General features: G+C 60.1%; 193 protein-coding genes, 3 tRNA genes, 4 rRNA genes and 4 pseudogenes (1 of these 204 only partly in view). 86 read left to right on the top strand and 118 right to left on the bottom strand.

Annotation, left to right across the window (positions count from 1 at the left end):
- Positions 1-112 precede the first annotated feature (112 nt).
- The 6 genes from QF039_RS30385 to dibA all read right to left on the bottom strand — a co-directional run bounded on the left by QF039_RS30385 (position 113) and on the right by dibA (position 6,467).
- Positions 113-1,093, bottom strand: coding sequence for a sulfate/molybdate ABC transporter ATP-binding protein (locus QF039_RS30385; protein WP_003218138.1), 981 nt, complete (start codon positions 1,091-1,093; stop codon positions 113-115).
- 3 nt (positions 1,094-1,096) lie between these two features.
- Positions 1,097-1,969, bottom strand: a complete 873-nt coding sequence (cysW, locus tag QF039_RS30380) for a sulfate ABC transporter permease subunit CysW (protein ID WP_003218139.1) — start codon at positions 1,967-1,969, stop codon at positions 1,097-1,099.
- A gap of 13 nt (positions 1,970-1,982) precedes the next feature.
- A complete protein-coding gene (gene cysT, locus QF039_RS30375; protein ID WP_003218141.1) occupies positions 1,983-2,801 on the bottom strand; it encodes a sulfate ABC transporter permease subunit CysT in 819 nt (272 codons plus the stop codon).
- Positions 2,802-2,964: 163 nt separating this feature from the next.
- The gene (locus QF039_RS30370) at positions 2,965-3,975 is read right to left on the bottom strand and encodes a sulfate ABC transporter substrate-binding protein (protein ID WP_003218143.1); all 1,011 of its coding nucleotides are present in this window, start codon (positions 3,973-3,975) and stop codon (positions 2,965-2,967) included.
- A 76-nt stretch (positions 3,976-4,051) separates the two neighbouring features.
- Complete coding sequence (oscA, locus tag QF039_RS30365) at positions 4,052-4,234, bottom strand: sulfur starvation response protein OscA (protein ID WP_003170956.1); 183 nt, start codon at positions 4,232-4,234, stop codon at positions 4,052-4,054.
- Between the two features lie 322 nt (positions 4,235-4,556).
- Positions 4,557-6,467: a phosphodiesterase DibA gene (gene dibA / locus QF039_RS30360; protein WP_307522216.1), complete on the bottom strand. Its 1,911-nt coding sequence runs from the start codon at positions 6,465-6,467 to the stop codon at positions 4,557-4,559.
- Positions 6,468-6,633: 166 nt separating this feature from the next.
- Between dibA and desA the strand changes: the two genes are divergently transcribed.
- Together desA and QF039_RS30350 are read left to right on the top strand one after the other, a co-directional pair.
- Positions 6,634-7,818, top strand: a complete 1,185-nt coding sequence (gene desA, locus QF039_RS30355; RefSeq protein WP_087693634.1) for a delta-9 fatty acid desaturase DesA — start codon at positions 6,634-6,636, stop codon at positions 7,816-7,818.
- A 372-nt stretch (positions 7,819-8,190) separates the two neighbouring features.
- Positions 8,191-9,189: a sensor domain-containing diguanylate cyclase gene (locus QF039_RS30350; protein ID WP_177020608.1), complete on the top strand. Its 999-nt coding sequence runs from the start codon at positions 8,191-8,193 to the stop codon at positions 9,187-9,189.
- A 120-nt stretch (positions 9,190-9,309) separates the two neighbouring features.
- On the opposite strand, the gene QF039_RS30345 is transcribed toward QF039_RS30350, so the two are convergent.
- The 3 genes from QF039_RS30345 to gabD form a co-directional block, all read right to left on the bottom strand.
- On the bottom strand, positions 9,310-10,518 hold the full coding sequence (locus QF039_RS30345; protein ID WP_177040710.1) for an HDOD domain-containing protein: 1,209 nt from the start codon (positions 10,516-10,518) through the stop codon (positions 9,310-9,312).
- Positions 10,519-10,655: 137 nt separating this feature from the next.
- Positions 10,656-11,933 carry a 4-aminobutyrate--2-oxoglutarate transaminase gene (gene gabT / locus QF039_RS30340; RefSeq protein WP_307522212.1) on the bottom strand — a complete coding sequence of 426 codons (1,278 nt, stop codon included), beginning with the start codon at positions 11,931-11,933 and terminating at the stop codon, positions 10,656-10,658.
- A gap of 181 nt (positions 11,934-12,114) precedes the next feature.
- Positions 12,115-13,557, bottom strand: coding sequence for an NADP-dependent succinate-semialdehyde dehydrogenase (gene gabD / locus QF039_RS30335; protein WP_003218155.1), 1,443 nt, complete (start codon positions 13,555-13,557; stop codon positions 12,115-12,117).
- A 395-nt stretch (positions 13,558-13,952) separates the two neighbouring features.
- Between gabD and QF039_RS30330 the strand changes: the two genes are divergently transcribed.
- From QF039_RS30330 to QF039_RS30320, 3 genes are all read left to right on the top strand, one after another.
- Positions 13,953-14,029: transfer RNA gene (locus QF039_RS30330), tRNA-Arg, on the top strand.
- Positions 14,030-14,074: 45 nt separating this feature from the next.
- Positions 14,075-15,328, top strand: a complete 1,254-nt coding sequence (locus tag QF039_RS30325) for an AAA family ATPase (RefSeq protein ID WP_307522209.1) — start codon at positions 14,075-14,077, stop codon at positions 15,326-15,328.
- The gene (locus tag QF039_RS30320) at positions 15,322-15,885 is read left to right on the top strand and encodes a DUF4276 family protein (RefSeq protein ID WP_307522207.1); all 564 of its coding nucleotides are present in this window, start codon (positions 15,322-15,324) and stop codon (positions 15,883-15,885) included. The genes QF039_RS30325 and QF039_RS30320 overlap by 7 nt, the downstream gene beginning before the upstream one ends.
- 38 nt (positions 15,886-15,923) lie before the next feature.
- Here the strand turns inward: QF039_RS30320 and QF039_RS30315 are convergent, their stop codons facing one another.
- The 10 genes from QF039_RS30315 to QF039_RS30270 all read right to left on the bottom strand — a co-directional run bounded on the left by QF039_RS30315 (position 15,924) and on the right by QF039_RS30270 (position 29,993).
- Positions 15,924-17,129: a Wadjet anti-phage system protein JetD domain-containing protein gene (locus tag QF039_RS30315; RefSeq protein ID WP_307522205.1), complete on the bottom strand. Its 1,206-nt coding sequence runs from the start codon at positions 17,127-17,129 to the stop codon at positions 15,924-15,926.
- On the bottom strand, positions 17,126-20,488 hold the full coding sequence (locus tag QF039_RS30310) for an ATP-binding protein (protein WP_307522203.1): 3,363 nt from the start codon (positions 20,486-20,488) through the stop codon (positions 17,126-17,128). Before QF039_RS30310 ends, QF039_RS30315 begins: the two co-directional genes overlap by 4 nt.
- Positions 20,485-21,150: a DUF4194 domain-containing protein gene (locus tag QF039_RS30305; protein WP_307522201.1), complete on the bottom strand. Its 666-nt coding sequence runs from the start codon at positions 21,148-21,150 to the stop codon at positions 20,485-20,487. The genes QF039_RS30310 and QF039_RS30305 overlap by 4 nt, the downstream gene beginning before the upstream one ends.
- A complete protein-coding gene (locus QF039_RS30300) occupies positions 21,147-22,601 on the bottom strand; it encodes a DUF3375 domain-containing protein (protein ID WP_307522199.1) in 1,455 nt (484 codons plus the stop codon). The genes QF039_RS30305 and QF039_RS30300 overlap by 4 nt, the downstream gene beginning before the upstream one ends.
- A 157-nt stretch (positions 22,602-22,758) precedes the next feature.
- Positions 22,759-23,361, bottom strand: a complete 603-nt coding sequence (locus QF039_RS30295) for a hypothetical protein (protein WP_307522197.1) — start codon at positions 23,359-23,361, stop codon at positions 22,759-22,761.
- The gene (locus QF039_RS30290; protein ID WP_003218160.1) at positions 23,358-23,918 is read right to left on the bottom strand and encodes an RNA polymerase sigma factor; all 561 of its coding nucleotides are present in this window, start codon (positions 23,916-23,918) and stop codon (positions 23,358-23,360) included. Before QF039_RS30290 ends, QF039_RS30295 begins: the two co-directional genes overlap by 4 nt.
- 26 nt (positions 23,919-23,944) lie before the next feature.
- Positions 23,945-25,606, bottom strand: coding sequence for a VWA domain-containing protein (locus tag QF039_RS30285; RefSeq protein ID WP_307522194.1), 1,662 nt, complete (start codon positions 25,604-25,606; stop codon positions 23,945-23,947).
- 74 nt (positions 25,607-25,680) lie between these two features.
- Positions 25,681-26,274, bottom strand: a complete 594-nt coding sequence (locus QF039_RS30280) for a hypothetical protein (RefSeq protein ID WP_177020615.1) — start codon at positions 26,272-26,274, stop codon at positions 25,681-25,683.
- A gap of 88 nt (positions 26,275-26,362) precedes the next feature.
- Positions 26,363-28,951, bottom strand: coding sequence for an autotransporter outer membrane beta-barrel domain-containing protein (locus QF039_RS30275; protein ID WP_307522191.1), 2,589 nt, complete (start codon positions 28,949-28,951; stop codon positions 26,363-26,365).
- A gap of 349 nt (positions 28,952-29,300) precedes the next feature.
- Positions 29,301-29,993 carry a hypothetical protein gene (locus QF039_RS30270; RefSeq protein WP_003218168.1) on the bottom strand — a complete coding sequence of 231 codons (693 nt, stop codon included), beginning with the start codon at positions 29,991-29,993 and terminating at the stop codon, positions 29,301-29,303.
- 390 nt (positions 29,994-30,383) lie between these two features.
- On the opposite strand from QF039_RS30270, the gene QF039_RS30265 reads away from it, so the two are divergent.
- Positions 30,384-30,641: a hypothetical protein gene (locus tag QF039_RS30265; RefSeq protein WP_017478047.1), complete on the top strand. Its 258-nt coding sequence runs from the start codon at positions 30,384-30,386 to the stop codon at positions 30,639-30,641.
- 286 nt (positions 30,642-30,927) lie between these two features.
- Here the strand turns inward: QF039_RS30265 and QF039_RS30260 are convergent, their stop codons facing one another.
- The 16 genes and pseudogenes from QF039_RS30260 to QF039_RS30185 form a co-directional block, all read right to left on the bottom strand.
- Positions 30,928-31,158 (bottom strand): hypothetical protein, encoded by a 231-nt coding sequence (locus QF039_RS30260; protein ID WP_307522187.1) that lies wholly within the window; start codon positions 31,156-31,158, stop codon positions 30,928-30,930.
- Between the two features lie 316 nt (positions 31,159-31,474).
- Positions 31,475-32,071, bottom strand: coding sequence for a hypothetical protein (locus QF039_RS30255; RefSeq protein ID WP_023659327.1), 597 nt, complete (start codon positions 32,069-32,071; stop codon positions 31,475-31,477).
- Positions 32,072-32,228: 157 nt separating this feature from the next.
- Positions 32,229-32,717 carry an Imm6 family immunity protein gene (locus tag QF039_RS30250; RefSeq protein WP_003218174.1) on the bottom strand — a complete coding sequence of 163 codons (489 nt, stop codon included), beginning with the start codon at positions 32,715-32,717 and terminating at the stop codon, positions 32,229-32,231.
- Complete coding sequence (locus QF039_RS30245; protein WP_307522183.1) at positions 32,707-41,439, bottom strand: filamentous hemagglutinin N-terminal domain-containing protein; 8,733 nt, start codon at positions 41,437-41,439, stop codon at positions 32,707-32,709. Before QF039_RS30245 ends, QF039_RS30250 begins: the two co-directional genes overlap by 11 nt.
- Before the next feature lie 31 nt (positions 41,440-41,470).
- Entirely contained in the window at positions 41,471-43,192 is a 1,722-nt protein-coding gene (locus tag QF039_RS30240) for a ShlB/FhaC/HecB family hemolysin secretion/activation protein (protein WP_307522180.1), read from the bottom strand.
- A gap of 321 nt (positions 43,193-43,513) precedes the next feature.
- Positions 43,514-43,997, bottom strand: a pseudogene (gene pgaD, locus QF039_RS30235) (poly-beta-1,6-N-acetyl-D-glucosamine biosynthesis protein PgaD).
- Entirely contained in the window at positions 43,994-45,340 is a 1,347-nt protein-coding gene (pgaC, locus tag QF039_RS30230) for a poly-beta-1,6-N-acetyl-D-glucosamine synthase (protein ID WP_003218180.1), read from the bottom strand. Before pgaC ends, pgaD begins: the two are co-directional and overlap by 4 nt.
- A 3-nt stretch (positions 45,341-45,343) precedes the next feature.
- Positions 45,344-47,341, bottom strand: coding sequence for a poly-beta-1,6-N-acetyl-D-glucosamine N-deacetylase PgaB (gene pgaB, locus QF039_RS30225; protein WP_177051516.1), 1,998 nt, complete (start codon positions 47,339-47,341; stop codon positions 45,344-45,346).
- Between the two features lie 12 nt (positions 47,342-47,353).
- Positions 47,354-49,807, bottom strand: coding sequence for a poly-beta-1,6 N-acetyl-D-glucosamine export porin PgaA (gene pgaA / locus QF039_RS30220; protein WP_307522176.1), 2,454 nt, complete (start codon positions 49,805-49,807; stop codon positions 47,354-47,356).
- A gap of 181 nt (positions 49,808-49,988) precedes the next feature.
- Complete coding sequence (locus tag QF039_RS30215; RefSeq protein ID WP_023659325.1) at positions 49,989-51,485, bottom strand: YdgA family protein; 1,497 nt, start codon at positions 51,483-51,485, stop codon at positions 49,989-49,991.
- Between the two features lie 266 nt (positions 51,486-51,751).
- Positions 51,752-52,384 (bottom strand): hypothetical protein, encoded by a 633-nt coding sequence (locus tag QF039_RS30210; RefSeq protein ID WP_003218188.1) that lies wholly within the window; start codon positions 52,382-52,384, stop codon positions 51,752-51,754.
- Between the two features lie 81 nt (positions 52,385-52,465).
- On the bottom strand, positions 52,466-53,908 hold the full coding sequence (locus QF039_RS30205) for an efflux transporter outer membrane subunit (RefSeq protein ID WP_008433656.1): 1,443 nt from the start codon (positions 53,906-53,908) through the stop codon (positions 52,466-52,468).
- Entirely contained in the window at positions 53,905-54,795 is an 891-nt protein-coding gene (locus tag QF039_RS30200) for an efflux RND transporter periplasmic adaptor subunit (RefSeq protein ID WP_003218191.1), read from the bottom strand. The genes QF039_RS30205 and QF039_RS30200 overlap by 4 nt, the downstream gene beginning before the upstream one ends.
- Entirely contained in the window at positions 54,792-55,001 is a 210-nt protein-coding gene (locus QF039_RS30195; RefSeq protein ID WP_003218193.1) for a DUF1656 domain-containing protein, read from the bottom strand. Before QF039_RS30195 ends, QF039_RS30200 begins: the two co-directional genes overlap by 4 nt.
- Positions 54,998-57,076 (bottom strand): FUSC family protein, encoded by a 2,079-nt coding sequence (locus tag QF039_RS30190; RefSeq protein WP_307522172.1) that lies wholly within the window; start codon positions 57,074-57,076, stop codon positions 54,998-55,000. The genes QF039_RS30195 and QF039_RS30190 overlap by 4 nt, the downstream gene beginning before the upstream one ends.
- Positions 57,073-57,504, bottom strand: a complete 432-nt coding sequence (locus QF039_RS30185) for a MarR family winged helix-turn-helix transcriptional regulator (RefSeq protein WP_177009336.1) — start codon at positions 57,502-57,504, stop codon at positions 57,073-57,075. The genes QF039_RS30190 and QF039_RS30185 overlap by 4 nt, the downstream gene beginning before the upstream one ends.
- A 260-nt stretch (positions 57,505-57,764) precedes the next feature.
- Here QF039_RS30185 and QF039_RS30180 point away from each other — a divergent pair, with 260 nt between their 5' ends.
- Together QF039_RS30180 and QF039_RS30175 are read left to right on the top strand one after the other, a co-directional pair.
- On the top strand, positions 57,765-58,043 hold the full coding sequence (locus QF039_RS30180) for an antitoxin of toxin-antitoxin stability system (protein ID WP_134325519.1): 279 nt from the start codon (positions 57,765-57,767) through the stop codon (positions 58,041-58,043).
- Complete coding sequence (locus QF039_RS30175; RefSeq protein ID WP_134325518.1) at positions 58,040-58,333, top strand: type II toxin-antitoxin system RelE/ParE family toxin; 294 nt, start codon at positions 58,040-58,042, stop codon at positions 58,331-58,333. The genes QF039_RS30180 and QF039_RS30175 overlap by 4 nt, the downstream gene beginning before the upstream one ends.
- 4 nt (positions 58,334-58,337) lie before the next feature.
- Here the strand turns inward: QF039_RS30175 and QF039_RS30170 are convergent, their stop codons facing one another.
- Positions 58,338-58,583 (bottom strand): DUF2789 domain-containing protein, encoded by a 246-nt coding sequence (locus QF039_RS30170; protein WP_003218203.1) that lies wholly within the window; start codon positions 58,581-58,583, stop codon positions 58,338-58,340.
- Positions 58,584-58,658: 75 nt separating this feature from the next.
- The gene (locus QF039_RS30165) at positions 58,659-60,254 is read right to left on the bottom strand and encodes a glycosyltransferase family 39 protein (RefSeq protein ID WP_307522168.1); all 1,596 of its coding nucleotides are present in this window, start codon (positions 60,252-60,254) and stop codon (positions 58,659-58,661) included.
- 222 nt (positions 60,255-60,476) lie between these two features.
- Between QF039_RS30165 and QF039_RS30160 the strand changes: the two genes are divergently transcribed.
- Positions 60,477-62,639: an outer membrane assembly lipoprotein YfiO gene (locus QF039_RS30160; RefSeq protein WP_307522166.1), complete on the top strand. Its 2,163-nt coding sequence runs from the start codon at positions 60,477-60,479 to the stop codon at positions 62,637-62,639.
- A gap of 3 nt (positions 62,640-62,642) precedes the next feature.
- Entirely contained in the window at positions 62,643-63,347 is a 705-nt protein-coding gene (locus tag QF039_RS30155) for a DUF3142 domain-containing protein (protein WP_008433644.1), read from the top strand.
- 62 nt (positions 63,348-63,409) lie between these two features.
- Here the strand turns inward: QF039_RS30155 and QF039_RS30150 are convergent, their stop codons facing one another.
- From QF039_RS30150 to QF039_RS30100, 11 genes are all read right to left on the bottom strand, one after another.
- The gene (locus QF039_RS30150; protein ID WP_307522164.1) at positions 63,410-65,863 is read right to left on the bottom strand and encodes a TonB-dependent siderophore receptor; all 2,454 of its coding nucleotides are present in this window, start codon (positions 65,861-65,863) and stop codon (positions 63,410-63,412) included.
- Positions 65,864-65,957: 94 nt separating this feature from the next.
- Positions 65,958-66,914, bottom strand: a complete 957-nt coding sequence (locus QF039_RS30145) for a FecR domain-containing protein (RefSeq protein ID WP_003218213.1) — start codon at positions 66,912-66,914, stop codon at positions 65,958-65,960.
- Positions 66,911-67,420 (bottom strand): sigma-70 family RNA polymerase sigma factor, encoded by a 510-nt coding sequence (locus QF039_RS30140; RefSeq protein WP_008433639.1) that lies wholly within the window; start codon positions 67,418-67,420, stop codon positions 66,911-66,913. Before QF039_RS30140 ends, QF039_RS30145 begins: the two co-directional genes overlap by 4 nt.
- A gap of 73 nt (positions 67,421-67,493) precedes the next feature.
- Complete coding sequence (locus tag QF039_RS30135) at positions 67,494-68,936, bottom strand: efflux transporter outer membrane subunit (RefSeq protein WP_307522161.1); 1,443 nt, start codon at positions 68,934-68,936, stop codon at positions 67,494-67,496.
- Positions 68,933-69,991: an HlyD family secretion protein gene (locus QF039_RS30130; protein ID WP_177020631.1), complete on the bottom strand. Its 1,059-nt coding sequence runs from the start codon at positions 69,989-69,991 to the stop codon at positions 68,933-68,935. The genes QF039_RS30135 and QF039_RS30130 overlap by 4 nt, the downstream gene beginning before the upstream one ends.
- Positions 69,992-70,017: 26 nt before the next feature.
- Positions 70,018-71,553, bottom strand: coding sequence for an MFS transporter (locus QF039_RS30125; protein ID WP_307522159.1), 1,536 nt, complete (start codon positions 71,551-71,553; stop codon positions 70,018-70,020).
- A gap of 229 nt (positions 71,554-71,782) precedes the next feature.
- A complete protein-coding gene (locus QF039_RS30120; protein WP_307522157.1) occupies positions 71,783-72,703 on the bottom strand; it encodes a LysR family transcriptional regulator in 921 nt (306 codons plus the stop codon).
- A 198-nt stretch (positions 72,704-72,901) separates the two neighbouring features.
- Entirely contained in the window at positions 72,902-73,750 is an 849-nt protein-coding gene (locus QF039_RS30115) for an ABC transporter permease (RefSeq protein ID WP_003218225.1), read from the bottom strand.
- Positions 73,751-73,762: 12 nt separating this feature from the next.
- Positions 73,763-74,614, bottom strand: coding sequence for an ABC transporter ATP-binding protein (locus QF039_RS30110; protein ID WP_177037325.1), 852 nt, complete (start codon positions 74,612-74,614; stop codon positions 73,763-73,765).
- A gap of 1 nt (position 74,615) precedes the next feature.
- Positions 74,616-75,641: an ABC transporter substrate-binding protein gene (locus QF039_RS30105; RefSeq protein ID WP_003218229.1), complete on the bottom strand. Its 1,026-nt coding sequence runs from the start codon at positions 75,639-75,641 to the stop codon at positions 74,616-74,618.
- 14 nt (positions 75,642-75,655) lie between these two features.
- On the bottom strand, positions 75,656-76,549 hold the full coding sequence (locus QF039_RS30100) for a TauD/TfdA family dioxygenase (RefSeq protein ID WP_134325513.1): 894 nt from the start codon (positions 76,547-76,549) through the stop codon (positions 75,656-75,658).
- Positions 76,550-76,847: 298 nt separating this feature from the next.
- Here QF039_RS30100 and QF039_RS30095 point away from each other — a divergent pair, with 298 nt between their 5' ends.
- The 5 genes and pseudogenes from QF039_RS30095 to QF039_RS30075 all read left to right on the top strand — a co-directional run bounded on the left by QF039_RS30095 (position 76,848) and on the right by QF039_RS30075 (position 83,573).
- Positions 76,848-77,558: a GntR family transcriptional regulator gene (locus QF039_RS30095; protein ID WP_134325512.1), complete on the top strand. Its 711-nt coding sequence runs from the start codon at positions 76,848-76,850 to the stop codon at positions 77,556-77,558.
- Positions 77,559-78,009: 451 nt separating this feature from the next.
- Positions 78,010-78,774, top strand: coding sequence for a DUF3050 domain-containing protein (locus QF039_RS30090; RefSeq protein WP_307522151.1), 765 nt, complete (start codon positions 78,010-78,012; stop codon positions 78,772-78,774).
- Positions 78,771-79,719, top strand: a pseudogene (locus QF039_RS30085) (diiron oxygenase). The gene QF039_RS30090 and the pseudogene QF039_RS30085 overlap by 4 nt, the downstream one beginning before the upstream one ends.
- Positions 79,716-83,096: an amino acid adenylation domain-containing protein gene (locus QF039_RS30080; protein ID WP_307522149.1), complete on the top strand. Its 3,381-nt coding sequence runs from the start codon at positions 79,716-79,718 to the stop codon at positions 83,094-83,096. The pseudogene QF039_RS30085 and the gene QF039_RS30080 overlap by 4 nt, the downstream one beginning before the upstream one ends.
- A gap of 27 nt (positions 83,097-83,123) precedes the next feature.
- The gene (locus QF039_RS30075) at positions 83,124-83,573 is read left to right on the top strand and encodes an SRPBCC family protein (RefSeq protein WP_177067541.1); all 450 of its coding nucleotides are present in this window, start codon (positions 83,124-83,126) and stop codon (positions 83,571-83,573) included.
- A 42-nt stretch (positions 83,574-83,615) separates the two neighbouring features.
- Here QF039_RS30075 and QF039_RS30070 read toward each other — a convergent pair whose 3' ends face one another.
- Positions 83,616-85,496: a methyl-accepting chemotaxis protein gene (locus tag QF039_RS30070; RefSeq protein WP_003218243.1), complete on the bottom strand. Its 1,881-nt coding sequence runs from the start codon at positions 85,494-85,496 to the stop codon at positions 83,616-83,618.
- A 279-nt stretch (positions 85,497-85,775) separates the two neighbouring features.
- On the opposite strand from QF039_RS30070, the gene QF039_RS30065 reads away from it, so the two are divergent.
- The 4 genes and pseudogenes from QF039_RS30065 (at position 85,776) to QF039_RS30050 (ending at position 91,101) form a co-directional block, all read left to right on the top strand.
- Positions 85,776-86,276 carry a sigma-70 family RNA polymerase sigma factor gene (locus QF039_RS30065; protein WP_008433614.1) on the top strand — a complete coding sequence of 167 codons (501 nt, stop codon included), beginning with the start codon at positions 85,776-85,778 and terminating at the stop codon, positions 86,274-86,276.
- Entirely contained in the window at positions 86,273-87,256 is a 984-nt protein-coding gene (locus QF039_RS30060) for a FecR domain-containing protein (protein ID WP_307522146.1), read from the top strand. The genes QF039_RS30065 and QF039_RS30060 overlap by 4 nt, the downstream gene beginning before the upstream one ends.
- 105 nt (positions 87,257-87,361) lie before the next feature.
- Positions 87,362-89,854 (top strand): annotated as a pseudogene (locus QF039_RS30055) (TonB-dependent siderophore receptor).
- Positions 89,855-89,925: 71 nt separating this feature from the next.
- Positions 89,926-91,101, top strand: coding sequence for a PepSY domain-containing protein (locus QF039_RS30050; protein ID WP_307522143.1), 1,176 nt, complete (start codon positions 89,926-89,928; stop codon positions 91,099-91,101).
- Positions 91,102-91,179: 78 nt separating this feature from the next.
- Here QF039_RS30050 and rrf (QF039_RS30045) read toward each other — a convergent pair.
- The 8 genes from rrf (QF039_RS30045) to QF039_RS30010 all read right to left on the bottom strand — a co-directional run bounded on the left by rrf (QF039_RS30045) (position 91,180) and on the right by QF039_RS30010 (position 99,658).
- Positions 91,180-91,295, bottom strand: a 5S ribosomal RNA gene (gene rrf / locus QF039_RS30045).
- A gap of 109 nt (positions 91,296-91,404) precedes the next feature.
- Positions 91,405-91,520, bottom strand: a 5S ribosomal RNA gene (gene rrf / locus QF039_RS30040).
- A 153-nt stretch (positions 91,521-91,673) separates the two neighbouring features.
- Positions 91,674-94,567, bottom strand: a 23S ribosomal RNA gene (locus tag QF039_RS30035).
- A gap of 232 nt (positions 94,568-94,799) precedes the next feature.
- Positions 94,800-94,875: transfer RNA gene (locus tag QF039_RS30030), tRNA-Ala, on the bottom strand.
- 30 nt (positions 94,876-94,905) lie between these two features.
- Positions 94,906-94,982, bottom strand: a tRNA-Ile gene (locus QF039_RS30025).
- Between the two features lie 83 nt (positions 94,983-95,065).
- A 16S ribosomal RNA gene (locus QF039_RS30020) occupies positions 95,066-96,602 on the bottom strand.
- The 16S, 23S and 5S rRNA genes sit together here with 2 tRNA genes alongside, the layout of an rRNA operon.
- A 640-nt stretch (positions 96,603-97,242) precedes the next feature.
- On the bottom strand, positions 97,243-98,463 hold the full coding sequence (locus tag QF039_RS30015) for a CaiB/BaiF CoA-transferase family protein (RefSeq protein ID WP_003214741.1): 1,221 nt from the start codon (positions 98,461-98,463) through the stop codon (positions 97,243-97,245).
- Between the two features lie 13 nt (positions 98,464-98,476).
- Positions 98,477-99,658 (bottom strand): acyl-CoA dehydrogenase, encoded by a 1,182-nt coding sequence (locus tag QF039_RS30010; protein WP_010168706.1) that lies wholly within the window; start codon positions 99,656-99,658, stop codon positions 98,477-98,479.
- Between the two features lie 157 nt (positions 99,659-99,815).
- Between QF039_RS30010 and QF039_RS30005 the strand changes: the two genes are divergently transcribed.
- The 11 genes from QF039_RS30005 (at position 99,816) to QF039_RS29955 (ending at position 109,912) form a co-directional block, all read left to right on the top strand.
- Complete coding sequence (locus QF039_RS30005) at positions 99,816-100,715, top strand: LysR family transcriptional regulator (protein WP_003214745.1); 900 nt, start codon at positions 99,816-99,818, stop codon at positions 100,713-100,715.
- A gap of 447 nt (positions 100,716-101,162) precedes the next feature.
- On the top strand, positions 101,163-102,284 hold the full coding sequence (locus QF039_RS30000; protein WP_003214747.1) for a Re/Si-specific NAD(P)(+) transhydrogenase subunit alpha: 1,122 nt from the start codon (positions 101,163-101,165) through the stop codon (positions 102,282-102,284).
- Between the two features lie 15 nt (positions 102,285-102,299).
- Positions 102,300-102,623, top strand: coding sequence for an NAD(P) transhydrogenase subunit alpha (locus tag QF039_RS29995; protein ID WP_008439664.1), 324 nt, complete (start codon positions 102,300-102,302; stop codon positions 102,621-102,623).
- Entirely contained in the window at positions 102,620-104,056 is a 1,437-nt protein-coding gene (locus tag QF039_RS29990) for an NAD(P)(+) transhydrogenase (Re/Si-specific) subunit beta (RefSeq protein WP_307522139.1), read from the top strand. The genes QF039_RS29995 and QF039_RS29990 overlap by 4 nt, the downstream gene beginning before the upstream one ends.
- A 179-nt stretch (positions 104,057-104,235) precedes the next feature.
- Complete coding sequence (locus QF039_RS29985; protein WP_087694539.1) at positions 104,236-105,729, top strand: acetyl-CoA hydrolase/transferase family protein; 1,494 nt, start codon at positions 104,236-104,238, stop codon at positions 105,727-105,729.
- Between the two features lie 318 nt (positions 105,730-106,047).
- The gene (locus QF039_RS29980) at positions 106,048-106,263 is read left to right on the top strand and encodes a DUF1127 domain-containing protein (protein ID WP_003214752.1); all 216 of its coding nucleotides are present in this window, start codon (positions 106,048-106,050) and stop codon (positions 106,261-106,263) included.
- 262 nt (positions 106,264-106,525) lie between these two features.
- Positions 106,526-106,720, top strand: coding sequence for a DUF1127 domain-containing protein (locus QF039_RS29975; RefSeq protein ID WP_307522138.1), 195 nt, complete (start codon positions 106,526-106,528; stop codon positions 106,718-106,720).
- A 151-nt stretch (positions 106,721-106,871) separates the two neighbouring features.
- Positions 106,872-107,192 (top strand): DUF2388 domain-containing protein, encoded by a 321-nt coding sequence (locus tag QF039_RS29970; RefSeq protein ID WP_008439660.1) that lies wholly within the window; start codon positions 106,872-106,874, stop codon positions 107,190-107,192.
- A 106-nt stretch (positions 107,193-107,298) separates the two neighbouring features.
- Positions 107,299-107,607, top strand: a complete 309-nt coding sequence (locus tag QF039_RS29965) for a DUF2388 domain-containing protein (RefSeq protein WP_008439654.1) — start codon at positions 107,299-107,301, stop codon at positions 107,605-107,607.
- A gap of 26 nt (positions 107,608-107,633) precedes the next feature.
- Entirely contained in the window at positions 107,634-107,954 is a 321-nt protein-coding gene (locus QF039_RS29960) for a DUF2388 domain-containing protein (protein ID WP_003214760.1), read from the top strand.
- Entirely contained in the window at positions 107,951-109,912 is a 1,962-nt protein-coding gene (locus QF039_RS29955; RefSeq protein ID WP_307522133.1) for a DUF4105 domain-containing protein, read from the top strand. Before QF039_RS29960 ends, QF039_RS29955 begins: the two co-directional genes overlap by 4 nt.
- Here QF039_RS29955 and QF039_RS29950 read toward each other — a convergent pair.
- Positions 109,909-110,310, bottom strand: coding sequence for a GFA family protein (locus tag QF039_RS29950; protein WP_008439652.1), 402 nt, complete (start codon positions 110,308-110,310; stop codon positions 109,909-109,911). The two genes, QF039_RS29955 and QF039_RS29950, sit on opposite strands and share 4 nt — an antisense overlap.
- A gap of 272 nt (positions 110,311-110,582) precedes the next feature.
- Between QF039_RS29950 and QF039_RS29945 the strand changes: the two genes are divergently transcribed.
- From QF039_RS29945 to QF039_RS29905, 9 genes are all read left to right on the top strand, one after another.
- Positions 110,583-111,890 (top strand): CitMHS family transporter, encoded by a 1,308-nt coding sequence (locus tag QF039_RS29945; protein ID WP_003214766.1) that lies wholly within the window; start codon positions 110,583-110,585, stop codon positions 111,888-111,890.
- A 65-nt stretch (positions 111,891-111,955) separates the two neighbouring features.
- Positions 111,956-112,723 (top strand): TerC family protein, encoded by a 768-nt coding sequence (locus QF039_RS29940; RefSeq protein ID WP_003214768.1) that lies wholly within the window; start codon positions 111,956-111,958, stop codon positions 112,721-112,723.
- Between the two features lie 214 nt (positions 112,724-112,937).
- Positions 112,938-114,596, top strand: coding sequence for a Na/Pi cotransporter family protein (locus QF039_RS29935; protein ID WP_003214770.1), 1,659 nt, complete (start codon positions 112,938-112,940; stop codon positions 114,594-114,596).
- Between the two features lie 58 nt (positions 114,597-114,654).
- Positions 114,655-116,037, top strand: coding sequence for a pitrilysin family protein (locus QF039_RS29930; RefSeq protein WP_003214772.1), 1,383 nt, complete (start codon positions 114,655-114,657; stop codon positions 116,035-116,037).
- 71 nt (positions 116,038-116,108) lie between these two features.
- Positions 116,109-117,152 (top strand): DUF5924 family protein, encoded by a 1,044-nt coding sequence (locus QF039_RS29925; RefSeq protein ID WP_003214774.1) that lies wholly within the window; start codon positions 116,109-116,111, stop codon positions 117,150-117,152.
- Between the two features lie 55 nt (positions 117,153-117,207).
- Positions 117,208-118,356, top strand: coding sequence for an ABC transporter permease (locus QF039_RS29920; protein WP_307522128.1), 1,149 nt, complete (start codon positions 117,208-117,210; stop codon positions 118,354-118,356).
- A complete protein-coding gene (locus tag QF039_RS29915) occupies positions 118,353-119,183 on the top strand; it encodes an ABC transporter ATP-binding protein (protein ID WP_307522125.1) in 831 nt (276 codons plus the stop codon). Before QF039_RS29920 ends, QF039_RS29915 begins: the two co-directional genes overlap by 4 nt.
- Entirely contained in the window at positions 119,159-120,097 is a 939-nt protein-coding gene (locus QF039_RS29910) for an MlaD family protein (RefSeq protein ID WP_008439646.1), read from the top strand. The genes QF039_RS29915 and QF039_RS29910 overlap by 25 nt, the downstream gene beginning before the upstream one ends.
- Complete coding sequence (locus QF039_RS29905) at positions 120,094-120,753, top strand: ABC-type transport auxiliary lipoprotein family protein (protein ID WP_003214782.1); 660 nt, start codon at positions 120,094-120,096, stop codon at positions 120,751-120,753. Before QF039_RS29910 ends, QF039_RS29905 begins: the two co-directional genes overlap by 4 nt.
- Positions 120,754-120,839: 86 nt before the next feature.
- Here the strand turns inward: QF039_RS29905 and QF039_RS29900 are convergent, their stop codons facing one another.
- From QF039_RS29900 to QF039_RS29880, 5 genes are all read right to left on the bottom strand, one after another.
- Positions 120,840-122,069, bottom strand: a complete 1,230-nt coding sequence (locus QF039_RS29900; protein WP_177022441.1) for a nucleoside recognition domain-containing protein — start codon at positions 122,067-122,069, stop codon at positions 120,840-120,842.
- 99 nt (positions 122,070-122,168) lie between these two features.
- Positions 122,169-123,500 carry a glutamate/aspartate:proton symporter GltP gene (gltP, locus tag QF039_RS29895; RefSeq protein WP_017477988.1) on the bottom strand — a complete coding sequence of 444 codons (1,332 nt, stop codon included), beginning with the start codon at positions 123,498-123,500 and terminating at the stop codon, positions 122,169-122,171.
- 729 nt (positions 123,501-124,229) lie between these two features.
- Positions 124,230-124,697, bottom strand: a complete 468-nt coding sequence (locus QF039_RS29890; RefSeq protein WP_102604421.1) for an inhibitor of vertebrate lysozyme family protein — start codon at positions 124,695-124,697, stop codon at positions 124,230-124,232.
- A gap of 2 nt (positions 124,698-124,699) precedes the next feature.
- Positions 124,700-124,864 (bottom strand): DUF1328 domain-containing protein, encoded by a 165-nt coding sequence (locus tag QF039_RS29885; RefSeq protein ID WP_003170804.1) that lies wholly within the window; start codon positions 124,862-124,864, stop codon positions 124,700-124,702.
- A gap of 77 nt (positions 124,865-124,941) precedes the next feature.
- Entirely contained in the window at positions 124,942-125,226 is a 285-nt protein-coding gene (locus QF039_RS29880) for a hypothetical protein (RefSeq protein ID WP_087694545.1), read from the bottom strand.
- Between the two features lie 392 nt (positions 125,227-125,618).
- Here QF039_RS29880 and algB point away from each other — a divergent pair, with 392 nt between their 5' ends.
- Together algB and QF039_RS29870 are read left to right on the top strand one after the other, a co-directional pair.
- Positions 125,619-126,965 (top strand): sigma-54-dependent response regulator transcription factor AlgB, encoded by a 1,347-nt coding sequence (gene algB, locus QF039_RS29875; protein ID WP_003214793.1) that lies wholly within the window; start codon positions 125,619-125,621, stop codon positions 126,963-126,965.
- Between the two features lie 10 nt (positions 126,966-126,975).
- On the top strand, positions 126,976-128,763 hold the full coding sequence (locus QF039_RS29870) for a KinB sensor domain-containing domain (RefSeq protein WP_008439641.1): 1,788 nt from the start codon (positions 126,976-126,978) through the stop codon (positions 128,761-128,763).
- 17 nt (positions 128,764-128,780) lie between these two features.
- Here the strand turns inward: QF039_RS29870 and QF039_RS29865 are convergent, their stop codons facing one another.
- From QF039_RS29865 to QF039_RS29840, 6 genes are all read right to left on the bottom strand, one after another.
- Positions 128,781-129,557 carry an N-acetylmuramoyl-L-alanine amidase gene (locus QF039_RS29865; RefSeq protein WP_003214798.1) on the bottom strand — a complete coding sequence of 259 codons (777 nt, stop codon included), beginning with the start codon at positions 129,555-129,557 and terminating at the stop codon, positions 128,781-128,783.
- Positions 129,558-129,659: 102 nt separating this feature from the next.
- The gene (locus QF039_RS29860; protein WP_307522118.1) at positions 129,660-131,765 is read right to left on the bottom strand and encodes a GGDEF domain-containing protein; all 2,106 of its coding nucleotides are present in this window, start codon (positions 131,763-131,765) and stop codon (positions 129,660-129,662) included.
- Positions 131,762-132,640 carry an endonuclease/exonuclease/phosphatase family protein gene (locus QF039_RS29855; protein WP_087694547.1) on the bottom strand — a complete coding sequence of 293 codons (879 nt, stop codon included), beginning with the start codon at positions 132,638-132,640 and terminating at the stop codon, positions 131,762-131,764. Before QF039_RS29855 ends, QF039_RS29860 begins: the two co-directional genes overlap by 4 nt.
- Positions 132,641-132,650: 10 nt before the next feature.
- Complete coding sequence (locus tag QF039_RS29850) at positions 132,651-133,289, bottom strand: thiol:disulfide interchange protein DsbA/DsbL (RefSeq protein ID WP_063033700.1); 639 nt, start codon at positions 133,287-133,289, stop codon at positions 132,651-132,653.
- A 169-nt stretch (positions 133,290-133,458) separates the two neighbouring features.
- On the bottom strand, positions 133,459-134,064 hold the full coding sequence (locus QF039_RS29845) for a cytochrome c4 (RefSeq protein WP_102604423.1): 606 nt from the start codon (positions 134,062-134,064) through the stop codon (positions 133,459-133,461).
- Positions 134,065-134,097: 33 nt separating this feature from the next.
- Positions 134,098-134,400 carry a cytochrome c5 family protein gene (locus QF039_RS29840; RefSeq protein ID WP_003214809.1) on the bottom strand — a complete coding sequence of 101 codons (303 nt, stop codon included), beginning with the start codon at positions 134,398-134,400 and terminating at the stop codon, positions 134,098-134,100.
- 192 nt (positions 134,401-134,592) lie between these two features.
- Between QF039_RS29840 and yihA the strand changes: the two genes are divergently transcribed.
- The gene (yihA, locus tag QF039_RS29835) at positions 134,593-135,234 is read left to right on the top strand and encodes a ribosome biogenesis GTP-binding protein YihA/YsxC (RefSeq protein WP_003214811.1); all 642 of its coding nucleotides are present in this window, start codon (positions 134,593-134,595) and stop codon (positions 135,232-135,234) included.
- A gap of 266 nt (positions 135,235-135,500) precedes the next feature.
- Here the strand turns inward: yihA and polA are convergent, their stop codons facing one another.
- Positions 135,501-138,293 (bottom strand): DNA polymerase I, encoded by a 2,793-nt coding sequence (polA, locus tag QF039_RS29830; RefSeq protein ID WP_307522113.1) that lies wholly within the window; start codon positions 138,291-138,293, stop codon positions 135,501-135,503.
- A gap of 74 nt (positions 138,294-138,367) precedes the next feature.
- Between polA and QF039_RS29825 the strand changes: the two genes are divergently transcribed.
- Both QF039_RS29825 and QF039_RS29820 read left to right on the top strand, forming a co-directional pair.
- Positions 138,368-138,658 carry a DUF2782 domain-containing protein gene (locus QF039_RS29825; RefSeq protein WP_307522111.1) on the top strand — a complete coding sequence of 97 codons (291 nt, stop codon included), beginning with the start codon at positions 138,368-138,370 and terminating at the stop codon, positions 138,656-138,658.
- 56 nt (positions 138,659-138,714) lie between these two features.
- Positions 138,715-139,668, top strand: coding sequence for a homoserine kinase (locus QF039_RS29820; RefSeq protein ID WP_102367835.1), 954 nt, complete (start codon positions 138,715-138,717; stop codon positions 139,666-139,668).
- A gap of 127 nt (positions 139,669-139,795) precedes the next feature.
- Here QF039_RS29820 and QF039_RS29815 read toward each other — a convergent pair whose 3' ends face one another.
- Complete coding sequence (locus tag QF039_RS29815) at positions 139,796-140,725, bottom strand: zinc ABC transporter substrate-binding protein (protein WP_008439631.1); 930 nt, start codon at positions 140,723-140,725, stop codon at positions 139,796-139,798.
- 58 nt (positions 140,726-140,783) lie between these two features.
- Between QF039_RS29815 and QF039_RS29810 the strand changes: the two genes are divergently transcribed.
- The 4 genes from QF039_RS29810 to QF039_RS29795 are packed head-to-tail and all read left to right on the top strand — an operon-like array spanning position 140,784 to position 143,589.
- Entirely contained in the window at positions 140,784-141,266 is a 483-nt protein-coding gene (locus QF039_RS29810) for a Fur family transcriptional regulator (protein ID WP_003214819.1), read from the top strand.
- A complete protein-coding gene (gene znuC / locus QF039_RS29805; RefSeq protein ID WP_307522108.1) occupies positions 141,266-142,051 on the top strand; it encodes a zinc ABC transporter ATP-binding protein ZnuC in 786 nt (261 codons plus the stop codon). The genes QF039_RS29810 and znuC overlap by 1 nt, the downstream gene beginning before the upstream one ends.
- Positions 142,044-142,832: a zinc ABC transporter permease subunit ZnuB gene (gene znuB, locus QF039_RS29800; protein ID WP_003214823.1), complete on the top strand. Its 789-nt coding sequence runs from the start codon at positions 142,044-142,046 to the stop codon at positions 142,830-142,832. The genes znuC and znuB overlap by 8 nt, the downstream gene beginning before the upstream one ends.
- A 37-nt stretch (positions 142,833-142,869) precedes the next feature.
- A complete protein-coding gene (locus QF039_RS29795; protein ID WP_307522105.1) occupies positions 142,870-143,589 on the top strand; it encodes a PA5502 family lipoprotein in 720 nt (239 codons plus the stop codon).
- A gap of 100 nt (positions 143,590-143,689) precedes the next feature.
- On the opposite strand, the gene katE is transcribed toward QF039_RS29795, so the two are convergent.
- Positions 143,690-145,831, bottom strand: coding sequence for a catalase HPII (gene katE / locus QF039_RS29790; RefSeq protein WP_003214827.1), 2,142 nt, complete (start codon positions 145,829-145,831; stop codon positions 143,690-143,692).
- 268 nt (positions 145,832-146,099) lie between these two features.
- On the opposite strand from katE, the gene QF039_RS29785 reads away from it, so the two are divergent.
- Genes QF039_RS29785 through QF039_RS29775 form a run of 3 tightly spaced genes read left to right on the top strand, consistent with a single transcriptional unit; the run spans position 146,100 to position 148,606 of the window.
- Entirely contained in the window at positions 146,100-147,107 is a 1,008-nt protein-coding gene (locus QF039_RS29785) for a methionine ABC transporter ATP-binding protein (protein ID WP_003214829.1), read from the top strand.
- On the top strand, positions 147,107-147,781 hold the full coding sequence (locus QF039_RS29780; protein ID WP_003214831.1) for a methionine ABC transporter permease: 675 nt from the start codon (positions 147,107-147,109) through the stop codon (positions 147,779-147,781). Before QF039_RS29785 ends, QF039_RS29780 begins: the two co-directional genes overlap by 1 nt.
- Positions 147,782-147,832: 51 nt before the next feature.
- Positions 147,833-148,606: a MetQ/NlpA family ABC transporter substrate-binding protein gene (locus tag QF039_RS29775; RefSeq protein ID WP_177066926.1), complete on the top strand. Its 774-nt coding sequence runs from the start codon at positions 147,833-147,835 to the stop codon at positions 148,604-148,606.
- A 212-nt stretch (positions 148,607-148,818) separates the two neighbouring features.
- Here the strand turns inward: QF039_RS29775 and QF039_RS29770 are convergent, their stop codons facing one another.
- Genes QF039_RS29770 through QF039_RS29750 form a run of 5 tightly spaced genes read right to left on the bottom strand, consistent with a single transcriptional unit; the run spans position 148,819 to position 152,736 of the window.
- On the bottom strand, positions 148,819-149,454 hold the full coding sequence (locus tag QF039_RS29770) for an SCO family protein (protein ID WP_003214837.1): 636 nt from the start codon (positions 149,452-149,454) through the stop codon (positions 148,819-148,821).
- Entirely contained in the window at positions 149,451-150,350 is a 900-nt protein-coding gene (gene cyoE, locus QF039_RS29765; protein WP_008439626.1) for a heme o synthase, read from the bottom strand. The genes QF039_RS29770 and cyoE overlap by 4 nt, the downstream gene beginning before the upstream one ends.
- Positions 150,338-151,417 carry a heme A synthase gene (locus QF039_RS29760; protein WP_087694554.1) on the bottom strand — a complete coding sequence of 360 codons (1,080 nt, stop codon included), beginning with the start codon at positions 151,415-151,417 and terminating at the stop codon, positions 150,338-150,340. Before QF039_RS29760 ends, cyoE begins: the two co-directional genes overlap by 13 nt.
- Before the next feature lie 10 nt (positions 151,418-151,427).
- Positions 151,428-152,027 (bottom strand): hypothetical protein, encoded by a 600-nt coding sequence (locus tag QF039_RS29755; protein WP_023659276.1) that lies wholly within the window; start codon positions 152,025-152,027, stop codon positions 151,428-151,430.
- Entirely contained in the window at positions 151,993-152,736 is a 744-nt protein-coding gene (locus tag QF039_RS29750; RefSeq protein ID WP_177022435.1) for an SURF1 family protein, read from the bottom strand. The genes QF039_RS29755 and QF039_RS29750 overlap by 35 nt, the downstream gene beginning before the upstream one ends.
- An 84-nt stretch (positions 152,737-152,820) precedes the next feature.
- On the opposite strand from QF039_RS29750, the gene QF039_RS29745 reads away from it, so the two are divergent.
- Entirely contained in the window at positions 152,821-153,024 is a 204-nt protein-coding gene (locus tag QF039_RS29745; RefSeq protein ID WP_003214847.1) for a twin transmembrane helix small protein, read from the top strand.
- 6 nt (positions 153,025-153,030) lie between these two features.
- Here QF039_RS29745 and QF039_RS29740 read toward each other — a convergent pair whose 3' ends face one another.
- From QF039_RS29740 to coxB, 4 genes are all read right to left on the bottom strand, one after another.
- Positions 153,031-153,918, bottom strand: a complete 888-nt coding sequence (locus QF039_RS29740; RefSeq protein ID WP_003214849.1) for a cytochrome c oxidase subunit 3 — start codon at positions 153,916-153,918, stop codon at positions 153,031-153,033.
- Between the two features lie 35 nt (positions 153,919-153,953).
- Complete coding sequence (locus QF039_RS29735; RefSeq protein WP_102367829.1) at positions 153,954-154,505, bottom strand: cytochrome c oxidase assembly protein; 552 nt, start codon at positions 154,503-154,505, stop codon at positions 153,954-153,956.
- 141 nt (positions 154,506-154,646) lie between these two features.
- Positions 154,647-156,236: a cytochrome c oxidase subunit I gene (ctaD, locus tag QF039_RS29730; RefSeq protein WP_307522100.1), complete on the bottom strand. Its 1,590-nt coding sequence runs from the start codon at positions 156,234-156,236 to the stop codon at positions 154,647-154,649.
- A 58-nt stretch (positions 156,237-156,294) separates the two neighbouring features.
- Complete coding sequence (coxB, locus tag QF039_RS29725) at positions 156,295-157,422, bottom strand: cytochrome c oxidase subunit II (RefSeq protein WP_003214854.1); 1,128 nt, start codon at positions 157,420-157,422, stop codon at positions 156,295-156,297.
- 368 nt (positions 157,423-157,790) lie between these two features.
- On the opposite strand from coxB, the gene QF039_RS29720 reads away from it, so the two are divergent.
- The gene (locus QF039_RS29720) at positions 157,791-158,438 is read left to right on the top strand and encodes a hypothetical protein (RefSeq protein WP_307522098.1); all 648 of its coding nucleotides are present in this window, start codon (positions 157,791-157,793) and stop codon (positions 158,436-158,438) included.
- Positions 158,439-158,567: 129 nt separating this feature from the next.
- Here QF039_RS29720 and QF039_RS29715 read toward each other — a convergent pair whose 3' ends face one another.
- The 3 genes from QF039_RS29715 to QF039_RS29705 form a co-directional block, all read right to left on the bottom strand.
- Positions 158,568-160,115, bottom strand: coding sequence for a SulP family inorganic anion transporter (locus tag QF039_RS29715; protein WP_008439613.1), 1,548 nt, complete (start codon positions 160,113-160,115; stop codon positions 158,568-158,570).
- An 85-nt stretch (positions 160,116-160,200) separates the two neighbouring features.
- Complete coding sequence (locus QF039_RS29710) at positions 160,201-160,932, bottom strand: carbonic anhydrase (RefSeq protein ID WP_003214859.1); 732 nt, start codon at positions 160,930-160,932, stop codon at positions 160,201-160,203.
- A 196-nt stretch (positions 160,933-161,128) separates the two neighbouring features.
- The gene (locus QF039_RS29705; protein WP_003214861.1) at positions 161,129-162,187 is read right to left on the bottom strand and encodes a PA0069 family radical SAM protein; all 1,059 of its coding nucleotides are present in this window, start codon (positions 162,185-162,187) and stop codon (positions 161,129-161,131) included.
- A gap of 287 nt (positions 162,188-162,474) precedes the next feature.
- On the opposite strand from QF039_RS29705, the gene QF039_RS29700 reads away from it, so the two are divergent.
- Positions 162,475-162,660 (top strand): hypothetical protein, encoded by a 186-nt coding sequence (locus QF039_RS29700; RefSeq protein WP_177040934.1) that lies wholly within the window; start codon positions 162,475-162,477, stop codon positions 162,658-162,660.
- 54 nt (positions 162,661-162,714) lie between these two features.
- Here the strand turns inward: QF039_RS29700 and QF039_RS29695 are convergent, their stop codons facing one another.
- The 3 genes from QF039_RS29695 to QF039_RS29685 are packed head-to-tail and all read right to left on the bottom strand — an operon-like array spanning position 162,715 to position 166,538.
- The gene (locus QF039_RS29695; protein WP_307522092.1) at positions 162,715-163,998 is read right to left on the bottom strand and encodes a cytochrome c; all 1,284 of its coding nucleotides are present in this window, start codon (positions 163,996-163,998) and stop codon (positions 162,715-162,717) included.
- Between the two features lie 12 nt (positions 163,999-164,010).
- A complete protein-coding gene (locus QF039_RS29690) occupies positions 164,011-165,795 on the bottom strand; it encodes a GMC family oxidoreductase (protein ID WP_087694558.1) in 1,785 nt (594 codons plus the stop codon).
- A 2-nt stretch (positions 165,796-165,797) separates the two neighbouring features.
- Positions 165,798-166,538, bottom strand: coding sequence for a gluconate 2-dehydrogenase subunit 3 family protein (locus tag QF039_RS29685; RefSeq protein ID WP_003214869.1), 741 nt, complete (start codon positions 166,536-166,538; stop codon positions 165,798-165,800).
- A gap of 284 nt (positions 166,539-166,822) precedes the next feature.
- Between QF039_RS29685 and QF039_RS29680 the strand changes: the two genes are divergently transcribed.
- Entirely contained in the window at positions 166,823-167,509 is a 687-nt protein-coding gene (locus QF039_RS29680) for a tyrosine-protein phosphatase (RefSeq protein WP_307522089.1), read from the top strand.
- Between the two features lie 27 nt (positions 167,510-167,536).
- Here the strand turns inward: QF039_RS29680 and QF039_RS29675 are convergent, their stop codons facing one another.
- Positions 167,537-167,809: a YheV family putative zinc ribbon protein gene (locus QF039_RS29675; protein ID WP_003214872.1), complete on the bottom strand. Its 273-nt coding sequence runs from the start codon at positions 167,807-167,809 to the stop codon at positions 167,537-167,539.
- Positions 167,806-169,905: an oligopeptidase A gene (gene prlC / locus QF039_RS29670; RefSeq protein WP_307522086.1), complete on the bottom strand. Its 2,100-nt coding sequence runs from the start codon at positions 169,903-169,905 to the stop codon at positions 167,806-167,808. Before prlC ends, QF039_RS29675 begins: the two co-directional genes overlap by 4 nt.
- A gap of 54 nt (positions 169,906-169,959) precedes the next feature.
- On the opposite strand from prlC, the gene QF039_RS29665 reads away from it, so the two are divergent.
- On the top strand, positions 169,960-170,502 hold the full coding sequence (locus QF039_RS29665) for a gamma carbonic anhydrase family protein (RefSeq protein WP_003214876.1): 543 nt from the start codon (positions 169,960-169,962) through the stop codon (positions 170,500-170,502).
- Positions 170,503-170,513: 11 nt separating this feature from the next.
- Positions 170,514-171,167: an HAD family hydrolase gene (locus QF039_RS29660; RefSeq protein ID WP_307522083.1), complete on the top strand. Its 654-nt coding sequence runs from the start codon at positions 170,514-170,516 to the stop codon at positions 171,165-171,167.
- Between the two features lie 96 nt (positions 171,168-171,263).
- Here QF039_RS29660 and QF039_RS29655 read toward each other — a convergent pair whose 3' ends face one another.
- Entirely contained in the window at positions 171,264-172,319 is a 1,056-nt protein-coding gene (locus tag QF039_RS29655; RefSeq protein ID WP_307522081.1) for an aminopeptidase, read from the bottom strand.
- Between the two features lie 142 nt (positions 172,320-172,461).
- Here QF039_RS29655 and QF039_RS29650 point away from each other — a divergent pair, with 142 nt between their 5' ends.
- Entirely contained in the window at positions 172,462-172,884 is a 423-nt protein-coding gene (locus QF039_RS29650) for a hypothetical protein (protein WP_307522079.1), read from the top strand.
- Here the strand turns inward: QF039_RS29650 and QF039_RS29645 are convergent, their stop codons facing one another.
- A complete protein-coding gene (locus QF039_RS29645) occupies positions 172,885-173,124 on the bottom strand; it encodes a DUF1161 domain-containing protein (RefSeq protein WP_003214887.1) in 240 nt (79 codons plus the stop codon).
- Between the two features lie 113 nt (positions 173,125-173,237).
- Positions 173,238-173,669, bottom strand: a complete 432-nt coding sequence (locus QF039_RS29640; protein ID WP_008439587.1) for an OsmC family protein — start codon at positions 173,667-173,669, stop codon at positions 173,238-173,240.
- A 217-nt stretch (positions 173,670-173,886) separates the two neighbouring features.
- Here QF039_RS29640 and QF039_RS29635 point away from each other — a divergent pair, with 217 nt between their 5' ends.
- On the top strand, positions 173,887-174,888 hold the full coding sequence (locus QF039_RS29635) for an LLM class flavin-dependent oxidoreductase (RefSeq protein ID WP_087694564.1): 1,002 nt from the start codon (positions 173,887-173,889) through the stop codon (positions 174,886-174,888).
- Positions 174,889-175,003: 115 nt separating this feature from the next.
- Here QF039_RS29635 and QF039_RS29630 read toward each other — a convergent pair whose 3' ends face one another.
- Together QF039_RS29630 and QF039_RS29625 are read right to left on the bottom strand one after the other, a co-directional pair.
- Complete coding sequence (locus tag QF039_RS29630; RefSeq protein ID WP_003214893.1) at positions 175,004-175,231, bottom strand: DUF1161 domain-containing protein; 228 nt, start codon at positions 175,229-175,231, stop codon at positions 175,004-175,006.
- A 117-nt stretch (positions 175,232-175,348) separates the two neighbouring features.
- On the bottom strand, positions 175,349-175,564 hold the full coding sequence (locus QF039_RS29625; protein WP_008439585.1) for a dodecin: 216 nt from the start codon (positions 175,562-175,564) through the stop codon (positions 175,349-175,351).
- Positions 175,565-175,720: 156 nt separating this feature from the next.
- On the opposite strand from QF039_RS29625, the gene QF039_RS29620 reads away from it, so the two are divergent.
- Positions 175,721-176,047, top strand: coding sequence for a YqjD family protein (locus QF039_RS29620; protein ID WP_003170746.1), 327 nt, complete (start codon positions 175,721-175,723; stop codon positions 176,045-176,047).
- Here the strand turns inward: QF039_RS29620 and QF039_RS29615 are convergent.
- Positions 176,044-176,940, bottom strand: a complete 897-nt coding sequence (locus tag QF039_RS29615; protein WP_177048242.1) for a LysR family transcriptional regulator — start codon at positions 176,938-176,940, stop codon at positions 176,044-176,046. The genes QF039_RS29620 and QF039_RS29615 overlap by 4 nt on opposite strands.
- A gap of 109 nt (positions 176,941-177,049) precedes the next feature.
- Between QF039_RS29615 and trpB the strand changes: the two genes are divergently transcribed.
- The 3 genes from trpB (at position 177,050) to QF039_RS29600 (ending at position 179,670) form a co-directional block, all read left to right on the top strand.
- Positions 177,050-178,276: a tryptophan synthase subunit beta gene (gene trpB / locus QF039_RS29610; RefSeq protein ID WP_003214899.1), complete on the top strand. Its 1,227-nt coding sequence runs from the start codon at positions 177,050-177,052 to the stop codon at positions 178,274-178,276.
- Entirely contained in the window at positions 178,277-179,086 is an 810-nt protein-coding gene (trpA, locus tag QF039_RS29605; RefSeq protein ID WP_003214901.1) for a tryptophan synthase subunit alpha, read from the top strand.
- A 140-nt stretch (positions 179,087-179,226) separates the two neighbouring features.
- Positions 179,227-179,670, top strand: a complete 444-nt coding sequence (locus tag QF039_RS29600; RefSeq protein ID WP_003214903.1) for an anti-virulence regulator CigR family protein — start codon at positions 179,227-179,229, stop codon at positions 179,668-179,670.
- 168 nt (positions 179,671-179,838) lie between these two features.
- On the opposite strand, the gene QF039_RS29595 is transcribed toward QF039_RS29600, so the two are convergent.
- From QF039_RS29595 to QF039_RS29570, 6 genes are all read right to left on the bottom strand, one after another.
- The gene (locus QF039_RS29595; protein ID WP_003213647.1) at positions 179,839-181,143 is read right to left on the bottom strand and encodes an MFS transporter; all 1,305 of its coding nucleotides are present in this window, start codon (positions 181,141-181,143) and stop codon (positions 179,839-179,841) included.
- Between the two features lie 172 nt (positions 181,144-181,315).
- Positions 181,316-182,464: a galactonate dehydratase gene (gene dgoD, locus QF039_RS29590; protein ID WP_003213645.1), complete on the bottom strand. Its 1,149-nt coding sequence runs from the start codon at positions 182,462-182,464 to the stop codon at positions 181,316-181,318.
- Positions 182,465-182,497: 33 nt separating this feature from the next.
- Entirely contained in the window at positions 182,498-183,118 is a 621-nt protein-coding gene (locus QF039_RS29585; RefSeq protein ID WP_003213643.1) for a 2-dehydro-3-deoxy-6-phosphogalactonate aldolase, read from the bottom strand.
- A gap of 13 nt (positions 183,119-183,131) precedes the next feature.
- The gene (locus QF039_RS29580; RefSeq protein ID WP_003213641.1) at positions 183,132-184,100 is read right to left on the bottom strand and encodes a 2-dehydro-3-deoxygalactonokinase; all 969 of its coding nucleotides are present in this window, start codon (positions 184,098-184,100) and stop codon (positions 183,132-183,134) included.
- Between the two features lie 102 nt (positions 184,101-184,202).
- Positions 184,203-184,529, bottom strand: a complete 327-nt coding sequence (locus QF039_RS29575; RefSeq protein ID WP_003213639.1) for a DOPA 4,5-dioxygenase family protein — start codon at positions 184,527-184,529, stop codon at positions 184,203-184,205.
- 31 nt (positions 184,530-184,560) lie between these two features.
- Positions 184,561-185,511, bottom strand: coding sequence for a LysR family transcriptional regulator (locus QF039_RS29570; RefSeq protein WP_177020344.1), 951 nt, complete (start codon positions 185,509-185,511; stop codon positions 184,561-184,563).
- Between the two features lie 103 nt (positions 185,512-185,614).
- Here QF039_RS29570 and betC point away from each other — a divergent pair, with 103 nt between their 5' ends.
- From betC to QF039_RS29555, 3 genes are all read left to right on the top strand, one after another.
- On the top strand, positions 185,615-187,129 hold the full coding sequence (gene betC / locus QF039_RS29565) for a choline-sulfatase (RefSeq protein ID WP_307522062.1): 1,515 nt from the start codon (positions 185,615-185,617) through the stop codon (positions 187,127-187,129).
- Positions 187,130-187,145: 16 nt separating this feature from the next.
- Entirely contained in the window at positions 187,146-188,066 is a 921-nt protein-coding gene (choX, locus tag QF039_RS29560; RefSeq protein WP_003213633.1) for a choline ABC transporter substrate-binding protein, read from the top strand.
- A gap of 165 nt (positions 188,067-188,231) precedes the next feature.
- Positions 188,232-189,800, top strand: coding sequence for a SulP family inorganic anion transporter (locus QF039_RS29555; protein WP_307522059.1), 1,569 nt, complete (start codon positions 188,232-188,234; stop codon positions 189,798-189,800).
- 114 nt (positions 189,801-189,914) lie between these two features.
- Here QF039_RS29555 and aroE read toward each other — a convergent pair whose 3' ends face one another.
- Both aroE and hemF read right to left on the bottom strand, forming a co-directional pair.
- On the bottom strand, positions 189,915-190,733 hold the full coding sequence (aroE, locus tag QF039_RS29550; RefSeq protein ID WP_102367811.1) for a shikimate dehydrogenase: 819 nt from the start codon (positions 190,731-190,733) through the stop codon (positions 189,915-189,917).
- Entirely contained in the window at positions 190,733-191,662 is a 930-nt protein-coding gene (gene hemF, locus QF039_RS29545; protein WP_003213625.1) for an oxygen-dependent coproporphyrinogen oxidase, read from the bottom strand. Before hemF ends, aroE begins: the two co-directional genes overlap by 1 nt.
- Before the next feature lie 158 nt (positions 191,663-191,820).
- Between hemF and QF039_RS29540 the strand changes: the two genes are divergently transcribed.
- Positions 191,821-192,798, top strand: a complete 978-nt coding sequence (locus QF039_RS29540) for an NADPH:quinone reductase (RefSeq protein ID WP_008439566.1) — start codon at positions 191,821-191,823, stop codon at positions 192,796-192,798.
- 139 nt (positions 192,799-192,937) lie between these two features.
- On the opposite strand, the gene QF039_RS29535 is transcribed toward QF039_RS29540, so the two are convergent.
- From QF039_RS29535 to QF039_RS29525, 3 genes are all read right to left on the bottom strand, one after another.
- Entirely contained in the window at positions 192,938-193,495 is a 558-nt protein-coding gene (locus QF039_RS29535) for an L-threonylcarbamoyladenylate synthase (protein ID WP_003213622.1), read from the bottom strand.
- Between the two features lie 54 nt (positions 193,496-193,549).
- A complete protein-coding gene (gene dprA / locus QF039_RS29530; RefSeq protein ID WP_003213620.1) occupies positions 193,550-194,644 on the bottom strand; it encodes a DNA-processing protein DprA in 1,095 nt (364 codons plus the stop codon).
- A 63-nt stretch (positions 194,645-194,707) separates the two neighbouring features.
- Entirely contained in the window at positions 194,708-195,496 is a 789-nt protein-coding gene (locus QF039_RS29525; protein ID WP_307522052.1) for a peptidoglycan-binding protein, read from the bottom strand.
- 150 nt (positions 195,497-195,646) lie between these two features.
- On the opposite strand from QF039_RS29525, the gene def reads away from it, so the two are divergent.
- The 5 genes from def to QF039_RS29500 are packed head-to-tail and all read left to right on the top strand — an operon-like array spanning position 195,647 to position 200,203.
- Positions 195,647-196,153: a peptide deformylase gene (def, locus tag QF039_RS29520; RefSeq protein ID WP_003213617.1), complete on the top strand. Its 507-nt coding sequence runs from the start codon at positions 195,647-195,649 to the stop codon at positions 196,151-196,153.
- Between the two features lie 57 nt (positions 196,154-196,210).
- The gene (gene fmt, locus QF039_RS29515; protein ID WP_003213615.1) at positions 196,211-197,170 is read left to right on the top strand and encodes a methionyl-tRNA formyltransferase; all 960 of its coding nucleotides are present in this window, start codon (positions 196,211-196,213) and stop codon (positions 197,168-197,170) included.
- Positions 197,167-198,477 carry a 16S rRNA (cytosine(967)-C(5))-methyltransferase RsmB gene (gene rsmB, locus QF039_RS29510; protein WP_102604438.1) on the top strand — a complete coding sequence of 437 codons (1,311 nt, stop codon included), beginning with the start codon at positions 197,167-197,169 and terminating at the stop codon, positions 198,475-198,477. The genes fmt and rsmB overlap by 4 nt, the downstream gene beginning before the upstream one ends.
- Before the next feature lie 22 nt (positions 198,478-198,499).
- Positions 198,500-199,873, top strand: coding sequence for a Trk system potassium transporter TrkA (gene trkA, locus QF039_RS29505; protein ID WP_003213611.1), 1,374 nt, complete (start codon positions 198,500-198,502; stop codon positions 199,871-199,873).
- 18 nt (positions 199,874-199,891) lie between these two features.
- A complete protein-coding gene (locus QF039_RS29500; protein WP_307522047.1) occupies positions 199,892-200,203 on the top strand; it encodes a lipopolysaccharide assembly protein LapB in 312 nt (103 codons plus the stop codon).
- 130 nt (positions 200,204-200,333) lie between these two features.
- Here the strand turns inward: QF039_RS29500 and QF039_RS29495 are convergent, their stop codons facing one another.
- Both QF039_RS29495 and QF039_RS29490 read right to left on the bottom strand, forming a co-directional pair.
- Positions 200,334-201,221: a lysophospholipid acyltransferase gene (locus QF039_RS29495; RefSeq protein WP_003213605.1), complete on the bottom strand. Its 888-nt coding sequence runs from the start codon at positions 201,219-201,221 to the stop codon at positions 200,334-200,336.
- Between the two features lie 40 nt (positions 201,222-201,261).
- The gene (locus tag QF039_RS29490; RefSeq protein WP_087694571.1) at positions 201,262-201,819 is read right to left on the bottom strand and encodes a DNA-3-methyladenine glycosylase I; all 558 of its coding nucleotides are present in this window, start codon (positions 201,817-201,819) and stop codon (positions 201,262-201,264) included.
- Between the two features lie 81 nt (positions 201,820-201,900).
- Between QF039_RS29490 and glyQ the strand changes: the two genes are divergently transcribed.
- From glyQ to QF039_RS29470, 4 genes are all read left to right on the top strand, one after another.
- Positions 201,901-202,854 (top strand): glycine--tRNA ligase subunit alpha, encoded by a 954-nt coding sequence (gene glyQ / locus QF039_RS29485; protein WP_003213601.1) that lies wholly within the window; start codon positions 201,901-201,903, stop codon positions 202,852-202,854.
- Positions 202,851-204,905 (top strand): glycine--tRNA ligase subunit beta, encoded by a 2,055-nt coding sequence (glyS, locus tag QF039_RS29480; protein WP_307522045.1) that lies wholly within the window; start codon positions 202,851-202,853, stop codon positions 204,903-204,905. The genes glyQ and glyS overlap by 4 nt, the downstream gene beginning before the upstream one ends.
- Positions 204,906-204,907: 2 nt before the next feature.
- On the top strand, positions 204,908-205,444 hold the full coding sequence (gmhB, locus tag QF039_RS29475) for a D-glycero-beta-D-manno-heptose 1,7-bisphosphate 7-phosphatase (RefSeq protein WP_307522043.1): 537 nt from the start codon (positions 204,908-204,910) through the stop codon (positions 205,442-205,444).
- 84 nt (positions 205,445-205,528) lie between these two features.
- On the top strand, positions 205,529-206,299 hold the full coding sequence (locus QF039_RS29470; protein ID WP_177009015.1) for a 1-acyl-sn-glycerol-3-phosphate acyltransferase: 771 nt from the start codon (positions 205,529-205,531) through the stop codon (positions 206,297-206,299).
- 180 nt (positions 206,300-206,479) lie between these two features.
- On the opposite strand, the gene QF039_RS29465 is transcribed toward QF039_RS29470, so the two are convergent.
- The 3 genes from QF039_RS29465 to QF039_RS29455 all read right to left on the bottom strand — a co-directional run bounded on the left by QF039_RS29465 (position 206,480) and on the right by QF039_RS29455 (position 210,306).
- The gene (locus tag QF039_RS29465) at positions 206,480-208,771 is read right to left on the bottom strand and encodes a CHASE2 domain-containing protein (protein ID WP_307522039.1); all 2,292 of its coding nucleotides are present in this window, start codon (positions 208,769-208,771) and stop codon (positions 206,480-206,482) included.
- 18 nt (positions 208,772-208,789) lie between these two features.
- Positions 208,790-209,785, bottom strand: a complete 996-nt coding sequence (locus tag QF039_RS29460) for a FecR domain-containing protein (protein WP_307522036.1) — start codon at positions 209,783-209,785, stop codon at positions 208,790-208,792.
- A 269-nt stretch (positions 209,786-210,054) separates the two neighbouring features.
- Complete coding sequence (locus QF039_RS29455) at positions 210,055-210,306, bottom strand: hypothetical protein (RefSeq protein WP_307522034.1); 252 nt, start codon at positions 210,304-210,306, stop codon at positions 210,055-210,057.
- A 173-nt stretch (positions 210,307-210,479) separates the two neighbouring features.
- On the opposite strand from QF039_RS29455, the pseudogene QF039_RS29450 reads away from it, so the two are divergent.
- Positions 210,480-211,203 (top strand): annotated as a pseudogene (locus QF039_RS29450) (response regulator transcription factor).
- A gap of 98 nt (positions 211,204-211,301) precedes the next feature.
- On the opposite strand, the gene gyrB reads toward QF039_RS29450, so the two are convergent.
- From gyrB to dnaA, 4 genes are read right to left on the bottom strand one after another with little or no spacing between them, the layout of a single operon-like run.
- Positions 211,302-213,725 (bottom strand): DNA topoisomerase (ATP-hydrolyzing) subunit B, encoded by a 2,424-nt coding sequence (gyrB, locus tag QF039_RS29445; RefSeq protein WP_003213587.1) that lies wholly within the window; start codon positions 213,723-213,725, stop codon positions 211,302-211,304.
- A 4-nt stretch (positions 213,726-213,729) separates the two neighbouring features.
- Positions 213,730-214,833: a DNA replication/repair protein RecF gene (recF, locus tag QF039_RS29440; protein WP_307522033.1), complete on the bottom strand. Its 1,104-nt coding sequence runs from the start codon at positions 214,831-214,833 to the stop codon at positions 213,730-213,732.
- 20 nt (positions 214,834-214,853) lie between these two features.
- Positions 214,854-215,957 (bottom strand): DNA polymerase III subunit beta, encoded by a 1,104-nt coding sequence (gene dnaN, locus QF039_RS29435; protein WP_003213582.1) that lies wholly within the window; start codon positions 215,955-215,957, stop codon positions 214,854-214,856.
- 39 nt (positions 215,958-215,996) lie between these two features.
- On the bottom strand, positions 215,997-217,517 hold the full coding sequence (dnaA, locus tag QF039_RS29430) for a chromosomal replication initiator protein DnaA (RefSeq protein ID WP_032868695.1): 1,521 nt from the start codon (positions 217,515-217,517) through the stop codon (positions 215,997-215,999).
- Positions 217,518-218,102: 585 nt separating this feature from the next.
- Here dnaA and rpmH point away from each other — a divergent pair.
- The 5 genes from rpmH (at position 218,103) to mnmE (ending at position 222,032) form a co-directional block, all read left to right on the top strand.
- Positions 218,103-218,237: a 50S ribosomal protein L34 gene (rpmH, locus tag QF039_RS29425; RefSeq protein WP_003213577.1), complete on the top strand. Its 135-nt coding sequence runs from the start codon at positions 218,103-218,105 to the stop codon at positions 218,235-218,237.
- A 16-nt stretch (positions 218,238-218,253) separates the two neighbouring features.
- Positions 218,254-218,658, top strand: a complete 405-nt coding sequence (gene rnpA, locus QF039_RS29420; RefSeq protein WP_010168490.1) for a ribonuclease P protein component — start codon at positions 218,254-218,256, stop codon at positions 218,656-218,658.
- On the top strand, positions 218,651-218,896 hold the full coding sequence (gene yidD, locus QF039_RS29415; protein ID WP_003213574.1) for a membrane protein insertion efficiency factor YidD: 246 nt from the start codon (positions 218,651-218,653) through the stop codon (positions 218,894-218,896). The genes rnpA and yidD overlap by 8 nt, the downstream gene beginning before the upstream one ends.
- 2 nt (positions 218,897-218,898) lie before the next feature.
- Entirely contained in the window at positions 218,899-220,581 is a 1,683-nt protein-coding gene (yidC, locus tag QF039_RS29410) for a membrane protein insertase YidC (RefSeq protein WP_003213572.1), read from the top strand.
- Between the two features lie 80 nt (positions 220,582-220,661).
- Positions 220,662-222,032: a tRNA uridine-5-carboxymethylaminomethyl(34) synthesis GTPase MnmE gene (mnmE, locus tag QF039_RS29405; RefSeq protein ID WP_307522030.1), complete on the top strand. Its 1,371-nt coding sequence runs from the start codon at positions 220,662-220,664 to the stop codon at positions 222,030-222,032.
- A gap of 22 nt (positions 222,033-222,054) precedes the next feature.
- Here the strand turns inward: mnmE and QF039_RS29400 are convergent, their stop codons facing one another.
- From QF039_RS29400 to QF039_RS29390, 3 genes are all read right to left on the bottom strand, one after another.
- Positions 222,055-224,496, bottom strand: coding sequence for a TonB-dependent siderophore receptor (locus QF039_RS29400; RefSeq protein ID WP_307522028.1), 2,442 nt, complete (start codon positions 224,494-224,496; stop codon positions 222,055-222,057).
- Between the two features lie 93 nt (positions 224,497-224,589).
- Positions 224,590-225,534 (bottom strand): FecR domain-containing protein, encoded by a 945-nt coding sequence (locus QF039_RS29395; RefSeq protein WP_177020335.1) that lies wholly within the window; start codon positions 225,532-225,534, stop codon positions 224,590-224,592.
- Positions 225,534-226,040: a sigma-70 family RNA polymerase sigma factor gene (locus QF039_RS29390; RefSeq protein ID WP_008439546.1), complete on the bottom strand. Its 507-nt coding sequence runs from the start codon at positions 226,038-226,040 to the stop codon at positions 225,534-225,536. Before QF039_RS29390 ends, QF039_RS29395 begins: the two co-directional genes overlap by 1 nt.
- 586 nt (positions 226,041-226,626) lie before the next feature.
- On the opposite strand from QF039_RS29390, the gene mnmG reads away from it, so the two are divergent.
- The 4 genes in view from mnmG to QF039_RS29370 are tightly spaced (at most 18 nt apart) and all read left to right on the top strand, a layout consistent with a single transcriptional unit that may run on beyond the window.
- The gene (mnmG, locus tag QF039_RS29385) at positions 226,627-228,519 is read left to right on the top strand and encodes a tRNA uridine-5-carboxymethylaminomethyl(34) synthesis enzyme MnmG (protein WP_003213563.1); all 1,893 of its coding nucleotides are present in this window, start codon (positions 226,627-226,629) and stop codon (positions 228,517-228,519) included.
- Positions 228,516-229,160: a 16S rRNA (guanine(527)-N(7))-methyltransferase RsmG gene (gene rsmG / locus QF039_RS29380; protein WP_003213561.1), complete on the top strand. Its 645-nt coding sequence runs from the start codon at positions 228,516-228,518 to the stop codon at positions 229,158-229,160. Before mnmG ends, rsmG begins: the two co-directional genes overlap by 4 nt.
- Positions 229,161-229,178: 18 nt before the next feature.
- Positions 229,179-229,976, top strand: coding sequence for a ParA family protein (locus tag QF039_RS29375; protein ID WP_003213559.1), 798 nt, complete (start codon positions 229,179-229,181; stop codon positions 229,974-229,976).
- A gap of 9 nt (positions 229,977-229,985) precedes the next feature.
- Positions 229,986-230,686 carry the 5' portion of a ParB/RepB/Spo0J family partition protein gene (locus tag QF039_RS29370; protein ID WP_003213558.1) on the top strand. Its footprint extends 172 nt past the window's final position, so only the first 701 of its 873 coding nucleotides appear in the window; it begins with the start codon at positions 229,986-229,988; its stop codon lies beyond the right edge, outside the window.

Genomic DNA, 230,686 nt, shown 5'->3' with positions numbered 1-230,686 from the left:
ATCGTTCCCACGCTCTGCGTGGGAATGCAGCCCGGGACGCTCCGCGTCCTGAAGCGTGACGCAGAGCGTCACAAGAGGCGTTCCCACGCGGAGCGTGGGAACGATCAACGTCTTAAGCTTTTTGCCAGACCTTGGGCTTGAAGAACAACGTCTCGCCCCGCGCCAAACCCGTCAGGCTGTCGTGGTCTTTCACCACTTCAGCCTCGATCAACTCGCTCTGGCCTTCGACCTTCAGGGTCACCCGGGTGGTCGCGCCAAGCGGGCGAATATCACGCACTTCAGCCGCGTGGTGGTCTTCCAGTTCATGGCGCGACAGCGACACTTCATGCGGGCGGAACAGCACGTGCTTGTCTTCACCCAAATGCAGGCGGTTGGAGTCGCCGAGGAAGTGATAAACAAAATCACTGGCCGGGTTTTCGTAGACTTCGCCCGGTGAGCCAATCTGCTCGATCACGCCCTTGTTCATCACCACGATGCGGTCCGCCACTTCCATGGCTTCTTCCTGGTCGTGGGTCACGAACACCGAGGTCAGGTTGATGTCTTCGTGCAGGCGCGCCAGCCAGCGGCGCAGTTCTTTACGGACCTTGGCATCCAGGGCGCCGAAGGGTTCATCCAGCAGCAGCACTTTCGGCTCTACCGCCAGCGCGCGGGCCAGGGCGATACGCTGGCGCTGGCCGCCGGAGAGTTGTTCCGGGTAGCGATCCGACAGCCAATCGAGCTGCACCATGTTCAGCAGCTCGTGGACTTTCACGGCGATCTGGCTTTCGGTGGGGCGCTGGTTTTTCGGTTTCATGCGCAGGCCGAACGCGACGTTGTCGAACACGGTCATGTGGCGGAACAGCGCGTAGTGCTGGAACACAAAGCCGACGTTGCGATCACGCACGTCGTGGCCGGAGACGTCTTCACCATGGAACACGATGTTGCCGGCATCCGGGGTTTCGAGACCGGCGATGATCCGCAGCAGGGTGGTCTTGCCGCAGCCGGACGGGCCCAGCAACGCCACCAGCTCGCCACTCTGGATGTCCAGATTGATGCTGTTCAGGGCCTTGAAGGCGTTGAAATTCTTGCTGACATTACGGACTTCGATCGACATGACTTATTCCTCACCAGCACTTTTGCGCAGGCGGTTGATACGGTTCTCGCTCCACTGCTTGAGCAGCAGGATGAAGAGCGCCAGGATCAGCAACAGGCTCGCGACGGCAAACGCGGCGACGTGGTTGTATTCGTTGTAGAGGATCTCGACGTGCAGCGGCAAGGTGTTGGTCACGCCGCGAATGTGGCCGGACACCACCGACACCGCACCGAACTCACCCATGGCCCGCGCGGTACACAGCACCACGCCGTAGATCAGGCCCCACTTGATGTTCGGCACGGTGACATGCCAGAACATCTGCCAGCCGTTGGCGCCCAGCAGGCGCGCGGCCTCTTCTTCCTGGGTGCCCTGCTCCTGCATCAGCGGGATCAGCTCACGGGCCACGAACGGCACGGTGACGAAGATGGTCGCCAGCACGATGCCCGGCAAGGCGAACACGATCTGGATGTCATGGTCTTGCAGCCACGGGCCAAAGAAGCCCTGGGCGCCGAACATCAACACGTAGACCAGGCCGGCGATCACCGGCGATACCGAGAACGGCAGGTCGATCAGGGTCACCAGGATACTTTTGCCACGGAACGAGTACTTGCTCACGCACCAGGCGGCGCTGACGCCGAACACCACGTTGAGCGGTACCGAAATCACCACGGCGATCACCGTGAGTTTCAATGCCGACAGCGCGTCCGGCTCAAGGATCGCGGTGAAGAACGCACCCAGGCCATTCTTCAGGCCCTGGGACACCACGATAAACAGCGGCAGCAACAAAAACAGGAAGAACACCAGCCAGCCAAGGCTGATCAGGATGCGTCGGGACACCGCACTGCCACGACGGGCAGCGTTGGCCGAGGACGCGGCGGAAATAGACGATTGGGACATGTTCCGCGCCTCCTTATGGGTGTTCGATGCGCCGCTGCAGCAAGTTGATCAGCAGCAGCAGGACAAAGGAAACCACCAGCATCAGCACACCGATGGACGTGGCGCCGTGGTAGTCGTATTGATCGAGCTTGACCATGATCAGCAGCGGCAGGATCTCGGTTTTCATCGGCATGTTGCCGGCGATGAAGATCACCGAACCGTACTCACCGACACCTCGTGCAAACGCCAAGGCGAAGCCGGTCAACCAGGCAGGCAGCAGCGCCGGTACCAGGATGTAGCGGAACACTTGCAGGGGCTTGGCGCCGAGACAGGCGGCGGCTTCTTCGATTTCCCGGGGGATATCGGCCAACACCGGCTGCACGGTACGCACCACGAATGGCAGCGTGACGAAGGTCAGCGCGAGGGTGATGCCCAGGGGGGTGTAGGCGATCTTGAAGCCCAGGTCGGCGGCGAACTGGCCTACCAGGCCAGTGGGCGTGTACAGCGCGGTGAGTGCAATACCGGCGACGGCGGTGGGCAGGGCGAACGGCAAGTCGATCATCGCATCGATGATCTTGCGCCCGGGGAAGGTGTAGCGCACCAGTACCCATGCCAGCAGGGTACCGATCACGCCGTTGATGATCGCGGCATACAACGCAGTGCCGAAGCTCAGTTTCAACGCCGCCAGCACACGCGGTGCGGAGATGATGTTCCAGAACTGATCCCAGGTGAGTTGAGCGGCATGTACAAACATCGCCGCAAGGGGGATGAGTACGATCAGGCTGAGGTACACCACGGTGTAGCCCAGCGTCAGCCCGAAGCCGGGTATGACGGGGGAGATACGACGCGACATAAGAGTCCTTGGTTAGCGGGTAGATACCACTGTAGGAGCGAGCTTCTGTGGGAGCTGGCTTGCCTGCGATGCCGGCACCTCGGTGTATCAGTTACACCGAGGTGATGCTATCGCGGGCAAGCCCGGCTCCCACAGAAAGCTGGCTCCTACAGTTTGATTTTGCTTACTGCGCCGAGTAGATCTGGTCGAACACGCCACCGTCATTGAAGAATTTCGGTTGGGCAGTTTTCCAGCCGCCGAAGTCTTTGTCGATAGTCACCAGGTCCAGTTTCGGGAACTGCTGGGCGTATTTGGCGGCGACTTTCTCATCGCGTGGGCGGTAGAAGTTCTTCGCCGCAATCTCCTGGCCAGCCGGGCTGTACAGGTGCTTGAGGTACTCGGTGGCGATCTCGGTATTGCCCTTTTTCTCGGCGTTCTTGTCGACCACGGCCACTGGCGGCTCGGCGAGGATCGACAGCGAAGGTACAACGATGTCGAACTTGTCGGCGCCGCCGTCTTCCTTCAGGGCCAGGAAGGCTTCGTTTTCCCAGGCCAGCAACACGTCACCCTGACCGTTGTTGACGAAGGTGATGGTCGAACCGCGCGCGCCGGTGTCGAGGATCGGCACGTGCTTGAACAGCTCTTTCACGTATTCCTGGGCCTTGGCTTCGCTGCCACCGGCTTTCAGGCCGTAGGCCCAGGCGGCTAGGAAGTTCCAGCGGGCGCCGCCGGAGGTTTTCGGGTTCGGGGTGATCACCGACACGTCTTTCTTGATCAGGTCGCCCCAATCTTTGATGCCTTTAGGGTTGCCCTTGCGCACCAGGAACACGATGGTCGAGGTGTACGGGGTGCTGGCGTCCGGCAGGCGGGTTTGCCAGTTTTCCGGCAGGGTCTTGCCCAGTTTTGCGATTTCGTCGATGTCGCCGGCCAGGGCCAGGGTCACGACGTCGGCGCGCAGGCCGTCGATTACCGCGCGGCCCTGCTTGCCCGAACCACCGTGGGATTGCTGGATCTTGACGTTGTCACCCGGGTGCGACTGCTTCCAGAAGCTGGTGAATTCAGCGTTGTAGTCCTGGTAGAGCTCGCGGGTGGGGTCGTAAGACACGTTGAGCAGTTCGTAATCCTTGGCAACAGCGGAACCGGCAAACACGGCACTGGCCAGTGCTGCCAGGGCATAACGGCGAATCGACGACATAGAAGGCTCCTGAAATTCTTGGGTGTTGGCTTTTTTCTTATAGTTGCGGGTCTTGCAATCGAATCGCCGGTGTTGCTCAGCTCGGTTTGTTGCCCGGGTTCTGCAAACGGAATTTCTCTTTGCGTTCGATTTGTACTACCTGGGCGTTGTGCACAGTGATTTCCACCGCGCCAAACCGCAGATCGCGCAGGGCGCTCTGGATCTCGCGCAAAATGGCTGCTTCGTCCTGGCCGTCAACGCTACGTAGAGATGCGCTCATGGTCGTGCTCCTGAAATGAGAAGTGCCTCGCAGTGGCGGCACTGCTTGCGGCGTGAGGGCGATAGTAGATAAGCGCGGATATTCTTAAAAATACTATTTAAGAATGTTTATATAACCAGAAAGAATTTTCTGGTGGGACGAGGGGTTGCGAGGGGTTTTGCGGGACGACCCGTGAAATAAAGCCGTGTGGAGATCCAAATGTGGGAGCGGGCTTGCTCGCGAAGGCGGTGGGTCAGTGACAGATTTGCTGACTGACCCACCGCCTTCGCGAGCAAGCCCGCTCCCACATTTTGGCCCTGTTTCAAATCAGGACAGGCAGTGGTTAACGAATTGTCGGCGCCCTCGCCCAATCCAGCTCACTGGCCGGCATCGGCCGACCAAACCAGTACCCCTGGCCAAGGTCACAGCGCTGTTCCAATAGAAACCGAGCCTGCTCAACCTGCTCGATGCCCTCGGCATGCACCTGCATGCCCATGCTCTGCGCCAACGCGATCACTACCCGCACGATCGCCGCATCGTCCTCATCCCATGGCAACCCGGCGACAAAACCCTGGTCGATCTTGAGCTTCTGCACCGGCAAGCGCTTGAGCCGCAGCAGCGATGAATAACCGGTGCCAAAGTCGTCGATGGCCAGGCGCAAGCCGAGCTCACGCAGGCGATGCATTTGCTCAAGGGCGACTTCCGGGTCTTCCATCACCGCGCTTTCGGTGACTTCCAGCTCTAAAAGCGCCGGATCCAGCCCCGTGTCGTGCAGCACCTTGGCCACTTGCTCATACAGCTCACGCCGGGCAAACAGGCGGCTGGACACATTCACCGCGAGAAACGTCAGCGGTGCGCCGTCTGCCAGCCATTGGCACATCTGGCGGCAGGCCTGGTCCATGACCCAGGCGTCGATGTCGACAATCAGCCCGGTGCGCTCGGCAATCGGGATGAATTCCCCCGGCGGCACCAGCCCGCGCTCCGGGTGCTGCCAGCGCACCAGGGCTTCGACGCCGATCATTCGGCTGTCTTGCAGGTCGTGCACTGGCTGGTAGTAAACCCGCAGCTCCTGCTGATCCAGGGCGCGGCGCAGTTCACCGGCCATTTCCACGCGGTGCTGGGCGTGGGCGGTAAGCTCTTCGGTGTACAAGGCGTAGCCTTCGCGGCCGGCGCTCTTGGCCTTGAACAACGCGGAGTCGGCGTTGCGCAGCAGTTGCTCGGCGCTCAGCGCGTCGCTGGGGAACAGGCTGATGCCGATGCTCACGCTGATAAACAGTTGATGGCCGTCGAAGATGACCGGTTCTTTCATCGCGTCGAGAATACGTTGCGCCAGGGCGGCGGCCTGGCCCACCTGTGGACAACTTTCCGCCAGCACCGCGAACTCGTCACCGCCCAGGCGCGCCAGGGTCACGCCGGGGCCGAACAGGCCTTGCAGGCGCTCGCCGACGGCCTTGAGCAACTGGTCGCCGACGTTATGGCCGAGGCTGTCGTTGATGATCTTGAAATGGTCGAGGTCGAGCAGCAGCAAGGCGCAGCCACGTTTATGGATCTGCGCGGAGGCCAGGGCCTGTTCGGCACGATCGGTGAACAGCAGGCGGTTGGGCAGGTCGGTCAGCGGGTCGTGATGGGCCAGGTGCGCCAACTCGCTCTCGGAGTGCTTGATGGCGCTGATATCGGAGAACACCGCGACGTAGTGGCTGATATGGCCCTGCTCATCACGGATCACCCGGATGGTCTGCCACTGTGGATAGATTTCGCCGCTTTTACGGCGGTTCCAGATTTCACCGCTCCATTCACCGTCACGTTCCAGCGTCTCGAACATCGCCTGGTAGAAACTGGCCGAGTGGCGCCCGGACTTGAACAGGCTCGGCTGGTGCCCCAGCACGTCTTCGCACTGGTAGCCGGTGATTTCGATAAAGGCCCGGTTGACGTGAACAATCAGCCCCAGGGCATCGGTGACCAGCACCCCTTCGCGGGTGCAATCGAACACGGCGGCGGCCTGGCGCAGGCGCTCGCGGTTTTCCTTCAGTGGCTGCTGGATCAGGTTCGCCCGGGCAAAGTGCGCGCAAAGCAGGTAGATCGCCAGGGCACTGAGGCTGACCCACAGGTAACCGCGTATCTGAAGCCAGTGGCCCAGCTCCACGGGTTCATCGATAAAGTTGATCAATACCTGATGGCTGAGCTGAATCCACACAATCGAAACCAGCAGGTACATCAGCCCGGCACGCAGGGCACCTCGGTATGAAAACAGCATATGTTCAGTAATCCTTACTAAAAAACCAGATTCGCCCTACAAAGGTTACGGATTATAGAATAAGAAACATCCAGTCACTCCTATCTGAAAGGGCGGCTGGTTTTATCTGTAGGCTTAGTGATAATGCGCAAGCTGGTTTTTTCTTTATCTGAGGGCCATACAGCCTATGTGGTACAACGGTTTTCTTGACTTGTCGGCCTGGCAACTGGTGGCAGTCACTCTGTTGATGACCCACGTGACCATTGTCGGGGTCACGGTCTATCTGCACCGCTATTCAGCCCACCGCTCCCTGGAGCTCAATGCTGGCCTGAAACACTTCTTCCGCTTCTGGCTGTGGCTCACCACGGCGCAGAACACCCGCGAGTGGACCGCTATCCACCGCAAACACCACGCCAAGTGCGAAACCGTCGACGATCCCCACAGCCCGGTGATCAAGGGCCTGTCCACCGTGCTGCGCAAAGGCGCCGAGCTGTATCGCGCCGAAGCCGAGAACCCCGAGACCCTGCGCATCTACGGCAAGAACTGCCCGGAAGACTGGATCGAGCGCAAGCTCTACACCCCGTACCCGCTGCTGGGCGTGGCGATCATGGGCGTGATCGACCTGCTGCTGTTCGGCACCATCGGCATCACCATCTGGGCCATCCAGATGATGTGGATCCCGTTCTGGGCTGCCGGCGTAATCAACGGCTTGGGTCATGCCATCGGCTACCGCAACTTCGAATGCCGCGATGCGGCGACCAACCTGATTCCCTGGGGCATCATCGTGGGTGGCGAAGAACTGCATAACAACCACCACACCTACCCCAACTCCGCCAAGCTGTCGGTGAAGAAGTGGGAGTTCGACCTGGGCTGGGCCTGGATCAAAGTGTTCAGCTTCCTGCGCCTGGCCAAGGTGCAACGGGTCGCGCCGATCGCCCACCGGGTCGAAGGCAAGGGCAGCCTGGACATGGACACCGCGATGGCGATCCTCAACAACCGCTTCCAGATCATGGCCCAGTACCGCAAGTTGGTGATTGGCCCGCTGGTCAAGCAGGAACTGGAAAAGGTCGATCACTCGGTGCGCCACCAATTCCATCGCGCCAAGCGCCTGTTGTCGCGGGAGACCAGCCTGCTGGATGACCGCCACCACGTGCGCATCCAGAGCATGCTGGAACACAGCCAGGCCCTGAAAGTGATCTACGAGAAGCGCCTGGCGCTGCAACAGATCTGGCTGAAAACCAGCACCAACGGCCACGACATGCTGGCGGCGATCAAGGAATGGGTGCACGAGGCCGAGGCGAGCGGGATTCAATCCCTGCGGGACTTTGCCCATCAGCTGAAGACCTATTCGCTGCGGCCTGCCGCGGCCTGATACGGCTGTAGCGAGCCGATTTTTTGTGGCAAGGGAGCTTCTGTGGCGAGGGAGCTTGCTCCCGCTGGAGTGCGCAGCGCTCCCAAGATTTTGGGGCCGCTACGCAGCCCAGCGGGAGCAAGCTCCCTCGCCACAACAAGCTCCTTCCCCATAGCAGCCCCTCCCCACCGCAACTCCTTCCCCACAGCAAGCCCCTCCCCCCAACAAACTCGCTCCTACATGTTTCTGGCGCCATTTCTTGGTCGCCTCTAATCGGCGCTGATAACGGAACTTCGCAGCAAATTCCCCCTCTCAATCAACACTTCGCCATCCCGGCGGCCCTTGTTGTGACCGCTGCCCAACCCCGCGGCCTGCCCAGAGAGAGTTGTGCCGATGGTCCCCGAACAGACCTTCACCGACACCCCCGTCCTCGAACAGCCACGACCGGCAGCCGCCGCTACGTTACTGGCCCTGATGCATGCTCAGGGCGAAGTGGAACGGCTGAGTGAACGCGAGCAACTGCTGAGTTCGCTGTTGGTCAGTGTGAATGCCGTGCTCTGGGCAATCGAGTGGGACACTCGCCGCGTGCTGTACGTCAGCCCGGCCTATGAGCGGGTTTTCGGACGTACGGCGGGCATGTTGTTGACCGACTATCGGGAATGGCGCAACAGCATCCACCCCGAAGACCTCGACTACGCCGAGCACAGCCTGGCCCAGGTGCTGCACAGCGGCGCCGTGGAAGACCGCGAGTACCGCATCATCACCGCCGACGGGCAGATCCGCTGGCTCAGCGACAAGTGTTACATCAACCAGCAGGCCGAGCCCGGCCAGCCGGTGATCGTGGTAGGCATAGCCGAAGACATCACCGAAAAGAAGCAGCTGGAACTCGAGCTGCACCGCCTGGCCACCACCGATGTGCTGACCCGCAGCAGCAACCGCCGGCATTTCTTCGAGTGCGCCCACCACGAGTTTGAACGCGCCTGCCTGCAAGGCACGCCCCTGGCGTTCCTGTTGCTGGACATCGATGACTTCAAGGTGGTGAACGACACCTACGGCCACCTGGAAGGCGATCAGGTGTTGCAGCGTATCGCCGAGAGCGGTCGGGGAGTTCTGCGCCGTGGCGACCTGTTCGGGCGCATTGGCGGCGAAGAATTCGCCGCCATACTGCCCGGTTGTGCCCCGGAGATGGCAATGCAGGTGGCCGAACGCCTGGGGCACGAGATTGCGCAGCTGAGTTTCAGCCACGACGGTGAGAGCTTCGCGGTCACCGTCAGCCAGGGCCTGGCCAGCCTGACCGCCGAGGACGCCAATGTGGACAGCCTGTTTGCCCGCGCTGACGCGGCCATGTACGAGGCCAAGCGCCAGGGCAAAAACCGCGTGCTCCCCGGCTGACGCTACACGATGACCTGTGGGAGCCGGGCTTGCCCGCGATGCAGGCACCTCGGTGTGTCAGTTGTGCCGGGATGATGCTATCGCAGGCAAGCCAGCTCTCACACTGGCCCGCATCGCCTGCTAGGTTTTGCGCATACGCGTCAACTCCGGCAAACCCACCTTGAGCAAGCGTGCCGTCTTGCCTTTCGCCAATGCCTCGACGCCTTCATGCTCGGTCAGCCGCGCCAGTTGCGCCGCCAGGTTCATCACCAGCGCTTCGCGGGAATACACCCCGCCCTCCAGCGAATAAATCGCCGCGATCAACTGGCGCAACTCCAGCGGCAGGCGCCAGCGTGTGCGCAGTGCCGAACCATAGGCCGCGCCGAAGGTGTAGAGGGACTCGCCAATCGCTTCGTCATCCAGTTCGCCACCGCCCAGCAGCCAGTCTTGCAGGCACCGCAGCAAGGCCAGGTCGCCAAGGCGATGGAGGATCCCGGCGCTGTAGCAGCGCTCGTGATCCAGGTCGAGCATGCGCGCCAGGCTGCGGGCGTAGTCAGCGGTGCGCTGGGACAGCTGCCAATGACGCTCGGCGTAATCCACAAGGCTCGGGTCGCTCAGTACCACGTTGTGCTTGAGGGCCAGTCCCAGGATCAGGTTCATGCTCTGCCCGGCCGCCAGCTTGTGCAGGGCCATGCCCAGGGTCTGCACCGGCGAACCGTGATGGCCGGCGCTGTTGGCGGCGGCGATCAACACGGCAGTAATCTGCGGGTCCATGCGCACCTGCTCTTCCAGGCGCTTGAGATCCAGGCCCTCCGGCTCCAGGCTATGTTGCACCGCAGCCTGCACGTCGACCCGCAGCGGCGCGCCGTCTGAGGCTTCCCGGCGGCGCTCCAGAAACACCGGCAAGGTCATGCCCGGCGCCAGGGCCGGGACTTCGCAATACACCGTCTCACCTTCGTTCAGCAGCAAGTCCTGCAGGCGCTGGGTCAGGCTTTCCATGTTCAGGGGTTTGGTCAGGTACGCGGTCGGTGCCAGGGGCAAGGCTTCGCGCACACTGGCGCTGTCGTTGCGGGTACTCAGCAGGATAAACGGCAACAGCGGCGTACGCCGTTGCAGGCGCACGCTGCGCAGCAGGCTCAGGCCATCGACGCCGGGCAGCTCCCAATCGGCAATGATCAGGTCATAGGGTTTGTCACGCAGCAACTCGGTGGCCCTCTGGCCATCGGCACACACATCCAGCCGTGCGTCACAGCGCACATTCAGCAACACTTGCTTGAGCAGATCTCGGGACCAAGGGTCGGTCTCGGCAATCAACACACGGGGTACAGCCGGTAAATCAACAGCAGTCATCCAGCACGCTCCATCGGCAATACCAGCACCTTAGACAAAGGAGCCGCCTGCGTACAATGAACAACGGCTGAATACCGTTCATCGGGCACAAAAAAACCCGCCTAAGCGGGTTTTTTGTCGATCAGGTCAACTTTTGATCACAGCTCGGAGAAGCACTCTTCGATGATCGCCAGGCCTTTGTCCAACTGCTCGTCCGGCGAAGTCAGCGGAACCAGCACGCGCAATACGTTGCCGTAGGTGCCGCAGGACAGCAGGATCAAGCCCTTGTCACGCGCCTTGGAAACCACGGAAGCGACAGCAGCGGCGTTCGGCTTGTGGCTGTCGCCATTTTCGAACAGCTCGACCGCAATCATCGCGCCCAGGGCACGCACTTCGCCGATCACCGGGTACTTGGCCTGGATAGCTTTCAGACCGGTCACCAGGCGCTCGCCGACAGCCTTGCAGCGGTCCAGCAGGTGCTCTTCTTCGAACACTTCCATCACGGCCAGGGCCGCGGCGCAAGCGATCGGGCTGCCAGCGTAAGTGCCGCCCAGGCCACCTGGTGCAATGGCGTCCATGTATTCAGCCTTGCCGCATACACCGGCCAGCGGGAAGCCGCCTGCGATGGATTTGGCGAAGGTGGTCAGGTCGGCGGCAACGCCCATCTGTTCCATGGCGAAGAAAGTACCGGTACGGCCGGCACCGGTTTGCACTTCGTCGGCGATCAGCAGGATGCCGTGCTTGTCGCACAGTTCGCGCAGGCGCTTCATGAAGGATTTAGGCGCGACGTAGAAACCGCCTTCGCCCTGCACCGGCTCGATGATGATGGCAGCGATATCACGCGGCTCGGCATCGTTCTTGAAGATGCGTTCGATGCTGGCGATAGAGTCGTCATCGCTCACACCGTGCAGCTCGTTCGGGAACAGCGCGCGGAACACGCCGCCTGGCATCAGGCCCATGCCGGCCGAGTACGGCACGACTTTGCCGGTGAGGCCCAGGGTCATCATGGTGCGACCGTGGTAGGCGCCGGTGAACGCGATCACGCCGGCACGGCCAGTGGCGGCACGGGCGATCTTCACGGCGTTCTCTACCGCTTCGGAACCGGTGGTGACCAGCAGGGTTTTCTTGGCGAAATCACCCGGCACCTTGGCGTTAACTTTTTCGCACAGCTCAACGTACGGCTCGTAGGCCAGTACCTGGAAGCAGGTGTGAGTCAACTTGTTCAACTGTTCGGTCACGGCGGCGATGATTTTCGGGTGCACGTGGCCGGTGTTCAGCACGGCGATACCGCCGGCGAAGTCGATGAATTCGCGACCTTCAACGTCGGTCACGGTGGCGTTCTTCGCCGACTCGGCGAAGATCGGGTGAATCTGGCCAACACCGCGTGGTACAGCGGCTTCGCGGCGTTTCATCAGGGATGCGTTGGTCTTGCTCATAAAGTCCTCATTCGCCACTCATCGGGTGGCGTGGTCCAAGGAATACGTGGCGGGGAGGCAACTACGGCAGCATGCGATGATCGACTGCCACAGCTTTCCCGGCCACTACGAATAACGGGTGAAACACGCAAAGGGACAGCGCTCTCGTGCCCTTTGCGTTTGCAACAATGCCTTGCCGGGCTTAGATGCCCAGGCAGAGGTATTTGATTTCCAGGTAGTCCTCGATCCCGTACTTGGAGCCTTCACGGCCCAGGCCCGAAGCCTTGATGCCGCCGAACGGCGCCACTTCGTTGGAGATCAACCCGGTGTTGACGCCGACCATGCCGTATTCCAGGGCTTCAGCCACACGGAACACACGGCCCAGGTCGCGGGCATAGAAGTAGGAAGCCAGGCCGAACTCGGTGTCGTTGGACATCGCGATCACTTCGGCTTCGTCTTTGAAGCGGAACAGCGGCGCCAGTGGGCCGAAGGTTTCTTCCTTGGCCACGGCAGCATCTTTCGGCACGTTGACCAGGATGGTCGGCTCGAAGAAGTTGCCTTCCATCACCTTGCCGCCAGCCAACAGGGTCGCGCCTTTGCTCAGGGCGTCAGCGATGTGCTCCTGAACCTTGGCCACGGCCTTCTCGTCGATCAGCGGGCCGGTGGTGGTGCCCTCTTCCAGACCATTGCCGATCTTCAGCTTGGCCACCGCCACTTTCAGTTTCTCGGCGAACGCGTCGTACACCGAATCCTGGATGTACAGGCGGTTGGCGCAGACGCAGGTCTGGCCGTTGTTGCGGTACTTGGAAATGATCGCGCCTTCGACGGCCTTATCCAGGTCTGCGTCGTCGAACACGATAAACGGCGCGTTACCGCCCAGTTCCAGGGAAACCTTCTTGATGTCCTTGGCGCATTCGGCCATCAGCTGGCGACCGATTTCGGTGGAGCCGGTGAAGGACAACTTACGCACGATCGGGTTGCTGGTCAGCTCGCTGCCGATATCGCCGGCGCTGCCGGAGACCACGCTGAACACGCCTTTCGGAATCCCGGCACGCTGGGCCAGTTCAGCCAGGGCGAACGCGGAGAACGGGGTTTGCGACGCAGGCTTGAGCACCATGGTGCAACCGGCAGCCAGGGCCGGGCCGGCTTTACGGGTGATCATCGCGGCCGGGAAGTTCCACGGCGTGATGGCAGCGGTAACGCCGATTGGTTGCTTGATCACGATCAGGCGCTTGTCCGGCTGGTGGCCGGGAATCACATCACCGTAGACGCGCTTGGCTTCTTCGGCGAACCACTCGATGAACGAAGCGGCGTAAACGATTTCGCCCTTGGCTTCGGCCAGCGGCTTGCCTTGTTCCAGGGTCATCAGGCGAGCCAGGTCATCCTGGTTCTCGATGATCAGCTCGAACCAGCGGCGCAGCTTGTTGGCGCGGTCCTTGGCGGTAAGTGCACGCCAGGCCGGCAGGGCCTTGTCAGCTGCTTCAATGGCGCGACGGGTTTCGGCGGCGCCCATTTTTGGCACGGTACCGAGGATTTCGCCGGTAGCGGGGTTGTTGACCTTGATCGTTTGACCGTTGTCCGCATCGACCCAAGCGCCATCAATGAAGGCTTGCTGGCGGAACAACTGGGTGTCTTTGAGCTGCATGTCGGCTTTCCTTAACAGCACCGCGCACGCGCGGAGCGAATTAGAGTTGTTGAAAGGCGCCTTGAGGGCTGCCGTCAGGGAAATCATTCACTGGGCGCAAGCACGTAAATGGCGCACGAAAGGACAAATGTGCGGTTCAGCACCCAGGCAGGAGCGTTTGAAATCTCAAACGAATCCTAGGATCAATGGGGGTGCAGGGCAATAGTCTGTTCGAAAAAAAGAACGAAAACGGCGCATTTGCTCGATTTTTCTGATCAGCGTGTTTCGGGCGAGTTCCACCGTATTGCGCCGAGATGCCCGGCACAGGGCGTCAGCGGCGCGTATTCCTACCGGTGGCCGGGCGAAAAGCGGCATGGACGCCCAAGGTCGACATGGGTATGATGTCGCCCGCACAAGCATCCGTAGCTCAGCTGGATAGAGTACTGCCCTCCGAAGGCAGGGGTCGTGGGTTCGAATCCCGCCGGGTGCACCAGATACAGATGAAAAAGCCCCAGGTCGAAAGGTCTGGGGCTTTTTTGTGGATAGAAATATTGCAATTGTGACTCGCCGGCTGATCGCCTATACCATGCGCGGGCTAGTATTTTCTGACGATCAATACGCAGGCGATGAAAAGCGCGCCGCTCGACGACCGCCGGTGAAGGTCGAAGGAATTGCCATGAACATCGAATCGATTACGATCAATGGATTTAAAAGTGTCACGAACCTGACACTGGAACGCTTATCGCCATTCACTGCACTGGCCGGCTCGAACGGCGCAGGGAAAAGCAATATTACCGATGCTCTCGCTTTCTTTGGCGCCATCGTAAAACGAGGCGCCTCTACTGCGATTCGCGACTTTGGTGGCTTTCAACAAATCCACTGTTTCAAACATCCCAAACAAAAAAGAACAACCATCTCTTTCGAGATAAAAATTCAGATTGAACATGAAAACTTTGAGTACGCCCTCAAAATAGTTGAAATTGATAAAGCGCCTCAGGTGGTCGAAAACCTGAAAATCAACGGCACTCAATACATTGATCGCAAGCAGAATGGCGAAACAAAAGTAACGTTGACGGATTACTCGCCACTCCAGTCCTTCTTGGAATACCCCCAAGACATGACCGCGCTTATGTTATTAAGCAATTCTGCGCTGTATAAGTTTCTCACCAATATTCGCGTTTACCGCATTGATCCAATTGCCGCCAAAGAGCCGGACAACTCGACTGCAGATGCAACAATGCTGGATAGCCATGGCAGAAACGTTGCAACCATGCTGTCTATCTTGGAGAAGGATAAGCACTTCCGCACTCAGGTTCTGGAGTGGATAGAGCTGATTGTTCCCGGCATGGAAAATGTCTCAACTGAAAAACAACGATTGGATAGCACCACTGTCATCACCTTCAAGGAAGAAGGGACAAGAACGCATTTCCCCGCGCGCTTAATTTCGGATGGCACTATTTACGCTTTATGCATAATGACTGCCGTGTTAAGTCGGACCTCGCAAGCCGGTTTAACTATTATCGAAGAGCCTGAACGGGGCATCCACCCAAAAGCGATTGGCGAGTTGGTTGCGCTCATGCGTGACAACGCCACCGTAGACCATCCGGTCTTTATTACTACGCACAGTGAATCAGTCGTGCGCAACCTTAACCCTGAAGAGCTCTGGCTAGTCAATAAGCTAGAAGGCCGGACGAACGTCAAGTGTGCTGCCGAATCAAGAGTCGATAAAAAGCAAATCCCTCTTGATACCGCCTGGCTGACCAATCTGTTTGACGGAGGTCTACCATGGTGAGGGTAGGTTTTATTGTAGAAGGCGACTGCGAACGGATCGTAGTTGAATCTTCGAAGTTTAAAAAATTATTGAGTGATGCGGGGTACGAACTCGTCACACCGGTAATCGACGCAAAAGGCGGAGGTAACCTTCTACCCCAAAATATCGAGGCGTTCACTCAGGTCCTTGAAACACGGGGCGCAGAAAAAATCTATGTGCTTACCGACTTGGAGGACGATGACTCAGTTGATGTCGTCCGTAACCGTATACAGAACCGAAAACTGGAAACTGTCTTTGTAGCCGTGAAGGCTCTTGAAGCATGGTTCCTTGCAGACACTCAAGCAATGAGTCAATGGCTGAAGCAAGGGTACAACGAACCCCAACCAGAAATGACGACCGACAAGCCTTATGATCGTCTCAAAGAAATCGCCAGAGAACTGGGCACCTCGGGGCCTGGCAACAAGCCAGCCTTTGCTAAAAAAATGATCAAGCATTTTGGATTCAGTGTGGCGCGTGCAGCCGAACACCCAGCATGCCCAAGCGCTCGCGAGCTGGTTGAATACTTCCAGGCACCCTGATACCAGTGCACACGTAACGTTGGCAAACCGAACTGAGTTCAGTTGTTCGGTTCGAACTCTCCGGGAATTCCGGAGAGTTGCTTCAACGCTGCCATCAAACACCGATACCCCACATGTTCCTGCTCCAACCTCACCCCGCCCCCCAGCCGATTGTCCCGCAGCTCATTAAACACCGAGCGCTCCTCAGACGTGAGATAAGGCAAGTCATGGACGACCTGACGATCCTCCTGCCCCCAGAATTGTGCGTGGGCATCAAGGGTGCTGCGATCCATCAACAATGACTCGACATGCCCAAACCGGCGGCGCAACTGGTCAAGAATCGCAAACCCATGAGTATCAATATCGCCCCAGTAGTAAATCATACAACTCGATAGCCAACTCGCTTGCCCTAGAGCTTCCCAGCCATAACCCTTACCGAACACCACAATGGAGCCCGGCACGCGTGGGAAGGCTAGAAAGTTGGTTTCGTTCTCGGTCACAAAGATCCGCCTGACGGCAATATTCAACTGAGCAAAACTGGCCGAATCGAGAGTGACATCAGGCAAGGTGGGGCCAGGCATCACGGCCAAGCGCTCATCCAGCACGCGAAAGCGGATCCCGGTGGGCTTATCAAGAAAACCATAACGGACAGAGAACTGTGTGACGCCTTTGTACTGCCGGGCGATAGCCTGCTCGGGCAGCACTTGGTCGAACAACTCACTTAGTACTGCCTTGTGCCCTTCGATGAATTTGCTGCGAATGCCAGGTATGTCCACCTGTCGAAGGTAGATACCTGGCCGCGGATGTTCCGCCATCCAAGTCACCACATCCAGAAGCCCTGCCCAATGCCGCTCCAGTGCGATGGCTTGCAATGGCTGGCCCCTCAGCCAGTCGACAAGCAAGGGTTGACGCTGTCGAGTCAGTTCAAGCAGGACCTTGAAGTGCTGCGTCTCTCCCTCTTTGCCAATCAACGCAATAGCCTCTTCCAGCGAATCCACCCAGATGGACGTGGGCAAGCGTTGCGGCCCGACAACCCTATGATTGACCTCCCGCCATTGGATCCGAATGCCGTCGACAGCACTGAGCTGCGCCACCCAGGTCCTGACCCTATCGAAGTTTTCACTCAGTTGCACAGTATCCGGCCCTTTCAATATCAAGCGCCGTGGCTCCCAAGTCTCCTCGGTCACCAGAGGGCGCAGCAGATCGCCTCGTTGCCAGAGCCGCAATAATTGTTGTGTGAGATCCGCCTGCGAGGTCCATTTCATGACGATAAATCAGGTCGGTTCAACTGATATTCCTCAATGGAAAGATTGCGCAACCGGGACGCCTTGCCACCGTCGTTCTGCACAAAGCCCACACTGGAAACAAAAGGTTCGATGATGTGGATTTTCTGCAAAGGGGTGACGATCAGCAGCTGCAGGTTGAGCTGCTCGAACAGCCGCAAACCATACTCCGCTGAATCATCGGAGCCGCGTCCAAACGCTTCATCGATCAACACGAACCGAAACGATCGCGAACGCACCGCGCCCCACTCCAAACCAAACTGATAGGCCAAGCTCGCCGCCAAAATGGTGTAGGCCAGTTTTTCTTTTTGCCCGCCGGACTTGCCACCGGAATCCGAGTAATGCTCGTGCTCGCGATCGTCCTCGCGCCAGCGCTCGCTGGCGGCAAACAGGAACCAGTTGCGCACATCGGTGACTTTGCTGGTCCATCGCCGGTCTTGCTCGGACAATCCTTCCCGCCCACGAAAGCGGTCAACGATGGTTTTGACCTGCAGAAACTTGTTTTCCGAATACTGGGCATCCTCGGATCCCGTCAATGCGCCCTCGGTACAGGCACGCAATTGCATCTGGAAATCTCGAATATCCGCATCCGGGCTCAGCTGGGACTCCAGCACGATGTAGCGACCAGGGTTGTAGTCGATCTGCCCCAGGGATTCATTGATACGGCCAATCCGCTCCTTGATGGTTTCGCGCTCCCGAGCCAATTGCCCGTTGAAGTTCGCGATCTCATTGATCGTGTTGACGTTGAGCAACTCCTTGAAGCGTTGTTCAAAACGCGGCAGATCGTCACGATTTAGTTGGTCCAACAGGTTGCGGTACTCATCGACGGCATTGAGATCGGCATCGAATTCGCTGGTCTCCAGCTTGTAGGCGTCCTTGAAAGCCACCATCGCCCGAATGATCTTGTCCCGCAGCCGTTCCAACACCTTGGCCTCTGCGTCCATTTTTCCTTGCAGGCCTTCGCGCACTTCTCGCTCGGCGTTATCGCAGGACTCAACAGTGAGCAGCCGCTCGCCCAGAATTTGGGTGCGCAGTGTCTCCAATTGACCCCGGACCAACTCGTCAATATCTATTAACAAGCTGCTGGCTTCGGTGTGCAGCATAGTTGCGGCTTCATGTTTCGCCGCAACATTACCCAACTCCGTGTCCAGCCTAGACAGCTCACCCTCTGTCACTTTGAGGGCGTCTTGCACGGTTTGAAGTTGCTTCGCCAGTTGCAGCAAGGTGTCACTGGCGGCCTCCAGTTGTGCTTTTTCATCCTGTAATCGTGCCACGAGGGTCGCGCATTCGGCCCAATCGATCTCTCGGTATTCGGTAAACTCATTGAGCGCGGCCAGCGACTCCAGTTGCTGACGCAAATAAGTGCGCTGCTTTTCGGCACTCGCAATGCTTGATCCAATATCAGCCAGTTGCACTTCAAGACAGTCTTTTACCGCCTCAAGCGCAGCGATTTTTTCAGCGTTGCTCCAGCCCAGAACATAACGGCCGCGGTCGTCCAGGCGATGCCGGTCATCCTTCTCATGGCGCTCGCCAGCGCCTTTGACCTGGCCCGACAGGGACAAGGCACGTACCTCTCGACGAAACTGTTCCGGCGTCTCGCAGCAGGCGTAGTTAAAACGATAAGCCAGCTCGCGAACCAACCAAGGATAAAACGTTGAATCGGGTTTGACGCTGAGTTTTGCCACCAGCGATTGCGGGTGCAAATCCGGGGTCTCAACTTGACGGGCCGAACGCACCCGAAAATACACCAGGCGCCCCGCCAGGTGAGTTCGATCAACCCAGGCAGCAACCTGAGCGTAGTTTTCGTCCGGCACAAGCAGCGCCAGGCCGAAGTTGTGCAGCACCCGTTCAATAGCGCCTTCCCAAGGACGATGTTCCTCACGTATTTGAAGCAGCTCACCGACAAACGGCATGAGTTCTTCACCCAGCCCTGTCGCCAGGCACAGCGCAGCCCGCAACTTGATCTGCGCATCTGGAATATTGCTGCGGCGTGCCCTAAGGCTGGAGATTTCCCCAGAAAGTGCATCATGCTCACGCCGTCCCACACGCAACGAAACGCCCCATTCAGTAACCTGGTTTTGCAAGTCTGCTTCCTGGGTACCGGACTGGTCGCGGCGGACATGCAATAGTTGTCCTAGCCGGATAAATCCTGCTTCATCATCAACGGGCGACTCGCCAATAGCCGCAAGAAGCTGTACATGACGTTGCGCCCGGTGCTGACGACGCTCCCGCTCAATGTTCTGTTTGCGAATTTCGTTCGCCAATTGCTCCAGACGATCACCGCCCTGCTCGGCCACCGCCCGCCTGAGGGAGTCTACGTCCAGCCTCTGGCGATCACGTTGCTCGACCTGATGCTCCTTTTGAGAAGACAAGCGCTGTTGATCATTGGCCAGTAGCTGCAAACGTCGGTCCAGCAACCCGATTTTAAGCTCCGAGAACCATGGTTTAAGTGCTTCACGGCAATCGCGCAACCCGTCCTGTTCACCACGCAGGCCTTGGTGCTTGTCGCAGTCAGCCACTAGCGGCTCCAGCAGCAGGCGCTGTTGCTTGGCCTTGAGCACCGCCTCATGGGCTCGGTTCAAATCATCGAAATGTGCAATCAACGCCGCGATACGAGTAGCGGCATCGAACGGTTCAAGCATATGGCTACGAACAAATTCGGTCAGGTTACCCACAGACTTCATCGAAACCGTTTGATGAAACAGCTCCAGCGCCTGTTCGTTATCAATCCCCAGGCGCCGCCGAAACCAGGCACCGTACTTGGAAAAACTATCCTGGATATCCGCACCGTCGTTACGCAGTCGCTTTCGCAGTTGCGCAATGTCGGTGCCGAAGTCAGCAAAGTCCGTGGTAATACAAAGCTCACGCTCGGCGCCCACATAAAAACGCTCTGGCTGCCCCTGCCCGTCCTTCATCCAGAATACCTGGGCCAAGGTCACTGTCTGGTCATAGCCTGCGTTGTGAAAGACCCCCAGAATTACCGAATAGCTATTGTGATCGCGCAGCGCGACCGGCTTGGCAGCTCCGGTGACCTCGCTGCGTTCGGACTTGAAATGCCCCAACACATAGGAGCGCAGGCTTCGCTCCTTATTTTCAGCTCCGGCGGCTTTGTTATAGGCAATCCGCTGGGTGGGCACCAGCAACGTGGTAATTGCATCCACCAAGGTCGATTTGCCGGACCCAATATCCCCCGTCAGCAGGCTATTTTTCCCATCGGGCAACAGCGTCCAGACCCGCTGATCGAAGGTCCCCCAGTTGAATACCTCAAGGCGCTTGAGGCGAAAACCTGACAGGCTGTCATCACCGATGAAATCCAATTCCGCAAGCAACGACTCACTCATTGTTCAATCTCCTTCCCGCCATCAGGACCTGACTCGCTTTCTCCCGAAAGACGCATCTGGTATTCCCCAAGCCGTTTATCGAAGTCAGACAACCATTGCGCATCCACAAACGCCTTGAGGATGCGCCGCACTTCATAACTCATAGGGCCGGCGGCGCTCTTGAGACGGCGTAAAAAGCCCAGTTCAACGATCTTGGTGAGGTGTGTATCAATATGATCGACCAGTCGGGCTTCGTTACTGCTGTCGGGCAAAAACACGCGAATCAATTCGACGATTTCATCACGGGTCAGCACCAGCCGCGTTTCGCCTCCCGTGGCATCGAACTCCGCAAGTTTTTTGCGCAGCAACGCCAAGAGCAGGCTGACCGGAAATGACAGTGGCCGACGAGCAATAAGCCGTGGCATACGAACCTGCGGTTCATCCTCGCCTGACTCATCACGACTGCGCAGGAAAGCGTAGCCCTCGGCCTCGTCCAGCATCAACTCCAGACCCAGCACTGTCACGTAACCGCGGACCTGAGTCTGCCAGTTGAGTAACGTCCCCCATAGGCGCTCATCACCTTCGCGATAAATCACCCCCTTAAGCAGCAAAATCAGCAGCGTCGACAAGTCTGCTGCGGTAACGTCCATAACCATGTCCGGCGCATGTTGTTCTTCGTTCATCCTTGCCTCACAAAAATAACGCGCGCCAGCCGTGCCTGCTTCTGCACGGGATGGCCGTCGCTGGACGTAGCCGTCCACACAATCGGCTCGTTTTGGCTGTCATCGACGACGGTGGTAAATGTTTCACTGCCCAAGTGAAGATAAGCCACCAACTCAGCCAACCCCTGCTGCAACGGTTGCAACCGGGTCAACTCGCACAATGTGATTTGCGAGCGGGCCTGCAGTGCCTGGTGGATATGAGCTGCGAGCCGGGCAAGGTCAACCATCCGCTCGTTGTACAAGGCACTCACGTCGAGATCATCGTCACCGACTTGCACGCTCACGCCGGCGAAGTCGGACTTCAGGGTCAACGTGTGCAGGGGCCGCTCCATGGGCAACTCGATACGGGCTGCAACATCAGCCATGTCCATGAAATTGCCCGCAGGTGGGTGCTCACGGGCTCCCAGCGCCTTGGCCTCCACCCCTCGCAGAATGTCCATGATCCGTCGGTTTTCGAGCCATACCTGATCATCCAGAAAACGCCGCAATTGCTGGGAAAGTTGCGCGACCATGCGCTGGGTATGTTCACCCGCCTCAAGCCAGTCGTAATGCACACGACGAGTGCGAATATCCGGTTTCAACTCCATCACCGGGGCCAGGGCCAGCACATGATCAAGCATCCGTGTCAGCTCTTCCTGACGGCTGGTCGACATCAAGAATCCCCAGAATGCCCTGAAACTGCGTCCCTGATCGGAGTCGGAAATGGCATCGCGCTCACCCATGATTTGTTCCAGCAGCGCGCCCTTGGCGCCCTCCCATAAGGCGATTCGCTCACGCACACGCCGATCCAGCAGGCGAAAGTTATGTTCAACCTCTCGAAAGTCGGCGAGTAACTCCCGCGACAACTGAGCAAATTGCTGGAAGCGATCTTTCAGGGCCGTATCGTCCAGCAGAGGTACATCGCCACCCAGAATCTGTGCGATTTCCGCGTCCAGCTCATCCCGGCGCTTGCGCAACTCGGCCACACGCTTGGCAGGATCTGTCTCACTGCCCTCGCTCATCTGCTTAAGCAACTCGAATAACGTCAGCAACCTGGACTCGGTACCGACGAACCCCCGCTCGACGAGGGTAGCTAACCAGGCAATAGCTTTCTCGGTAGACGGCGTCAGGTCGAACTGCGGCTCATCGTCGTCCTGACGGTAGAACTTGCGCAGCCAGCCCTTTTCCGGGCTGGCCCACTCATTGAGGTAGTGCAACGCCGGCCTTGGAAAAGCATCGTCGTCCAGCCGCCTGCGCAAGGCGAACAACTCGTCTTCCAGCGCCTCTGCAAGGTCAGCAGCAGCAATGATTCGCACGTTGGGTGCAACGAACACGCGGTGCAAGAAACTTGCAACCAGCGGCCCGTGGTCCGAGCGTAATAGACGCCATGCAGGATGATGCGTTCGCAGGCTTTCAAGGGTGGCGTAATCCATCACGTACCGATTGCAGAGTTAACGAACTCAAAACAATGGCGCCAAGTCCGGGGATTTTCCACTCCTAAATTGACGTACTAGCCGAACGGCTAGGTTGTTGCAAAAAGCATCCGTCAAAAGCCCCAAATCAAGACTCGGTGCTTTTGAACAGGACGTTTCAGTGATGCGACTGCAACACCTCCAACCGCGCCGGCAGATCTTCCTTGGGAAAGCGCCTATGCAACTCCAACAGCTTCTCATCCGCCGCCTTCGTCTCTCCCGCCTGCCGCAACCGCAGGATTTCCTGCAGCCCTTGCTCCAATGGCGGCAGCACAACAGTCGAGCGCTTGCTCATCTTCGCCACCGGCTCATCCGCCAGCGAACCCGCGACTTCTGCCTGCACCTGCGGTGCGCTATCGGCCTGCGGAGCCACGGAGAATCGAGCCATCGGCGCGGCTGCCGGGGCCGGACGGGCCAGGTCTTGCGGAGCGGCCGCGTAAGTCCCTGTGGATAACTCCGGCTGCGGCACCGGCGAGCGCGTGACCAAACCAATCATCAGGGCCACACCCGCGACGGTGGCAAATGCCATCTGCCAGCGCGGCCGTTGGCACGCCTGTAACCAGCGCTGCCACAGGCTGGGTTGCCGCACCGGTGCTTCACGGTGGGCGGTGGCCAGGATGAAGGCGTCCAGGGAAGCCGGCGGCTCGCCGCTGGTGTGTTGACGGAAATGCTCGATCAGCAGCTCGTCGTTCGAGTCCTGGGTATGTCGGGGGTCAGTCATGCGGGTACCTCCTCGGCCAGCAGTCGGCGCAGTTTCTGCTGGGCGTAACGCAAGCGGCTTTTTACCGTTTCCAGTGGGGCGCCGGTGAGCGCGGCGATTTGTGGCACTTCCAGCTCGCCATGCAGGCGCAGCAGGAACACTTCGCGCTGGTCTTCGGGCAAGTCTTGCAGTGCGCTGTCCAGGCGCGCCTGATCACGGCTCAGGCTCAGCAGTTGCTCAGGCCCGGCGCTGTCGTCGGGCTGGCCGTGAAGCTGCTCATCGTAGCTGTCGTGCAGTGGGTTGTGGATGCCGTGCTTGCGCCAGTGGTCGATCAGGCGGTTGCGGGCAATCTGGAACAGCCAGGTGCGAAAACTCGCCCGCCCCTGTGGCTCGCTGGTGCTGCGGATCAGGCTGAGCCAGGTGTCCTGGAATACTTCCTCGGCCAGTTCGGCCTTGTTGCTCAAGGACACCAGAAAACGGTACAGGCCCTGTCGATGCCGCGCGTACAGGGCCTCGAACGCTGCACCGTCGCCGCTGCGGTAGCGGGACAGCAGGGCTTCGTCGCTGGGTGAATCCATCAGGTGGCGCACTCCTTTGAGGTGGATCAGTGTTTGGCCGGGGCCTGGAGGCTCTGGGCCAATTCGACCAGTTGCACAAATTCGCCGCGCAAACCAAAAGGGTCGTCGCCCCGTGCGGAACGGGCCAGTGCGGCCGTGTCCTTGAAACTCATGCTGCCAGTGTAGCGGCCATCACCCTTGAGTTGCTGGGCGAAGGCGGCCACGGCAGCAGAGAAGCGCAGGTCGTCGCTGGGTTTGCCGCTGTGCTGGTTGCTGATCGGGTGTTCGATCAGTCGGCTGTTGCCGCCTTCCGCTGGTTTGTAGCGTACCCGCAACATCGCCAACTCATCAGTTTTACCGTCAGCCTTGGCCGCTGACGCGTAGCGCAGGGGCTCCAGCCAACCCTGTTCACCCTTCGGGACAATTTCATACAACGCGGTCACTGTATGCCCTGCACCGATTTCGCCGGCGTCGACCTTGTCGTTGTTGAAATCCTCACGTTTCAAGGCGCGGTTTTCATAGCCGAGCAATCGGTATTCGCTGACCTGCGCCGGATTGAATTCCACTTGCAGCTTCACATCCCGGGCCACCACGGCGAGGGTCGAGCTGAGCTGATCTACCAACACTTTGCGGGCTTCGCGCAGGTTGTCGATATAGGCGTAGTTGCCATCACCAGCATCGGCCAGTTGTTCCATCAGGTGTTCGTTGTAGTTATCCACACCAAAGCCGAAGGTGGTCAGGGACACGCCGCTTTTGCGCTGGTCGACGGCCATTTGCTTGAGGCTGTCGAAGTCGCTCACGCCTACGTTGAAGTCACCGTCGGTGGCCAGCAGGATGCGGTTGATGCCTTTGTCGATAAACCCTTCGCGTGCCATTTGGTAGGCCATTTCGATCCCCGACGCGCCTGCGGTGGAGCCGCCGGCGGTAAGTTGGTCGATGGCATTGCGGATCGTGGTTTTGTCGCGGCCCGAGGTGGGCTTGAGCACCACCCGCGATTCGCCGGCGTAGACCACCAGCGAGACGCGGTCCTGGTCGCGCAGTTGGTCCACCAGCAATTTCAGGGTGCTCTTGACCAGAGGCAGGCCTTCGCGGCGATTCATCGAGCCTGACACATCCACAAGGAACACCAGGTTAGCCGGAGCCAGGTCCGCCACGGCGCGGTCCGAGGCCTTGATGCCGATGCGCAATAGTCGGGTGTGAGGGTTCCACGGCGACGGTGCAACTTCCGTAGTCACGCCAAAGGGCGAGCCGTCAGTAGGCAGGGCGTAGTCGTAGGGAAAATAATTGACCATTTCCTCCAGTCGCACAGCACCTTCGGGCGGCAGGCTGCCTTGATTAAGGAAACGTCGTACGTTGGCATAGCTGCCGGTGTCGACATCGACGCTGAAGGTGGAGACCGGTGTTTCGGCAACGCTGCGGATCGGGTTGTCCGGGAGGTTCTGATATTGCTCCCGAGGCTCGGTCTGGTATTGCATGGCGATCGAGTCGTTCATGACCAGTCGCGACGCCATCGGTGCAGGCGCAACCATCCGCTTGACCATGGCCCCCTGGACGCTGGCGGGCTCACTTTGCACCTCCACGACAGGCGCCGACTCAGCGGGCTTGGCCACGTCACGGGATGAAGAAAGCCCACACCCGGCAAGCGCCACCAGCAGGGTCACGGTGAAGCCTTGGGCGGCAGGACGCAACAGCAGAAGAGGACGGGACATCGGCTGAACCTCGTGAATGAATGATCCGTTCACAAGGTCAGACGCAAGGGGCTGGCGATTCGGGTTAAAGCAAGTTAGAGCGACGGAATATTTCCTGTCGCCGCCACAGTCGCCACCGGGACACGCTCGTTAGGCGCAGTTACGTCATACACATGCTGCTCACAGCCCTTCCCGACAATCACGAATTCCACCAGGTAAACCTTTTGCTTCTCAGGCTTGAAGGTCGAACTCATGGGGCCGCACTCATACACATAGGTTTTGACGAGGCCGACATAGTTGGCGTTGTAGACCCGTGACTCGCCGATCACTTCAAAGGGCTGCCCCGGGTCAGCCTGCACTTCCAACTGCGGGAAGCGTTTGGCGACGGCGCTGTTGCCCACTTCGTTCATCTTGGCGATCCAGCCGAATACCTTGCCACGGCCGGAATCCACCACCGTCCCGAGGATTTCCGGTCGCTGGTCTGCATCGGAACTACGGCGTACGGAGAACTGCACCGGATAGGTAAAACCGGTTGCCTTCATGATGACCTTGGCGTGTTCGGCGTCCACCTCGACCTTTTTCTGCTGCAACTGGACGCCGTCCGTCAGCAGGCTTGGCGAGGAGTTCCTGGCAGTGGAGTGGCAGCCGGCCAAGACCAGGGCGAGGATTAAGAGTGAGGTCTTTTTCATGGGTTACTTCCTTGAGCACATTTAAAAATCTGGCTCGGGCTACGTGGGAGAACCGCAGCCCGATGCCGTTTTCTATCGGCCGTAATACTTAAAACGCGTACCGCGCCTTGAGCATGACCCCATCGGCATCAAAACCACTGCGGGCCTGGCGGGTGTAGCTGGCACCCACGGTAAAGTCCGACACCTGGTAGTTCACGCCGACACTGGCTTCATAGCTGTCACGCGCCACCGAAGCGCCGGTGACGGTGAACGCAGAACCGCCGAGCACATAGCTGGAGGTTTGTGCGACGCGATCACCCATCAGGTCGTGATACGCCATCAAGGTTGCTTCCGGCTGCAAGCTACCGGCACCCATGGGCAAGTTGCCCGCCAAGCGCACACCAGCGCCCAGCTCGCCCACTTCATAGCGTTGCGACTGGGTGCTCAGCGCGGCCGAGGAGCCCTTCTCGTTGAAACCGTCCATGCGCACGTTGGCGTAACGCGCTGCCACGCGCGGCTCGATCACCACGGCCTGCGACGGCTTGAAGCTGTAGCCGCCGATCACACTGGCAGACAGCACATTGCTGTCGTAACTGCCCTTGGCTGTGGTGCCGGCGATATGGCGTTTGCTGTCGTTGTCGTTATGGCCATAGCTGAGGCTGCCGTCGACAAACCAGTTTTGCAGCGACCAGTTGCCGTACAGCGACAGCGCATGGCCCTCCACGTCGGTCTTGTTGCCGAGGTCAGAATGGATGTTGGAGTTAAGGTAGCTGTAAGCCACGCCCAACGTGGTGGTGTCGTTCAAGCGCCCGTCCACACCCACGGCCATGCCGCTGCTGTTGGCCGAGTAGCCGTTGTTGCCGCCGCGCCCGTCCTGGTCCATGTTGCTGCTCAGGCCCTGCACCCACACGCCGCCGGTTTGATGGCTTTCGCGCTGGTCGGTGAGGCGGTTGAAGATCGCGCCGTTGACCACGGTCTGGCCCGACAACGCCACGTCCAGGGCGCCGCGATTGACGTCCGGCTTGAGTTGTTCGCTGACCTGAGCAAGCTGCTGTGCTGTGCCGGCGTCAGCCAGGGTTTGGAACACTGGGTCGTTCTGATTGAGTCCGCTCAGTACGTCGTTTTTAAAGGTGTTCACCGCCGTCGCTGACGCAGCGCCGGCGCCCACCGCGGCGAGCTCCTGCTGCACTTGCTGGTTGTCTTTAACCGCCACCACGGCCTTGACCGTTTGCGCGTCGGCCGAGTAGCTCAGCACGTTCAGCAGAGAGGACGAGCTGGCCACAGACAGGCCATTGTCTTGCACGCTGGTGGCTTGCAACAGGGTGTACTGAGTGCCGTTGTTGGTGCTGGCGAAGTCGCCCGGCTTGGCGCTCACGGTCAGCTTCGAAGCCTGGGAGAAATTCGCTGCACCGTTGACGGTCAGGTACGGCGTGGTCGGCACTACGCTGTCGGCCAGGTGCATATCAATACCTGCGCCGCTAGCAACGTTGAGGTTGCCAGTGATCGCAGTACCGGGCGCCGACAGGTTCAGCGAGCCCGAGTTGACCGATACCGGCGCGATGATGCGGCTGCCGGTGAAATCGGCCTGGCCTGCGACATTCACCGCGCTCAAGTTGAGCAGGTCGCCGGTGATTTTGCCGCCGGTCCAATTCAGCGTGGCAAGGTTGGCGGCGTCGATGGCGATGCCGGCGTTACTGCGGATTTCGCCGGCTTGCTGGTTGATCTCGAACGCCGAGGTCTGGTCCGTGGCATCTACATGAATGGCTGTACCATCGGCGCTGATCGTGCCGCGGTTAACGATGCCGCGCGCGCCGGTCGCGCTGTTCTGGGCAAAGGTTGCCCCGGCAAACTCGAAGGCATTGGCGTTGGTGCCCGTGGCCTCGACGGTGCCGGTGTTGAGGATGTAGTCGACCGTACCGTTTAGAAACATCACCGTCTTGGCGTCATTGCCGTTGGCAGAAAGCAGGCCGCTGTTTTCGATGCGCAGAGGGTTGGTGTCGGTTTCCACCTCGATGCCCCAGGCGCCCTCGCCCGTCGCTTTGAGCGTGCCGGCGTTGAGGATTTTGCCGCCGACGGTGGTACCCAGATTGTTCTGGCGGTCGAGGATCAGGCCGATGGCGTAATCACCGTTCATGTCGATCACACCGGTGTTCGAGACGTCGCCGGCGATGGTGGTGCCATGCAGGTAAATGCCTTCGCCGCCATCCACGTAGGAGGGTGAAGCCGGCGGGCTCAGGGGCAGCGTGGAACGGATGGTGCCGGAGTTGATGACACTTCCACCGATGGTCGTCGCGCCGATCTCAAGCCCCTCGTAACCCCCATTTTTCATAAGAATGTTGCCCGCCTGGACCACGTCCCCGGTGACAGTTCCCGGGCTCAGGTTCTGCGGGCCCGACCAGAACAGCGGGTCCAGGGCAATCGCACGGATGGCGGCGCCCTGGGAGTCCAGGGTGATGTCGGCACGGTTGATCAACGAACCCTGGATAGTGGTGTTGGCCACACCCAGTCCGGCAGGGTTGGTGGTGGTCGGCACCACTACTTCGGAGAACGTCCCGTTGATAATCAATGACTCATTAAAGGTCTCGCCGACCCAAATGTTCTTGCCCTGCCCCAGGTCGAATTCCACCGCCAGCGCTTGCGTACTGATTGCGCCGACCATGAGTGCCAACAGGCTTTTCTGGAACTGCTTACGCTTCATTTCAAACTCCATGAACTACATTAAAAGCCGCCAATAGGCCCGGCGGCAGTAGGTGTGCTAAGCGAGGGATCAATTGATCCGAATGCATTCCCCCAGGGTGCCTTCCTGAAACGCAGGCGCGCGCCTGTGCACCACAGCGGGCGGTGACAGAAAAGAGGCTTGGGGGGTGAGGTTCACATTAATCCTTAATGTCATTTGAAAACGCTGCAGTCCATGCAGCCCGACCGGTTGCGGGTGGGCGGGGTAAAGACACTGGGATATACAAAATGTTCAAGGTGCTCGGCGAGTTCTATCAAACTGCTCGCGTCAGGATCAGCCACCGCAAGCCACGCGGAGACCTCTCGCTGGTCTACTTGAGCTCCTTCACCAGATAACTCCCGGAGATCTGCGTGATACCCGTCAACGCGCGGCGCAACGCCTCAGGATCAGTGCGATAAGTGAGCGGCGTGTAGCCGTAGACATTCTGGCCATTGAACGGCGTGATCGACTCCACCGTGCGCCAGAGCATCTCGTCGCCACGGTCCATGCGCGCCACCACGGTGAGCGTCGGGTAGACCACGCTGCTGAAACCCTGGGTCAGGCGAAAGCCCCACTCGCCTACCGTCAGTTGAATCTGCGCATCGGCCGGCTCGTCGTCACCCACCACTTTGAGCGATGACGTCTTACCCAAGGCATCAATGAAGGCCTGCTTGAGCAACACACCCAAGTCGATATTTTCGGCGTCCATCACCGTGAGGATCGCCGCCGGCGTCGACATCTCGGCCAGTTGCCCCGCCTTCATGCCGGCGGCAAACCCCGCGCCGCTCAAGGCTGCCGTGCCCAGCTTGGACGCGCCGCTGGCCATGCCGACGCCCGCGCCAAGCCCGGCACCCAAGGCCGCACCCCAGGCTTGTTCACGGCCCATGTAGACCATGTTCTTTTCCCACTTTACGGGCAGCACTTTGACCGTCTTGACCTGCGCACGATGCTCGGGCGTGAGGGGCTGGCTGACGCAGCCGCCGAGGATGAGGGTGGAGAGGAGAACCAGGAGAAGGTTTTTCACATCAGTCCTTTAATGTTGGTGGTGGGTGGATGCGTTTAATCAACGCCAGTGTGTCGGCAATGGGGGTGAAGACATGAGGCCTTGTGATTGGGCCAGTACTTTGCTGCCTTGCGTGGGTTTGGGTGCGGGCTTATAGTCCGGGCCGTCGCCCATATGGCGATTCAGGTTTGGCGACCTGACAACAGAGCGCAAAAGCATCCCGCTTCTATGCAGGTGTTTTTGCACCCGCAAAGCTGTGCATGATATGGCGGCTGTGCGCGGGAGACCTCCGGGTCTGCCGGTTTACTCTGTTGCCGGTTCGCCAACCTGCGTACAGCTGCCACCCATTCGTTTGGCGACGAGTGAGTGGTGGCTTAATCCACCAACAGAGTACTGACAATGAATCGATACATGCCCCTCACGGGCCACGACTGCACCGTCCCCGCCCTGCTTATCGACACCCATGCGCCCCTCGATGTCCTCCACGACGCCGCCGTGTACCGGATTCGCGCCGTCACCCAACTGCTGGAAAACCTGGCCTTCCGCGAACAGCTCAGCAGCGATGCTGTGGTGCTTCAAGACTTCGCCCAATTGCTGGCTATTCCGCTGCGCGATGGGTGTGATTTGCTGGATGTCATCAGTCGCAGACTCAATACCGATCCATCCTGAGTAAAAGCCGGGCGGCCTGGGTGCCGCCCCTTTTACTCGGTTAAACAACCTCACTTGCCATGAAGCAAAACTTTTAAAGCATCTTTAGGGTCAAAGAGGGTCAAAGGGGACGGATTTATTTAATCAACTCATCTGGATTTTTAAATATTTAAATAAATCCGTCCCCTTTACGCATTACGCTCACAGGATGAGTGCAGGAAGGCGGCAAAAAGGGTGCAAATAGAGTGCAAAACACCGGCGCAAGGCCGGTGTCGATAGTGCCTGATCAAGTTGGGTATATTGAAAACTACATTTTTCGAATATCAGATAAAAAATCATAAAATTCTTTTTCTGTCATCTCAAACTCTGGCCCTTCGACCATTGCCATTAGTGACAACAACGCAATGTCTAAATCTTTTGTGAGAGAAAGGTTTGGATCTTGGTAAATATCAAGTGCCTCTTTTGATATTTTAAAAATATCAAATCCATCAGCAACTGCTCTTCCAAGTCTGTCAGCCACTATGTCTTCCATGCTCATTGCTGCCCCCAACTCTTTAGCTCTGCTGCGGTCGGAGGGTAGTGCTGAGCATCAACCGGCTGCCCATTAATACTTTTCGGGTGGACACGGATTACTTCTCCTGCATGGTCATAGCTTTCCATCCATTGCCTCGTACTGCCCGTTTTAGGATCAAACTCCGTGGCGAAAGAAGCACCCCGAGTAGGTCCTTCTGTCCTTGCAGGAACCTCTTGGGTTAATGGGTCAAAGGGGACTGGGTCAAAGGGGACGGATTTATTTAATCGACCCATCTGGAGTTTTTTAAATTTAATATTTAAATAAATCTGCCCCTTTTACGTCAATACATACGAGAGAAATGCTCATCAATAGAACTTCCAGACCAAAAACTCACATCTGAAAATTCCAGACTATCAGAAACAACAACTATCCCCCTAAGCTCAAAAGGAATATCTTCTATACCAGCCTTAACGCTAGGGATTAAGTAGCGAAAATAGTCCCCCATTTTAGACTCTCCATCATAACCGGAAGGGAAGTCCTCCCCAGACACACTACCTTCTATAGCATGGTATATATAGACACCTTTAATTGCTGGAAGGTTATATTCTGTCAGCCTGGCTTGGAGTGAAGATCGATCCGCTATCCATCGTTCCACTTCAGCCCTAGAGTCTAGGTGACGATATGCACAGGCAGAGTATAAATCAAGAATTGTTTTACCGTTTTTAGCTTTCGGATATTCTTCGTAATCACCAGACTCTTCCCACAAGTACTCACTTAAGCTATCAAGCTTCTGCTCCACAGCTGTAACTTCCAACAAAACCTTTGGTAACGATCCAAAACAGTTATTCACCATGACGGCAATAGCACCGGCTTTGTCCATCGCAAACCAAGTAACAATTTCTCCAAATCCTGGAACCCATTGTTCATCAATAACCATCATTTACTCCCCGGCCAAGTCACCTTACTGGGCAAAGGGGACGGATTTATTTAATCGACCTAGCTGGAGTTTTTAAATCTAATATTTAAACAAATCCGTCACTTTTACGTCCTAAATAAATCCTTCCCCTTTACGTTAAAGAGCAACTCTGCCAGCATTAAAACGTGGATTGCCCCCTATTTTCCAAAACGTGTGCAGATAGATAAACACTCAACTTATCAGACAAGCCTATCCGTTCAATATAATCAACAATATATACAGCAGAGCTCTCGTCCGCCTCACATACCGGCTCAGACATTTGCTCTTGTAGCCCTACAATCTTATAGGCCTTATTGGCAAAAAAACCGATCACCAACAATATTAAAATTAAACTATTTTGTTCTACGCTTTCAGATGCAAAATTTCCTTCTGCCAGCGGTCCGCTCTGCATATCATCGGAGTCTAGATAATATGCTAATTCATCAGCACTGAGCCCTCGATCAGACAACCATCGCCAACACTTATCAACTGCCTCCTGACATTTTTTTTGCGTATCACTCGCCGAGTCAAGGTTACGTAGAGCATAATCAAGCAACAGAAGGAAAATTGAGGCTTTCTTTACCCACATCATACTGTCAATGACTTTAAGCGCTTCTTCATTGTCCATTAACTATTCTCCCATCTTTAACTAGGACTGTTAGACGATTTGGCATTGCTGCCCCTCCCTCAGCGGTAACTCTTAGCAGAAGAGTAGGATAGCGCTGACTGAATTGTTTAACCACCCCATTCAGGTCACTATTACCCGTCAAACCTGCACTACACTTATTACAGATACCACTTGCATTAGAAATCTTCACATCCACAACTCGACCATCTAACTGGGCAGCTGTCAAGCCTTGCTTGTCAATTTTGTTAGCCACATTGTTAAACAGATCCTCTTCCGCATGCCGAGTAAATAGCGGGTTGTTATAAGGCGACTTGATCACTCTTGCCTCTCCGTATAGTTCATCTAGGCTTGGCAGCCCAGAATTACGACGCAGTACTGGTGAAAGGCCTTCGATGACGTCTGACTCAAACCCAGGAATGTCTGTTCTAGCGACACCTATCGTGTTCCCATCTGGCAAATTATACTTTGCTCTAGTTACCGCCAAGTCATCTGCGGTAGCGAGTTCAAAAAACTTTTCTTTATCTTTTGCGGCCTGTTGATCAAGTATCGTGTTTGGAGCTTTATCGGTTAAGTCAGCTCCTTTAGGATTGCTTCCAATGCGTTCCAAAGCAGCCTTTTCTGCTTTAACTAATGCCTCCGCTTCTTTTGCATCACGATAGCCAGCAGAAAGCGCTCCAGACTCTGGCAAACTGGCTTCAGCTGCTTCACGGCTAGCTTTGAACTCAAGTAGACGTTCCTTCAATGTTATCTTTTCGGCGCTCTCCAGTATCTCTCGCACTCCCAGCTCTTTCACTGCAACTGGGAAGCTGGCTTCTACCGGTCGACCTTTGAACAATAACGCTGACAGAATTTCTAAATCTATATTTCCGTTAGCCTTATCTCCAGAATGGAGGTGGTCTCGCAACGTCGCCCACTGCTCCGACGAAAGATCCGCATCACTGCTGGCGGCGCTAATTTCTCGCAATTTCTTGGTAGCAACTACTTCACCATATTGCTCGACCCATTTATCAGGAACGATACTCGCCCCGCCTTCAGCATTTTTATAGGTCGTTTCGCTGGAAGAGTTAAACAGAAGCGGATCTGCGTATTGCTTTGGCGTCGCGCCAAATGCATAGACTTTCTCTCCATTGGCCACAATGGATGAACCATCTGTCCACGTGAGTAAAACCTTTTCGTTCTGTATTTGAGAAATCACTTTTTGAGCGGTACTCAGGTCCTCTAGCAGTCGCTGACCGGTCGGACTGTTTGGATTATATTTGTCCAACGCATCACTCAGCTGCCCAGACGATTGCTTATCAACTTCGCCTGCCGCCACATAGGTGAGTAAATCCCCCCAGGCGAGTCCGGACTGACTTCCCCCTACAGACCCGCTAAGTTTTTTAGCCTCTTCATCAAGACGTTTTCGCTCAAGAGCGTGAAGCTTCCGGTTGTAAGACTGTGCATTCCCAGCGATTTCAGAGCCCATGGCGACATCGCCATTAACACTGGCCGCAGCGAGTAAACCCACCAGCTTAGACGCCGCATTGACCAGTCGATCATGCTCTGCTGGATCACTGCTGCTCAGCAAAGGCGACTTATCCAGCGCCACAATAAGCGCCTCATTAGCACCCGCAGCAATCGCCCCCGTTTTGAAGTCGCCGCCCATTGCTTCCGAAAGCAACCCGCCCACAACGGCGTGCAGTGCTGTTTTACTCAGGCCACTGTCTTGAAGTTTGAAGGCATTGCCAAAATCACCAACGCCTGTGAACGCGGTCGCCTGCAGTACATCGAAAAGGCTGCCTTTCATGGCGTCCTTGAAGCTGCCTTGCCCAAGCGCTTCAGAAAGCGTTCCGCGCACTGCTCCGCCCGCCAATTGGATCGTTCCGAAACGCCCAATAGCGGCCGGGTCGTTCCAGTGAGGCACTACGCTGGGACCGCTCACTTTGTTGGTAACAGGGTCGCTTTGTGCGCCGAACCAATTGCCACTGGCGTAATTTACGAAGCCTGCCGAGGCGCCAGCGATCAGCGCCTGGTTCATGCTATCGCTGCTAAAGGTTTCCTTGAACGCCGCCCCGAGGTTGCCCTTGTTATTGATCGTGCTGACCGCGCCAGTGCTCGCCAAGGAGGTCAAAGAGGCAGTCGCAATGATGTTGCCGAGGCCGGCTGACGTTGCGCCTACTACGGCTCCCGATGCCGAAACAGTTCCGGCTGTCGCCGCAGCCATGGTCGACCCGGCACCCACTGCACTGCCAGCTGACGCAGCAAGCGCACTGGCCGCTCCTGCCGTCAATACAGTGACGACAATGATGATCGCCAGCATTGCCCCCTGGCCTAGGCTGGAATGGCTGTACTTGAAGGAATCATGCAGCTCCTTCACATGCCGCCAATCCACATCCCCACGCTTCTCGGCTTCTTTCAACCAAGCCAACTGGGGATCAGCCTTCACCATCACATCAATCGTCTGGCTAACCGTGTTCTGATCGATCTGCTTGATATCAATCTTCAAACCATCAACGGCCTTAATCGCCAACTGTCCCTGCGCCATCAACTCACTCTGGCGCAGCGTCTCATCGGTATTGCCTTTACCCTTGGCGCTGGTCCACGCCAGGTCGCTCTTACTCTTCTCATGACTCTCTTGATGCAGGTCCTTGACCGCCTCAAAAGTAATCGCGCCGCCACTGGCAATCGTCAGATCGTTGCCACTGCTGAGCTTGGCCCGCTGATACAGCTGGTCGCCGCCACTGGCTAATGTGAGGTTGCCGCCGGTCTTGATCTCGGTGCCGACGTTGGTAACGCGGGTGACTTCATCACGTTTGGTCTTCTTCGCGCCCCAGCCACCGTTCTCCTTCATGTCATACAACGTATGCGTACTGTTCTCAGCCGCCAGCAAATTCAACTTATCCCCGCTATACAGATAAGCCTCATTCCCCGCACTGATCTTGCTCGCCACCAGCGTAGTGTCGCGCCCGGCCTGGCTCGTAAAGTCCCTGCCCGCCGTCAGCACACTGGCCAACTGCGTGGTCTGCTCATCCGCGGTCTTGATGCGTTTCTTGCCGTCTTTTTCCTTGCCTTCGACGTTGTGCACATCGCTGACAGACGCCACGTTGAAATCGCGCCCGGCCTGAATGTTCAGGTCCTTACCCGCGGTGGCGTTGCTGCCGATGATGTTGACGTCTTGCCCCGCCACCATGCTCAAGTTGCCGCCGGCCGTGACCGTGGCCGCTTGGTTTTTCACGTCGGTGGTGATGGTGGATTTGTGCCCGCCGTCGCTGAAGGCGTGGATCTCGCTGGTGTCGCTGACGGCGATCAGGTTGAGGTCGCGCCCGGCTTTCAGGTCGGCATCGCCGCCGGCGGTGAGTGCACCGTGGTTGGTGAGGTCGCGGCCAGCGTCGATGGCCAGGTTTTCGCGGGCGGTGATGGTGCCGGCGCTGCTGTCGGTGAGGGTGCGCATGCCGGCACCCTGGCGCACCTGGATGGCGGTGTTGTCGTTGGAGATGTCGCCCTTCAGGGTGGTGAGGCTGACCTGGGTGCCGCGTATCTCGCCAGCCATGGAATTGCGGATGCTGTCCTGGGCCAGCAGGCTGAGGTTGTTGCCGGCCTCGATCAGGCCGCCGGTGTAGAGGCTGCCGCTGCTGGCCACTGAGAGGTTGTTGCTGGCGCGCAGGGTGCCGACGTTGATCAGGTCGCCGCCGGTCATCAGGTTGAGGTCGCGGCCCTGGATCAGGCTGTTGCCGCGCACGTTGCGGGAGTCGGCCTGGGCCAGGTAGAGCACCGGCACGAGCACGGTCTGGCCGTCGACCACGCGGTTTTCCATCCACACGATGTCGTGGGTCAGGGCGCCGACTTGCTGGTCAGTGAGGGATACGCCGACGCTCAGGCGCAAGGCGTCCTTGCTGGCCAGGGCGTTGTCCATCAGGTAGCGGAACTGGTCGTAGTCGCTGGTCAGGCCACCGGCGAGGAAGCGTTGCCCGGTTTGCGCCAGCACCGCATCGCGGATCAGCCGTGACTCGTATTGCCCGTCACCCAGGCGACGCCAGGCGTTGTCGGGGCTGTAGCCGAGCTTGCCGAGCATGTAGTCGGAGCTGAAGAAGCCCGCCACAGTGGTGAGGTTCGGGTTGGTCTCGATCAGGTAGTGGCTGGTGGGGTCGGCGTTTTTGATGAACAGGCCGTAGTCGCCCTTGGGCAACTGGAAGCCGGGCGCGGTGGTGGGGTCGACCGGGGTGAAGGACTCGCCGGTGTAGTCCACGGGTACGTAGCGGCCGTCGGGCGCGATGCTGGTCACCGGCAATACGCTGCTTGGCGCCTGGGCGGTGGCGTCGTTGACGTGCTTGCTCAGGTTGATGTTGATGCCGCCGACGGGGATGCCGGTCTGGTCGTCACCGAGGGTGCCGGTCAGTTGCTCCAGGGTGTTGGTGTGCAACGTGCCATTTTGCAGGGTGCGCGCAACGTTGAGGTTGACCGCGCCACCGGCCTGTATCGTCGCGGTGTAGCCCGGGCCGCCGTTGTCGGTCCAGGTGGTGACGTTGCTTTGTTCGGAGAAACGCCAGTCGCTCGACCGGGCCTTGAGCACCTCAAAGCGTGCTTCATCGAAATTACCCGCTGCCACCGCTGCGTTGAAGGCGGGTACGTCGATGTATTCCATCCGGTCCCACTCATCGGTGTCGATGCGCTGCGGGGTGCCGATGACGATGGTGTTCTGCCCGGTGCGAGTCGCGGCGCCCTGGTTGAGCAGGTCGTTGGCGGTGATGCTCAGGTTGCCATTGGCCGCCAGCAGGCTATAGCGGTTCTGGACGTTGTCGCCCTGGATCAGCAGGTCTTTGCCCGCCACCAGGCGTGCAGAGGCCGAGTCCTTGATCGCGGATTCAAGGTAGGTCTGGTTGATGGTGATTTGACCGCGCTTGAACGAGTCGTGCCCGCCGCAGTGCTGGCCGCACTGCCAATTGAGGCTGCCGGTGGTGACGGTCTGGCCCAACTCGAATTCAGCCTTGGCGTTTTCCACATTCCGCGCACTGATGCCGATATTGCCTTCGCTTTCAACCGTACCGGAAAGGTTGCTGAAGCCCGCCGCCATGCCGCCATCGAGCGCCGCGAAACTCAGGTTGCCCTTGCTGTAGACGTCGCCGTACAGGTTGCTGAAGCTGTTCCCGCGCAGGGTCAGATCGCCGCCGCTGAACAGCAGCGTGTCTGCGCTATTGCTGATGCCATTGCTGGCGCTGAGGTTGACGTTGCCTTGTGAACCGAGGGTGCCGCGGTTGTTGATGTGTGCGGCGGCAATGTCAAGTTGCTGGCGTGCGGTGAGGTAGCCGAGGTTATCCAGCGTACCGCCCAGGGTGATGCGGGTGGTGGTGCCGCCGGCCAAACGCCCGCCGTTCTGGCTGAGGTTGTTGGCGACCACGCTCAGTTTTTGCTGGGCCGAAAGGTGGCCACTGTTGGTCATGTCGCCGGTCAGGTTGACAGTCAGGTCACCGTCGCTGAGCAACTCGCCCGCGTTATCCAGGCTGGCGACATCCAGGGTCAGCCCCTTGGCGCTGGCCAGGCGGTCGCCGGCCTTGAGGCTCAGGCCCTGGGTGCTGGTGTAGTGCAAGGCTTCATTGAGTTGCACACGGCCGAGGCCATCGACCCGGCCGAACGACCAGTCGGCGGTGCCCAGGCCATTGATGCTGCCCTGGCTGCCGCTGAGGCTGCTGGTATTGAGGCTGAACACGCCGGTGCCAGCGTGCTGCAGTTGCCCGGCCTGGTTATTCAGATGCCCGGCGCTGAGGCTGAAGGCCTGGCTGCCGAATTCAAGAATGCCGTTCTGGTTATTCAGTTGGTCGGTGACCGTCAGCGTGCTGCTGGCGCCTTCCATCGCCCGCAGTTGGCCACCCGCGCTGTTGTCGAGGTTGCCGCCATTGAAGGTCAGGCCCTGGTTGGACTCAATCAGGCCGCCTTGGTTGGTCAGTTGGGTACGCGAGGTCAGGCTGAGCTGATTGCCGCTGATCTGGCCGTTGGCGCTGTTGTCCAGAGTGGCGCCGGAGACGGTGACGTGCTCCTTGCCGAACAGTTTGCCGCCCCGGTTGGTCAAGGCCTCGACCGTCAGTTGCAGGTCGCTCTTCAAGGCGGTCAACGCGCCGGCCTTGGTACCGTCTTGGCTGTTGTCGACGCTGTCGGCTGTCACCGTCAAGCTGTCGCCTTGCACGGTGCCGCCCTGGTTGTTCAAGGTGCCCAGCGTCAGGTCGACCGCCGCACCACCGCTGAGGATCATGCCCTGGCGATTGCTCAGGTCCTGGCCGCGGTAGCTCACGCCCTGATTGCCGGCCAGGAGTTGGCCCTGGTCGTTGTCGAGGGTTTGCGCCGCGATATCCAGGCGCTTGCCCCGCAAGGTGCCGCCCTGGTTGTCGAGGGTGGTCAAGGCCTTGACCAGCACACTGCGTTCGGCGGCGTCGATCACACCGTTGGTGTTGGTCAGCAGGTTGCTGATGTTGAGGGTGATGTCGCCGTCATTGCTGACCAGCGCGCCCTTGCTGCTGTTGTCGAGGTCTTGCGCGGTGACAGTGAGGGCCTTGCCCAGCAGGATCCCGGCGCTGTTGCCCAGGCGCTTGCCGGTCAGCAGCAGGTCACCCTCACTTTGAATACGGCCCTGGGTGTTGAGCAATTGGTCGCCCAGCACCACGCTCACACCCGGCACACCACCGGCCAGCAACCCGGCACTGCGGTTGTCGAGGCTGCCGGCGCGCACGTCCAGTTGGTCACCGACGATACGCCCGGCGCGGTTGTCGATCTGCCCGCTTCGCGCATCCAGCAGCAACTGCTTGCCGATGATGGCGCCGCCCTGGTTATCCAGGCTCGCGGCGTGCAGTTCGATGTCGCCCTGGGCGGCCTGCAAGTGACCTTTGGCGTTGTTCAACTGTTGGGCGACGGTCAAGGTCAACTTGCCGGCATCCGCGCTGAGTACACCTGCGTCGTTGTTGCTGAGGCTGCCGAGGGTAGCGGTGAGTTGCCCACCCACCAGCTTGCCGTCCTGGTTGGCGACGTCACCGGCGCGCAGGTTCAAGTCAGTGCCAGCCTGGGCATGACCCTGGCTGTTGTTGAAGGTGTTGGTGACGGTGAGGTTGAGCGCGCCTTTCTCGGCACTGATCAAGCCCTTGGCACTGTTGTCGAGGCGGGCGGCGTTGACCGTCACGGCGTCGGCAACCAGGAAACCGTTCTGGTTGTTGATTGTGTCCGCTGTTACACCGAGGTTGCCCGCGACAATCTGCCCGCCGGTGTTATTCAGCGTGCCGCTGTTGAGCGTCAAGCTGCCGCCCGCGACCTGGATATGGCCCTGGCGGTTATCCAGCGAATCGGTTTGCAGCGTTGCCGCCTGATCGGCACCGAAGCGAATCAGCCCGCCGAGGTTGACGATGGCCGGCGCGTTGATCGCCAGCGCTTGCTCGCCATACACCCGCGCGGTGGCGCCCTGGTTGGTCAGTCTGGCACTGTTCAGCGTGACGGTTTTACCCTGGATCACTGCGCCCTGGTTGTTCAGTTCCCGGGTGGCCGTGGCGCTCAGCGAGCGGCTGGCCAGGACGTTGCCGCTGGTGTTCAGGGTTTGCGTATTCACCACCACATCGCCGGTGGCATTGCGGCTGTTATCGGCCTGCACGCCTGCTTCGATGATGCCCGGGTTGGTGACGGTGGTGGCTTTGAGTTCGATGCGTTGGCCAGCGGCCAGGCTCTTTTGGTTGACCAGTTCTTCAGCACTGCTCACCTGCACATTGCCGGCGGCGTAGACCTTGTCGGTCAGGTTCACGTTCTGCGCGGTGACCTTGAGGTTACCGGTGGTCGCCGTCTGCGCCATGCTCAGGCGCCCGTTGGCATCCAGCTGGATGTCGCCGCCACTGGCGGCCAGCGTACCGTCGAGTTTCACCCCTACGCCGGCCTCGGTGCCCACCAGTTTGATCGCACCGGCGTACATGCCGCCCAATGCCGAGGAATCGATGGCCAGCTCGGGCTTTGCGCTGCCGTCATCGGCGCGCGCGGTGGCTTTCAGGCTTTTGGCATCGACGTCGTTACGCCCGGCAATGACGGTCAATTCTCGTGCGTTGATCTGCGCATTGATCTTGGCCGAGCGGGTGATGATTTCGAAGCGGTCGACGTTGCTGGCATTCAAGCCTTCGCCGTCGATGGTCACGGCGCCGCCGTCAACCTGGTAGCGCTGCAACTTGCCGCTGGCGTCGAGCACCGGTTTGCCGGTGGTGAGGGTCACGTTGGGGGTGTTGATGAAGCCGCAGCCGCTGCATGTAACGCCGTACGGGTTGGCGACGATGACCTTGGCCGACTGGCCCGCCACTTCGGTGTAGCCGCGCAGTTGGCTGGGGCTGCCGCCGTTGACTTCGTTGAGGATGACGCTGGCCGCGCCGCCCTTGAGGTTGGGGTTGCCGACGATGTAGCCACCCAGCTGGGTGTTCGTCATGGGGCCGTTGGCGTTGTTGAGGATCACGCCGTTGGGGCCGACGTTGTAGTCCTTGAATTGGTTATGGGACAAGCCACTGCCATTGGGGGTGGCGATGTTCACCACCGGTACGCCATTGCCGGCCTGGCCGACGGTGGTGCCCGGCGCACTGACCACAATGCCTCCGGCCTGGGCCAGCAGCGGCTGCCAGAACAGCGCGTTGGCCAGGATCAGCACCAAACCGCGCTTGGGCAGGCCGAAGAACGAGTCTCGCGGTTTCAGCGCAGCAGAAGGTTGGCGGGCCAGGAAGGCAAAGTGGCGAACATCCATTGTCATATTCTCGATGTAACGGGGCGTTGAATTACAGGAAGAAATCCATGCGGAAGTAGATCGGCGCTTCGCGCTCGCTCATCACTGCCGGGCGTTCCAGGGAATGGGCAAAGGTCACGCTGGTGCTGACGTATTTGCCACGGGCGAACAACTCCAACGAGTTGCTCGAGACCCGGCCATGCACTTCACCGTTATAGCGGTCGTTGCTGATCACACCCTGGTCGTAGCCGACGCTGGCGCCGTATTCGGCAAAGGCCGGGCGCATCCAGTCCCAGATCACCGGGCGCGCCCAGCGCACGTCGTTGCGCCAGTAGCCGCCGCTGTCGCCGGTGAGCTGCTGGTCTTTGAAACCGCGCACCGAGGCCGAGCCGCCGAGGCTCATGCGCTGGGGGCTGAACAGAATGTCTTCACTGCGTTGGCCGGTGGCCAGGCTGGAGAAACTGAACGACTCACCCCATAGCGTGAACGGCTGCAAGTAGCTGACGGTGGCGGTGTATTTGCGGTAGCGCGCGTTGGGTAGGCGATTGCCGTACTGATCGCGCTCGTTTTCAGCTTGGGCATCGAAGGCGCCGATACCGTTCTGCATGCCCAGGTCGAGGTTGACGAAGGCATTGCCGATGCGGCGGCCGTGGTTGATGCCCAGTTGCAGTTCACTGAGGCGGTTGCTGCTGGGCTCGGTGCGCACGTCGAGGATGTAGTTGTTGGTGCGCAGGTGCGACAGGCCGACGTTCACCGAGGTCTTGCTCACGTCGTCACGATGGATCACCCGCTCGGCGCGCAGTTGGTGGTTTTCGTTGTCGCCGTTCTGCTTGAATTTAAAGTCGTTGGTTACGCCAAAGGTGCGGTAATCACTCTCGCTGTAGGTGTAGCTGAAGTTCCACCAGCCCCACGGCACGTTGTAATACAGCATGCTGTTTTTCGAGGTTTTCTGATGGTCGCTGACGCCATCGTGGCCACCGCGCAACACCAACTGGTCGGCCAGGCCCAGGGGGCTGTCCCACTCAAGGCCGGCGCCCCACTGCTGTTCGCCGGTACTTTTCTGCCCGTCGTTATTGCGCGACAGGCTGGCGCGCCAGGGCTTTTGCGGGACGTTCCTGACCTGCACTTCACTGCCGCCCACCTGGCTGCCGGGGGTCAGTTCCATTTGCGCCTGCTTGGACGGCAAGCGATTCAACTGGTCCACCAACTGCTCGATTTCCCGCAGGTTGAGCTGCTCGCCGACCTTGCCGGGGAAGGCCATGGCCAGCTCGCGCGGGGACAGGTTGCTGCCGTCGGCGCCCTTCAAGCCTTCGAGCTTGCCTTCCACCACCAACACCTGGAGGTGGCCGGTGGAAAGGTCCTGCTGCGGCAAGTAAGCACGGCTGGTAACCATGCCTTTGTCGATGTAGTAGTCGGTGATCGACTTGAGCACTTGATTGAGCTGGGAGACACCCAGGCACTGGCCGATATACGGCTTGAGCAGGCGCTCGCGGTCCGGTGCAGGCAGGCTGTCGGCACCCTTGAGTTCGATGTCTTTGATCGGGAAGCAGCGGGTGTCGGCCGGGGTGGCAGGCGCTTGGGGCTTGGCTTCTTTGCCGGGCAGTTCCTTGAGGTCTTCAAGGCGCCGGCGCTGTTCTTCCAGCAGACGGTTTTGCCGGTCGCGGATCAGGTCCTGATCGCCAGGCGTGGGCGCAGCCGTCGCACTATTGAGTGCGAAGCAAGTCAGCAGGCAAACGCCCAGCAGCAGCCGAGTCCGTGGCAATAATAAAGACATGTTCGATCCGTCGAAAAAGCGGGGGCCGGCAAACTAACATCGAACTTCCGGTGGGCCAAGATTCTGGCTTAGTGGGAAGTTATGTTTAACAGGCATATAAGCTGCTGATTATTAACAATAAATAAATCATGCAACGTTTAATTGCTTGCAATTGGAATTTTTATTCCGACAAGCGGTAACAGTTTTGATACACCTCCAATGGTGGCGCTTACAATTGCCATTACTTGGCCATCAATGCGGTATCAAGACTGGTTAGTAGCCAAAAGATGAGAAAAGTTCGCGGTTATTTTGTGAATTGGATCCCATTTTTCGATATCCCGGTTAACCAACCTCCTTGGTCCGCTCCTGCCCCGCCACCAACTTCAACCCTGGCCGCTCCACATGCCGGGACACATGGGCTGTCACTTCCTGCACACCCCCCTTCGTGGTCGTTATGAATCACCAGCACACCCGGGCGGCGCAGTTGCTCCAGGTCACCTTCCCCCAGGCTGAAGCTGTCGCTCAAATGCTGGTCGCTCAAGGCCTTGGCCGCCGAGCGCCGCTGGGCAAAGTGCTTGCCACGTCGCTGCTGGTAGCGTGCCCAACTGATCAGCACCATCGCGTTGAACACGGCAATCCACAGGTAGATCTGCAAGGTATCCAGCGCCGCGAAAATCGGCGCATCGATCCGCGGGCCGCCGTGGCTGTCGAGCATCGGCACCAGCCCGCGCACCAGCAGGATAATCAGCCCGGCCCAGGCCAGCAGGGTCAGGAATACGTCGATGGCCCACATCACCGGGCGCTGTTGGGTTCGGATCAGATTCATGGTTGCACATCCGTAGTGGGGGCTTTGATTCCGCGATCCGGGCTGACCCAGCGCGCGCGTTTCTGGTGTTGGCGGAACAGCACTTTGGGGAAGCTGACCAGGGTGGTGAACAGGCTCACCAGCCAGAACACCAACGGGTACCAGACGGTCCAGAACAGGGTTTTCCACAGGCCCTTTTCATAGCGCCGGTCGATCATGATGCTCACCGCGAACTGCACCAGGCACACCACCGCCAGCAGCAGGCCGGTGAAGGCCGGCGGCATCAGCGAGTCGACGGCGATGGCGGCGGGCAGCGTCACCACTTTGCCCACGGCCCAGAAAATCACCGAGAGCAAAAAGGTGAAGGCCCAACCGGTGGACAGGCAGTACTCGAACAGCAACGGCCACAGGTAGCGATGGCGCCATTGCCAGATGCCACGAATATTTTTGAACAGCACTTCAGCGCCGCCCTGGGCCCAGCGCAGGCGTTGCTTCCACAGGCCGCCGAGGGTTTCCGGCATCAGGATCCAGCACAGCGCGCGGGGCTCGTAGAAGATGCTCCAGTGGTCCAGTTGCAGCTTCCAGCTCACGTCGATGTCTTCGGTGATCATGTCGGTGCTCCAGTAGTCGACCCGGTCCAGGGCCGCCCGCCGAAACGCCACCACCACGCCGGAGACGGTGAAGATCCGCCCGAAGACCCGCTGGGTGCGCTTGATCAAGCCGATGATCGAAGAGAACTCGCCCACCTGCACCCGGCCGATCAAGGTGGAGCGCGTGCGAATCCGCGGGTTGCCGGTGACCGCCCCCAGGCGCGGGTTGTCGAGCATCGGCGCCACCAGGTACGCCGCGGTGTTCGGCGAGAGCAACGCATCGCCGTCGATGCACACCAGGTATTCGCTGCGCGCCGCCACTGCGCCCATGCGCAGGGCCACGGCCTTGCCCTGGTTTTGCGCCAGGTGCAGCACCCGCAGGCGCGGCTCTTTCAGGGCCAACGCATCGAGCACGGCGGCAGTGTTGTCGCTGGAGCCATCGTTGATCGCGATCACTTCGATGTTGCGGTATTGCTGGGCCAACGCGGCGCCGATGGTCTCGGCGGCGTTGTCGCCTTCGTTGTAGCAAGGGATCAGGATCGAGATCAGCGGCTCGCCGGCGAGTACCGGCGCCGGCGTGTCATCCGCCCACGGCCAGTGGCGCTCCCAGTGCAGCCAGAAGTACAGGCCGCCGGCGATCCACAAGCCGGACATGAACAGTGGATAGAAGAAGACGAAGTCCATCAGGAACTGCCCGGTGACCAGAAAGATCAGGCCCAGGGGCACACCCAATACCAGCGACAACACGATAAGCGCGAGGATTCTGTCGAACATGAGTCAAGGATTCCACTGGTTGGAAAGGGCCGGACGCACGGTTTTCAGATCCGGCGAATTCTCCAGGAAGTTGTCGGGGTAGTAGCCAAAACTGGTCACGCCCTGACGCTTGAGCACGCCCATCCACTCGGCCATTTGTGCACCGTCCAGATCGGGGGCGGCCGAGGTGCGCCAGTCCTTGGCTTGCAACTCGAAGACTGTGCGTTGCAGCGCGCCGGGGCGGGCCTTGACGGTGGCCACGAGCTTTTCCAGCCAGGCGTTGGAGCCCTTGAGGTCCTGGCCTTCCATCAGCGGCATGGCCATCGGCGCAGTCCAGTCGTAGCTGGTGAGGAAGTCGTCGAGGTTCTGCGCGAACCAGGCTTCGCTGCCCGGGTTGAGCATCGGTTCGGCGAAGATATTGCGTGCGGTCTGCACCTGCGGGCCGCGCAGCGTGCGGACCTTGGCGGTCAGCTCATGGGTGAAGTCGATCAGGTAGCGGCTCTTGAAACGCGTCCAGCGCTGCATCACCGCAGGGTCGGCGCGCAGGGCTTCGATGGTGTCCGGCAGGCCATTGGCGGCGTAGGCCTTGAGCGCCAGCGGGCTGGCGTCTTCGAAGTCCGACAGCACCGCGTCGTCGTGGAACAGCACGCCGTCGATGGCACTGGTGCGCGCCAGGTCTTCGTAGATCTCACCGATGACCTGCCGCACTTTCGGATCGAACGGCGACAGGCGCTGGTACTGGTCCGGGTCGATGGCGACCTTGCCGGTTTGCGGGTCCCAACGGGTAACGCGGGGCAGCTTCGAATCGAGGGCGAAACTGAGCACCGGCATCCAGGCAAATACGTTCACGTGGGCCCGGGTGCGCAGTTGCCAGGTGACGCGGTTGAACAGGTCGGCGCGCACCGGCAAATGGCGGTTGGGGAAGTACAGCGAACGCACCAGGCCATCGCCCTTGGGGTCGGCGAAAGCCTGCAGGAACACGGTGCTGGCACCCATGTCGACCACGCGCTGGATCAGTTTGTCGAGGTTGCGCACCTGCTGTTCCGGGTCCGGGTCGTAGACGTTGTCCAGGTCCACATGCAGCACCCGCAGCGGGGCTTCAGTCTGGGTCGCGACGATGGCGTTGGCGTAGTGTTCGCCGTCCGGGTCGGAGGCCACCAGGAAGCGCGGGCTGCTCATCAGGTTGCCGAGGCTGTCGAGACCGTCTTCCAGGGTCAGGGCCATCTGGTAACCCTGCTCGCCCACCACCGCCAGCGAGGTGCCATCGGCAGCGCCGTAAGGCCACACCCACACGCGCGGCGCCTTGCCGGTGACGGCGCGGATCTTGTTGGAGATCGCCGTCACGTCGGTGCGCATCCGCGCCTGGAACTGGGCTTCGGTTTCGTAGCGATGGGTCGCCGGGTCAAAGCGTCGGGTGGTGGCGGCCGGTTGCAGGTTGCCTTGTGGGTTGGCCAGCACGCCCTTGTGATTGGCGTCGGTGTGCGCGGCGATTTCCACCAGGCCGGACTGGGCGATTTCGCGCACCTGCTGCCAGGTCAGGAAGTCCGAACGCGGCCGAGGTGTACCGGCGAAGTCCACCGGCTGGTTCAGCGGCGTATCCACCCACGAACCCACCGGCGCCAGCAGCGCGTGCCAGTTGTAGCTGCGCAGGATCGGCATCACACGGGTGTAGAAGCTCGCGTAGCCGTCATCGAAGCTGAGCATGATCGCCTTCGCCGGCAACTCCGGGCCGCCGTTGCGGGCCGCCAAAATCTGGTCGACGGTGACGGGCTGGTAGCCGTTTTCCCGCAGCCACGCCAACTGCTCGATCAAACGTTCGGTGCGCACGGCCACGACAGCCTGATCGGGGTCGCGGTCCTCGATGTCGTGGTAGGCGATACCGAGGAAATGGTTCTTCGGCCACGCCGCTTCGCTGGCAGGCTTGAGCCGCTCGGCGGGTGGGGTGAAAGGTGCGGGTTGCTGGGCGCAAGCGCTGCTCAGCATTAACCCCAGGGCCAACAGGCAACGGGACAAGACGGGCATGATCGGACTCTTCTAGAAGCGGTAGGTGAGGTCGACGATCAGGCGCAGGTCGCTTTCGCGCTCACCGTCATAAGGTCGGCTGATCCAGCTGAGGTTGGCGCCGGTTTCGAGCACGTCGTTCCAGCGAAACCGCTGGCCGTAGCCCACCAGTGCAACGCCGCCGGTACCGTAGTCGCGCTGGCTGTAGGTGCCCGCCCCCACCTGGAACTGCTGGCTCCACTGGGTTTCGTAGCGGTGGTAGAGCACGTGGTTGACGGTGGCCGTGGGCAGCACGCTGAAGTCCGAGCGCGGGTTGAAGTACGGCGTGTCTTCCTTGGTGTTGCGGCTGGTGCCGACTTCCAGGCCCAGGTCGACTTGCACCCCCGGCGAGCTGTACACGCCCTGGCGACCGGTGAGCAGCGCTTCGAGGCGGTTGTTGCCGTCGCTGAAGTGGGACGGGCTCAGGGCCAGTTTCCATTCGCGGCTTTCGTTGGCGCGCCAGCGGATAAACCCGCTGCCGCCGTTGGCAGTAATGTCGGCATTCAGTGCCCGCAGCGGGGTGCTCGCGGAGAGGTAATCGAGACTGCCGCCGTACTGCCATTGGTCATTGATGTCGCGGGCAATCGCGATGCGTGCGCCCTGCTTGGCGCCAAAGCCGTAGGAGTGGTTGGAGACCTCGGCTTCGAGGGTCATGTCGCGGGTGCGCCGCTCTACACCGAGGCGCTGCCAACGGTGTTGGCCGGTGCCTTCTTCGAAATCGGCGGTGGCGTAGCCGGCCCCGCCGAACACGCGCCAGTCTTCATCGATGGGCGGGCTGTAGAGCAAGGTTTCGATGCCGAAATCGCGGCTGCCGGACACCGCGCCCGCGCCGTTATCGCCGCCGCCGTTGCTTTTGCCGGTGTAGGCCTCGACGCGCAATTCGGCCATGTCGTGCACATCCCGCAGGCGGCTGAGGCGCTGTACCTGGCGGTTGTCCGGGGCGCGGTCGACCACGTCGTCGGTGAGTGCATCGAGTTGGCGCCACTCCTGCAGATCGAGGGCAGTGTGGCCTTGGGAAACCTCCAGGCCGATGTCGCGCGGGGCCTGGGCTTCGGTTTCCTTGAGGGTGTTTTCGGCGCGCCGTGGCCAGTCGCGGGCACGGTACATATCGGCCTGGGCCAGGCGCAGGCCAATATTGCCGGGGGCCTGTTGCACCAGGGCTTCCAGGCCTTTTTCGCTGGCGGGCAGGTCGGCGCCATAGGTGCCGGCCTGGGCGGCCAATTGTTGGGCGTCCATCCAGGCGTCGTTGGGGTTGCCGATGGGCAAGCCCTTGAGCTCGACCCGGGGTTTCTGGGTGCTCGCCAGGTTGTCGGCGACTTCGCGGGCTTCCACCACTTGATCGTTTTCGAGCAGGGCGTAGAACAGCGCGGTGCTGTCTTCGACGTGATCGCCGGCGTCCGCATCGCTTGCCGCCAGTGCCTGGCGATACAGCGGCGCGGCCTTTTCCGGCTGGCGCTGGTCGAGGTAGGCGGCAGCGACCCAGCGCAGGGCGTAGGTCGGCAGTTGCACGCCTTCGCCCTTCAGCACTTCGTAGTCGCGGATCACCTCGGCGGTGCGCGCCCGGGCTTTCAGCGCGCCCAGACGGTCGATGCGCCAGCGCACCACGTCATCATGGGCGTTGGCATCCGGTGTCCAGGTGGTGAGCAGTTGGTCGTAATCCTTGAGGGCACGGTCGGCGATGACGTACCGCTCTTTTTCACTGCGGGTCGCGAACTCGGCCATGCGCACGCGCTCGGCGGCCAGGTCGCCTTCGAGGCGGCGTTGGGTGACCGGGTCCAACAGGCCAGGGCGCCGGGCAGCGAGGCGCAGGGCCGGTTCCGGCAGGCGCGCACGTTGCAGGGCGACGATGTATTCGCGGGCGACTTCAGGTTTGTTGCCGGCACGCATGAACGCCTGGTCGAATTCGAACAGCGCGTCATAGGTAGAACCGGCACGGGTCAGTGCGTAACCCAGGGCCATGCGGCGGTCGGCGTCGTCGGGCTTGGCGGCCACCAGGGCGCGGGTGCGCTGCACCGCTTCAGCGGTCTGGCCGGCGTCCGCCTGGGTCAGGGCCAGGCCGAGTTGCAGGTCCGGGTTATTCGGCTCGCGCAGCAACGCCTGGCGATACACGGCAATCGCCGGTTCCCAACGCTGCTGGTTGCGATAGGTGCGGGCGACGGTGGCCAGCGCCTGGGTGGTGAGGGTGCGTGAGCGGCCCTGGGCCTCGTAGACCGTCAGCACCTCGGCGTCCTGGCGCGCCCAGCTGGCAATCAACAGGTGATCGCTGACCTGCCCCGAGGTCTGGCGCTCGGCGGGCATTTGGCGCAACAGGTTGAGGGCCGGACCATAGTTGCCACTGCGGGCCTGGTTGATCAGCGAATCATAGGCCGCATCGGCCGATGCCACGACGGGCCAGAGCAGTTGGCTGCACAGGGCCAGGCGGATAAACGGATGAATATTACGCGACATGTCGTCAGCTTCCTCACCAGGGAAAGCTGTAGCGATAAGTTCACCTGCACGACACTCCAGGCGGCCGGCATCTGATGACGCGGCCAAGCTTTCCCGGGGCGCAATATCCTTGAGGGGGGTACAAAAAAGGCCAATTCAGAACAATTGTTCAGAATTGGCCTACATCATTTTGAGCCGAGTCTTATTGAGCGCCGCTGACCGCGCCGAACTTGCCCAGCACAAAACCAATGAATTGCTCGACGGTCATTTTCTGGCCGTTGAAGGTCACTTCATTGTTGGCGTAGTGCAGCTTGGACACGATATCGGTACCCACCAGGGTCGCCAGTTGAGTACCCACGGCCATGCCGCTGATCATCTCGCTGGCCATCTGGGATTGCTGCTCGATGGCTTTCGGGTCGGTCACACCACCGATCTGCGCCTGCAGGCCGGCAACGTCCTGGATCATCGGCTTGGACAGGGTCAGGTTGGCGTCCAGCAGCGCAACGATTTGCTTGCCCAGTTCAACCGGCGGCAGGTCCATGCTCGACGGCTTGGCGAAGTCCGCCACCAGGTTGAAGCGGCTCTCGCCATTGGTGGTTTTCAGCGACAGGTTTTCTACCGCCACTTGCGGCTTGGCAGCCAGCAGTTGGTCGACGTTGGCCTGGGCCAGGGTCTGCTCGGCTTCGGTCAGTTGCAACTCAGGCACGGGCTGGCCAGCAGCGGCAGCGGCCTGGGCCGGCTGTACTTTTTCCTGGTAGAGCTTGGTCAGTACCAGCATCGACGGGATGTCGACGTTCTTCATGCTGACGGCCATGGCCGCCGAGCCCACGGGCTTGCCCTGGTAACCGATCTCGTCGATCTTGTAGTCGACGCGGCCGGCCAGGTTGTTGTCCTTGGTTTCGCTGCTGTCTTTCTGCTCAAAGTTCTTGAGAGTCAGCACTGCTTGCTGCGGGCCGAAGGTGACCTTGGTGTTGGTCAGCTCGACGGTGTTTTGCCCGGTGTAGAAACCGAAGGTGGTTTTTTCCAGGTTGCTGGCGATGGTCAGGCCGCTCAGCTCCGCATCCAGCTTGGCGTTGTTGGCATCGATGACCGAGACCTTGAGGCTGTCCATGTAGCCGCTGGCCTTGACCTTCTTGCCTTCGGCGGTGGAGTCGAAATCGAGGTTGGCGCCGGAGAAGCTCACGGCCGACTTGTCGTCCTTGAGTTCCAGGGGCAGCAGTTCAACGTTGCCGGTCACCGAGCGGTCATAGCCGATGTTGGCCACGCCTTTGAGGGGCGACACGTCCTTGCTGGCAGCGAACCATTTTTCGGTGGTGGGGTTTTTCTCGAGTTCGTAGTGACTGGTGGCCATGACCGGCAGCCACTTCAGCGACACCAGGCGCGAGAACGGCAGCGGGCCGTGTTCGATATGGTCGACGAACAGCAGTTCGGTGTCCTGATGATTTTCGCCGAACACCGCGCCCTGGGCCTTGAGGCGATAGTGGGCGGTGCTGCTGAACAGCTGACGGTCGAGGGAGACCAGTTCGAGGGTCACAGTGCCGTCGACACCGGCCATGGAGGTCTGCAGTTCCTTGTTGGCGTCCTGGATGGCGGTTTGCAGCACCGGCTCCAGTTGCTTGCCGGTGTACCAGGCACCGCCTGCGCTGATTGCACCAATGGCGACGACGATACCCAAGAGAACGACTGCTGGCTTATTCATGTAGTGACCTGATCAAATCCTGTGAAGTGGGCTGTCTTCCCTGAACCCCGAAGGGTGTCGGCTCAAGCCCGCCGAAATCCGGGGAAGATTAGCATTGGCTGGCGTATGCAGCCCAATTTTTCAATAGGCGCAGACTTCAGCGCTGAACGGTAAAGTGCCTTCGCGAGCAAGCCCGCTCCCACATTCGACTGCATTCCAAAGATGGAACTCGATCGAATGTGGGAGCGGGCTTGCTCGCGAAGGCGTCAGTACAGACACCACAGATTTCAGGAATACTCGGTTTCGATCTCATCAAGTTGATGGTCGAAGCTCTTCAGCCGTGCCGTCCACGTATACACCAGCACCTCAAACTCACGGTGAATCACCGCATTGCCCGGCGTATCCGACTTGGGATCATAAAAATCCAGCTGGTAACGCTCCCGCGCCATCGCAGTGGCCACGTCGGATAATTCCCGGGCGTTATTCAGCCAATGCCGTCCGTCGGCGACTTGCCGATCAAGCATCACGCATTGTTTTTTCAGGGCTTCGAGGCTTTTTTCCAGCGGTGTGCCGGTCAGTTCGCCCATGACTTCCTGGAAGGTGCGCCCCGGCTGCCAGTAGCTGCCCCAGAAGTAGCGGTCGAACACCGTCTCGACCCGGCGCAGGGCAACCTTGGTATCCCAGATCGCCACGCGGGTCTTGCCTTGTTCGAGCAGTCTTCGCTTGATTCGCTGGCCCTGGTAGGAGGCCCAGGCCACCACGCCGATGGACAGCACCGCGATCAGCGCGCTGGCGCTGTCGAGGAACACCATGGCCTTGTCGATTTGATGGGCCAGCATGATGCCGTAGAAGTAAGTCGCCGATAGCAACACCAGTGCGAAGAACACGCACCAGAAAGCGGGAGCATAAGGGTTTTTCATTATTGGAATCCCCATGAGCAAACGCGAGCAGTGACCAGCGGACCATCACGTAAGTCCGCCTGTCAAAGCATAGCAATCAGCTCAGGGTTTGCTGGCTTGTGTGGCTTGCGTTCGTCCACTTTCCCAGCCACCGCCCAGGGCCAGGAACAAATCGATCTGGCTCATGGCAACCTGGGTGTTCGCCGCCGCCAATTGCGCCCGCACGTCGGTGTAGGTGCGAGTGGCTTGCAGGTCAGCCAGGAACGACGCGCGGCCGGCCTGGAAGAACCGGTGCGTCTGCTCCGCCGCCTCTTTGGCCGACGCGCCGGCATCCGCCAGGGCATCGCGGCGTTGCAGTTGCGCGGTGTATTGCGCCAGGCCGGTCTGGGTTTCACGGATAGCGTTGAGCACCACCCCGTCGAAGTGCGCCAGGGCGCCCTGGGTCGCGGCTTCGGCTTCGTGGATGCGGGCGCGGGCGCCGTTGGTCGGCAGCGTCCAGCTGATCAGCGGGCCAAAGCCCCAACGGTTGGTGGCCGGGGTGCCGAGGTCATCCAGGATGCCGACGGTACCCACGGTGGCGCCGATGCTGATGTCCGGGTACAGCGCGCCGGTGGCCACACCGATGCGCGCGGTGGCCGCCGCCAGTTGGCGTTCGGCCTGGCGCACGTCAGGGCGGCGCTTGAGCAGCGTGGCGCCATCGCCCACCGGCAACAACTGCGCGATGTGCGGCAGCTCGGCGCATTGGGCAGTGCCGGCCGGCAGTTGATCCAGCGGCCTGGCCAGCAACATCGACAGGCGGAACAGCCCGGCCTGGCGCAGTGCTTCATAGCGCGGCATTTCGGCGCGCAAGGATTTGTATTGGGTTTGCGAACGGGTGACCTGGGTTTCATCACCGCGCCCGGCATCCCGCAGGCGCTGGGTCAGGTGCGTGCTTTGGGCTTGCAGGTCGAGGGACTCGTTGGCGATCGCCAGCTCTTCGTTGGCCGCACACACCTGGGTGTAGGAGCGCACCACGTCCGCCACCAGCGTGATACGGGCGATATCGGACGCCGCCTGGGCCGCATCGGCAGTGGCCTGGGAGCTTTCAATGCCGCGCTGCAAGGTGCCGAACAAATCGAATTGATAGGAGGTGCTGATACTGGCGCTGCCGATATTCGCCACCGGGACTTTTTCCGTCAGCAAATAGGCCTCACCCGATTCTTGCAGGCGCTGGGCTTCGGCCTTGGCGCCGGCACTCCAGCCGCCGGCCGATTCGGCTTGCTGCACCTGATAGCGCGAGCGCTGCAAGTTGGCCGCAGCCACCCGCAGGTCGGTGTTGGAGGCCATGGCCTGCTCCACCAGCTTATCCAGGCGCGGGTCCTGGTAGAGCTTCCACCAGTCCGCCGGTACCGGCGCCGACACCACATTGCTGCCCTCCCCGGCCAACTGGCCCTGAAGGTCACCACGGTTCACGGCCGCCTTGTCCGGCAGTTTGTAATCGGGCCCCACCACCTGGCAGGCCGACAGCAACAACCCCAGCCCGGCGGTTGCTAAAAGCCGTTTCATGGCTTGTTCTCCGACTTGGGTTGGTCGTCGATGATCGACACGGTGGCGGTGCGCCCGGCAATCATGCGGAAGTCTGCCGGCACATCGTCAAACGCAATGCGCACCGGAATCCGCTGGGCCAGGCGCACCCAGCTGAACGCCGGGTTGACGTTGGGCAGCAGGTTGGAGCCGCTGGTGCGGTCACGGTCTTCGATACCGGCGACGATGCTCTGCACATGCCCGCGCAGGCGAGCGTTGTCGCCGATCACGCGGATATCGACACTCTGGCCGACGTGAATGCCGTCGAGCTTGGTCTCTTCAAAATAGCCGTCGATGTGGAACGAGTTGCTGTCCACCACCGACAACACCGGGCGCCCGGCGGTCACGAACTCCTGGTTACGCGGCGCACGGTCGTTGATGTAGCCGTCCACGGGGCTGCGGATCACCGAGCGGTCCAGGTTGAGCTGCGCGGCATCCACCGCCACTTGCGACTCGGCCAGGGCCGATTGGGCACGGGCGACGCGGGACTGGCTTTCTTCCAGTTGCTCGCTGGCCACCAGGTTGCCGAGGCCACGGTTACGCTTGTTCTCGCGCACGGCCTGGGCCAGGGTTTCCTGACGGTCGGCCACGGCGGCCTGGGCCTGGCGCAGGGCCAGCTTGAAGCGGTCCTGGTCGACGGAGAACAGCACCTGGCCGCGCACCACCAACTGGTTATCGCGCACGTCCACTTGCTGGATCAGCCCGGACACGTCCGGGGCGATCTGCACGATGTCGGCACGGATGTGGCCGTCACGGGTCCACGGCGCGAACATGTAGTACATCACCATGCGCCACACCACGACGCAGGCGAAGGTCACCACCAGTAACGTCAGGACTACACGGCCAATGGTCAAAAAAGGTTTTTTCATGTCATGAGGTATCGACTGAGTGAATCCACTGCGCCCAGCAACAGAGCGTAGAGACCCACATTGAACAATGCCCGGTGCCAGACCAGGCGATAGAAGTGGACGCGGGTCAACAGCCCGTGCACCACCAGGTACAACACATACGTAATGCCCATCAGCACCAGCAACGTGGGCAGGAACACCCCGCTGATATCCAGATCACCGATCATAAAGGCGCTCCATCGGGTAACGGCGCTTCCATCTCTGTGCCGCCAAGAAATTCCACGCCGGGCAACAGCGCCAGGCGCAAGCCGCTGAGGGCGTGCAACAAATGCAGGCGGGTTTCGTCCTCGCCTTGCAGGCCCTGGCCGTTGAGGGCGCGGCGGGTACGGTCGAGGGTCATCAGCAGACCGCTGGGGGCCGGCAGACGTTCACCGGCCTTGAGGCAGGCCTTGAAGTAACCGCCGACGCCTTCCACCACCTGGTTCAACAACACCCGCGGCACCCCGAGGATGCGCGGCGAGTACGCCAGCAGGTCCAGCAGGTTCAGCGCCACCCGCACTTCCCGCAGGGCGATGCCGGTGTCCTGGCCGGTCATGGCCAGGCGCGGCAGGTGTTGCATCAGGCGGTCGAGCATTTGCACGCCCATCTTGCGGTGTTCGGCCAGGGTCGCAGGCTCGGTCAGGGTGACGATGTCGCGCCAGCTGAAACGGGTCAGGCGCTTGGCCGCAAGCTCAGCGCCGAACGGCCGGGCAATCAGGGTCCAGACAAAGGCGAACAACAGGCCCACCGGGCCCGCCAGGTTGGAGTTGGCAAAGGCCAGGAAGTCCGCGTCGTAGGCACCCTGGATGCTGATGAACGACGAGGTATTGACCAGCGTCAGCAGCATGCCGAGGTAGAAACGCGGCTGTACCGTCAGTGTACCGATGCAGATAAAGGGCACCGAAAACGCCAGCACCAGCATCGGGAAATCGTGCAGGTTGGGCAGCACCAGAAACAGGTAGAGGCTGGCGAACAGCACCGACATCGCGGTCCAGAAAAAGAACCGGTAGATCTGCGGCGCCGGGTCGTCCATCGAGGCGAAGAAGCTGCAGGCCACCGCCGCGAGGATCACCGCGCTGCCCCCGTCGGTCCAGCCCAGCAGGATCCACAACACCGAGGCGACGATGATCGCGGTGACGGTGGAAAACGCCGAGTAGAACATCAGGCCACGGTCGAGGAATGGCGTCAGCCGGCCCAGGCGCCAGTGGCGGTAAACTGCGCGCCAGCTGTCCTGGCTTTCGCACTGGATGGCGGCTTGCAGGCTGCGGCAGTCTTGCCACAGATCCACCCACTCGCCCAGGCGATACAGGGCGTTGGAGAACAGCAACTGATGGCGGTCATCCAGGGCGTCGGCATCGGGTTGCAGGGCTTCGATCTGGTCACGCAGGACACGCCAGCGTTCGAGGGACGCATCCTTTTGCGTGCTGGCCAGCCACTCGTTGGCGGCGGTCAGCAGCGGCGTGAAGCGCTCGAGCAATTCCGGCGCGCGGTGTTCCAGCGCGTACACAGCGTCGTCCAGTGCGTCGATCACCGGCAGCAGGTGGATCATCCGCCCGCGCAGCTCCTTTGTATTGCGCACCGTTTGCGGCCGGGAGCCCTCGTGGGGCAGTTGGCCGATCATCAATTCCAGGGTGTTGAAGGTAGCGACCATGCCGCCGCGCAGGGTGCTGATTTCCTCGGGTTGCACGTTGCGGCTGAGGAAGCGCTGGCTGTAGACCTGGGCGTCGGCAAACCACTTGCTCACCGAGTCATCGAACACCGGCGCCAGGCGTCGCGGCCAGAACATCGCACCGACCACGGCCGCCACGGCAATGCCAAGGAAGATTTCTTCAGTCCGCGCTTCGGCCACATCCCACACCGCCAGCGGGTTATCCACCACCGGCAGGGCGATCAGCGGCAAGGTGTAGCCGGCCAGCATCAGCGCATAGCTGTTGGCGGTGCGCAGGTGCAGGGACAGGAACAGCAGAATCCCGGTCCACAGCGCGATCACCACCACTAACACGTAAGGCGTCTGCACAAACATCGGCACAAAAAACACCGCAGCGGCGGCGCCCATGAAGGTACCGACCGCCCGGTACAGCGCCTTGGAACTGGTAGGGCCGACAAACGGGCTGGAAACGATATACACCGTGGCCATCGCCCAATACGGACGCGGCATTTGCATCAGCATGGCGATGTACAACGCGATCATTGAAGCGGCGAATGTCCTTACGCCGTAGAACCAATCCCTGGCCGGCGGCATGCCGGTAAAAAATCCGTTCAAGAACTCACAACCATGGGATGTTGATTGGCACCTTCGAAGGCCCGCAGTACACGCAAAGCAGCTTCCAGGTCATCGGGGTCGATTGTCGCCAGCACCTCGCGACGCAGGCGCACCAGTTGCTGTTCCACTGCCTGCACCAGCTCGCGGCCACGCTCGGTGAGGCTCAAGGCCTTGGCGCGGCGGTCGTGGATGTCTTCGGTGCGGCACACATAGCCGGAACTGCACAGCTGATCCAACAGGCGCACCAGGGACGGGCTTTCCATCCCGGCGGCCTGGGCTACCTTCACCTGGTGCACACCGTCGCCGAGGCGGCCGATCATCAGCAGCGGCACGGCGCAGGCTTCGGAGATGCCATAGCTGACGAGCGTGGTCTGGCAGATTTTGCGCCAGGTCCTGGCACCTACCACCATGCTGCTGCTGATGTTCATCTGGAGTTGTTCGAGGGTCTGGGACACTGGATTATTCGCATACAGTTAGTTTGCTAACTATCAATATGGTCGATGGATCCAATGCAGTCAAGTTTTGATACAAATTTGCGGATGGGAGGATGGCCCGTGGGCTAAGTAAAGCTGGTTTGGGGAAAGGTGTTTCGCCGTCAGCAACCGTCAGTCGCCTCACTCAGCTCACATGCGTCGTCAGGTATGCACGTTGTATACACTTCGTACATACCAATCTAGAGCATTCACTTATGTCAAAACTAGCCGTTTTCACCTTGAAGCTTGAGTCGGAACTACGCGACCAATTCATGGCCGAGTGCGAGGCTACCCACCGTCCTGCATCGCAAATCGTGCGAGATATGATGCGTCAGTTTGTCCAGGCCCAGCAGGAATCACGGGAGTACGACGCGTTCTTGCAGCGTAAAATAGACGCCTCTCGCGCCTCGATACAGGCAGGCAGAGAGATTTCCAATGAGGATTTGGAAGCTGAGTTTTCTGCGAAACGTGCTCACGTAGATAATCAGGAATGAGGGTTGCCTGGACGCCGGAAGCGGCGCAGGACCGTAGGGATATCTGGGACTTTTTATTTGAGAAAAACCCACAAGCCGCAGCCGATATGGATCGACGCTTCAGCAGTGCAGTGCTGGGGCTGGCAAAACACCCAGAAATCGGCCCACTCGGCAGGATCACAGGCACACGCGAAGTCATTCCTCATCCAAGCTACCGCCTTGCTTACCAACTTGAGCCCGACGTAGTAGGGATCGTGGCGCTTGCGCACACCGCTCGCCAATGGCCACCAGAGAAAGCAACCGCCTCTTGACGGCCTAGACTCCTCGCCCCTCTCTCAACCGCAAATTCAACTCATCCACCACCTCCGCCCAATCCGCGTCCTCCAGAATCTCTTCACGCAAAAACGCCCGCTGGGCCGGCGTCCAGAAAAACGCTTCCGCCAGATGCAATTCGGGCTTGAGTGGGGAGTGGACCGCGATGAACCGCTCGATACTGACCGGGTCATCGGGCAAACCGAGCTGTTTGAACAACGATGGCAAGTTGTGGACTGGGGATTCCATGAGGCGTTCCTGGAGAGTAGGTTCACCTGAGTCTAGCCCCCCAGGCGAACATAAACCTCTCAGGTGTTGCGCGGATTAATCGCAGCCCTCACGGTGCACGCCCGCTGGCGCGTTACACAGCACGAACAGCCGGGCCCGCGCGCCGCCGCCGTCCTGCTGGCTGAGCTGACGCCATCCGGCCGGCAACGGGGCAAACTCATCCGGCGGCTCCGCGGCGCTGATCAGCCATACACGCTGGATCTCGGCGGGTAACGCCGACAAGCGATCAAGGTAGATGCGCCCGCCATCCTGGTCCACCAGGGTGCCAAAACCATAGGCATTAGGCCGGGTGGACTTGCCGGCGGCGGTGGGCGGAGTGAAAAGCTGCAACTGGGCGTCGGTCTCGTCGTAATAGACGTAGGGCAGGTACCACAGCATGTCGCTGATGACGATGCGGTCATCTTCCTGGTAGTTGCGATTGACGAACTCCACCACCACGTTGAACTGATCATGCTCATCGACGGTAGAGTTGGTCTTCACGCCCACCAGCTCGACCCCGACAAACAACACGAAGACTGCCGCCGCTGCGAGCGGCACGCGCGGCGACAGACGGTCGACGGCCAACGCCACGATGATCGGCAAACTCATCGCGTAGGCGGTGAGATAACGCTCGATAAACACCGGGGAAATAAACGAAACCCCATAGACCAGCAGCACCGGCAGCATGAAAAAAAGCCCCAGCAGCCAACCGAAGCGGTAGCGGCTTTGATCGCGCCAGGCAGTCACACCGACCAGCGCCATCAGCAATAACGGAAACACCACAAAGAGCGGTCGCCACAAGTGGTCGCCCGGGTCCTGAATGAGGAACTGCCACACCATCGACGGCACGGAATACAGGTTGACCGGGTCTTCCCAGCCAATATCACCGCCCACCTTGAGTTCTTCGGTGTGCTGCACCAGGCCCAGCAGATTCGGGAGCCAGGGCAAGTACAGCAACACAATGGCAATGTTGGCCAACCACCAGCCCGCGCGCGTGACCAGGCGCAGGCCGCCGGCCCGTGGCTGGCGCAGCAACAGCAGCCATGACCAATGCACCAGTACGCACAACGCGGTGAAATAGTGGCTGTAGAAGGCTGCCGTCATCAACAGCGCATAGGCCACCAGATAGCGCTTGCGCTCAGGCTGGCGGACCCAATACACCAGGGCCAGGGTGGCGGCCAGCAGCCACACGCCCAGCAGCGAATACATCCGCACTTCCTGGCTGTAGCGCACTGCCGTGGGCAGCAACGCCAACAGAATCCCGGCCAGCACCGCCGCGCGACGGGTCGCGACCAGCCTTGTCAGCCAGATTCCCAGGCCGACTGCGACCACACCGGGGATCGCACTCATGCTGCGCAGGGAGAAAATGCTGTCGCCGAACACCTCGATCCAGCCGCGCAGCATGCAGAAATACAGCGGCGGATGAACGTCATGTGCGGCGTGAAACCACAGGTCTTCCAGGGAATACTCGGCGAGCAGCAGGCTTGAACCTTCATCGCCCCAGATGGCGGAGGCGGTCAGGCCATAGAAACGCACGGCCATGGCCAACGCCACCAGCGGTACCCACCACAACCGAGCCAGCCAGCCGGCATGTTCCCAAAGGCCAGGATTGAGCAAGGGCAATGCCCCGGCCTTGTTGTCTTGTTCCGCCACAGAGCGTCGCACCTCTACTTCCTCACCCACTACTGAACCTGCGCTTGCGCGAACACCCGCCACTCTAGGTCAAAAGGCCTTGATTCGCCCGCTGTTTTGCATGGATTCGACCAACCATCCGCCAATCGGACAAATCTGAATTTTGCGCAGGACGTCTCCGACGCTTTCATCGGATCACGCTATGATTGCTGCCTTCCATGGATTCAGGATCAAGGACATTTCATGCGCATCGGTCTTCTGTCACCCCTGGCACTGGCATTGCTCGCCACCCTTCCCCTCCAGGCCCACGCCAGCGGCGATGACTCTTGCTACCCGGATTGGCGGGTGTCGCGCAACAGCCTGGACGTGTGCAGCAACCTGCCCTTCCTGAGCCCCGGCAATGACAGCCGGGTCAACCTGCGGCTGTTGCTGGCGGACAAAAACGTCATGCCGCTGGCGCCGAATGCCTTGGGCGAGCAGGACGTGTCCGAAGGATTTGGCCCGGTGCCCTTTCCGGTGTATCGGCTTATGCCGGCTGCGGATGAGCCCGTCAACAAACCCGACGACTCGCGCACCGCCGAACTGGATGCACTGCTCAGCCCGCTGGGCATCACGCGCGACGACGCCAAGACCGCCGGTGAAGCCTTCCTTTCCGGCGAAGGCAGCCGCTGCCGCAGCAACGCCGATGACAGTGCCGCCGCGTTTATCAGCCAGGTGGTGAAGGCCGATGTACCGCAGGCCGAGCGCCAGTTACTGGCCAAGCTGCGGCTGCAGATGCTCGGCAGTTGTTCCTCGGACGGCGTAGCGGCAGGCGAGGCCGACCAAATCAAATCGGCAGACGGCCAGGCATTGCTCACCTACCTGAAAGCCGCCGGGGACTTTTACAGCGGACGCTTCAGCGATGCGCAAAAAGGTTTTGCCGGGCTGACGAGCAGCTCGCTGCCCTGGCTGAAGGAAACAGCGCTGTACATGACCGCCCGCACCGCGCTGAACGACGCCCAGCAAAATGCCTTCGATGAATACGGCACACCGTCGCTTGAGCATGTGGATAAGTCTGCCCTGCAACGGGCCGAAAGCGCTTTCGACGACTACCTGAAAACTTATCCACAGGGCGAATACGCCGCCTCCGCCCGTGGCCTGTTGCGCCGGGTGCACTGGCTGGCGCCCAACCCCGACAAACTGGCGGACGACTTTGCCTGGCAACTGACCCAGGCCACCGATGCCCAGCGCAACGTGTCGCTGGATGAACTGGTGCAGGAAGCCGACACCAAGCTGCTGACCAGCACCACGGCACCTGTGGGCAACCCGCTGATCCTGGCCCTCAACGACCTGATGTGGATGCGTGCCGGTGAGCCGCCGAAGCTCACGCGTGAAGCGCTCGATGCACAAAAAGCAGTGTTCGCGCAGGAGCCCGCGCTGTATGCCTACGTGCAGGCGGCGTTTGCCCTGAACGTCGAGCATCAGCCCGACCGTGCCTTGAAGCTGCTGCCGCAAGACGTGCCGTCGAATCTCGACTACTTCGCTTTCAGCCAACAGACCCTGCGTGGCCTCGCGCTGGAAGCCAAGGAAGACTGGAAAGCCGCCGAAGCGCTGTGGCTGCAACTGCTGCCGCTGGCCAGGCAACCGTTGCAACGTGACCAGCTGGAGCTGGCCTTGGCGATGAACTACGAACGCAGCGGCCAGTTGGCCAAGGTATTCGCTGCCGACTCACCGATCAGCGCCAAACAGGTGCGCTATATCCTGCTGCGCAACGTCGCCGGTCCCGACCTGCTGCGCCAGCAGCTTGCCCATGCCGAAGACCCGGTAGAGCGCCAGACCGCACAATTCACGCTGCTCTATAAAGACCTGCTGCGCGGCCAGTTCGAGACCTTTGCCGAGGACCTCAAGCAACTGCCCGCCTCGGTTGCCGATGACAAGCTCGGCACCAGCCTGGGCTACGTCTACAGCGGCGGCCAGTCGTTGAGACTGTTCCAGTGGAACGGTGACAAGGCCGAGTCCGGCTACACCTGCCCGAGCATCGCGCAAATCGCCAGTACCTTGCAGGCCGATCCGAAAAACCCGCAGGGCCTGAACTGCCTGGGGGAATTCGTCCTGCGTAACGGCCTGGACGGCATGCCCCTGGAACAAGCGCGCTCCGCCGGCAGCCTGGGCAGCACTGCCTCGCCCTTCAAGGGTGAAACCTTCTCGCGACTGGAGGGCTACAAGCGGGTGATCGGCAATCCCAAGGCACCGCGAAACGACAAGGCCTACGCGCTGTTTCGTGCCATCAACTGCTACGGACCTTCGGGCTACAACAGTTGCGGTGGCGAAGACGTCGACAAGAACGTGCGCAAAGGCTGGTTCCGCCAGTTGAAAACCGGGTTCGCCGACACCCAGTGGGGCAAGTCGCTGCAGTACTACTGGTAAGCCGTGAAGCGCTTCTGGCTGGCCCTGCTCCTGCTGGCAAGCCCGGCCTTCGGCGCGGTGGACGCCCGCGACCATGACGCGTTCTGGCTGTGGAGCGGCGTCGCGCCGCAGCCGGTGCTCAAGCAGGCGAAAACCCTGTACATCCTCCAGGGCCAGATCAACTCGACCCGCCGCGCGCCCCGGCGTGGCGTGCAATTCATCGCCCAGGGCATGAGTGTGCCGCGCATCACCCAGGGTGAAATCTGGGTGGTGTACCGCGCCCACACCCTGCACTGGCCCGAGTCGGTGTACAGCCAGATGCTCGGCCAGGTGCAACGCTGGCGGGATGCGGGCAACCCGGTGGTGGGCATCCAGATCGACTTCGATGCGCGCACGCAATACCTCGACGAATACGCGGACTTCCTGCGTGACTTGCGCCAACGCTTGCCCAAGGACCTACGCCTGAGCATCACCGGGCTGATGGACTGGAGCAGCAATGCCGACCCGGCCGCCATCGCCCAACTCAAGGGCGTGATTGATGAAGTGGTGGTGCAGACCTACCAGGGCCGCCACAGCATCCCGGACTACGCGGCGTATCTGCCACGCATGAACCGGTTGGGGGTGCCGTTCAAGATTGGGTTGATTCAGGGTGGGGCATGGGAGGAGCCGGGGTATTTGAAGGGGAGTGAGTGGTTTCGCGGGTATGTGGTGTTTTTGCAGAATCCCTGAGTGCCCACGGTCCTTGGACTGTGGGCACTCAGGGCTACAAAACGCCCGCGAATGACCGGTATCTACCAGTCATAAGTCAAGCTCGACACCACCGTGCGCCCTTCCCCGTAGTAACAATCCAGGTCACTGGTGCATTGCGACACGTAGGTCTTGTTGGTGAGGTTCTGCACGTTCATTGCCAGCTTCACGCCTTTGAGCTTGAACGCCGAGCGGCCCAGGTCGTAGCTCAGGCTGGCGTCGTAGACGGTATAGGACGGAATGCTGAACGCCCCTGCGTAGTAATCACCAAAGCTGCTGCGAACGTAACGCGCGCCCAAGCCTGCGCCGACACCGGCCAGGGGTGTGTCGCCAAGGACGGTGTAATTGACCCACACCGAAGCGGTAAGCGGTGAGATGCCTGCCGGGTGTCGGCCTTGGCGGCCGTCGTTGTCCTTGGTGTACTTGATGTCATTGCGCGCCGCTGACGCGACCACGTCCCAGGCATCGCTGAGGGACGCCTTGGCTTCCAGCTCCACGCCACGTGAGCGCATGGCACCGCTCTGGGTGCTGAAGGTGGTGTCTACCGGGTTGGTGGTCAGCACGTTTTTCTGATCCAGTTGATAGACCGAAACCTGCACAAAACTCTTCTGGCCCGGCGGCTGGTATTTCAGGCCGACTTCGTACTGGTTGCCGGTAGAGGGGTCAAATGGTTTGCCGCTGATATCGGTGCCCGACAGCGGCAGGAAGGATTCGGAGTAGCTGACAAACGGCGCCAGGCCATTATCGAACAGGTACACCAGACCGGCCCGGCCGGTGAACGCCTGGTCTTTGCTGCTGGTGCGGGTGTCGGCCAGTGGTTCCTTGTTGACCACGTTGGCCCAGTCGTAGCGCCCGCCAAGGACCAGCGCCCACTTGTCCAATTTGATCTGGTCCTGCACGTACAAGCCGGTCTGGGTCACGGTGCGGTCCCAGCGATAAGGCTGGCCGAAATTCAGCCGCTGGCCATAGACCGGCTTGAACAGGTCGATCACCGGCGGATTACGATCGTACAGGCCGTGGAATTGCGAGTTGAAGTGGTAGTAATCCAGGCCAACGATCAACGTGTGGGACAGGGCGCCGGTGTCGAACTCCGCCTGGGCGATGCTATCCACACCGAATACTTTGTTGTGCTGCGACCAGTCCACACCGAAGCGTTGCAGATAGCGTTGGTCTTGCACGCCGGTTACCGGGTTGGGCACAAATCTGTAGCCGTGCAACGGTGCGGTGTAGCGGTCGTCCACTTCGGCGTAGCGAGCGTTTTGCTTGAGGGTCCAGGTGTCGTTCAGGCGATGGGACACCTCATAGCCCAACACGTACTGCTCGCGGTTGTACTGGTTGACGCCTGGCTCACCGATGAACACATCACGCTTGATCTTGCCGTTGGGGTTGTCCCAGATCGTCCCGGACGCGGGCAACCCCTGGGCCTCGGGCACGCCTTTGTCTTTCTGGTACTGGGCGAACACGGTCAGGCGCGTGTCGTCGTTGGGCTGCCAGGTCAGGCTGGGAGCGATGAACTGGCGTTTGTTCTCGACGTAGTTGATCTCGCCCTGTTCGTCCTTGGCCAGGCCGGTGAGGCGATAAAGAAACTCGCCCTGCTCATCCAGCGGTCCTCCGAGGTCGATGGCGGCGCTTTTGTGCTCGTAGGTGCCGGCCTCCAGCACCACTTGATGCACCGGGGTTTCGCTGGGGCGCTTACTGACCATGTTGACGATGCCACCCGGTTGGTTCTGCCCGTACAAGACCGAGGCCGGCCCCTTGAGCACTTCGATGCGCTCCAGGGAATAGGGCTCGATCTGCAAAGCACCGCCGGTGCTGCCGCCGCCGTAGGGCAAGTGCAAACCGTCGAGGTACAGCGGCGTCGGCGTAAAGCCACGGGAAGTAGGCTCATCAAACAGTTTGACCCGATCGGAAAAACCGCCGGCCGTCATGCCCGGTGTATAGAGCAACGCCTGGGTGACGCTTTGCGCGCCCCGCGCCTTGATCTCGGCGGCGGTGATGACGTTGATGGTCTGGGGGATTTCCACCAGCGCCGAATCGGTCTTGCTGCCGGTGGCGCTGCGCTTGGCAACGATGCCGTCGACCGGGCCCCAGGCCGTTTCCTGATCCTGTTGACCACTGATCTGCGTCGCACCGAGTTGCAGCGCGCCGCTCGCGGGCAGGGCCTGCAATGACCAGCCGCCCTGGGATTGCACCGCGACCAATCCGCTGCCGGCCAACAAACGCTCCAACCCTGGCCCGGTGGCGTAGCGGCCCTGCAAGCCGGCGCTGCGCTTGCCTTGGGTCAGCGAGGCGTCCACCGACAACAGGATTCCCGAGGCGCTGGCGAACTGGTTCAAGGCCTGGTCGAGGTTGCCTGCGGGAATGTTGTATTGGCGCAGGGCTTCAGCGCTCTCCTGAGCCTGGACCACGCTCGGCACCACAGGCGCCGTCGCCAGCAGACTGACAAACAGGCCACGGCGCAGGGCGCGGGCCAGGGGTTGGATTGGGTGGTGCGACATTGCAGGGCTCCCCGTGAGAACGCTTCTTGATTGGCTTTCAAGAGGTATCCCGGACGGGGTTGGAAAACCGACAAGCCGCAGGCAAAAAATTTTTTTAGCCCCGCGCCTTGATCGTGACCCAATAGCGCGTCACCGCCTGTACCTGTACCGGCAACGAACGCTCAAGCGCGTGGAGAATTGCGTCGGTGTCATTCAGCGGAAACACGCCGGTCAACAGTAAGCCGGCCACTGCCGCATCGCAGCGCAACAGCCCCGGGCGATAACGGCTCAACTCGGCAACGAACTGCCCCAGCGGCTGGCGCTCGGCGATCAAGCGGTTCTCGGTCCAACTGCTGGCATTGGCATCCACCGGCACCCGCGTCGAAGTCCGGCTGGCGCTGAACCACAGGCTGTCCCCGGCATTCATCTGCACCGCCGCACCGCGCACCGGACGTACCTGCACACGTCCTTCATACAGGTCGACGCGGCTGCCATCGTCCACTTCACGCACGGCAAACCGGGTGCCCAAGGCCTGCACATCTCCGGCCGGGGTTTCGACGATCAATGGCCGGGACGGATCGTGGCCGCTGGTCAGCAGGATCTCGCCGCGTATCAGGCGGATACGCCGCTCACTGGCGCTGAAGCGCAAGTCGACCGCGCTGTTGCTGTTGAGGTCCAGGCGCGTGCCATCGCTCAAGGTCAGGTGGCGAATCTCGCCGGTGGCGGTGCGGTATTCGGCAAACGCCGCCTGCCAGGGCTGGCTGCTTTGCACCAGATAGCCGCTGCCACCGGCCACCAGCAACAGCCCGAGCAGTTTCAATGCGGCGCGGCGTTGGGTGTCCGGTGTATCGCGTAACACCGCACGGGCACTGTCGACAGGCACACCGCCGAGGGTTTGCTGTAACTGCTGCAAGCGCTTCCAGGCGCGCCGGTGTTCCGGATCGGCCTCCTGCCAGCGCGCGAAGGCCTGGCGCTGATCGCCGTCCATCTCGCCGCCCCATTGCAGCATCAACCACTCGCTGGCCTGCTCGACAATGGCCGGGGCAATCGGCGCTTCGTGCCGGGTTCTCATTCTTCGTAGACGACCTGGTAGCAGGCGAGAATCGCCCGGGTCATGTACTTCTGCACCGAGCTGACGGTCACCTCCAGGCGCTCGGCAATCTGTGCGTAGCTCAGCCCTTCGAACTGCGACAACAGAAATGCGCGGCGCACGTTGTCGGGCATGCGGTCGAGCATGGCGTCGATCTGCATCAGGGTTTCGAGGATCAGTGCGCGGGTTTCCAGGGACGGGGATTCGGGCTCCGGCAGGTGGGCAATGCTTTCCAGGTAGGCACGCTCGATGCGCAGGCGTCGCCATTGATCAATCACCAGGTTGCGGGCGATCTGCGTCAGGTAGCTGCGGCTTTCCTTGTCACCGGGAAAGCGCCCCGATACCAGTAAGCGCAGGAAGGTGTCCTGCGCCACATCGGCGGCGTGTTCGCGATCCCCCAGGCGTTTGCGCAGCCAGCCTTGCAGCCAGCCATGATGGTCGCGATACAGGAGATGAAGCTGTTGCCGGCCGTCAGTCGCGGTGTCCATGAAAAGCTCGGATACGTTATTGAGAGCAATTATCATTACACCTTGTTGCACGGCTGGCAAAGTTCTTTGTCATTCAGCGTCCGGCGGTCTGCAACGGGTACACCGATTCCCAGCCCCCACCCAATGCCTTGTACAACCCGACCATGGCCAGGGACACGCCGGTGGAGCTTTCCACCCACTGCTCCTGGGTCGCCAGCAACGCACTTTGCACGGTCAGTACGTTGACGAAATCCACCACGCCTTCGACGTATTGATGCTGCGCCGTGGCAAGGGCGATCTGGTTCTGCCGCACGGCTTCGGCAAGGCTGTCGCGCCGCAGTTGGCTGGCGTTGTAGCGGGTCAGTTGATCATCGATTTCATGCCAGGCCCGCAGCACGGTCTGCTGGTAGGCCAGGGCCGCTTCCTGTTGCTGGGCTTCGCGCAGATCGAGCATGCCTTGCAACCGGCCACCGTTGAAAATCGGCAAGCTCAGTTGCGGGCCGAAGGCGAATGCACGCGAACTCCACGAGCCGAAATCCGCCAGCTGCAACGCCTGGGAGCCCACGCTGCCAGACAGGGTGATGCGCGGGTAGAAGTCGCCCTTGGCCACACCAATGGAGGCGGTGGCCGCATGCAAGCGAGCTTCGGCCTGGCGGATATCCGGGCGGCGCTCGGCCAGTTGCGACGGCAGGCCGATGGCGACCTGGCGTTGGGTTTGCGGCACCGCAGCGTCCTTGGACAGTTCGGCGTACAAGGCTTGTGGCGGCTCGCCCATCAGCAGGCTCAGGGCGTTGATCAACTGGTCCTGGCGTTGCTGCAAATCCGGCAGGCGCGCCTCGATGGCGGCCACTTGAGCAGCGGCTTCGGCTACGTCCAGGTCAGTGGCGACACCGTCGGCCAGGCGCAGTTGCGAGAGCTTCAGGCTGTGGCGCGCCACCTCGAGGTTTTGCTCGGTGACGGCGCGGGTGTTTTGCACGCCGCGCAGCTGGATGTAGTCCTGGGCGGTTTCCGCCAGCACCGACAACAGCACCGCACGGCGGTCGTTTTCGGCGACTTGCAGAGTGGCGTCGGCGGCTTCGGTTTCGCGTTTTACCCGGCCCCAGAAGTCCAGTTCCCAGGCGGCGGAGAAACCCATGTCCCACTGGTTGAACGCCGAGCGGCCGTTCTTGCCCGAGGCATCGCTCAAGCCATCGGCGCTGTTGCGCTGACGCAGGTAATCGCCGGTGGCGTTGACGGTCGGGTAGCGCTCGGCGGTGATCACCTGGCGCGCCGCGCGGCTTTGTTGCAGGCGGCTGCTGGCGAGTTTCAGGTCAAGGTTATCGGTCAGCGCGCGACGGGTGAGCGCGGTGAGCTGCGCGTCGTGGAACACTTCCCACCAGCGCTCTTCCAGCGGGTCGTTGACCGCGTGGCTGGCGGCTTGTCGGCCATGGGGCTCGGTCCATTGGCCGACGGGATTCTGCGGGCGCTGGAAGTCCGGGCCGACGGTGCAGGCACTCAGGGTGAGCAGGCTCAAGGTTAACCAGGCAAGGCGTCTCATTGCTGCGCCACCTCACGTTGCTGGGCGGCGGCGTGGGTGTCGACGCTGGCTTCCACCGACATGCCGACCCGCAGGCGCTCGGTCAACGCCTGGCCGGGCTCCAGGATGATTTTTACCGGAATACGCTGCACCACCTTGGTGAAGTTGCCGGTGGCGTTGTCGGGTTTGACCGAGGCAAATGTCACGCCGGTAGCTGGCGCCAGGCTTTCGAGGTGGCCCTTGAGCACTTCGCCGTCGAGGCTGTCGACCTTCACGTCCACCGTTTGGCCAGCGTGCATGTGGGATAACTGGGTCTCCTGGAAATTGGCCACCACGTAGGCCTCGGCCAGCGGTACCACGGCGAGGATCTTGCTGCCCGGCGTCACATAGGCGCCGACCCGCACCGCGCGCTCGCCGACCATGCCGTCCACCGGCGCGACGATGCGGGTGTACGACAGCTGATAGCTGGCCATTTCCAGTGCGGCCTGGGCACGTTTCAGGCCGCCCTCTGCCGCATCACGCTGGGCGCTGAGGATTTCCACCTGCTTGCGTTCAGCGGCCAGCACCGCCGTGGCATTCGCCAGGCGCGCGGTGGCCTGGTCAATACGCGTCTTGGCTTGCTGGGCGTTCTGTACGGTGCCGGCGCCTACACCCGCGAGGTGGTTGTAGCGGTTCAGTTCGTGTTCGGCAAACGCCACTTCGGCGCGATCCGCCGCCACAGTCGCCTGGGCCTGGGCGATCACCGAGCTTTGGCGCTCCAGGGTTGCCGTGGCATTTTTCAGCTGCGCCTGGGCCACCAGCGTATCGGCATCGGCCGCCTGGGCAGCGGCGCGGAAGTCACGGTCATCAATCAGCGCCAGCAACTGCCCGGCCTTGACCCGCTGGTTGTCTTCCACCAGCACTTCCTTGATGAAGCCGGCCACACGCGGCGCCACCAGGGTGTAGTCAGCGGCAACGAAGGCGTCGTTGGTGCTCTGGCGTTTGCTGCCGAACACACCCGGCGCCAGCAGGTAAACCAGCACACCGACGGCAAACACGGTGATGACGGTTACAGCGATTTTGTCTTTGCTTTTCATAACAATCCCTTTGGCTCAGTGAGCAATCAAGTCGGCGCGCGGGGCGGATAAATCCGCGTCGGCATCCAGAAAATCAGCAGGATCAACGCCGCCGCGACACCGGCCATGACGTAGTAGAGATCCGAAGAGGTGAGCACCACGGCCTGCTCGTGCAGCCGATGGGCAAGGCCGGCGGCATCGCTGTCGGCCAGGGGCGAGTTGCCCAGGCTGTCCACCAGCATGGTCGAGTGGAAATGCAGGCGGTGTGTGGTCAGGGCATCGAGCACGCCGGTGGCGACCACGGCAGCCAGGCCTTTGACGGTGTTGAACCACGCCGAGGCGAAAGGCCCGTCCTGGGGCGTGATGCTGCCGGTGGAAAGCATCAGCAGCGGCAACACCGCCATCGGTTGCCCGAAGATTTGCAGCAGTTGCAGCACGTAGAAATCATCGCGAATCCATGCCGACGTGAGTTGCGCCCCGCCCACGCAGGACAGGATCAACATGCTCAAGCCAATGCCCAATACCCAGCGGCAATCGACCCAGCGCAAGTTGCACAACGCCGCCACCAACGGCAGCGCGATCAACTGCGGCAGCGCCATGATCAGCATCACCGGTGCAGTTTGCAGCGGGCGGTAGCCTTGGACCTGGGCCAGGTAGCTGGACGGAATGATGGTCACCGCCAGCAGCACGATCAGCACCCCGGCGAGCACAATCAGCGCGAACGACAGGTTGCGTAGCCCAAGCATCTGCAACTTGAAAAACGGCATCGGGTGCGACCACTCGTTGATCATGAACAGCACCAGCAACACCAGGCCGCCGATCAACAATGAGGTAATCAGCGGCGACTCGAACCAGTCCAGCCGATTGCCCTGCAACAGGCCGATCACCAGCATGCAGATCGCCGGGAACCCCAACAGCAAGCCGCGCCAGTTGAACTGCTTGAAGCGCTCCAGGCGCAGCGGGTCCTGGGGCAAGCCGTAGGCCACGGCCGCCATGGCCAGCAGGCACGGCCCGACAATCTGCCAGAACGCCCATTGCCAGCTGACGTATTCGGTCCACATGGCCGCCAGCGGTGTGCCGAGGCTAGGGCCGAAAGTGGCCGTGAGGGCATAGCCGGCCAGGCCGTACAGCTTGACGTTGGCCGGCAGGAACCGCAGGGCCACGGTCATCAGCATCGGCGGCAAGGCGCCACCGGCCAGGCCTTGCACGGTGCGCAGGATCAGCAGGCTTTCGTAGTTCGGTGCGAACGGGCACAGCACGCCAAGCACGGTGAACAGGCCGATGGCGCAGAGAGTGAAACGGCGCAGAGAGAACGTCACCGAACACCAGGGTGCAAAGGCCATCGCCGAGACAGAGGTGGCGGTGTAGGCAGCCACCAGCCAGGTACCTTCGTCGAAGCCGATGTACATCGCACCACGAATATCGGCGAGAGCGACTTTGGTCACCATCTCGTTGAGGCCGGACACCAGTACCGCAAGCAATACGCCCACCAGGCCGATGATGATGCGCGGGCCGAAAACGGGCGGGGTAATGGCGGTCGGTTTGGCTGCGGCCAGGGGTGCGGGAGCAGCGAGGGACGTCATGAACTACAACTCGGAATAGGAAATACCCGAGCAGTTTAATAAGGCTTAGACATGACAAAAAGTGACTTATAGGAAGCTTATAAGTGCACCAGACGCAATGATCAAGATGCAGGCGATCTCTGTGGGAGCCGGGCTTGCCCGCGATGGCATCACCTCGCTATGCCTGAAAAACCGGGTCGCCCGCATCGCAGGCAAGCCAGCTCCCACATTGACCGGGCTCACTTGCGACTCACGTGGGCTGCGCTTCCTGCCACGTCGCCTCGCAGCATTCACGCATGGTCTCGCGCAGCCATCTATGGGCCGGGTCCTTGTCGAAACGCGGGTGCCAGGCTTGGGTCAGCACCAGGGTCGGCAGGGAAATTGGCAGGGTGAAGGCGCGCAACGGCAGCTTCAGGCGATTGGCGCTGTAGAGCGCTTCCTTGGGCACCGGCAGGATCAGGTCGGAGTCCGGCAGCATGAACATCGCGCCGTGAAACCCCGGGGCGATCATCGCGACTCGGCGTTCCAGGCCCTGGGCATTCAGGGCGGTGTCGATCGGCCCCCGGGCAATGCCGCGGCGGGAGATGCTGATATGCGAATAGCTGGCAAACCGTTCGGCGGTGATTTCTCCATCGAACAACGGGTGCCCTTCCCGTGCCAGGCCGACGAAGGTGGTGGTGAACAGGTTCTGCACCTTCACTTCCGGGGTGATCGGCATGGTGTTGCCCACCCGCAGGTCGAGGCGGCCTTCACGCAGGGCCTCGTCATCGGTGTCGCCTTCCGGCACGAAGCGCAGTTCGCACAGCGGCGCCATGCGTTCCATGGTGTCGAACAGCCGACCGCCATACACACCGACAAAAAAGTCATTGGCCCGCACGCTGAAGCGTCGGCGCAGGGTGCGCAGGTCCACTTCGTCCGCCGAGCGGAACAGCAGCGCCGCCTGCTCCACCACGCTGCGTACCTGGCCTTGTAGCTCCAGGGCCTTCGGCGTCGGTACCAGGCCGCGACCGGCACGCACCAGGATCGGATCGCCCACTGCCTCGCGGATGCGCGTGAGGGTGCGACTCATGGCGGCCGGGCTCAGGTTCATCCGCCGCGCGGCGCCTACCACACTGCCCTCGTCGAGCAAGGCGTCGAGGGCGACCAGCAGGTTCATGTCCGGTAATTGCATGCCAAGCACTCGTGATGGGTTGGGAGTGAACTTGGCGCAATCGTAGCAGACTGTGGCGAGGGAGCTTGCTCCCGCTGGGCTGCGAAGCAGCCCCAAAATTTGCAATCGAGACTTTTCTGAAAGAACGCGGTGATGTTATTGGGGCCGCTTCGCGGCCCAGCGGGAGCAAGCTCCCTCGCCACAGGGTTGGTGTTTCAATCAGCGTTGCATGCCCCAGCGCTTCACGGTGACCCGCTCCAGGGTGTCGAACACCAGGTTCTCCACCAGCAGCCCGATCAGGATCACCACCGCCAGGCCGGCAAACACTTTGTCGGTGTACAGCTCGTTGCGGTTCTGGAAGATGTACCAACCCAAACCGCCTTTGCCGCTGGTAGCACCGAACACCAATTCGGCAGCGATCAGCGTGCGCCAGGCGAACGCCCAACCGATTTTCAGCCCGGCGAGAATCGACGGCAGCGCAGCCGGGATCAGGATGAACAACACGAAGCGCATACCCTTGAGGCCATAATTTCGACCGGCCATGCGCAGGGTTTCGGAGACGCCGAGGAACCCTGAATAGGTGTTGAGCGCCAGCGCCCACAACACTGAATGCACCAGCACGAAGATCAGGCTGTTCTGCCCCAGGCCAAACCACAACAGCGCCAGCGGCAGCAGGGCAATCGCCGGCAACGGGTTGAACATCGAGGTCAGGGTGCTCAGCAGGTCACGCCCCAGTTGGGTCGACACCGCAAGCGTGGTCAGGGCAAACGCCAGCACAATGCCGATCAGGTAACCCTTGATCAGCACCACCAGCGAGATACTGACCTTGCTCAACAACTCGCCACTGGCCATGCCGTCGTAGAACGCGCTCAGTGTCTGCAGGAAGCTCGGCAGCAGCAGGTCATTGTTCTGATAACGGGCAGCCGCTTCCCAGAGGATCGCAAGCACGATCAGGATCAGGCTTTTACGCAGCCAGCCTTGTTGCCACAGGCGCTGGCGCCACGGCAACTCGCGCTCTACGCGAACACCGGGCAACGGTTCGAGAGTGATTTCATATTCCTGGCGCATGGTGCAAACCCTTCAATAAGCGATGCGGATATCGGCGAAACCCAGTTCGGTTTCCACCTCGGGCGCTTCATCAAACAACAGCCGATGAATGCGCCGCGCCGAAGCCTGGAACTCCACACCGCCGAGGCTGTGCAGGTCGTATTGATGGCTGTGGATTTCCGCCCGCACCCGCCCCGGGTGCGGCGACAGCAACAGGATGCGGTTGCCCACCACCAGCGCTTCCTCGATGGAGTGGGTGACGAACAGCAGGGTGAAACGCACCTCTTCCCAGAGCAGCAATAGTTCTTCCTGCATCTTGCGCCGGGTCAGGGCGTCGAGGGCGGCGAAGGGTTCATCCATCAGCAGGATTTTCGGCTGCATGGCCAACGCCCGGGCGATTGCCACGCGGGCCTTCATGCCGCCGGACAGGGTGTGCGGATAGGCATCGGCAAAGGCCGTAAGGCCGACCTTTTCCAGGTAGTACAGCGCCCGCTCTTCGGCCTCGCGACGCTTGAGGGTTTTGGACGCCAGCAGCGGGAACATGACGTTCTGCTTGACGGTTTTCCACGGCGGCAGTTGGTCGAACTCCTGGAACACCACGATACGGTCCGGCCCTGGCTGCTCGACTTTTTGCCCGAGCAGACGGATCTCGCCCTCACACGGCTTGATAAAGCCGGCGATGGATTTCAACAGTGTGGATTTGCCGCAGCCCGAAGGCCCCAACAGGACAAAGCGGTCCGCCGGGTCGATCTCGAAACTGACCTGGTGGGTGGCCCGCACCACCCGTTCGGGCGTGCGGTATTCAAGGCTGACTTTATCCACCGAAAGCAGTGCTTCGGTGGTGGTCGGGTTGCTGGCCGTGTGGCCTTGCAAGGGCGCGTTCATGTCAGCTCCCTTGCAGCGGCTTGGCATCCTGGAAGAAGTAATCCTTCCACGATTCGGGTTTGTTTTTGATCGCGCCGACGCGGTAGAGGAATTCCGCCAGCGGGTAGGTGTTTTTCGGTGTGACGCTGAATTCGAACTGCGGGTTTTCGATGATTTTCAGCAGCTCGGCGCGGTCGATCTTGGCCTTGGTCACGCGGATGTAGGTATCGGCGGCGGCGCCTTTGTCGTTCTGGGCGAACTGCGCCGCTTCGGTCAGTGCCTCGACGAACGCCTTGTAGGTTTTCGGGTTGTCGTTGCGGAATTTCTCGGTGGCGAACAGCACGGTCGGCGAGTTAGGCCCGAGGATGTCATAGGAGTTGAGCACCACATGCACGTTCGGGTTGGTCAGGGCCTGCTCCTGGAACGGCGGGTTGGAGAAGTGCCCGGTCAGCTCGGTGCCACCGGCAATCAGCGCAGCCGTGGCATCCGGGTGCGGGACGGCGACGGTGTACTTGTCGAGTCGATTGAACTCCTTGTCACCCCACTGCTTGGCAGCGGCGTATTGCAGGAAACGCGACTGCACGGAAACGCCCACTGCCGGTACGGCAATGCGGTCTTTTTCGGTGAAGTCGGCAATGGTCTTGACCTTGGGATTGTTGCTCACCAGGTAGTAGGGGAAGTTGCCCAGGGAGGCAACGGCTTTCACGTTCTGCTTGCCGTGGGTGCGGTCCCAGATAGTCAGCAGCGGGCCAACGCCGGCCCCGGCGATGTCGATGGAACCGGAGAGCAGCGCATCATTGACGGCTGCGCCGCCGGACAATTGTGTCCAGTCGACCTTGATGTCGATGCCTTCCTGCTTGCCGTATTTTTCGATCAGGTTCTGGTCGCGCACCACGTTGAGCAACAGGTAGACGATGCCAAACTGCTCGGCGATGCGAATTTCGCCTTCGGCCTGGGCGGCGGCAGGCGCCACAAGACTGCCGGCCAGCAGGCTGACGCCCAGGCCAACCGTCGCGGCCAGGCGCGCAAATGGGGTTTTCTTGGACATGGTCGTGCTCCGGGTCAGAAAGGCGCGTCGCCCTGGATGGTGGTGCGGTACAGCTTGCGCCGCAGGTGGCTGGGGCAGCCGGCCGCCAGGTGGATCAGCGAGCGGTTGTCCCAGAACACCATGTCGTGGGGCTGCCACTGATGGCGGTAGATGTTTTCCGGCAGCACGCTGTGGGCGTACAGCTGGGCCAGCAGGTCGCGGCTTTCATCCTCAGGCAGGCCGACGATACGGGTGGTGAAGCCCTCGCTGACGAACAGCGCCTTGCGGCCGTTTTCCGGGTGGGTGCGCACAATCGGGTGTACCACTTCCGCCACTTGAGCGAGTTGCTCGGGCGTGAGGGTCGGGCGCCAATTGCCTTCGAATTTGGTTTCGCTGTAGCGTGCGGTGTAGGAGTGCGCGGCGCTGCGGCCTTCGACCGCCTTGCGCAAGGGCTCGGGCAGGTTGTCCCAGGCTTTATGCATGTCGGCGAACAATGTGTCGCCACCCTCGGACGGCAGCTCCTGGGCATGGAGCATCGAGCCCAGGCTCGGCAGCTCCTTATAGGAGAGGTCCGAGTGCCAGAACTTGCCGGCGTCTCCCAGGCCGATGGATTGGCCGTTTTCGATGATGTTGGAGACGATCAGGATTTCCGGGTGGTTGGCCAGCAGGAATTGTTTGAGCACATGGATTTGCAGCACGCCGAAACGGCGGCTGAAGGCGATCTGTTGCTCGGGGGTGATACGTTGGTCGCGGAAGACCACGACGTGATGGTCCAGATGCGCGCGGTGAATGCGTGCGAAGTCCTGGTCGCTGACCGGGCGGGCCAGGTCCAGGCCTATGATTTCGGCGCCGACGCTGCCGGGAAATGGACGGATCTCGAAGGTTTGTGTGGTGTCGGTCGCTGTTGGAACAGTAGAGGTGGCAGACATGAGTTCACTCCCGTGCAGTCAGGAGAGTGACTTTATAGTCATAAGAACCGCATTTTAAATACCGTTAGTGAATATCGATATGCAGCAATACCGCTGTTGGCCCGACTCCCGGGAATAAAATGTGCACGACGGACCTTTAGCCTGTAAGACCTGACAAATGGGAGCTGTGGGCCCGAAGAACACGCTGTTGAGTCGCTTACAAGCCGAAACCTTGCCCGTTTGACAAGCTTGTGGACAATCTCTAGTGTGCATTGGATCCAATTAGCCACCTCACCTTGAAAAGGAGGATAGCGTAGTCGTGACGCAGAAGCCGAACCCTTTGAGCAGCATCCAGATCAGCGGGCCTATCCCCGCCCATCTCGCCCGCTCCGTGATTGAAGAAACATTGCGCAACGCCATCCTGGATGGCCGCTTGCCCTGTGGCACCGCCATGCGTCAACAGGAGCTGGCCAGCTTGTTCGGGGTCAGCCGGATGCCGGTGCGCGAGGCATTGCGTCAACTGGAAGCCCAATCGCTGCTGCATGTGGTCACCCACAAAGGCGCGGTGGTGGCGCCACTGATCGAGGACCACTCGGCGGAAACCTACGCCCTGCGCATACTCCTGGAATCCGAAGCGCTGCGCTTGTCGATTCCCCTGCTCACGCCCGATGACATCGCCCAGGCTGGCGCCTTTATCGACGCGCTGGAACGGGAAAGCGACTACACCGAAATCGGCCGCCTCAACCGCCTGTTCCACATGGCGCTATATGGCAAGGCGGGCAATCAGCGGTTGCTCAAGCTGGTTGAACACGGCTTGAACGAAGAGGAACGTTTCCTGCGCTTCAACCTCGAGGCCATGGGCCTGGGCAAGACGTCCCAGGAAGATCACCGCGAACTGCTCGACCTCGTGGCGCAAAAGAAGGTCGACGAAAGCATCCTGACCCTGCGTAACCACCTTACCCGCGGCATGGAGGTGATTACGGGTTACCTCAAAAGTCTTGAAGAGACTGAACAGAACGCTGCGCTGTAAATTCCGCGTGGAACTGAAACGCCTCCCTCGACCACAAAGCGCTGCAAAGTGACGCTGGCCGACGGAGGCCAGTGCACCACCATTACTCCGTTAAACCATTAAGCCCAAAGAAAACTTCACACACTCCGCAGAGCGATCCAACTACCGCACTATTCCAACTCGAAAAACTTATAAAACTAAAAACACCTGAATACTTAATCAGATTATTACCAACACTCCAATTCTCCCAATCGACAGCGTGAATCCATGCTCGGTGCGTCACTGCGCGTGGCGTTCCTTTAAATAAAGCCTTGGTATTTTGTCACAGCATGCTGCTTGCCAGTAACAGTGTCAGCCTCGTACGGGGCTGCCTGTTATCAAGGCAACCGCGCATCCGTGAAAACCAATGTTTATTTGTCGCTAAAGCACAACGCTTTTATCAGGGAAGAGACAACGACTTATAGGCATCAACATGTTCCAGCACTCACACCTGCTTAAACAAAAAAAGCAGAAGTTACATATCCATCCAATATTCAAACATATAAATACCCTTCCAAAGTTGCAGTACTTTATGGAAAACCACGTATTCGCCGTGTGGGACTTCATGACACTCACCAAACGCCTGCAACATGACCTCACCGGTATGCGCCTGCCCTGGTTACCGCCAACGGACCCGCAAGCGGCTCGCCTGATCAATGAGATCGTATTGGGCGAAGAGTCGGACGCGTATCCCGGCCATGGGCACGGCAGCCACTTCGAGTTGTACCTGGAAGCCATGCGTGAAGTCGGCGCGAGCACGGCGAACATCGAGCGGTTCGTCAGCCTGCAGCGTGACGGCAACGATGCAGAAACGGCCCTGCAAAAAATCGATATCCACCCGTCCGTGGCCCGGTTCGTCAAAAGTACCCTGCAGGTTGCCCTGGACGCACCGACGCACTGCGTGGCGGCTGCCTTTCTCCACGGGCGCGAGAGCGTCATCCCGGCGATGTTCAAGCGCATCCTGGAGGAGTGCGAGGTGCTCCATCGCCAGGCGCCCACCTTCTGCTACTACCTCAGGCGCCACATGGAGATCGACGCCCAGGAGCATGGCCCGGCGGCAACGCAATTGCTGCAACGCCTTACCCTCGGCGACCCAAGCCACGAGCAGCAAGCCGACAGTTGCGCCCTCGGCGCCGTGGAAAGCCGCCTGGCCTTATGGGATGGGTTGCATAGGTGCCTGCCGGAGATGAGCGCATGAACCCTGCCGACTACCGCTCATTTGCCGACGACTGGGAGCGCCGCGCGACCATCCGCACACGCCCGCGGCGGCGGCTGGAAAACGATCAGAAACTGATCTACCCCCTGAGCCGACAGCCCCTGGTGCTGAGCGCAACCTTTATCGACCGATGCCCGCAGTGCCGTGATTTTGTCTTGCTGCAGACGTTCTACAAGTTCATCAACGACGTGGTGATCTTTGAAACCGAGATCGTCGACAAGACCGCACGCAGCATCGCCAAGAATCGCTTTTCGGTGCCCTTCCCGCTTGCCTGTCGCTACGACGCCATGACCGTGGTGGTGGACGAGGATTACCACGCCCCTCGTCGCCCTCGATTTCATGCAACAGACCATCGAGATGACCGGGATCCCACCCCTTGAACTACCCGCGCAAATCGAGCTGAGCCGCGCCTTGCCTGCCGCACTGGCGCTGGCGCCCGAACACCTGCGCGATGCCGTGGAACTGATTGCCGTGGCCATCGCCGAGAACACCGTGACCCATGACGTGGCAGCGTTTTCCAAGGACGACAGTGTCAAGCAGTCCATCCGTGGGTTGATGGCCGACCACTTGTTTGACGAGGGCCGCCACGCGCTTTTCTGGACGCGCCTGGTGCGTATTTATTGGCGGTCTGCAGACGCCGCGGACCGCGACTGTATCGCCCGGATCCTGCCGGTTTTTCTCCAGCATTACCTGACCCACGACCTGCAGAAAAACTTCGACCTGCACTTGATCGAGCACCTGGATGTCAGTGACGGCACGCGCTCTGCGCTGCGCACTGAAGTGCAGGCGATGGGCTTTCCCATTACCCGCCAGCACCCGTTGATCGGCAATATCATGGGCTTCCTGAACCACAGCGGCCTGCTGCAAACGCCGAGTGTGGTTCGGGCGCTGGATGCCTTTCTTGCGGCGCCAGGAGGGCACCCATGAGGCACCTGAAGATTGGGCTGGCGGGCTTCAGCGCGGCGCTGAATGAACTGGGTGAGACATTGGCGCAATACGGTCATGGGGTGGTGCGAGCACAGGATGTCACCCACCTAGACCTGCTGATTGATGACGGTAGCGAGGAGGTTCCGCCCGGCGTGACGTGCACAGCCTTGATGAGCCTGCGCGTGGGTATGGGAGCGTTGACCGGCTGTGGATTGCCGGCCCTGCAGCTCAGGTGTTACGCCCACTCACGGCGACTCCTGACAACCCTGGAGGTTGCCGGAGAAGCCTGTGGCAATGGTCAACGGCTGCGTCAACACGCAGTAAGCAGCCTGGTGGAGTGGGTAGCCCAACAGGTGAGTGGGTTCTCCCGGGACCCGGGCTATTTCTCGCAGGCGGCCGTCGCCTCTGATGATCCGGAACACAGCCTGCAAGCGCTCGCATCCCTGGCGTACCTGCATCGTTTTAACCTGACGGCCGATTTGGTTCTGCAGCAGCAAGCCCAGGTACCCCTGATCGAACGATTGGAAAACAGTCTGCAAACCTTCGCCGACCGGCCAGCGTTGAACATTGCCGGCAGCGGGCTGACTTACCGACAGTTGCATCGCCAGAGCCTGGCTATCCAGCACCGTCTGCGACCTCTGCTTGGGCGCCACGACACACCGCCGGTAATCGGCGTCTGCCTGGACAAATCCCTGGAGCTGTACGCCAGCATTCTCGCGGTACTCGCCTGCGGTGCGGTGTACCTGCCCCTGGAGCCGGGCCACCCGCTGCAACGCCAGCAAGCGATGCTGGAAAACGCCGGCGTCTCGGTGCTGCTGGATGATGGCAAGCATCCACTGCGGGACGGGTTTTGTGCATTGGATGTGAGTGCCGTCGACACTCCCGACACCTCGCTGCCAATGCGCCAGCGCCCCGCCATGGACGACCCTTGCATGGTGCTCCACACCTCGGGCACTACCGGCCAACCCAAGGGCGTGCTGCTCAGCCAGCACAACGTGGCCCATTTCAGCGCCTGGTTCGGGGGTCATGTGCAGCTGAGCGAACACAGCCGGGTCTTGCAGTTTTCGCCCTTGAGTTTTGACTCGTCCCTGATCGATATCTTCCCGAGCCTGATCGCGGGCGCCGAGCTGATCGTGCCCAGTGAGGACCAGCGACGCGACCCGCAGCAACTGGTGGAGTTGATCCGACAACAGCGCGTCACCCACGCCTTCCTGCCGCCGGCGCTGCTGAGCATCCTGCCGCTGGATCAACCCCTGGGCCTGGCGCACCTGATGAGCGGAGGCGACGTGTGCGAGCCCTATGTCATCGAGCAGTTGGCAGGCCAGTGTCGCCTGCACAATTTCTACGGGCCCACCGAAGCCACCGTGCTGGTGACCAGCCACACGTTGCAGCCGGGCGACAGCAATCGCAACCTCGGCACGCCCATCGCCAACAGCCAGGTACTGATCCTCGACGAGCACCTGCAACCGGTGGATGAGCAGGTGTTGGGCGAACTGTACATCGTCGGTCCCGGCGTCAGCCTGGGTTACCTCAACCAGCCGCGTCAGACCGCCGAGCATTTCGTCCCCCTGGAGTTGCCCGACGGCCAGACCTTGCGGGCCTACCGCACAGGCGACCTGGCGAAGTGGACCGCTGCCGGCATCGAGTTGGCCGGGCGCCGGGATCAGCAGGTGAAGATCCGTGGGTTCCGGGTCGAACCGCAAGAGATCGAACATTGCCTGCGCAGCAGTCAGCTGTTTCGCCAAGTGGCGGTGGTGATTGACCGTGAGCGGCGAATCCTGGCTTTTGTTGCTCAGCCCGAAACACAAGACGCCCTGCCTGCACTGACGCAGCATGCCCGGCAAACACTGCCGGACTATTTGCGGCCAACCCTGTGCACGGAACTTGCGAGCATGCCGTGCACCCCCAACGGAAAGGTCGACCGCCAGGCATTGCTGGCGTTACCGACTCCAACGCTGCCGGCCATCATTCACGGCGAACCGCACACGCCCATGCAAGTGCAGTTGCTCAACCTGTGGAGCGAGTTGCTGGGCATGCCGGTCACGCAGCTGTCGGCCGACGAGAGCTTCTTCAATCTTGGCGGCCATTCCATCCTGCTGTCGACGATGCTGCTGCGTATCCGCGAGCAGTTCGGGCGCAGCCTCTCCCTAAGCCGGTTTTTTGAAACCCCCACGGTTCGTACCCTCGCTACGCTGATGGGTGACGGCGCACCACCCGAAGCACCGACCGGCCAGGCTACCCGGGATGCGCTGCGTGAGCTGCATGTGCAGGCATTGCCGGCTGAACAGGCGGGCGAACGCCGCCGGGTGATCGTGACCGGGGCCAACAGTTTTCTCGGGGTGCATATCGTCGAGGCACTGTTGGCCGAGGGTGCACTTGAAGTGGCGTGCCTGGTGCGCGAACGGCCCGGACATTCGGCGACCGCGAGGTTTGCCGAGGCCCTGCGAGAGTACCGTCTGGAACACCTGGACCTGAGCCGGGTGCAGGTGTATGCCGCCGACATCAGCCAGCCGCGTCTTGGCCTGTCGAGTGAGGTGTATGACTACCTCGCCGGGGAGTTCGGCGTGTTGGTGCACAACGCCGCCCACGTCAATCATGTGATGGATTACGCCACCCTGGCCAAGGACAACGTCGAACCGGTGCTGGAATGCCTGCGCCTGTGTGAAACCCGATGCAAGAAGGTCTTCAATTTTATCTCGACGCTGTCGGCCGCCAGCACTATCGACGCACATGGCCAGGTACTCGAAAACCCCGCCGCGGCCACCCCGCCGCTCTACATCCAGAATGGCTACAACCTGTCCAAATGGGTTGCCGAACGCTTGCTGGGACGCGCCGCAGCGCAAGGTGCCTGGGTCAATATTCATCGCCCGGGGAACATCAGCTTCAACAGCCGCAGCGGAGTCTGCGAGCCACAGAAGAATCGCCTGATGTTGATGCTCAAAGGTTCACTCCAACTGGGCCTGGTGCCGCACCTTGAGTTGAATTTCGACCTGATGCCGGTGGACTTTCTCGCCCGGTTTATTGCGTTCCACAGCAGCCGCTGCCGTGCTGGAGGGACGGTGTTCAACCTGCATAACCCGCAGCCCCTGAGCTGGGAAACCTACGTCGACGCCTTTCGCCAGGCAGGCCACGCATTCGAGCTGGTGAGCGTGGCTCACTGGCAACGTCACCTGCACACAGTGGACAGCCGCAATGCGCTGTTCGGCGTACTGGGCTTCTACCTCAACGGGGTGGGCGAGGACATCGGCGATACCTCGATGATCCGCCATGACAACGCACGACGCGGCGTCGAGCAGATGGGCGGGCGCTACCCCGAAAAAAATCCGGCGCTGTTACGCAAGGGCTGCGAGTACCTGCGCAGCACCGGTTTCCTGTGACCAGGCTCTCAATTGAAGGAAGACCTTATGAAACCCGATACGTTGATTCGCAACCCTTGCGCCAAACCTGTGGTGTCCTCAGTTGTGGTTGCCTGTGATGCCGCCAGTGCGTGGGCGGTGGTCGGTGACTTTGGCGGATTTGATCGATTCATCCCCGCCTTGTCCCACATCGAAATCACTGGTGCGGGCGCGGGATCGCTGCGCAAGAAGTTCTTCCACGATGGACACCTGGTGGTGGAGCAACTCAACAGCCGCGACGAGCAGGCCATGCGCATGACCTGGACCACGATCTACAACACCTTGGGCGTAGCACGGTTGTGGGCCGCCATGGATGTCGAACCGTTGGGAGCAGGATCCTCACGGGTGACCTGGACGATCATCGCCGAGCCGGTTGAACCTGGCGCGGAGGGATTTGAGCCGTTTGTGCAGGCATTCGCCGACGGTGCGCTGGCGAATGTGCGAGCGATGTTTGGCTAAAGGAGACAGGAGCGAGCAGGCTCGCTCCTGTGTGTTCATCGATCAGATTTTGAAACTGTCGACCAACTGCTTCAGGCGGTTGGCCTGTTGAGACAAGGCGTCGCAATCCTTCAAGGTTTCGTTGAGGTTGGCCACGCCCTGCTGGTTCAGCAGGTTGATCTGGTTGATGTCGACGTTGAGGGTTTCCACCACGGCGGTCTGTTCCTCGGTGGCGGCCGCTACCGACTGGTTCATCCCGTCGATCTCGACGATCCGCTGCGTCACGCTGACCAGGCGCTCACCGGCCTGGTTGGCGACCTCGACGCTTTCTTCGCTGGAGGTCTGGCTGGCGTTCATCGTGGTCACGGCCTCACGCGAGCCAATCTGCAGCGAGGTGATCATTTTGTGGATCTCTTCTGCCGACTCCTGGGTGCGGTGCGCCAGGTTGCGTACTTCATCCGCCACCACGGCAAACCCACGCCCGGCCTCACCGGCACGTGCAGCTTCAATCGCGGCGTTGAGGGCCAACAGGTTGGTTTGCTGGGAGATGCCTTTGATCACGTCCAGGATGTGGCCGATGTTGTCGGTGCTGGCGTTCAGGGTTTCAATCTGCGTGCAGGACAGGCTAATTTTTTGCGAAAGCTCCGACATCGCCAGGATGGTTTTCTCAACCACCTTGCGCCCATCATCGGCCTGCTCACTGGCACCGCTGGCGTGTTGCGAAGCATCAGCAGCGTTGCGCGCGATTTCCTGCGTGGCGGCCCCCAGTTCGTTGATCGCTGCGGCCACGCTGTTGGTGCGCGCGCTTTGTTCGTCGGAACCGATGATCGACGCGTTGGACGAGGCCATTACTCGCTGGGACAGGTCGTGCACCTGGCGCGTCGCCGAGGAAACTTCGGAAATTGACGCGTGAATACGCTCGACGAATTGGTTGAAGGCACTGCCCAAGTCACCGAACTCGTCCTTGCTTTCCACTGTCAGGCGGCGGGTGAGGTCACCCTCGCCCTGGGCGATGTCCTGCATGGCGCGGCCCATGGTGGTCAGCGGGCGCATCAAGACCTGGATCAGGACGCTAAGGAACACGGCAATGGCGGCAACCGCAATGAACATGGCGATCAATGCCGAGGTACGGAACTTACCCAGCGGTGCGTAGGCTTTGTCTTTGTCGATCGACAGGCCGATGTACCAGTCGGCATTCGGCAACCCGCTGATAGGGGTGAAGGACAAAATCCGTTCCTGGCCATTCAAGACCACTTCCTGGCTGAGCTTCTCGATGCGCACGTTGGTGCCGGGATAGATGTCCTTGAGGTTCTTCATCACCTGGTCCTGGTCCGGGCTGACAATCACCTGACCATCACCGCTGACCAGGAATGCATGGCCGATGCCGCCGAAATCCACCGAGTTGATGATCTTCACCAGGGTTTGCAGGCTCAGGTCACCGCCGACCACGCCAAGCAGTTCGCCATTCTTTTTCACCGGCATCGCGATGGTCACGATCAGCCCGCCTACCGCAGCCATGTAGGGCGGTGTAAGCATGGTCTTGTCGGCTGCGACAGCTTGCTTGTACCAGGGACGCTGACGCGGATCGTAGCCATCGGGCATTTTGGCGTCGGGACGCTGGGTGAACACGCCGTTGGTGGAACCGACGTAGGTGAACTGGAAGTTGGAGGTAAATGCCGACTGGTCGACCAACCCCGGAAGATCGGCAGAGCTGCCTTGATGGGCCACGTTTTGCGCGAGGCTTTCCAGTACCAGCACCCGCCCGCTGAGCCAGTTCTGCACGCTGCTGGCGGTGAGTTCACCGGATTGCTGAATGGACGACTCCAGGTTTTGCCGGATGGTATTGCGCTGCAAGTAGTCGTTGTAGAACGTGAATAACGCGAAGGCCAGAACCACTACGCCTGACGCGGCCAACAGAATTTTATGACTGAACTTGAGATTCATTTCATTGACTTCTTTTTGCCAAAAGGGGGTGAGCGTGCCGGATGCAACATTCCATGTAACGGTATAGGCAGACTCTGCGACTGCTCTATTTCGGTGCACGCATGGCTCGTCAGGCTTTCGGCCAAGGCAGGATAAATCTTAGGAATTTGTGAGAAGCATCTGCTTTTAATGTCAGAAACCGACCAGTGGTAGCGCTCTAACGTCAGGAGTTGCAAAATTTTTCAGGCTTGTCGACAATGCGACTAATTATCATTTGTGACGCTTTGCCAGGCCGTGTGAATGCCCTCATCCGAGTACGCAGTACAGACGCTTTACAGCAACCATCATGGCTGGCTGAACACTTGGCTGCGCAGCCGTCTGGGTAACGCAGCGGATGCGGCGGACCTGGCCCAGGACACGTTCGTGCGGCTGCTGCAAAAAACCGAACGTTTCGAACTCAAGGCCCCTCGCGCTTTCCTGCGCACTATCGCGCGGGGCCTGGTGATCGATCATTGGCGTCGCGAAGAAATCGAGCGCGCCTACCTGGAGTCCATCGCGCATTTGCCCGAAGCCTTGGCGCCGAGTGCTGAAGAACGTGCGTTGATTCTGGAATTGCTGGAGTCCATCGCCCGGCTTCTGGACGGACTCAAGCCCAAGGTACGCAAGGCGTTTCTACTGGCTCAATGCGACGGCCTGACGTACAAGCAGATTGCGCAGCAGATGGGTGTATCACTGCGTTCGGTGGAACGCTATGTCGCCGAGGCGCTTTATCACTGTTATGTGCTGCGGTATGAGGCATGACCTCGATGGATAACACCGCGCGCGCAGGAATCGACCCGCAGGTGGTCAAGCAGGCCATCAGCTGGATGCTGCGCCTGCGTAACAATCGCGCCAATGTCCGCCTGAAGGCGCAGTGCGAGCACTGGCGCGAGGCTCATCATGAACACGAGTTGGCCTGGCAACGCGTGCAGGCACTGCAGCATGAATTAAGCAGCCAGTTGGCGGCGATTCCCGGGGCCCATGTGGCGCTGGAGAACAGTGCCCAGCGCCTTGGGCGCCGGCAGGCATTGAAGGTATTGTCCGGCGTGCTGTTGATGGGTTCGGCGGCCTGGGTCAGCCGAGACCTCACCGGCTGGCAGCGTTGGACCTCTGACCTGGCTACCACCACTGGCGAACGCCGTAGCGTGCAACTACCGGATGGCACGCGCCTGCAGCTCAATACCGATAGCGCAGTGGACCTCGACTTCAACCCGCAACAACGCTTGATCACATTGGTGCGTGGGGAAATCCTGGTGACCTGCGGCGCCGCGGCGACCGCCCCCCTGCTGGTTCGCACCCGTCATGGTTTGTTCGAAGGAATAGACGGGCGATTTGTGGTGCGCCAGGACAGCGATTGCACACGTCTGAGCGTCGCGTCAGGCAACGTGGCGATTCATTCACCGCATACCGCCGACGGGCTTTTCACTCAAGTGCATGCAGGAGAAAGCTACCTGGTGCGTCAGAATGCGGCCGCTCTGGCGCCGCCTTCGGATATGGATACAGCGGCCTGGGCCGACGGATTGATCGTCACCCGCAACATGCGTCTTGCCGATTTCCTGGCGGAGGTGGGGCGCTATCGCCATGGTTATCTGGGCTGCTCGAGCGATATCGCAGATTTGCGCTTGTCTGGTGTTTTTCGCCTGGAGGACACCGAGAAACTATTGGCGATCCTTCCGCAGACGCTGCCTGTGCGCCTGCGCTATCGCACCCGCTGGTGGGTGAGCCTGGAGCGTCAGGCCTGATTATTTTTGGCGTGCCTGATTTATTTTTGGCGGCTTTTTTCCGTGAGTCCGGCTTAGACAGTAAGCAATTCAATCTGCCTTCAGCGACCTCTACGGATCTCGATAATGACTGTGCGTTTTTTCAGCAACTCTCCCTCTTCCTACCCTTTGCTCGGCAAAGCCGTACGCGCAGCATTGCTGTCGACCACGATGGGCATCGGCTTGCTGCCAGTGGCCGGTGTCGCGGCTGATAGCGGGGTCGAACGTATCAGCCAGCGCTATGACATCCCGGCAGGCGCGCTGAGCGATGTGCTCAATCAGTTTGCCCGTCAGGCAGGCATCACCCTTTCCAGCACGCCTGCGCAGACTCAGGGCCGACAGTCTCCCGGGCTGCACGGGGAGTACTCGGCCGAACAGGGCCTGAGCCAATTGCTCAACGGCTCAGGCTTGCAGGCGCAGGCGCAGGACGACGTGAGTTTCGTGTTGCAGGTCCAGCCCGAGAGCGAGGCGCTGACCTTGCCGACCACCGACATCAAAGGCTTCGCCCTGGGTAATGCCCTGGGCAGCATGGAAGGCTACAACGCGACCCACAGCCAGATCGCCACCAAGACCAGTACCGCGCTGCTGGAAACGTCTCAGACGGTTTCAGTGGTGACCCGCGAGCAGATGGACGACCAAGGCTCGCAAACCGTTGCCCAGGCCATGCGTTACACCCCTGGCGTGCTGACCAACCCTTATGGCGCCACTCACCGCTATGACTATGTGGCGATGCGTGGTTTCAACGACGGTTCGGTGGATAACATCTACCTGGACGGTTTGAAATCCATGGGTGACAGCGGAACCTACAGCACCATGCAGGTGGACCCGTATTTCCTCGAGCGCGTAGATATCCTCAAAGGACCGTCATCAGTGCTCTACGGGCGCAGCTCGCCGGGTGGGCTGGTGGCGTTGACCAGCAAGAAGCCATTGTTTGAGCCATACCATCAGGTCCAGGCCACGATAGGTTCCCAAGGGCAGCGAGGCATGGGTTTCGACCTCAGCGGCCCGATGGATGACGACAAGCGCATTGCTTACCGACTGACCGGGCTTGCAGACAAGTCCGACACGCAATTCGACCATGCCAAGGAAAAACGCTACGCGCTGGCACCCACCTTGAGCATCGACTTTACCGATGACACGTCCCTCACACTCCAGGCTTACCTGCAGCATGACCCCGACGGTGGCTACCACGGAGGCATGCCGGCAGATGGCGCGTTGCATCAGCGCAACGGCCAGCGGATCTCCAATCACTTCTTCGAAGGCGAGCCGGGCATTGATGGGTACAAGCGTGATCAACAGTCGTTCGGCTATCAGTTCGAGCATCGCTTCAATGATGTTTTCACGGCGCGGCAGAACTTTCGGTATCTGGACTCCAAGGTCCAGCTGGACCAGGTGTATGCCTATGGCTGGACCACGCCCACCAGTAATGAGCTGAATCGCTACTACTCAGGCGGTGACGAAAAGCTGCATGCGTTCATCATCGACAACATGCTGCAGGCTGAATTTTTTACCGGCGCGACCAAGCATACGGTGTTGATGGGGGCGGACTATCAGCGGCGCAAAACCGTCGTGGACTGGAGCAGCGGCTCTCTTGCGCCAATCAATGCGTTCAACCCGGTGTATGGCAATTCCTAGATCAGCTATTACAGCCCAACCAGTTATCTGCGCCGGCTCGAGCAGACCGGCGTTTACCTGCAAGACCTGATTGAGATGGACAAGTGGCGGTTCTCCCTCGGGCTGCGTCAGGACTGGGTTGAGACCTCCGATGAAAATCGCATTGCCGAAGCGGGACGGCCGCTGGGCACAGAGATCAGTGATAAACGTACCAAACTGACCGGCCGGGCGGGAGCGCTCTACCTGTTTGATAATGGTCTCGCGCCCTACGTCAGCTATTCCGAATCCTTCAACCCGAACTCCTATTCGGACAGTGCCGGCAATCCCCTTGCACCTACCGACGGCACCCAGTGGGAAGTCGGCTTGAAGTATCAGCCGCCGGGTACCGACAATTTGTTCACGGCCTCGCTGTTCCGCATCGACCAGGAAAACCTGGCGACCAAACTGCCGCAGGAAAACTTCTATCGCGCGGTCGGCGCTGTGCGCTCCCAGGGCCTGGAGCTGGAGGCGCATATGCAGTTGACCGACCATCTCAAATTGTTGGGCAGCTATACCTTCACCGATATCGAGTATTCGAAGTCGATGGTCAGCACGCTGAGTACCGCAGACAACGTGATCGAGAACAAGGGAAACTCGCCGACGCAGGCGCCGCGTCATATGGCGTCGGTATGGGCAGACTACAAGTTCGATAGCGGCGCACTGGATGGCCTGCGACTCGGTGGTGGTGTTCGTTATGTCGGCTACAGCTGGGCAGATGCGGAGAACACCATGAAGGTGCCCGCCTACACGCTGTTTGATGCCTCGATGGGTTATGACCTTGGCAAGGTTGGACTGAAGGGTGTGGATGTACGCCTGAATGCCAACAACCTGACGAACGAGTCGTACGTGGCGTCGTGTGCCAGTTTGAACTTCTGCTACCTGGGTGAAGAGCGCAACGTCAGTGCGACGGTGAGCTACCAGTTCTAATCCCTCTCGATTCATACAAAGCCAGTTCCTGATTCCAGGCGCTGGCTTTGTCGTCTTTGCAGGAAATTTTTATGCGCGCATTGCTGGTTTTACTTCATCGCTACATCGGGTTGGCAACGGCGTTGTTTCTGATGATGGCGGGACTCACGGGCAGCCTTCTGGCGTTTAACCATGAGTTGGATGAATGGCTCAATCACGGCTTTTATGAAGCAACGGCCAAAGGTTCGGCATTGCCGCCAGGTGAACTGGTGGACACGTTGCAGGGGCAGCATCCCAAACTGCAAGTCTGGTACATGGAGTATCCACAAGAGGCCGGTCATACCGCGATGCTGGCGGCAGTTGCGAGAAACGATCCGGCGACGGGCAAACCCTTTGAGGAGCCCAACCAGGTCTTTTACCTGGATCCGGTCAGCGGCGAAGAAATGGGCCGGCGTGTTTGGGGGGCTTGCTGCTTTCAGCGCGAGAACTTCATCCCGTTCATTCTGGAATTTCACTACAACCTGACACTGCCGGGTAATTGGGGTTTGTGGCTGATGGGACTGGTGGCGATCGCATGGGTGTTCGATTGTTTTATCGCGCTGTGGCTGACCCTGCCGAGAGGTAAACCGTTCTGGAAGAAGTGGTCCACGGCGTGGAAGATCAAGGGCGGCCACGCTTACCGGCTGAACTTCGACCTGCATCGTGCAGGCGGGTTATGGCTTTGGCTGTTGTTGCTGCCGATTGCAGTCAGCAGCGTCGCGATGAATTTGCCGAGCCAGGTGTTCAAGCCTGCTGTCTCGCTGTTCTCACCGGTTGAGCCTAGCGTCTATGAGGCCCGTGGCGGGTTACCCGCCGAGCAATTGGGCGTGACACAACTGAGTTATCAACAGGCCTATGAGCGGGCGCTGGAGGAAGGCAAGCGGCTGGGACTGACGGCGGCGATTGGAGAGCTTTACTACAGCTTTGAGTACAACTTTTATGGGGCGGGTTTTGGACAACATGATACCGAGGCCCATGGGAAATCCTGGTTGTTTTTCCACGGGACGGATGGGCGTTTACTGGGGCAGGAAATAGCAGGGCAAGGTACGTTGGGAGAGCGCTTTTATCGGCTGCAACTGCCGATCCATGGGGGCAGGATCATCGGGGTGGCGGGTCAGGTGCTGATTGCGCTGCTGGGAGCTGTGATCGCGATGTTGTCTGCTACCGGGATCTATATATGGTGGCGCAAGTTAATGGCCAGGCGAAGCAGTAAGGCACGCAAAGGGTGAGTCGATTCTAGTTGTTTGCCCAGCCCTTAAACGACAAAACCCCTGTCTGCGCTAGCAGACAGGGGTTTCGGAATTCAATCTTGACGATGACCTACTCTCACATGGGGAAACCCCACACTACCATCGGCGATGCATCGTTTCACTGCTGAGTTCGGGATGGGATCAGGTGGTTCCAATGCTCTATGGTCGTCAAGAAATTCTGTGTACCAGACCGTTGCGTTCGCAACGTGCCGGTGAAAATCATGGACTTCTACATAAACAAAACCCCTGATTGCGTTAGCAATCAGGGGTTTCGGAATTTAATCTTGACGATGACCTACTCTCACATGGGGAAACCCCACACTACCATCGGCGATGCATCGTTTCACTGCTGAGTTCGGGATGGGATCAGGTGGTTCCAATGCTCTATGGTCGTCAAGAAATTCGGGTACTGAGTCGTGGCCAGTTGGCCTCGCTTCAGCAAATTGGGTATGTGATAGCTTTCGGTGTTTTGCAAGATCTCGAACTTTCGGTTCGTTTCGTCTTCACACACCGCAATCTGGTCTCTTCGACGCAAATTGCTTGGGTGTTATATGGTCAAGCCTCACGGGCAATTAGTATTGGTTAGCTCAACGCCTCACAGCGCTTACACACCCAACCTATCAACGTCGTAGTCTTCGACGGCCCTTCAGGGAACTCAAGGTTCCAGTGAGATCTCATCTTGAGGCTAGTTTCCCGCTTAGATGCTTTCAGCGGTTATCTATTCCGAACATAGCTACCCGGCAATGCCACTGGCGTGACAACCGGAACACCAGAGGTTCGTCCACTCCGGTCCTCTCGTACTAGGAGCAGCCCCTCTCAAATCTCAAACGTCCACGGCAGATAGGGACCGAACTGTCTCACGACGTTCTAAACCCAGCTCGCGTACCACTTTAAATGGCGAACAGCCATACCCTTGGGACCGGCTTCAGCCCCAGGATGTGATGAGCCGACATCGAGGTGCCAAACACCGCCGTCGATATGAACTCTTGGGCGGTATCAGCCTGTTATCCCCGGAGTACCTTTTATCCGTTGAGCGATGGCCCTTCCATACAGAACCACCGGATCACTAAGACCTACTTTCGTACCTGCTCGACGTGTCTGTCTCGCAGTCAAGCGCGCTTTTGCCTTTATACTCTACGACCGATTTCCGACCGGTCTGAGCGCACCTTCGTACTCCTCCGTTACTCTTTAGGAGGAGACCGCCCCAGTCAAACTACCCACCATACACTGTCCTCGATCCGGATAACGGACCTGAGTTAGAACCTCAAAGTTGCCAGGGTGGTATTTCAAGGTTGGCTCCACGCGAACTGGCGTCCACGCTTCAAAGCCTCCCACCTATCCTACACAAGCAAATTCAAAGTCCAGTGCAAAGCTATAGTAAAGGTTCACGGGGTCTTTCCGTCTAGCCGCGGATACACTGCATCTTCACAGCGATTTCAATTTCACTGAGTCTCGGGTGGAGACAGCGCCGCCATCGTTACGCCATTCGTGCAGGTCGGAACTTACCCGACAAGGAATTTCGCTACCTTAGGACCGTTATAGTTACGGCCGCCGTTTACCGGGGCTTCGATCAAGAGCTTCGCGTTAGCTAACCCCATCAATTAACCTTCCGGCACCGGGCAGGCGTCACACCCTATACGTCCACTTTCGTGTTTGCAGAGTGCTGTGTTTTTAATAAACAGTCGCAGCGGCCTGGTATCTTCGACCGGCATGAGCTTACGGAGCAAGTCCTTCACCCTCACCGGCGCACCTTCTCCCGAAGTTACGGTGCCATTTTGCCTAGTTCCTTCACCCGAGTTCTCTCAAGCGCCTTGGTATTCTCTACCCAACCACCTGTGTCGGTTTGGGGTACGGTTCCTGGTTACCTGAAGCTTAGAAGCTTTTCTTGGAAGCATGGCATCAACCACTTCGTCATCTAAAAGATAACTCGTCATCAGCTCTCGGCCTTAGAATCCCGGATTTACCTAAGATTCCAGCCTACCACCTTAAACTTGGACAACCAACGCCAAGCTGGCCTAGCCTTCTCCGTCCCTCCATCGCAATAACCAGAAGTACAGGAATATTAACCTGTTTTCCATCGACTACGCTTTTCAGCCTCGCCTTAGGGACCGACTAACCCTGCGTCGATTAACGTTGCGCAGGAAACCTTGGTCTTTCGGCGTGGGTGTTTTTCACACCCATTATCGTTACTCATGTCAGCATTCGCACTTCTGATACCTCCAGCAAGCTTCTCAACTCACCTTCACAGGCTTACAGAACGCTCCTCTACCGCATCATCCGAAGATGATACCCGTAGCTTCGGTGTATGGTTTGAGCCCCGTTACATCTTCCGCGCAGGCCGACTCGACTAGTGAGCTATTACGCTTTCTTTAAAGGGTGGCTGCTTCTAAGCCAACCTCCTAGCTGTCTAAGCCTTCCCACATCGTTTCCCACTTAACCATAACTTTGGGACCTTAGCTGACGGTCTGGGTTGTTTCCCTTTTCACGACGGACGTTAGCACCCGCCGTGTGTCTCCCATGCTCGGCACTTGTAGGTATTCGGAGTTTGCATCGGTTTGGTAAGTCGGGATGACCCCCTAGCCGAAACAGTGCTCTACCCCCTACAGTGATACATGAGGCGCTACCTAAATAGCTTTCGAGGAGAACCAGCTATCTCCGAGCTTGATTAGCCTTTCACTCCGATCCACAGGTCATCCGCTAACTTTTCAACGGTAGTCGGTTCGGTCCTCCAGTTAGTGTTACCCAACCTTCAACCTGCCCATGGATAGATCGCCCGGTTTCGGGTCTATTCCCAGCGACTAGACGCCCTATTAAGACTCGCTTTCGCTACGCCTCCCCTATTCGGTTAAGCTCGCCACTGAAAATAAGTCGCTGACCCATTATACAAAAGGTACGCAGTCACAGAACAAAGTCTGCTCCCACTGCTTGTACGCATACGGTTTCAGGATCTATTTCACTCCCCTCTCCGGGGTTCTTTTCGCCTTTCCCTCACGGTACTAGTTCACTATCGGTCAGTCAGTAGTATTTAGCCTTGGAGGATGGTCCCCCCATATTCAGACAAAGTTTCTCGTGCTCCGTCCTACTCGATTTCATGACTAAGAGATTTTCGCGTACAGGGCTATCACCCACTATGGCCGCACTTTCCAGAGCGTTCCGCTAATCTCAAAGCCACTTAAGGGCTAGTCCCCGTTCGCTCGCCACTACTAAGGGAATCTCGGTTGATTTCTTTTCCTCAGGGTACTTAGATGTTTCAGTTCCCCTGGTTCGCTCCATACACCTATGTATTCAGTGTAAGGTAACCATCTTATGATGGCTGGGTTCCCCCATTCAGACATCTCCGGATCAAAGTCTGTTTGCCGACTCCCCGAAGCTTTTCGCAGGCTACCACGTCTTTCATCGCCTCTGACTGCCAAGGCATCCACCGTATGCGCTTCTTCACTTGACCATATAACCCCAAGCAATCTGGTTATACTGTGAAGACGACATTCGCCGAAAATTCGCAATTACTTACAAATTTTACCTTAGCCTGATCCGTTACCAGTGAAAGTAACGTTCAGTCTATCTTTCTATCACATACCCAAATTTTTAAAGAACGATCTAATCAAAGACTAGAAATCAACATTCACCATCACAGTGATGGAATGCTCATTTCTAAGCTTTCAAGACAGAAGCAGTAGTGGTGGAGCCAAACGGGATCGAACCGTTGACCTCCTGCGTGCAAGGCAGGCGCTCTCCCAGCTGAGCTATGGCCCCGTATTTCTACAGGCGTTTCCCACACAAAATTGGTGGGTCTGGGCAGATTCGAACTGCCGACCTCACCCTTATCAGGGGTGCGCTCTAACCAACTGAGCTACAGACCCAATTTCGGGCTGCTTCTTTATCGTCTTCTTCAATGAATCAAGCAATTCGTGTGGGAACTTATGGAGCAGCTGATGTCGTCGATTAAGGAGGTGATCCAGCCGCAGGTTCCCCTACGGCTACCTTGTTACGACTTCACCCCAGTCATGAATCACACCGTGGTAACCGTCCCCCCGAAGGTTAGACTAGCTACTTCTGGTGCAACCCACTCCCATGGTGTGACGGGCGGTGTGTACAAGGCCCGGGAACGTATTCACCGCGACATTCTGATTCGCGATTACTAGCGATTCCGACTTCACGCAGTCGAGTTGCAGACTGCGATCCGGACTACGATCGGTTTTCTGGGATTAGCTCCACCTCGCGGCTTGGCAACCCTCTGTACCGACCATTGTAGCACGTGTGTAGCCCAGGCCGTAAGGGCCATGATGACTTGACGTCATCCCCACCTTCCTCCGGTTTGTCACCGGCAGTCTCCTTAGAGTGCCCACCATTACGTGCTGGTAACTAAGGACAAGGGTTGCGCTCGTTACGGGACTTAACCCAACATCTCACGACACGAGCTGACGACAGCCATGCAGCACCTGTCTCAATGTTCCCGAAGGCACCAATCTATCTCTAGAAAGTTCATTGGATGTCAAGGCCTGGTAAGGTTCTTCGCGTTGCTTCGAATTAAACCACATGCTCCACCGCTTGTGCGGGCCCCCGTCAATTCATTTGAGTTTTAACCTTGCGGCCGTACTCCCCAGGCGGTCAACTTAATGCGTTAGCTGCGCCACTAAGAGCTCAAGGCTCCCAACGGCTAGTTGACATCGTTTACGGCGTGGACTACCAGGGTATCTAATCCTGTTTGCTCCCCACGCTTTCGCACCTCAGTGTCAGTATCAGTCCAGGTGGTCGCCTTCGCCACTGGTGTTCCTTCCTATATCTACGCATTTCACCGCTACACAGGAAATTCCACCACCCTCTACCATACTCTAGCTCGTCAGTTTTGAATGCAGTTCCCAGGTTGAGCCCGGGGATTTCACATCCAACTTAACGAACCACCTACGCGCGCTTTACGCCCAGTAATTCCGATTAACGCTTGCACCCTCTGTATTACCGCGGCTGCTGGCACAGAGTTAGCCGGTGCTTATTCTGTCGGTAACGTCAAAACAGCAAAGTATTAATTTACTGCCCTTCCTCCCAACTTAAAGTGCTTTACAATCCGAAGACCTTCTTCACACACGCGGCATGGCTGGATCAGGCTTTCGCCCATTGTCCAATATTCCCCACTGCTGCCTCCCGTAGGAGTCTGGACCGTGTCTCAGTTCCAGTGTGACTGATCATCCTCTCAGACCAGTTACGGATCGTCGCCTTGGTGAGCCATTACCCCACCAACTAGCTAATCCGACCTAGGCTCATCTGATAGCGCAAGGCCCGAAGGTCCCCTGCTTTCTCCCGTAGGACGTATGCGGTATTAGCGTCCGTTTCCGGACGTTATCCCCCACTACCAGGCAGATTCCTAGGCATTACTCACCCGTCCGCCGCTCTCAAGAGAAGCAAGCTTCTCTCTACCGCTCGACTTGCATGTGTTAGGCCTGCCGCCAGCGTTCAATCTGAGCCATGATCAAACTCTTCAGTTCAAACATCTTTGGGTTTTTAAGAAACCCTAAACTTGGCTCAGCAATCGTTGGTTACATCTTTGATTTCTCGCGGAGTAACTTGTGATGCTGATAATCTTGTTGACTATCAGTCTGACTCCACAAGCACCCACACGAATTGCTTGATTCAGTTGTTAAAGAGCGGTTGGTTAAGATCTTTCGTCTCAACCGAGGCGCGCATTCTACAGCAGCCTCATTTGCTGTCAAGTGATTATTTTCAGAAGTTTTCAAAGTTTCCTTTGTAACTTCAACCACTTGCGCTTCCGATCTCTCGTTAGCGGGAGGCGAATTCTACAGCGTTACACGCTGCTGTCAACACTTCTTTTTCTCCGCTTTCGACCGAGAAGATCGAAACGTTAATAGGGCCAAACAACACTGCCTTACTAACTCCTTCTGGGCTTCGATCATCTGAAGCAACTCGCTGTCGAAACCTACATAACTCTTTGTTTACCAAGGAGTTTTCCGTTTCGACTGCGCCGGAAGTGGGGCGAATTATAGACTTCCAGAATCTGCCGTCAACCCTTAATTCAGCTTTTCTATCAAATAGGCATTTCTGGCTAAAAACCGACCAACTTCCCTCTATATAGAGAGCCTCAACAACCCTCTATATAGAAGAGAAGCTTCAGATGACCCCGGCCTCCCTCAAAGCCGACACATTCGCTGGCGTCAAACCCAGCACTTGCTGCAGCACCTGATGGGTATGCTCACCCAACAGCGGAGGTGCGCTGCGGTATTCAACAGGCGTCTTGGACAGGCGCATAGGACTTGCCACCTGGGGCACAGTACCAGCCAACGCATGAGGCAACTGCATCGCCAACCCGCGCGCTTTTACCTGAGGATCGGCAAACACCTGCGCCAGGTCATTGATCGGGCCGCAAGGCACACCTACTCGCTCCAGCTGAGCTACCCATTCAGCCGTGCTCTTGAACACGGTAGCCTGACGGATCAACGGAATCAGCACCGCCCTGTTGGCCACTCGCAGCTTATTAGTTGCAAACCTAGGATCATCCGCCCACTGGGGCTGCCCAGCCACTTCGGCAAATTTGCGGAACTGCCCATCATTACCCACAGTAAGAATGAAATCGCCATCCGCCGTAGGAAAATCCTGATAGGGAACGATATTCGGATGAGCGTTACCCAGACGCTTTGGAGAGACGCCCGTCGTCAGGTAGTTCATCGCCTGATTAGCCAGACAAGCCACCTGCACATCCAGCAACGCCATATCGATATGCTGGCCGCCACCATCATGATCCCGGTGAGCCATGGCCGCCAGGATCGCAACTGTCGAGTAAAGCCCCGTAAGAATATCCGTCAGCGCCACGCCAACCTTAACCGGCCCGGCGCCGTCTTCACCCTCCGGGCGGCCAGTCAGGCTCATCAGCCCGCCAAGCCCCTGGATCATGAAGTCGTAGCCCGCCCGCGTCGCATAGGGCCCGGTCTGACCAAACCCGGTAATCGAGCAGTAGATCAACTCCGGATTGATCTCCTTGAGCGACTCATAGTCCAACCCATAGGCCGCCAAGCCGCCTACCTTGAAGTTCTCGATCAGAATGTCGGACTTCGCCGCCAGGTCACGCACCAGCTTCTGGCCCTCCGGCCGCGTGAAGTCGATCGTCACCGATTCCTTGTTGCGATTGGCAGACAGGTAATACGCCGCCTCAGTGGTGTTTTCCCCATACGCATCCTTGAGGAAGGGTGGCCCCCAGGCACGAGTGTCGTCGCCATTCCCGGGCCGCTCGACCTTGATCACTTCAGCGCCAAGGTCTGCAAGTATCTGCCCGGCCCAAGGGCCCGCCAGCACTCGCGACAAATCCAGTACCCGCAGGTGCGAAAGCGCGCCCATGGTCGTTCTCCTATTAATAGAACGCCTGAATACCGGTTTGCGCTCGCCCCAGGATCAATGCATGCACGTCGTGAGTACCCTCATAGGTATTCACCACTTCAAGGTTGACCAGGTGGCGGGCAATGCCGAACTCATCCGAGATGCCGTTACCACCGAGCATGTCACGCGCCATCCGGGCAATGTCGAGCGACTTGCCACACGAGTTACGCTTCATGATCGAGGTGATTTCCACAGCCGCAGTGCCCTCATCCTTCATACGACCCAACCGCAGGCACCCTTGCAACGCCAGGGTGATTTCAGTCTGCATGTCTGCAAGCTTCTTCTGGATCAGTTGAGTAGCCGCCAAAGGCCGCCCGAACTGCTGGCGATCAAGGGTGTACTGACGCGCGGTATGCCAGCAGAATTCCGCGGCCCCCAGGGCACCCCACGAGATCCCGTAGCGTGCCGAGTTAAGGCAAGTGAACGGTCCTTTCAGGCCACGCACATCCGGGAAGATGTTCTCTTCAGGAACAAACACGTTATCCATGACGATTTCACCGGTGATCGAGGCGCGCAATCCGACCTTGCCATGGATCGCCGGAGCACTCAGGCCTTTCCAACCCTTTTCCAGCACGAAGCCGCGAATGTCGCCCGCATCGTCCTTGCCCCACACCACGAACACATCCGCAATCGGGCTGTTGGTAATCCACATCTTGCTGCCAGTGAGGCTGTAGCCGCCATCCACTTTGCGCGCGCGGGTAATCATCGCGCCCGGGTCGGAACCATGGTTAGGCTCGGTCAGGCCAAAGCAGCCAATCCATTCGCCAGAGGCCAGCTTCGGCAGGTATTTCTGCTTTTGCGCTTCGGTACCGAATTCATTGATAGGCACCATCACCAGTGAGGACTGCACACTCATCATCGAACGGTAGCCAGAGTCCACACGCTCTACTTCACGAGCGATCAGGCCATAGCTGACGTAGTTCAATCCACTGCCACCGTACTGCTCTGGAATCATCGCCCCCAGCAGGCCGGTCTCACCCATTTCGCGGAAGATCGCAGGGTCAGTCTTTTCATGGCGGAAGGCTTCGAGAACACGGGGCGCCAGCTTGTCCTGGGCGAACTGTTCGGCACTGTCGCGCACCATGCGTTCTTCTTCGGTGAGCTGTGAATCCAGCAGCAGTGGATCGATCCAGTTGAAGCTTGCCTTACCGCCCATGAGTGAGTCCTCGCGAAGTAAATCAAAAGTCGTGCATGGAGCCTAGGCCGGGCAGGCGAGGAGGGCAAACGAGGATTTTGCATAGCCTTGTGCTAATTTCTCACTCCGTAACATTCAAAAGCGGCATAGATGCTCTTTACTTGTGAGGTCACAGTACATGCGCAGAAAAATTCCCAGCACCACGGCGCTGGTCAGTTTCGAGGCTGCAGCCCGCCACGAGAGCTTTACCAAGGCGGCACAGGAGCTTTCGATCACCCAGGGCGCAATCTGCCGACAAATCGCCAGTCTTGAGGAGTTTTTAAGTGTCGAGCTGTTTCGACGCTCGCGCCGGGGCGTGAAACTGACAGAAGCAGGGCTTTCCTACAGTCGCCGGGTGGCTACGCAACTTGACGCCGTGGAACGCGACACCCTTTCGATCATGGGACAGCAGGGCACCAACGTTATTGAACTGGCGGTGGTCCCGACCTTCGGCACCCAATGGCTGATCCCACGCCTCAAGGACTTTCAGCACCAGCATCCCGAAGTCACCGTCAACCTGACCAACCGCACACGGCCTTTCCTGTTCGCCGATACCGAATTCGACGCGGCAATCTACTTTGGCGATGCCGACTGGTCCGGTACCGAATCCCACAAACTGATGGGAGAAAACCCGCTCCCGGTATGCAGCCCGCGCTTGCTGGGCGATCGCACGCACTTCACTGCACACGAAATCGCCGAACTGCCCCTGCTGCAACAAACCACTCGACCCTATGCCTGGCGCCAGTGGTTCAACGCGCAACAGCTGGACATACCCCGCGACATGACAGGCCCGCGTTACGAGCTATTCTCCATGTTGTCCCAGGCAGCCATGCACGATATGGGCATTGCACTGATACCGCCGTTCCTTATTCAAAGGGAACTGAGCGATGGGCACTTGGTGATTGCCAGCCCTCAGGTACTGGCGAGCTCAAAGGCTTACTACCTGATGATTCCCGAGAGAAAGGTCGAATCAGCTTCTCTGCATGCGTTCAGAGACTGGCTGATTGATCAGTCGCATCGTTACAACCCCAATATCTAAAGGGTTTTCGTCAATTTATTAACTTTGTAGTCAACAAAATAAAATACCTACATATGTATATATATGTCGCAATTTAGAAGACCGCATCTTTTGACCCTGAAATGGCCTTTAAGCCATGTAGGTATTGGCCTGTAGCCATAAAATTGCAGCGATGCCCAAGCATTCACGTCGGCGATGGAGAAGCGCTGATATTTCGGTAAAAACTCTTTAATCTCCTGTATTTAAATGACTTTAATCTATCCATTGCGACAATCGGTCACGGGGTGACTTGTAGTTAATTTTTCGTCACCCGTCATAATCTCTTGAAGGCCGTAAAGTTCGCCTGCAAAATGCCGCGCCCCGCTGTATTTCAGCGGGATCGTGCTGATCGGCCGCCCAGATTCGCCTGTCGTGGCGCACTGGCCTTTTACAAAAATCAAAGCAAAAAGATCATGCAGGAGATTTGACGTGCACATTGGTGTTCCTCTCGAAACCCAGACCGGTGAAACGCGGGTGGCTGCCACCCCGGAAACCATCAAGAAGCTGATCGGCCAGGGCCACAAGGTCACTGTGCAAAGCGGGGCAGGCATCAATGCCAGTGTCGTCGACAGTGCCTATGAAGCGGCAGGCGCAACCATTGGCAACGCCAGTGATGCATTCGGGGCCGAGTTGATCCTCAAGGTGGTCGCCCCCAATGACAGCGAACTGACGCTGATCAAAAGCGGCGCAGTGCTGGTGGGCATGCTCAATCCGTTCAGCAACGAAACCATCACTCGACTGGCCGAGCATGGCATCACGGCCTTTGCCCTTGAGGCCGCGCCGCGCACCTCCCGCGCGCAGAGCCTGGATGTGCTTTCTTCCCAGGCAAACATTGCCGGCTACAAGGCTGTACTGCTCGCCGCCCATCACTACCCACGCTTCATGCCAATGCTGATGACCGCCGCCGGTACGGTGAAAGCCGCTCGCGTGCTGATTCTTGGAGCTGGTGTAGCAGGGCTGCAGGCGATCGCTACCGCGAAACGCCTGGGTGCGGTCATCGAAGCGTCCGACGTGCGTCCGGCGGTAAAGGAACAGATCGAATCCCTGGGCGCCAAGTTCGTCGACGTGCCCTACGAAACTGATGAAGAACGTGAATGCGCGGTTGGCGTGGGCGGTTACGCGCGCCCAATGCCAACAAGCTGGATGCAGCGCCAGGCCCTGGCCGTGCATGAACGTGCCAAGCAAGCCGACATCGTCATCACCACCGCATTGATTCCGGGTCGCAAGGCACCGACCCTGCTCAGCGCCGAGACCGTCGCTCAGATGAAGCCAGGCTCGGTGGTCATCGACCTCGCCGCAGCCCAGGGCGGCAACTGCCCGCTGACCGTGGCAGACCAGGTGGTCGTGGAAAACGGTGTGACCATCTGCGGCCCGACCAACCTGGCCGGCGCCGTCGCCGCCGATGCCTCGGCGCTGTACGCACGCAACCTGCTGGACTTCCTGAAGCTGGTCTTCACCAAGGAAGGGCAGTTTGAAATCAACCTCGAAGACGACATCGTCGCCGCGTGCCTGATGTGCCGCGACGGCCAAGTCATCCGCAAAAACGCCTAAGCAGGGATTCAGACGATGGAAGAGCTTATTTCCCCCGGTATCTACAACCTGATCATCTTCGTGCTGGCGATTTATGTCGGTTATCACGTGGTCTGGAACGTCACCCCGGCCCTGCACACCCCGCTGATGGCCGTGACCAACGCAATTTCGGCGATCGTGATCGTCGGCGCCATGCTGGCAGCCGCACTCACCGTGACACCGCTGGGCAAGACCATGGGCACCCTGGCCGTAGCCCTCGCAGCGGTCAACGTGTTCGGTGGATTCCTGGTTACCCGCAGGATGCTTGAGATGTTCAAGAAGAAAGCCCCGAAAGCAAAAGAAGAGGCGCCATCGTCATGAGCATGAATCTGGTCACGACGCTCTACCTGATCGCGTCGATCTGCTTTATCCAGGCCCTTAAAGGCCTGTCACACCCGACGACGTCCCGGCGCGGCAACCTGTTCGGCATGCTCGGCATGGCGCTGGCGGTGCTCACCACCGTGGGTCTCATCTATAAGCTCGGCGCCGAGCTGGCCACTGCCGGCATTGGCTACGTCATCGTTGGCCTGCTGGTCGGCGGCACCGCCGGCTCGATCATGGCCAAGCGCGTGGAAATGACCAAGATGCCGGAGCTGGTGGCGTTCATGCACAGCATGATCGGCCTGGCTGCAGTGTTTATCGCCATCGCCGCAGTCGTGGAACCACAGTCGCTGGGTATCGTGAAACACCTGGGGGATTCGATCCCCGCCGGTAACCGCCTGGAGTTGTTCCTCGGTGCAGCCATCGGTGCAATTACGTTCTCCGGCTCGGTCATCGCCTTCGGCAAGCTGTCGGGTAAGTACAAGTTCCGCCTGTTTCAGGGCGCACCAGTACAGTTCGGCGGTCAGCACAAGCTGAACCTGGTGCTGGGGCTGTTGACGCAGGGCCTGGGCCTGGCCTTCATGTTCACCGGCAACCTCAGCGCCTTCGCATTGATGCTGGCCCTGGCGTTCGTGCTGGGCGTGCTGATCATTATCCCGATTGGCGGCGCCGACATGCCGGTGGTCGTCTCGATGCTCAACAGCTACTCCGGCTGGGCTGCGGCGGGGATCGGCTTCTCGCTGAACAACTCGATGCTGATCATCGCCGGTTCGCTGGTGGGTTCAAGCGGTGCGATCCTGTCGTACATCATGTGCAAGGCGATGAACCGCTCCTTCTTTAATGTACTGCTCGGCGGTTTCGGCAACACGGCAGACGCCGCCGGCCCGGCCGGCTCGAAAGAAGCGCGCCCGGTGAAATCCGGCTCGGCTGACGATGCAACCTTCCTGCTGACCAACGCCGATACCGTAATCATCGTACCGGGCTACGGCCTGGCGGTGGCACGGGCACAACATGCGCTGAAAGAGCTGACCGAGAAGCTGACCCACCGCGGCGTGACCGTGAAGTACGCGATCCACCCGGTTGCAGGCCGTATGCCTGGTCACATGAACGTATTGCTGGCCGAGGCAGAAGTGCCTTACGACCAGGTGTTCGAGATGGAAGACATCAACTCCGAGTTCGGCCAGGCCGACGTGGTGCTGGTGCTAGGCGCCAACGACGTGGTCAACCCGGCCGCCAAGAACGATCCCAAGTCTCCCATCGCGGGCATGCCGATCCTCGAAGCGTTCAAGGCCAAGACCATCATCGTCAACAAGCGCTCGATGGCCAGCGGCTATGCCGGCCTGGACAACGAACTGTTCTACCTGGACAAGACCATGATGGTCTTCGGCGACGCCAAGAAGGTCATCGAAGACATGGTCAAGGCCGTCGAATAAACACTGCGCCAGCGCAATACCCAAAACCCTGGCCTTTAGTAGGCTGGGGTTTTTTATTGCCGGTAAAAACCGACAAAAGGCTCTAAATCGCTGCCTGGCATTCGACCATGGTAGCGGGACGAAATTTTTTGAAATCACTAGACTGCGCATCTTGCTTCCGTAGCCCGAGATAACAATCCATGTACCGTGATCGTATCCGCTTGCCTTCGTTGTTGAACAAGGTCATGAGCGCGGCTGACGCTGCCGCACTGATCCAGGACGGCATGACCGTCGGCATGAGCGGCTTCACCCGCGCCGGTGAGGCCAAGGCCGTGCCCCACGCCTTGGCCGAACGCGCCAAGACATCACCGCTGAAAATTACCCTGATGACCGGCGCCAGCCTGGGCAACGACCTGGACAAGCAACTGACCGAAGCCGGTGTACTGTCGCGACGCATGCCATTCCAGGTAGATAGCACCCTGCGCAAGGCGATCAACGCCGGCGAGGTGATGTTTATCGACCAGCATTTGTCGGAAACCGTCGAGCAGCTGCGCAACAATCAGCTCAAGCTACCGGACATCGCGGTGATCGAAGCCGTAGCGATCACCGAGCAAGGCCACATTGTGCCAACCACTTCCGTGGGCAACTCCGCCAGTTTCGCGATTTTCGCCAAGCAGGTGATCGTCGAGATCAACATGGCGCATAACCCGAACCTGGAAGGCCTGCACGACATCTATATCCCGAGCTATCGCCCGACCCGCACGCCAATTCCGCTGGTGGCCGTGGACGACCGTATCGGCAGCACCGCGATTCCGATTCCGCCAGAGAAGATCGTCGCGATCGTCATCACCAATCAGGCGGATTCGGCCTCCACCGTGACGCCGCCCGACAGCGACACCCAGTCGATCGCCAATCACCTGATCAACTTCCTTAAAGAAGAAGTCGACGCCGGACGCATGACCAACAAGCTCGGCCCACTGCAGGCAGGCATCGGCAACATTGCCAATGCGGTGATGTGCGGTTTGATCGAGTCGCCCTTCGAAGACCTGACGATGTATTCGGAAGTCCTCCAGGATTCCACATTCGACCTGATCGACGCAGGCAAGCTGAGCTTTGCCTCAGGCAGTTCGATCACATTGTCGGAACGGCGCAACGCCGACGTGTTCGGCAACCTGGAGCGCTACAAAGACAAATTGGTGCTGCGGCCCCAGGAAATCTCCAATCACCCGGAAGTGGTGCGGCGCCTGGGCATCATCGGCATTAACACTGCGCTGGAGTTCGACATCTATGGCAACGTCAACTCCACCCACGTCTGCGGCACCCGGATGATGAACGGAATTGGCGGCTCGGGCGACTTTGCGCGCAACGCGCACCTGGCGATCTTTGTCACCAAGTCGATTGCCAAGGCCGGCGCGATTTCCAGCGTGGTGCCAATGGTCAGCCATGTGGACCATACCGAGCATGACGTCGACATCCTCGTGACCGAGGTCGGCCTGGCGGACCTGCGGGGCCTGGCGCCGCGGGAGCGGGCTCGGGTCATCATCGACAACTGTGTGCACCCGGCGTACCGCGATGCCCTGAACACCTACTTCACCCAAGCCTGTGTGCTGGGCGGGCACACCCCGCATATCCTGCGAGAAGCACTGAGTTGGCACATCAACCTGGAAGAAACCGGGCATATGCTGAAGGCGTGATTGATACAGATTCGGGCTGATGCAAACACAGTTTCATCAGCCCGAGCTTCCGAGCCCAACTTTTATAAAAAACTGTACTGCTGTACCGGTGATTTCCTACCGAAACATCCTACCTCGAACTCCATAAACGCCTAAAACGCACCATAAAAGTGCCGACAGGTACAGTTGCCCCAATTTCGTACAGTACAGCCCCTATAAACAGTTAACTGGCCCCTCACAATACAGGTGAACTGTATCTAGAGAGTCTTGCGCGGGAGGAGGATCATTGGCACCAGTTAAACCACTACCTAATCCCGCCACAAGCGGAAGGATGTCATCATGGAACGTACACTCAGTTCCGATCTGTTCTTCGAAGAAAAAGCTGTAAACACCCAGGCTTCCCTGCCTCTGCGCGTTCTCGCCAACCTGATGTTGTGGCAGCGCCGCATCTCCAGCCGCCATCAACTGGCTCGTCTGGATTCGCGTCTGCTGGCTGACGCCGGTATCAGCGAAGCACAACGCTACGAAGAGCTGAGCAAGCCGTTCTGGCGCTAATTAGCGTCCGCTGGCCCTGACCCACCGGGTCCACCGCCAGCACTCCGAATTGTTAAAGCAGAACCCGCCCCGGGTAACCGGCGGCGGGTTCTGCTGTTTCTGGGGTTTGGATTTTCAATGGCGAAAACAGTCGGCTTTCTACAGACCGATACAGTTTAAAAAACATAACAATTAAGCAGTACAATTTAACCCGCGTGTATCTGTACCGGTAGCACCCTCCAGCCCAAGATGGTGTTCCAGGACCTCATGAAAGGCGCGCGTCATGAATACCAAAAACCAGCAACACCCTCGGTTGATACAGCTACTCAAGCGCACCGCTGCAGCACTCGTCTGCTGGGGGCAACGGGCCCGCACACGCAGGCTGCTGGCTCAAATGGATCCGCGGGAATTGTCCGATGCGGGTATCAGTCACGGCGACCGGGCATCTGAGCTGGCCAAATCGTTCTGGCGCGAGTAATCACCGCAGGAAGCTATCCGAACAGATAAGCGGCGGCTAATATCCGGCTACCACGTGGCGAACCCTGTAGAACGGGCGTCTGATGCCCATGGTCTCGCTGCTCAAGCAGTAGCTTTGTGCCACCCTTTCGTTCATTTACAGGAGTCACCCCATGTCCCGTCTTCATCTGCTGAGCGCTGCAGCCCTGCTGGCCCTGGCTGCCAATGCCAACGCCTCCAGCCTGATCGTGACCACGGATTCGATCGTCGGCGCACTGAAAGCCACCTCAGACGCCACCTCCGATGCCACTTCCTCCCTGCGTGACAACAAGGTCGTACGTGCCGCCCGTGACGACGCCGCCAGCTTCGTTGCCAGCGAAGGCGCCATCCGTGGCGTAAAACTGGAAAGCGCCCTGGCCCAGATCCGCCAACAGGCTCCACAACTGAATACCGCGACTGACGCGCAGCTGGCCCAGGCGATCCTGGCCATCTGACCGCAGGTGGGATAAAGGGGGCGCCAGGCGCTCCCCGAACCCTCCGCGCTGGCTCTCGCCCGGGCATTGCGCTAGCCTTGGCGCTCGTTTTCAGTTGTCGAGTCCCATGGCTTTTTCATACCGCCTGTTGATCGCTCCCGTAGTGTTTTGCACCTGCTGGTCCACGCAAGCTCCGGCCTTTGACCTGTCCACCCAGAGCCTCGTTGTCAGTGCGTATGCCACCAGCAAAGTGACCTCCGCACCGTTCGACCATAAACTGATACTGGCCGCCCAGGATGACGCTGCCGCTTTCATTGCCACTGACGGCCAATGGCGGGGAGCCCGACTGGAATCAGCGCTGGATTATCTGCGCCATACCCAGCCAAAACTTAACGCCAGTGACCTTGAACTGGCGCAAGCAATTCTCGTCCAATAATCATCTTTGTATTTCGGAGTCATTCCATGCGTAGCCCGCTGATCGCCGCCGCTCTCGGCCTGCTGTTGTTGGCCGGTGTTGCCCAGGCACAAACCCTGAAGGCCACCAGTAACATCATCGTCCGAGCCTCGGCCCGTACCATCGATTTCACCTCGGACACCACCACGTCCATCCGCGACTCCAAAGTCGTACGCGAAGCCCACGACGATGCCGCCAGTTTCGTCGCCAGCAATGGCGAGATTCGTGGCGCTCAACTGGAAGCCGCCTTCGACACCCTGCGAACCCGCGTGCCGGAAGCCCGCGACGCCAGCGACCAGGTTCTCGCCGAAGCTATCCTCTCTCTGTGAGGCGCGTTGCCGCCTGGCTACTGGCCGGCACCTTGCTGCTGGGCGCCAGCGCGGCTCAGGCCGCCCTGCAACTGCGGCTCAAGACCGATGGCTTGAGCCCGGCCCAGCAGCAGGCGAGCCAGGCATTGCTGGATGAAGCGATGCAGGCGTTGCCGCCGCGCTTCATCCAGCAACTGGACCGGACCATCGACGTCGGCTGGACCGACAAGATGCCCGAGAACGCCTACGGCCAGGCTTCGCTGGTGTCCGAACTGGACCTCAACAGCAACTTGCTGGAAAGCCTTACCGACGGCAGTGCCGCGACGCAAAAAACCAATCGCCCCCACGGCACCGTGCGCCGGGAAATGCTCGCCACCGTGCTGCATGAACTGACCCACATCTATGACCGTGCCCGCCTGTGGTCCAGCGCCGACCGCAAGCTGATCCAGCGTTGCAGCCGCCAGAACAACATCACCGGCCTGATCGGCCTGCCCGATCAATGCCGGGGCCAGAACGACCGCCGCTTTACCCTCAGCGATGACCCACGCCTGCTGGACCTCGCCGGGTGGCCGCAATACGTCGGCCGTCGCGGCGAACGTGAACAGAACAACCATCAGGTCGCCCGCAGCCCGGACATCTACGAAACCACCAGCCCGCTGGAATTCGTCGCCGTCAACATGGAGTACTTCCTCCTCGACCCGAGCTATGCCTGCCGCCGGCCTTCGCTGTACCGCTATTACAAGGAACACTTTGGCTGGGCGCCGCCCGCCAAGGACACCTGTGCCAAAACCTACGCCTTCCTCAACGCCGGCAACGACTTCGCCAAGACTCCACTGGGCCAGGTCGACCCCGAGCGGGTCTACGAAATCGACTACCTGCTGGCCGAAGCCAACCAGAACCTCGTGAGTCGCTGGGGCCACAGCATGCTGCGCCTGGTGATCTGCGCCCCCGGCCGGCCACGGGGCCCGGACTGCCGCCTGGACCTGGACCAGCACCTGGTGTTGTCCTACCGCGCGTTTGTCGGTGACGTACAACTGTCGAGCTGGGACGGCCTGATCGGCAAATACCCGTCGCGGCTGTTCGTGCTGCCGCTGTCTCAGGTCATTGACGAGTACACCAAGACCGAGCTGCGCGGCCTGGCGTCGGTGCCGTTGAAGCTCACGCGCCAGGAGATCAACGACACCGTCGAACACGCCGCCGAAATGCACTGGAGCTACGACGGCAACTACTTCTTCATCTCCAACAACTGCGCAGTCGAGAGCCTGAAACTGTTACGCAGCGGCAGCGCCAACCCGCAGCTGACCGGCCTGGACAACATCACGCCCAATGGCCTGCTGGAAGTCCTCAAGGGCCGAGGCCTGGCCGATACCAGTGTGCTGGACGACAAAAAACGCGCGCTGCGCCTCGGCTATCACTTCGACTCCTTCCGCGAGCGCTACCAGGCGATGTTCGAGGTGTTGAAAAAGCGCCTGCCGATCAAACAGGCTGAAGTGGAGGATTGGTTGTCACTGAGTGCCGAAGAGCGCCGCCCATGGTTCGCCGAAGCCGACCTGCGCGCCAGCGCCGCCTTGTTGCTGCTGGAACAGGCGAGCTTCCGCAAGCAGCTCATGCTGGCCCAGGATGAAGTCAAGCAACGCTACCTTGGCGCCCGCGAGCTGAAGAACGGCGGCATGGAAAAGGCCAACGCGACGTTGCAGCAGATCCTCGCCAACAGTGGCTTCCTCAGTCGCCCGGCAGAGCTGCTGGGCACCAGCGGTTACGGCTTGCCACAACCAACAGAATCCAAACGCCTGGAATCAGAAAGCGCCGCGCGCCAGAAGCAGTTGCAGTCGCTGACCGGCGATCTGGACAAAGAGGTGAGGGCGCTGCTGGAACCGGCCCGCGCGGCGGAGATTGCCGCATGTGAAGCCAACCTCAAGCAGCTAGGCGAGCACTTGCGCGCACTGCACAAGGCCTCCGGCGGGTTCGAACTGCCCTAGAGCGCTTCTCCGGCTTCTTCCGGTAGTTGCTCATCCAGGTGTAACCACGGCAATCGGCTCTCTACCCAGATGTGCCGATCTGCCGGGGCCAGCTCCGGGTGATCCAGGGTTGCGATGGTCACATCGATACTCTCGGCACTCAGTTGCGTTACCAGCGCCAAATGCGCCCCACAGTTAGAACAGAAATACCGCACGCATGTCGGCGAAGATTCGTACTGCGCCGGCGTTCCCGCCACCCAGGCGAACGCGGAACGGGGCAGGGTGATCCAGGTCGTCACCAAGCCGCCGCTGACCCGTCGGCAAATCGAGCAGTGGCAGTGGGCAATATCCACCAACGCCCCGCTGAACTGATAACGCACCCGCCCGCAATGGCAGCCGCCTTGGTGTTGCTCATGCATGCTCTGTCTCCCACATCCTTATTTCACACAGGACCAGTCGTCCATTCAACGTAGCCCGTTTCTCAAGCGAAAGCTGGCTGAAAGCTTCCGGGACTAGGATCGCCCACCACTACCGGCAACAGACCGGTTGTTAACAACAACAATGGTGATTCCCGATGTCCGCCCGTACCCGCCTGTTTGCCCCGACTCCACCCGTACGCCTCGTGCCTTTCGTTCTGCGCTGACCCAACCGGTTCGCCATTCCCTAGCCGCGCTACGCCTGGAGTATTCCTATGCTGACTTTCCTTGGCTTTGCCATGGTCATCACGTTCATGTTCCTGATCATGACCAAGCGCCTGTCTGCGCTGATCGCCCTGATCATCGTACCGATCCTGTTCGCGCTGTTCGGCGGCTTTGCCCCGCAGATCGGCCCGATGATGCTCGCGGGCATCACCAAGCTTGCGCCGACCGGCGTAATGCTGATGTTTGCCATCCTCTATTTCGCCTTGATGATCGACTCCGGCCTGTTCGACCCGGCCGTGCGCAAGATCCTCAAGCTGGTCAAGGGCGACCCGCTGAAGGTCTCGGTCGGCACCGCCGTGCTGGCCCTGGTGGTATCACTGGACGGAGACGGCGCCACCACCTACATGATCTGCGTGGCCGCCATGCTGCCGCTGTACCAGCGCATCGGCATGAGCCCGCGGATCATGGCCGGCCTGATCATCCTCGCCGGTGGGGTGATGAACATGACCCCATGGGGTGGCCCGACCGCCCGCGCCGCCAGTGCATTGCACGTGGACCCATCGGATATTTTCGTACCGATGATTCCAGCCATGGCCGCCGGCGTCGTCGCCATCCTGGTGATTGCCTATATGTACGGCAAGCGCGAACGGGCACGCCTGGGCGAGTTGCACCTGCAAGGCGATGAAATCGACCACAGCGAAATCAGCGTCTCGCAATACCCGGACGCCCGCCGTCCGAAACTGATCTGGTTCAACGGCGCACTGACCTTCGCCCTGATGTGCACCTTGATCGCCGGCCTGTTGCCACTGCCAGTACTGTTCATGGTGGCCTTCAGTATCGCGATGATCGTCAACTACCCATGCCTGCAGATGCAGAAAGACCGGATCGCCGCCCATGCCGGCAGCGTCCTGGCAGTCACCGGCCTGATCTTCGCCGCCGGTATCTTCACCGGCATCCTGTCCGGTACCGGCATGGTCGATGCCATGTCCAAGAGCCTGCTGGCCGTCATCCCTGACGCGCTGGGGCCTTATCTGGCCGTGATCACCGCGCTGGTGAGCATGCCGTTTACCTTCTTCATGTCCAACGATGCCTTCTACTACGGCGTTCTGCCGGTACTGGCCGAAGCCGCCAGCCACTACGGCATCACTGCCGTGGAAATGGCCCGCGCCTCAATCGTTGGCCAGCCTGTGCACTTGTTGAGCCCACTGGTTCCATCGACCTACTTGCTGGTAGCCCTGGCGGGTATCGAATTTGGCGATCACCAGCGCTTCACCCTCAAGTGGGCGGTGCTGGTGTGCCTGTGCATAATGGTCGCCGCTTTGCTGATGGGGATTTTTCCGCTGTTCAGCACTCTATAATCGTACAACTCACTGCGCCGGCTCTTAAGGCTGGCGCGGTCTAACACTCGCTCAAAGGAATACACATGGAATGGCTGACCAATCCGGAAATCTGGATTGCCTTCTTCACCCTGACGGCCCTCGAGATCGTCCTGGGCATCGATAACATCATCATGATTTCGATCCTGGTCAGCCGCATGCCCAAGCACATGCAGGCGCGTACCCGGATCTTCGGCCTGGCGCTGGCGATGGTCACGCGGATCCTGTTGCTGCTGTCGATCACTTGGGTCATGCGCCTCACCGACGATCTGTTCGTGGTGTTCGGCCAAGGCATTTCCGGCCGCGACCTGATCCTGTTCTTCGGTGGCCTGTTCCTGCTGTGGAAAAGCTCCCAGGAGATGTACCACGCCCTGGAAGGTGAAGACGAAACCCACGACGAGCCGAAGGGCGCCGGTGGCAAGTTCATCTACACCATCATCCAGATCGCGATCATCGACATCGTGTTCTCCCTGGACTCGGTGATTACCGCCGTCGGTATGGTTTCCCACGTACCGGTGATGGTGGCCGCGATCATCGTCGCCGTACTCGTGATGATGCTGGCCGCTGGCACCATCAGCGATTTCATCGACAAACACCCGTCGCTGAAGATGCTGGCGCTGTCGTTCCTGCTGGTGGTAGGTACTGTGCTGATCGCCGAAGCCTTCGACGTTCACGTGCCAAAAGGCTACGTTTACTTCGCCATGGCGTTCTCCCTGGCGGTTGAAGCGGTGAACATCAAGATGCGTACCGCCATCGCGAAAAAGAAGAAACAGCAGGACCCTGTGAAACTGCGCAAGGACATTCCGGGTCAATAACCTGGACCCGCTGCTGAAAAAGGGGCCTTAGAGCCCCTTTTTTTCATCTGCAAAAAGCTGATTTCATGACAGTTTTGTTTCAATCCCGACTTTAGCTATGCGATGCTGGCGCCGAGCCCATTCGCCAACTACAGCTTAAGTACAAGACGTAGAACGGCACGCGGCACTATTCACTTGCTCCGATTGGAGCACGACTCAACACAGGGGGCCCAGCATGCTGACCCTGCTCAATCTGCTTTCCGCGGTAACCCTGCTGATCTGGGGCACGCACATCGTCCGTACCGGCATCCTGCGGGTCTACGGCTCCAACTTGCGCCAGGTCATCGGGCAGAACATGTCCAAGCGCTGGCTGGCGTTTATCGCCGGCATCCTGGTGACGGCCATGGTGCAAAGCAGCAACGCCACGGCGATGCTGGTGACTTCGTTTGTCGGCCAGGGCCTGATGGGCCTGATGCCCGCCCTGGCGACCATGCTCGGTGCCGATGTCGGTACCGCGCTGATGGCCCGGGTGCTGACCTTTGACCTGTCGTGGCTGTCGCCGCTGTTGATTTTCCTCGGGGTGATTTTCTTCCTGTCGCGCAAACAGACACGCGCCGGGCAGATGGGCCGTGTCGGGATCGGCCTCGGGCTGATCATCCTTGCGCTGCAACTGATCGTCGAAGCCGCGGGCCCGATCACCCACGCGCAGGGCGTCAAGGTCCTGTTCGCCTCGCTGACCGGCGACATCTTGCTCGATGCCCTGGTCGGCGCACTGTTCGCGATGATTTCCTACTCCAGCCTGGCCGCCGTCCTGCTGACCGCGACCCTCGCCGGTGCCGGCGTGATCGGCCTGCACGTGGCCATCGGCCTGGTGATCGGCGCCAACATCGGCAGCGGCGTGCTGGCCTTCCTCAGCACCAGCATGCAGAACGCCGCCGGGCGCCAGGTGGCCCTGGGCAGCCTGCTGTACAAGCTGATCGGCTTGCTGCTGATCATCCCGGTACTCGACCCGCTGGTCGGCTGGATGGATAACCTGGACTACAGCGCCCAAGGCATGGTGATCACCTTCCACCTGCTCTATAACGTTATTCGCTGCCTGATCCTGCTGCCCACCATCGGCCCGATGTCCCGCTTGTGCGCCTGGTTGCTCCCGGAACGCGAAGAGGTCAACGGCCTGGCCAAGCCGCGCCACCTGGACCTGGCAGCACTCGCCACCCCAAGCCTGGCACTGGCCAACGCCGCCCGCGAAACCCTGCGTCTGGGCGACCTGATCGACAACATGCTGACCTCGATGCTGGAGGTGCTGCGCGGCAAGCAAACCGCCATCACCCAGGAAATGCGCAGCCTGAGCGACGATGTCGAGGCGCTCTACAGCGCGATCAAGCTCTACCTCGCGCAAATGCCCCGGGAAGACCTCAGCGAACAGGACAGCCGACGCTGGGCCGAGATCATCGAACTGTCGATCAATCTGAAACTGGCCGGCGACCTGATCGAACGCATGCTGCGCAAGGTCCAGCAGCAAAAGACCTCCCAGCGCCGCTCATTCTCCGAAGTCGGCCTGGAAGAACTCGCGGGCCTGCAAACCCAATTGATCGCCAACCTGCGCCTGGGGCTCTCGGTGTTCCTCAGTGCCGACCCGGAAAGCGCCCGGCAACTGCTGCGGGAAAAGCGCCGCTTCCGCGCCCAGGAGCGTCGCCTGGCCCACGCCCACGTCAGCCGCTTGCAACGTAAAATCGTACAGAGCCTGGAGACCAGTTCCTTGCACCTGGAGCTGATTGCCGACATGAAGCGTCTCAACTCGCTGTTCTGCAGCAGCGCTTATGTGGTGCTGGAAACCACCGACACCGGCGCCCTCTCGGCGGACGATATTGCCGACATCACCCATTCGCCCTGAACGTACGACGGCGAGTGAAGTCAGTTAACAACGGACCTCACTCGCCAGGAAGCCTGTTATGCGTCGCCTGCTATTCGCCTGCCTGCTCATGGGTTCGGCACACACCTTTGCCTTTGACCGCCTGCAAGTCGAGGGCTACACCCTGCCCAACGGCCTGCAATTGCTGCTCAAGCCGGGCACCGAACGCGGCCACGTGGCAATCCGCCTGGTGGTGGGTGTGGGCCTGGATGACTTCAGTTGCGAAGACAAGGAACTGCCGCACCTGCTGGAGCATTTGCTGTTCAGCGGGATCGACGGTGGCGGCGAAGGTGAACTGGAAGAACGCATGCAAGCCCTCGGCGGCGACTGGAACGCCTACACCAGCAATGCCGACACCACTTTCGTCATCGAGGCTCCGGCGCAGAACCAGCGCAAGGTGCTCGACCTGCTGCTGGCCATCATCACCCGCACCCAACTGACCGACGCCAACATCAATGCCGCCAAACAGGTGGTGGAGCGCGAAGACGGCGGCCATTACTCACACCTGCAACGGCTGCTGGACCGCCAGGACCTCGGCCACAAGGCCAGCAGTCAGCTTGCCGTCGAACTGGGGCTCAAATGCGCCGAGCGGGCCGAAGTCGAGCACCTGACCCGCGACCAGTTGGAAAAGCTGCGCAAGGCCTGGTACGCCCCCAACAACATGACCCTGATCATCGTCGGCGACCTCGACAAGCTGCTGCCGGCCTATCTCGAACGCACCTACGGCGCACTGGATCCGGTTGACCCCAGCGAACATCGCCCGTTGCCGGAGATTCAACACGCCGCCGCCGTCCGCCGCGACCTGATCCACGGCTGGGTCGGTGACAACGCCAAGCTGCACTGGTTATTCCCCGAGCCGGTGCTGGACGACCAGTACGATGAAACCTTCGACCTGCTCAAGGACTACCTGGATTGGGCGCTGTATCGTCAATTGCGCTTGCAGCACGGCTTGTCCTATGGCCCATGGAGCGAGCGCGAAGTGCTGGGCGGTGTCGGCTTCATGAGCCTCAACGCCGACCTTGAACGCGACAACCTGCCGGAAGCCGAGCACGTGCTGGAAACCCTCAGGGCCCAGTTGCTCAAGGACGGCCTCGACCCGGCCACCTTCGCCCGCCTGCAACAAGCCGCCATTGCCCGCCAGGCGTGGGCCGTTCAAGGCAACAGCGCGTTGGCCGACTATTACTGGAGTGCCTCGGGCGACTACGCCAAAGGGCATTTCAGCGACCCGGCCAAGCGCATCAAGGCTGTAAGCCTGGAGCAAGCCAACCAGGCCATGCGCGAGTTGTTCAAGCAGAACGGCTACTGGCGCATCGAGAAACCGTTGTTCAGCTACGATAGCCTCAACTGGATCGCCGCAGGCGCACTGGGGCTGATTGCGATTGTGTTACTAGGCGTGTGGCGTTATCGCAAAGGGATTGCGTAATCGGGCCCCGAGAAAACGGCTAAAACGTTATTCTGTCTGGGATTTTTCCTACAAAGACTGTGAACTGCCGAATGCCTATCCTGACCCACACCATCCAGCGCATCCTCGAGCTGATGAAGCGCTACCCAGGGGTGATTGCACTCGGCGGTTTCATCTCGGGTGTGGGCAGCTTCATCCTGGTGGATCGCCAGCAAGGCATGGCCAGCTGGATCGCGATCATCATGCTGGTGAGCTGGTTATGGCTGATGCTCGAAAACAGCCTCACCCAGCTGTTCAGCAAAGTCTTCAAACGGGAAATCCCCGAACCGCTGCTGCGCTACGCCACGCAAATGATCCATCAGGAAAGCCTGTTTTTTGTGCTGCCGTTCTTTTTTGTCACCACCACCTGGAACAGCGGCCAGTCGATCTTTACCGGCCTGCTGGGCGCGGCGGCGTTGGTCTCCATCACCGACCCGCTGTACTACAAGTGGCTGGCGCCCAAGCGCTCGCTGTTTCTCGCACTGCACACCCTGACCCTGTTTGCGGCCCTGCTGACCGCGCTGCCGATCATCCTGCACCTGACCACCGCCGAGAGTTACAAACTGGCCCTCGGCGTGGCGATGGCGCTCTCTATCCCGAGCCTGGCCGTGAGCCTGCCGCTGCGTAGCATCAAGGGCTGGGCGATGCTGTTGGGGGTTACCGCAGCGATTGGTTGCGCCGGCTGGTTCCTGCGCACTTGGGTGCCGCCCGCGACGCTGTGGATGACCGAAGTGGCCATCAGCACCCAATTGCAGGACCGCACGCCCGGCGATGACCTGAAAGAAGTCAGCGCCGCCCAACTGCGCAGCAGCGGGCTGTATGCCTACACCGCGATCAACGCGCCGCGCGGCCTGGATGAGCGGATCTACCATGTGTGGAAATTCAACGGCAAGGAAGTCGACCGCATCGCCCTGGACATCCATGGTGGGCGCAAGGAAGGCTATCGGGCCTGGACCCACAAGCAGAACTTCCCCCCCGACTCGGTAGGACGCTGGCAGGTACGGGTGCTGACCGAAGATGGCCAAGTGATCGGCGTGTTGCGCTTCAAGGTGACTGACCCCGGTCAGGGCGCTACAACGCCAGACGCGCCAAAGTAGGCAGGATCGTGCTATTACGTAGGAATTCTGGAATAGCCAAACAAGCTCGGAGCTTATGACCAGTAGCACAACGGCCGGTGCAGCCCATCTGGACACGTCCACCCAGCCTCCATTGCTGAGGATTACAGGGGATTGGACGCTTGCCCACTATGCCAACCTGAAGAAGCTGTCGGAAAAGCTCGACGGCCAGTACGACGCTGGCGCATGTATCGACCTTAACGGCCTCGGCGCCCTGGACACGGCCGGCGCCTCGCTGCTGGTGGAATTGCTCGGCCCAGAGCGCATCGAACAGTCCGCCGAACAGACCGACTGCAGCCTCTCGACCGCCGACCGCGCGTTACTGAAAACCGTCTACCGCTCTCTGAACGACTTCTGTGTGCCGGTCAAGGAACCCGAAGAAGCCGCCGGCATCATGTTGCTGGCGCGCATCGGCGGCGCGGTCTACACCGTCTGGCAAGACGGCATGAAACTGCTGGGCTTTATCGGCCTGATCCTCGAAACCTTCGCCCGTGGCGTATTCCGGCCCAAGCGCTGGCGCGTGACGCCCATGGTTGCGCATATCGAACAAACCGGCCTCGACGCGGCCCCCATCGTGGCCTTGCTGACCTTCCTGGTGGGCGCAGTGGTGGCGTTTCTCGGTGCCACGGTGCTGGCCAGTTTTGGCGCGAGCATCTTCACCGTGGACCTGGTGGCGTTCTCCTTCCTGCGGGAGTTCGGCGTGTTGCTCACCGCGATCCTGATGGCCGGCCGCACTGCCAGTGCCTTCACCGCACAGATCGGCTCGATGAAGGCCAACGAAGAGATCGATGCGATCCGCACCCTGGGCCTCGACCCGATGGAGTTGCTGGTGCTGCCCCGCGTACTGGCGTTGCTGGTGGCGCTGCCGATGCTGACGTTCCTGGCAATGCTCTCGGGCATTATCGGCGGCGGTGTGGTGTGTGCCGTGGCCCTGGATATTTCGCCGGCAATGTTCCTGTCGCTGCTGCAATCGGACATTGGCGTGCAGCACTTCCTCGTCGGCATGGTCAAGGCGCCGATCTTCGCGTTCCTGATCGCGGCCATCGGCTGCCTCGAAGGTTTCAAGGTCAGCGGCAGCGCCGAGTCCGTCGGCGCCCACACCACCTCCAGTGTGGTGCAATCGATTTTCGTGGTGATCGTGCTGGATGCGGTCGCCGCACTGTTCTTCATGGAGATGGGCTGGTGAGTCGTTTACGCCGTGCGCCCACTGAGGCGGTGATCGAAGTCCGCGGGCTGTGCAACCGCTTTGGTTCGCAAAGCGTGCACGAGAACCTCGACCTGGACTTGTACAAGGGTGAAATCCTCGCCGTCGTCGGTGGCTCCGGCAGCGGCAAGTCGGTGCTGCTGCGCAGCATCATCGGTTTGCGCCAGCCCAGCGAAGGCCAGGTGCGGGTGTTCGGGCAGAACTTGCCGAGCCTGTCGGAACACGAGCGGTCGCTGGTGGAGCGGCGCTTCGGCGTGCTGTTCCAGAAGGGCGCGCTGTTTTCCTCGCTGACGGTCACCGAGAACGTTGCGTTGCCACTGATAGAGCATGCCGGCCTCAGCCGTCCCGATGCCGAGCACCTGGCGGCAGTGAAACTGGCGTTGGCCGGGCTGCCGCTGTCGGCCGCCGACAAATACCCCTCGTCACTCTCCGGCGGCATGATCAAGCGCGCGGCCCTGGCCCGTGCCCTGGCGCTGGACCCGGACATCCTGTTTCTCGACGAACCCACCGCCGGCCTCGACCCGATCGGCGCCGCCGCCTTCGATCAACTGATCCTGACCCTGCGCGATGCGCTGGGCCTGAGCGTGTTCCTGGTCACCCACGACCTCGACACGCTGTACACCATCACCGACCGTGTAGCGGTGCTGGCGCAGAAAAAGGTACTGGTGGCGGATGCCATCGATGTCGTCTCGGAAACCGACGACGCCTGGATTCACGAATACTTCCATGGCCCACGGGGGCCGCGCGGCATTGGATGCCGCTCAACTGCTCAACGAGGTATGACATGGAAACCCGAGCCCATCATGTGATGATCGGTCTGTTCAGCGTGATCGTCGTGGTCGGCGCCATGCTGTTTGGCCTGTGGCTGGCCAAGTCCAGCGTCGACAGCGCATTCCAGGATTACGAAGTGGTGTTCAACGAGGCGGTCAGTGGGCTGTCCCAAGGCAGTGCCGTGCAGTACAGCGGGATCAAGGTGGGCGACGTCACCAGCCTGCGCCTCGACCCTAAAGACCCGCGCCGGGTGCTGGCGCGCATCCGCCTGGCCGGGCAGACGCCGATCAAGGAAGACACCCAGGCCAAGCTGGCCCTGACCGGCATTACTGGCACCTCGATCATCCAGCTCAGCGGCGGTACGCCCCAAAGTCCTGAGCTCAAGGGCAAGGACGGCAACCTGCCGGAAATCATTGCGTCGCCATCGCCGATCGCGCGACTGCTGAACAACAGCAACGACCTGATGACCAGCATCAACTTGCTGCTGCACAACGCCAATCACATGTTCTCCCGGGAGAACGTCGACCGCCTCAGCAATACCCTGGACAACCTGCAACAGACCACCGGCGCGATTGCCGATCAGCGCGGCGACATCAAGGTGGTGATGCAGCAATTGATGCAGGTGAGCAAACAGGCCAGCGCCACCCTGGAGCAAACCACCGCGCTGATGCGCAACGCCAACGGTTTGCTCAACGACCAGGGCAAGCAGGTGTTTGGCAGCGCCGAGAAGGCCATGCAGTCACTTCAACAAAGCACGGCCACGATCGACACCTTGCTGACCAACAACAAGGATTCCCTGAACAGCGGCATGCAGGGTCTCAACGAACTGGCGCCAGCGGTGCGCGAGCTGCGCGAAACCCTGGGTTCGTTGCGCGCCATTTCCCGCCGCCTGGAAGCCAACCCCAGCGGTTACCTGCTGGGCAGCGACAAGAACAAGGAGTTCACGCCATGAAGCGTGCGTACCAAATGATCGCCCCCGTTGCGCTGGTATTGGTCAGTGCGTGTTCCATCCTGCCGAAGGCGGATCCCTCGGACGTGTACCGGTTGCCATCGGCGCAGGCCGCCACGCAGGCCAGCCCGGTGGCCTGGTCGCTGCGGGTGGCGAAGCCGCAGACCAGCGAATTCCTCGATAGCCCGCGGATTGCCGTGGTGCCTAATGGCGACCTGATCAGCAGCTATGCGAATTCCCGCTGGAGCGATCCAGCCCCCGTGCTGTTGCGTAACCGGTTGCTGGACGGGTTCCAGCGGGATGGGCGGGTGACGTTGCTCAGTACTGATGAGACCAATCTGCAGGCGGACTTTGAGTTGGGCGGGCAGTTGCAGGCGTTTCAGAGTGAGTATCGCGGCAGCGCAGTTGAAGTGGTGATACGGCTGGACGCACGGTTGGTGCGCGGCAGTGATCAACGGATTATTGCCAGCAAGCGGTTCGAGGTGAGGCAGCCGGTGGGGGATACCAAGGTGCCGGCGGTGGTGGCCGGGTTTGGTCAGGCTGGGGATGCGCTGAACAGGCAGGTGGTGGATTGGGCCGTCGGCCTGGGAAACCGCGCTTTTGTGGCGAGGGAGCTTGCTCCCGTTGGGCTGCGCAGCAGCCCCAAAACCAGTCAATGAGCTTCGACTGACACACCTGCGATAACTGACTGGGGCCGCTTCGCGGCCCAACGGGAGCAAGCTCCCTCGCCACAGGGATTCAGGTCTTAGCCGAAGAACCAGTAGCACACCGCAATCGCCGCCACCACGCCAGCAAACTCCGCCAACAACGCACACCCCACCGCATGCCGTGCCCGCTGGATTCCCACCGAGCCAAAGTACACCGCCAACACATAGAACGTGGTCTCGGTACTGCCCTGAATCGTCGCCGCCACCAGCGCCGGGAAGCTGTCCACGCCCTGGGTCTGCATCGTTTCAATCAGCATCGCCCGCGCCGCGCTGCCGGAGAACGGCTTGACCATCGCCGTCGGCAACGCATCAACAAAGCGTGTATCCATGCCGGTCCAGGCCACCAGATGGCGAATCCCTTCCAGGCCGAAATCCAGCGCGCCGGACGCCCGCAACACGCCCACTGCACACAGCATCGCCACCAGGTACGGCAGCAGGTTCTTGGCAACGTCGAAGCCCTCTTTGGCACCTTCGACAAACGCCTCGTAGACCTTCACCTTGCGCAGCGCGCCGATCACCAGGAACAACATGATCAGCCCGAACAGCGTGAGGTTGCCGAGGATCGACGACAGCCCCGCCAGCGCAGTGGCTGAGAGCGTCGCCAGCAAGGCCATGAAGCCACCCAGTACCAGCGCACCCGGAATCAGATACGCCAGCACCACCGGGTCCCACAGCCGCAGGCGTTGCATCACCGCCACCGACAACAGACCCACCAGGGTCGAGGCGCTGGTGGCCAGCAGGATCGGCAGGAACACCAGCGTCGGGTCCGCCGCACCTTGCTGGGCGCGGTACATGAAGATGGTGACCGGCAGCAGGGTCAGGGAAGACGCGTTGAGTACCAGGAACAGGATCTGCGCGTTGCTGGCGGTATTGGGGATAGGGTTGAGCTCTTGCAGCGCCTTCATGGCCTTGAGGCCGATGGGCGTAGCGGCGTTATCGAGGCCCAGGCCGTTGGCGGCGAAGTTGAGCGTGATCAAGCCGATGGCCGGGTGACCGGCAGGCACTTCCGGCATCAGGCGCCGGAACAGTGGCCCCAGGGCCTTGGCCAGCCAGTCGACGATCCCGGCTTTCTCGGCGATACGCAGGAAGCCCAGCCACAAGGTCAGGGTGCCGAACAGCAACACCATCACCTCGACCGACAGCTTGGCCATGGCGAAAATGCTTTCCACCATGGCCGCAAAGATCCCGGCATTCCCGCCGATCAGCCATTGCGCCAGCGCAGACACCATCGCCACGATAAAGAAGCCAAGCCACAGGCCATTGAGCATCAGTTGAATCCCCCGAAAGATGGGGCGAATGATAGCGGGGCTGGCAGAAACGACAAACCCCGGATTTTCCGGGGTTTGTGTAGGAGCCAGTCCTGGCGGTCAGCCGCGAGTGGTCTCGCCGGCCGGCAGCACTTGCTTGGTGCGCCAGTGCGGCAGGGAGTTCCAGTAGCGCTCGCCCTTGGCATCGTCGTACATGCCTTCCCAACGGGAGATGACCAGTACGGCCAGGGCGTTACCGATCACGTTCAGTGCGGTACGGGCCATGTCCATGATGCGGTCGACACCGGCGATGAACGCCAGGCCTTCCAGCGGAATGCCCACGCTGCCCAGGGTCGCCAGCAGTACCACGAACGACACACCCGGCACGCCGGCGATGCCTTTGGAGGTGACCATCAGGGTCAGCACCAGCATCAGTTGCTGGCCAATCGACAGGTCGATGCCATACAGCTGCGCGATAAAAATCGCCGCGATGCTCTGGTACAGGGTCGAACCGTCGAGGTTGAACGAGTAGCCGGTCGGCACCACAAAGCTGCAGATCGCCTTCGGCGCGCCGTAGGCTTCCATTTTCTCGATCACACGCGGCAGCACGGTTTCAGAGCTGGCAGTGGAGTAGGCCAGCACCAGCTCATCCTTGAAGATGCGCATCAGCTTGATCACCGAGAAACCGAACAGGCGGGCGATCAGGCCCAGCACCACAAAAGCAAAGAACAGGATGGCGACGTAAACCAGGATCACCAGCTTGGCCAGCGGCAGCAGCGAGGCGAAGCCGAAGTTGGCGACGGTCACCGCGATCAGGGCAAATACACCGATCGGGGCGTATTTCATGATCATGTGGGTGACTTTGAACATGCTCTCGGACACGCCCTGGAACATGGTCACCAGGGGCTCGCGCAATTCAGGCTTGAGGCTCGACAAGCCGAGGCCGAACAACACCGAGAAGAAGATGATCGGCAGCATGTCGCCACGGGCCACGGCGGCGAAGATATTCGACGGGATCAGGTTGAGGATCGTCTCGATGAACGCGTGCTCGTGCTGGACCTCGGCGGCGGTGGCCGTGTATTTGGAAATGTCGACGGTACCCAGGGTACTCATGTCGATGCCGGTACCCGGATGGAACAGGTTGGCCAGCAACAGGCCGACCACAATGGCAATGGTGGTGACCACTTCGAAGTAAAGGATGGTTTTAACGCCGATCCGGCCGAGCTTTTTTGCATCGCCAACACCGGCGATTCCGACAATCAGCGACGAAATCACGATCGGGATAACGATCATCTTGATCAGGCGGATAAAGATATCGCCAGCGGGCTGCAACACGTTGCTGATCCACCAGGCCTTTTCAGCACTGAAATGGTTAAGCACCGCACCGATTGCAATCCCCAGCACCAGACCGATGAGGATCTGCCAGGCGAGGCTTAGCTTTGCCTTCTTCATGTCATTACCCTTACTTCAAGTGGACTCAGGCAGATGCGCCAGCAGCTGGAACGCTCGAGAGCGAAAAAGTGTGTGCATCTGCCCCCGTAGAAGGTCACCGCAGTTGGCCGATATGGCTCACTGGCAGGCGAAAAAAGGCGCAACTATTCCGATGCAAGGAGGCGACGTCTAATGCCGTAAACGCCTACCCTATGCCGAATCGGCATGAGTTTTTTTGAGTTTTTCTGTCTGAACGGTCAGTTCGAATACGACATTTCGGCAGGCATAAATGCCGCGAACCGGCCATTTCAGGCTCGCGCAGGGTTTTTTGAAAATCTACCGTCGCGGTTGAAAACCCCTGAAAATTCCTACGCATACCATCGAAAAACTCGTCTGGCAGGAGACAAACTTTCTCGATAGATGGTCACGCGGAAACACCAAGAAATGGTTGGGCGGACGCAAAAAGGAGAATTGCCGCTATGGGCGGCATGACAGAAGCGGGCATAGGAGCCGCAAGCCCGTCGCAAGTTCCACAAACCATCGGCTTGGGAACTTGCGTCGCAGCTTTTCACCTGACCCGGCCCTTGCGCAGGCACTCCCTGTCCCCGTAGGTCACGCCGATCCAAACGATCAGAGCAACCCGGCCCCCTGGTCATGCACCACCCTTGTCGGGCGATGCAAACAGAAAGAAGCACGGCGCTTCTTTCTATGGACGTTAAGCCGGTAGACGACAGCGTCGTCAGACCGAACCTAGTACCAATTCGGATCTTTCTTGAGCTGTTCCATCAGCAGCTTTTGCATGCCTTCGTCCGGCTTGCCAAGAAAACGGTAGTCGGCGTGCCGCGTTGGCGATTTGTCCGCGGGCAAGCCCGCCGGGACTTCTACCAACATCGCGTAAGCATCTTCCTTGTCGAAGCTGAAAGCGACGATCAGGCGCTTGTTCAGGCATGTGTCTGCGGTTTCACAGAGCGGCCCGACCAAGTACTTGTCACCATCCTCTTCAACGGCATTCATCTGTTCAGCGCTACCCGAAAGGTTCATCACCCATTCAGGCAGGCGCTCTTCCTTCTTGACCACGCTCTGCCAGGTCTCGCGGTACTGCGGGTCCGCACTCAGCAGTTCGTTGGCTCGGGACTGGCCATCATTGGCAGCCAGCACCAAGCCGCTGCCGCCCAACAACAGGGCGGCAGCCAGGACTTTAAGGGAGGAGTTGAACATGCTTAGCCTCGACCACGACGGCCAAAGAAGAAGGAAGCGATGAACATCACCAGGAAGACCACAAACAGAATCTTGGCGATACCCGTAGCGGTGCCCGCGATACCACCGAAGCCCAGGACTGCAGCCACAATGGCGATGATCAGAAATGTGATTGCCCAACTCAACATGGTGATTCTCCTTACGCTTCTTTTAGGGGTAACAGCGGTAGTGCCTGCGGTCGCTCGATTCGAGGACCGTGTATTGCCTAGAACACCCAGCGTTCCTGCGATGGCAGGTCGCCGAGGGTGGAGTCCTGTTCAACCGCCGCCAATTGCGGGGTTGTCACATCGGCGGCAGTGCTGCCGACGGAGCGGAAATGGGTCTGGGTCATCATCGGACGTTCAAACTGCACGACTTGCTGCTGACTCTGCTGCCAATGCGCCAATTGCTGACCGCCAATCAAGGTCACCATCAGGGCCAGGCTGGCAAACAGCCCCTGTTGCAGGCGCAGTGGCGATACACGCAGTTGGGTCAGGCTTTGGCGAGTCATGCTGTATCTCTCCCGCATTCTGATTATTCGTAGATGAAACTCGTATGAGGTGTATTGCAGCCTGCGTGCCAGTTTTTTAACAAAATAAAAATCAATAAAATCAACAAGTTAAAAACAAAAGCGCTTTGACACCACGAGCATCCTGCACGATGCCCCTATCCTTGCCGTGCGAAATGCACGATGGTCACTGGTCGGATCAAGGGATAGGAAGGCAACGTTCGACTGCCGAAGTGGCAAGAGGGAGACAAAAACGCCTCTTGTGGGCGTCTTTGTAAGAAGAAGCGCAGATAGCTGCGCGGTGACGGCTTTAATCAATCAGAATAAACCATGCAACTTGCCCGATTATTCCGGGACTAAACAACATCATTCATTCTTAAGGGAGCGCGGGACAGATGGAATCAGCCAAGGAACTTCAAGGCCGCATTCTTTTAGTGGATGACGAATCCGCGATCCTTCGCACCTTCCGTTACTGCCTGGAAGATGAAGGCTACACCGTAGCCACCGCCAACAGCGCCGCCCAGGCCGATGCCTTATTGCAACGCCAGGTGTTTGACCTGTGCTTTCTGGACCTGCGCCTGGGCGAAGACAACGGTCTGGATGTACTGGCGCAAATGCGTATCCAGGCGCCGTGGATGCGCGTGGTGATCGTCACGGCCCACTCGGCCGTCGACACCGCCGTGGATGCGATCCAGGCCGGCGCGGCCGACTACCTGGTAAAGCCTTGCAGCCCCGACCAATTGCGCCTGGCCACGGCCAAGCAGCTGGAAGTGCGCCAGCTCTCGGCACGCCTGGAAGCCCTGGAAGGCGCAGTGCGCCAGCCCAAGGACGGCCTCGACTCCCATAGCCCGGCGATGATGGTGGTGCTGGAAACCGCACGCCAGGTGGCGGGCACTGATGCCAACATCCTGATTCTCGGCGAGTCCGGCACCGGTAAAGGTGAACTGGCCCGGGCGATCCACGGTTGGAGCAAACGCGCGAAAAAATCCTGCGTCACCATCAACTGCCCATCGCTGACGGCGGAACTGATGGAAAGCGAGTTGTTCGGTCATAGCCGTGGTGCGTTTACCGGCGCCAGCGAAAGCACCCTCGGCCGCGTCAACCAGGCCGATGGCGGCACCTTGTTTCTCGACGAGATCGGCGACTTTCCGCTTACTTTACAACCCAAGTTGCTGCGCTTTATCCAGGACAAGGAATACGAGCGCGTCGGCGACCCGGTGACGCGCCGTGCCGATGTGCGAATCCTCGCCGCTACCAACCTGAACCTGGAAGACATGGTTCGCGATGGTCGTTTCCGCGAAGACCTGCTGTATCGCCTGAATGTCATCACCTTGCACCTGCCGCCCCTGCGCGAACGCAGCGAAGACATCCTGACCCTGGCCGACCGCTTCCTGGCGCGTTTCGTGAAGGAATATGCGCGGCCGGCGCGCGGCTTCAGCGATGAAGCCCGTGAGGCACTGCTCAACTACCGCTGGCCGGGGAACATCCGCGAGCTGCGCAACGTGGTTGAGCGGGCCAGCATCATCTGCCCGCAGGAAAAAGTTGAGATCAGCCACCTCGGCATGGCCGAGCAGCCGACCAACAATGCCCCGCGTATCGGTGCGGCGTTGAGCCTGGATGAACTGGAAAAGGCGCATATCGGTGCCGTGCTGGCCACCAGCGACACACTGGACCAGGCGGCCCGAACCCTTGGCATTGATGCGTCGACGCTGTACCGCAAACGCAAACAATACAACCTGTGAGCTGTAACCTATGAAGCTTGCGATGACCCTGCGCACTCGGTTGTTCCTGAGTATTTCCGCGCTGATCACCGTCGCCCTGTTGGGGTTGCTGCTGGGGTTGGTGAGCGTCATGCAAATGGCCAAGACCCAGGAATCGTTGATTCGCAGCAACTTCATCACATTGGACCTGGGGCTCAAGCTTCGGCAGACCCTCGGCGACCAGTTGATGATCATGCTCAATGAACAGCCGAATACCGCTGCGCTGGAGGACTCCAAGCAACGCTATTTCGCCCTGTTGCAGCAAGGTATCGACCACGAACAAAAGGACGCGGTAACCAGCGGTTTTACCCAGGCCAAGACCAATTACCTGAGCTTTCTCGAGGCGTTCGATGAAAAGGAGAATGCTCCGCCGCAACTGCGCAACAACGACGAGCTGACCAAACGCTTCAACATCCTGCGCAACGGCCTGATCGCCGAGCACAAGAAAGCCCTGGATAACATCAACGATACCGAACACAAGTCCCGTGAACGTGCGCTGCTGATTGCCGGCCTGCTGGGCCTGGTCGGCCTGGCGGTGCTGATCATCGGTTTCGTTACCGCCCACGGTATCGCCCGACGCTTTGGCGGGCCGATCGAAGCGCTGGCCAAGGCCGCCGACAAGATCGGCCAGGGCAACTTCGAAGTCACGCTGCCCATTTCATCCGCAGCGGAAATGAACCTGCTGACCCGACGCTTCGGCATCATGGCCGAGGCGTTGCGCCAGCATCAGGCAACCAATGTCGACGAGCTACTCGCCGGGCAGCAACGCCTGCAAGCGGTGCTCGACAGCATCGACGACGGCCTGCTGATGATCGACCGCCAGGGTCGCCTGGAACACCTTAACCCGGTGGCACAACGTCAACTCGGCTGGGACGAGAATCGCCTGGGCCAAGGCCTTGGCGACGCCCTGGGCCGCCCGGAACTGGATGAACAGCTGCAGCTGGTACTGCGCGGCGGCAATCTGGAGCGCGCACCTGAAGACCTGGAAGTAGAGGTTGAGGGTGAGCTGCGCCTGCTGACGTACAGCCTGACGCCGGTCAGCCATACCCAGGGGCACATTCTGGGCGCGGTGATGGTGCTGCATGACGTTACCGAGCAGCGTGCCTTTGAACGAGTGCGCAGTGAGTTTGTGTTGCGCGCGTCCCATGAATTACGCACGCCGGTGACGGGCATGCACATGGCCTTCGGCTTGTTCCGGGAACGGGCGAAGTTTCCTGCGGAGTCGCGCGAAGCGGACCTGCTGGATACGGTCAACGAGGAAATGCAGCGCCTGATGCAGTTGATCAACGACTTGCTCAACTTCTCGCGCTACCAGAATGGCTTGCAGAAACTCACCCTGGGCCCGTGTGACATCAGCGACCTGCTCGAACATGCCCGCGCCCGCTTCGCGGAGCAGGCGAATGCGCAGAACATCGAGCTGCTGGTTGAGGAACAATCCCCGCTACCGAGGTTGCATGCCGATCGAGCGCAGCTGGAAAGGGTGCTCGACAATTTGCTGGGCAATGCCCTGCGGCACACAGCCGACGGTGGGCAGATCCGCTTGCAGGCGCGTCGCCATGGCGAACGGGTGATTGTCAGCGTTGAAGACAACGGTGAAGGCATTGCCTACGGCCAGCAGGGACGAATCTTCGAACCGTTTGTGCAGGTAGGCCGCAAGAAAGGCGGCGCCGGGCTGGGCCTGGCGCTGTGCAAGGAGATCGTGCAATTGCACGGTGGCCGCATGGGGGTGTATTCGCGGCCGGGGCAGGGGACGCAGTTCTACATGGCGTTGCCCCTGTAGGAACAACGCGCCAACCGTTATTGGTGATTCAACGCCCGCAGGATCGCAGCACTTTCGGCATCCGGCGTCCCGTCAAACAGCGACGCCCGGAAATGCATCTGGAACGCGGCCACCACATGCCGCGTCGCTACATCCAGTTCGCCCGTCTGCGGCGTCGGATAGCCCAGCTTCGCCAACTCTTCCTGGAACCAGGTAATGCTCGGCAGATCGGCTGCGTACTGCACCTGGTAACGGGCCACCGCCTTGGCGTCCGGCCACATGCCCAGCCCTTCATCCGCCAGGCGCTTCCAGGGGAACAACGGCCCCGGGTCCAGCTTGCGCAGCGGGGCAATGTCGCTATGGCCGATGATGTTTCGCGGGTCGATGCCGTTGCGTTTGCTGATGTCCTTGAGCAGCACCACCAGCGACTGCACCTGCGCTTCGGAATAGGGATACCAGACGCGGCCCGTCGGCAAATCCCGATAACCCGGGTTCACGATCTCGATCCCGATGGAGCTGGAGTTGAGCCAGGTGCGGCCCATCCATTCACTTTCTCCGGCATGCCAGGCGCGCTGGCTTTCATCCACGAGCTTATAGATGGTGGCCGAGGCGTCATCACCGATCAGGTAATGACTGCTGACCTGGCCATGGGTCAACAGCGCCAGGGAGCGCTCAAGGGACGCCGAGGTGTAGTGCACGACGACAAACTGCACACGATTGTCGTGGTTCACCGACGGATGACTGGTGTCCAGGCGAGGGCCGCTCGCGCAACCGGCGAGCAGAAGAAACAGAAAGGCAGAACACAGAAGTTTCATGGCAGCAAATAGTACGCTTAAGACGATAATGCAACAGTGTAACGTACCGTTTGCTGCCAGGCGGCCAAATGCGATGTTTTAAACAAAATGGAACATTTCCGGTCAGGCCGCCTGCACCTGATTACGCCCCGCCGCCTTGGCACGATATAACGCCTCGTCAGCGCGCTTGAGCGCCAGGTCGCTGCGTTCTCCCGGCTGAAACTGCGCCATGCCCATGGACACCGTAATCGTCACCGGCTCGCCCTTGAAGTGAAACGGGCAGGCTTGGATGGCTGCACGCAGGGTTTCGCCCACCGCCAACGCATCGGACAGCGACGAGTTGGGCATCAGCAGCACAAACTCTTCACCGCCAAAACGCGCGATGAAGTCGTTCGGCCGCAGGCGTTTGCGAAGCACCGTGGCGATGATTTTCAGCACCTTGTCGCCCGCCAGATGACCATAGCCGTCGTTGATGCGCTTGAAGTGATCGAGGTCCAGCATGGCCAGTGACAGGTTATTTCCACGCTGGTGCCAGGCGTTGACCTCCTGCTCCAGACGCTCGCTCCAGGCCGCGCGGTTGGGTAGTCCGGTGAGCGGATCGATCAGGGCTTTCTGGCGCTGAACCTCAAGGTGTTCACGGTAGCCCTGAGCCTCTTGCTCCATATTGGCGACCCGTTCGGCCAGGCCCTTGAGCCGTGCAGTCACTTCCTGTTCGCGCTGGTCACGCTGGTGGCGGTGTTCATCCATGGTGCCCAGCAGCCCTTCGAGATGGCTCTCCAGCACGTGCTTGAGGCTGTCGAGGTCCGCGGCGTCCTGCATGCTGGTTTGCAAACCATCCACTTGTTCGCGGATCTGGGTATCCAGCTCCCTGGCCGCCGACCGGCTGTCGGCGTGGCCGTCACTGGCGACCTGCAGGTGCCCCTGGAACGCCTCGAGACGATCGTTGAGCTGCTTGAGGTAGGCTTCAAACTCGTGCTGGCCGCTGTCGGTGATCGCCAGCATCAACACCGCCAGGTCATCGAGGATCGGCAGCAATTCGTACCAGTTCAATCCGTGGGCCAGGCGTTCACGCATGGCTTCGGCCTGGGGCCGATGGCGCTCGGGCAGCGAGAGGTCTTCCAGTAAGCCGAGCAGGGTATCTTCGATGTGCTTGGCCACCGAACTGTAAGACGGCTCGGGGGTGTCGGGCAGGGCGTAGGCTTGATCCGCTTGCAGCTCGTCTGGGTTCAGCTCTGCCTGCTCGGGCGATTCTTGCGGTTCATCGGCCAGGACCGGGGGCAGGGAAAGACTGCCGATCTCTGTCCGCTCCGGCTCACGGGCCTGCACCTCTGGCACCTCGACCATGGCGGCAAGAGCACTCTCGAGCTCAACCTCCGCTTCGATCGGTTGCTCGGGTTCTGGCGTTTCGATAATCGTAGCGGGTGCCTCGACGACAGGCGCTGTGACCGCGACGGCCGGAACAACAGGCACTGCTTCGCTGACAGCGTCGGTAGCCTCTACTGGCGATACCGGCTCAGGGGGCGACTCGATGGGGGCCGGGACCTTCGGCTGCGGTGCAAAAGCCCGCAGCGCCTGGGCCAGTTCTGCCGATTGCGCCGGCGCTTCAACTTCACCCACCGGGCTGGGCTTTGGCGCAGCAGGCGCCGGAGAAGCCGGGCGGGATGGCGTGGGCGCTTCAACCTCCGGCGTGTCGATTGCGTCCTTGGTGCCAAACAGACGCTGCAACAGCCCCGGGCTCGAACGGCTGGTTTCGCCCTCCGGCTCCAGGTTACTCAACGCCTGCCCCTGCAGGCCGCTCAGCTCACTCAGCAACAGCGGGATCTCCCGCGCCTGGCCAACCCGACCGTCCAGCTGCTTGGCGAAAGCCTTCAGCGGGCGACTCACGTCCCGTGGCAAGGGCAGTTTCTGCAACTGAGTGACCAGGGCCGTCAACGCGCTGCCGATCTGGTCAACCCGGGTTTCGCGGCGCTGCTCCGAATCCAGCACGGCCTTTTCCAGGCGCGGCAGCAATGCAGCGAGGGCGGCGTCCATGTCGTCGGTGCGCACCACATCGCGCATTTCCTTCATGCATTGGTCAACCGCTCGGTCGGTCCCTTCTGCCGCCAGGGTGCTGCGCACCAGCCCTCGGCGCAGCAGGTCGAGGCGGGCGGCCCAGCGACGCTCGAGCTTTTCTTGTTGCTCGACGCTTTTAAGGTATTTCTCTTTCCAACGCTGGGCGTCGTCGCTCATGCAAGGGGTCCGCGAGGGCCGGGGCTCAACGCGGGCAATGCATCAGCCGTGAGCGAACCCGGCAGACGAATCTCTACCGCGACGGGCAGGTGATCGGAGATGGGCTGCGCCAGTACCTGCACACTTTCGAGTGTCAGGGTCGGGCTGAGCAGGATGTGATCAAGACAACGCTGCGGACGCCAGCTGGGAAACGTGGCTTCGACTTGCGGCGCCAGCAACCCAAGGTCGCGCAACGGGGAATTCTGTAGCAGGTCTGTGGCATGGGTGTTCATGTCACCCATCAGCACCTGGTGTTTGTAGCCGCCAATCAACTCACGGATGTAGGCCAACTGCATGGTTCGGGTTCGAGCCCCCAGTGCGAGGTGCATCATCACCACGACCAATGCTTCCGGCCCTTCGCCGAATCGTACGAGAATTGCACCGCGGCCTTTCGGGCCAGGTAACGGGTGGTCCTCGATCGCCCACGGTTTCAGACGGCTGAGCACACCATTGCTGTGCTGGCCGAGTTTGCCGAGGTTGCGATTGAGTTGCTGATACCAGTAGGGAAAGGCACCGAGCTGGGCAAGGTGCTCGACCTGGTTGATGTAGCCGGAACGCAGGCTGCCACCATCGGCCTCCTGCAGGGCTACCAGGTCGAAGTCACCCAGCAGGTCGCCGATCTTTTGCAGATTGCCGGCACGCCCGTTGTGGGGCAGCAGGTGCTGCCAGCCACGGGTCAGGTAATGCCGGTATTTCTCGGTACTGATACCCACCTGGATATTGAAACTGAGCAGGCGCAACCGACTGTCAGCCGGCAGGCCCGTGGATTCCAGGTGATGTTCGTTGACCTTCGGGTCATGCAGGCCAACGACACGTTCAGTACCCCAGCGACGCATGACGGGCCCCTTACTTGGCTGCGCGCTCTTTGGCGATCAATTGGTCGGCCACGTTCAGCGCCTGCTCTTCGCCGCCGGCACTGCCGATGTCAAAGCGGTATTTGCCGTTGACGATCAGCGTCGGTACGCCTTGCACGCCGTATTTCTGGGCCAGTTCCTTGTATTGGGCCATCTTGCCCTTCACAGCGAACGAGTTGAATGTCTCCAGGAACTTGGTTTTGTCGACGCCTTGGGTGGCGACGAAATCGGCCATGTCTTCAGGCTTCACAAGGCGCTTGCCTTCTTTCTGGATGGCATTGAAGACAGCCGCGTGAACCTTGTGTTCTACACCCATGGTGTCCAGGGTAATGAACAGCTGGCCGTGGGCGTCCCATGGGCCGCCGAACAGGGCAGGAATACGTTTGAAGTTCACGTCCTGAGGCAGCTTATCGACCCACGGATTGATGACTGGCTCAAAAGCGTAGCAATGCGGGCAGCCATACCAGAACAGCTCCACCACTTCGATCTTGCCCGGTACGGAAACCGGCACAGGATTGGCCAGCTCAACGTAGGTTTTACCGGCTTCAAGCGGCACATTATCGGCAGCTTGTGCGGTCATGCCGAAAAGGCTGGCAGTGACGAGAGCGGCGCTGAGGATCAGATTACGCATGCTTTACTCCTGGACAAATAAAGTCGCCTCACGCGACCTTTGTTGTGACAGGTCTACGCGGGCATGAGTTCGTTAGTGTAACGGCACCGGCCACAAAAAAGGGCGGCCTGGGCCACCCTTTTTATGCTTGCATCGACGGATTAATCGAGCGTTAACGTAGCCGGGGCACTTAGTGCAGGCCCTGGATGTATTGGGACACGGCTTCGATGTCCTTGTTGCTGAGTTTCGCGGCGATGCTCTGCATGATCTTGGTATCGCCGTCGTTGGTGCGATTGCCTTCGCGGAAGTCTGTCAGCTGTTTGCCGATGTACTGGGCATGCTGCCCGCTCAAGTGCGGGAAGCCCGCAGCAGCAAGGCCTGCGCCGTTAGGCGAGTGGCAACCGATGCAGGAAGGCATGCCTTTTTCCAGGTTGCCGCCGCGGAACAATTCTTCACCGCGGGTCACCAGTTTCGCATCAGCAGCTCCCACACTGCCTTTCTGGCTGGCAAAATACGCCGCGATATCCGCCAGGTCCTGATCGCTGAGGTTGGTCAACAAGCCGGTCATTTCCAGGACCGTACGCTTGCCGTCCTTGATGTCGTGCATCTGCTTGGTCAGGTAACGCTCACCCTGGCCGGCCAGTTTTGGAAAGTTAGGCGCCGGGCTATTACCGTCCGGTCCATGGCAAGCACCACATACGGCGGCTTTCGCCTGGCCAGCAGTGGCGTCGCCTGCGGCATGGGCAACACCGGTGATGCCCAGGGTCAACAGCAGACTCACGATCAGTTTGTTCATCAGCTAATCCAACTACGGCTAAGGGTTAAAGAGTTATGGACCGGGTTCACTCACCATCAACTGAATGACGGCATGGTAATCCTCGGTACTGCAGTCCATGCACAAACCACGCGGCGGCATCGCCTTGAAACCCTGGGTCACGTGTTGCACCAGCGTGTCCATACCTTGAGCCAATCTTGGCTTCCAGGCTGCCTGGTCACCCCGTCCAGGGGCGTTGGGCAGCTGTCCGGCATGGCAGGCCCCGCAAAAGCGGTTGTACACAGCCTCCGGTTCCTGTGTAGCCTGCGCACTGTAAAGTGGCATCAAGAAACCGAAGGCCAGCAGCCACTTGGTCATACATCGACCTTTTCAGGGTTTGAGAGCGTTTTGCGTTCTAATGCGCAATAAAGGTCTATCGCTCCCGTGAACTTCATCCTTCGCTGGGACAAAGCACACACAAAATCTGCGGCATTATATACTGGCGCTACTGAAACGGAAACGACACCGCTTGCCGCACCTATTCCCGGCACCGCCCACATCGGAAAACTCATGCAACTCAAGAATCCCATCCTCGGCCTGTGCCAACAGTCCACCTTCATGCTCAGCGCCGCCAAAGTCGACCAATGCCCCGATGACGAAGGCTTCGAAGTCGCATTCGCCGGCCGTTCCAACGCCGGCAAGTCCAGCGCGCTGAACACCCTGACCCACGCCAGCCTGGCCCGCACCTCGAAAACCCCGGGGCGCACACAGCTCCTCAACTTCTTCAAGCTAGACGATGATCGGCGTCTGGTCGACCTGCCGGGCTACGGTTATGCAAAAGTACCTATCCCGCTGAAGCTGCACTGGCAGCGTCACCTCGAAGCGTATCTGGGTGGCCGGGAGAGTTTGAAGGGTTTGATTCTGATGATGGACATCCGTCATCCAATGACCGACTTCGACCTGTTGATGCTCGATTGGGCCGTCGCCAGCGGCATGCCGATGCACGTCCTGCTGACCAAGGCCGACAAATTGACCTACGGCGCAGCGAAAAACACCCTGCTCAAAGTGCAGGCAGAAATCCGTAAGGGTTGGGGTGATGCGGTGACTATCCAGTTGTTCTCGGCGCCAAAACGCATGGGGCTGGAAGATGCCTACACTGTATTGGCAGGCTGGATGGAACTGGCTGACAAGGGTTCGGAAGCCGCCGAGTAAAAACTCGGGGCAAAAAAAACCCCGGACTTCGTATGGGGAGGGGAAGTTCGGGGTCCAAGTTCCGGACCGCTAGGGCGGGGTCCAGATATCTGCCAACACTTAACACAACATAGGAGCATTGAAGGGCTTCACCACCCATTCAGTAACTCTGAGTAGCAATTCACGGGTTAAGTTCCGGCACGTTCAAAAAACTATTGGAAATAACCCGCCGCGCTTTCCGATCTAAAGCGCTGCCGCGGCATGATGCCGCGGCCCAGGCCCCAGGCTTAGTGCGCTTCGTCCCAGTTGTCGCCCACGCCGACGTCTACCACCAGCGGCACATCCAGCTTTGCCGCCTCGCTCATGTGTTCACGAATCCTCGCGCTGACTTCAGCCACCAGGTCCTCACGTACCTCCAGCACCAATTCATCGTGCACTTGAAGGATGACCTTGGCGTCCAGGCCCGAGTCCGTCAGCCAGTTGTCGACCTTGACCATGGCCTTCTTGATGATATCGGCCGCAGTGCCCTGCATCGGCGCGTTGATTGCCGTACGCTCGGCGCCAGCACGCTCCTGAGGCTTGTTGGAATTGATCTCCGGCAGGTACAGGCGGCGCCCGAACAGGGTTTCCACATAACCCTGATCAGCCGCCTGGGCACGGGTGCGCTCCATGTACTCGCGCACCCCCGGGTAACGGGCGAAGTACACATCGATGTAAGCCTTGGCGGTCTTGGTGTCGACGCCGATGTCCTTGCCCAGCTTCTGGGCGCCCATGCCGTAGATCAGGCCAAAGTTGATCGCCTTGGCACTGCGACGCTGATTGGACGTGACCTCGGTCAACTCAACCTTGAACACTTCGGCCGCCGTGGCGGTGTGCACGTCCAGGTCGTCGCGGAACGCATTCAGCAAGCCTTCGTCCTTGGACAAATGCGCCATGATGCGCAGCTCGATCTGCGAGTAGTCCGCCGCCAGCAGCTTGTAGCCCTTGGGCGCGACAAATGCCTGGCGGATACGCCGGCCTTCAGCGGTACGCACCGGAATGTTCTGCAGGTTTGGATCGCTGGATGACAGGCGCCCGGTTGCTGCTACGGCCTGGTGATAGGAGGTGTGCACGCGACCGGTGCGCGGGTTGATCTGCTCCGGCAAACGGTCGGTGTAGGTGCTTTTCAACTTGCTCATGCTGCGGTACTGCATCAGCACTTTCGGCAGTGGGTAGTCATCTTCAGCCAATTTGGCCAAGACTTCCTCGGCCGTCGAGGCCTGGCCCTTGCCGGTCTTCTTCAACACCGGCAGCCCGAGTTTCTCGTAGAGAATCGCACCCAACTGCTTGGGCGAGCCCAGGTTGAATTCCTCGCCGGCGATCTCATACGCCTGGCGCTCGAGGTCGACCATCTTGTTGCCCAGCTCGATGCTCTGGATGCCCAGCAAGGCGGCATCCACCAGGGCGCCCTGACGCTCAATGCGCGCCAGCACGGGCACCAGCGGCATCTCGATGTCGGACAATACGCTGGCCAGGGTAGGAATAGCGGCAAGCTGCTTGTGCAGTTCCTGGTGCAAACGCAGGGTCACATCCGCGTCTTCCGCCGCGTAAGGGCCGGCTTGCTCCAGGGCAATCTGGTCAAAGGTCAGCTGCTTGGCGCCTTTGCCGGCGATGTCCTGGAAGCTGACGGTGTCGTGGTCCAGGTACTTCTTCGCCAGGCTGTCCATGTCGTGGCGCGTCGCCACGGAGTTCAGCACATAGGATTCAAGCATGGTGTCGAAGGCAATGCCGCGCACGGTGATGCCGTGTGCCGGGTCACCACCGATGGCGCAGTTGGCCAGGATGTTCATGTCGAACTTGGCGTGCTGGCCGACCTTGAGTTTTTCCGGGTCTTCGAGCAACGGCTTCAGGGCCAGCAGCACGGTGTCCCGATCCAGCTGTTCCGGCGCGCCGATGTAGGAGTGGGTCAGCGGAATGTAGGCTGCTTCATGGGCCTGCACGGCAAACGACACACCCACCAGTTGCGCTTTCTGGGCGTCGATCCCGGTGGTCTCGGTATCAAAGGCGAACAGCTTGGCGTCGTTGAGCTTCTTCAGCCAGACATCGAACTGGGCCTGGGTGAGGATGGTTTCGTACACCGGCTCTACAGAAACCGGAGCGACTGTTTCAATCGCTTCCTCCGCAACTGCAGCCGATGGCGCGGCGCTCAACTCAACACGCTTGGCATCGCGCTGAATCTCGTCAATCCAGCTCTTGAACTCCAGCAGCGTGTACAGCTCCAGCAGCTTCTCGCGATCCGGCTCGATCAGGTGCAAATCATCCAGGCCCACATCCAGCGGCACGTCGATCTTGATCGTCGCCAGCTCGTAGGACAGGAACGCACTCGCCTTATGCTCTTCCAGTTTGGCGACCAGGGTCTTGGCACCACGAATCGGCAAGGTCGGCACGATATCGAGCTGCTCGTAGAGCTCCTTCAAGCCGCCGTTGACGCCTACCAACAGGCCGGAAGCCGTCTTCGGACCAATGCCCGGAACGCCCGGGATGTTGTCGGACGAATCGCCCATCAACGCCAAGTAATCGATGATCTGCTCGGGAGCGACACCGAATTTCTCCTTCACGCCCTCAACGTCCATGGCGCTACCGGTCATGGTGTTGACCAAGGTAATGTGCCCGTCGACCAGCTGCGCCATGTCCTTGTCGCCGGTGGAAATCACCACCGGACGGTCGGCGGCCGCGCTGCTGCGGGCCAGGGTGCCGATCACGTCGTCCGCTTCGACGCCTTCGACGCACAGCAGCGGGAAGCCCAGGGCGATCACGCTCTGGTGCAGCGGCTCGATCTGCACGCGCATGTCATCGGGCATGCTCGCGCGGTTGGCCTTGTATTCGGCGTACAGCTCATCGCGAAATGTCCCGCCCTTGGCGTCGAACACCACCGCGAACGGACTGTTCGGGTATTGCTTGCGCAGGCTTTTGAGCATGTTCAACACGCCCTTGACCGCGCCGGTAGGCAGGCCTTTGGAAGTGGTGAGCGGCGGCAGCGCGTGAAAGGCGCGGTACAGGTAAGAAGAACCGTCCACCAGGACGAGGGGGGCTTGGCTCATGAGCAGGATCAACCTTTTCGGCGGGTCAGGCGCTAGAATAGCCGGACCAATGACGACAAAGGGACAAGGTTATCATGCGTACAGTAAATCGCCTGTTGTTGACCGGCTTGATTGCACTCACTCCGATGGTGGCCATGGCGGCAGATACTGGCCCTTCGGGCGATCCGGAAGTCACCATTCGCACGGAAGGCGACAAGACCATTCAGGAATACCGCCAGAATGGCTTCCTGTACGCGATCAAGGTGACCCAGAAAGGCTTTCCGCCTTACTTCCTGGTGCGCGCGGACGGAACCGATGCGAACTTCATCCGCTCTGACCAGCCGGATATGCTGATCCCGTCATGGAAGATCTTCGAATGGAAATGATTTCTTAACTTTAATCGGCGCTGCTCCCCGCAGCGCCCGTAACGGCAGTTTTAACCATGTCTGTGTTCACCCCCCTGGCTCGGCCCGAGCTGGAAACCTTTCTTGCCCCTTACGGGCTCGGCCGCCTGCTTGATTTCCAGGGGATTGCCGCTGGTAGTGAAAACACCAATTTCTTCATCAGCCTGGAACAGGGCGAATTTGTCCTGACCCTGGTCGAGCGCGGCCCCGTGCAGGAAATGCCGTTCTTCATCGAACTGCTGGACGTGCTCCACGACGCTGATTTGCCAGTGCCTTACGCCCTGCGTACCACCGACGGCGTGGCCTTGCGCGAGTTGGCGGGCAAACCGGCGCTGCTGCAACCGCGCCTGGCGGGCAAGCACATCAAGGACGCCAACGCCCAGCATTGCGTGCAAGTGGGCGAATTGCTCGGCCACCTGCACCTCGCCACCCAAGGCGAGAAGGTGCTGGAACGCAAGACCGATCGCGGGCTGGACTGGATGCTCAGCGAAGGCGCGCAACTGATCTCGCACCTCGACGCGGAACAACGCGGCCTGTTGCAAGCGGCGCTGGATGAGATCGAGGCGCACAAGGCGCAGATCCTCGCGCTGCCCCGGGCAAACATCCACGCCGACCTGTTTCGCGACAACGCGATGTTCGAAGGCACGCACCTGACCGGGCTGATCGACTTCTACAACGCCTGCTCGGGGCCGATGCTGTACGACGTGGCGATCGCCCTGAACGACTGGTGCTCGGACGCCGACGGCGTGATCGACGGCCAACGGGCGCGGGCGTTGCTGGGGGCTTATGCGGGCTTGCGGCCGTTCACGGCCAAGGAAGCAGAGCTGTGGCCGACCATGCTGCGTGTGGCCTGTGTGCGGTTCTGGCTGTCACGCCTGATTGCGGCTGAATCGTTCGCCGGGCAGGACGTGCTGATTCACGACCCGCGCGAGTTTCAGGTGCGCCTGGCGCAACGCCAGCAGGTCAAGACCCCGCTGCCGTTCGCGCTGTAAAGATCGTACGCGATCAAAATGTGGGAGCGGGCTTGCTCGCGAATGTGGAGTTTCAGTCACCAGATGCGCTGACTGATCCACCGCATTCGCGAGCAAGCCCGCTCCCACAGTGGTTATGCGGCGTCTGTCAGAGCGACTCCAGGCACCCAGCCAGGTCATTCCCCAGCTTCTCCAGCACCTGCTCATACCCCTGGGCGGAGGCCGGCGTGTAGCCGCCCAACGCATCCAGCTCCGCCAGCTTCACCGGCAAACCCGCCACCAGCGTTTCCGCAAGGCGCGGGCGCAACGGCGGCTCGCTGAACACACAAGTCTTGCCCACTTCCTGCAAGCGCGTACGCATCGCTGCCACATGCTGGGCGCCCGGCTGCACTTCTGCGGCCACGCTGAACACTCCGGTGTGCTTGAGCCCGTAGGCATCTTCGAAGTAATCGAAGGCTTCATGGAACACGAAGTACGGCTTGCCGGCGACGTCCGCCATACGTGCCTTCAAGCGCGCGTCCAGTGCATCCATACGGCCATCAAAGGCCTTCACGTTGCTCTGGTAACGCTCGGCGTTCGCCGGGTCGGCAGCGCTGAGATCCGCCGCCATGCGGTTCGCAATCACCCGGGCGTTGACCGTCGACAGCCACAAATGCGCATCCAGGCTGCCCGGGCGATGGTCATGATCATGTTCGTCGGCATCTTCAGCATGGGAGTGACTATCTTCGGCGAACCGACGCAGTTTCATTCCCGGAAGGTCCTGCACCGCCACCGTCGGCAAGCTGCGGCCTTTCAAGACACGCGGCAGAAAGCTTTCCATGTCCGGGCCGATCCAATACAGCAGGTCCACCGACTGCACGCGCCGTACGTCGGAAGGGCGCAACGCATAGTTATGCGGCGAAGCGCCCGGCGGCAGCAATACCTCGGGAATCGCCACGCCATCCTGCACAGCAGCAGCAATCAGTTGTAACGGTTTGATACTGGTCAGCACCCGAACCTCCGCCTGAGCGGCACCGGCAAGCAGCAAACTGGTGACAAATACGACAAAAACGGGAAAAAGTCTGGACACGATGACCACTCAAGGAGGCAGGAACAGGTAACATAATAACGTCTCTCACAAATATCTGTCGCCGCTCATGCCTAAAACACCGCTTGCCAGCCGTCCCCATGACCACTCTCACTGCGTGCACAGCGCACTGTCAGAGGCCGACGCCTTGTGCGCGCGCCAAGGCCTGCGCCTGACCGCCCTGCGTCGCCGGGTGCTGGAGCTGGTGTGGCAAAGCCACAAGCCGCTGGGTGCCTACGACATCCTCGGCGTGCTCAGCGAGCAGGACGGCCGCCGCGCCGCGCCGCCCACGGTTTACCGCGCGCTGGACTTCCTGCTGGACAACGGCCTGGTGCACCGCATCTCGTCGCTCAACGCCTTTGTCGGCTGCAACCACCCGGAACACGCGCACCAGGGCCAGTTCCTGATTTGCCGCGAGTGCCACGCCGCCATCGAACTTGAGCAAAAAAGCATCAGCGACAGCATCATCAAGAGCGCCGGCGACGTCGGCTTCAAGGTCGAAGGGCAAACCGTCGAAGTCGTCGGTGTGTGCTCGGGCTGCCAGGGGGCTTGATGAGCACTGCGTTAATCCGCCTGGAACAGGTCGGGGTCACGTTCGCCGGGCAAAACGTGCTGGACAACATCGCCCTGAGCGTCGAGCCAGGGCAGATCGTCACGCTGATCGGCCCCAACGGTGCCGGCAAGACCACCCTGGTGCGCGCCGTACTCGGCCTGCTCAAGCCCGACAGCGGCAGCGTGTGGCGCAAGCCGAAGCTGCGGGTCGGCTACATGCCGCAGAAGCTGCATGTGGACCCGACCTTGCCCCTGTCAGTGCTGCGCTTCCTGCGCCTGGTGCCCGACGTAGACCGCGCCCGCGCGCAGTCCGCCCTTAAGGAAGTGGGCGCCGAACAGGTGATCGACAGCCCGGTGCAAAGCATCTCCGGTGGCGAAATGCAGCGTGTGCTGCTCGCCCGCGCCCTGCTGCGCGAACCGGAATTGCTGGTACTGGATGAACCCGTGCAGGGCGTCGACGTCGCCGGCCAGGCCGAGCTGTACAGCCTGATCACCCGCCTGCGGGACCGTCATGGCTGCGGCGTGCTGATGGTCTCCCACGACCTGCACCTGGTGATGAGCACCACCGACCAGGTGGTGTGCCTCAATCGCCACGTGTGCTGCTCCGGCCACCCGGAACAGGTCAGCGGCGATCCGGCTTTTGTCGAGCTGTTCGGCAAGAACGCCCAGAGCCTGGCGATCTACCACCACCACCACGACCACGCCCATGACCTGCATGGCGCCGTAGTCGATGACTCCACCGCATCCCACACCCACGTTCATGGAGATAGCTGCAAGCATGGCTGATTTTCTGCTCTACGCCCTGCTGGCAGGCTTGGCTCTGGCGCTGGTGGCGGGCCCACTGGGCTCGTTCGTGGTCTGGCGGCGCATGGCCTATTTTGGCGACACCCTGTCCCACGCTGCGCTGCTGGGCGTGGCCATGGGATTTCTGCTGGATGTGAGCCCGACCATTGCCGTCACCGTCGGCTGCCTGCTGTTGGCTGTGCTGCTGGTGACCCTGCAACAGCGTCAGCCGCTGGCCTCCGATACCCTGCTGGGCATCCTGGCCCCAAGCACCTTGTCCCTGGGCCTGGTGGTGCTGAGCTTCATGCATGAAGTGCGCATCGACCTGATGGCCTACCTGTTCGGCGACCTGCTGGCAATCAGCCCCACCGACCTGGCGTGGATTCTAGGCGGCAGCGCGGCAGTGCTGGTGCTGCTGGTGACGCTGTGGCGCCCGCTGCTGGCGATCACCGTTCACGAAGAACTGGCCACCGTCGAAGGCTTGCCCGTGGCGGCGCTGCGCATGACCCTGATGCTGCTGATCGCCGTGGTGATCGCTGTCGCGATGAAGATTGTCGGCGTATTGTTGATCACATCGCTGCTGATCATCCCGGCTGCTGCGGCCCAGCGTCACGCCCGCTCGCCGGAGCAAATGGCGCTCGGCGCCAGCCTTCTGGGGATGCTCGCGGTGTGTGGTGGCCTGGCGCTGTCCTGGTTCAAGGACACCCCGGCCGGGCCGTCGATTGTGGTCACGGCGGCCGCCCTGTTTCTGCTGAGTTTTGTCCTGCCCCGTCGTGGGGTGTAGACTTGCTCGCTTTTTGCGCAATTAGAGAGTCGCAGGAATGAAGCTGTTCAACGCCCGTTATCTGCTCCTTGCCGCATTTTCCTTGCTGCTGGGCGCCTGCCAAAGCACCCCGCCCGCCGCCCCCCAGGCGCCGGACGCGCGCGCTGCGGCCATCGCACAGCTGGAGCAAAACCTCGCCAGCAGTGAACTGGCCACCGCCGAAGACGAGCTGGCCGCCTTGCAGGCCCAGTCGCCCAACGACCCGGCGCTGGAGCCTTATCAGCGCCAACTGGCCGAAGCCTATTTGCAGCGCAGCCAGATCGTCCTGCAAAAGGGTGATGTCAACGCTGCCGCGACGGCCCTGAGCCGCGCACGGGCATTGATGCCCAAGGCTCCGGCGCTGACCGGTGGCGTCAACAGTGCGATCGCCCATGCCCGTAAAGTCGAGCTGGACAAAGCCGAGGCCGCCCTGAAAGCCGCCGAAGCCAAGCCGCCGGCCAAGGTCATCGACCCAGCAGCGCCAAGCACTACGGTTGCGCTGAACCTCACCGATGTCGAGGCACTGCGCCATCAACTGGATGAGATCGCCACCGATGTGGTGAATTACCAGTGCGATGTGAGCATCCAGGCGCCGCGCACCGAAGATTACCCATGGCTGGCCACGTTGCTGACCAAACGGGTGAAGCGCATCGATTCGGGGTATGACCTGAAGATTCACCGGCAGATCCTGAAGAAGGTTCCGGCGCAGGTCGTGCTGATTCCGCGTAAGACTGAATAAAGCATCGCAGGCAAGCCAGCTCCCACACTTGAATGTATTCACAATTCAAAATGTGGGAGCTGGCTTGCCTGCGATAGCGGTCTAACAAACAACCAATAGCTTAAGCCGGAACAGCTTTAGCCTTCGGCTCCCGATCCCAGACCCGATGCTGGGCAATCGCCGCAAAGAACGCCTTAAACGCCTTCGCGTCGCCGCCCACAATCAAGCCCGCATCCGCCTCAAGCTTCAGCACATCCAGCAACTGCTTCGCCTCACCGGCCAGGGCAATTGCTTTCAAGTGCTTGTAGGCCTCCAGCAGGTAATGCAACGCCACACCATCAGCGCTCAACGCCTGAACCGACTTGGCGCCACCCGGCACAAACACCGCATCGAACGCCACCGAAGGCAAGCCTTCCATGGAAGCATCCACCGGCAGGCTCTTGCCATCCGCCGTCGTTACCGGCGCCGAGGTAGGCCCCAGCAACTTCGCATGCGCACCTGCAGCCTCAAGCGCCTTCTTCAAGGCATCAATCGCCGCACCATCAACACCGTTCGCCGCCAGAATCGCCACCTTGCGGGTCTTGATATCACCCGACAGCAAATTGGCCTGGCTCAACGCTGGCGAGCGTTCCGGAGACGTCTTGCGCTCTGGCACCGTACCTTTAGTCGGTGCTGGCAAGCCCAGGTTCTGCGCCACACGCTTGGCCAGTTCCAAGTCGATGTTGGCGAGGATCTCGTTCACCTGGCGAGCGCGAATAAACTCACGCTCCACCTTGCCCAGTTCAAAGCTGTAGGCGGCGATGATGTGCTCCTGCTCGTGCTTGCTCATGCTGCGGAAAAACAAGCGCGCCTGGGAGAAGTGATCGCCGAACGACTCGCTGCGCTCACGGATCTTGTGGGCATCAATGCGCTCCGGATACGTCTCAAAACCACCGTCCTGCGCCGCGGGCGGAGTTTCTTTCGGCCAGCCGCCATCAATCGAGTTCGGCTCGTAGGACGCGCGACCCTTGTCGATGGTGGTGCGGTGCATGGCATCGCGCTGGCCGTTATGGAACGGCGCTACCGGACGGTTGATCGGCAACTCGTGAAAGTTCGGCCCGCCCAGTCGGCTGATCTGCGTATCGGTGTAGGAAAACAGACGGCCTTGCAGCAGCGGGTCATTGGAAAAGTCGATGCCCGGCACGATATGCCCCGGGCAGAACGCCACTTGCTCGGTCTCGGCAAAGTAGTTGTCCGGGTTGCGGTTGAGCACCATCTTGCCCAGCGGCGTGATAGGCACCAGCTCTTCGGGGATCAGCTTGGTCGGGTCGAGAATATCGAAGTCGAACTTATGCTCGTCTTCTTCGGCGATGATCTGCACGCCCAATTCCCATTCCGGGTAATCGCCACTTTCAATGGATTCCCACAGGTCACGACGGTGGAAGTCCGTGTCTTTGCCCGCCAGCTTCTGCGCCTCGTCCCACACCAGGGAGCAGGTGCCGACGGTAGGCCGCCAGTGGAATTTGACGAAGTTGGATTTGCCCTCGGCATTCACCAGGCGGAAGGTGTGCACGCCAAACCCCTGCATGGTCCGTAGGCTTTTTGGAATGGCCCGGTCAGACATGGCCCAGATCACCATGTGCGCCGACTCCGGCTGCAGCGAGACAAAATCCCAGAACGTATCGTGGGCTGAGCCGCCGGTAGGAATCTCGTTGTGGGGCTCAGGTTTTACCGCATGCACGAAGTCAGGAAACTTGATCGCGTCCTGAATGAAAAACACCGGCATGTTGTTGCCCACCAGGTCGAAGTTGCCTTCGTCGGTGAAGAACTTTACGGCAAACCCACGCACGTCACGCACGGTATCGCCGGAGCCGCGTGGGCCCTGAACCGTGGAAAAGCGCGCAAATACCGGGGTTTTATGTTCCGGGTTACGCAGGAACCCGGCCTTGGTCAGCGCCGAATGATTTTCATAGGTCTGGAAATAGCCGTGGGCACCGGTGCCCCGGGCATGGACGATGCGTTCCGGGATGCGCTCATGGTCAAAGTGCGTGATTTTTTCACGCATGATGAAGTCTTCCAGCAGCGATGGGCCACGGGAGCCGACCTTCAAGCTGTTCTGGTTATCGGAAACCTTCACGCCCTGGTTGGTGCGCAGCGCCTGGCCCGTCGCGTCGGAGCGGAATGTTTCCAGGCTTTGCAGCTTGGCGTTGGTGTTGCCACGGTCCAGAGTGTCGGTGCCCGCAAGTTCGCTCTTGGGCGGGGTAACTGGCTTTTTAGTACTCATCAGACAAAAACTCCTCGTTTGCGTAGGCCAGAGCGATCCCCGGCTCTTCTTGAGCAAAACCCCAGGCACGGCACCTGGGAGTTTCGAGTTGCTTATGTAGTGACTGACACGGTTTTGTACCGTTCCTTTTTTATGACCTTTGATCGCGTTATTGCCAAATCGCTGGTCGGATGAGAAATAAATGCTAAGAAACGCTATACGGACAGGCTAAAATGCGCGCCCGGCTAACCGCTGATCCCTTTTTAATGCGCCCCACAAGGTTCGCTACGTGATCGAGTTTCATAACGTCCATAAAACCTACCGGGTCGCCGGTAAGGATATCCCCGCACTGCATCCCACCAACCTGCGCGTCGAAAATGGCCAGGTGTTTGGTCTGATCGGCCATTCCGGTGCGGGAAAAAGTACTTTGCTGCGTCTGATCAACCGCCTGGAGCAACCCAGCGGCGGCCAGATCAAGGTCGATGACGAAGAAGTCACCGCCCTCGACGCCAACGGCCTGCGCCGTTTCCGGCAACAGGTCGGGATGATCTTCCAGCACTTCAACCTGCTGGCATCCAAGACCGTTGCCGACAACGTGGCGCTGCCGCTGACCCTCGCGGGCGAACTTTCCCGCAAGGAAATCGACCTGCGCGTGGCCGAATTGCTGGCGCGGGTCGGCCTGTCCGACCATGCCAAGAAGTACCCGGCGCAGTTGTCGGGCGGCCAGAAGCAGCGCGTCGGCATCGCCCGCGCCCTGGCCACCAAGCCGAAAATCCTGCTGTGCGACGAAGCCACCAGCGCCCTCGACCCGCAGACCACGGCCTCGGTCCTGCAACTGCTGGCCGAGATCAACCGCGAGCTGAAGCTGACCATCGTGCTGATCACCCATGAAATGGACGTGATCCGCCGCGTGTGCGACCACGTGGCCGTGATGGATGCCGGCGTGATCGTCGAGCAAGGCACCGTCGCCGATGTATTCCTGCACCCCAAGCACCCGACCACCAAGCGCTTCGTGCAGGAATCCGAGCAAGTCGACGAAGGCGAACAGCGTGATGACTTCGCCCATGTACCGGGGCGCATCGTGCGCCTGACATTCCAGGGCGAAGCGACCTACGCGCCGCTGCTGGGTACCGTCGCCCGCGACACGGGTGTGGACTACAGCATCCTCGCCGGTCGTATCGACCGCATCAAAGACATTCCCTACGGGCAACTGACCCTCGCCGTCACCGGCGGTGACATGGAGGCCGCCTTCGCCGCCTTCACCGCGGCAGACGTCCATATGGAGGTGCTGCGCTAATGGAAATCCTCTTGAGCTTTTTCTCGAACATCGACTGGTCGGAAATCCTGCTCGCCACCGGCGACACCATGACCATGCTGTTCGGCTCGCTGCTGTTCACCGTATTGCTGGGCTTGCCATTGGGCGTGCTGCTGTTCCTGTGCAGCCCGCGTCAGCTGTTCGAACAAAAGAATGTTTATGCGCTGTTGTCGCTGGTGGTGAACATCCTGCGTTCGCTGCCGTTCATTATCCTGTTGATCGTAATGATCCCGTTCACGGTGCTGATCACCGGCACCTCGCTGGGTGTTGCCGGTGCAATTCCACCGCTGGTGGTGGGTGCCACGCCGTTCTTTGCGCGCCTGGTGGAAACGGCGCTGCGTGAAGTGGACCGCGGGATTATCGAAGCGACCCAGGCCATGGGCGCGACCACTCGCCAGATCATTACCAACGCGTTGCTGCCCGAAGCCCGCCCCGGCATCTTCGCGGCGATTACGGTGACGGCGATTACACTGGTTTCCTACACGGCCATGGCCGGCGTAGTGGGTGCCGGTGGCCTGGGTGACTTGGCGATCCGCTTCGGTTATCAGCGCTTCCAGACCGACGTGATGGTGGTCACCGTGGTGCTGCTGCTGATCCTGGTACAAATTCTGCAAACCGTCGGCGACAAGCTGGTGGTGCACTTTTCTCGAAAATAACGGCTATTGCCGGCGTTAAGCCGGCCAATTCCCGAACAAGGAGCTTGTTGAATGAAAAAACTACTGGTTGCTTTCGCCGCCGTTGCCGCGTTCTCCGCCCACGCCGCCGAAACCCTCACCGTGGCCGCGTCCCCGGTGCCGCACGCTGAAATCCTCGAATTCGTGAAGCCGGCTCTGGCCAAGGAAGGCGTGGACCTGCAGGTCAAAGTCTTCACCGACTACGTTCAGCCAAACGTACAGGTAGCCGAAAAGCGCCTGGACGCCAACTTCTTCCAGCACCAGCCGTACCTGGATGAGTTCAACAAAGCCAAGGGCACTCACCTGGTGAGCGTTGGCGCTGTGCACCTGGAGCCTCTGGGCGCCTACTCCAGCAAGTACAAGAAGCTGGAAGACCTGCCAAGCGGCGCCAACGTCGTGATCCCGAACGACGCCACCAACGGCGGCCGTGCGCTGTTGCTGCTGGCCAAGCACAACCTGATCACCCTGAAGGACCCGACCAACATCCTGTCGACCATCAAGGACATCACTGAAAACCCGAAAGACCTGAAATTCCGCGAACTGGAAGCCGCCACCCTGCCGCGCGTGCTGACCCAGGTCGACCTGGCGCTGATCAACACCAACTACGCCCTGGAAGCCAAGCTGGACCCCTCCAAGGACGCACTGGTGATCGAAGGCAACGACTCGCCTTACGTGAACATCCTGGTGACCCGCGAAGACAACAAGGATTCGGACGCAGTGAAGAAGCTGGTAGCAGCCCTGCACACCCCGGAAGTGAAAGCGTTCATTCTTGAGAAGTACAAAGGCGCGATCCTGCCGGCGTTCTGATCCAAGGCCGAAACCCCGATCGAAAAAGCGGACGCAGAGCGTCCAGTGCGGCATTCCCACGCAGAGCGTGGGAACGATCCAAACCAATGTGGGAGCGGGCTTGCTCGCGAAGGCGGTGGTTCAGTCGATACATCTGTTGACTGACACACCGCCTTCGCGAGCAAGCCCGCTCCCACATTTGATTTGTGTCGCTCAGAAAATGGTCGGCAAGCTTATTTACGCTGCAACAACCCCGGGAACTGCGCTACCAGCTTCTGGTTGTTCAACGGCGCCCGGATAAACCCGCGTTGCGTTCCATCCGGCCCGATCAGCGCGAGGTTGCCGCTGTGGTCGACGGTGTAGTTGGGCTTGCTGGTGTCTGCCGGAATAAACGGAATGCTCACCGCATTCGAAACCTTCTGCACATCGTCCACATTCGCACCGGTCAGGCCCTCGAACTGTGGATCGAAGTAGCCCAGGTACTGCTTGAGCTGCGCTGGCGTATCGCGGTTCGGGTCAACGCTGACCAAAATCACCTGCAACTTATCCACAACGTCTTTGGGCAGCTCGCTCTTGATCTGCCGCAGTTGGGCGAGAGTGGTCGGACAGATGTCCGGGCAGAAGGTGTAGCCGAAGAACAGCACGCTCCACTTGCCTTTCAGCTCGTTGACCACCACCGGCTGGCCGTCCTGGTTGGTCATGGTCACCGGTGGCAACTGACGGCTTTGCGGCAGCAGGATGATGCCGGCATCGATCAAGGCCGTCGGGTCGCCCTGGCCTTTGCCACTCAGGACTTTGTTGACGGTCAGGCCCATGATCAACGCGACAATGGCCACCAGAATGAAGACAGTTTTTTGAGTTCGAGTCATAGGTTCAACAATAGGTAATGGTCTACGAGCAGGGCGATAAACAGCGCGAACAAGTACCAGATAGAGTACTTGAAGGTGTTGATCGCCGCGTGCGGCCGACTGCCACGGTACAGCACCCAGGCCCATTGCAGAAAGCGCCCGCCCAGAACCAGTGCGCACACCAGGTACAGCATGCCGCTCATGTGGATGACATAGGGCATCAGGCTGACCGCCAGCAAGGCGAAGGTGTAAAGCAGGATATGCACCTTGGTGTAGTGCTCGCCGTGGGTCACGGGCAGCATCGGGATGTCGGCCTTGGCGTATTCCTCCTTGCGGTGAATCGCCAGGGCCCAGAAGTGCGGCGGGGTCCAGGCGAAGATGATCAGCACCAGCAGCAACGGCTCGGCGCTGACGTGGCCAGTGACGGCAACCCAACCCAGCAACGGCGGCGCGGCGCCGGCCAGCCCACCGATGACGATGTTCTGCGGCGTCGCACGCTTGAGAAAACCGGTGTAGATCACCGCATAGCCCAACAGTGAAGCCAGGGTCAGCCAGGCGGCCAGCGGATTGGTAAACGCCAGCAACAGCGCCAGCCCGGCCACCGCCAGCACCATCGCAAAAACAAGCGCCGCCACAGGCGATACGCGCCCCTCCGCCAGCGGGCGTTTATGGGTGCGCGCCATCAGCGCATCGATGCGCCGGTCCACCACATGGTTGACTGCCGCCGCGCCGCCGGCACACAGCGCGATCCCCAGGTTGCCGAAAATCAGCACCGGCCACGGTACCCCGGCGCGGGTGGCGAGGAACATGCCCACCAGCGAGGTGATGAGCATCAGCACCACCACTTTTGGCTTGGTCAGCTCCAGATAGTCACGCCAGATCGCCTGGCTGTGACGCTCGCTGATCAAGGTCGCCATGGCATCTCTCCTTTAATGGTTATGAGGCCCGACACGTGTTTACGCGGGCTGAAGCGCCAGCCGAACGGCAACTGATGTCGCACCCGAACCAGGCTGGTGCGGGCGTGGTAATTGACCAGCACCAGCGTCAGCAGCAACGCCGCGCCGCCGGCGTTATGCGCGACCGCAACCGGCAGCGGCAGGTGGAAGTACACGTTGCTCAGGCCCAGGCAGAGTTGCGCCGCCAGGGCGATCAGCAACAGGCCCGCCAGGCGGGTCATGCCGACCACCTTGAGCTGCCAGGCCAGGCCCAGCAACACGACAGTGACCAGCAGCGCGCCAATCCGGTGGGTGAGGTGAATCGCCGTGCGCGCATCACTGTCCAGTTGCCCGCCGAGGTAATTGGGGCCGATATGCTGGGTCAGGTGAAAGCCATTGGCGAAATCCGCCGCCGGCCACCATTGCCCGTGACAGGTCGGCAGGTCGATACACGCCACGGCTGCGTAGTTGGAGCTGACCCATCCACCCAGCGCGATCTGGCCGATCACCAGCACCAGCCCGGCCGTGGCCCAATACTGCAAACGCCTGGGCACGATCAGCGCCGGCAATACGCCGGACAATCGCAGCGTCAGCAAGAACAGCAGGCTCAACGTCGCAAACCCGCCCAATAAATGCCCGGTGACCACTTGCGGCCAGAGCTTCAGCGTCACCGTCCACATGCCAAACGCTGCCTGGGCGAACACCACCGCCAACAGGAACAACGGCAGCTTCAACGGCTGGCCCGGATGATGCCGATGGGTCCAGGCGCGCGCCGCCAGCAGCACGATCAACAGCCCGAGGGTGCCGGCGAAGTAACGGTGGGTCATCTCGTTCCAGCCCTTGTCCGCCTCGACCGGCGTGTCCGGGTAATGCAGTTCGGCATGGGCCAGCTGGGCTTCGCTTTTTGGCACGCTGATAAAGCCATAACAACCCGGCCAATCCGGGCAACCGAGACCCGCGTGGGTGAGGCGGGTATAGGCGCCCAGCAGCACCACGATCAGGGCCAGCAGGGTGGCAAACAGCGCGAGGCGAAATCCAGGTTTGGCCATGACGGTGTCCTTATCCGATGTTCGACAGTTTCAGCAGCAGGCGCAGGTCGTTGAGCAGGTCCTTGCCCTTGACCCGGGCGTCGTAGCGCAGCACCAGGTTGCCGTGGGGGTCGACGATCCACAGCTGGGCATCGCCGCTGCCTTGGGCGGCGGCGTCTTTGTTGAAGGTCGACAGGTCCAGGGAATAGCGTTGCAGTTGCGGGTATTCGGCCTTGAGTTTGGCGTCATACGCGGTGCTGACCGGCTGCGCACTGGCCAGGGCGTGGCTGGCGCGGGAGGCATCACGGCCCAGGCCGATCTGGAGTTGGCGTGCGAGGTACACCAGTTGCTGGCAGTCGGCGGCGCAGGCGGTGGGCGCGGTGACCAGCAGTTGCCAGCGGTCTTCGTCAGCCTGCACGCCAATGTCGGCACGGGTCTGGCCATTGCCGATCATCTCGCCGTGGTAACTGCGGCTGTCCGGCACCCAGAACTGCAGCTTGTACATGAAGGTGGCGAGCACCATCGGGCCGACCACCATCAGCAGGATCAGGATCAGTTGCCAGCGGCCCTTGCGCCGATTGGGCGCTGCCGGCGTGTCAGACATGTTGAGTGGATTCATGGCCGCTCCCATGGCGCTTCTCCTTTTTTGTGTTGTGCCATCCGAGGTAGAGGTAAAGGCCGAACAGCGCCACCGCCATGGCGAACCACTGCACGGCATAGCCCAGGTGTTTTTCCGGGCCCATGGCGACCACGGGCCAGCTGGTTTCGTAGGTAGCCGGGCCCGCTTCAGCCCGCACTTCATGGGCGAATCCGCTGCGACCCAACTCGGCCCACAACGCCTCGGGATGCAGCGCGGTCAGCAATCGTGGCCACTGTGCGCCCGCCGGATCGGCATGCAACTGGAAGGTCTCGCCAGGCGCCACATAGACCCAGGCATCGAGATTCAGCAGTTGTTCGGGAGTGGTGAAAACCGGTGGTGCGCGCCGGTCCGGCCAAGGCAGCCAGCCACGATTGAGCAACAGCCACTCGCCGCTGGCCTGATCATGGAAAGGTTGCAGTAGCTCCACACCGACCTTGCCGTCGCGAAAGCGGTTATCCAGCAACACGCTGTGCTCGGCATCGAACTGCCCGCGCAAATGCACACGACGGAACGCCGGATCTTCGGTGGCCTGCAGTTGCGTGCTGCTCATGGGCTCGGCAGCGCGGCGCTCGGCGTAAGTGTCCAGCAGCGCCTGTTTTTCGTGACCGCGAGACAGCTGCCAAAAGCCGAGAAATACCAGTAACGGCAGCAGCACGAGTACCACCAGCGTCGGCGCAATACCGGGGCGAAAGGGTTTCATGGCATTGCCGCAGAGGTCGGTGCTGCGCTGGCTATACTGAATCTCATTGCTCGCCCCCTCCAAAAAAGAGCCCCGGAGCCCACCATGCTCAAAGCAGCCATTGCCCTGATGCTGATTGCTACCGTCGTGAGCCTGTTCAGTGGCTTGTTCTTCCTGGTCAAGGACGAGGGCAACTCCAACCGCCTCGTCACTGCCTTGACCGTGCGTGTGGCGCTGGCCGTGATCACCCTGGGGTTGATCACCTGGGGTTTCTTCAGCGGCCAGCTGGTATCTCATGCGCCCTGGTGAAACACCTCAAAGCACGTAAACGAAGAAAAACAGCCCGATCCACACCACGTCCACAAAGTGCCAATACCAACTGGCCGCCTCGAACCCGAACTGGTGTTCGTTGTTGAAATGCCCTTTCAGGATGCGCATCAGCATCACAAACAAAATGATCGTGCCGATGGTCACGTGGGCACCGTGGAAGCCGGTGAGCATGAAGAAGGTCGCGCCGTACACGCCGGAACCCAGGGTCAGGCCCAATTCCTTATAGGCATGGATGTATTCCTCGGCCTGGAACCCGAGAAACGCCCAACCCAGCAACACGGTGATCGCCAGCCAGATCTTCAGTGCGCCGCGATGGCCTTTGCGCAAGGCATGGTGGGCGATAGTGATGGTCACGCTGGAGCTGACCAGCAAGATCGTGTTGATCAGCGGCAAGCCCCACGGGCTGATGGTGCCCTTGGGCGCCGGAAACATTTTCGGGTCAGGATTGTTCAGCAGCGGCCAGGCAAATTCGAAGTTCGGCCACAGCATGTGCGCGATGCCCTTGTGGCCTTCGCCCGCCAGCCACGGCGCCGACATGTGCCGCACATAAAACAGCGCACCGAAAAACGCGATGAAGAACATCACTTCGGAAAAGATGAACCAGGTCATGCCCCAGCGAAAGGAGCGGTCCATCTGCGAACTGTACAAACCGGCGCGGCTTTCCTTGATCACCGCGCCGAACCAGCCAAACATCATGTAGGCCAGCAGCAGGCCACCGACGAAAAATATCAGCGGGCCGTGGGATTCCGGGCGCGCGGCCTTCAAATCGTTGAACCAGGTCGCCAATCCGAACACCGTGATCAGCATCCCCAACGTAGCAATTATGGGCCATTTGCTTTGCGCTGGTACGTAGTACGTATCATGAGTCGACATGTATTCGTTCTCCTAATCGAGCCCGCAAGCAACGCCTAGCCGCCGGTATGGACAGCCACGGGCGGTTGGCGCGCGGTGATATCGAACAGCGTGTACGCCAGGGTCAAATGCTTCACATCCTTGGGCATGTCGCGGTCGACAATGAAGCGCACCGGCATCTCTATGCGCTGACCTGGCTGTAGCACTTGCTGGGTGAAGCAAAAACACTCGGTCTTGTGGAAGTACATCGCCGCCTCGGCCGGCGAAATGCTCGGCACCGCCTGGGCGGTCATCGCCTTGTCGGTGGGGTTGTAGGCCACGAACAGCATCTCGGTGACTGCGCCGGGATTGACCACCACCTCGTCGGCCTTGGAGTGGAATTCCCAGACCATATCGATGGCATTGGTGGACAGGAACTGCACCCGCACCTGTCGCGTCGGGTCCACCACCTGCTCGCCTTCGTACTGCCCGGCGGTCTTGCCATTGATGCCGAACGCCTTGCACATCACGTCGTAGATCGGCACCAGGGCAAAGCCGAAGGCGAACATCGCCACCACCAGGATCAGCAGGCGCGTGACCAGGCGCTTGATAGGCACGGACTCAAGCATGGCGGCCACCTGCGAATGAATGTTCTGCGAATGGCCTTTCTGTGGGAGCTGGGTTGCCTGCGATGCTGGCAACTCGGTCTTTCAGGTACACCGAAGTGATGCCATCGCAGGCAAGCCAGCTCCCACAGGATAGGGAGGTGTTCATTTGACCTCCGGTGGCGTGGTGAAGGTGTGGTACGGCGCGGGCGAAGGAATGCTCCACTCCAGCCCTTCGGCGCCATCCCACGGCTTGGCCGGCGCAGGCGGGCCGCCACGGATGCACTTGATGACGATGAACAGGAAGAAGATCTGCGTCGCGCCAAAGGTGAAGGCACCGATGGAAGAGACCATGTTGAAGTCGGCGAACTGCAGGTTGTAGTCCGGCACCCGACGCGGCATGCCGGCAAGCCCTACGAAGTGCATCGGGAAGAACGCCATGTTCATCCCCACGAACGACAGCCAGAAGTGCAGCTTGCCCAGGGTTTCGTCGTACATGTGGCCGGTCCATTTCGGCAGCCAGTAGTAGGCCGAGGCGAAGATCCCGAAGATCGCCCCAGGCACCAGTACGTAATGGAAGTGCGCCACCACGAAGTAGGTGTCGTGGTACTGGAAATCCGCCGGGGCGATGGCCAGCATCAGCCCGGAGAAACCGCCGATGGTGAACAGAATCACGAAGGCCACCGCGAACAGCATCGGCGTCTCGAAGGTCAGCGAGCCTTGCCACATGGTGCTGACCCAGTTGAACACTTTCACGCCCGTGGGCACCGCGATCAGCAGCGTGGCGTACATGAAGAACAGCTCGCCCACCAGCGGGATGCCCACCACGAACATGTGGTGCGCCCACACGATGAACGACAGGAACGCGATGCTCGCCGTGGCGTACACCATCGAGGTGTAGCCGAACAGCGGCTTGCGCGAGAAGGTCGGGATGATCGAGCTGACGGCACCGAAGGCCGGCAGGATCATGATGTACACCTCGGGGTGGCCGAAGAACCAGAACACATGCTGGAACAGCACCGGGTCACCACCACCGGCGGCACTGAAGAAGCTGGTGCCGAAGTGGATGTCCATCAGCATCATGGTCACGCAGCCCGCCAGTACCGGCATCACCGCGATCAGCAGGAAGGCTGTGATCAGCCAGGTCCAGACGAACAGCGGCATTTTCATCAACGTCATGCCGGGGGCGCGCAGGTTGAGGATGGTGGCGACCACGTTGATCGCGCCCATGATCGAACTGATGCCCATCAAGTGGATGGCGAAGATGAAGAAGGTCACGCTTTCCGGCGCGTAGGTGGTGGAGAGCGGGGCGTAGAAGGTCCAGCCGAAGTTCGGCCCGCCGCCGGGCATGAACAGGGTGGAAACCAGCATCAGGAACGCCGCCGGCAACAGCCAGAAACTGAAGTTGTTCATGCGCGGCAGGGCCATGTCGGGCGCGCCGATCATCAACGGGATCATCCAGTTGGCCAGGCCGACAAACGCCGGCATCACTGCACCGAACACCATCACCAGCCCGTGCATGGTGGTCATCTGGTTGAAGAACGCCGGCTCGACGATCTGCAAACCCGGCTGGAACAGCTCGGCACGAATCACCATGGCGAACGAGCCACCAAGCAGGAACATGCAGAAGCTGAACCACAGGTACATCGTGCCGATGTCTTTGTGGTTGGTGGTCAGTACCCAACGCATCAGGCCCTTGGCGGGGCCGTGAGCGTGGTCATCGGCATGACCGTGGTCATCGATCACAGCGCTCATGGCCTTTCTCCTGCGAACGAGTGGGCGGGACGGTTCAGGGAATATGCAATGAAGGAAGTCATTTGCTTTCCGCCTGTTTCAGAGCCAGCACGTCTTTAGGTGTGACCATGTCGCCTTTGTTGTTGCCCCAGGCGTTACGTTCATAGGTCACGACCGCCGCGATATCGACTTCCGACAGTTGCTTGCCGAACGCCGCCATGGCGGTGCCGGGCTTGCCGAAGTACACGCGGTGCAGGTGGTCTTCCTTGGGCCCGGTGGCAATCGGCGAGCCCTTGAGCGCCGGGAACATCGGCGGCAGGCCCTGGCCTTCGGCCTGGTGACAGGCGACGCAGGTGGTGTGGTAGATCTTGTCGCCACGGGCCACCAGCTCATCCAGGGTCCATTCCTTGGAGGTCAGCTCCTTGAGCTTGGCCGCCTCTTCCTTACGCTCGCCGAGCCAGGTGTCGTAGTCGGCCTTGGATTTGACCTCCACCACGATGGGCATGAAGCCGTGGTCCTTGCCGCACAGTTCGGCGCACTGGCCGCGATAGATGCCGGGTTTTTCGATGCGGGTCCAGGCCTCGTTGACGAAGCCGGGAATCGCATCACGCTTCACCGCAAACGCCGGCACCCACCAGGAGTGAATCACGTCCGCAGCGGTCACCAGGAAACGCACCTTGGCACCCACCGGCAGCACCAGCGGCTGGTCGACTTCCAACAGGTAATGCTCGCCTTTGACGGCCTGGTTATGGATCTGCTCGGCGGGCGTGGCCAGGTTGCTGAAGAACTCGACATCCTGGCCAAGGTATTTGTAATGCCACTTCCACTGGTAGCCGGTGACCTGGATATCGATATCCGACTCAGTGCTGTCGTAGATGTTGATCAGCGTCTTGGTGGCCGGAATGGCCATCGCCACCAGGATCAGCAAGGGCACCACAGTCCAGAGAATCTCCACCGTCGTACTCTCGTGGAACTTGGCTGCCACCTGTCCCGTGGAGCGCCGGTGAACGATCATCGACCAGAACATCGCGCCAAACACGACGATGCCAATCGCCACACAAATCCAGAAAATGGTCATGTGCAGGTCAAACACGGCGTGACTGACTTCAGTGGCCCCTGGCGCCATATTCGTTGTCCAGGCGGCTTGCGCCTGGCCGAATACTGACCACAACAGGAGGCCCATCCAAACATGTGGATGTCGCGTCATTGCGGGTTCCCCTTATCATTCTTGTTATCCCGCCGGTTTGCACCTGCGGCCAAGGGAGCGGCTTCCATACTGCTTACAACCGCCAGGCCTTGCCTGCTCATGCAGTCGGGCGTCATCAGCTAATTGCGTACAAAATCGAGTATAGACAGCGACCGCCACCCCGCAATGTGATCGGGCAAATGAACGAAAATGAGGAAACGGACCACACAACAGGACCGGTGGCGCGCGTTATCCGACGAACGATGGCAATTTGATATAACGCCAGCGCATAACCATGAAATAATTATGACAAATGCGTCTTAGGCTCTCGTATAAACGAGCTACCTTATGCTCTCCCTATTTCCTACGCCTGCATCACTGGAGCTTTCATGAACACCGCCGCATTGCGCGAGCAGATTTCCCGTGCCCATCAACACGAATGCAGCACTGGCCAGCTTGCTCAGCAGCTGGAAGTCCAGTTACCGCACCTGCACCCGGCGATTTCCGTGCCTGACGTCGACGCCAAGGGCGTGATGACGCGTTTTGTAAGCGCCTACATCGACCAGGTCCCCGATCTGCTGGACGCGGCCAACGATGTCGCCCGCGAAGCCGGTATTGAAAGCCAGATCAAACCGGTGCTGAAAATTGCCGAGCATTTCTTCCTGCAGCCGCCGGCGATCCTGGCCGGGCATGAAGGCCTGGACGGTTTGCTGGATGAGGCTTACCTGGCGCATCGCCTGGTGGAAGAGGTCAACGATCTGTATATCAAGCACTTCGGCCAGCCGTTGATTCCGCTGGATACCACTGTGGCGAACGTGATTGCCCACCAATTGATCGGCGAGGCGTTTGCCAATCAGCTGGATAAGGCGGTGCACCACGCAGTGGATGAGATGCTTAACGAAGAGAGTTTTGCGCTGGAGTCGGTCGAAGCCTACCGCGACAAGCTCAAGAGCCCGGACACGGAAGCGGCGTGGAAGCGCTGGCCGTGCCTGTCGCGGCAGTTGGGCGTGGGTCTTGAGCTGGACCAGCCAGCTTAGATTTGCCGGCTTGCAAAGATCCAATGTGGGAGCGGGCTTGCTCGCGAAAGCGGTGTATCAGAAACACATTCAGTGACTGACACTGCGCCTTCGCGAGCAAGCCCGCTCCCACATTTTGATCCGGTTTCGTCAGCCAACAGACGGCGCTGAGCCTATTCCGGTCGTCGTTCTTACCCGCCCCTCCAACCTGCGCTTCAACCCCCGCGCCTCGATCATCAGCTTCGAGCCCTTGGCCGCATTGGCCCGACCCCATTCCTCCAATAGTTCAAGGCAGGAGTGGTCGATATAACTCAGGTTACTGAGCGGCACATGCAAGGTGGTCCCGGCGGGCACCGTCGACAGCACCTGGGTCAATGCAGGCACCTTGAGAAAGGTCCCGGCCCCCGTCAATCGCAGCTCCATCTCGCCCTCCTGCGGCAGGTCGATCAGGCTTATCTTCAAGCGTGAGGCCTTGAACGCCAGCTTCACCAGCGTCAACCCGAAGCCCACCAACACACCCGTCAGCAGGTCGGTAAAGATGATCGCCAGCGCCGTCGCCGCGTAGGTAAACATCGGCATTCGCCCGTAGCGCGCCAGGCCACGAAACGCCTTCATGTCCACGAGCTTGATCCCGGTGTACACCAGCACACCCGCCAGGCTTGCCACCGGAATGCTTTGCAGCACACTGGACAGCAACAGCACGAACGCCAGCAGCCACAAGCCGTGGAACATCGCCGACAAACGCGTGGTAGCGCCGGCCTGGACGTTGGCCGAACTGCGCACGATCACACCGGTCATCGGCAGGGCGCCGACCAGGCCACACAGCATGTTGCCCACGCCTTGTGCCGACAATTCCTTGTCGAAGTCGGAACGCTGGCCACTGTGCATACGGTCGACTGCCGCCGCCGAAAGCAGCGTTTCAGCGCTGGCGATAAAGGCGACGGCGAACGCGGCGATCAACAGATTGGGATCCGCCAGGTTCAACAGGTCGCTGGGGCGCAGCCAATCGATGGCATCCGCGAGGTTTTCCGGCACCTCCACCCGCTTGACCTGCAACGCCAGCACCAGGCTGGTGACTGTCGCCAAACCCACGCCGAGCAGGGCGCCGGGGACGAAGCGCAGCTTTTGCGGGCGAAATTTGTCCCACAACCACATCACCATGATCGTCGACAGCCCGAGCAAACCGGCCTGCCAGCCGAGCCCGCCGCCCAATGTGGGGATCGCCTGGATCAGTGCCGCAGGGAAGCCGGCGAGGTTATCCAGCCCCGAGGGCTTTGGCACACCGTCGAGCATCACGTGTACTTGCGACAGGACAATCAGTACCCCGATCCCTGCCAGCATCCCGTACACCACTGCAGGCGCAGTCACGCGGAACCAGCAGCCCAGGCGCAAACGCCCGGCCACCAATTGCAGGAAGCCCGCCAGCAACAGGATCGGCCCGAGCATGGCCATGCCATGCTGGCGAACCAGTTCGAACACCAACACCGCCAAACCTGCCGCCGGACCGCTGACTTGCAACGGCGACCCCGCCAGCCAACCGACCACCAGGCCACCGATGATGCCGGTGATCAAGCCTTTGGCCGGAGGCATTCCGGACGCGATGGCGATCCCCATGCACAGCGGCAGGGCGACCAGAAACACAACCACGGAAGCCAGCAGCTCCCGTGGCAGCACAGCTTTCAATTGAGCAGCACGCATAATGACTCTCCCGAGGCATTCGCCGGGCGTGGCAAGGCCTGGCTGCTCGAACGGCAGCCATCGCGTTACCCGACAGGGGATTGTTTTAGAAGCGCGCTTTAGGCGTCGCGGATGGAATCGGCTGGGTACCGTTCAAGGGCAGGAACGCTGCCTGATCCGCATCGTAGGCCCTGATTTCGCTGGTCTCGATGTCGTAGACCCAGCCATGGATAAACAAATGCCCGTTGGCCATGCGCGAGGCCACGGAGGGATGAGTGCGCAGGTGCTGCAGTTGGGCGATCACGTTTTCTTCGGTCAGCACGTGCATGCTTTCGTGTTCGTTGGCGCAATCGCAGTTGTCCTGGACCATGGTCTTGGCGACCTCGGCGTGGCGCAGCCAGGCCTTTACCGTGGGCATTTTTTCCAGGCTTTGGGGGTTGAGCACCGCGCGCATGGCGCCGCAGTCGGAGTGGCCGCAAATGATGATGTGCTGCACACCAAGGGCCAGTACCGCGTACTCGATAGCCGTTGAAACACCGCCGTTCATCTGCCCATAAGGCGGCACGACGTTACCGACGTTACGGGTCACGAACAAATCCCCAGGGGAGCTATGGGTGATCAGCTCGGGAACGATGCGCGAGTCGGCGCAGGTAATGAACATCGCCCGCGGGCTCTGGGCCGTGGCGAGTTTTTTGAAGAGCTCTTCCTGCTGGGGGAAGATCTCGTTATGGAAATGCAAAAAGCCTTCAACGATGTGCTGCAGCGCTGCATCGGCGGATTCCGCCTCGTGAGGGGCTGAAGCCGACGCAGCCAACGGCTGTTTATCCTTGTCACTCATAATTCATCCTCTTGGTTGGAGCAGGGGAGCTTTCCAGTGCGGCCGGCGCCCAAACTGAAGCGCCGACTCATTAGTCACTCGATGAACAAGGTACCCGCCGAAACTTAACTCAAACTGAATGAGCCGCTCTAGATCGGGGCTTTCAGTGATATCAAAACGCGACTATTCCTACAGAAAAGTACGCTTATCCAGCAGTTTACAATAATGCCATCTGTCTGCCCGGCGGACAAAACGCCGTGCAATCCAGATTAAACCCTTCCCGCCGGTTGAGCCCCAATCGTTTGATCGCCTTGGCGAAACGTTGCGCCAGCAAATCGGCAAACGGCCCTTCGCCACGCATGCGTACACCGAAGCGGCTGTCGTAGACCTCACCGCCACGCACCTGCCGCACCAGGCTCATCACATGGGCCGCGCGCTGCGGGTAATGGGCCGCCAGCCATTCCTCAAACAGCGGCGCCACCTCCAGAGGCAAACGCAGCATCATGTACGCCGCGCTCTGTGCCCCCGCGGCATGAGCTTCGGCCAGCAGGCTTTCCAGCTCGCTGTCGTTGATCATCGGGATCATCGGCGAACACAGCACGCCCACCGGGATCCCCGCCTCACGCATCACCCGGATCGCCCGCAGCCGGGCCTTGGGTGCAGCCGTGCGCGGTTCGAGGATGCGCTTGAGTTCATCGTCCAGGCTGGTGAGGCTGATCATCACCGCCACCAGCCGCTGCTGCGCCAACTCGGTCAGCAGGTCGAGGTCCCGCAGGATCAGCGAGCCCTTGGTAATGATCGTCACCGGATGACGGTAGCGCAGCAGCACTTCGAGGGTTTGCCGGGTGATCTTGTACTCGCGCTCGATGGGCTGGTACGGGTCGGTGTTGGAGCCCAGGTTGATCGGCGCGCAGGTGTAGCCCGGTTTCGACAGTTGCTGCTCAAGCACGTCGGCGGCGTTGGTCTTGGCGATCAGCTTGGTTTCGAAGTCCAGCCCCGGCGACAGGTCCCAATACGCGTGGCTGGGCCGCGCATAGCAGTAGATACAACCATGCTCGCAGCCGCGATACGGGTTGATCGCCCGGTCAAACGGGATATCCGGCGAGCTGTTGCGGGTAATGATGGTTTTCGCGGTTTCGATACGGACTTCGGTGCCCTGGGTCTGTGGCACTTCCTGATACCAACCGTCGTCTTCCGCCACGCTGACGGTGGGCGCAAAACGGTTGTGCAGGTTGGTGGCCGTGCCGCGCCCGCGAGGCGGCAAAGGGACATTCATAGTCAGACCTCATAAACTGTATCCATATACAGTATTCGAGAAGATCGCTTTTCACCAGCACCACTGGGCGGCGCGGTCTAGCATCGACCTTCGCACGAACGGAATGACACCTTCCTACATGTAACCAAACAAGAAATAAATCGCGACATATGTGACATGGATAAAGTTATTAACACATCGCTATGATCACAACTTAACTCATTACCACCTACAGGATATTTATGTCTCAGGATGAACTACGCTTTACATGCGAAGACTTTGAAAAAGATAACAGCCCGGAAGTATTAATGGAGCGCTTTACCGACGGTAAACTGTCCTACGCCATGTATGCCTCTTCCTCCAACAGGGACGGGCACTACGACACCACTTCCTCCACCACCGACCTGGATAACGACGGCGACTTCGATGAACAGGACAAGACCATCTTCCTGAACATGGCGAATAGCTTTGTAAAAACCTGCGCCCCTCGATAATTAATCGGCTAGTTGCCAGGCTTATATATAAAACTATAAACCTGGCAACTGACACTACTTCTCTGAAGTTTGATCAGCCTCGGTAGTTACTGCATCTTTTCGCAAGTCTTTCACTTGCGAAGCCTTTACAGTCTCTCCCTTATTACCCCAACTGTCCCGAACGAAACTGACGACATCCGCCACCTCCTGATCCGACAGCCGCCAGGCAAACGCCGGCATGGTGAAGGTCGAAGGTGCCGTATGCGTCGCCGGCAACGTGCCGCCGTTCAACACGATGTTGATCAGCGACGTCGCATCCGCCGTCTGTAGCACCGGGTTGCCCGCCAGCGCCGGGAACACGCGGGTGTAGCCGTGGCCGTCGGTACGGTGGCACGCCGCGCAGTTGTCGATGTACACCGAGGCCCCCGGCTTGCTGTCATCGCCCTTCCACAGCGCGTCGGCGACTTGTTTGTCGTACTGGTGCGGCTGGTCCTTGGGATCCACCGCCGGCAGGGTCTTGAGGTAACGGGCGATAGCCGTCAGATCCTCTTCCGACATGTACTGCATGCTGTGGACCACAACGTCGCTCATGCCGCCAAACACCGCGCTGCGATCACTGCGCCCGGTCTTGAGGAATTGCACCAGTTGGTCCTCGCTCCAGCTACCCAGGCCGTCCTTGTGGTCGCCCCGCAGGCTTTTGGCAATCCAGCCTTCCAGCGGCGCACTGCCGGACAGGAAAGCGCTGCCATCCGACGCACTCAGGGATTTTTCCTGCATGGTCAGGGCCCGTGGTGTGTGGCAAGCGCCGCAGTGGCCGAGGCCTTCCACCAGATACGCGCCACGGCTGATCACCGGATCGGCGCCCGCCTGGGCCTTGTAGTCCTCGACCTTGGGCGCAAACATCCAGCGCCATCCGGCCAACGGCCAGCGCATGCTCAACGGCCAGGGAATGTCGCTGTCCTTGTTCACCTGCGCCACCGGCTCCACGCCCTTCATGAAGTACGCGTACAACGCCTGCATGTCGCTTTCGCTTACCCGCGCGTAAGACGGGTAGGGCATCGCCGGGTAAAGCGTACTACCGTTCTTGGCGACGCCATGGCGCACGGCCTTGTCGAAGTCTTCGAAGCTGTAGTCGCCCAGGCCGGTTTTGTCCGGGGTGATGTTGGTGGAGTAGACGGTGCCGATCGGGGTTTCCATCGGCAGGCCACCGGCGAACGGTTTGCCGCCCTTGGCGGTGTGGCAGGCCACGCAGTCACCGGCGCGAGCCAGGTATTCACCCTGTTTGACCAGATCGGTTTCAGCCGCACTCACCGAGCAGCTGCTGAACAAAGCCAGGGACGCGATAACAAATGCTTTCATGGTCATCGCTCCTTATGCCTGAACCAGTGGGCCGGGGTTTTTCAGGTACTGCTCGCGAATTGCCCGCGCCGACCAGTAGGTCAATGCCGCCACCAGGCCCGTAGGGTTGTAGCCCAAGCCTTGTGGGAACGCGGAAGCGCCCGGGACAAACACGTTGTGTACGTCCCAGCACTGCAGGTAGCGGTTCAAGGCACTGGTTTTCGGGTCGGTGCCCATGATCGCGCCACCGTTGAGGTGGGTGGTCTGGTAGGCCGCGGTGTTGAAGTGCTCCCCCACCTTTTTGCCCAGCAAGGCAATCGCCTTGGGGTTCATCGCTTCGGCGATCTTGCTCATTTTTTCGACCATGAAGCGGTTCATCTTGATGTCGTTTTCCTGCCAGTCGAAGGTCATGCGCAGCAGCGGCAGGCCGTAGGCATCGCGGTAAACCGGGTCCAGGTCGAGGTAGTTGCCACGGTAGGATTGGTGGGCGCCATGGGCATCCATCGACACCTGGTGGGTGTAGTAATCAGCCGTGGCGCGCTTCCACGCGCTGCCCCAGGCCGGCGTGCCCGGCGGGTTGGAGGTGCCCGCAATCGGCCGGCTGCCCGCCTGGTTGACCCACATCGGCGAGCCGCCCACAAAGCCGTGAGGCCCATGGTCGAAGTTGTCGGCGTTGAAGTCATCGACCGCCACGCCATTGCCGCCGGCACCGATGAAGTTGTTGGTGTGCACGTCCTTGTCGAAGAACGCCTTGATGGTGGCCATGTTCTGGTAGGCGAAGTTGCGGCCCACCACGCCCTCACCGGAGATCGGGTCGTAGGGTTTGCCGATGCCCGACAGCAGCATCAGGCGCACGTTGTTGAACTGGAAGGAGCCGAGGATCACCAGGTCCGCCGGCTGCTCGCATTCCCGCCCCTGGGCGTCGACATACGTCACGCCGGTCGCCTTGCTCCTGGTGCTGTCGAGATTGACCTTCAGCACGTGGGAATTGGGCCGCAGTTCGAACTTGGGTTCCTGGCGCAAGGCCGGCAGGATGTTCACGTTCGGCGAAGCCTTGGAATACATGTAGCAGACATAACCGCTGCAGAAGCCGCAGAAGTTGCACGGGCCCATCTGGGCACCGTAAGGGTTGGTGTACGGCCCCGATGTATTCGCGGAAGGCAGGTTGTAGGGCTTGTACCCCACGGCCGTGGCGGCCTTCTGGAACAGCTGTGCAGAGACGGTGTTCTTCTGCGATTCCAGCGGGAAGTGATTGGAGCGATCCGGCGCATAAGGATTGCCGCCCTTGCCTTCGCCCACCAACTGGCCCTTCACCGTCCAGGCTTGCCCGGAGGTGCCGAAGACTTTCTCGGCATAGTCGAAGAATGGTTCCAGCTCTTCATAGCTGACGCCGAAATCCTGGATGGTCATGTCCTTGGGAATGAAGTTTTTCCCGTAGCGCTCTTCGTAATGGCTGCGCATGCGCAACTCGATCGGGTCCACCCGAAAGTGCACGCCGGACCAGTGCAGGCCTGCACCGCCGACACCGTTGCCAGGCAGGAAAGCGCCCAGTTGGCGGTTGGGCATCGCCACGTCATTCACGCTATGGCGAATGGTCACGGTTTCCTTGGAGATGTCCTGGAAGAGCTTTTTACGCACGCTGTAGGTCAGTTCGTCGATGACCTGGGGATAGTTGCCGTCCGGGTAGGTGTCCTGCATCGGGCCGCGCTCCAGCGCTACCACGTTGAGGCCAGCTTCCGTCAGCTCCTTGGCCATGATCGCGCCGGTCCAGCCGAAGCCGACAATCACTGCATCCACTTTCTTCATGATGGTCGCCACGTTTACGCCCTCTCGCCACGGATCGAAACAGCCGGGAAGGGGTATTGCTCGTTGCGTTCAACCCAATCCATGAAATCGGCGCGGGCGCCGGGGAAGCCGATCATGGTCCAGCCGACCATGCCTTTGTTGCCACCGTGGACCGGGTCGCAAAAGAACCCTTCCTTGGTGTTTTGCAGCAACAGATTGAAGAAAATCTTCGGCGGGACGCTGTCGAACTGCGCGTCGCCGGCCTCCAGGCGCTGCAACAACTTTTCCTGGGTAGCGCTGTCTTGCTCGGCAAATAGCTTACCGTTCATCGCTTTCGACCAGGCATCCGTGGCAGCAATGCCCAGGCGATAGATCTCCTTGGGCACCAATTTGCTCTGCCAGCCCATTTCAGGCGGCGCGTCGGCATTGAACGGGCCTTGCATGAACCACAGGGCGCCAGCCGCGTACGGCGTGTTCATCTGACGGTCGATATATTCCGGCGCACCGGCTTCCAGGGCGCCTGGGCCCTGGTCGTCCGCCGGGATCAGGCGCGCAACGGCCGCGTTGATAAAGGCCCATTCCTCGGCAGTGAAATAGCTCGGCTCATAGGCCTTGCTGCTGACGGGCGCCTTCTCCGGGCTGGCTTGAGCCGGTTCGGGAACCGCCATCAGCATCGAACCGCCCAGGCCCGTGCTGGCGACAGTGACCACGGGGATCAAGGTCAAGGATTTGCGTAAAAACTCACGCCGGGGGTTGTCTTGATCTTGATCAGACATGGTGGCACCTCATCATGTGGTCACGGATTTATCAGCCGCTTCGAGGAACGACTTATAGTTTTGGCAGTAAATGGGATCCAAAGGACCCAAGGGGATAGAACACAGCAGCAATCAATAGTTACAAAGGATAGCAGGCTAAGGATTGGGGAAAATCGTTTCAGCGCGAAAAAATCTGCCCGGAGCCGGCTTATTCACGATTCTTTGACGAGTACCTCACACGGCATTGACCCCCTGTAGGCGAATCTGGGCCCCATCAGCCCCTTCCCTATTCGGTTACATCGCGCATGTTCAAGAATCAATTGCTGCCTGCCGTCAGCCTCGTGTTCATGGCGCTGTTCACCACCGCACCGTCCCAGGCCGAAGAGCTCACGCCCATCCGTTCATCGGAATGGGCCCAGCCGGTGGGCAATCAATACAACCTGTATCAGATGACGCCCACGCTCTATCGCAGCGCGCTGCCGGATAGCGGTGCTGTTCCTGTATTGGAAAAGCTCAAGATCGGTACGGTGATCAACTTTCTGCCCGAGTCCGATGCCAAGTGGCTGAAATCACCCGGTATCAACCAGGTGCAATTGTCCTATCGCACCAACCATGTCGATGACGCCGATGTGCTCGCAGCGTTGCGTGCGATTCAGGATGCCGAAGCCAACGGCCCGGTGCTGATGCACTGCAAACACGGCTCCGACCGTACTGGCCTGGTGGCGGCGATGTATCGGGTGGTGATTCAGGGATGGAGCAAGGAAGACGCGCTGAACGAAATGACCTTGGGCGGCTTTGGCGCCAGTAGCGGCTTCAAGGACGGTGTTCGCTACATGATGAGGGCCGATGTCGACAAGTTACGCACCGCACTGGTCAACGGCGAATGCAGCACCAGCGCCTTTGCACTGTGCTCGATGAAAAGCTGGCTGAATACCGCGGACAACGCCAAAGACCCGGCCGAGGAAAAAACCGCCTGGGTGGTCGCTCCCTGAGCCATCAACCCAGGGAGCGCTTCACGATCAGTCTTTCTTCAGCTTCGGATTAGGGAAGAACTGCACCGCCTGCACCTTGGGGTCCGGTGCTTTCAACGCCGACGTATTGACCCGCGTACCCAATTCCTTGGGCACTGACAGACCTTGTTCATTCAGCGTGTCGGAATAGCCGCAAGCCACGCATTCGCGGTGCGGAACATCGTCCTCGCTCCACATCATCAACTTGTCCGGCTCGCTGCACGCCGGGCAGACTGCCCCGGCGATAAAGCGTTTTTTGGTTTTCACAGGTGCTTCACTCATGCTGCCGCGTCCTCACTCAGGCCGCTGTGGCGCAAGAGTGCGTCAATCGACGGCGCCCGTCCGCGGAAATCGACGAACAGCACCATCGGTGCCTGGGAACCGCCACGGGCCAGGATCGCCTCGCGGAACGCCCGGCCAGTCTCGGCATTGAGCACGCCATCTTCTTCGAACTTGGAGAAGGCATCGGCCGACAGCACTTCCGCCCACTTGTAGCTGTAGTAACCCGCGGCGTAACCGCCAGCGAAGATATGCGCGAAGCTGTTGGGGAAGCGGTTGTAGGCGGGCGGACGCATCACCGACACCTCATCACGCACGCCTTCCAGCACCTGCAGCACGCTGCGGCCATCGCCGTGGGTAGCGTGCAGCTCGAAGTCGAACAGCGAGAACTCCAACTGGCGAACCATCATCAGGCCGGACTGGAAGTTCTTCGCCGCGAGCATTTTTTCCAGCAGGTCCTGTGGCAGCGGCTCACCGGTTTCATAGTGACCGGAAATCAGCGCCAGGCCTTCCGGCTCCCAGCACCAGTTTTCCATGAACTGGCTCGGCAACTCCACCGCATCCCAGGCCACGCCGTTGATGCCGGACACGCCGGCGTGCTCGACACGGGTCAACAGGTGGTGCAGGCCGTGGCCAAATTCGTGGAACAGCGTGGTCACTTCATTGTGGGTCAGCAGGGCAGGCTTGCCGCTGTCGGCCGGGGTGAAGTTGCACACCAGGTTGGCCACCGGGCTTTGCAGCACGCCATCAACCGTGCGGCGACGGTCACGGGCGCCGTCCATCCAGGCACCCCCACGCTTGTTGGCGCGGGCATACAGGTCGAAGAAGAAGCGGCCGACGTGCTGGCCGTTTTCCTTGATTTCGAACAGGCGAACATCCGGGTGCCAGGTGTCGAAGCCTTTCTGCTCGGCGATCTCGATGCCATACAGGCGTTGCACGATGGCGAACAGGCCGCTGAGTACCTTGTCGATCGGGAAGTAGGCGCGCAGGGCTTCCTGGGAAACGCTGTAACGCTGTTCACGCAGTTTTTCGCCGTAGAAACCGCTGTCCCAGCTTTGCAGGTCCGCGCAGCCTTGTTCGGCGGCATAGGCCTTGAGCTGTTGCAGGTCCTGGGTGGCAAACGGCTTGCTGCGCTTGGCCAGGTCCCGCAGGAAGCTCAGCACCTGGTCGCTGGACTCGGCCATTTTGGTGGCCAGGCTCAGCTCGGAGAACGAGGCGAAGCCCAGCAGTTGCGCCAGCTCCTGACGCAGGTCAAGGATCTGTTCCATGACCGGGCCATTATCATTCTGACCGGCATTCGGGCCTTGGTCCGACGCGCGGGTGCAGTAGGCTGCGTAGATTTCTTCACGCAGGGCGCGGTCGTGGGCGTAGGTCATCACCGCGTAGTAGCTTGGGAATTCCAGGGTGATCAGCCAGCCGTCGAGGCCCTTGGCCTGGGCAGCCGCAGCCATTTGCGCCTTGGAGGAATCGGTCAGGCCGGCGAGGGTTGCTTCGTCAGTGACGTGCTTGGTCCAGGCCTGGGTGGCATCGAGCAATTGGTTGGAGAACTTGCTGCCCAGTTCGGAGAGCTTGCTCTGCACTTCGGCATAACGCTTTTGCTGTTCAGGCGGCAAATCGATACCCGACAGACGGAAGTCCCGCAGGGAGTGTTCCAGGATGGTTTTTTGCGCCACGTCGAAGCCGGCGGCTTCCGGGCTGTTGGCCAGGGCGTCGAAGGCCTGGAACAACTCGCGGTTCTGGCCCATCTCGGTGGAGTAGGCGCTCAGTGCCGGCAGGCACGCCTCGTAGGCTTCCCGCAGTTCGGCGCTGTTGCACACGGCATTCAGGTGGCTGACCGGGCTCCAGGCGGCGCCCAGGCGGTCATTGAGTTCGTCCATGGCCAGGACCAGCCCGGCCCAGGTCGGATTTTTACCCTGGCTTTGCAGGATCCCTTCGATGGCGACGCGGTTGTCGGCGAGGATCTGTTCAATGGCCGGCTGCACGTGCTCGGCACGGATCGCCGAGAACGGCGGCAGGTCGTAGGACTGCAGAAGAGGGTTGTTCGCGCTCACGGTTGGCACCTTGGCTGAAGAAACATGTAAGAACAAAGATAGGGCCATCTTAATTACAATCAACGCCCACCGCAGCTATCAGCAGAAGAGAGAGAGCCTATCGTGACCCTTCGCACCTACCAGAATCACACGCCGGCCCTGGCCGCCGGGGCTTTCGTCGATGCATCGGCGGTGGTGATCGGCGACGTCGAAATCGGCACTGACAGCTCGGTATGGCCGCTGACGGTGATCCGCGGCGACATGCACCGCATCCGCATCGGTGCGCGCACCAGCGTGCAGGACGGCTGCGTGCTGCACATTACCCACGCAGGCCCCTTCAATCCTGATGGTTTCCCGCTGCTGATCGGCGACGATGTGACCATTGCCCACAAGGTCATGCTGCATGGCTGCACGGTAGGCAGCCGGATCCTGATCGGCATGGGCAGCATTGTGATGGACGGCGCCGTGGTGGAAGACGAGGTGATCATCGGCGCCGGCAGCCTGGTGCCGCCGGGCAAGAAACTTGAGAGCGGTTTTTTATATGTTGGCAGCCCGGTTAAACAAATCCGCCCGCTGACTGACAAGGAACGGGCATTTTTCACCTACAGCGCCGCGAACTACGTAAAGCTCAAAGACCTGCACCTGGCCGAAGGCTTCGACCAATGACAAGGACACCCATGCATTACCAGACCGTTTTGTTCGACCTCGATGGCACCCTCACCGACCCGCGCGAAGGCATCACCCGCTCGATCCAGTACGCCCTCGCCAAACTGGGGATCGATGAGCCGGACCTGACCAAACTTGAGCACTTTATCGGCCCGCCGCTGCTGCAAGCGTTCATGCAGTTTTATGGCTTCGACGAAGCCAAGGCCTGGGAGGCGGTGAATTTCTACCGCGAGCGCTTCAAGGTCACCGGCCTGTACGAAAACCGCGTGTTCGACGGCGTGATGCCGCTGCTTGAGGAATTGAATGGCCAGGGCCGCCAGCTGTATGTAGCCACGTCCAAGCCTTGGGTATTTGCCCGGGAAATCGCCCGGCATTTTGATTTCGCCAAGCACTTCAAGGTGATCTACGGCAGCGAGCTGGACGGCACCCGCACCAACAAGGTCGAGCTGATTGCCCACCTGATGACGCAAGAAAGCCTGGACCCGGCCAGCACCTTGATGATTGGCGACCGCAAGCACGACCTGATCGGCGCCCGCAGCAATGGGCTGGATTCGGCGGCGGTGGGTTATGGGTTTGGCAGCAATGAAGAGCTGAGTGCCGAGGCGCCGACCTGGCATTTCGAAACGTTGGCCGAGCTGCATCAGGCGTTTTTGCAACGGCCTTGAATGCGCTATCGCAGGCAAGCCAGCTCCCACATTTGATCACGGTCGGCCAAGACAACTCAGTCAAATGTGGGAGCCGGGCTTGCCCGCGATGAGGCCCTACCGGCCAACCACTTGCCCGGATCCCTCCAACGCCCTCAGGGCCGCCTTGCGCTGATCCACCGGCAACCCGCCCAGCTTCTCCACCGCCGCAAAGAACCTCGGCCAATCCCCGCCTTCCTGCCGGAACAACGCGACGAACGCCGGCACCCACTGGTCATACAGCCCAAACGGCAGCAACCTTGCGTTGTTCATCGGCAGGTTGACCCAGGCGTCATAACGCTTGTCGCCACCCCACTGGCTATCGCGCATGTGCCGGTAGTCACGGCGCAGGCGCTCGAATTCAGCCGCCTTGGCCTGGCGCATGGCATCTGCCGCCAGCGGCTGCGCATACAACTGCTCCAGGCGTTTGCGGGTATCGAGCACCAGCCGGGTGAACTGGTCGCGCTGTTTCAGCGCCGACTCGCTGGCAGGCGGCAAGCCTTGGGCGGCGCGCCATTGCCGGGTACCTTCCTGCTCGACGAAGGTGGCGTACGACTCGTTGAACTCGGTGTCGTCCTTCACATAAAACCGCTGGTGCGCCAGCTCATGAAAAATCAGCGTGGCCAGGCGCTCGTCCCCCCAGCTCATCATCGAACTCATGATCGGATCGTTGAACCAGCCGAGAGTGGAATAGGCCTCCACGCCGCCAATCGACACATCCATCCCTTGCTGCTTCAACAAAGCCGCCTGGCCGCGTGCGGCGCCCTGGTTGTAGTAGCCGCGATAGGCCACGCAACCGGCAATCGGGAAGCAGTGGGTTTGCGGGGACAGGGAAAATTCAGGCGTGGCGAACACGTTCCAGACCACGTAAGGGCGGCCGATATCGGCATACAGCCGGTAACTCTGGTTATCCGGCAGGTGCAGGTGTTCGCTGGCGAAGGTGCGGGCTTTCTGCGACTGCGCCAAGTGCTCGCGCAGCACCTGTGGCCGGGACGGGTCGGCGACGACCGCGGAGACAGGCTCCCGGGCACGCAGCAATTGCCATTGGCCGTCTGCCAGTTGGCTGTAATAACTGACGCTGGAACAGCCGCTGAGCAACAGCAGCATCAAGCCGGGAAGCAAACGCCTGACCATTAAAACCTCTCGCCGGTAACCATCCCGCCAGACTATCTCGCCTGTGGGGAATTTTTCCATGGCGTGGCGTGTTTATACTCATAGGGAGCGTGCTGCCGAACGCAGCCGTTCAAAAAACCATTCCTACAGTTGAGTGCTTAACATGCGTCAGCTACTGCTTCCCGTCGCCGCGATTTTTCTCAGTGCCTGTGCGTCGACGCCGCTACCGCCGGTTGATCCACACCAGGCCTGGGTCGACTTCGCTACCCCGACACCCGGCGCCAAGCTGGTAATGGCGCAACGCCTGGACGGGAAAAACCTGAACGACGGACGCTTCTTCCAGGTGCCGCCTGGCAGCCATGAGCTGATGGTACGTTTTGATTTCGAGGTGCCTACCGGCGGCAGTTTCGGCGGGTTTGGCCAAACCACTGACCGTACCTGCTTCATGACCCTGCAATACGAGCGCTTCGAGGCAGGCCAGCGTTATCGCCTGGAAGGGCGCTCACTGGGCTACAACCCGAATATCCGGCTGTACAACAAAGCGGGTCAATTGCTGGCCGAAGAACGTAGCGTCAACTGCATCTGATCAGTCGTTGTTCTTCTGGTAGACGATGGCTTTGGTGCCATTCTCACAGCTGCCGACAACCATGGCGCTGTCGTGCTTGTCAGCTTCTTCCTTGGTGACGATTTCGAGGGTGTAGGACGGAACGGCATTCGCCTGGATTTTGACCTCGATCTCCTTCCTGAGCTCTTCACAATCTTTTGGCGCCGCCAGCGCCGACGTGGCCAGTGCACAGCAGATAACCGCCAAGGCAATACGTTTCATGTGTGAAGCTCCCTGAATGCACGCGCACGGGTGTGCGCTGAGTCTGCAATCGGCTATTCGACCACATTTGCACCTGCAGGGGCGAGCAAGCTCACCCCTGCAAGGGGGTTGCATCAACTAACCAGCGTGCCATCCAGGGTAATGGTTGCATTCAGTACCTTGGACACGGGGCATCCTTCCTTGGCCTTTTTGCTCAGCTCATCGAACTGCGCCTGGCTGGCGCCCGGGATCTTCGCCTTGAGGGTCAGGTGCACGGCAGTAATCGCAAAGCCACCGTCCACTTGGTCCAGGGTCACTTCGGCCTGGGTGTCGATGCTGTCGGCCTTGAGCCCGGCATCGCCGAGAATCATGGAAAACGCCATGGAGAAACAACCGGCATGGGCTGCGCCGATCAGTTCTTCAGGGTTGGTGCCCTTGCCACCTTCGAAACGGGCCTTGAAGCCGTAAGGCGCTTCACGCAGAACGCCGGTTTCGGTGGAAATGGAACCCAGGCCAGTCTTCAGGTCGCCTTCCCAATGCGCGGATGCTTTTTTAACAATACTCATAGCGGTCTCCTCGAACGGTGGTTTTGCGTCAGTAAGGGTTCTGAGGATAGACGCCCCGGCAAAGTTCATCTTGTCGGAGAAACCTAGCGATTAAGTAGGAAATTTCACCATCGCTATTGAATCTCGGGTATATGCCCTCATTGCATAGGACATGCACATGAAGCGGCAGGTTTTGGTTCGTCTAAGAAGCCTGCGCCCCCATTGGAGAAGCAGGCTTATGAAATCGCTGTCCGACGTAAAGTTCTCGACCCTCGACCTCGTGCCCGTGCGCGCCAACGGCAGTCCGGCGCAGTCGCTGCGCAATTCCCTGGACCTGGCCCAGCACGTGGAAAAATTCGGCTACAACCGTTTCTGGGTCGCCGAACACCACAATATGGACGGCATCGCCAGCTCGGCGACCTCGGTATTGCTGGGTTACCTGGCCGGCGGCACCTCGACGATCCGTGTCGGTTCCGGTGGCGTGATGCTGCCCAACCACGCACCGTTGGTGATCGCCGAGCAGTTCGGCACCCTGGAAAGCCTGTACCCGGGCCGCATCGACCTGGGCCTTGGCCGCGCACCAGGCTCCGACCAGATGACCGCCCGCGCCCTGCGCCGTGAACGCTCCGGCAGCGCCGATGATTTCCCGGAAGACGTGGCAGAACTGATGGCCTACCTCGGCCCGCGCACCCCGGACCAGCGCGTGATCGCTGTACCCGGCACGGGCACCAATGTGCCTGTGTGGCTGCTGGGCTCAAGCCTGTTCAGTGCACAACTGGCGGGCGAGCGCGGTTTGCCTTACGCCTTTGCCTCGCATTTCGCACCGCGCCTGATGCATGAAGCGATTCGCGTCTATCGCAACCACTTCAAGCCTTCGGCCGTGCTGGACAAGCCCTATGTGATGCTCGGCATCCCGCTGGTGGCCGCCGACACCGATGAGCAAGCCGACTACCTGGCCACCTCGGTGTACCAGCGAATTCTCGCGCTGATGCGTGGGCAAAGCCTGGTGCAGCGCCCGCCGGTCAAGACCATGGACGGCCTGTGGCTGCCCCATGAAAAAGACGCGGTCGGCAGTTTCCTCGGCCTGGCCATGGTGGGCAGCCCGCAGAAGATCCGCGCCAAGCTGGAGGTGCTGGTGGAGCAGACCGGCGCTGATGAGCTGATCTTTACCTGTGACCTGTACGAGCACGCCGACCGGATTCATTCCTACGAGCTGCTGGCGCAGGTCATGAAGGGCTGAATCCAGGAGTGAGGCGGGACGCAGAGCATCCCAGGCGGCATTCCCACGCGGAGCGAGGGAACGATCAAAAAAAACCGACGCACTTGCGTCGGTTTTTTACGTCTGCAACACGGGATCACCCGCGCTTGTAGGCGATTTCCTTGGTACCGGCTTCACAGCTGCCGACAACCGTGTGGTCACTAGGTGCAGCACCTTTGTCCACGATTTCCAGGGAGTAGCCCGAAGCGCCTTTAGCGTCGATTTTCGCCGCAATCTCGCTTTTCAGCTCTTCACAAGGCTTGCCCGCCGCCAGGGCCGTGCCCGCAATGCTCAACAAACCTACCGCCAACAAAAAGTTCTTCATCCGTCACTTCCTTGGGTTGATCGAAAGGAAGCACGCCGACGCTCGTCACGTCGACGTGCCTAAAGGTTGTAGCGGAGTTTATGGCAATCGGCCAGCGCGCAAGTTCAACCGGCTCAATCAACTACTGGCAATTCGGAACCCCACCTTGAGGGTGACCTGGAAATGCGCAGCCTTGCCGTCCTTGATGTGGCCACGGGTTTCGGTCACTTCAAACCACTCCAAGTGCTTGATGCTCTTGCTGGCTTCAGCCAGGGCATTGTTGATGGCCTCCTCGATGCTGGTCGCGGAAGAGCCCACCAGTTCGACTTTCTTGTAGGTGTGATGATCACTCATAAGTTTTTCTCCTGGGGTCGTTAATCAAGACTAGCAGTGAATTCTCGTACTGCTTCTGGCGGCTATTGCGATGTGAAAGTTCAGATTTACTGCACTTTCTGAAACCGCCGCAGTCGGAAACAACACACGCCACTCAATCACTCCAGGAGAGCCCACATGGCCAACACCTCTTTACGCAAAGCGTCATTGGAAAGCATGGAAGCCGAGATTTCGAGCCTGCTCAAATCTTTGGAAAGCCTCAAGGACGATGCGTCTGACGAGTCGCGCAAAACCCTGAAGGCCCTGAAAAGCAATGCCGAGAACGCCCTCAAGCATTCTCGCCACCTGATCAGCGATGCCTACGAAGAAAGCAAAGTCAAAATCCGCGAAACCGGTGTTGCAACACGGGACTACGCGCAAGAGCATCCATGGACTACCGCCGGTGTTGCCGTCGGCGCGCTGGGTCTGCTGGCGGCCTACTTGCTGTGCAAACGCGGCGACTAAACGTCTTGGCGCGCAAGCTCAGCCTTGAGCCACTGCGCCAGTTGCCCGGCGCGCCCATCTGCGGCGCGCTTGGGTAGCCACAACGCCAGTTGCGCCGGGGTTTCACTGAAACCCCACGGCGCAACCAGGCGACCCGCTCGCAGGTCCTCTGCCACCAGCGGCTCAGGCGCAATTGCTACCCCCAGCCCGGCCACCGCCGCCTCCAGCAAATAATACAAATGCTCAAACCCCTGACCGTACTTCAACGCGCCAGCGTCGATCCCATGGTGCTGCGCCCAGCTGGGCCAGGCTTGCGGGCGTGAGGTAGTGTGCAACAGGGCCTCATTCAGCAGCGCCTCGGGAGGCGCCTGGCGCAATCGCTCGTAATGGGCAAAACGCGGGCTCATGACCGGGCCGATGCGTTCGCTGGCCAATTCATACACCTGCATATCCGCCGGCCATGGGGGTTCGGCGAACACCAGCAGCGCGTCCAGGCCGGGGCGACGTGGGTCAAGATCGCCTTCACCCGCCGACAGATGCAGGCGCAAATCCGGCAACTCGGCGTTCAGGCGCCCCAGACGCGGAATAAACCAGCGCGCCAGCAGGCTGCCGGAGCAGCCGAGCACAAACGGCGCATCGGCACTGCTTTGCGTGAGCTCGGCGCAGGTGTCCCTCAGTCGCTCGAACGCCTCGAAACTCGCATCCCGCAGACGAACGCCGGCATCTGTGAGTTTGAGGCCGCGCCCGTCCTTGGCGAACAGGCTTACACCAAGGTGTTCTTCCAACACCTTGAGCTGCCGGCTGACCGCACCATGGGTCACGTGCAGTTGCTCAGCGGCCTGGCTAACGCTGTTCAGGCGCGCAGTCGCCTCAAAAGCGCGCAAGGCATTCAGCGGTGGGAGGTCTCGGCTCATCTGTGAGTTTTCCTGACAGGTTGTGGCGATCTTATCGGTTTTCACGTGGAAGCGTCAGGGGTAGAGTGACCGTCATTGCCTCTTACACATTTTCTACCTGGAGCGTCCCATGACTCAGACCCAGACCGATTTACGCAACGGCCCGGATGCCAATGGCCTGTTTGGTTCGTTCGGCGGCCGCTACGTGGCGGAAACCCTGATGCCGTTGATCCTTGATCTGGCCCGCGAATACGAAGCGGCCAAGATCGATCCGGCCTTCAACGAAGAACTGGCCTACTTCCAGCGCGACTACGTCGGACGCCCAAGCCCGCTGTACTTCGCCGAGCGCCTGACCGAGTTCTGCGGTGGCGCCAAGATCTACCTCAAACGCGAAGAGCTGAACCACACCGGCGCCCACAAGATCAACAACTGCATCGGCCAGATCCTGCTGGCGCGGCGCATGGGTAAAAAACGCATCATCGCCGAGACCGGCGCCGGCATGCACGGTGTGGCCACCGCCACAGTCGCCGCGCGTTTTGGCCTGCAATGCGTGATCTACATGGGCACCACCGACATCGAGCGCCAGCAGGCCAACGTATTTCGCATGAAGCTGCTGGGCGCTGAAGTGATCCCGGTAGTCGCCGGTACCGGCACCCTGAAAGACGCGATGAACGAAGCGCTGCGTGACTGGGTCACCAACGTCGACAGCACCTTCTACCTGATCGGCACCGTGGCCGGTCCGCACCCGTACCCAGCCATGGTTCGCGACTTCCAGGCCGTGATCGGCAAGGAAACCCGTACCCAGCTGCAAGCCCAGGAAGGCCGTCTGCCCGACAGCCTGGTGGCGTGCATCGGCGGCGGTTCCAATGCCATGGGCCTGTTCCACCCGTTCCTGGATGACACCAGCGTCGAGATCATCGGCGTTGAAGCGGCCGGCTACGGCATCGAGACCGGCAAACACGCCGCCAGCCTCAACGGCGGCGTACCGGGCGTACTGCACGGCAACCGTACCTTCCTGCTGCAGGACGACGATGGCCAGATCATCGACGCCCACTCGATCTCCGCGGGCCTCGACTACCCGGGCATCGGCCCTGAACACGCCTGGTTGCACGACATCGGCCGCGTCCAGTACACCTCGGTGACCGACGACGAAGCCCTCGACGCCTTTCACAAATGCTGCCGCCTGGAAGGGATTATTCCTGCACTGGAAAGCGCCCACGCCCTGGCCGAAGTGTTCAAACGCGCACCGACCCTGCCGAAAGATCACCTGATGGTGGTCAACCTGTCCGGCCGTGGCGACAAAGACATGCAAACCGTGATGCACCACATGGAACAGTCCAAGCAGGAGAAACACTAAATGAGCCGCCTGCAAACACGTTTTGCGCAACTGAAAGAACAAAACCGCGCCGCCCTGGTGACCTTCGTCACCGCTGGCGACCCGGGCTATGACACCTCGCTGGCGATCCTCAAGGGCTTGCCGGCGGCCGGCGCCGATGTGATCGAACTGGGCATGCCGTTCACTGACCCGATGGCTGACGGCCCGGCCATTCAACTGGCCAACATCCGCGCGCTGACCGCCAAGCAGAACCTCACGAAAACCCTGCAAATGGTTCGCGAGTTCCGCGAGGGCAACAGCGACACGCCGCTGGTGCTGATGGGCTACTTCAACCCGATCCACATGTACGGCGTGCCACGCTTTATCAGCGATGCGAAAGAAGCCGGCGTCGACGGCCTGATCGTGGTCGACATGCCGCCGGAACATAACGGCGAGCTGTGCGACCCGGCCCAGGCTGCCGGTATCGACTTTATCCGCCTGACCACGCCGACCACCGACGACGCGCGCCTGCCGACCGTGCTCAACGGCAGCTCAGGGTTTGTGTACTACGTGTCGGTGGCCGGTGTGACCGGTGCCGGTGCCGCGACCCTGGAACACGTCGAAGAGGCCGTGACCCGTCTGCGTCGGCATACCGACCTGCCGATCAGCATCGGTTTCGGCATCCGCACCCCGGAGCAGGCCGCTGCAATCGCGCGCCTGGCCGACGGTGTGGTGGTGGGGTCGGCACTGATCGACCACATCGCCAACGCCAGCAATGATCAACAGGCCATCGACGGTGTATTGACCCTGTGCTCTGCGCTGTCGGAAGGTGTACGCAACGCCCGTAAGTAAGCGGCTCGTAAGCGGTAGGTAAAGTTCCTGATACAGAGGAATCATGCTGGCAAATCAGTACCTAAGCTAACAAGACCAAGGGATTTCGAACGTGGTTCGAGATCCCTTTTTTGTTCGTGCAGTACTGAGGAAACAGCCCCATGAAAATTCCCAAACGTTTGATTGCAGGTGTAGGCGTGCTGGTGCTTGGCGCCAGCGCCCTGGTCCAAGCTGCGCCCTATGATCAGGGTGGCGGACCTGACCGTGGTGGCCCACAGGGCCAGCACGATCAACGTGGCGATGACCATCGCGGGCCGCAGGACAACCACCGTGGCGGGCCTCCTCAGGACTTTGGTCCTGTGAGACAGGTCATCCGCGACAACCATGGCGACTTCCGCCGTGGCGCGCCGCCGCCTCCCGGCATCCACCTGGTGCGCGGCCAGCGCCTGCCGCCAAACTACTATGGTGAGCGTCTGGACCCACGGGCGCTGGGCCATCTGCCGCAATACCCTGGTTATGAATGGCGCCGTTCGGGTGGGGACATCGTATTGATCGCCGTTGGCACCAGCATCGTCTATCAGATTCTGGATGGCGCGCTGTACTAGAGCCGGACTGCTTTTGTGGTGAGGGAGCTTGCTGTGGCCGGGGAGCTGGTGTGGCGAGGGAGCTTGCTCCCGCTGGGCTGCGCAGCGGCCCCAAAATCCTGGGAGCGCTGCGCACTCCAGCGGGAGCAAGCTCCCTCGCCACACCAGCTCCCTCGCCGCAGCAGTCGCCTAAATCTCGATACGCTCGACCTTGCCGACCAGCAAGATGTAGGACAACGCACCCAACAACGCCAGCACCGCGATGTACGTAATCGCCGGCGCAAACGAATCCCCTGTCGCCAGAAAGCCAATCACGATCGGCGTGGTAATCGCCGACAGATTGCCGATGAAGTTGAACACCCCTCCGGTCAGCCCCAGCAGCCTTGCCGGCGCCAGGGTCGACACCAGCGACCAGGTGATCGACGCCAGGCCATTGCCGAAAAACGCCACCGCCAGAAACGCAATCACCCACGCCGTGGAATCAACAAAGTTGGCGCCGATGATCGCCGTGGAAATCAATAGCCCGCCAATGATCGGCAACTTGCGCGCAAACCCCACGGACGCTCCCCGGCGAATCAGCCAATCGGAAAACAGCCCCGAACACAGCACCCCGACAAACGCCGCCAGAAACGGCAGCGACGCCAGCAGGCCGGACTTGATGAAGTCCATGCCGCGATATTTCACCAGGTAGGTCGGAAACCACGTCAGGAAAAACCACAACGTGGAATTCAGGCAGAACTGCCCCAGGTAGATCCCCCACAGCTTGCGCTTGCTCAACACGATGCCGAGGTCGACCCAGCTGAACGGTGCCTTGGCCGCCTGCGCCTGGATGTCCACCAACCCGCCGCCTTCGCGGATCAGCTCGATTTCCGCCGCATTCGCGCCTTTGAAATCCCGTGGCTCGCGGTACACCGCGTACCAGATCAACGCCCACACAATGCCCACGCCGCCGGTGGCGACAAACACCATGTGCCAGCCAAAGGTGTGTTGCAGCCAGGCCAACACCGGCGTGAGAAACGCCAGCCCGACAAATTGCCCGGAGGTATAAACGCCGATCGCCGTGGCCCGTTCACGCTCGGGGAACCAGGTGGTGACCACGCGGCTGTTGATCGGGTAGGCCGGGGCCTCCAGGGCGCCCACCGCCATGCGCAATACGAACAGCGCGATGAAGCTGGCGGCGAAACCGAGCATCACCGTGGCCACCGACCACAGCAGCAGGGCGACGCTGTAGAGAATGCGCGGCGGCACCCGGTCCACCAGCCAGCCGCCGGGAATCTGCATGGCCGCGTAGGTCCAGCCGAACGCGGAGAAGATCAACCCGACATGCACCGGGTCGATCCCCAGCTCGCTGGTCAGGGCCGGAGCGGCAATCGACAGGTTGCTGCGGTCCAGGTAGTTGATCACCACGGTGATGAACAGCAGCACCATGATGAAGAAACGCTTTCGGCTGGGCGTGACTAAAGAAGCCTGCCCGGTGAAGGACTCGGATTGCATGGGGGTTGCCTCTTCTTATGGTTATTGAGGACAGGTCTTACTGACGAAACGCGATACCTGTGGGAGCTGGCTTGCCTGCGATAGCGGAGTGTCAGCGCCGCAGATGCAAGCTGACTCACCGCTATCGCAGGCAAGCCAGCTCCCACACTGACGGTGTTTCTTCAGGAGGAAATCACCACTCCGCGAAGCTGCCATCGGCATGCCGCCAGATCGGATTGCGCCAGCGATGCCCGATGGCCGCGCGTTCGATCACGTATTCCTCGTTGATCTCGATGCCCAGGCCTGGCCCGTTGGGGATTTTCACAAAGCCCTGGTCGTAGTCGAAAACACCCGGATCGCGCACGTAATCCAGCAGGTCATTGCTCTCGTTGTAGTGAATGCCCAGGCTCTGTTCCTGGATGAACGCGTTGTAGCAAACCGCATCCAGCTGCAGGCACGCTGCCAGGGCAATCGGGCCGAGCGGGCAGTGCAGGGCAAGGGCCACGTCGTAAGCTTCGGCCATGTTGGCAATCTTGCGGGTTTCGGTGATACCGCCGGCGTGGGACGCATCCGGCTGGATGATGTCGACGTAGCCTTCGCTGAGCACGCGCTTGAAGTCCCAGCGCGAGAACAGGCGCTCGCCGAGGGCAATCGGGGTGCTGGTGAGCGGCGCCAGTTCTTTCAGCGCTTCGTAGTTTTCGCTGAGCACCGGTTCTTCGATAAACATCAGTTTGTAGGGGTCGAGTTCCTTCATCAGCACCTTGGCCATGGGTTTGTGCACCCGGCCATGGAAGTCGACGCCGATGCCGACGTTCGGACCGACCGCATCCCGCACGGCGGCGACGTTGGCCAGGGCCTGGTCGACTTTTTCGAAGCTGTCGAGAAATTGCAGCTCTTCGGTGCCGTTCATTTTCACCGCAGTGAAACCACGGGCCACGGCTTCCTTGGCGGCGCGGGCAGTGTCGGCCGGGCGGTCGCCACCAATCCATGAATACACGCGGATTTTGTCGCGCACCTGGCCACCCAGCAGGTCGCTGACCGACACGCCGAGGGCCTTGCCCTTGATGTCCCACAGCGCCTGGTCGATACCGGCGAGAGCGCTCATATGGATCGCGCCGCCACGGTAGAAACCGCCGCGATAGAGCACGGTCCAGATGTCCTCGATATTGCGTGGGTCCTTGCCGATCAAGTAGTCGGACAATTCTTCGACGGCGGCAGCCACGGTATGGGCGCGGCCCTCGACAACGGGCTCGCCCCAACCAGTCACGCCCTGGTCGGTTTCAACCTTGAGGAAGCACCAGCGCGGCGGGACGATGAAGGTGGTCAGTTTGGTGATTTTCATCTTCTTATCTCTCTTGTAGATGGAGAACGCTGATCAGCCCAAGGCATGCCAGGCGGCGACGTAGGCCTGGGCGTTGCTCGCCACTTGGGCGACGCTCATGCCCGGCTTGAATAACCCGGAGCCCAGGCCGAAGCCCTTGACGCCCGCGTCGAAAAATACCTGCATGTTGTCCGGGGTGATGCCGCCCACCGGCAGCAGCACGGTGCCGGCGGGCAGTACCGCGAGCCAGGCCTTGACCACCGCCGGGCCCATTTGCTCGGCCGGGAACAGCTTCAGCACGTCGGCGCCTTCGGCCAGCGCGGCAAACGCTTCGGTGGGCGTGGCCACACCCGGCGACAGATACAGGCCCGCGGCCTTGGCGGCCCGCAGCACCTTGGCATCGCTATGGGGCATGACGATCACCTGGCCGCCGGCGGCTTTGACTTGATCGACCTGTTCCGGGGTCAGCACGGTGCCGGCGCCGATCAGGCAATCGGCGGGCAGGCTGTCCCGCAGGATGCGGATGCTGGAATAAGGATCCGGCGAGTTCAGCGGCACTTCGATCACCCTGAAGCCCGCCGTGTACAACACCTCGCCGATCGCCAGCGCCTCCTCCGGTCGCAGGCCGCGCAGGATCGCGATCAAACCGTTGTGTGTCAGTGCTTGCTTGAGCATGTCGGGCCTCTCGTCAGGTTGCAGGCAGCAGCCCCGCCGCCATGGCCAGTTGCCAAAGGCCACGCTCGGTAGCCTCCTGCGCCAGGGTCACGTGGGGGAAGCCACAGAGTTGGAGTGCACGCTGGTAGCGGGTGCAGAGTTGGGGTGTGCCGACCAGGACGATGTCGCGCTGCTGGCTGGGCTTGCGAGTGCGCAGGCCGGTCAGTTCGTGGCCGATCAACAGCCCGGACAGATAGTCCGGTTGCTCGTCAGGCGCCAGCTCGCCGGTCAATCCCAGGGAGCGTGCGCTGAACAAGTTCGACAACAGGCCCGTTTGGCCGTCTGCCGACAGCGCAACCTGAACACCGCGATCAAAAGCGGCCACCTGGAACTGTTCGGAAGGGCGCTGGGTGCGCCCCAGAATGCTGTGTTGACTGAGCACGGCGAACAACTCGCCGGTCATGAAAGTATCGAAGTGAGTGATGCAGCCTTCCACCACCTCCACCCACTTGGAATGGCTGCCCGGCAGGCCGATCAATACGTCGCGCCCGGTATGGGCAGACAGGCTTTGCAGCACGCCGAGCACCTGGGTTTCTTCACCGCGCATCACATTGGGCAACGCGCCGCGTTGAATCACACCGGGCACGATGTGCACCGCTGCGCCCCGCAGGCTGCGCACCACATGCAGCGCCTGGCCGAGGGTAGAAACGTCGGCAGGGGTGTCGCGGTAAGCCGCTTCGCTCCAGCCCTGGGCGCTGCCGACCATGCCGCAAGCGATAACGGGAAGGTCGGGCTGGGTGTCGAGCCAGTCACCGCAGGCTGCGTCGAATGCCAGCTCGAACCCGTTGCTGCAGCGAACACCGGCTATTTCCCGGGCTTCAGTCGGCAGGTGCATGATCCCCGACGCCAAGGTGCGCCGTTCGATCACGACGCCTGCCGGGCCGAGCTTGTAAGCACGAAGGGAACTGGTTCCCCAATCGAGCGCGATCAATTGCGCCTGCATCGCTTCACCTGAGTGTTCTGAGCGGATGAGGCGAATATAAACCCAAGACCGGCAAAGTCTCAATATATAAATATCAGTCCCATATATAGGGAAATTGAAGGCTTAAAATATTGACAGATCCAGCGTGCGCATCGCCCCCATCCAGATCGCGTGTTCGGTGTGGTCCTTGAGGTCATCACCGGTGGTCGGGTGCAGGAACACCACCAGGCCGTTGCGGTTGAGGGCCAGCCAAGGCAGCACGACGCCGATGTATTCAGGTTCGAATGCCAGCTGGCAGCTCCAGTCCGGGTGCGGGCCCACCGGGCGTTCATGCACGCGGCCCATGCGCAGCGGAAACAATTGCGCGGCGTCTTCGCAGAGTTTGCGCGCCTGGTCGATGGTGTTGGCGTCGAAATAGATATGGGCGTGGTAGCCCTTGATACGTTGCATGACAGGCTCCGGGCTCATTGATCGGCAAATCCTAGACCGCAATGGACGGCAGGGCCAGACCGGTCAGCGATTGTGCGCTGCTGGCCTGTTCGGTCATCAGCCAGTCGACGAAACGCTCGATCAACTGGCTGCGGCGTTTGCGCTGGGGCAGCACCACGTAATAGCCGAAGCGCGAGATCACCGTGTCGCCAATCGGCCGGCACAGCCATTTTTGCTCCAGCAGGTTATCCACAAGGTGGCGCCAGCCGATGGCCACGCCCTGGCCCGCGATCGCGGCCTGGATCAACAGGGTGTAATTGTCGAAACGCAGTTGGCCCGGGGTGGGCGCGGTGGTGAGGCCCAGTTCGCGAAACACCCCGCTCCAGTCGAACCACTGGTTGTTGTTTTGCTGGCGCAGGTGCAGCAAGGGGAACTCCAGCAGGCTCTGCACCGACAGTGGCGCGACTCGGTCCTGGAGTAGCTGCGGGCTGCACACCGGGAACACTTCCTCGTTGAACAGCCACAGGCTGTCGCCCTGTTTGAAGCGGCCGTCACCGAACAGCACCGCTACGTCGATATCGCTGCGCAACGTGGCGTGGTTACGCTCGCTGGTGACCAGGCTCACGTCCACCTGCGGGTTGGCTTCATGGAAACGATGCAGGCGTGGCATCAGCCAATACGCGGCGAAGGCAAAGTCGGTCGCCACCTGCAGGACTTCATGCTGGTCCTGCTCGGCAATCGCGCTCAGGCCCTGGTTGATGCTCTGCAAACCGGCCTGTACCTGCTCGAATAACAAGGCGCCCGCGTCGGTCAGCTCGATGCCACGGTAGATGCGATCAAACAGGCGCACCTTCAGCTGTTCTTCCAGGCGCTTGATCTGCTGGCTGATGGCCGGCTGAGTGGTGCCCAACTCCATCGCCGCTGCCGTAAAGCTGCGTTGGCGCGCTGCGGATTCAAAGGCACGCAGCAAGTCGAGTGACAGGTGACCGAGGGATTCATACATAAGCTGGACTTATCCTAGACATTGCTTCTCATGGGCTTTACCACGATTTCCATGGCCTGCATGCTCATTCGCATAAACATCGACTATGGAATGCCGCGAAACCATGAAGCGCAAGAACATTCTTTTTATCATGGCCGATCAAATGGCCGCGCCGATGCTTCCGTTCTACGGTCCTTCGCCTATCAAACTGCCGAACTTGAGCCGCCTCGCCGCTGAGGGCGTGGTGTTCGACGCCGCTTACTGCAACAGTCCGCTGTGTGCGCCATCGCGCTTTACCCTGGTGAGTGGGCAGTTGCCGAGCAAGATCGGCGCCTACGACAACGCGGCCGATTTCCCCGCCGACGTGCCGACCTATGCCCACTACCTGCGCCGCCTCGGCTACCGCACCGCGCTGTCGGGCAAGATGCATTTTTGCGGCCCCGACCAGCTCCACGGCTATGAAGAACGCCTGACCAGTGACATCTACCCGGCCGACTATGGCTGGGCCGTGAACTGGGATGAGCCGGACGTGCGCCCCTCCTGGTACCACAACATGGCGTCGGTGCTGCAGGCCGGGCCGTGCGTGCGCACCAACCAGCTGGATTTCGACGAAGAGGTGGTGTTCAAGGCCCAGCAGTACCTGTTCGACCATATCCGCGAGGATGGCGACCAGCCGTTCTGCCTGACCGTGTCGATGACTCACCCACACGACCCTTACACCATTCCCAAACCGTTCTGGGACCTGTACGACGACAACGACATCCCGCTGCCTGCAACACCGCCACAGGCTGACCTCGACCCTCACTCCCAGCGCCTGCTCAAGGTCTATGACCTGTGGGACAAGCCGCTGCCGCTGAACAAGATCCGCGATGCACGCCGCGCTTACTTCGGCGCGTGCAGCTACATCGACAGCAACGTCGGCAAGCTGCTGCAAACCCTGGAAGACACGGGCCTGGCCGACGACACCATCATCATCTTCTCCGGCGACCACGGCGACATGCTCGGCGAACGCGGGCTCTGGTACAAAATGCACTGGTTTGAAATGGCCGCCAGGGTGCCGCTGCTGATCAGCGCGCCGGGGCAGTTTGCGGCCGACCGGGTGACCGCCGCCGTGTCCACCGCCGACCTGCTGCCTACCCTGGTGGAACTGGCCGGCGGCGAGCTGGACCCGAGGCTGGCGCTGGACGGCCGCTCGCTGGTGTCTCACCTGCAAGGGCAGGGCGGGCACGACGAAGTGTTCGGTGAGTACATGGCCGAGGGCACCATCAGCCCGCTGATGATGATTCGCCGTGGCGCCTACAAGTTCATCTACAGCGAGGACGATCCTTGCCTATTGTTCGATGTGCACAACGACCCGCACGAGCGGGAGGACCTCAGCCAGTCACCGGAACACCGGCCACTGTTCGAGGCGTTTTTGCATGAAGCGCGGGCCAAATGGGACATCCCGGCGATCCACCAGCAGGTGCTCGCCAGCCAACGCCGTCGCCGCCTGGTGTTCGAGGCGCTGACCCAGGGCAAGCTGAAGAGCTGGGACCACCAGCCACTGGTAGACGCCAGTCAGCAATACATGCGCAACCATATCGACCTCGACGATCTGGAGCGCAAGGCACGTTTTCCACAACCCTGCCAAAACCAATAAAACTGAGGGGAAGGCCATGCAAAAGTTATCCACCGTGTTGAGCGTTGCGCTGCTGGCATTGAGCAGTGCCGGCGCCTACGCGGACACCAGCTGCGACACCGTGAAGATGGCCGATCCGGGCTGGAGCGATATCGCCGCCACCAATGCCATTACCGGTTTCCTGTTGAACGGCATGGGCTACAAGGCCAAGGTCGATACCCTTGCGGTGCCGATCACCTTTGGCGGGCTCAAGGACGGCCAGGTGGATGTGTTCCTGGGTAACTGGATGCCGGCGCAGCAAGGCTTCTACGACAAGTTCGTGGCCAATGGCGATGTGGTGCAACTGGCGAAGAACCTTGACGGCACCGAGTTCACCCTGGCCGTGCCGGACTATGTCTGGGACGCCGGGGTGCATGACTTTGCCGACCTGAACAAGTTTGCCGACAAGTTCGACAAGAAGATCTACGGCATCGGTTCGGGTGCGCCGGCGAATCTCTCGTTGCAGGAAATCATCAAGAAGAACGACTTTGACCTGGGCCAGTGGAAGCTGATCGAGTCCAGTGAACAGGCGATGCTGGCCGAAGTGTCCCGGGCGGTGAAGAAGCAGAAGTTCGTGACCTTCCTCGGCTGGACGCCGCACCCGATGAACGTGCAGTTGAAGATGCATTACCTCAAGGGTGGGGAGAAGTACTTTGGTGACACCGGCAGCGTGTATACGTTGACCCGCAAGGGCTATGCACAGGCGTGCCCGAATGTGGGGAAATTGCTGACCAACCTGAGTTTCACCCAGGAGATGGAGAACGCCATCATGGCTGAGGTGGTGAACAAGAAGCTCAGTAATGCGGACGCGGCGAAGGCGTGGATCAAGGCGAACCCGGCGGTGCTGGACAAGTGGCTGGACGGGGTTAAAACCGTCGATGGCCAGGATGCACTGGCCGCTGTAAAAGCCAAACTCTGATGCACTGATCGTTCCCACGCTCTGCGTGGGAACGCATCCGGTGACGCTGCGCGTCACGACTCAAGAGCGGACGCAGAGCGTCCAGGACGGCATTCCCACGCAGAGCGTGGGAACGATCATCATGAGCCTGATACTCTGATTCAAACCTCTTCAACCGAGTTTCCAATGCCCTGGCCCAACCGCCATACACTCTTTCCCTTCCTCAGCTGGCTCCCGCGCCAAACCCGCGCCAGCGTCGGAAGGGACGCGGTCGTCGGCCTGAGCGGTGCAGTCCTGGCATTACCCCAGTCCATTGCCTACGCGCTGATCGCCGGGCTTCCACCGGAGTATGGCCTGTACGCCGCGATCATCCCGGTATTGATCGCCTGCTTGTGGGGCTCTTCCTGGCACCTGATCTGCGGCCCCACGGCAGCCATCTCTATCGTGCTCTACGCCAGCGTCAGCCCGCTGGCCGTGCCCGGCTCCCAGGACTACATCACACTCATCCTGCTGCTGACGTTCCTGGCCGGCGTCTTCCAATGGCTGTTGGGCATGCTGCGCTTCGGCGCCCTGGTGAATTTCGTCTCGCATTCAGTGGTGCTCGGCTTCACCCTCGGCGCTGCGGTGGTGATCGCCCTGGGCCAACTGCCCAACCTGCTGGGGCTGGACCTGCCCAGCCAGGCCACGGCGATCAACAGTCTGCTGGCGCTGATCAACCATGCCGGGGAGTGGAATCGTCCTTCACTGGTGCTCGGGCTCGGCACCTTGCTGGTGGGGGTGCTGCTGAAACTCTGGGTACCGCGCTGGCCAACCCTGTTGATCGCGCTGGCCCTGGGCAGCCTCATCCCGTGGCTGTGGCCGACGATGTTCGGGGAGGTGGCGCGGGTCAGTTCATTTGTCGGCAAGCTGCCACCGTTCAGCCCGCTGCCGATGGACCTGGACATGGTCCTGCGCCTGCTGCCGAGTGCCGTGGCGGTGGGCATGCTGGGGCTGGTGACCAGCCTGTCGATTGCGCGCTCACTGTCGGCCCGCTCCCAACAATTGCTCGATGCAAATCAGGAAGTGCGCGCCCAGGGTTTATCCAACATCGTCGGTGGATTTTTCTCCGGGTACTTGTCGGCGGGTTCCTTCACACGGTCGGGCCTGAGTTATGAGGCAGGCGCCTGTTCGCCGCTGGCGGGGGTGTTTTCCGCATTGTGGGTGGCGTTGTTCGCGCTGTTCGGTGCGGCATTGATCGCGCATATCCCGATCCCGAGCATGGCCGCCAGCATCCTGCTGATTTGCTGGGGGTTGGTCGACCATCGCGGTATTCGGGCGCTGTTCCGGGTCAGCCGCGCAGAGTTCGTGGTGATGACCCTGACCTGCATCGCCACGCTGTTGCTGGAGTTGCAAACGGCCATTTACGCCGGGGTGCTGGCGTCGCTGTTTTTCTACCTCAAGCGCACCTCACAGCCGCGGGTCCAGCAATGGCGTGACGGAGAGGACGATGTGCTGCGGGTCGGCGGGTCGATCTTTTTCGGCGCCAGCCATTACCTGCAGGTGCGGCTGCAAAGCCTGCACGGCCAGCGGGTGGTGATCGAGGCGCAGCAGATCAACTTCATCGACTATTCCGGGGTGGAGATGCTGCACCAGGAAGCGCGCCGATTGAATGGAGTGGGGCGCAGCCTGGCGTTGCGCAAGGCCCGGCCACAGGTGGTGGAAGAGTTGAGGAAACTGGAAGGGGCCGACCAATGCCCCATCCATTTCGAAGACTGAATGCGGTTGAAACTGTGGGAGCGGGCTTGCTCGCGAATGCGGTGTGACAGTCGCCGTATGTATCGACTGATCCACCGCATTCGCGAGCAAGCCCGCTCCCACATTCGGATTGCGTCAGGCCAGTTGGCTACGCAATTCAGCCAGCACCGGCGCCGAATCCGGGCGCACACCGCGCCACAGGAAGAACGCTTCCGCGGCCTGTTCCACCAGCATCCCCAGGCCATCCATTGCCACCGCCGCGCCCTGCTCACTGGCCCAGCGGCAGAAAGCCGTAGGCTCTTTGCCGTACATCATGTCGTAGCAAAAAGTCTTTCCGGGTTCGATCAGGCTGCCGGCAATCGGCGGTACATCGCCTGACAGGCTGGCGGACGTGGCATTAATGATCAGGTCCACCGGTTCACGCAGCCAGTCGAAACCGCTGGCGGACACCGGGCCGAGATCGTCGAACAGCTCGGCGAGCAATTCGGCTTTTTCCACGGTGCGGTTGGCAATGATCAGCGAAGCCGGCTGCTCAGCCAGCAACGGCTCCAACGCGCCGCGCACCGCACCACCGGCGCCCAGCAACAGGATGCGTTTGCCTTGCAGGCTGAACCCGGCATTCACCGTCAAATCCCGCACCAGGCCGGCGCCGTCGGTGTTGTCTCCCAACAGGCTGCCATCGCCGAGCTTGCTCAGGGTATTCACCGCGCCGGCCCGTTGGGCGCGTTCGGTCAGGGTATTGGCCAGGCGATAGGCCTCTTCCTTGAACGGTACGGTGACGTTGGCGCCACGGCCTTGTGCGAAAAATGCTTTTGCACAGCCGGTGAAATCCTCCAACGGCGCGAGCAAGGTGCTGTAGTCCAGTTGCTCGCCGGTCTGTTCGGCGAACAGACGGTGAATCAGCGGCGACTTGCTGTGGCCGATGGGGTTGCCGAAGACGACATAACGATCCATCAGACCGCCGCCTTGGGCAGCACACCCAGCCAGTCGCGGTCTTGCAGGAAGTAGTCGGTTAGGCGCGCTTCTTCGCTGTCGGGGGCGGCTTTCCAGTCATAGCTCCAGCGCACTTGTGGTGGCAGCGACATCAGGATCGACTCGGTACGCCCGCCCGATTGCAGGCCAAACAAAGTGCCACGGTCGTAGACCAGGTTGAACTCGACGTAGCGGCCACGGCGGAATTCCTGGAATTCGCGCTGCTGCTCGGTATAGGCCATGGCCTTGCGGCGCTGGACGATCGGCAGGTAGGCGTCGATGTAGGCGTCGCCGATGGCGCGCATGAAGGCGAAGCTGGTGTCGAAGTCCCACTCGTTCAAATCATCGAAGAACAAACCGCCGATGCCACGCGGTTCGTTGCGGTGCTTGATGTGGAAGTAGGTGTCGCACCAGGCCTTGTAGCGTGAATAAACGTCCGGGCCAAACGGCGCGCAGGCCTGTTCGGCGACGCGGTGCCAGTGGATGCAGTCTTCTTCGTTGCCGTAGTAGGGCGTCAGGTCGAAGCCGCCGCCAAACCACCACACCGGCTCTTCGCCTTCTTTTTCAGCGATGAAAAAACGCACATTGGCGTGGGAAGTCGGCACATGCGGGTTGTGCGGGTGGATCACCAGCGACACGCCGAGGGCCTCAAAACCGCGACCGGCCAATTCCGGGCGATGGGCACTGGCGGACGGTGGGAGGCCGCTGCCAAACACGTGGGAAAAGTTAACGCCGCCTTTCTCGATTACCGAACCGTTTTCGATCACACGGGTGCGACCGCCGCCGCCGGCAGGCCGGGTCCAGGCGTCTTCGATGAAGCGAGTGTCCGTCTCGAAGGTTTCCAGGGCGCTGCAAATGCGGTCTTGCAGGTCAAGCAGGTAGGCTTTGACAGCCTCGGTGCGGGTAGTCATGACATCACCTTGAATCGGGCAACGCTACACGAGGCCATTGGGCATCGGCGGCAAATGGGCGCACAGGATACCACTGCACCCACTGCTGCCACAGTTGACGAAGATCAAGCTTAGGAGTCCGATAGGGGGCTACGCGAAATGACTTAAGGAGAGTGCAGATGGCCAAACGTATCCAGTTCCGTGCCCATGGCGGCCCCGAAGTGCTTGAGTATGTGGACTACACCCCGGCAGAACCCGGCCCGCAGCAGGTTCGCGTGCAGAACAAGGCCATTGGCCTGAACTTCATCGACACCTATTTCCGCAGCGGCCTGTATGCACCACCGGCCTTGCCGTCGGGCCTGGGCGCGGAAGGTGCCGGCGTGGTTGATGCGGTGGGCAGCGAAGTCACTCAATTCAAGGTCGGCGATCGCGTGGCCTACGGCAGCGGCCCGCTGGGTGCCTACAGCGAATTGCATGTATTGCCGGCTGCCAACCTGGTGCACCTGCCGGACGACATCAGCTTCGAACAGGCCGCCGGCGCGATGCTCAAGGGCCTGACGGTGCAGTACCTGTTGCGCCAGACCTATGAGTTGAAGGGCGGCGAAACCATTCTGTTCCACGCCGCTGCCGGTGGCGTCGGCTCCCTGGCTTGCCAATGGGCCAAGGCCTTGGGCGTGAAGCTGATCGGTACCGTGAGTTCGCCGGAAAAAGCGGCGCTGGCCAAATCCCTCGGCGCCTGGGAAACCATCGACTACAGCAAGGAAAATGTCGCACAACGCGTGCTGGAACTGACTGACGGCAAGAAGTGCCCAGTGGTGTACGACGGCGTAGGCAAGGACACCTGGCTCACCTCGCTGGACAGCGTCGCGCCACGCGGATTGGTGGTGAGTTTCGGTAATGCTTCGGGGGCGGTGGATGGGGTCAACCTGGGGATTCTGGCGGCCAAGGGCTCGCTGTATGTGACCCGGCCGACATTGGCGACCTATGCCAACAACCCGGAAAACCTGCAGGCGATGGCGGATGATCTGTTTTCGATGATCATCAGCGGGAAGCTGCAGATTGATATTAACCAACGGTTTTCGTTGGGGGATGCGGCGAAGGCTCAGGCAGAGTTGTCGGCGCGGCGCACGACTGGGTCGACCATTCTGTTGCCTTAGGGCTTTAGTTCTCTGGGGCCTGTAAGGGCCTCATCGCGGGCAAGCCCGGCTCCCACTGGTTCTGCGGTGAACATAAATTTTGTGTTCGCTGCAGATCAGTGTGGGAGCCGGGCTTGCCCGCGATGGCCGCGACTCGGTCTTAAGACGGCCGCACAACCTCACCCGTCGCCAGATCCCGAATCAGACTCGGGTTCTTGCGCCCCCCCAGATTCCCCCCCAATACCAGATCCACCTGCCCGCGGAAGTACTGCTCCACACGAATCCGCGTGCGCGCCGCCGGGCGGCCCTGCGGGTTGGCCGAGGTGGAAATCAGTGGCCCGACGAGCGAGCACAGATCCCGCACTTGCGGATGATCAGTCACCCGCAACGCCACCGTGTCATGCACCCCGGTAATCCACTCGGGCAGCAAGTCCTGATGGGGCACCAGCCACGTATTCGGGCCAGGCCAGGTACTGGCCATGCGGTCCATCCACTCATCGGGAAAGTCTTCGAAGAGAAAATCGAACTGACGGATATTGTCGGCAATCAGGATCAGCCCCTTATCCACAGACCGGCCCTTGATCGCCAGCAACCGATCCACCGCTTCTTCGTTCCAAGGGTCACAGCCCAGGCCCCAGACCGCCTCGGTTGGATAGGCAATCACCGCGCCTGCGCGAATTTCTCGTGCGGCTTCTCGCACACGCCACCTGTTGACCATTACTCACTCTCCGGACTAAAGCTCTGCGCAGTTTACCGATCTTCGTTACAAAACCTAGCCGCGCGCAAGCCAGCGCCCGCTTTCGCAGATCACTCGGCCTTCCAGTTCCAGCTCCGTCAGGCTGGCCAGCACCTCGGACAAGGCCCTGCCACTGGCAATCGCCAGGGCTTCACTGGTGTGGGGCGCCGCGTGCAACAGCGCCACCAGCGGATGATTGACCGCAATCGGCGCCGGGCGGGAGAGGGCCTGCCAGCCACGCAGGTTTTCGAGAATGTGCTCGATGGTTTCCACCAGCACCGCGCCATCGCGGATCAGTTGATGGCAGCCTTTGGCCCCGGGGTGATGGATGGAGCCGGGGATGGCGTATACCTCGCGCCCTTGCTCCGCCGCCAGCCGCGCGGTGATCAGCGAACCGCTGGCCATGCTGGCCTCCACCACCAGTACCCCAAGCGACAGGCCACTGATAATACGGTTGCGGCGCGGGAAGTTGCCGGCCTGGGGCGCGGCGTCCAACGGAAACTCGGAAACCACGGCACTGCCTTGGGCAATCATCGCCTCGGCCAAGCGTCGATGGCGCTGTGGATAAAAATTTTCGAGCCCGGTGCCCAGCACGCCGATTGTATGTCCACCAACATCCAAAGCCGCCTGGTGAGCAGCACCGTCGATACCCAGGGCAAGGCCACTGGTGATGACAAAACCGGCACTCGCCAGGCTGCGGGAAAACGCGGCGGCGGTATCCATTCCTGGCCTGGAGGCGCGACGGCTGCCGACCATCGCCAGCTGCGGTTTCTCCAGAATCGCCGGGTTGCCGGCGACGAATAATAGCGGGGGTGCGTCATCCAATTCTGCAAGCAATGCCGGGTAGTCGGGTTGGTCCCACATCAGCAAATGCTGGGCCGGACGCTCCAACCAGGCCAATGCCGCACTGGCACCATCACGTACTTCCTCGCAACGCCGGGCATCGGCGCTGGCCACCTTGAGCCCCAGGGAGCGCCAGGCACTGGCCGGTGCGCTGATGGCTTTTGACGCAGAACCAAAGGCCTCGATAAGTTTTTTAAAGCCCTTGGGACCCAGTTCCGGCAGCCTGTGCAAGCGTAGTCGGGCTTCCAGTTCTGCCGGGGAAATTTCACGGTCATTCGTCGGTAACATTTGATCGTCCTTGATCGGAACAAGCTGTGGATAACTCTGTTGGTAACTTATTTAGCAACCTAATTATTGTCTTCGTTCAGGCGCCTCAAAACGGTCCATTACCGCCAGCGAACGCGACGCGCTGAGCACCAGGCCGTAGCTGAGCTTTTCGTAGGTGCGGAACACCAATAGCGTCCCGGCCGGCTCGTCGGGCATCTTCACCGGAGCACCGGTCACTCGGTCCCGAACGGTTTCCCCGGTTTTCACCACGGCCAGCAAATGGCCTTCCGTCAGGCCGTCACGACGGCCCTTGTTCAGCGTCACCGCGTCCAGCACGCCGATCTGCGTCACGCCCCGTGGCACGTCGATGATGTGCCCGGCAGTGGCGCGAGCAGGCATCTGAACCACCAGGCTGGCGAGGTCGGTGGGCGCTTGCTGGCTGAGCAATCGGTCGCCGGGCCGCACTTCCTGGGTGACGCGCTGCACACCCAACGTGCTGACATCGCCCACCGTCAAAAAACGTGCGGTGCCAATGTCGTCGACGTTGATACCCAGCAATTCCTGGCTTTGCGGGTCGGTATAGGCCTTGCCGCGACGGAAGATCCCGTAGCTTTCGGCGGTAGGGTCCAGGGCACCTCGCGCATAAATACGCTCGCCATCGGCGCCCAATACTCGTCCGGCATCTGCTGCAACAATATAGGGAGCGTGCTCCAGTTCCTGGGGGGTATCGAGAATGCGGTTGTGCAGTAAAAAGCGCTGGATGGCCTGCTGCGTATGAAGTGGCAACGTCTGGCCGGCCTGTGGATAGCTCTCGGGAACCTGGGCAATAACGGCCTGGGCCCACAGCAGCAAGACGAGTAGCGATTTCCTCATGGGGTGAATCTCCTTTATTATGTGCATTCGCGTGAAACGCCTTGGCCTTCGCGGCTTTCGGACGTTTTCCCACGGCACTTATCCCGGCACATCAAGGGTCCATCCCCGGCGCCGACTTGCCTTTACCTCACATGTGCAGCAATTACGCTTATGGCTATTTTGAACATCCTCGAATTTCCGGACTCACGCCTGCGCACCATCGCCAAGCCAGTGGCCGTAGTGGACGCCAAGGTTCGTCAGTTGGTCGATGACATGTTTGAAACAATGTATGAAGCCCCGGGTATCGGCCTCGCCGCGACCCAGGTCGACGTGCATCAGCGCGTCGTGGTCATGGACCTGTCCGAAGACCGCAGCGAGCCCCTGGTGTTTATCAACCCTGAGTTCGAAACCCTGACCGACGAGATGGGCCAGTACCAGGAAGGCTGCCTGTCGGTGCCCGACTTCTACGAGAACGTCGACCGTCCCCAGCGCGTCAAGATCAAGGCCCTGGACCGTGACGGCAAGCCGTTCGAGATGATTGCCGAAGGCCTGCTGGCGGTGTGCATCCAACACGAGTGCGACCACCTCAACGGCAAGCTGTTTGTCGATTACCTGTCCACGCTTAAACGCGACCGGATCAAGAAGAAGCTGGAAAAGAAGCATCGCCAGCAAGCTTGATTCCCTTCTTTCAAAGGCTTGCTCCGGCAAGCCTTTTTCTTTTGTGAGACGTTTCCCATGACCGAGCCACTGCGCATCGTTTTTGCCGGCACCCCCGAATTCGCCGCCGAACACCTCAAGGCCCTGCTCGCCAGCCCTTATGAAATCGTGGCGGTCTACACCCAGCCCGATCGCCCGGCCGGTCGTGGGCAAAAACTGATGCCCAGCCCGGTCAAGCAGCTGGCACTGGAAAACAACATTGTGGTGCTGCAGCCGCCGACCCTGCGCAACGCCGATGCCCAGGCCGAACTGGCTGCGCTGAAACCAGACCTGCTGGTGGTGGTGGCCTACGGCTTGATCCTGCCCCAGGCTGTGCTGGATATCCCGCGCCTGGGCTGCATCAACAGCCACGCCTCGCTGCTGCCTCGCTGGCGTGGCGCGGCACCGATCCAGCGTGCCGTCGAAGCCGGTGATGCGCAAAGCGGGGTGACCGTGATGCGCATGGAAGCAGGCCTGGACACCGGGCCGATGCTGCTGAAAGTCACCACCCCGATCACCGGGCAAGACACCGGCGGCAGCCTGCATGATCGCCTCGCCGAAATGGGCCCGCCGGCTGTCGTCCAGGCCATCGCAGGCCTGGCTGCCGGCACTCTGCAAGGTGAAGTGCAGGACGACAGCCTCGCCACCTACGCCCACAAATTGAACAAGGATGAAGCCCGCATCGACTGGAGCCGCCCGGCCGTTGAGCTGGAGCGTCTGGTGCGTGCCTTCAACCCGTGGCCGATCTGCCACAGCACGCTCAATGGCGAGGCCTTGAAAGTACTGGCCGCCACCCTGGCCGAAGGCAAGGGCGCCCCCGGCGAGATCATCGGCGCCAGCAAGGACGGCCTGTTGGTAGCGTGCGGTGAACAGGCGCTGTGTCTGACCCGTCTGCAATTGCCCGGCGGCAAGGCGCTGAACTTCAGCGATTTGTTCAACAGCCGCCGTGAGAAATTTGCCGTTGGCATCGTCCTCGGCCAAGCGGTGGACGCGCAATGAACCCACGTCTGGCCGCCGCCAAGGCCCTGGCCGCCGTGCTCAACGGCAAGGCTTCCCTCAACAGTTCGTTGCCGACCCAACTGGATAAAGTCGAAGACCGCGATCGCGGCTTTACCCAGGACCTGGCCTTCGGTACCGCCCGCTGGCAGCCACGTTTATCGGCGCTGGCGGCCAAGCTGCTGCAAAAGCCGTTCAAGGCGGCGGACGCCGATGTCGAGGCGCTGCTGCTGGTGGGCCTGTATCAACTGCTCTACACCCGCGTGCCGGCCCACGCGGCCATCGGCGAAACCGTCGGTTGCGCCGACAAGCTGAAAAAGCCTTGGGCCAAGGCCCTGCTCAACGCCGTGCTGCGCCGCGCCCAGCGCGAAAGCGAAGCGCTGCTGGCCGAGCTGGAACATGACCCGGTGGTGCGCACCGCCCACCCGCGCTGGCTGCAAAAATCCTTGAAGGCGTTCTGGCCCGAGCAGTGGGAAGCCATCTGCGCGGCCAACAACGCGCACCCGCCGATGATCCTGCGGGTCAATCGCCGTCATCACACCCGCGACGCTTATCTCACGTTGCTTGGCGAAGCCGGTGTAGCGGCCACGGCCTGCGTCTACAGCCAGGACGGCATCGTTCTTACAGAACCGGGCGATGTACGTAACCTGCCCGGGTTCGCCGAAGGCTGGATCAGCGTGCAGGACGAAGCCGCTCAACTGGCCGCCGACCTGCTGGACCTGGCCCCGGGCCAACGCGTACTGGACGCCTGTTGCGCCCCCGGCGGCAAGACCTGCCACATCATGGAAGTGCAAGCGGACCTGGCCGGTGTCGTCGCCGTCGACCTGGAAGCCAAGCGCCTGGTGCGTGTGCGGGAAAACCTCGCCCGCCTGGGCCTCAGCGCCGAGCTGATCGCCGCCGACGGCCGCGACACCGCCACCTGGTGGGACGGCAAGCCGTTCCAGCGCATCCTGCTGGACGCACCGTGCTCCGCCACCGGCGTGATCCGCCGCCACCCGGACATAAAGCTGACCCGCCAACCCGACGACATCGCCGCCCTGGCCGTGCTGCAAGGCGAGTTGCTGGACGCGTTGTGGCCGACCCTCGAAGTAGGCGGCATCCTGCTGTACGCCACCTGCTCGACGCTGCCTACCGAAAACACTGAAGTCATCGAAGCCTTCCTTGCTCGCACCAGCGGCGCACGGGAACTGGACCTCGACATCCAGGCCGGGATCAAGCAGCCTCATGGCCGCCAGTTGCTGGCCCAGGAAGGCGGCCACGACGGGTTCTATTACGCCAAGCTGATCAAGATTGCCGCCGCTCGCGGCTGAATGGTTTTAAGGGAGTGACCGGATGAAAATCATCATCCTCGGCGCAGGGCAGGTTGGCGGTACGCTGGCCGAGCATTTGGCCAGCGAAGCCAACGATATCACCGTGGTCGACACCGACGCGGAGCGCCTGCGGGATTTGGGCGACCGTTTGGATATCCGTACCGTACAGGGCCGCGCCTCGTTTCCTACAGTGCTGCGCCAGGCCGGTGCCGACGATGCCGACATGCTGGTGGCGGTCACTAACAGTGACGAGACCAACATGGTCGCCTGCCAGGTCGCCCACACCCTGTTTCACACTCCGACCAAGATCGCCCGAGTGCGTGAGGCGGCCTACCTGACCCGCGCCGGACTGTTCGACAACGACGCGATCCCGGTCGATGTGCTGATCAGCCCGGAACAGGTGGTGACCCATTACATCAAGCGCCTGATCGAACACCCGGGCGCCTTGCAGGTGATCGACTTCGCCGAAGGCAAGGCACAGCTGGTGGCGGTCAAGGCCTACTACGGCGGGCCGTTGGTGGGCCAGCAACTGCGCCAGCTGCGCGAGCACATGCCCAACGTCGAGACGCGGGTGGCGGCGATCTTCCGTCGCGACCGGCCGATTCTGCCCCAGGGCGATACGGTGATCGAGGCTGACGACGAGGTGTTTTTCATCGCCGCCAAAGCGAACATTCGCGCGGTGATGAGCGAAATGCGCCGTCTGGATGAGACCTATAAACGCATCGTCATCGCCGGCGGCGGGCAGATCGGTGAGCGCTTGGCCGAGGCCATCGAAAGCCGCTACCAGGTGAAGATCATCGAGATGAATCCGGCACGCTGCCGGTATTTGTCCGACACCCTCGACAGCACCGTGGTCCTGCAGGGCAGCGCCTCGGATCGTGATCTGCTGCTGGAAGAAAACATCGCCGACGCCGACATCTTCCTGGCCCTGACCAACGATGACGAAGCCAACATCATGTCGTCGTTGCTGGCCAAGCGGCTGGGGGCGAAGAAGGTGATGACCATCATCAACAACCCGGCCTACGTCGACCTGATCCAGGGCGGCGATATCGACATCGCCATCAGCCCGCAACTGGCGACCATCGGCACCTTGCTGGCCCACGTGCGGCGCGGCGATATCGTCAGTGTGCACTCGTTGCGCCGGGGTGCGGCGGAAGCCATCGAGGCGATTGCCCACGGTGATTCAAAATCGAGCAAGGTGATTGGCAAGGCGATCCGCGATATCGGCCTGCCGCCGGGCACCACCATCGGCGCAATCATTCGCGATGAAGAAGTGATCATCGCCCACGACGACACGGTGATCGCCACGGGCGACCACGTGATTCTGTTCCTTGTGGATAAAAAACATATCCGCGATGTGGAGAAGCTGTTCCACGTGGGCCTGAGCTTTTTCTGATCAAACGGAGTGACCGACATGCTCGAATCCCTGGAAAAAATGCTCGCCAAGGGTGTGGATAACTCACTGCTGCGGTTTGGTTTGGGCAAGGGTTATCTTGATCTGAAGGACAACGCCAAGGCGGCCGAGCATTTGCAGAAATGCGTCGAGTTCGACCCGAAGTATTCGGCGGCGTGGAAGCTGTTGGGCAAGGCGCAGCTGGGGCAGGGTTATAACGCTGCAGCGCGGTTAGCTTGGGAGAAGGGTATTGAAGCGGCCCTGGCACATGGCGATAAGCAGGCCGAAAAGGAAATGACCGTATTCCTGAAGAAACTCGACCGCCAGGCCTGAAAGAGACTCCTGTGGGAGCTGGCTTGCCTGCGATGCAAGCGACTCGGTTTTTCAGTTACACCGAGGCGATGCCATCGCAGGCAAGCCAGCTCCCACACTGGATCTGCATGGGTCTACAGATCGACGTACATCAATACCACCGCGCCTCACCCGGCGGGCGTTTCTTGAAGCGCTTCATGCTCCACATGTACTGGCTCGGGTAAGCCCCCACATAGCGCTCCACCACCTTGCTCATCGCCGCACACGAAGTGGCGGTGTCGGTGCTGTACATGTCTTCCGGCGCCGCTTCCAGGATCACTTTGTAGCCCGAGCCATCCGGCAGCCGCAGGGCATGCAGGAACACCCCGACCGCCTTGTGCCCCGCCAGCATGTTCGGCACGAACTTGCTGGTCAGCGCCTGGGTGGCGAAGAACGGCACGAAGATCCCGGCCGATTCCGCCGGCTCCGGATCCGCAGGAATCCCCACCTGGCCGCCTTTGCGCACTTCCTTGATGACACTGAGGATGCCTTCCTTGGTGGACGCCGCCACGCGGTTACCCAGTTGCACCCGCTGTTTGCGCAGCAAGTCATCCACCGCCTTGAGCTTCGGCGGGCGGTAGAAAATGATCGGTTTGCACTGGCTGCAATAGAAGTGGTTCAACACTTCCCAGTTGCCCAGGTGGCTGGTGATGCCGACCACGCCTTTGCCCGAAGCCAGGGCTTCGTGCAGCACTTCCAGGCCTTCGACCTCGCGCACCAGGTCGATGGAACGCTGGGCCGGCCAGATCCAGGCGCAGGCGCTTTCGGTCAGGGACTTGCCGATGTCCATCAGGCTGCGTCCAACGAGACGCTCGCGCTCGGCCGGATCCATGTCCGGGAAGCATTTGGACAGGTTGATCCGCACCGTCTCGCGGGAACGGTTGGGGGTTTTCCACATGATCCAGCCAATTGCCGAACCGACCGCTTGCACCGCGCGCCAGGGCAGCAGGGCAAACAACCGAAGAGCGCCTACCAGCAAGGCGCCTTTAAACTTTTCCACAGGTCACTCCTGATCGTGTGTGGTGCGCAAAGCCGCCATTCTAACCGGCGTTGGCGAGGTCCGCGTAACGGTCGCAGTCCTGAGTGTGGTCCATGACCATGCCCGAGGCCTGCATGAACGCGTAACAGATGGTCGGCCCGACGAAGGTGAAGCCGGCTTTTTTCAAGGCTTTGCTCATGGCCTCAGCCTCCGGCGTAATGGCCGGAACCTGGCTGCGGTCCTTGAAATGATTGACCTTGGGCACGCCGCCCACAAACGACCACAGAAACTCCACGGGGTCCTGCAGCGCCAGCCAGGCGGCGGCATTGCGCCGGGTGGCATTGAGTTTCAGGCGGTTACGCACGATGCCCGGATCGAGCATCAGCGCTTCGATCTCGGCATCGCTCAGCTGGGCCAGACGCTGCGCATCAAAGCCGAACAAGACCTTTCGATAATGCTCGCGTTTGCGTAAAACGGTGATCCAGGACAGGCCCGCCTGGAACCCTTCGAGCAAAAGCAACTCGAACAGTCCCTGCGCATCGCGCAGCGGCGTTCCCCACTCCTGATCGTGATAAGCCATGTACAGCGGATCTTCAGAACACCAAAAGCAGCGTGGCATAAGGCTCCAGGGGATGGTGGCGCGGCCGAATCGGGTATACTCCCGCTCTTTAAATCGCAGCCCAAGTAACAGGTGAATTTCGTGAGCCAGCCTACGCCAGCCGTGCGTACCTTCCAAGACTTGATCCTCGCCCTCCAGCAATACTGGGCCGAGCAAGGTTGTGTGGTACTTCAGCCCTACGATATGGAAGTAGGCGCCGGCACTTTCCACACCGCTACCTTCCTGCGGGCCATCGGCCCGGAAACCTGGAACGCCGCTTATGTGCAGCCCAGTCGTCGCCCGACTGACGGCCGCTACGGCGAAAACCCGAACCGCCTGCAGCACTACTACCAGTTCCAGGTGGTTCTGAAGCCAAACCCGGACAACTTCCAGGAGCTGTACCTGGGCTCGTTGAAACATGTCGGCCTGGACCCGCTGGTCCACGACATCCGTTTCGTCGAAGACAACTGGGAATCGCCAACCCTGGGCGCCTGGGGCCTGGGCTGGGAAGTCTGGCTCAACGGCATGGAAGTGACGCAGTTCACTTACTTCCAGCAAGCCGGCGGCATCGAGTGCTACCCGGTGACCGGCGAGATCACCTACGGTCTTGAGCGCCTGGCCATGTACCTGCAAGGCGTGGACTCGGTCTACGACCTGGTGTGGGCTGACGGCCCGTTCGGCAAGGTGACCTACGGCGACGTGTTCCACCAGAACGAAGTGGAGCAGTCGACCTACAACTTCGAACACGCGAACGTCGAGAAGCTGTTCGAACTGTTCGACTTCTATGAAAGCGAAGCCAAGCGCCTGATCGAACTGGATCAGCCGCTGCCGTTGCCAAGCTATGAAATGGTTCTGAAGGCATCCCACACCTTCAACCTGCTGGACGCCCGTCGTGCCATCTCGGTAACTGCGCGCCAGCAATACATCCTGCGTGTACGCACCCTGGCGCGTTCCGTCGCCCAAGCCTACCTGTTGGCTCGCGCCAAGCTGGGCTTCCCGATGGCCACCCCGGACCTGCGTGATGAAGTGTTGGCTAAGCTGGAGGCTGCACAATGAGTGCTCAAGATTTCCTGGTTGAACTGGGCACCGAAGAGCTGCCACCCAAGGCACTGAATACCCTGGCCGACGCATTCCTGGCCGGTATCGAAAAAGGCCTGCAAACCGCTGGCCTGAAGTTCGCCGCAAAAAAAGTCTACGCCGCGCCGCGCCGACTGGCTGTGTTGCTCACCGCACTGGAAACCCAGCAGCCGGACCGCAGCATCAACCTCGACGGCCCGCCACGCCAGGCCGCCTTCGATGCTGAAGGCAACCCGACTCAAGCCGCCCTTGGTTTTGCCAAGAAGTGTGGCGTCGAGCTGAGCGAAATCGACCAGAGTGGCCCGAAGCTGCGTTTCAGCCAGGTCATCACCGGCAAGCCGACCGCCAGCCTGTTGCCGACCATCGTTGAAGACTCGCTGAACGACCTGCCGATTCCCAAGCGCATGCGCTGGGGTGCCCGCAAGGAAGAGTTCGTGCGCCCGACCCAATGGCTGGTGATGCTGCTCGGTGACCAGGTCATCGACTGCACCATCCTCGCCCAGAAGGCCGGCCGTGATTCACGTGGCCACCGCTTCCACCATCCTGAAGCCGTGCGAATCACCGCGCCCGCCAACTACCTCAATGACCTGCGTGCAGCCTATGTGCTGGCGGATGCCAATGAGCGCCGCGAGCTGATCAGCAAGCGTACCGAAGAGCTGGCCCGCCTGCAGGAAGGCACCGCCATCGTGCCGCCAAGCCTGCTGGACGAAGTGACCGCTTTGGTTGAATGGCCAGTGCCGCTGGTGTGCTCGTTCGAGGAGCGTTTCCTCGACGTGCCGCAGGAAGCGCTGATCATCACCATGCAGGACAACCAGAAGTATTTCTGCCTGCTGGACGTCGACGGCAAGCTGCTGCCGCGCTTCATCACCGTGGCCAACATCGAAAGCAAGGACCCGCAGCAGATCATCGCCGGTAACGAAAAAGTCGTTCGCCCGCGCCTGACTGACGCCGAGTTCTTCTTCAAGCAAGACAAGAAGCAGAAGCTCGAAGACTTCAACCTGCGCCTGCAGAACGTGGTGTTCCAGGAAAAACTCGGCAGCGTATACGACAAGGCCGTACGGGTTTCCAAGCTGGCGGCCTACATCGCGCCACGCATTGGTGGCGATGCTGCCTGGGCTGCGCGTGCCGGGCTGCTGTCCAAGTGCGACCTGGCCACCGAGATGGTCGGCGAGTTCCCGGAGATGCAAGGTGTTGCCGGTTACTACTACGCCCTGAATGATGGCGAGCCGCAAGACGTCGCCCTGGCGCTGAACGAGCAGTACATGCCGCGCGGTGCTGGCGCCGAGCTGCCGACCACCCTCACCGGTGCGGCCGTGGCCATCGCTGACAAGCTGGATACCCTCGTCGGTATCTTCGGTATCAGCATGTTGCCTACCGGCAGCAAAGACCCGTATGCGCTGCGCCGTGCGGCCCTGGGCGTGCTGCGCATCCTGATCGACAAGAAGCTCGACCTCGACCTGACCCAGGCCGTGGTGTTTGCGGTTGGCCAGTTCGGTGCCAAGGTCAAGCAAGCCGGCCTGGCCGAGCAAGTGCTGGAGTTCGTGTTCGACCGTCTGCGTGCGCGTTACGAAGACGAAGGCGTGGACGTTTCGGTGTACCTGTCGGTACGTGCCCTGCAACCAGGTTCGGCGCTGGACTTCGACCAGCGTGTGCAGGCCGTACAGGCCTTCCGCAAGCTGCCGGAAGCCGGTGCCCTGGCCGCCGTGAACAAGCGTGTATCGAACCTGCTGAGCAAGGCCGACAACCTCGGCAATGCCGAAGTCGACCCGGGCCTGTTTGCCGATGCCAAGGAGTTCTCGCTGAACTCGGCCATCGCCAAGGCGGAAAACGCAGTGAAGCCGCTGATCGCCGAACGCAACTACGCCGAAGCCTTGGCGCGCCTGGCCACCTTGCGTGAGCCGGTGGATGCGTTCTTCGAAGCGGTGATGATCAATGCCGAAGACGCGGGCGTGCGGAAAAACCGCTACGCCATGCTGGCGCGCCTGCGCGGCCTGTTCATCAATATCGCTGACATTTCCGTACTGAGCTGACCATGTTGAAACTGCTGATTCTCGATCGGGACGGAGTGATCAATTACGACTCCGACGCTTACATCAAATCGGTGGCGGAATGGATTCCACTGCCCGGCTCGATCGAGGCCATCGCGCAGTTGAGCAAAGCGGGCTGGACAGTGGCCATCGCCACCAACCAGTCCGGCATCGCCCGCGGCTACTACGACATCGCCACCCTCGACGCCATGCACGCGCGCCTGCGCACGCTGGTGGCAGAGCAGGGCGGTGAAGTAGGGCTGGTGGTGTATTGCCCGCACGGCCCGGATGAAGGCTGCGATTGCCGCAAGCCCAAACCGGGTATGCTTAAAACTATTGCTGAACATTACAACGTGCCGTTGGCTGGGATATGGTTTGTCGGGGACAGCCTCGGTGACCTGGAAGCCGCCAAAGCCGTCGACTCTCAGCCAGTTTTGGTAAAAACCGGGAAAGGCGAAAAGACCCAGGCTAAAACCCTGCCGGTAGGTACTTTGATTTTTGACGATCTGGCGGCGGTTGCCGCAGAACTTATCAACAACTAGCAGCCCTTCTGACTTCCTGACCAAGGACTGTTCGGGAGCGCGCTTTTAACAGGCGGGCGTTGTCCCGCAACGGTAAATGCCGCCATGTCGATTTTGCAGGCCATCAGAACCTTCTTCTTTTACCTGCTGTTGGGCACCAGCTCTTTTCTCTGGTGCACCCTGAGCTTTTTTATCGCGCCTTTCCTGCCGTTCAAGGCGCGCTATCGTTTCATCAACGTCTTTTGGTGCAACTGCGCGCTGTGGTTGACCAAGGTGTTCCTGAACATTCGTTTCGAGATCAGGGGCGCCGAAAACGTCCCGGACCAGCCTTGTGTGATTCTGTCGAACCACCAGAGCACCTGGGAAACCTTTTTCCTGTCTGCGTATTTCTCGCCCCTGAGCCAGGTGCTCAAGCGTGAGCTGCTGTACGTACCATTCTTCGGCTGGGCCATGGCCATGCTGCGACCGATCGCCATCGACCGCGACAACCCCAAGGCCGCACTCAAGCATGTGGCCAAGAAGGGCGATGAGCTGTTGAAGGATGGGGTTTGGGTGCTGATCTTCCCTGAAGGCACACGCGTGCCCTACGGCACTGTGGGCAAGTTCTCACGTGGCGGTACGGCCCTGGCGGTGAACGCCGGGCTGCCGGTGCTGCCAATTGCCCACAATGCCGGCAAGTTCTGGCCAAAGACCGGCTGGGCCAAGCGTGAAGGCACCATCACTGTAATCATTGGCGAGCCCATGTATGCCGAGGGCGAAGGCCCACGTGCCATTGCAGCGCTGAACGACCGTGCCCAGGCATGGAATGAAGCGCAACAAAGGGCCATGGGTTCGTTGCCGCCGGAGCCGGTTGTGGTGGATACGCCGGTGATTTGAGTTTCTGTGGATAACCTGTGTACGGTTTGTTGGCGAATTGCGCTTTTTAGCTTATAGGCTGCTGATTTACTTACATATTTCCCAAGCTCATAAAACGGCGGAAAAGGTGCATAAGTTTTTTCCGCATTAAAAAACCGGTCCTTGAGACCGGTTTTTTATGCACAGGTGAAAAGCCGCGATTCAGTCTCGCCACAATGGCAGCTGAAGGATGAAGGTCGTACCTTTATCCACCTCGCTTTCGCAGCGAATTCTCCCACTGTGACGATCCACGACGGCCTTGACCATGGTCAGCCCCAACCCCAATCCTTCACTGCCCTGAGCCGAGGCGAAGCGCCGGTATTGAGCGAAGAGTTCGGGCAAATCCTGCGGGGAGATTCCTCGCCCCTGGTCGCTGATACGGCACTGCAAAGCGTCTTCATGGCTGGTCAGGCTTAACGTAACGGTGGTGCCCGATGGGCTGTATTTCACCGCATTTTCCAACAGATTGAATAAGGCGCGGGTCAGCAGCGATTGATCCGCCCACACCATTTCTTCGCCGTCTTCATCCAGGTGATGGACCAGGCGAATACCTTTCAACTGGGCGTGCACTGCGACTTGATCAAATGCGTCGAGCACCAACATGGCGAACAGGCTGGGCTGGAATTGGTAGCCATCGGATTCGGCTTTCGCCAGCTGCACGAATGATTCGGTCAGGTTCAGGGCACGGCGGACTTGTTGTTCGATCTGCGCAAATATCGGCGCGGCGGTGTCCTGAACATCCAACAGGGCCAGGATCGCCGAATGCGGCGCACGCAAGTCATGGGACAGAAAGCGCAGCAGGGTCTCCCGTTGCTGCTGGGCATCACGCTCAATGCTCAGGTCTGTGAGGCTCAGCAGCCAGCCCAGGGCCACGTCACCGTCTGCAGGCAGCAGCGGCGCCAGGTCGAGGCGCAGGCTGCGGTCAAGGGTATCGCGGAACTCGACAATCTCCAGCGTCGACAGGGCAGGGCGAACACCGTCCTGCAGCGGTGGATAACCTAATGCGGCGAGCTGATCCAAGAGGTTTTCGGCCACCAGTTCATTGTCGAACACATCGCGGGCAATTCGATTGGCCAGCAGGACGTTGCCCTTGGGATCGGTAATCAAGGTTGCTACAGGCAAACATTCCAGCCCATCGGCCATGAAGCGACGAGTGTCCCGGGTACGGCTGACCGCTTGTTCGAGGGCGAAGATTCGTCCCTGCAATACATCACCCTGGCTGGCGGGCGCTCGACGGCGCTCCGGGAGCACTTTGGGCTCGTTGTCCAGGCGTGCCAGTTCCCAGCCGAAGTAGGCCAGGATCACGCTCAGGCGCCGCCAGTTCCAGATCAGATAGCTGAGCAACATGCCAACCAGACTTGCTGCCGGCGACCACCAATGGCCCAGGCGCAACAGGCCCCAAGAACCCAGAAGCGCAGCCCCCATGCAACCGAGGGTCAGCCACAGTGCATAACGCGGTCGAAACAGCAGAAGGCCCAACAGCACCGCGACCATCGCGGTGGCCAGTAGCGTCGCCATCCACACGGGCAGATCGACAATACTGCGCCCTTGCAGCAAGCCATTGAGAATATTTGCCTGGATCTCCACGCCCGGGGTGGTGCCGACACTGGCCGAAAGCGGCGTGACATAACGGTCGCCCATGCCCGGTGCCGTAGCGCCAATCAGGATCAAGCGGTCGCGCAGCAACTCGGATGGCACCTCCCCGCGCAAGACACTGATATACGGCACGCTGGGAAAGCCAGCATGACTGGCAATAAAAGGAATTCGAATGGCATTTTCCCGCTGCCAGCTGGAGCTTTCCGACGGACCAGGTGCGCCCGGCATTAGGGATGGCTGGCCGCTCAGTTCAAACGCCAGCCAGGCTAACTGCGGTGTCAAATTACCTGGTGGACCTTCACGCAAATACAGGCTTCGAACGATGCCGTCGCTGTCCGCTTCCACGTTGATATGGCCGACGCTACGGGCGCAATCACGCAAGGGCAACACGGGCAGGATTTGCGCCACAGGCTGGCCGTAGCGCGGCGAGCCTTCACGAATCAAAGGCAACAGGACGTTGCCAGCGTTGCACATAGCCTCGGCCAGGCGCAGGTCATTGGCTGGCTCCCGGGCGGGCTCGCTGAAGATCACATCAAACAGGATGCCGGCAGGCTTGGCGGCGCTCAGCCGATCAAGCAGGTCGGCATGCACACGTCGGGACCATGGCCATTGGCCAAGTTCCTTCAGGCTTCGGTCGTCGATCGTTACCAGCAGGATGCGTGGATCCACCGATAAAGGTGCCAGCCGGCGGAGGCTGTCATACAGCAGGTTATTGAGGGCCAGGCCAGGGCTCAGGGACAGGAAGGCCGTGATGGGTAATAGCAACAGGCTGACCCACAGCCATTCGCGCACCAGGCCATTGAACAGCCGCTGAGCCTGAGTCGGTTGGCGCTTTTCAGCCCTGTGCCACAGCCTCACCGGCTCGCGTCCAGGGCACTACTGCACGCGGTTCGCGGGTGGGTAATAGAAAATGTCATAAACCCCGGTTTCTCCCTCAAGCCCGTGTTCATCATATGCCGACAAGCGAACGTGATAGAACGATGCTTTCAGCCCAGTGAAGCGCATTTGCGGCTTGTCGGAGAAGTTTTCCTGCTTGATGTTCAGAAACTCCTTATCGGTCGCGACCTGGGCCCGGTAGCGCTGGGCCCCGGCCAATGGCCGCAGGAACAGGGTCCAGACAGGCGCATCGCCCTTTTGACCGTCCTGGCCGACCAACCGTGGCGCATCAAGCAGTTCCACGGGTTTGAGTTCACCTTGTTTCTTGAAGGCCAGGCCCTGCCGCGCACCAACCTTTACTTCACCAGAGACTGGACCGGTAATGGGCTTCTTCTTGATAGGGTGCGGGGTCGGTGGAGCGTCATCACGATTGACCGCCACTTGCCCGTTGAGTACTTCCACCAGCGATTGTTCGCCATCGTTACGCACACGGAAATGCGTGCCGCGTACCCCCAGAACGCCCACCGGGGTCATGATCTGGAAACGGTCATAGTCGCTGGCACGCTTGATCACGTAAGCCTCGACCTGACCTTCTTCAAGAATCACCTGGGGAATGGATTGCTCCTCGACCAGATGCAATCGGACCTGGGAGCTGGAGGGCAAGACAATCCGCGAGCCGTCCCCCAGCATCAGGCTGACAAATGCGCCCGATGAGGTTTTCACGCTTTCTTGTTCATCGATGAACATGCCTTCTTCCAGAGCCGTGGACACACCCTTGGCATCCAGTTTCCAGGCTTCGCCCGTGAGGTGCTGCACCACCGCCGGAAGCGGTTGCGCGCGGCACATCCGGTTGTCGTCGATATAGGGTGCACGGGGAGGGGCAGGGCGTGCCAAGGCCGGAAGACTCACTACGCCAAGCGTAACGATCAGGCCCGAACTCAACAGCGTAGAAGCGGCAGAGCGGAATCGGCAGGGGAAAAAGGTCATGGCGCTCATCAAGATTCTAGTTCTAATGGGTCATCAGAAAGCACTTTCAGGCAGCGTCTTGCAGCGGGAAGACCTTGAGTACCGTCTACGATACTCGATGAGGTATCCAGTCGATAGCCGAAATATCTGGGGGCGTGAGATCCATTGCAGAAGATGACACGTCCCTGTGTCGGAGCACTTCCGTCGCTCCAATCCGTGTGTCATCCAGCGAGAGCGAATTTACCTACAACATAGGTGCATCGGACCGATTCGCAACATTTGTTCAGATTTGCGGGTGCTTAAAATACCCAACGTTGGGTCTGCTGCTGTTCGCTGAGTTGCTGAAACGGTGAACGGGCGAAGCCCATGCCATTGCCGGGCTCACTCAAAGTCTGCCTTTCCTCGAACGGCATAGGTGTCGCCGGCTTATTGGCCCCGACCGTTTCCGTGCCCAGCGTAGCAACCATCACCACCAATACCAGTCTTCCCCATACATCAACCTTCCCCAGAACGGCCATACGTCTCGAAACAGCATAAAACCAGATTGCCATTGATCCTTTTCCTGAAGGTCTCGAGCCGGTATCTTCCCAGCTTGGGTGTTGACGATTTCCAATGGCTTGCGGCCATTTGATATCAGCGTACCGAGAGATTCAGAGGGCCTGAGAATCTGGCCATAATTGTTCAGATTCGATGCCCGCATTCTTCAATAAGAAAGGACCCTGCCATGCGTGTCGCAATACTGGATGACGAACCTGCTGAACTGCGGCGGGTGGAACAGACACTGCGACAAATCCCCAGCGCTGCGGATCAGCCATGGACCCTGCACTGCTTCGAGCGTGGAGAAGACCTGCTGCGACAACTGCGCCGCGAGACCTTCGACTTGCTGATCCTTGACTGGCAACTGCCCGACCTCAGTGGCCTGGCATTGCTGCGCTGGACCCGCGAGCACATGGAAGCGCCGCCAGCCGCCATCATGCTTACCAGCCGCGATGCCGAGAGCGATATCGTCCAGGCGCTGAACAGTGGTGCCGATGATTACGTCAGCAAGCCGTTTCGTCCCAATGAGCTTAAGGCTCGGGTGAATGCCGTTCTGCGTCGCCACGGGTTGCAGAAGTCTGCAGCCAGTGAGGTGCATACCTTCAATGAGCTGACCTTTGATGATGCTGAACTCACGGTGAGCAGGGCGGGAAAACCCATCAGCCTGACGGAGCGCGAATACCGCCTGGCGCGGTGCCTGTTTGAGAACCTGGCGCGGCCGCTGTCTCGAGAGTACCTGTATGAACGGTTCTGGACCCATGAGGAGATGGTGTCGTCGCGGCCGCTGGATACGCATATTTATCGGCTGCGGAATAAGCTCGGGGCTGACGGCGGATCGGGGTTGGCAGTTGCTGACGATCTATGGGTACGGATATCGGTTGGAGAGTGTGACGGCGGGTTCCGAGGACTGAGATGTTCCACGTGGAGCATTTATAAAATGCTCATATCCAGCCCATAAAAAAGGCCAACGCTAAGCGTTGACCTTTTTTGTTTTTGCGCTGCAACCTGATCAGAAGTCCAGGTTGGAAACCGCCAGGGCATTGCTCTCGATGAAGTCACGACGAGGCTCGACCGCATCACCCATCAGGGTGTTGAAGATCTGGTCCGCGCCAATGGCGTCTTCGATGGTCACGCGCAGCATGCGACGCTGCGCTGGGTCCATGGTGGTTTCCCACAGCTGATCCGGGTTCATTTCGCCCAGACCTTTGTATCGCTGAATGGTATGGCGCTTGGTGCTTTCCGCCATCAACCAGTCCAGGGCTTCCTTGAACTCTTTGACCGCTTTCTTGCGCTCGCCACGCTGAATGTAAGCACCGTCGTCCAGCAGGGTGCTCAGTTGCGCGCCGAGGGTTACAACCGTCTTGTAGTCGTTGCTGCCGAAGAAGTCGCGGTTGAAGGTGACGTAGTTCGACAGGCCGTGGGAGATCAGTTCGACCTCTGGCAGCCAGACGTTACGTTCACGGTCTTCACGCAGGCTGGCTTTGTAGACCAGGCCGGATTTTTCAACGGTACGCAGGCGGACTTCGTACTGGGCCAACCAAGCCTGCATGTGGGCATGATCACCCAACTGCTCCAGGCTGACGGATGGCAGGTAGATGAAGTGCTCGGTCAGCTCCTGGGGGTACAGGCGCGACAAACGCTTGAGGGTCTTCATCACCATGCGGAAGTCGTTTACCAGGCGCTCCAACGCTTCACCGGAGATGCCCGGGGCTTCGTCGTTCAAGTGCAGGCTCGCATCTTCCAGGGCCGACTGCGTCATGTACTCTTCCATGGCGTCGTCGTCTTTGATGTATTGCTCTTGCTTGCCTTTTTTCACTTTGTACAACGGTGGCTGGGCGATGTAGATGTAGCCACGCTCGATCAACTCCGGCAACTGACGGAAGAAGAACGTCAGCAGCAGGGTGCGGATGTGCGAACCGTCAACGTCAGCATCGGTCATGATGATGATGTTGTGATAGCGCAGCTTGTCGATGTTGTACTCATCGCGGCCGATGCCACAGCCCAGGGCGGTGATCAAGGTGCCGACTTCCTGCGAGGAAATCATCTTGTCGAAACGCGCCTTCTCGACGTTGAGGATCTTACCCTTCAACGGCAGGATGGCCTGGGTGCGACGGTTGCGACCCTGCTTGGCGGAACCGCCAGCAGAGTCACCTTCCACCAGGTACAGTTCGGAGAGGGCAGGGTCTTTCTCCTGGCAGTCAGCCAGTTTGCCCGGCAGGCCGGCGATATCCAGCGCACCTTTACGACGCGTCATCTCACGGGCTTTACGCGCCGCTTCACGAGCCCGTGCTGCGTCGATCATCTTGCCGACAACCAGCTTGGCTTCGTTCGGGTTTTCCAGCAGGAAGTCGGAGAAGTACTTGCCCATTTCCTGTTCGACCGCTGTCTTCACTTCGGAGGACACCAGCTTGTCTTTGGTCTGGGAGCTGAACTTCGGATCCGGAACCTTGACCGAGATAATGGCGGTCAGGCCTTCGCGGGCATCGTCACCGGTGGTGGCGACTTTGTGTTTCTTCGCCAGGCCTTCCGCCTCGATGTAGGTGTTCAGGTTACGCGTCAGTGCAGAACGGAAACCCACCAGGTGAGTACCGCCATCGCGCTGAGGAATGTTGTTGGTGAAGCACAACAGGTTCTCGTTGAAGCTGTCGTTCCACTGCAGGGCGATTTCTACGCCGATGCCGTCTTCACGCTGGATGTTGAAGTGGAACACCTGATTGACCGCGGTCTTGTTGGTGTTCAGGTATTCAACGAACGCACGCAGGCCGCCTTCGTACTTGAACAGCTCTTCCTTGCCGCTGCGTTCGTCCTTGAGGACGATACCCACACCGGAGTTCAGGAAGGACAGTTCACGAATCCGCTTGGCCAGAATGTCCCAGCTGAAGTGGATGTTCTTGAAGGTTTCAGCCGAAGGCTTGAAGTGAATCTGCGTACCAGTGCTTTCGCTGTCACCGACGATTTTCATCGGTTCCTGTGGAACACCATGAACGTAAGTCTGTTCCCAGATCTTGCCGCTACGACGTACAGTCAGGATCAGCTCTTCAGAAAGGGCGTTTACTACCGAAACACCTACACCGTGCAAACCGCCGGATACTTTATAGGAGTTATCGTCGAACTTACCGCCGGCGTGGAGCACGGTCATGATGACCTCTGCCGCCGAAACGCCTTCTTCTTTATGCACATCTACCGGAATGCCGCGACCGTTGTCGCGTACGGTGATGGATTCGTCCGGGTGGATGATGATGCTGATGTCGTCGCAGTGACCGGCCAAAGCTTCGTCGATCGAGTTATCGACCACCTCGAACACCATGTGGTGCAGACCGCTGCCATCATCGGTATCACCGATGTACATACCGGGACGTTTGCGTACGGCATCCAAACCTTTAAGCACTTTAATGCTGGTCGAGTCGTACGTATTCGTATTTTCTTCGCTCATGCCTTCACTCCCGATGGTCGTGGGTCTGGGTGATACGGCCTTGTTCCACGTGGAACAAAGCGACTGGCGTTTCCGTCTGCCAGCCTTCCCTCAATAATTCGTGGTCTACACAGGTGATAAACACCTGGCAGCGTAAGTCTTCCAACAAGCGGCATAACGCGCGGCGGTGCTGCTCGTCCAGTTCGGACGGCAAGTCATCCACCAGATAAATACATTGCCCGCGCCGGGCCTGGCTAACCAGATGCCCCTGGGCGATACGCAAAGCGCAGACCACCAACTTCTGCTGACCGCGGGACAAGATATCCGCAGCATTATGTGCGCCCAATCTAAGGCGCAAATCAGCCCGTTGTGGTCCGGCCTGGGTGTGACCAATTTGCTGATCCCGTTGCAAGGACGTCGCGAGCACTGCACTCAGTTCCCGGTCTTTGTCCCAACCACGGTAGTAGCTCAACGTCAGCCCCTCGAGTTCAAGTAACTCGCTCAAGGTCTGCTCAAAGACTGGTTTCAAGGCTTTGATATAGGCGCGGCGGTATTCATCTATTTCAGCGCTGGCCAGGCACAGTTCCCGGTCCCAAGCAGCTTGCGAAGCGGCGTCAAGTGTACCATGCCGCAGCCATGAGTTCCGCTGCCGCAGGGCCTTCTGCAGGCGCTGCCAAGTGGCCATGAAACGCGGTTCCACGTGGAACACTCCCCAATCGAGGAATTGCCTGCGGATTTTTGGCGCGCCTTCCAGCAAGCGGAAGCTGTCCGGGTTGATCAGTTGCAGCGGCAGGATTTCTGCCAGCTGCGCAGCACTGCGAGCATTCTGCCCATCGATGCGGATTTGAAACTCCCCCTGACGATCACGAGAAATCCCCAGGCTGCTATGACCGCCTTCGGCCAATTCGACTTGGCCAAATACTGTGCACGCCAGTTGTTCGTACTGAATCACCGGTAACAAGCGGGCACTGCGAAAGGAACGAGCGAGCCCCAGCAGGTGAATGGCTTCCAGCACGCTGGTTTTGCCACTGCCGTTGGCGCCGTGGAGGATATTGATGCGGGGGGAGGGGGATAAGGTCACCGGGTGCAAATTGCGCACCGCGGTGACCGAGACGCGACTGAGGGACATCTAGCTTCTGCTGAACATGATTACAGGCGCATCGGCATGACAACGTAAGCCGAGTCATCGTTGTCGGATTCTTGTACCAGGGCGCTGCTGTTGGAGTCAGACAGAATCAGGCGAACCTGTTCAGTGGTCATCACGCCCAGCACGTCCAGCAGGTAGCTGACGTTGAAGCCGATTTCCAGGTTGCCGCCGTTGTAGTCGACGCCCACTTCTTCTTCCGCTTCTTCCTGCTCAGGGTTATTCGCCTGGATTTTCAGTTGGCCGTTGGCCAATTGCAGGCGGATACCACGGTATTTCTCGTTGGAAAGAATAGCGGTACGGCTGAACGCTTCACGCAGGGCCTGACGATCACCAATCACCAGCTTGTCGCCGCCTTTAGGCAGAACGCGCTCGTAATCCGGGAACTTGCCGTCAACCAGCTTGGAAGTGAAGGTGAACTCGCCAGTGGTCGCGCGGATGTGGTGCTGGCCCAGCACGATACTGACATTGCCATCCGGCTCAGTCAGCAGGCGCGCGAGCTCCAGAATACCTTTACGCGGCACGATCACCTGGTGGCGATCCGGTTGACCGATATCGGCCTTCATCGAGCACATGGCCAGACGGTGACCATCGGTGGCTACGGCGCGGATGATGCCTTCGGAGACTTCCAGCAGCATGCCGTTAAGGTAATAACGCACGTCCTGCTGGGCCATGGCGAAGCTGGTGCGCTCGATCAAGCGGCGCAGTCGGCTTTGTTCCAGGCTGCAGGTCAGCGAGCCTGGGCCTTCTTCCACGGTCGGGAAGTCGTTGGCCGGCAAGGTCGACAGGGTGAAACGGCTGCGACCGGCCTTGACCACCAGCTTTTGCTCATCAACCTTGATGTCGATCAGCGCGTCGTTGGGCAGGCTCTTACAGATGTCCATCAGCTTGCGCGCCGGCACGGTGATCTCGCCGGGTTCGGCGGGCTCTTCGAGCTGGACGCGACCGACCAACTCGACTTCGAGGTCGGTACCGGTCAAGGACAATTGCTGGCCTTCGACAACCAGCAATACGTTGGAAAGCACCGGCAAGGTCTGTCGGCGCTCGACGACGCCTGCGACCAGTTGCAGGGGTTTCAACAGGGCTTCGCGTTGAATGGTGAAATGCATGGTCTAGTCCCTTGCCTTAATAAGCTGCGCTGGTGTTCATCAAGTAGTCAGTGTACGCAGCAGGTTCTTGTAGTCCTCGCGAATATCCGCGTCGGATTCCTTAAGTTCGTTGATCTTGCGGCACGCGTGCAAGACCGTGGTGTGGTCGCGACCGCCAAACACATCACCAATTTCCGGCAGGCTGTGGTTGGTCAGCTCTTTGGAGAGCGCCATCGCTACCTGGCGGGGACGTGCTACCGAGCGCGAACGGCGCTTGGACAGCAGGTCGGAAATCTTGATCTTGTAATACTCGGCCACGGTGCGCTGGATGTTATCCACACTCACCAGCTTGTCTTGCAACGCCAGCAGGTCTTTCAGGGATTCGCGAATCAGCTCGATGGTGATGTCACGACCCATGAAGTGCGAGTGAGCGATGACCCGCTTGAGTGCGCCTTCCAGTTCACGCACGTTGGAGCGAATGCGCTGGGCGATAAAGAACGCGGCGTCGTGCGGCAGGTCGACTTTGGCCTGATCGGCCTTTTTCATCAGGATCGCGACGCGGGTTTCAAGCTCCGGAGGTTCTACCGCTACGGTCAGGCCCCAGCCGAAGCGCGACTTCAGGCGCTCTTCCAGGCCTTCGATTTCCTTCGGATAACGGTCACTGGTCAGGATGACCTGCTGGCCACCTTCGAGCAACGCGTTGAACGTGTGGAAAAACTCTTCCTGGGAACGTTCCTTGCGGGCGAAGAATTGAATGTCATCGATCAGCAAGGCATCAACGGAACGGTAGAACCGCTTGAACTCGTTGATGGCGTTTAGCTGCAACGCCTTGACCATATCGGCCACGAAGCGCTCCGAGTGCAGGTACACGACCTTGGCATTCGGGTTCTTCTTTAACAGGTGGTTACCCACGGCGTGCATCAAGTGAGTTTTACCCAAGCCAACGCCACCATAAAGGAAGAGCGGGTTGTAACCATGCTTGGGGTTGTCGGCGACCTGCCAGGCAGCCGCGCGGGCCAGCTGGTTGGATTTACCTTCGACAAAGTTCTCAAAGGTGAACGTGCGGTTCAGATAGCTGGTGTGCTTGAGCGCACCCTCTACCTGGACGGTGCGCTGTTCGGCACGAACCGGGGCCTGTTGTGAGCTGGCGCCGGCCATTGGGTCAAAGCTGTCGCGGGACGGCTCTTCATTTATAGGCGCGTTTTTCTGCGACGAGGATTTCGAAGGCGTCTGGGCCACCGGGGCTGGCGAGTTATTAACAGGTGCCGCAGCGGCCTGAGCCTGGGAGGCACTGGCTGCCAACGGTGCATTCGGCGCAGCACGAGGTGCCGAGCTACGTTTGCTGCCTATTAATAAGGAGAGCACCGGAGCAAGCCCGTTGCCATGTTCATCGAGCAATTCGAGAACGCGGCTCAGGTATTTCTCGTTGACCCAGTCGAGAACAAAACGATTGGGTGCGTAGACACGCAACTCGTCGCCTTCGGCTTCGACCTGTAGCGGACGGATCCAGGTGTTGAATTGCTGGGCAGGCAGCTCATCGCGCAAAAGCTCCACGCACTGCTGCCAAAGTTCCACTGACACGGATATCCCCTAAGTTGAAAGCCGGTGAGGCAAAAACAGCCGCCATTGTAGCGGCCAGCCGCCCACTTATCCACATGTAGGTTGCTCACAGGGCGCCAAGAATCAATGCCTTAACCGTAAAAAAGGCGACAAATGGTCTGTGCATAAGCTCTGTGGATAAGCGCCCCTAAGCTCGTTGTACAAGTGGGGGCGAAAGTCTGTGGGTAACTGGCCTGTGGATAACTAGCCATTCCACACACAGCTTATCCGATAGCGCAGCACAGGCAGAGCACCGTTTCTCCCCCGTGTTGTCATTCTCTGTACAGCCCGTAGAATATGGCCTCAAGGCAGTTATCCACAGAAGATGGGGTGCCTAGCTTTTATAAGCTTTACAGAAAAGCTTTAAATAACTTCCTTCTTTATTTTTATATCTATGGCATTGCTCGTCAAAGGCGAATCGCCCGGATTCGGTCCGCAGGCCTCCAGATATCTAATTAAAGGAAAAGCTGGTTGGAAATTGACCTAGAGGCTTGCTTTCTCTAGAATCGCCGGTCTCTTAAAACGGGGGCCATTCCGGCCCGTTGTGGACGAACCAGGTAACACGCCATGAAACGTACTTTCCAACCAAGCACCATCAAACGCGCCCGTACTCACGGCTTCCGTGCTCGCATGGCCACCAAGAACGGCCGTGCTGTCCTGTCGCGTCGCCGCGCCAAAGGTCGTGCGCGTCTGGCAGTTTGATAATCCGGTACTGGTGGTGAGTCAGGACTTCAGTCGGGAAAAGCGTCTGCTAACCCCCCGGCATTTCAAGGCAGTCTTTGACTCCCCCACCGGCAAGGTTCCGGGGAAAAATCTCCTGCTCCTTGCGCGTAACAACGATCTGGATCACCCCCGTCTCGGGTTGGTGATCGGCAAGAAGAGCGTAAAGCTCTCCGTTGAGCGCAATCGCCTCAAGCGTCTGATGCGCGAATCGTTTCGCCTCCACCAGGAGACTCTGGTTGGTTGGGATATTGTTATCGTCGCGCGCAAAGGCTTGGGGGACGTAGAAAACCCCGAATTGATTCAGCATTTCGGCAAGCTCTGGAAACGTTTGGCTCGTACCAACAAGCCAGCACCAGCTGTCAGCACCGAAACTGTAGGGGTAGACAGTACTGATGCGTAAACTGGCCCTCGTTCCGATCCAGTTTTACCGCTATGCCATTAGTCCCCTGATGGCAAACCACTGTCGTTTCTACCCCAGTTGTTCCTGCTACGCGTTGGAAGCCATAGAAAATCATGGCCTTCTGCGCGGTGGCTGGCTGACCTTTCGTCGTTTAGGTCGCTGTCATCCGTGGAATCCCGGTGGTTATGACCCGGTTCCGCCTATCCCTACCTCCCGTTCTTCTTCGATGGCCGAGTAATCATGGATATTAAACGCACGATCCTGATCGTCGCCCTGGCAATCGTGTCCTACTCTATGGTTCTTAAGTGGAACCAGGATTATGGCCAAGCTGCCCTGCCGACTCAGAATGTTGCTACCAATCAGTCGGCGCCGGCTATTCCGGATACGCCACTGGGTAACAATGCTGCCGCCAGTGCCGATGTACCCAGCGCGAATGCCGATACCAGTACCCCGGTAGAAACCCCGGTCGTCACCAATAAAGACCTCATCCATGTAAAAACGGATGTACTGGACCTGGCAATCGACCCACAGGGTGGTGATATCGCCCAGCTGAAGCTGCCGCTGTATCCACGTCGCCAAGACCATCCGGATGTTCCGTTCCAGCTGTTCGATAACGGTGGCGAACGTGTATATCTGGCGCAAAGTGGCCTGACCGGTACTGACGGTCCGGATGCTCGTGCTACCGGTCGTCCGGTTTATTCGACCGAACAGAAGACTTATCAACTGGCCGATGGCCAGAACCAGTTGAACGTCGACCTGAAATTCAGTCACGACGGCGTCAACTACATCAAGCGTTTCAGCTTCACCCGCGGTTTGTACGATCTGAAAGTCACTTACCTGATCGACAACGAAAGCGCGAAGCCGTGGACGGGCAACCTGTTTGCCCAGCTCAAGCGTGACAACAGCGCCGATCCTTCTTCCAGCACCGCCACCGGCACCGCGACTTACCTGGGCGCAGCCCTGTGGACAAGTAGCGAGCCGTACAAAAAAGTGTCGATGAAAGATATCGACAAAGGCGCACTGAAAGAAACCGTTCAAGGTGGCTGGGTTGCCTGGTTGCAACACTACTTCGTGACCGCATGGATCCCAAACAAAGGTGATGCCAACCTGGTTCAAACCCGCAAAGACAGCCAAGGCAACTACATCATTGGCTTTACTGGCCCGACGTTGACCGTCGCTCCGGGTGCCAAGGCTGAAGCCAGCGCGACGTTGTACGCCGGTCCGAAGAGCCAGGCAGTCCTCAAAGAGTTATCCCCAGGTCTGGAACTGACTGTGGATTACGGCATTCTGTGGTTCATTGCCCAGCCTATTTTCTGGCTGCTGCAACATATCCACAGCATTGTGGGTAACTGGGGCTTCTCGATTATCCTGCTGACCATGCTGATCAAGGGGATCTTCTTCCCACTGTCGGCTGCCAGCTACAAGTCGATGGCGCGTATGCGTGCCGTGGCCCCGAAACTGGCCGCGCTGAAAGAACAACATGGCGATGACCGGCAGAAAATGTCCCAGGCCATGATGGAGCTGTACAAGAAAGAGAAGATCAACCCGCTGGGTGGATGCTTGCCGATTCTGGTGCAGATGCCGGTGTTCCTGTCGCTGTACTGGGTGCTCCTGGAAAGCGTGGAAATGCGCCAGGCTCCGTTCATGCTGTGGATAACTGACCTGTCGATCAAAGACCCGTTCTTTATCCTGCCGATCATCATGGGCGCGACCATGTTCATCCAGCAGCGCCTGAACCCGACTCCGCCGGACCCGATGCAGGCCAAGGTAATGAAAATGATGCCAATCATCTTCACCTTCTTCTTCCTGTGGTTCCCGGCTGGTCTGGTGCTGTACTGGGTGGTCAACAACTGCCTGTCGATCTCCCAACAGTGGTACATCACACGTAAAATCGAAGCGGCTACCAAAAAAGCCGAGGCGTAATTTACTCTGTGGATAACACCACTCAAGACGCCCCCTAGTGGGGCGTTTTGCTTTCCGTCACTTTTATCCGGGTACCCGCCATGAGCGCTCCTCGTGAAACCATCGCCGCTGTCGCCACCGCTCAAGGTCGTGGTGGTGTCGGTATCGTTCGTATTTCCGGGCCGCTCGCCGGCGTGGCGGCCCAGGCCATCAGCGGGCGGGAACTGAAGCCGAGGTATGCGCATTACGGGCCGTTTTTAGGCGCTGATGAAGAAGTGCTGGATGAAGGTATCGCCCTTTATTTCCCGGGGCCGAACTCCTTTACCGGCGAAGACGTCCTGGAGCTGCAAGGCCACGGCGGCCCGATCGTTCTGGACATGCTGCTGCAGCGTTGCCTGCAGTTGGGTTGCCGCCTGGCACGTCCGGGTGAATTCAGCGAACGCGCGTTCCTCAACGACAAACTCGACCTGGCCCAGGCCGAGGCGATTGCCGACCTGATCGAAGCCAGCTCTGCACAAGCTGCGCGCAATGCGTTGCGCTCGTTGCAGGGCGCGTTTTCCCTGCGTGTGCATAACCTCACCGAGCAGTTGATCAGCTTGCGCATCTACGTGGAGGCCGCGATTGATTTCCCGGAGGAAGAAATCGACTTCCTTGCCGATGGCCATGTTCTGGCGATGCTGGATAAGGTTCGCGACGAGTTATCCACAGTGCTGCGCGAAGCCGGGCAAGGTGCCTTGCTGCGCGACGGTATGACCGTGGTGATTGCCGGCCGTCCTAACGCCGGCAAGTCGAGCCTGCTCAATTCCCTGGCCGGGCGAGAGGCCGCGATCGTCACCGAGATCGCCGGCACCACGCGGGATATCCTGCGCGAACATATCCACATCGATGGCATGCCCCTGCATGTGGTGGACACCGCTGGACTGCGTGACACCGATGACCAGGTGGAAAAGATCGGGGTGGAACGCGCGTTGAAGGCCATCACGGAAGCTGACCGCGTGTTGCTGGTGGTGGATGCCACCGCGCCAGAGGCTGCAGACCCGTTTGCACTGTGGCCGGAATTCCTCGAACAACGGCCGGACCCGGCCAAGGTCACGCTGATTCGCAACAAGGCTGACCTGACGGGCGAGGCAATTGCCCTGGAAGTCAGTGAAGATGGCCACGTGACAATCAGCTTGAGTGCCAAGGCTGCAGGAGAAGGGCTGGAACTGCTGCGCGATCATCTGAAAGCGTGCATGGGCTACGAGCAGACTTCGGAAAGCAGCTTCAGCGCTCGTCGCAGGCACCTGGAGGCACTGCGGCATGCCAGCGCCGCCCTCGAGCATGGCCGTGCGCAACTGACGCTGGCAGGAGCCGGTGAGCTGCTGGCTGAGGATTTACGCCAGGCGCAGCAGCTGTTGGGTGAGATCACCGGCGCATTCAGCTCCGATGATTTGTTGGGGCGGATCTTTTCAAGCTTCTGTATCGGGAAATAGGCGGTTATCCACAGCTGGCTGGTTACCAGTTGTAGGAAACAGTTCCGAGTAGCGTCCGGCTTTCACCCCAGTAGCAGCGGCCCGCATCGTTGCAGCCGGACACATACTCCTTGTCGAACAGGTTCTTCGCATTCACGTCTACCGACCAGTGCTGGTCAATCTGGTAACCAATGGCGGCATCCACCAACGTCACGCTTCCAGCATCCAGCTTCCCGTATAGAGAAGGCGCGGTGTAAGCGAAAGTGCTGTCGAAGTAGCGCACGCCGCCGCCGACGGACAAGCCCTTGAGCTGGCCATCAAGAAAGCGGTATTTGCCCCAGACCGAAGCCTGATTACGCGGAACACCGGTCATCTGGTGACCTTCCACGAGCGACGTTGCCGAATCCTTGGTAATCCGAGCATCGGTGTAGGTGTAGGCCGCAGTCACGTTCAAATTAGGTGTGAGGTTGCTGTTGACCTCCACTTCCACACCCTTGGCCCGGCTTTCGCCGACCTGGCGGTAGGTATTGGTCGTGGCGTCGAGGTACGTGTCGTCCTGCTTGCGCAAGTCATAGACCGACAACGTCATCGCCGTGTCCCAGCCGATCGGCTCGTACTTGAGGCCTACTTCGTATTGACTGCTGGTGATCGGGTCCAGCGGTGTGCCGGCATTGGAGATCTGCTGTACCGGAACGAACGCGGTCGAGTAGCTGACATATGGCGTCAGGCCATTGTCGAACTGGTACATGATCCCGCCCTGATAGGTGAACTTGCGGTCTTCAGAGCTGATGTTGCCGGCCTTGGCCACCTTGTCGCGAAAATCACTGTCGACCCAGTCCTGCCGCCCGCCGAGCAAGAATAACCAGTGGTCATACTTGCTCTGAAGCTGTGCATAAACACCTTTCATCTGCTGTTCGAGCAACGTGTTTTGCACCGCGAGAGGCGTCAATGGATCCCTCAGGTACACCGGGTTATACACATTGATCGTGCCTGCAAATCCGGCATTCCAATCCTGGCTGAACGAGGTACGGTCATAGCTGGCACCGAACAGCACGATATTTTCCAGCCCGCCTACCTGGAATTTGCCTTCCAACTGGTTATCCAGCGAGTAGACCATCGATTTGTTGTAGCGGTCGTAGGCATTCATGTTCAGCTGTGTGCCGAACCCCGCATTATTCAGGTTGCCTGGCCAGGTTTCATGGCGGGTGATTCGCGACTGCATGTAGCGCGAGTTCTGCCGAAACTGCCAGTCATCGTTGAAGCTGTGGCTGAACTCGTAGCCGGTGCTCCAGGTTTCCCGTTCGAAGGTGTTCCAATCCGGGTCACCGAGCATGGTGTGCTTGGAGAGCTTTCCGTTGGGGTTGGTCAGTAACGTGCCTGCTGCAGGTAGGCCAAGTTCAAGATTAGTGTGGTCTTTCTGGTAGTTGGCCAGCAGCGTCAGGGTGTTGTAGTCGTCGAAATTGAGGGTCAGGGATGGTGCGATATACAGGCGGTCATCGGGAACGTGATCGGTCTGGGTGTCGGACTTCCTGCCGAGCATCACCACCCGTCCAAGGATATTGCCGCTGTCGTCCAAGGGACCGGAGATATCCACACCCACCTGGCGCCGGTTATTAGAACCGTAGGTCAGCTGAACTTCGCCTTGTGGTGTAGCTGTCGGGTGTTTACTCACCAGGTTGACCAGGCCACCGGGTGCGTTTTCGCCGTAGAGCAGGGAAGAAGGGCCACGGAATATCTCCACCCGTTCCAGGCCATAAGGTTCGCTGGTGGTGTCATACCGGTTGCCTTGGACTCGCAAGCCATCGCGCAGCAGGCCGTAGCCATAATCCGTGGCGTTGAAACCGCGAATGAAGAACAAGTCACCGGCCAGCCCGTCGCCCGCAGCGAAGGGAGGGGCAAAGATTCCCGGCACATAGCCCAGCACTTCGGTGAGCGTCTGGGATTTTTGATCCTTGATGCGCTGGCCGGTCACCACCGACACCGAGCGCGGGGTTTCCGACAATGGTGTGCTGGTCTTGGTACCGATTCGGCTGTTTTGCGCCTTGTAACCTACGTCCCCGGCAATTTCCTGATTGAACCCAGTCTGTTGATAAGTGCTGACAGTAGTGGGGGCCAGCATGAGCTGTTCCCCGCTCACGGCCGGCTGCAGCGCGTAGCTGCCGGGGCCTTGAACCGCCGCCTGCAATCCCGAGTTTTGCAGCAATAACGCAAACCCTTGCTCCACCGAGTAGTCACCCTCCAGCCCAGGACTTTGCAGGCGCGCCGTCTGCTGCGGCGAGAATGACAGAATCACATTGGCCTTCGACGCAAATTGGCTCAAGGCATTGTCGAGTGGCCCGGAGGCGATCACGTAATGTTGCACTGGGCTGGCAGCAATGGCCCGAGTGCATAGCAAGGTGCTGGCAGTCGCGGCCGTGGCCAGCAGCAAGCCATACGTGATGCCGTGATGGGAGAGACGCTGGCGAAGTTTTGTAGGAAGGCGCATGTGTGAGTAAGCCCTGAAGGTAGCATCGTGATTACCTGTAGGGCCGCGCCAGGTAAAAAAAAGATAACCCCTGTTGAGAGTATTTTTTCAGTATCAAGCTGTAAGCGTTACGGAGACCCAATAGCGCGTGAAATACTTCACGTGGATCGGCAGCGTGACCTGCAGGTTGGCCAATACGGCGTCGGTGGAATCCAGACGGAAAGTGCCGGACACCCGCAGCCGCGCTGATGCGGCATCGCACTGCATAACGCCCGGCCGATAGCGCGCCAGTTCGTCGATGACATCCCCCAGTCGCGCATCCAGAACGATCAGTTGGCCGTCGACCCATGCGGCTTGGTTCCCGCGATAGATATGGCTGGGGCCTACGTCTTGCGTGCCGAAGTCGACACTCTCACCAGGTCCGAGCACTCGGCTATTGGCCGGCTGGTCGACGGGTTGCACGCTGACCCGGTCTTCCAGCACACCAACCCGCGTCGACCCTTGCAGTTGACGAACAGTGAACCGCGTACCCAAGGCTTGAACGCGACCCTCATGGGTTTCAACATAAAACGGTGTTTGCCGGCCCGACTTTCCGGTGTGGATAAGTACTTCCCCCTCACGCAAACGGACCAGTCGCTGCTGCCCGTCGAAAAGTACGTCGATAGCCGTGTTCGTATTGAGGTCAATTTGAGTGCCGTCGGCCAACCCGATTCGCCGTCGTTCGCCAACCTTGGTCCGATAGTCAGCCCAGAGGTTGCCCAGGGACGTGTGTTGTTGAACGTTCCACCCCAAGTACCCGGCGGCACCGAGCATCAGCATCAGCTTGAGCACTTGCCGCCGTTGTTGACTGGCCGAGAGCGCACGACGGGTGAAGTCCTTGGGTAGCGCACCGAGGCCACGTTGCAACTGCTCCATCTGGTTCCAGGCCGCCTGATGGGAGGGATCGCCGTTGAGCCATTGCTGCCAGGCACTTTGTTGCGCGGGTGTCGGTGGCTGCGATTGAAATTGCACGTACCAACTGGCGGCGGCTTCGAACGTCTTGCGATCCGGGGCAGCCATTACATGCCCGCCATGATCAAGGCGCATTCAGTCAGGGCCCGAACCATATGTTTCTTGACGGTGGTCAGCGAGACACGCAACTGATCGGCGATCTGTTGATAAGTCAGGCCTTCGACCTGGGACAGCATGAAAATTCGCCTGGCCCGTTCCCCCAGCCCACACAAGGCTTTATCCACAGCAACGAGGGTTTCAATGATGATGGCCTTGTCTTCTTCACTGATTGCGATCGCTTCGGGCCGGTCTGCCAGGGTTTGCAGATAGGCCTGCTCAATGGCGCGGCGGCGATAGCGGTCAATCACCAGTCCCCGGGCAACTGTGGCCAGATAGTCCCTGGGCTCGAGGATCTGCGTCGCATTGCGGCCGCCCAGGATCCGCACGAACGTATCGTGTGCCACGTCAGCTGCATCGCAGGCGTTATGCAACTTTCCCTTGAGCCAGCTGTGCAACCACGAATGGTGCTGCTCATAGATGTGCTGGACTGCAACGGTATGCGAGGGAAGGGCCATGAGAGGTGACGAGGCAGGTTAATGATAATAACTATTATTAACTGCCGTGGCGCTTTCTCACAATAGGCGTTCCATCAACCCGTTTCACAAATGCAAATGAACTGTTTCCTGCCTGACCGAGGATTTTCGGAGGCATCTGCCTGCCTGAAACTTATCGGGATCCGTATTTTCTGTGGATTAAGCCCTGTGAATAACCGCCCCTGTGCCCAGTTGATAACCAGGCTTGAAACCTGAGTAAAACCCCCTCTGTGGATAACCACCCGTTTAATCCACAGGCTTAAAGCACTTATCCAAGGGCCTCATTGGCACCTAACCACAGACTTTTGAATCTCTGTACATAACGTAAATAAAGGCCTGTAGAGATCTATCCACAGAAACATGCCTCAGTAGAAATAAACATAAAAACAAAGATTTAATAAATTTCTCTCTTTTAATTTCTATTGTTCGTGATTCATCCACAGCTGGTTAAATTTTGTGCAAAGGGTTCTTTAGGAAGGGCGAAGTCCCTATACTTGCCGACTCGTTCGAAAACCTGATCTCGAACGCTCATTCCTAATTACCTACAGAAGCAGGCACGAGGTGCGTGGTGGATTTCCCTTCCCGTTTTGAAGTGATCGTCATCGGCGGCGGTCATGCCGGTACCGAGGCAGCACTGGCGTCAGCACGCATGGGGGCAAAAACCCTGTTGCTGACGCATAACGTGGAAACCCTCGGCGCCATGAGCTGCAACCCCGCGATCGGCGGGATTGGCAAAAGCCACCTGGTCAAGGAAATCGATGCCCTGGGCGGCGCGATGGCCATGGCCACCGATAAGGGTGGTATTCAATTTCGCGTATTGAACAGTCGCAAAGGCCCGGCCGTACGAGCCACACGTGCTCAAGCCGACCGCATCCTGTACAAGGCCGCTGTCCGCGAAACCCTGGAAAACCAGCCGAACCTGTGGATATTTCAACAGGCAGCCGATGACCTGATCGTCGAACAAGACCAGGTACGCGGTGTTGTCACGCAAATGGGCCTGCGTTTCTTCGCAGAATCCGTGGTGTTGACCACCGGTACCTTCCTCGGCGGACTTATCCACATCGGTATGCAGAACTATTCCGGTGGCCGCGCCGGTGATCCACCGTCAATCGCCCTGGCTCAGCGCCTTCGCGAACTGCCACTGCGTGTTGGTCGCCTGAAAACCGGTACGCCGCCGCGAATTGATGGCCGGTCTGTGGATTTCTCGGTGATGACCGAGCAAGCCGGCGATACACCGATTCCGGTGATGTCGTTCATGGGCTCCAAGGAACAGCATCCGAAGCAGGTCAGTTGCTGGATTACCCACACCAACGCCCGCACCCACGAAATCATCGCCGCGAACCTCGACCGTTCGCCGATGTATTCCGGGGTGATCGAAGGTATTGGCCCGCGCTACTGCCCGTCGATCGAAGACAAGATCCACCGCTTTGCCGACAAGGAAAGCCACCAGGTCTTTATCGAACCGGAAGGTCTGACCACCCACGAGCTGTACCCGAACGGAATTTCCACGTCTCTGCCGTTCGACGTGCAAATCCAGATCGTGCAGTCGATTCGCGGTATGGAAAATGCGCACATCGTGCGTCCTGGCTACGCCATCGAGTACGACTACTTCGACCCGCGTGACCTGAAATACAGCCTGGAAACCAAGGTCATCGGCGGTTTGTTCTTTGCAGGGCAAATCAACGGCACCACCGGTTACGAAGAAGCCGGCGCCCAGGGGTTGCTGGCCGGAACCAACGCGGCACTGCGTGCTCAGGGCAAAGACAGCTGGTGCCCGCGTCGCGATGAGGCGTACATCGGTGTGTTGGTCGACGACCTGATCACCCTCGGAACCCAGGAACCGTACCGGATGTTTACGTCCCGGGCCGAATACCGCCTGATCCTGCGGGAAGACAACGCCGACCTGCGCTTGACCGAAAAAGGTCGCGAGTTGGGCCTGGTCGACGACGTGCGTTGGGCGGCCTTCTGCAAAAAACGCGAAAGTATCGAGTTGGAAGAGCAACGTCTGAAAAGTACCTGGGTTCGCCCGGGCACCGAGCAAGGCGACGCGATTGCCGAAAAATTCGGCACGCCGCTGACTCACGAATACAACTTGCTGAACCTGCTGTCCCGTCCGGAAATCGACTACGCTGGTCTGATCTCGGTCACCGGCGGTGGCGCAGAAGATCCACAGGTTGCCGAGCAGGTCGAAATCAAGACCAAATACGCCGGTTACATTGACCGTCAGCAGGATGAGATCGCTCGTCTGCGGGCCAGCGAAGACACCAAGCTGCCTGTGGATATCGATTACACAAACATTTCCGGGCTGTCGAAAGAGATCCAAGGCAAGCTGGGGATAACTCGACCGGAGACCCTGGGCCAGGCGTCCCGTATTCCGGGCGTCACGCCGGCAGCCATCTCGCTGTTGATGATTCATTTGAAAAAACGCGGCGCGGGCCGTCAGTTGGAGCAAAGCGCTTGAGTTCGTTGGTCACCTCGCAACACGCCGAAGAGTTATCCACAGGTGCTCGCCAGCTTGGCGTCAACCTGACCGAAGCCCAGCACGAGTTGCTGCTGGGTTATCTGGCCCTGTTGATCAAATGGAACAAGGCTTACAACCTCACTGCGGTGCGTGACCCGGACGAAATGGTCTCCCGCCATCTGCTCGACAGTCTCAGTGTCATGCCGTTTATCGAAAACGGCCGCTGGCTCGACGTTGGCAGCGGCGGCGGCATGCCCGGCATCCCGCTGGCGATCCTGTTTCCGGAGTCGCAAGTGACCTGCCTGGACAGCAACGGCAAGAAAACCCGCTTCCTGACCCAGGTCAAACTCGAACTCAAGCTGGATAACCTGCAAGTTATCCACAGTCGCGTCGAAGCCTTTACGCCTGAACAGCCTTTCAACGGAATTGTTTCCCGGGCGTTCAGCAGCATGGAGAACTTCAGCAACTGGACCCGCCACCTCGGCGACCGCGATACCCGTTGGCTGGCAATGAAGGGCGTTCATCCAAGCGACGAGCTGTTAGCATTGCCGGCAGACTTCCACCTCGATAGCGAACACGCCTTGGCCGTACCCGGTTGCCAAGGCCAACGCCATCTGCTGATACTGCGCCGCACGGCATGATTGGGAACACAAGCAAGAATGGCTAAGGTATTCGCGATAGCGAACCAGAAAGGTGGCGTGGGCAAAACCACCACCTGCATCAACCTCGCAGCATCCCTGGTCGCTACCAAGCGTCGGGTGCTGTTGATCGATCTCGATCCACAGGGCAACGCCACCATGGGTAGCGGTGTGGATAAACACGGCCTGGAAAACTCGGTCTACGACTTGCTGATTGGCGAGTGCGACCTGGCCCAGGCCATGCACTTCTCCGAGCACGGCGGTTATCAACTGCTGCCGGCCAACCGCGATTTGACCGCGGCGGAAGTGGTGCTGCTGGAAATGCAGATGAAAGAAAGCCGTCTGCGCAGCGCCCTGGCGCCGATTCGCGAGAATTACGACTACATTTTGATCGACTGCCCGCCGTCGCTGTCGATGCTGACGTTGAACGCACTGGTTGCGGCCGACGGGGTGATTATCCCCATGCAGTGCGAGTACTTCGCGCTCGAAGGCTTGAGCGACCTTGTGGATAACATCAAGCGTATCGCCGAGTTGCTCAACCCGAACCTGCAAATCGAAGGCCTGCTGCGGACCATGTATGACCCGCGCCTGAGCCTGATGAACGATGTGTCGGCACAGCTCAAGGAACACTTCGGCGATCAGCTCTACGACACCGTGATTCCACGCAACATCCGCCTGGCCGAAGCGCCAAGCTATGGCATGCCCGCGCTGGCGTACGACAAGTCCTCCCGCGGCGCCATTGCCTATCTGGCGCTGGCCGGCGAGATGGTTCGCCGTCAACGCCGCAATTCACGCACCGCTGCAGCCCAGCCAACTTAAGGAATCCCCATGGCCGTCAAGAAACGAGGTCTCGGACGTGGACTGGATGCACTGCTGAGTGGTCCGACTGTCACGACCCTTGAAGAACAGGCAGTGCAGGCCGACGAGCGTGAGCTGCAGCACCTGCCGCTGGACCTGATCCAGCGCGGCAAATACCAGCCGCGCCGGGACATGGACCCGCAGGCGCTGGAGGAATTGGCGAATTCGATCAAGGCCCAGGGCGTGATGCAGCCGATCGTGGTGCGCCCGATTGGTGCAGGCCGCTTTGAAATCATCGCCGGCGAGCGCCGCTGGCGCGCCAGCCAGCAGGCCGGCAAGGAAACCATTCCGGCAATGGTGCGCGATGTGCCGGATGAAACCGCCATCGCCATGGCGTTGATCGAGAACATCCAGCGTGAAGACCTCAATCCGATCGAGGAAGCGATCGCCCTGCAGCGTTTGCAGCAGGAATTCAAACTGACTCAGCAGGAAGTCGCGGATGCGGTGGGCAAGTCCCGGGTTACCGTGTCCAACCTGTTGCGCCTGATCGCGCTGCCGGAAGTCATCAAAACCATGCTTTCCCATGGCGACCTGGAAATGGGTCATGCCCGTGCTTTGCTCGGTTTGCCGGAAAATCAACAGGTTGAGGGGGCGCGACACGTTGTCGCACGAGGCCTCACCGTTCGTCAGACCGAGGCCCTGGTTCGCCAGTGGCTCAGTGGCAAACCTGC

Source organism: Pseudomonas sp. W2I6 (genome assembly GCF_030815935.1).
In the GTDB taxonomy this organism is placed as follows: Bacteria; Pseudomonadota; Gammaproteobacteria; order Pseudomonadales; family Pseudomonadaceae; genus Aquipseudomonas.
The sequence above is the reverse complement of the archived record's forward strand: the minus strand, read 5'-3'. Positions and strand labels throughout refer to the sequence as shown.

Coding starts and splice junctions, on each gene's coding strand:
- cysW (WP_003218139.1), bottom strand. CDS start 1,969: ATGTCCCAATCGTCTATTTCCGCCGCGTCCTCGGCCAACGCTGCCCGT.
- ctaD (WP_307522100.1), bottom strand. CDS start 156,236: ATGAGCGCTGTGATCGATGACCACGGTCATGCCGATGACCACGCTCAC.
- QF039_RS29845 (WP_102604423.1), bottom strand. CDS start 134,064: ATGAACAAACTGATCGTGAGTCTGCTGTTGACCCTGGGCATCACCGGT.
- QF039_RS29710 (WP_003214859.1), bottom strand. CDS start 160,932: ATGAGTGACAAGGATAAACAGCCGTTGGCTGCGTCGGCTTCAGCCCCT.
- QF039_RS29645 (WP_003214887.1), bottom strand. CDS start 173,124: ATGAAACGTATTGCCTTGGCGGTTATCTGCTGTGCACTGGCCACGTCG.
- QF039_RS30145 (WP_003218213.1), bottom strand. CDS start 66,914: ATGAGAACCCGGCACGAAGCGCCGATTGCCCCGGCCATTGTCGAGCAG.
- QF039_RS29855 (WP_087694547.1), bottom strand. CDS start 132,640: ATGCGTCGCTGGGGTACTGAACGTGTCGTTGGCCTGCATGACCCGAAG.
- desA (WP_087693634.1), top strand. CDS start 6,634: ATGTGGTACAACGGTTTTCTTGACTTGTCGGCCTGGCAACTGGTGGCA.
- prlC (WP_307522086.1), bottom strand. CDS start 169,905: ATGGCCCTATCTTTGTTCTTACATGTTTCTTCAGCCAAGGTGCCAACC.
- QF039_RS30315 (WP_307522205.1), bottom strand. CDS start 17,129: ATGAAATGGACCTCGCAGGCGGATCTCACACAACAATTATTGCGGCTC.
- QF039_RS30100 (WP_134325513.1), bottom strand. CDS start 76,549: ATGTCTGCCACCTCTACTGTTCCAACAGCGACCGACACCACACAAACC.
- QF039_RS29820 (WP_102367835.1), top strand. CDS start 138,715: ATGTCTGTGTTCACCCCCCTGGCTCGGCCCGAGCTGGAAACCTTTCTT.
- QF039_RS29995 (WP_008439664.1), top strand. CDS start 102,300: ATGGAAGAGCTTATTTCCCCCGGTATCTACAACCTGATCATCTTCGTG.
- dgoD (WP_003213645.1), bottom strand. CDS start 182,464: ATGAAAATCACCAAACTGACCACCTTCATCGTCCCGCCGCGCTGGTGC.
- QF039_RS29970 (WP_008439660.1), top strand. CDS start 106,872: ATGTCCCGTCTTCATCTGCTGAGCGCTGCAGCCCTGCTGGCCCTGGCT.
- QF039_RS29460 (WP_307522036.1), bottom strand. CDS start 209,785: ATGAGCGCCATGACCTTTTTCCCCTGCCGATTCCGCTCTGCCGCTTCT.
- QF039_RS30015 (WP_003214741.1), bottom strand. CDS start 98,463: ATGGGCGCGCTTTCGCACCTGCGGGTACTGGATTTGTCGCGAGTGCTG.
- znuB (WP_003214823.1), top strand. CDS start 142,044: ATGGCTGATTTTCTGCTCTACGCCCTGCTGGCAGGCTTGGCTCTGGCG.
- QF039_RS29470 (WP_177009015.1), top strand. CDS start 205,529: ATGTCGATTTTGCAGGCCATCAGAACCTTCTTCTTTTACCTGCTGTTG.
- QF039_RS29960 (WP_003214760.1), top strand. CDS start 107,634: ATGCGTAGCCCGCTGATCGCCGCCGCTCTCGGCCTGCTGTTGTTGGCC.
- QF039_RS29890 (WP_102604421.1), bottom strand. CDS start 124,697: ATGTTCAACTCCTCCCTTAAAGTCCTGGCTGCCGCCCTGTTGTTGGGC.
- QF039_RS30150 (WP_307522164.1), bottom strand. CDS start 65,863: ATGTCGCACCACCCAATCCAACCCCTGGCCCGCGCCCTGCGCCGTGGC.
- QF039_RS30305 (WP_307522201.1), bottom strand. CDS start 21,150: ATGAACGAAGAACAACATGCGCCGGACATGGTTATGGACGTTACCGCA.
- QF039_RS29400 (WP_307522028.1), bottom strand. CDS start 224,496: ATGCGCCTTCCTACAAAACTTCGCCAGCGTCTCTCCCATCACGGCATC.
- QF039_RS29540 (WP_008439566.1), top strand. CDS start 191,821: ATGGCCAAACGTATCCAGTTCCGTGCCCATGGCGGCCCCGAAGTGCTT.
- QF039_RS30065 (WP_008433614.1), top strand. CDS start 85,776: ATGCCCTCATCCGAGTACGCAGTACAGACGCTTTACAGCAACCATCAT.
- QF039_RS29885 (WP_003170804.1), bottom strand. CDS start 124,864: ATGTTGAGTTGGGCAATCACATTTCTGATCATCGCCATTGTGGCTGCA.
- QF039_RS29810 (WP_003214819.1), top strand. CDS start 140,784: ATGCCTAAAACACCGCTTGCCAGCCGTCCCCATGACCACTCTCACTGC.
- QF039_RS30120 (WP_307522157.1), bottom strand. CDS start 72,703: ATGCAATTACCGGACATGAACCTGCTGGTCGCCCTCGACGCCTTGCTC.
- aroE (WP_102367811.1), bottom strand. CDS start 190,733: ATGGATCGTTATGTCGTCTTCGGCAACCCCATCGGCCACAGCAAGTCG.
- yidD (WP_003213574.1), top strand. CDS start 218,651: ATGCGTAAACTGGCCCTCGTTCCGATCCAGTTTTACCGCTATGCCATT.
- recF (WP_307522033.1), bottom strand. CDS start 214,833: ATGTCCCTCAGTCGCGTCTCGGTCACCGCGGTGCGCAATTTGCACCCG.
- QF039_RS29705 (WP_003214861.1), bottom strand. CDS start 162,187: ATGAATGTCCCTTTGCCGCCTCGCGGGCGCGGCACGGCCACCAACCTG.
- QF039_RS30170 (WP_003218203.1), bottom strand. CDS start 58,583: ATGGAATCCCCAGTCCACAACTTGCCATCGTTGTTCAAACAGCTCGGT.
- QF039_RS30140 (WP_008433639.1), bottom strand. CDS start 67,420: ATGGACACCGCGACTGACGGCCGGCAACAGCTTCATCTCCTGTATCGC.
- QF039_RS29635 (WP_087694564.1), top strand. CDS start 173,887: ATGAAATCGCTGTCCGACGTAAAGTTCTCGACCCTCGACCTCGTGCCC.
- QF039_RS29715 (WP_008439613.1), bottom strand. CDS start 160,115: ATGCGTGCTGCTCAATTGAAAGCTGTGCTGCCACGGGAGCTGCTGGCT.
- QF039_RS29795 (WP_307522105.1), top strand. CDS start 142,870: ATGAAGCTGTTCAACGCCCGTTATCTGCTCCTTGCCGCATTTTCCTTG.
- QF039_RS30080 (WP_307522149.1), top strand. CDS start 79,716: ATGAGGCACCTGAAGATTGGGCTGGCGGGCTTCAGCGCGGCGCTGAAT.
- QF039_RS29620 (WP_003170746.1), top strand. CDS start 175,721: ATGGCCAACACCTCTTTACGCAAAGCGTCATTGGAAAGCATGGAAGCC.
- QF039_RS30050 (WP_307522143.1), top strand. CDS start 89,926: ATGCGCGCATTGCTGGTTTTACTTCATCGCTACATCGGGTTGGCAACG.
- QF039_RS30135 (WP_307522161.1), bottom strand. CDS start 68,936: ATGAGACGCCTTGCCTGGTTAACCTTGAGCCTGCTCACCCTGAGTGCC.
- hemF (WP_003213625.1), bottom strand. CDS start 191,662: ATGACTACCCGCACCGAGGCTGTCAAAGCCTACCTGCTTGACCTGCAA.
- QF039_RS30160 (WP_307522166.1), top strand. CDS start 60,477: ATGCGCATCGGTCTTCTGTCACCCCTGGCACTGGCATTGCTCGCCACC.
- QF039_RS30370 (WP_003218143.1), bottom strand. CDS start 3,975: ATGTCGTCGATTCGCCGTTATGCCCTGGCAGCACTGGCCAGTGCCGTG.
- QF039_RS29455 (WP_307522034.1), bottom strand. CDS start 210,306: ATGGCAATCTGGTTTTATGCTGTTTCGAGACGTATGGCCGTTCTGGGG.
- coxB (WP_003214854.1), bottom strand. CDS start 157,422: ATGACGCGACATCCACATGTTTGGATGGGCCTCCTGTTGTGGTCAGTA.
- QF039_RS29980 (WP_003214752.1), top strand. CDS start 106,048: ATGGAACGTACACTCAGTTCCGATCTGTTCTTCGAAGAAAAAGCTGTA.
- def (WP_003213617.1), top strand. CDS start 195,647: ATGGCTATTTTGAACATCCTCGAATTTCCGGACTCACGCCTGCGCACC.
- QF039_RS29580 (WP_003213641.1), bottom strand. CDS start 184,100: ATGCAGGCGCAATTGATCGCGCTCGATTGGGGAACCAGTTCCCTTCGT.
- QF039_RS29535 (WP_003213622.1), bottom strand. CDS start 193,495: ATGGTCAACAGGTGGCGTGTGCGAGAAGCCGCACGAGAAATTCGCGCA.
- QF039_RS30175 (WP_134325518.1), top strand. CDS start 58,040: ATGAGGGTTGCCTGGACGCCGGAAGCGGCGCAGGACCGTAGGGATATC.
- QF039_RS29870 (WP_008439641.1), top strand. CDS start 126,976: ATGAAGCTTGCGATGACCCTGCGCACTCGGTTGTTCCTGAGTATTTCC.
- QF039_RS29880 (WP_087694545.1), bottom strand. CDS start 125,226: ATGACTCGCCAAAGCCTGACCCAACTGCGTGTATCGCCACTGCGCCTG.
- gabT (WP_307522212.1), bottom strand. CDS start 11,933: ATGAGCAAGACCAACGCATCCCTGATGAAACGCCGCGAAGCCGCTGTA.
- QF039_RS30210 (WP_003218188.1), bottom strand. CDS start 52,384: ATGAAAAACCCTTATGCTCCCGCTTTCTGGTGCGTGTTCTTCGCACTG.
- QF039_RS30060 (WP_307522146.1), top strand. CDS start 86,273: ATGACCTCGATGGATAACACCGCGCGCGCAGGAATCGACCCGCAGGTG.
- QF039_RS29525 (WP_307522052.1), bottom strand. CDS start 195,496: ATGAGGAAATCGCTACTCGTCTTGCTGCTGTGGGCCCAGGCCGTTATT.
- QF039_RS29755 (WP_023659276.1), bottom strand. CDS start 152,027: ATGGGAGCGGCCATGAATCCACTCAACATGTCTGACACGCCGGCAGCG.
- pgaB (WP_177051516.1), bottom strand. CDS start 47,341: ATGCCCGTCTTGTCCCGTTGCCTGTTGGCCCTGGGGTTAATGCTGAGC.
- QF039_RS29905 (WP_003214782.1), top strand. CDS start 120,094: ATGAAGCGTGCGTACCAAATGATCGCCCCCGTTGCGCTGGTATTGGTC.
- QF039_RS30180 (WP_134325519.1), top strand. CDS start 57,765: ATGTCAAAACTAGCCGTTTTCACCTTGAAGCTTGAGTCGGAACTACGC.
- QF039_RS30115 (WP_003218225.1), bottom strand. CDS start 73,750: ATGCGCCAGGAATATGAAATCACTCTCGAACCGTTGCCCGGTGTTCGC.
- QF039_RS29990 (WP_307522139.1), top strand. CDS start 102,620: ATGAGCATGAATCTGGTCACGACGCTCTACCTGATCGCGTCGATCTGC.
- katE (WP_003214827.1), bottom strand. CDS start 145,831: ATGAGTACTAAAAAGCCAGTTACCCCGCCCAAGAGCGAACTTGCGGGC.
- QF039_RS29680 (WP_307522089.1), top strand. CDS start 166,823: ATGTTCAAGAATCAATTGCTGCCTGCCGTCAGCCTCGTGTTCATGGCG.
- QF039_RS30005 (WP_003214745.1), top strand. CDS start 99,816: ATGCGCAGAAAAATTCCCAGCACCACGGCGCTGGTCAGTTTCGAGGCT.
- QF039_RS30125 (WP_307522159.1), bottom strand. CDS start 71,553: ATGACGTCCCTCGCTGCTCCCGCACCCCTGGCCGCAGCCAAACCGACC.
- QF039_RS29660 (WP_307522083.1), top strand. CDS start 170,514: ATGCATTACCAGACCGTTTTGTTCGACCTCGATGGCACCCTCACCGAC.
- mnmE (WP_307522030.1), top strand. CDS start 220,662: ATGAGCGCTCCTCGTGAAACCATCGCCGCTGTCGCCACCGCTCAAGGT.
- QF039_RS30130 (WP_177020631.1), bottom strand. CDS start 69,991: ATGAAAAGCAAAGACAAAATCGCTGTAACCGTCATCACCGTGTTTGCC.
- QF039_RS29930 (WP_003214772.1), top strand. CDS start 114,655: ATGCGTCGCCTGCTATTCGCCTGCCTGCTCATGGGTTCGGCACACACC.
- QF039_RS30295 (WP_307522197.1), bottom strand. CDS start 23,361: ATGACTGACCCCCGACATACCCAGGACTCGAACGACGAGCTGCTGATC.
- oscA (WP_003170956.1), bottom strand. CDS start 4,234: ATGAGCGCATCTCTACGTAGCGTTGACGGCCAGGACGAAGCAGCCATT.
- QF039_RS29920 (WP_307522128.1), top strand. CDS start 117,208: ATGACCAGTAGCACAACGGCCGGTGCAGCCCATCTGGACACGTCCACC.
- fmt (WP_003213615.1), top strand. CDS start 196,211: ATGACCGAGCCACTGCGCATCGTTTTTGCCGGCACCCCCGAATTCGCC.
- QF039_RS29825 (WP_307522111.1), top strand. CDS start 138,368: ATGCGTACAGTAAATCGCCTGTTGTTGACCGGCTTGATTGCACTCACT.
- QF039_RS29625 (WP_008439585.1), bottom strand. CDS start 175,564: ATGAGTGATCATCACACCTACAAGAAAGTCGAACTGGTGGGCTCTTCC.
- glyS (WP_307522045.1), top strand. CDS start 202,851: ATGAGTGCTCAAGATTTCCTGGTTGAACTGGGCACCGAAGAGCTGCCA.
- betC (WP_307522062.1), top strand. CDS start 185,615: ATGAAGCGCAAGAACATTCTTTTTATCATGGCCGATCAAATGGCCGCG.
- QF039_RS29650 (WP_307522079.1), top strand. CDS start 172,462: ATGCGTCAGCTACTGCTTCCCGTCGCCGCGATTTTTCTCAGTGCCTGT.
- QF039_RS30105 (WP_003218229.1), bottom strand. CDS start 75,641: ATGTCCAAGAAAACCCCATTTGCGCGCCTGGCCGCGACGGTTGGCCTG.
- znuC (WP_307522108.1), top strand. CDS start 141,266: ATGAGCACTGCGTTAATCCGCCTGGAACAGGTCGGGGTCACGTTCGCC.
- QF039_RS29935 (WP_003214770.1), top strand. CDS start 112,938: ATGCTGACCCTGCTCAATCTGCTTTCCGCGGTAACCCTGCTGATCTGG.
- QF039_RS29685 (WP_003214869.1), bottom strand. CDS start 166,538: ATGTCTGATCAAGATCAAGACAACCCCCGGCGTGAGTTTTTACGCAAA.
- dnaN (WP_003213582.1), bottom strand. CDS start 215,957: ATGCATTTCACCATTCAACGCGAAGCCCTGTTGAAACCCCTGCAACTG.
- QF039_RS29750 (WP_177022435.1), bottom strand. CDS start 152,736: ATGAAACCCTTTCGCCCCGGTATTGCGCCGACGCTGGTGGTACTCGTG.
- gltP (WP_017477988.1), bottom strand. CDS start 123,500: ATGAAGAAGGCAAAGCTAAGCCTCGCCTGGCAGATCCTCATCGGTCTG.
- gyrB (WP_003213587.1), bottom strand. CDS start 213,725: ATGAGCGAAGAAAATACGAATACGTACGACTCGACCAGCATTAAAGTG.
- QF039_RS29770 (WP_003214837.1), bottom strand. CDS start 149,454: ATGACTCGAACTCAAAAAACTGTCTTCATTCTGGTGGCCATTGTCGCG.
- QF039_RS30075 (WP_177067541.1), top strand. CDS start 83,124: ATGAAACCCGATACGTTGATTCGCAACCCTTGCGCCAAACCTGTGGTG.
- pgaC (WP_003218180.1), bottom strand. CDS start 45,340: ATGTTCGACAGAATCCTCGCGCTTATCGTGTTGTCGCTGGTATTGGGT.
- QF039_RS30350 (WP_177020608.1), top strand. CDS start 8,191: ATGGTCCCCGAACAGACCTTCACCGACACCCCCGTCCTCGAACAGCCA.
- QF039_RS29490 (WP_087694571.1), bottom strand. CDS start 201,819: ATGCCACGCTGCTTTTGGTGTTCTGAAGATCCGCTGTACATGGCTTAT.
- QF039_RS29595 (WP_003213647.1), bottom strand. CDS start 181,143: ATGCAATCCGAGTCCTTCACCGGGCAGGCTTCTTTAGTCACGCCCAGC.
- QF039_RS29850 (WP_063033700.1), bottom strand. CDS start 133,289: ATGCGTAATCTGATCCTCAGCGCCGCTCTCGTCACTGCCAGCCTTTTC.
- QF039_RS29555 (WP_307522059.1), top strand. CDS start 188,232: ATGCCCTGGCCCAACCGCCATACACTCTTTCCCTTCCTCAGCTGGCTC.
- QF039_RS30010 (WP_010168706.1), bottom strand. CDS start 99,658: ATGGGCGGTAAGGCAAGCTTCAACTGGATCGATCCACTGCTGCTGGAT.
- yihA (WP_003214811.1), top strand. CDS start 134,593: ATGCAACTCAAGAATCCCATCCTCGGCCTGTGCCAACAGTCCACCTTC.
- QF039_RS29375 (WP_003213559.1), top strand. CDS start 229,179: ATGGCTAAGGTATTCGCGATAGCGAACCAGAAAGGTGGCGTGGGCAAA.
- QF039_RS29585 (WP_003213643.1), bottom strand. CDS start 183,118: ATGCTCAAGCAAGCACTGACACACAACGGTTTGATCGCGATCCTGCGC.
- QF039_RS29655 (WP_307522081.1), bottom strand. CDS start 172,319: ATGGTCAGGCGTTTGCTTCCCGGCTTGATGCTGCTGTTGCTCAGCGGC.
- QF039_RS29865 (WP_003214798.1), bottom strand. CDS start 129,557: ATGAAACTTCTGTGTTCTGCCTTTCTGTTTCTTCTGCTCGCCGGTTGC.
- QF039_RS29745 (WP_003214847.1), top strand. CDS start 152,821: ATGCTCAAAGCAGCCATTGCCCTGATGCTGATTGCTACCGTCGTGAGC.
- QF039_RS30200 (WP_003218191.1), bottom strand. CDS start 54,795: ATGAAAAAACCTTTTTTGACCATTGGCCGTGTAGTCCTGACGTTACTG.
- QF039_RS29390 (WP_008439546.1), bottom strand. CDS start 226,040: ATGGCCCTTCCCTCGCATACCGTTGCAGTCCAGCACATCTATGAGCAG.
- gmhB (WP_307522043.1), top strand. CDS start 204,908: ATGTTGAAACTGCTGATTCTCGATCGGGACGGAGTGATCAATTACGAC.
- QF039_RS30260 (WP_307522187.1), bottom strand. CDS start 31,158: ATGAGCATGGAAGACATAGTGGCTGACAGACTTGGAAGAGCAGTTGCT.
- QF039_RS30195 (WP_003218193.1), bottom strand. CDS start 55,001: ATGATCGGTGATCTGGATATCAGCGGGGTGTTCCTGCCCACGTTGCTG.
- QF039_RS30255 (WP_023659327.1), bottom strand. CDS start 32,071: ATGGTTATTGATGAACAATGGGTTCCAGGATTTGGAGAAATTGTTACT.
- QF039_RS29500 (WP_307522047.1), top strand. CDS start 199,892: ATGCTCGAATCCCTGGAAAAAATGCTCGCCAAGGGTGTGGATAACTCA.
- QF039_RS29775 (WP_177066926.1), top strand. CDS start 147,833: ATGAAAAAACTACTGGTTGCTTTCGCCGCCGTTGCCGCGTTCTCCGCC.
- QF039_RS30385 (WP_003218138.1), bottom strand. CDS start 1,093: ATGTCGATCGAAGTCCGTAATGTCAGCAAGAATTTCAACGCCTTCAAG.
- QF039_RS29860 (WP_307522118.1), bottom strand. CDS start 131,765: ATGAGCGACGACGCCCAGCGTTGGAAAGAGAAATACCTTAAAAGCGTC.
- QF039_RS30250 (WP_003218174.1), bottom strand. CDS start 32,717: ATGGACAATGAAGAAGCGCTTAAAGTCATTGACAGTATGATGTGGGTA.
- QF039_RS30275 (WP_307522191.1), bottom strand. CDS start 28,951: ATGAAGCGTAAGCAGTTCCAGAAAAGCCTGTTGGCACTCATGGTCGGC.
- QF039_RS30345 (WP_177040710.1), bottom strand. CDS start 10,518: ATGACTGCTGTTGATTTACCGGCTGTACCCCGTGTGTTGATTGCCGAG.
- QF039_RS29950 (WP_008439652.1), bottom strand. CDS start 110,310: ATGCATGAGCAACACCAAGGCGGCTGCCATTGCGGGCGGGTGCGTTAT.
- QF039_RS29615 (WP_177048242.1), bottom strand. CDS start 176,940: ATGAGCCGAGACCTCCCACCGCTGAATGCCTTGCGCGCTTTTGAGGCG.
- QF039_RS29570 (WP_177020344.1), bottom strand. CDS start 185,511: ATGTATGAATCCCTCGGTCACCTGTCACTCGACTTGCTGCGTGCCTTT.
- QF039_RS29640 (WP_008439587.1), bottom strand. CDS start 173,669: ATGAGTATTGTTAAAAAAGCATCCGCGCATTGGGAAGGCGACCTGAAG.
- QF039_RS30265 (WP_017478047.1), top strand. CDS start 30,384: ATGCCCCTCACGGGCCACGACTGCACCGTCCCCGCCCTGCTTATCGAC.
- dprA (WP_003213620.1), bottom strand. CDS start 194,644: ATGTTACCGACGAATGACCGTGAAATTTCCCCGGCAGAACTGGAAGCC.
- QF039_RS30310 (WP_307522203.1), bottom strand. CDS start 20,488: ATGAGTGAGTCGTTGCTTGCGGAATTGGATTTCATCGGTGATGACAGC.
- QF039_RS29395 (WP_177020335.1), bottom strand. CDS start 225,534: ATGGCTGCCCCGGATCGCAAGACGTTCGAAGCCGCCGCCAGTTGGTAC.
- QF039_RS30240 (WP_307522180.1), bottom strand. CDS start 43,192: ATGTCTTTATTATTGCCACGGACTCGGCTGCTGCTGGGCGTTTGCCTG.
- QF039_RS29965 (WP_008439654.1), top strand. CDS start 107,299: ATGGCTTTTTCATACCGCCTGTTGATCGCTCCCGTAGTGTTTTGCACC.
- QF039_RS29740 (WP_003214849.1), bottom strand. CDS start 153,918: ATGTCGACTCATGATACGTACTACGTACCAGCGCAAAGCAAATGGCCC.
- QF039_RS29900 (WP_177022441.1), bottom strand. CDS start 122,069: ATGCTCAATGGCCTGTGGCTTGGCTTCTTTATCGTGGCGATGGTGTCT.
- QF039_RS30280 (WP_177020615.1), bottom strand. CDS start 26,274: ATGAAAAAGACCTCACTCTTAATCCTCGCCCTGGTCTTGGCCGGCTGC.
- QF039_RS30090 (WP_307522151.1), top strand. CDS start 78,010: ATGTTCCAGCACTCACACCTGCTTAAACAAAAAAAGCAGAAGTTACAT.
- QF039_RS30205 (WP_008433656.1), bottom strand. CDS start 53,908: ATGAAACGGCTTTTAGCAACCGCCGGGCTGGGGTTGTTGCTGTCGGCC.
- QF039_RS30070 (WP_003218243.1), bottom strand. CDS start 85,496: ATGAATCTCAAGTTCAGTCATAAAATTCTGTTGGCCGCGTCAGGCGTA.
- trpB (WP_003214899.1), top strand. CDS start 177,050: ATGACTCAGACCCAGACCGATTTACGCAACGGCCCGGATGCCAATGGC.
- algB (WP_003214793.1), top strand. CDS start 125,619: ATGGAATCAGCCAAGGAACTTCAAGGCCGCATTCTTTTAGTGGATGAC.
- QF039_RS30215 (WP_023659325.1), bottom strand. CDS start 51,485: ATGAATAAGCCAGCAGTCGTTCTCTTGGGTATCGTCGTCGCCATTGGT.
- rpmH (WP_003213577.1), top strand. CDS start 218,103: ATGAAACGTACTTTCCAACCAAGCACCATCAAACGCGCCCGTACTCAC.
- QF039_RS30290 (WP_003218160.1), bottom strand. CDS start 23,918: ATGGATTCACCCAGCGACGAAGCCCTGCTGTCCCGCTACCGCAGCGGC.
- pgaA (WP_307522176.1), bottom strand. CDS start 49,807: ATGTCGCGTAATATTCATCCGTTTATCCGCCTGGCCCTGTGCAGCCAA.
- rsmB (WP_102604438.1), top strand. CDS start 197,167: ATGAACCCACGTCTGGCCGCCGCCAAGGCCCTGGCCGCCGTGCTCAAC.
- dibA (WP_307522216.1), bottom strand. CDS start 6,467: ATGCTGTTTTCATACCGAGGTGCCCTGCGTGCCGGGCTGATGTACCTG.
- cyoE (WP_008439626.1), bottom strand. CDS start 150,350: ATGGCGACCTTGATCAGCGAGCGTCACAGCCAGGCGATCTGGCGTGAC.
- QF039_RS30300 (WP_307522199.1), bottom strand. CDS start 22,601: ATGGATTACGCCACCCTTGAAAGCCTGCGAACGCATCATCCTGCATGG.
- QF039_RS29720 (WP_307522098.1), top strand. CDS start 157,791: ATGAACACCGCCGCATTGCGCGAGCAGATTTCCCGTGCCCATCAACAC.
- QF039_RS29600 (WP_003214903.1), top strand. CDS start 179,227: ATGAAAATTCCCAAACGTTTGATTGCAGGTGTAGGCGTGCTGGTGCTT.
- QF039_RS29575 (WP_003213639.1), bottom strand. CDS start 184,529: ATGCAACGTATCAAGGGCTACCACGCCCATATCTATTTCGACGCCAAC.
- choX (WP_003213633.1), top strand. CDS start 187,146: ATGCAAAAGTTATCCACCGTGTTGAGCGTTGCGCTGCTGGCATTGAGC.
- QF039_RS30285 (WP_307522194.1), bottom strand. CDS start 25,606: ATGTCCCGTCCTCTTCTGCTGTTGCGTCCTGCCGCCCAAGGCTTCACC.
- QF039_RS29630 (WP_003214893.1), bottom strand. CDS start 175,231: ATGAAGAACTTTTTGTTGGCGGTAGGTTTGTTGAGCATTGCGGGCACG.
- QF039_RS29910 (WP_008439646.1), top strand. CDS start 119,159: ATGGAAACCCGAGCCCATCATGTGATGATCGGTCTGTTCAGCGTGATC.
- QF039_RS29695 (WP_307522092.1), bottom strand. CDS start 163,998: ATGAAAGCATTTGTTATCGCGTCCCTGGCTTTGTTCAGCAGCTGCTCG.
- gabD (WP_003218155.1), bottom strand. CDS start 13,557: ATGCAGCTCAAAGACACCCAGTTGTTCCGCCAGCAAGCCTTCATTGAT.
- QF039_RS29760 (WP_087694554.1), bottom strand. CDS start 151,417: ATGGCCAAACCTGGATTTCGCCTCGCGCTGTTTGCCACCCTGCTGGCC.
- QF039_RS29840 (WP_003214809.1), bottom strand. CDS start 134,400: ATGACCAAGTGGCTGCTGGCCTTCGGTTTCTTGATGCCACTTTACAGT.
- QF039_RS29675 (WP_003214872.1), bottom strand. CDS start 167,809: ATGAGTGAAGCACCTGTGAAAACCAAAAAACGCTTTATCGCCGGGGCA.
- QF039_RS30185 (WP_177009336.1), bottom strand. CDS start 57,504: ATGAACATCAGCAGCAGCATGGTGGTAGGTGCCAGGACCTGGCGCAAA.
- QF039_RS29700 (WP_177040934.1), top strand. CDS start 162,475: ATGGAGCGCTTTACCGACGGTAAACTGTCCTACGCCATGTATGCCTCT.
- QF039_RS29945 (WP_003214766.1), top strand. CDS start 110,583: ATGCTGACTTTCCTTGGCTTTGCCATGGTCATCACGTTCATGTTCCTG.
- QF039_RS29940 (WP_003214768.1), top strand. CDS start 111,956: ATGGAATGGCTGACCAATCCGGAAATCTGGATTGCCTTCTTCACCCTG.
- cysT (WP_003218141.1), bottom strand. CDS start 2,801: ATGTCGCGTCGTATCTCCCCCGTCATACCCGGCTTCGGGCTGACGCTG.
- trkA (WP_003213611.1), top strand. CDS start 198,500: ATGAAAATCATCATCCTCGGCGCAGGGCAGGTTGGCGGTACGCTGGCC.
- polA (WP_307522113.1), bottom strand. CDS start 138,293: ATGAGCCAAGCCCCCCTCGTCCTGGTGGACGGTTCTTCTTACCTGTAC.
- QF039_RS30320 (WP_307522207.1), top strand. CDS start 15,322: ATGGTGAGGGTAGGTTTTATTGTAGAAGGCGACTGCGAACGGATCGTA.
- QF039_RS29925 (WP_003214774.1), top strand. CDS start 116,109: ATGCCTATCCTGACCCACACCATCCAGCGCATCCTCGAGCTGATGAAG.
- trpA (WP_003214901.1), top strand. CDS start 178,277: ATGAGCCGCCTGCAAACACGTTTTGCGCAACTGAAAGAACAAAACCGC.
- QF039_RS29735 (WP_102367829.1), bottom strand. CDS start 154,505: ATGCTTGAGTCCGTGCCTATCAAGCGCCTGGTCACGCGCCTGCTGATC.
- QF039_RS29975 (WP_307522138.1), top strand. CDS start 106,526: ATGAATACCAAAAACCAGCAACACCCTCGGTTGATACAGCTACTCAAG.
- QF039_RS29985 (WP_087694539.1), top strand. CDS start 104,236: ATGTACCGTGATCGTATCCGCTTGCCTTCGTTGTTGAACAAGGTCATG.
- yidC (WP_003213572.1), top strand. CDS start 218,899: ATGGATATTAAACGCACGATCCTGATCGTCGCCCTGGCAATCGTGTCC.
- QF039_RS30110 (WP_177037325.1), bottom strand. CDS start 74,614: ATGAACGCGCCCTTGCAAGGCCACACGGCCAGCAACCCGACCACCACC.
- QF039_RS29780 (WP_003214831.1), top strand. CDS start 147,107: ATGGAAATCCTCTTGAGCTTTTTCTCGAACATCGACTGGTCGGAAATC.
- QF039_RS30245 (WP_307522183.1), bottom strand. CDS start 41,439: ATGGATGTTCGCCACTTTGCCTTCCTGGCCCGCCAACCTTCTGCTGCG.